This window comes from Iamia sp. SCSIO 61187 (genome assembly GCF_019443745.1).
Classification (GTDB): Bacteria; Actinomycetota; Acidimicrobiia; order Acidimicrobiales; family Iamiaceae; genus Iamia.
On record NZ_CP050948.1, the window covers coordinates 3455780 to 3681214 of the forward strand.

Annotated in this window: 218 protein-coding genes, 2 tRNA genes and 5 pseudogenes (2 of these 225 only partly in view); 101 read left to right on the forward strand and 124 right to left on the reverse strand. The window is 74.4% G+C overall.

From position 1 onward, the window contains the following. Window positions 1-909, forward strand: partial view of a GGDEF domain-containing protein gene (locus tag HC251_RS16460; RefSeq protein ID WP_219941690.1) — the 3' portion only. 633 nt of this gene lie to the left of the window's left edge; 909 of the gene's 1542 nt are visible here — the last part of the coding sequence; its start codon lies beyond the left edge, outside the window; the stop codon is at window positions 907-909. 4 nt (window positions 910-913) lie between these two features. Here the strand turns inward: HC251_RS16460 and HC251_RS16465 are convergent, their stop codons facing one another. The 5 genes from HC251_RS16465 to HC251_RS16485 form a co-directional block, all read right to left on the reverse strand. After that, window positions 914-1393: a DUF4333 domain-containing protein gene (locus tag HC251_RS16465; protein ID WP_219941691.1), complete on the reverse strand. Its 480-nt coding sequence runs from the start codon at window positions 1391-1393 to the stop codon at window positions 914-916. Between the two features lie 173 nt (window positions 1394-1566). Continuing rightward, a complete protein-coding gene (locus tag HC251_RS16470) occupies window positions 1567-2220 on the reverse strand; it encodes a lysoplasmalogenase (RefSeq protein WP_219941692.1) in 654 nt (217 codons plus the stop codon). 13 nt (window positions 2221-2233) lie between these two features. After that, window positions 2234-2740 (reverse strand): NUDIX domain-containing protein, encoded by a 507-nt coding sequence (locus tag HC251_RS16475; RefSeq protein ID WP_219941694.1) that lies wholly within the window; start codon window positions 2738-2740, stop codon window positions 2234-2236. Further along, window positions 2737-3927 (reverse strand): NAD(P)/FAD-dependent oxidoreductase, encoded by a 1191-nt coding sequence (locus tag HC251_RS16480; RefSeq protein ID WP_219941695.1) that lies wholly within the window; start codon window positions 3925-3927, stop codon window positions 2737-2739. Before HC251_RS16480 ends, HC251_RS16475 begins: the two co-directional genes overlap by 4 nt. A gap of 30 nt (window positions 3928-3957) precedes the next feature. Further along, window positions 3958-4149: a ferredoxin gene (locus HC251_RS16485; protein WP_219941696.1), complete on the reverse strand. Its 192-nt coding sequence runs from the start codon at window positions 4147-4149 to the stop codon at window positions 3958-3960. A gap of 141 nt (window positions 4150-4290) precedes the next feature. Here HC251_RS16485 and HC251_RS16490 point away from each other — a divergent pair, with 141 nt between their 5' ends. After that, window positions 4291-4590, forward strand: a complete 300-nt coding sequence (locus HC251_RS16490; protein ID WP_219941697.1) for a hypothetical protein — start codon at window positions 4291-4293, stop codon at window positions 4588-4590. Between the two features lie 42 nt (window positions 4591-4632). Here HC251_RS16490 and HC251_RS16495 read toward each other — a convergent pair whose 3' ends face one another. The 3 genes from HC251_RS16495 to HC251_RS16505 all read right to left on the reverse strand — a co-directional run bounded on the left by HC251_RS16495 (window position 4633) and on the right by HC251_RS16505 (window position 6670). Continuing rightward, entirely contained in the window at window positions 4633-4806 is a 174-nt protein-coding gene (locus tag HC251_RS16495; RefSeq protein WP_219941699.1) for a hypothetical protein, read from the reverse strand. 59 nt (window positions 4807-4865) lie between these two features. After that, window positions 4866-5291 (reverse strand): tRNA (N6-threonylcarbamoyladenosine(37)-N6)-methyltransferase TrmO, encoded by a 426-nt coding sequence (gene tsaA / locus HC251_RS16500; protein ID WP_219941700.1) that lies wholly within the window; start codon window positions 5289-5291, stop codon window positions 4866-4868. Window positions 5292-5590: 299 nt separating this feature from the next. Beyond that, a complete protein-coding gene (locus tag HC251_RS16505; RefSeq protein WP_219941701.1) occupies window positions 5591-6670 on the reverse strand; it encodes a phosphotransferase in 1080 nt (359 codons plus the stop codon). Between the two features lie 43 nt (window positions 6671-6713). Here HC251_RS16505 and HC251_RS16510 point away from each other — a divergent pair, with 43 nt between their 5' ends. From HC251_RS16510 to HC251_RS16540, 7 genes are all read left to right on the forward strand, one after another. Then, window positions 6714-7445 (forward strand): MerR family transcriptional regulator, encoded by a 732-nt coding sequence (locus HC251_RS16510; protein ID WP_219941702.1) that lies wholly within the window; start codon window positions 6714-6716, stop codon window positions 7443-7445. Window positions 7446-7614: 169 nt separating this feature from the next. Continuing rightward, window positions 7615-8178, forward strand: a complete 564-nt coding sequence (gene ahpC / locus HC251_RS16515; protein ID WP_219941703.1) for an alkyl hydroperoxide reductase subunit C — start codon at window positions 7615-7617, stop codon at window positions 8176-8178. A gap of 106 nt (window positions 8179-8284) precedes the next feature. Continuing rightward, entirely contained in the window at window positions 8285-9868 is a 1584-nt protein-coding gene (gene ahpF, locus HC251_RS16520; RefSeq protein WP_219941704.1) for an alkyl hydroperoxide reductase subunit F, read from the forward strand. Between the two features lie 97 nt (window positions 9869-9965). Next, a complete protein-coding gene (locus HC251_RS16525; RefSeq protein WP_219941705.1) occupies window positions 9966-10919 on the forward strand; it encodes a LysR substrate-binding domain-containing protein in 954 nt (317 codons plus the stop codon). A gap of 87 nt (window positions 10920-11006) precedes the next feature. After that, on the forward strand, window positions 11007-11894 hold the full coding sequence (locus HC251_RS16530; protein WP_219941706.1) for an SGNH/GDSL hydrolase family protein: 888 nt from the start codon (window positions 11007-11009) through the stop codon (window positions 11892-11894). A 95-nt stretch (window positions 11895-11989) separates the two neighbouring features. After that, complete coding sequence (locus HC251_RS16535) at window positions 11990-12679, forward strand: alpha/beta hydrolase (RefSeq protein WP_219941707.1); 690 nt, start codon at window positions 11990-11992, stop codon at window positions 12677-12679. Then, window positions 12676-13350, forward strand: a complete 675-nt coding sequence (locus HC251_RS16540; protein WP_219941708.1) for an MOSC domain-containing protein — start codon at window positions 12676-12678, stop codon at window positions 13348-13350. Before HC251_RS16535 ends, HC251_RS16540 begins: the two co-directional genes overlap by 4 nt. A 6-nt stretch (window positions 13351-13356) precedes the next feature. Here the strand turns inward: HC251_RS16540 and HC251_RS16545 are convergent, their stop codons facing one another. Together HC251_RS16545 and HC251_RS16550 are read right to left on the reverse strand one after the other, a co-directional pair. Next, window positions 13357-13989 (reverse strand): winged helix-turn-helix transcriptional regulator, encoded by a 633-nt coding sequence (locus HC251_RS16545; protein ID WP_219941710.1) that lies wholly within the window; start codon window positions 13987-13989, stop codon window positions 13357-13359. A gap of 96 nt (window positions 13990-14085) precedes the next feature. Beyond that, complete coding sequence (locus HC251_RS16550) at window positions 14086-14490, reverse strand: hypothetical protein (RefSeq protein WP_219941711.1); 405 nt, start codon at window positions 14488-14490, stop codon at window positions 14086-14088. Window positions 14491-14671: 181 nt separating this feature from the next. Here HC251_RS16550 and HC251_RS16555 point away from each other — a divergent pair, with 181 nt between their 5' ends. After that, window positions 14672-15550 carry a hypothetical protein gene (locus tag HC251_RS16555; protein ID WP_219941713.1) on the forward strand — a complete coding sequence of 293 codons (879 nt, stop codon included), beginning with the start codon at window positions 14672-14674 and terminating at the stop codon, window positions 15548-15550. A gap of 62 nt (window positions 15551-15612) precedes the next feature. Beyond that, complete coding sequence (locus HC251_RS16560) at window positions 15613-16272, forward strand: TetR/AcrR family transcriptional regulator (RefSeq protein WP_219941714.1); 660 nt, start codon at window positions 15613-15615, stop codon at window positions 16270-16272. 28 nt (window positions 16273-16300) lie between these two features. Here HC251_RS16560 and HC251_RS16565 read toward each other — a convergent pair. Beyond that, window positions 16301-16374 (reverse strand) — tRNA-Ala (locus HC251_RS16565). Window positions 16375-16540: 166 nt separating this feature from the next. On the opposite strand from HC251_RS16565, the gene HC251_RS16570 reads away from it, so the two are divergent. After that, window positions 16541-16978, forward strand: a complete 438-nt coding sequence (locus tag HC251_RS16570; RefSeq protein WP_219941715.1) for a CAP domain-containing protein — start codon at window positions 16541-16543, stop codon at window positions 16976-16978. A 63-nt stretch (window positions 16979-17041) separates the two neighbouring features. Here HC251_RS16570 and HC251_RS16575 read toward each other — a convergent pair whose 3' ends face one another. From HC251_RS16575 to galU, 10 genes and pseudogenes are all read right to left on the reverse strand, one after another. Further along, window positions 17042-17737 carry a hypothetical protein gene (locus HC251_RS16575; RefSeq protein WP_219941716.1) on the reverse strand — a complete coding sequence of 232 codons (696 nt, stop codon included), beginning with the start codon at window positions 17735-17737 and terminating at the stop codon, window positions 17042-17044. Between the two features lie 26 nt (window positions 17738-17763). Then, the gene (locus tag HC251_RS16580) at window positions 17764-18261 is read right to left on the reverse strand and encodes a hypothetical protein (RefSeq protein ID WP_219941717.1); all 498 of its coding nucleotides are present in this window, start codon (window positions 18259-18261) and stop codon (window positions 17764-17766) included. Window positions 18262-18625: 364 nt separating this feature from the next. Beyond that, window positions 18626-19099: pseudogene (gene moaC, locus HC251_RS16585) on the reverse strand (cyclic pyranopterin monophosphate synthase MoaC); the annotation flags it as partial. Between the two features lie 252 nt (window positions 19100-19351). Further along, on the reverse strand, window positions 19352-20332 hold the full coding sequence (moaA, locus tag HC251_RS16590) for a GTP 3',8-cyclase MoaA (RefSeq protein WP_219945733.1): 981 nt from the start codon (window positions 20330-20332) through the stop codon (window positions 19352-19354). Window positions 20333-20344: 12 nt separating this feature from the next. Continuing rightward, window positions 20345-21592: a gephyrin-like molybdotransferase Glp gene (glp, locus tag HC251_RS16595; protein ID WP_219941719.1), complete on the reverse strand. Its 1248-nt coding sequence runs from the start codon at window positions 21590-21592 to the stop codon at window positions 20345-20347. 57 nt (window positions 21593-21649) lie between these two features. Then, window positions 21650-22510, reverse strand: coding sequence for a hypothetical protein (locus HC251_RS16600; protein ID WP_219941720.1), 861 nt, complete (start codon window positions 22508-22510; stop codon window positions 21650-21652). A 228-nt stretch (window positions 22511-22738) separates the two neighbouring features. Beyond that, window positions 22739-23236, reverse strand: a complete 498-nt coding sequence (locus HC251_RS16605) for an RNA polymerase sigma factor (RefSeq protein WP_219941721.1) — start codon at window positions 23234-23236, stop codon at window positions 22739-22741. A 48-nt stretch (window positions 23237-23284) separates the two neighbouring features. Further along, window positions 23285-23983 (reverse strand): hypothetical protein, encoded by a 699-nt coding sequence (locus tag HC251_RS16610; protein ID WP_219941722.1) that lies wholly within the window; start codon window positions 23981-23983, stop codon window positions 23285-23287. Then, on the reverse strand, window positions 23980-24318 hold the full coding sequence (locus tag HC251_RS16615; protein ID WP_219941723.1) for a PadR family transcriptional regulator: 339 nt from the start codon (window positions 24316-24318) through the stop codon (window positions 23980-23982). Before HC251_RS16615 ends, HC251_RS16610 begins: the two co-directional genes overlap by 4 nt. Before the next feature lie 72 nt (window positions 24319-24390). Then, window positions 24391-25278 carry a UTP--glucose-1-phosphate uridylyltransferase GalU gene (gene galU, locus HC251_RS16620; RefSeq protein ID WP_219941724.1) on the reverse strand — a complete coding sequence of 296 codons (888 nt, stop codon included), beginning with the start codon at window positions 25276-25278 and terminating at the stop codon, window positions 24391-24393. A 97-nt stretch (window positions 25279-25375) separates the two neighbouring features. Here galU and HC251_RS16625 point away from each other — a divergent pair, with 97 nt between their 5' ends. From HC251_RS16625 to HC251_RS16635, 3 genes are all read left to right on the forward strand, one after another. Continuing rightward, the gene (locus tag HC251_RS16625) at window positions 25376-25711 is read left to right on the forward strand and encodes an FmdB family zinc ribbon protein (protein ID WP_219941725.1); all 336 of its coding nucleotides are present in this window, start codon (window positions 25376-25378) and stop codon (window positions 25709-25711) included. A 6-nt stretch (window positions 25712-25717) separates the two neighbouring features. Next, complete coding sequence (locus HC251_RS16630; protein ID WP_219941726.1) at window positions 25718-26533, forward strand: S-methyl-5'-thioadenosine phosphorylase; 816 nt, start codon at window positions 25718-25720, stop codon at window positions 26531-26533. 216 nt (window positions 26534-26749) lie between these two features. After that, window positions 26750-27412: a hypothetical protein gene (locus HC251_RS16635; protein ID WP_219941727.1), complete on the forward strand. Its 663-nt coding sequence runs from the start codon at window positions 26750-26752 to the stop codon at window positions 27410-27412. Window positions 27413-27416: 4 nt separating this feature from the next. On the opposite strand, the gene HC251_RS16640 is transcribed toward HC251_RS16635, so the two are convergent. From HC251_RS16640 to HC251_RS16655, 4 genes are all read right to left on the reverse strand, one after another. Next, window positions 27417-28511, reverse strand: coding sequence for a PHB depolymerase family esterase (locus HC251_RS16640; RefSeq protein WP_219941728.1), 1095 nt, complete (start codon window positions 28509-28511; stop codon window positions 27417-27419). Between the two features lie 25 nt (window positions 28512-28536). Then, window positions 28537-29358 carry an undecaprenyl-diphosphate phosphatase gene (locus HC251_RS16645; protein ID WP_219941729.1) on the reverse strand — a complete coding sequence of 274 codons (822 nt, stop codon included), beginning with the start codon at window positions 29356-29358 and terminating at the stop codon, window positions 28537-28539. A 261-nt stretch (window positions 29359-29619) separates the two neighbouring features. Continuing rightward, window positions 29620-30981 (reverse strand): TldD/PmbA family protein, encoded by a 1362-nt coding sequence (locus HC251_RS16650; RefSeq protein WP_219941730.1) that lies wholly within the window; start codon window positions 30979-30981, stop codon window positions 29620-29622. Between the two features lie 61 nt (window positions 30982-31042). Continuing rightward, on the reverse strand, window positions 31043-32434 hold the full coding sequence (locus tag HC251_RS16655; protein ID WP_219941731.1) for a TldD/PmbA family protein: 1392 nt from the start codon (window positions 32432-32434) through the stop codon (window positions 31043-31045). Window positions 32435-32552: 118 nt separating this feature from the next. Here HC251_RS16655 and HC251_RS16660 point away from each other — a divergent pair, with 118 nt between their 5' ends. The 7 genes from HC251_RS16660 (at window position 32553) to HC251_RS16690 (ending at window position 38398) form a co-directional block, all read left to right on the forward strand. Then, a complete protein-coding gene (locus HC251_RS16660) occupies window positions 32553-32888 on the forward strand; it encodes a hypothetical protein (RefSeq protein ID WP_219941732.1) in 336 nt (111 codons plus the stop codon). After that, on the forward strand, window positions 32885-34414 hold the full coding sequence (locus HC251_RS16665; protein ID WP_219941733.1) for a hypothetical protein: 1530 nt from the start codon (window positions 32885-32887) through the stop codon (window positions 34412-34414). Before HC251_RS16660 ends, HC251_RS16665 begins: the two co-directional genes overlap by 4 nt. Window positions 34415-34424: 10 nt before the next feature. After that, a complete protein-coding gene (locus HC251_RS16670) occupies window positions 34425-35003 on the forward strand; it encodes a hypothetical protein (RefSeq protein ID WP_219941734.1) in 579 nt (192 codons plus the stop codon). Continuing rightward, entirely contained in the window at window positions 35000-35923 is a 924-nt protein-coding gene (locus tag HC251_RS16675; protein WP_219941735.1) for a hypothetical protein, read from the forward strand. The genes HC251_RS16670 and HC251_RS16675 overlap by 4 nt, the downstream gene beginning before the upstream one ends. Continuing rightward, a complete protein-coding gene (locus HC251_RS16680; RefSeq protein WP_219941736.1) occupies window positions 35920-36639 on the forward strand; it encodes an SseB family protein in 720 nt (239 codons plus the stop codon). The genes HC251_RS16675 and HC251_RS16680 overlap by 4 nt, the downstream gene beginning before the upstream one ends. Window positions 36640-36697: 58 nt before the next feature. Next, a complete protein-coding gene (locus HC251_RS16685) occupies window positions 36698-37102 on the forward strand; it encodes a thioesterase family protein (RefSeq protein WP_219941737.1) in 405 nt (134 codons plus the stop codon). Between the two features lie 594 nt (window positions 37103-37696). After that, the gene (locus HC251_RS16690) at window positions 37697-38398 is read left to right on the forward strand and encodes an HAD family hydrolase (protein ID WP_219941738.1); all 702 of its coding nucleotides are present in this window, start codon (window positions 37697-37699) and stop codon (window positions 38396-38398) included. Here the strand turns inward: HC251_RS16690 and murD are convergent. Both murD and HC251_RS16700 read right to left on the reverse strand, forming a co-directional pair. Further along, window positions 38371-39837: a UDP-N-acetylmuramoyl-L-alanine--D-glutamate ligase gene (gene murD, locus HC251_RS16695; RefSeq protein ID WP_219941739.1), complete on the reverse strand. Its 1467-nt coding sequence runs from the start codon at window positions 39835-39837 to the stop codon at window positions 38371-38373. The two genes, HC251_RS16690 and murD, sit on opposite strands and share 28 nt — an antisense overlap. 7 nt (window positions 39838-39844) lie before the next feature. Continuing rightward, on the reverse strand, window positions 39845-40693 hold the full coding sequence (locus HC251_RS16700) for an alpha/beta fold hydrolase (RefSeq protein WP_219941740.1): 849 nt from the start codon (window positions 40691-40693) through the stop codon (window positions 39845-39847). A 204-nt stretch (window positions 40694-40897) separates the two neighbouring features. Here HC251_RS16700 and HC251_RS16705 point away from each other — a divergent pair, with 204 nt between their 5' ends. Together HC251_RS16705 and HC251_RS16710 are read left to right on the forward strand one after the other, a co-directional pair. Next, window positions 40898-41950, forward strand: a complete 1053-nt coding sequence (locus HC251_RS16705) for a lysylphosphatidylglycerol synthase transmembrane domain-containing protein (RefSeq protein ID WP_219941741.1) — start codon at window positions 40898-40900, stop codon at window positions 41948-41950. Next, window positions 41947-42831 carry a phosphatase PAP2 family protein gene (locus HC251_RS16710; RefSeq protein WP_219941742.1) on the forward strand — a complete coding sequence of 295 codons (885 nt, stop codon included), beginning with the start codon at window positions 41947-41949 and terminating at the stop codon, window positions 42829-42831. The genes HC251_RS16705 and HC251_RS16710 overlap by 4 nt, the downstream gene beginning before the upstream one ends. A 4-nt stretch (window positions 42832-42835) precedes the next feature. On the opposite strand, the gene HC251_RS16715 is transcribed toward HC251_RS16710, so the two are convergent. Next, window positions 42836-43882 (reverse strand): DUF2332 domain-containing protein, encoded by a 1047-nt coding sequence (locus HC251_RS16715; RefSeq protein ID WP_219941743.1) that lies wholly within the window; start codon window positions 43880-43882, stop codon window positions 42836-42838. Between the two features lie 104 nt (window positions 43883-43986). Here HC251_RS16715 and dxs point away from each other — a divergent pair, with 104 nt between their 5' ends. Further along, on the forward strand, window positions 43987-45843 hold the full coding sequence (gene dxs, locus HC251_RS16720) for a 1-deoxy-D-xylulose-5-phosphate synthase (RefSeq protein ID WP_219941744.1): 1857 nt from the start codon (window positions 43987-43989) through the stop codon (window positions 45841-45843). Window positions 45844-45986: 143 nt separating this feature from the next. Here the strand turns inward: dxs and HC251_RS16725 are convergent, their stop codons facing one another. The 4 genes from HC251_RS16725 to HC251_RS16740 are packed head-to-tail and all read right to left on the reverse strand — an operon-like array spanning window position 45987 to window position 49586. Further along, a complete protein-coding gene (locus HC251_RS16725; protein ID WP_255566738.1) occupies window positions 45987-47516 on the reverse strand; it encodes an N-6 DNA methylase in 1530 nt (509 codons plus the stop codon). Then, window positions 47489-48655 carry a DEAD/DEAH box helicase gene (locus HC251_RS16730; RefSeq protein ID WP_219941745.1) on the reverse strand — a complete coding sequence of 389 codons (1167 nt, stop codon included), beginning with the start codon at window positions 48653-48655 and terminating at the stop codon, window positions 47489-47491. Before HC251_RS16730 ends, HC251_RS16725 begins: the two co-directional genes overlap by 28 nt. 52 nt (window positions 48656-48707) lie before the next feature. Then, the gene (locus HC251_RS16735) at window positions 48708-49196 is read right to left on the reverse strand and encodes a glutathione peroxidase (protein ID WP_219941746.1); all 489 of its coding nucleotides are present in this window, start codon (window positions 49194-49196) and stop codon (window positions 48708-48710) included. A gap of 27 nt (window positions 49197-49223) precedes the next feature. Continuing rightward, window positions 49224-49586 carry an MGMT family protein gene (locus HC251_RS16740; RefSeq protein WP_219941747.1) on the reverse strand — a complete coding sequence of 121 codons (363 nt, stop codon included), beginning with the start codon at window positions 49584-49586 and terminating at the stop codon, window positions 49224-49226. 89 nt (window positions 49587-49675) lie between these two features. On the opposite strand from HC251_RS16740, the gene HC251_RS16745 reads away from it, so the two are divergent. The 4 genes from HC251_RS16745 (at window position 49676) to HC251_RS16760 (ending at window position 53308) form a co-directional block, all read left to right on the forward strand. Next, complete coding sequence (locus tag HC251_RS16745; protein WP_219941748.1) at window positions 49676-50428, forward strand: SDR family oxidoreductase; 753 nt, start codon at window positions 49676-49678, stop codon at window positions 50426-50428. Further along, window positions 50425-51258 carry a phytanoyl-CoA dioxygenase family protein gene (locus HC251_RS16750; RefSeq protein ID WP_219941749.1) on the forward strand — a complete coding sequence of 278 codons (834 nt, stop codon included), beginning with the start codon at window positions 50425-50427 and terminating at the stop codon, window positions 51256-51258. Before HC251_RS16745 ends, HC251_RS16750 begins: the two co-directional genes overlap by 4 nt. Before the next feature lie 11 nt (window positions 51259-51269). Beyond that, window positions 51270-52082 carry a serine hydrolase gene (locus HC251_RS16755; RefSeq protein ID WP_219941750.1) on the forward strand — a complete coding sequence of 271 codons (813 nt, stop codon included), beginning with the start codon at window positions 51270-51272 and terminating at the stop codon, window positions 52080-52082. A 230-nt stretch (window positions 52083-52312) separates the two neighbouring features. Continuing rightward, window positions 52313-53308 (forward strand): phosphotransferase family protein, encoded by a 996-nt coding sequence (locus HC251_RS16760; RefSeq protein WP_219941751.1) that lies wholly within the window; start codon window positions 52313-52315, stop codon window positions 53306-53308. A 236-nt stretch (window positions 53309-53544) separates the two neighbouring features. Here the strand turns inward: HC251_RS16760 and HC251_RS16765 are convergent, their stop codons facing one another. From HC251_RS16765 to HC251_RS16775, 3 genes are all read right to left on the reverse strand, one after another. Beyond that, window positions 53545-54723, reverse strand: coding sequence for an osmoprotectant NAGGN system M42 family peptidase (locus HC251_RS16765; RefSeq protein WP_219941752.1), 1179 nt, complete (start codon window positions 54721-54723; stop codon window positions 53545-53547). Next, window positions 54720-56450, reverse strand: a complete 1731-nt coding sequence (gene ngg, locus HC251_RS16770) for an N-acetylglutaminylglutamine synthetase (protein ID WP_370651304.1) — start codon at window positions 56448-56450, stop codon at window positions 54720-54722. The genes HC251_RS16765 and ngg overlap by 4 nt, the downstream gene beginning before the upstream one ends. Before the next feature lie 161 nt (window positions 56451-56611). Further along, a complete protein-coding gene (locus tag HC251_RS16775; RefSeq protein WP_219941754.1) occupies window positions 56612-58417 on the reverse strand; it encodes an N-acetylglutaminylglutamine amidotransferase in 1806 nt (601 codons plus the stop codon). A 135-nt stretch (window positions 58418-58552) separates the two neighbouring features. Between HC251_RS16775 and HC251_RS16780 the strand changes: the two genes are divergently transcribed. After that, window positions 58553-59890 carry a cyclopropane-fatty-acyl-phospholipid synthase family protein gene (locus HC251_RS16780; RefSeq protein ID WP_219941755.1) on the forward strand — a complete coding sequence of 446 codons (1338 nt, stop codon included), beginning with the start codon at window positions 58553-58555 and terminating at the stop codon, window positions 59888-59890. Between the two features lie 13 nt (window positions 59891-59903). Here the strand turns inward: HC251_RS16780 and HC251_RS16785 are convergent, their stop codons facing one another. From HC251_RS16785 to pepE, 3 genes are all read right to left on the reverse strand, one after another. After that, window positions 59904-60980 carry an alanine/ornithine racemase family PLP-dependent enzyme gene (locus HC251_RS16785; protein WP_219941756.1) on the reverse strand — a complete coding sequence of 359 codons (1077 nt, stop codon included), beginning with the start codon at window positions 60978-60980 and terminating at the stop codon, window positions 59904-59906. Further along, window positions 60980-62173 (reverse strand): DUF1611 domain-containing protein, encoded by a 1194-nt coding sequence (locus tag HC251_RS16790; RefSeq protein WP_219941757.1) that lies wholly within the window; start codon window positions 62171-62173, stop codon window positions 60980-60982. The genes HC251_RS16785 and HC251_RS16790 overlap by 1 nt, the downstream gene beginning before the upstream one ends. Before the next feature lie 98 nt (window positions 62174-62271). Beyond that, a complete protein-coding gene (pepE, locus tag HC251_RS16795) occupies window positions 62272-63009 on the reverse strand; it encodes a dipeptidase PepE (protein ID WP_219941758.1) in 738 nt (245 codons plus the stop codon). A 116-nt stretch (window positions 63010-63125) separates the two neighbouring features. Here pepE and HC251_RS16800 point away from each other — a divergent pair, with 116 nt between their 5' ends. Both HC251_RS16800 and HC251_RS16805 read left to right on the forward strand, forming a co-directional pair. Continuing rightward, window positions 63126-64055, forward strand: coding sequence for a carbon-nitrogen hydrolase family protein (locus HC251_RS16800; protein WP_255566447.1), 930 nt, complete (start codon window positions 63126-63128; stop codon window positions 64053-64055). A gap of 237 nt (window positions 64056-64292) precedes the next feature. Continuing rightward, window positions 64293-65627, forward strand: a complete 1335-nt coding sequence (locus tag HC251_RS16805) for a DUF222 domain-containing protein (RefSeq protein WP_219941760.1) — start codon at window positions 64293-64295, stop codon at window positions 65625-65627. Here HC251_RS16805 and HC251_RS16810 read toward each other — a convergent pair. From HC251_RS16810 to HC251_RS16820, 3 genes are read right to left on the reverse strand one after another with little or no spacing between them, the layout of a single operon-like run. Continuing rightward, on the reverse strand, window positions 65620-66717 hold the full coding sequence (locus HC251_RS16810; RefSeq protein WP_219941761.1) for a DUF2817 domain-containing protein: 1098 nt from the start codon (window positions 66715-66717) through the stop codon (window positions 65620-65622). The two genes, HC251_RS16805 and HC251_RS16810, sit on opposite strands and share 8 nt — an antisense overlap. Next, window positions 66714-68318 (reverse strand): amidohydrolase, encoded by a 1605-nt coding sequence (locus HC251_RS16815; RefSeq protein ID WP_219941762.1) that lies wholly within the window; start codon window positions 68316-68318, stop codon window positions 66714-66716. Before HC251_RS16815 ends, HC251_RS16810 begins: the two co-directional genes overlap by 4 nt. Beyond that, window positions 68315-69535 carry a mandelate racemase/muconate lactonizing enzyme family protein gene (locus HC251_RS16820; protein ID WP_219941763.1) on the reverse strand — a complete coding sequence of 407 codons (1221 nt, stop codon included), beginning with the start codon at window positions 69533-69535 and terminating at the stop codon, window positions 68315-68317. The genes HC251_RS16815 and HC251_RS16820 overlap by 4 nt, the downstream gene beginning before the upstream one ends. Window positions 69536-69554: 19 nt before the next feature. Between HC251_RS16820 and HC251_RS26060 the strand changes: the two genes are divergently transcribed. Further along, window positions 69555-70409 carry a MurR/RpiR family transcriptional regulator gene (locus HC251_RS26060; protein WP_219941764.1) on the forward strand — a complete coding sequence of 285 codons (855 nt, stop codon included), beginning with the start codon at window positions 69555-69557 and terminating at the stop codon, window positions 70407-70409. Between the two features lie 3 nt (window positions 70410-70412). Here the strand turns inward: HC251_RS26060 and HC251_RS16830 are convergent, their stop codons facing one another. Next, window positions 70413-72197, reverse strand: coding sequence for an acyl-CoA dehydrogenase (locus HC251_RS16830; protein ID WP_219941765.1), 1785 nt, complete (start codon window positions 72195-72197; stop codon window positions 70413-70415). A gap of 72 nt (window positions 72198-72269) precedes the next feature. Then, on the reverse strand, window positions 72270-73811 hold the full coding sequence (locus tag HC251_RS16835; protein WP_219941766.1) for a trypsin-like serine protease: 1542 nt from the start codon (window positions 73809-73811) through the stop codon (window positions 72270-72272). 216 nt (window positions 73812-74027) lie between these two features. Here HC251_RS16835 and msrB point away from each other — a divergent pair, with 216 nt between their 5' ends. Next, complete coding sequence (msrB, locus tag HC251_RS16840; RefSeq protein ID WP_219941767.1) at window positions 74028-74462, forward strand: peptide-methionine (R)-S-oxide reductase MsrB; 435 nt, start codon at window positions 74028-74030, stop codon at window positions 74460-74462. On the opposite strand, the gene HC251_RS16845 is transcribed toward msrB, so the two are convergent. Both HC251_RS16845 and HC251_RS16850 read right to left on the reverse strand, forming a co-directional pair. Next, on the reverse strand, window positions 74459-76015 hold the full coding sequence (locus HC251_RS16845) for an alkaline phosphatase (protein WP_219941768.1): 1557 nt from the start codon (window positions 76013-76015) through the stop codon (window positions 74459-74461). The two genes, msrB and HC251_RS16845, sit on opposite strands and share 4 nt — an antisense overlap. Before the next feature lie 102 nt (window positions 76016-76117). Further along, window positions 76118-78337, reverse strand: a complete 2220-nt coding sequence (locus tag HC251_RS16850) for an MMPL family transporter (protein WP_219941769.1) — start codon at window positions 78335-78337, stop codon at window positions 76118-76120. Window positions 78338-78488: 151 nt separating this feature from the next. Between HC251_RS16850 and HC251_RS16855 the strand changes: the two genes are divergently transcribed. After that, the gene (locus tag HC251_RS16855) at window positions 78489-79193 is read left to right on the forward strand and encodes a response regulator transcription factor (protein ID WP_219941770.1); all 705 of its coding nucleotides are present in this window, start codon (window positions 78489-78491) and stop codon (window positions 79191-79193) included. Further along, window positions 79193-80641: a cell wall metabolism sensor histidine kinase WalK gene (locus HC251_RS16860; protein WP_219941771.1), complete on the forward strand. Its 1449-nt coding sequence runs from the start codon at window positions 79193-79195 to the stop codon at window positions 80639-80641. Before HC251_RS16855 ends, HC251_RS16860 begins: the two co-directional genes overlap by 1 nt. Before the next feature lie 30 nt (window positions 80642-80671). Here the strand turns inward: HC251_RS16860 and HC251_RS16865 are convergent, their stop codons facing one another. The 7 genes from HC251_RS16865 to HC251_RS26240 all read right to left on the reverse strand — a co-directional run bounded on the left by HC251_RS16865 (window position 80672) and on the right by HC251_RS26240 (window position 87521). Then, window positions 80672-81514 carry an alpha/beta fold hydrolase gene (locus tag HC251_RS16865; protein ID WP_219941772.1) on the reverse strand — a complete coding sequence of 281 codons (843 nt, stop codon included), beginning with the start codon at window positions 81512-81514 and terminating at the stop codon, window positions 80672-80674. Between the two features lie 31 nt (window positions 81515-81545). Next, on the reverse strand, window positions 81546-82793 hold the full coding sequence (locus HC251_RS16870; RefSeq protein ID WP_219941773.1) for a DUF2786 domain-containing protein: 1248 nt from the start codon (window positions 82791-82793) through the stop codon (window positions 81546-81548). Between the two features lie 89 nt (window positions 82794-82882). After that, window positions 82883-83938, reverse strand: a complete 1056-nt coding sequence (locus HC251_RS16875; RefSeq protein WP_219941774.1) for a bifunctional phosphoglucose/phosphomannose isomerase — start codon at window positions 83936-83938, stop codon at window positions 82883-82885. A gap of 25 nt (window positions 83939-83963) precedes the next feature. Further along, window positions 83964-84200 carry a Trm112 family protein gene (locus tag HC251_RS16880; RefSeq protein ID WP_219941775.1) on the reverse strand — a complete coding sequence of 79 codons (237 nt, stop codon included), beginning with the start codon at window positions 84198-84200 and terminating at the stop codon, window positions 83964-83966. 17 nt (window positions 84201-84217) lie between these two features. After that, on the reverse strand, window positions 84218-85585 hold the full coding sequence (locus tag HC251_RS16885) for a phosphomannomutase/phosphoglucomutase (protein WP_219941776.1): 1368 nt from the start codon (window positions 85583-85585) through the stop codon (window positions 84218-84220). Window positions 85586-85703: 118 nt separating this feature from the next. Further along, a complete protein-coding gene (locus HC251_RS16890) occupies window positions 85704-86948 on the reverse strand; it encodes an RNA polymerase sigma factor (RefSeq protein ID WP_219941777.1) in 1245 nt (414 codons plus the stop codon). A gap of 3 nt (window positions 86949-86951) precedes the next feature. Next, complete coding sequence (locus HC251_RS26240) at window positions 86952-87521, reverse strand: YciI family protein (RefSeq protein ID WP_370651254.1); 570 nt, start codon at window positions 87519-87521, stop codon at window positions 86952-86954. Here HC251_RS26240 and HC251_RS26245 point away from each other — a divergent pair. Both HC251_RS26245 and HC251_RS16900 read left to right on the forward strand, forming a co-directional pair. After that, window positions 87520-87807, forward strand: a pseudogene (locus tag HC251_RS26245) (hypothetical protein); the annotation flags it as partial. The gene HC251_RS26240 and the pseudogene HC251_RS26245 sit on opposite strands and share 2 nt — an antisense overlap. A gap of 59 nt (window positions 87808-87866) precedes the next feature. Next, window positions 87867-88835, forward strand: a complete 969-nt coding sequence (locus tag HC251_RS16900; RefSeq protein WP_255566452.1) for an HNH endonuclease signature motif containing protein — start codon at window positions 87867-87869, stop codon at window positions 88833-88835. Window positions 88836-88923: 88 nt separating this feature from the next. On the opposite strand, the gene HC251_RS16905 is transcribed toward HC251_RS16900, so the two are convergent. The 6 genes and pseudogenes from HC251_RS16905 to HC251_RS16925 all read right to left on the reverse strand — a co-directional run bounded on the left by HC251_RS16905 (window position 88924) and on the right by HC251_RS16925 (window position 95293). Further along, on the reverse strand, window positions 88924-89307 hold the full coding sequence (locus tag HC251_RS16905; RefSeq protein ID WP_219941780.1) for a hypothetical protein: 384 nt from the start codon (window positions 89305-89307) through the stop codon (window positions 88924-88926). 122 nt (window positions 89308-89429) lie between these two features. After that, window positions 89430-89852, reverse strand: a pseudogene (locus tag HC251_RS26250) (class I SAM-dependent methyltransferase); the annotation flags it as partial. Then, window positions 89761-90954, reverse strand: a complete 1194-nt coding sequence (locus HC251_RS16910) for a glycosyltransferase (protein WP_255566453.1) — start codon at window positions 90952-90954, stop codon at window positions 89761-89763. The gene HC251_RS16910 and the pseudogene HC251_RS26250, both read right to left, overlap by 92 nt. Beyond that, the gene (locus HC251_RS16915) at window positions 90951-94109 is read right to left on the reverse strand and encodes a hypothetical protein (protein ID WP_219941782.1); all 3159 of its coding nucleotides are present in this window, start codon (window positions 94107-94109) and stop codon (window positions 90951-90953) included. The genes HC251_RS16910 and HC251_RS16915 overlap by 4 nt, the downstream gene beginning before the upstream one ends. Beyond that, window positions 94106-94885: a CPBP family intramembrane glutamic endopeptidase gene (locus tag HC251_RS16920; protein ID WP_219941783.1), complete on the reverse strand. Its 780-nt coding sequence runs from the start codon at window positions 94883-94885 to the stop codon at window positions 94106-94108. Before HC251_RS16920 ends, HC251_RS16915 begins: the two co-directional genes overlap by 4 nt. A gap of 177 nt (window positions 94886-95062) precedes the next feature. Further along, window positions 95063-95293, reverse strand: coding sequence for a DUF3499 family protein (locus HC251_RS16925; RefSeq protein ID WP_219941784.1), 231 nt, complete (start codon window positions 95291-95293; stop codon window positions 95063-95065). A gap of 75 nt (window positions 95294-95368) precedes the next feature. Between HC251_RS16925 and ftsH the strand changes: the two genes are divergently transcribed. From ftsH to HC251_RS16945, 4 genes are all read left to right on the forward strand, one after another. Continuing rightward, a complete protein-coding gene (gene ftsH, locus HC251_RS16930) occupies window positions 95369-97285 on the forward strand; it encodes an ATP-dependent zinc metalloprotease FtsH (RefSeq protein WP_219941785.1) in 1917 nt (638 codons plus the stop codon). Window positions 97286-97377: 92 nt separating this feature from the next. After that, window positions 97378-98313 carry an ABC transporter ATP-binding protein gene (locus HC251_RS16935; protein ID WP_255566454.1) on the forward strand — a complete coding sequence of 312 codons (936 nt, stop codon included), beginning with the start codon at window positions 97378-97380 and terminating at the stop codon, window positions 98311-98313. Continuing rightward, window positions 98313-99092, forward strand: a complete 780-nt coding sequence (locus tag HC251_RS16940; RefSeq protein ID WP_219941787.1) for an ABC transporter permease — start codon at window positions 98313-98315, stop codon at window positions 99090-99092. The genes HC251_RS16935 and HC251_RS16940 overlap by 1 nt, the downstream gene beginning before the upstream one ends. Next, a complete protein-coding gene (locus HC251_RS16945) occupies window positions 99089-99862 on the forward strand; it encodes an ABC transporter permease (RefSeq protein WP_255566455.1) in 774 nt (257 codons plus the stop codon). Before HC251_RS16940 ends, HC251_RS16945 begins: the two co-directional genes overlap by 4 nt. Window positions 99863-100015: 153 nt before the next feature. Here the strand turns inward: HC251_RS16945 and HC251_RS16950 are convergent, their stop codons facing one another. From HC251_RS16950 to HC251_RS16960, 3 genes are read right to left on the reverse strand one after another with little or no spacing between them, the layout of a single operon-like run. Next, window positions 100016-100450 carry a thioredoxin gene (locus HC251_RS16950; RefSeq protein WP_219941788.1) on the reverse strand — a complete coding sequence of 145 codons (435 nt, stop codon included), beginning with the start codon at window positions 100448-100450 and terminating at the stop codon, window positions 100016-100018. Between the two features lie 34 nt (window positions 100451-100484). Beyond that, window positions 100485-102107 carry a DUF5719 family protein gene (locus HC251_RS16955; RefSeq protein WP_219941789.1) on the reverse strand — a complete coding sequence of 541 codons (1623 nt, stop codon included), beginning with the start codon at window positions 102105-102107 and terminating at the stop codon, window positions 100485-100487. After that, a complete protein-coding gene (locus HC251_RS16960; RefSeq protein WP_219941790.1) occupies window positions 102107-105478 on the reverse strand; it encodes a glycosyltransferase family 2 protein in 3372 nt (1123 codons plus the stop codon). Before HC251_RS16960 ends, HC251_RS16955 begins: the two co-directional genes overlap by 1 nt. Window positions 105479-105635: 157 nt before the next feature. On the opposite strand from HC251_RS16960, the gene HC251_RS16965 reads away from it, so the two are divergent. Then, window positions 105636-106109, forward strand: a complete 474-nt coding sequence (locus HC251_RS16965; RefSeq protein ID WP_219941791.1) for a hypothetical protein — start codon at window positions 105636-105638, stop codon at window positions 106107-106109. Window positions 106110-106187: 78 nt separating this feature from the next. Here the strand turns inward: HC251_RS16965 and HC251_RS16970 are convergent, their stop codons facing one another. From HC251_RS16970 to HC251_RS16980, 3 genes are read right to left on the reverse strand one after another with little or no spacing between them, the layout of a single operon-like run. Then, on the reverse strand, window positions 106188-108344 hold the full coding sequence (locus HC251_RS16970; protein ID WP_219941792.1) for an FG-GAP-like repeat-containing protein: 2157 nt from the start codon (window positions 108342-108344) through the stop codon (window positions 106188-106190). Beyond that, the gene (locus HC251_RS16975) at window positions 108341-109570 is read right to left on the reverse strand and encodes a SpoIID/LytB domain-containing protein (protein ID WP_219941793.1); all 1230 of its coding nucleotides are present in this window, start codon (window positions 109568-109570) and stop codon (window positions 108341-108343) included. Before HC251_RS16975 ends, HC251_RS16970 begins: the two co-directional genes overlap by 4 nt. A 55-nt stretch (window positions 109571-109625) precedes the next feature. Further along, a complete protein-coding gene (locus HC251_RS16980) occupies window positions 109626-110057 on the reverse strand; it encodes a hypothetical protein (protein WP_219941794.1) in 432 nt (143 codons plus the stop codon). 64 nt (window positions 110058-110121) lie between these two features. Here HC251_RS16980 and HC251_RS16985 point away from each other — a divergent pair, with 64 nt between their 5' ends. Beyond that, entirely contained in the window at window positions 110122-111177 is a 1056-nt protein-coding gene (locus HC251_RS16985) for a DUF480 domain-containing protein (protein ID WP_219941795.1), read from the forward strand. 10 nt (window positions 111178-111187) lie between these two features. Here HC251_RS16985 and HC251_RS16990 read toward each other — a convergent pair whose 3' ends face one another. Together HC251_RS16990 and HC251_RS16995 are read right to left on the reverse strand one after the other, a co-directional pair. Further along, window positions 111188-112981, reverse strand: coding sequence for an ABC transporter ATP-binding protein (locus tag HC251_RS16990; RefSeq protein ID WP_219941796.1), 1794 nt, complete (start codon window positions 112979-112981; stop codon window positions 111188-111190). Further along, window positions 112978-114870, reverse strand: coding sequence for an ABC transporter ATP-binding protein (locus HC251_RS16995; RefSeq protein ID WP_219941797.1), 1893 nt, complete (start codon window positions 114868-114870; stop codon window positions 112978-112980). The genes HC251_RS16990 and HC251_RS16995 overlap by 4 nt, the downstream gene beginning before the upstream one ends. Before the next feature lie 66 nt (window positions 114871-114936). Between HC251_RS16995 and HC251_RS17000 the strand changes: the two genes are divergently transcribed. The 3 genes from HC251_RS17000 to HC251_RS17010 all read left to right on the forward strand — a co-directional run bounded on the left by HC251_RS17000 (window position 114937) and on the right by HC251_RS17010 (window position 118310). Beyond that, a complete protein-coding gene (locus HC251_RS17000; protein ID WP_219941798.1) occupies window positions 114937-116265 on the forward strand; it encodes an AarF/ABC1/UbiB kinase family protein in 1329 nt (442 codons plus the stop codon). A gap of 66 nt (window positions 116266-116331) precedes the next feature. Continuing rightward, window positions 116332-116880: a DUF2752 domain-containing protein gene (locus HC251_RS17005; RefSeq protein ID WP_219941799.1), complete on the forward strand. Its 549-nt coding sequence runs from the start codon at window positions 116332-116334 to the stop codon at window positions 116878-116880. A 41-nt stretch (window positions 116881-116921) separates the two neighbouring features. Further along, window positions 116922-118310, forward strand: coding sequence for a hypothetical protein (locus HC251_RS17010; RefSeq protein WP_219941800.1), 1389 nt, complete (start codon window positions 116922-116924; stop codon window positions 118308-118310). Between the two features lie 46 nt (window positions 118311-118356). Here the strand turns inward: HC251_RS17010 and HC251_RS17015 are convergent, their stop codons facing one another. Further along, window positions 118357-118878 carry a gamma carbonic anhydrase family protein gene (locus HC251_RS17015; protein ID WP_219941801.1) on the reverse strand — a complete coding sequence of 174 codons (522 nt, stop codon included), beginning with the start codon at window positions 118876-118878 and terminating at the stop codon, window positions 118357-118359. 23 nt (window positions 118879-118901) lie between these two features. Between HC251_RS17015 and HC251_RS17020 the strand changes: the two genes are divergently transcribed. Further along, entirely contained in the window at window positions 118902-121064 is a 2163-nt protein-coding gene (locus tag HC251_RS17020) for a S9 family peptidase (protein WP_219941802.1), read from the forward strand. A gap of 82 nt (window positions 121065-121146) precedes the next feature. On the opposite strand, the gene HC251_RS17025 is transcribed toward HC251_RS17020, so the two are convergent. Genes HC251_RS17025 through HC251_RS17035 form a run of 3 tightly spaced genes read right to left on the reverse strand, consistent with a single transcriptional unit; the run spans window position 121147 to window position 123801 of the window. Beyond that, window positions 121147-121647 (reverse strand): flavin reductase family protein, encoded by a 501-nt coding sequence (locus HC251_RS17025; RefSeq protein ID WP_219941803.1) that lies wholly within the window; start codon window positions 121645-121647, stop codon window positions 121147-121149. A gap of 20 nt (window positions 121648-121667) precedes the next feature. After that, on the reverse strand, window positions 121668-122840 hold the full coding sequence (locus HC251_RS17030; protein WP_219941804.1) for an acyl-CoA dehydrogenase family protein: 1173 nt from the start codon (window positions 122838-122840) through the stop codon (window positions 121668-121670). Window positions 122841-122859: 19 nt separating this feature from the next. Then, complete coding sequence (locus HC251_RS17035) at window positions 122860-123801, reverse strand: MBL fold metallo-hydrolase (RefSeq protein WP_219941805.1); 942 nt, start codon at window positions 123799-123801, stop codon at window positions 122860-122862. A 180-nt stretch (window positions 123802-123981) separates the two neighbouring features. Here HC251_RS17035 and HC251_RS17040 point away from each other — a divergent pair, with 180 nt between their 5' ends. Both HC251_RS17040 and HC251_RS17045 read left to right on the forward strand, forming a co-directional pair. Beyond that, the gene (locus tag HC251_RS17040; RefSeq protein ID WP_219941806.1) at window positions 123982-124896 is read left to right on the forward strand and encodes an alpha/beta fold hydrolase; all 915 of its coding nucleotides are present in this window, start codon (window positions 123982-123984) and stop codon (window positions 124894-124896) included. Next, window positions 124893-125402, forward strand: coding sequence for a nuclear transport factor 2 family protein (locus HC251_RS17045; RefSeq protein ID WP_219941807.1), 510 nt, complete (start codon window positions 124893-124895; stop codon window positions 125400-125402). Before HC251_RS17040 ends, HC251_RS17045 begins: the two co-directional genes overlap by 4 nt. Window positions 125403-125436: 34 nt before the next feature. Here the strand turns inward: HC251_RS17045 and HC251_RS17050 are convergent, their stop codons facing one another. From HC251_RS17050 to HC251_RS17060, 3 genes are read right to left on the reverse strand one after another with little or no spacing between them, the layout of a single operon-like run. Next, window positions 125437-126309 carry an A/G-specific adenine glycosylase gene (locus HC251_RS17050; protein ID WP_219941808.1) on the reverse strand — a complete coding sequence of 291 codons (873 nt, stop codon included), beginning with the start codon at window positions 126307-126309 and terminating at the stop codon, window positions 125437-125439. Beyond that, a complete protein-coding gene (locus HC251_RS17055) occupies window positions 126291-127070 on the reverse strand; it encodes a class I SAM-dependent methyltransferase (RefSeq protein ID WP_219941809.1) in 780 nt (259 codons plus the stop codon). Before HC251_RS17055 ends, HC251_RS17050 begins: the two co-directional genes overlap by 19 nt. Window position 127071: 1 nt before the next feature. Further along, window positions 127072-127599 (reverse strand): MaoC family dehydratase, encoded by a 528-nt coding sequence (locus HC251_RS17060; RefSeq protein ID WP_219941810.1) that lies wholly within the window; start codon window positions 127597-127599, stop codon window positions 127072-127074. Between the two features lie 383 nt (window positions 127600-127982). Here HC251_RS17060 and HC251_RS17065 point away from each other — a divergent pair. From HC251_RS17065 to HC251_RS17070, 3 genes and pseudogenes are all read left to right on the forward strand, one after another. Then, window positions 127983-129341 (forward strand): annotated as a pseudogene (locus HC251_RS17065) (diguanylate cyclase domain-containing protein); the annotation flags it as partial. 47 nt (window positions 129342-129388) lie between these two features. Then, complete coding sequence (locus HC251_RS25715; RefSeq protein ID WP_255566459.1) at window positions 129389-130045, forward strand: EAL domain-containing protein; 657 nt, start codon at window positions 129389-129391, stop codon at window positions 130043-130045. A gap of 80 nt (window positions 130046-130125) precedes the next feature. Continuing rightward, window positions 130126-131736, forward strand: a complete 1611-nt coding sequence (locus HC251_RS17070; RefSeq protein WP_219941812.1) for an acyl-CoA dehydrogenase family protein — start codon at window positions 130126-130128, stop codon at window positions 131734-131736. On the opposite strand, the gene HC251_RS17075 is transcribed toward HC251_RS17070, so the two are convergent. Continuing rightward, a complete protein-coding gene (locus HC251_RS17075) occupies window positions 131733-132404 on the reverse strand; it encodes a helix-turn-helix domain-containing protein (protein ID WP_219941813.1) in 672 nt (223 codons plus the stop codon). The genes HC251_RS17070 and HC251_RS17075 overlap by 4 nt on opposite strands. Window positions 132405-132467: 63 nt before the next feature. Between HC251_RS17075 and HC251_RS17080 the strand changes: the two genes are divergently transcribed. Beyond that, window positions 132468-132833 carry a DsrE family protein gene (locus HC251_RS17080; protein ID WP_219941814.1) on the forward strand — a complete coding sequence of 122 codons (366 nt, stop codon included), beginning with the start codon at window positions 132468-132470 and terminating at the stop codon, window positions 132831-132833. Here HC251_RS17080 and HC251_RS17085 read toward each other — a convergent pair whose 3' ends face one another. Then, entirely contained in the window at window positions 132834-133589 is a 756-nt protein-coding gene (locus tag HC251_RS17085) for a PIG-L deacetylase family protein (RefSeq protein ID WP_219941815.1), read from the reverse strand. 17 nt (window positions 133590-133606) lie between these two features. On the opposite strand from HC251_RS17085, the gene HC251_RS17090 reads away from it, so the two are divergent. Next, a complete protein-coding gene (locus HC251_RS17090; protein WP_219941816.1) occupies window positions 133607-133987 on the forward strand; it encodes a VOC family protein in 381 nt (126 codons plus the stop codon). Between the two features lie 6 nt (window positions 133988-133993). Here the strand turns inward: HC251_RS17090 and HC251_RS17095 are convergent, their stop codons facing one another. The 4 genes from HC251_RS17095 to HC251_RS17110 form a co-directional block, all read right to left on the reverse strand. Then, complete coding sequence (locus HC251_RS17095) at window positions 133994-134419, reverse strand: PaaI family thioesterase (protein WP_219941817.1); 426 nt, start codon at window positions 134417-134419, stop codon at window positions 133994-133996. Window positions 134420-134447: 28 nt separating this feature from the next. Beyond that, window positions 134448-135038, reverse strand: coding sequence for a DJ-1/PfpI family protein (locus tag HC251_RS17100; protein ID WP_219941818.1), 591 nt, complete (start codon window positions 135036-135038; stop codon window positions 134448-134450). A gap of 69 nt (window positions 135039-135107) precedes the next feature. Next, window positions 135108-136301, reverse strand: coding sequence for a hypothetical protein (locus HC251_RS17105; protein WP_219941819.1), 1194 nt, complete (start codon window positions 136299-136301; stop codon window positions 135108-135110). A gap of 7 nt (window positions 136302-136308) precedes the next feature. Beyond that, the gene (locus tag HC251_RS17110; protein WP_219941820.1) at window positions 136309-136995 is read right to left on the reverse strand and encodes a dienelactone hydrolase family protein; all 687 of its coding nucleotides are present in this window, start codon (window positions 136993-136995) and stop codon (window positions 136309-136311) included. Window positions 136996-137032: 37 nt separating this feature from the next. On the opposite strand from HC251_RS17110, the gene HC251_RS17115 reads away from it, so the two are divergent. Then, on the forward strand, window positions 137033-137497 hold the full coding sequence (locus tag HC251_RS17115) for a pyridoxamine 5'-phosphate oxidase family protein (RefSeq protein WP_219941821.1): 465 nt from the start codon (window positions 137033-137035) through the stop codon (window positions 137495-137497). Here the strand turns inward: HC251_RS17115 and HC251_RS17120 are convergent, their stop codons facing one another. Continuing rightward, entirely contained in the window at window positions 137498-138316 is an 819-nt protein-coding gene (locus tag HC251_RS17120; protein WP_219941822.1) for a hypothetical protein, read from the reverse strand. A 6-nt stretch (window positions 138317-138322) separates the two neighbouring features. Next, window positions 138323-138799, reverse strand: coding sequence for a hypothetical protein (locus HC251_RS17125; protein WP_219941823.1), 477 nt, complete (start codon window positions 138797-138799; stop codon window positions 138323-138325). 63 nt (window positions 138800-138862) lie between these two features. On the opposite strand from HC251_RS17125, the gene HC251_RS17130 reads away from it, so the two are divergent. Next, window positions 138863-139351 carry a hypothetical protein gene (locus HC251_RS17130; protein WP_219941824.1) on the forward strand — a complete coding sequence of 163 codons (489 nt, stop codon included), beginning with the start codon at window positions 138863-138865 and terminating at the stop codon, window positions 139349-139351. A 42-nt stretch (window positions 139352-139393) separates the two neighbouring features. After that, the gene (locus HC251_RS17135) at window positions 139394-140269 is read left to right on the forward strand and encodes a DUF6576 domain-containing protein (RefSeq protein ID WP_219941825.1); all 876 of its coding nucleotides are present in this window, start codon (window positions 139394-139396) and stop codon (window positions 140267-140269) included. A gap of 7 nt (window positions 140270-140276) precedes the next feature. Here HC251_RS17135 and HC251_RS17140 read toward each other — a convergent pair whose 3' ends face one another. The 5 genes and pseudogenes from HC251_RS17140 to HC251_RS17155 all read right to left on the reverse strand — a co-directional run bounded on the left by HC251_RS17140 (window position 140277) and on the right by HC251_RS17155 (window position 144524). After that, window positions 140277-141455: a DUF4214 domain-containing protein gene (locus HC251_RS17140; RefSeq protein ID WP_219941826.1), complete on the reverse strand. Its 1179-nt coding sequence runs from the start codon at window positions 141453-141455 to the stop codon at window positions 140277-140279. Between the two features lie 117 nt (window positions 141456-141572). Beyond that, window positions 141573-142109 (reverse strand): VOC family protein, encoded by a 537-nt coding sequence (locus HC251_RS26255; RefSeq protein ID WP_370651305.1) that lies wholly within the window; start codon window positions 142107-142109, stop codon window positions 141573-141575. Then, a pseudogene (locus HC251_RS26260) lies at window positions 142089-142652 on the reverse strand (DinB family protein); the annotation flags it as partial. The gene HC251_RS26255 and the pseudogene HC251_RS26260, both read right to left, overlap by 21 nt. Window positions 142653-142728: 76 nt before the next feature. Beyond that, the gene (locus HC251_RS17150; protein ID WP_219941828.1) at window positions 142729-144126 is read right to left on the reverse strand and encodes an aspartate ammonia-lyase; all 1398 of its coding nucleotides are present in this window, start codon (window positions 144124-144126) and stop codon (window positions 142729-142731) included. Between the two features lie 47 nt (window positions 144127-144173). Further along, complete coding sequence (locus HC251_RS17155; RefSeq protein ID WP_219941829.1) at window positions 144174-144524, reverse strand: DUF1360 domain-containing protein; 351 nt, start codon at window positions 144522-144524, stop codon at window positions 144174-144176. Window positions 144525-144709: 185 nt separating this feature from the next. Here HC251_RS17155 and HC251_RS17160 point away from each other — a divergent pair, with 185 nt between their 5' ends. The 3 genes from HC251_RS17160 (at window position 144710) to HC251_RS17170 (ending at window position 147607) form a co-directional block, all read left to right on the forward strand. Beyond that, complete coding sequence (locus HC251_RS17160) at window positions 144710-145219, forward strand: hypothetical protein (RefSeq protein WP_219941830.1); 510 nt, start codon at window positions 144710-144712, stop codon at window positions 145217-145219. Between the two features lie 5 nt (window positions 145220-145224). Then, window positions 145225-145845: a hypothetical protein gene (locus HC251_RS17165; RefSeq protein ID WP_219941831.1), complete on the forward strand. Its 621-nt coding sequence runs from the start codon at window positions 145225-145227 to the stop codon at window positions 145843-145845. A gap of 103 nt (window positions 145846-145948) precedes the next feature. Continuing rightward, the gene (locus HC251_RS17170; RefSeq protein ID WP_219941832.1) at window positions 145949-147607 is read left to right on the forward strand and encodes a fumarate hydratase; all 1659 of its coding nucleotides are present in this window, start codon (window positions 145949-145951) and stop codon (window positions 147605-147607) included. A 15-nt stretch (window positions 147608-147622) separates the two neighbouring features. On the opposite strand, the gene HC251_RS17175 is transcribed toward HC251_RS17170, so the two are convergent. Further along, the gene (locus tag HC251_RS17175; RefSeq protein ID WP_219941833.1) at window positions 147623-148999 is read right to left on the reverse strand and encodes a DUF2252 family protein; all 1377 of its coding nucleotides are present in this window, start codon (window positions 148997-148999) and stop codon (window positions 147623-147625) included. A 60-nt stretch (window positions 149000-149059) separates the two neighbouring features. On the opposite strand from HC251_RS17175, the gene HC251_RS17180 reads away from it, so the two are divergent. Further along, the gene (locus tag HC251_RS17180) at window positions 149060-151015 is read left to right on the forward strand and encodes a M13 family metallopeptidase (protein WP_219941834.1); all 1956 of its coding nucleotides are present in this window, start codon (window positions 149060-149062) and stop codon (window positions 151013-151015) included. A 245-nt stretch (window positions 151016-151260) separates the two neighbouring features. Here the strand turns inward: HC251_RS17180 and HC251_RS17185 are convergent, their stop codons facing one another. Further along, complete coding sequence (locus tag HC251_RS17185; RefSeq protein ID WP_219941835.1) at window positions 151261-152868, reverse strand: ABC-F family ATP-binding cassette domain-containing protein; 1608 nt, start codon at window positions 152866-152868, stop codon at window positions 151261-151263. 51 nt (window positions 152869-152919) lie between these two features. On the opposite strand from HC251_RS17185, the gene HC251_RS17190 reads away from it, so the two are divergent. Both HC251_RS17190 and HC251_RS17195 read left to right on the forward strand, forming a co-directional pair. Next, a complete protein-coding gene (locus HC251_RS17190) occupies window positions 152920-154653 on the forward strand; it encodes a hypothetical protein (protein ID WP_219941836.1) in 1734 nt (577 codons plus the stop codon). 29 nt (window positions 154654-154682) lie between these two features. Next, the gene (locus tag HC251_RS17195; RefSeq protein ID WP_219941837.1) at window positions 154683-155792 is read left to right on the forward strand and encodes a serine hydrolase; all 1110 of its coding nucleotides are present in this window, start codon (window positions 154683-154685) and stop codon (window positions 155790-155792) included. A 22-nt stretch (window positions 155793-155814) separates the two neighbouring features. Here HC251_RS17195 and HC251_RS17200 read toward each other — a convergent pair whose 3' ends face one another. Beyond that, a complete protein-coding gene (locus HC251_RS17200; protein WP_219941838.1) occupies window positions 155815-157455 on the reverse strand; it encodes a hypothetical protein in 1641 nt (546 codons plus the stop codon). Between the two features lie 76 nt (window positions 157456-157531). Continuing rightward, window positions 157532-159064, reverse strand: coding sequence for an AMP-binding protein (locus tag HC251_RS17205; RefSeq protein ID WP_219941839.1), 1533 nt, complete (start codon window positions 159062-159064; stop codon window positions 157532-157534). A 67-nt stretch (window positions 159065-159131) separates the two neighbouring features. Between HC251_RS17205 and HC251_RS17210 the strand changes: the two genes are divergently transcribed. Next, window positions 159132-160040, forward strand: coding sequence for a TIGR03564 family F420-dependent LLM class oxidoreductase (locus tag HC251_RS17210; RefSeq protein WP_219941840.1), 909 nt, complete (start codon window positions 159132-159134; stop codon window positions 160038-160040). Here HC251_RS17210 and HC251_RS17215 read toward each other — a convergent pair. After that, the gene (locus HC251_RS17215; RefSeq protein ID WP_219941841.1) at window positions 160037-160942 is read right to left on the reverse strand and encodes an FkbM family methyltransferase; all 906 of its coding nucleotides are present in this window, start codon (window positions 160940-160942) and stop codon (window positions 160037-160039) included. The two genes, HC251_RS17210 and HC251_RS17215, sit on opposite strands and share 4 nt — an antisense overlap. Before the next feature lie 19 nt (window positions 160943-160961). Here HC251_RS17215 and HC251_RS17220 point away from each other — a divergent pair, with 19 nt between their 5' ends. Both HC251_RS17220 and HC251_RS17225 read left to right on the forward strand, forming a co-directional pair. Beyond that, window positions 160962-161534: an RNA polymerase sigma factor gene (locus HC251_RS17220; protein WP_370651255.1), complete on the forward strand. Its 573-nt coding sequence runs from the start codon at window positions 160962-160964 to the stop codon at window positions 161532-161534. Beyond that, window positions 161527-162513 carry a VOC family protein gene (locus tag HC251_RS17225; protein ID WP_219941843.1) on the forward strand — a complete coding sequence of 329 codons (987 nt, stop codon included), beginning with the start codon at window positions 161527-161529 and terminating at the stop codon, window positions 162511-162513. The genes HC251_RS17220 and HC251_RS17225 overlap by 8 nt, the downstream gene beginning before the upstream one ends. A 48-nt stretch (window positions 162514-162561) precedes the next feature. Here HC251_RS17225 and HC251_RS17230 read toward each other — a convergent pair whose 3' ends face one another. The 3 genes from HC251_RS17230 to HC251_RS17240 all read right to left on the reverse strand — a co-directional run bounded on the left by HC251_RS17230 (window position 162562) and on the right by HC251_RS17240 (window position 167864). After that, entirely contained in the window at window positions 162562-165120 is a 2559-nt protein-coding gene (locus HC251_RS17230) for a penicillin acylase family protein (protein WP_219941844.1), read from the reverse strand. Window positions 165121-165318: 198 nt separating this feature from the next. Then, entirely contained in the window at window positions 165319-166788 is a 1470-nt protein-coding gene (locus HC251_RS17235) for a DEAD/DEAH box helicase (RefSeq protein WP_255566461.1), read from the reverse strand. Between the two features lie 359 nt (window positions 166789-167147). Continuing rightward, a complete protein-coding gene (locus tag HC251_RS17240) occupies window positions 167148-167864 on the reverse strand; it encodes a hemolysin III family protein (RefSeq protein WP_219941845.1) in 717 nt (238 codons plus the stop codon). Between the two features lie 95 nt (window positions 167865-167959). Between HC251_RS17240 and HC251_RS17245 the strand changes: the two genes are divergently transcribed. Then, window positions 167960-168724, forward strand: coding sequence for a hypothetical protein (locus HC251_RS17245; protein ID WP_219941846.1), 765 nt, complete (start codon window positions 167960-167962; stop codon window positions 168722-168724). A 53-nt stretch (window positions 168725-168777) separates the two neighbouring features. Here HC251_RS17245 and HC251_RS17250 read toward each other — a convergent pair whose 3' ends face one another. Further along, entirely contained in the window at window positions 168778-169629 is an 852-nt protein-coding gene (locus tag HC251_RS17250; protein WP_219941847.1) for a patatin-like phospholipase family protein, read from the reverse strand. Window positions 169630-169760: 131 nt separating this feature from the next. Between HC251_RS17250 and HC251_RS17255 the strand changes: the two genes are divergently transcribed. Then, a complete protein-coding gene (locus HC251_RS17255) occupies window positions 169761-170987 on the forward strand; it encodes a cytochrome P450 (protein ID WP_219941848.1) in 1227 nt (408 codons plus the stop codon). 29 nt (window positions 170988-171016) lie between these two features. Here the strand turns inward: HC251_RS17255 and HC251_RS17260 are convergent, their stop codons facing one another. Then, on the reverse strand, window positions 171017-171646 hold the full coding sequence (locus HC251_RS17260; RefSeq protein ID WP_219941849.1) for a phosphoribosyltransferase: 630 nt from the start codon (window positions 171644-171646) through the stop codon (window positions 171017-171019). A 20-nt stretch (window positions 171647-171666) separates the two neighbouring features. Continuing rightward, window positions 171667-173385 carry a class I adenylate-forming enzyme family protein gene (locus HC251_RS17265; RefSeq protein WP_219941850.1) on the reverse strand — a complete coding sequence of 573 codons (1719 nt, stop codon included), beginning with the start codon at window positions 173383-173385 and terminating at the stop codon, window positions 171667-171669. A gap of 144 nt (window positions 173386-173529) precedes the next feature. Here HC251_RS17265 and HC251_RS17270 point away from each other — a divergent pair, with 144 nt between their 5' ends. The 5 genes from HC251_RS17270 (at window position 173530) to HC251_RS17290 (ending at window position 177654) form a co-directional block, all read left to right on the forward strand. Continuing rightward, window positions 173530-174804: a diguanylate cyclase domain-containing protein gene (locus HC251_RS17270; protein WP_219941851.1), complete on the forward strand. Its 1275-nt coding sequence runs from the start codon at window positions 173530-173532 to the stop codon at window positions 174802-174804. A 74-nt stretch (window positions 174805-174878) separates the two neighbouring features. Next, entirely contained in the window at window positions 174879-175775 is an 897-nt protein-coding gene (locus HC251_RS17275) for a TIGR03619 family F420-dependent LLM class oxidoreductase (protein WP_219941852.1), read from the forward strand. 142 nt (window positions 175776-175917) lie between these two features. Then, window positions 175918-176067 (forward strand): hypothetical protein, encoded by a 150-nt coding sequence (locus HC251_RS17280; RefSeq protein WP_219941853.1) that lies wholly within the window; start codon window positions 175918-175920, stop codon window positions 176065-176067. A gap of 216 nt (window positions 176068-176283) precedes the next feature. Continuing rightward, the gene (locus HC251_RS17285; RefSeq protein ID WP_219941854.1) at window positions 176284-176649 is read left to right on the forward strand and encodes a hypothetical protein; all 366 of its coding nucleotides are present in this window, start codon (window positions 176284-176286) and stop codon (window positions 176647-176649) included. A 9-nt stretch (window positions 176650-176658) separates the two neighbouring features. Further along, window positions 176659-177654 (forward strand): LLM class flavin-dependent oxidoreductase, encoded by a 996-nt coding sequence (locus HC251_RS17290; RefSeq protein ID WP_219941855.1) that lies wholly within the window; start codon window positions 176659-176661, stop codon window positions 177652-177654. Here the strand turns inward: HC251_RS17290 and HC251_RS17295 are convergent. Continuing rightward, a complete protein-coding gene (locus HC251_RS17295) occupies window positions 177651-178112 on the reverse strand; it encodes a GNAT family N-acetyltransferase (RefSeq protein ID WP_219941856.1) in 462 nt (153 codons plus the stop codon). The genes HC251_RS17290 and HC251_RS17295 overlap by 4 nt on opposite strands. A 131-nt stretch (window positions 178113-178243) precedes the next feature. Between HC251_RS17295 and HC251_RS17300 the strand changes: the two genes are divergently transcribed. From HC251_RS17300 to HC251_RS17310, 3 genes are all read left to right on the forward strand, one after another. After that, a tRNA-Arg gene (locus tag HC251_RS17300) sits at window positions 178244-178319 on the forward strand. 124 nt (window positions 178320-178443) lie between these two features. Next, entirely contained in the window at window positions 178444-178848 is a 405-nt protein-coding gene (locus HC251_RS17305; RefSeq protein WP_219941857.1) for a YkvA family protein, read from the forward strand. Between the two features lie 83 nt (window positions 178849-178931). Next, window positions 178932-179306 carry a hypothetical protein gene (locus HC251_RS17310; RefSeq protein ID WP_219941858.1) on the forward strand — a complete coding sequence of 125 codons (375 nt, stop codon included), beginning with the start codon at window positions 178932-178934 and terminating at the stop codon, window positions 179304-179306. A 27-nt stretch (window positions 179307-179333) separates the two neighbouring features. Here HC251_RS17310 and HC251_RS17315 read toward each other — a convergent pair whose 3' ends face one another. Then, window positions 179334-180365: a DUF2804 domain-containing protein gene (locus HC251_RS17315; protein WP_219941859.1), complete on the reverse strand. Its 1032-nt coding sequence runs from the start codon at window positions 180363-180365 to the stop codon at window positions 179334-179336. Between the two features lie 181 nt (window positions 180366-180546). On the opposite strand from HC251_RS17315, the gene HC251_RS17320 reads away from it, so the two are divergent. The 4 genes from HC251_RS17320 (at window position 180547) to HC251_RS17335 (ending at window position 187152) form a co-directional block, all read left to right on the forward strand. Next, on the forward strand, window positions 180547-183687 hold the full coding sequence (locus HC251_RS17320; RefSeq protein WP_219941860.1) for a PKD domain-containing protein: 3141 nt from the start codon (window positions 180547-180549) through the stop codon (window positions 183685-183687). 108 nt (window positions 183688-183795) lie between these two features. Then, window positions 183796-184356, forward strand: coding sequence for a TetR/AcrR family transcriptional regulator (locus HC251_RS26065; protein ID WP_219941861.1), 561 nt, complete (start codon window positions 183796-183798; stop codon window positions 184354-184356). After that, window positions 184353-186032, forward strand: a complete 1680-nt coding sequence (locus tag HC251_RS17330) for an ABC transporter substrate-binding protein (RefSeq protein WP_219941862.1) — start codon at window positions 184353-184355, stop codon at window positions 186030-186032. The genes HC251_RS26065 and HC251_RS17330 overlap by 4 nt, the downstream gene beginning before the upstream one ends. Then, a complete protein-coding gene (locus tag HC251_RS17335; protein WP_219941863.1) occupies window positions 186025-187152 on the forward strand; it encodes a hypothetical protein in 1128 nt (375 codons plus the stop codon). Before HC251_RS17330 ends, HC251_RS17335 begins: the two co-directional genes overlap by 8 nt. 19 nt (window positions 187153-187171) lie before the next feature. Here the strand turns inward: HC251_RS17335 and HC251_RS17340 are convergent, their stop codons facing one another. Beyond that, window positions 187172-187438: a Rho termination factor N-terminal domain-containing protein gene (locus tag HC251_RS17340; RefSeq protein ID WP_219941864.1), complete on the reverse strand. Its 267-nt coding sequence runs from the start codon at window positions 187436-187438 to the stop codon at window positions 187172-187174. A 124-nt stretch (window positions 187439-187562) separates the two neighbouring features. Continuing rightward, a complete protein-coding gene (locus HC251_RS17345; protein WP_219941865.1) occupies window positions 187563-188006 on the reverse strand; it encodes a MarR family winged helix-turn-helix transcriptional regulator in 444 nt (147 codons plus the stop codon). A 21-nt stretch (window positions 188007-188027) separates the two neighbouring features. Here HC251_RS17345 and HC251_RS17350 point away from each other — a divergent pair, with 21 nt between their 5' ends. Continuing rightward, complete coding sequence (locus tag HC251_RS17350; RefSeq protein WP_219941866.1) at window positions 188028-189782, forward strand: chloride channel protein; 1755 nt, start codon at window positions 188028-188030, stop codon at window positions 189780-189782. 32 nt (window positions 189783-189814) lie between these two features. Here the strand turns inward: HC251_RS17350 and HC251_RS17355 are convergent, their stop codons facing one another. From HC251_RS17355 to HC251_RS17400, 10 genes are all read right to left on the reverse strand, one after another. After that, window positions 189815-190396 (reverse strand): CGNR zinc finger domain-containing protein, encoded by a 582-nt coding sequence (locus HC251_RS17355; protein WP_219941867.1) that lies wholly within the window; start codon window positions 190394-190396, stop codon window positions 189815-189817. A 74-nt stretch (window positions 190397-190470) separates the two neighbouring features. Further along, window positions 190471-191169: an urease accessory protein UreD gene (locus HC251_RS17360; RefSeq protein ID WP_219941868.1), complete on the reverse strand. Its 699-nt coding sequence runs from the start codon at window positions 191167-191169 to the stop codon at window positions 190471-190473. 50 nt (window positions 191170-191219) lie between these two features. After that, on the reverse strand, window positions 191220-191933 hold the full coding sequence (ureG, locus tag HC251_RS17365; RefSeq protein ID WP_255566462.1) for an urease accessory protein UreG: 714 nt from the start codon (window positions 191931-191933) through the stop codon (window positions 191220-191222). Then, window positions 191923-192618, reverse strand: coding sequence for an urease accessory protein UreF (locus HC251_RS17370; RefSeq protein WP_219941869.1), 696 nt, complete (start codon window positions 192616-192618; stop codon window positions 191923-191925). The genes ureG and HC251_RS17370 overlap by 11 nt, the downstream gene beginning before the upstream one ends. Beyond that, entirely contained in the window at window positions 192618-194333 is a 1716-nt protein-coding gene (locus HC251_RS17375; RefSeq protein WP_219941870.1) for an urease subunit alpha, read from the reverse strand. The genes HC251_RS17370 and HC251_RS17375 overlap by 1 nt, the downstream gene beginning before the upstream one ends. Beyond that, window positions 194323-194664, reverse strand: coding sequence for an urease subunit beta (locus HC251_RS17380; protein ID WP_219941871.1), 342 nt, complete (start codon window positions 194662-194664; stop codon window positions 194323-194325). Before HC251_RS17380 ends, HC251_RS17375 begins: the two co-directional genes overlap by 11 nt. Window positions 194665-194690: 26 nt before the next feature. Further along, window positions 194691-194993 carry an urease subunit gamma gene (locus tag HC251_RS17385; protein ID WP_219941872.1) on the reverse strand — a complete coding sequence of 101 codons (303 nt, stop codon included), beginning with the start codon at window positions 194991-194993 and terminating at the stop codon, window positions 194691-194693. Window positions 194994-195000: 7 nt separating this feature from the next. Next, on the reverse strand, window positions 195001-195633 hold the full coding sequence (locus tag HC251_RS17390) for a GntR family transcriptional regulator (protein ID WP_219941873.1): 633 nt from the start codon (window positions 195631-195633) through the stop codon (window positions 195001-195003). Between the two features lie 96 nt (window positions 195634-195729). Then, window positions 195730-196623: a 2OG-Fe(II) oxygenase family protein gene (locus tag HC251_RS17395; RefSeq protein WP_219941874.1), complete on the reverse strand. Its 894-nt coding sequence runs from the start codon at window positions 196621-196623 to the stop codon at window positions 195730-195732. 5 nt (window positions 196624-196628) lie between these two features. Continuing rightward, window positions 196629-197780 (reverse strand): hypothetical protein, encoded by a 1152-nt coding sequence (locus HC251_RS17400; RefSeq protein ID WP_219941875.1) that lies wholly within the window; start codon window positions 197778-197780, stop codon window positions 196629-196631. Between the two features lie 252 nt (window positions 197781-198032). Here HC251_RS17400 and HC251_RS17405 point away from each other — a divergent pair, with 252 nt between their 5' ends. From HC251_RS17405 to HC251_RS17415, 3 genes are read left to right on the forward strand one after another with little or no spacing between them, the layout of a single operon-like run. Next, window positions 198033-199304: an aromatic ring-hydroxylating dioxygenase subunit alpha gene (locus HC251_RS17405; RefSeq protein WP_219941876.1), complete on the forward strand. Its 1272-nt coding sequence runs from the start codon at window positions 198033-198035 to the stop codon at window positions 199302-199304. Beyond that, window positions 199294-199773 carry a nuclear transport factor 2 family protein gene (locus HC251_RS17410; protein WP_219941877.1) on the forward strand — a complete coding sequence of 160 codons (480 nt, stop codon included), beginning with the start codon at window positions 199294-199296 and terminating at the stop codon, window positions 199771-199773. Before HC251_RS17405 ends, HC251_RS17410 begins: the two co-directional genes overlap by 11 nt. Then, the gene (locus HC251_RS17415; protein WP_219941878.1) at window positions 199773-201002 is read left to right on the forward strand and encodes an MFS transporter; all 1230 of its coding nucleotides are present in this window, start codon (window positions 199773-199775) and stop codon (window positions 201000-201002) included. The genes HC251_RS17410 and HC251_RS17415 overlap by 1 nt, the downstream gene beginning before the upstream one ends. A gap of 79 nt (window positions 201003-201081) precedes the next feature. On the opposite strand, the gene HC251_RS17420 is transcribed toward HC251_RS17415, so the two are convergent. The 4 genes from HC251_RS17420 to HC251_RS17435 are packed head-to-tail and all read right to left on the reverse strand — an operon-like array spanning window position 201082 to window position 204126. Then, window positions 201082-201648, reverse strand: a complete 567-nt coding sequence (locus tag HC251_RS17420; protein ID WP_219941879.1) for a nuclear transport factor 2 family protein — start codon at window positions 201646-201648, stop codon at window positions 201082-201084. After that, window positions 201645-202880 carry an aromatic ring-hydroxylating dioxygenase subunit alpha gene (locus HC251_RS17425; RefSeq protein WP_219941880.1) on the reverse strand — a complete coding sequence of 412 codons (1236 nt, stop codon included), beginning with the start codon at window positions 202878-202880 and terminating at the stop codon, window positions 201645-201647. The genes HC251_RS17420 and HC251_RS17425 overlap by 4 nt, the downstream gene beginning before the upstream one ends. Further along, window positions 202877-203206: a hypothetical protein gene (locus HC251_RS17430; protein WP_219941881.1), complete on the reverse strand. Its 330-nt coding sequence runs from the start codon at window positions 203204-203206 to the stop codon at window positions 202877-202879. Before HC251_RS17430 ends, HC251_RS17425 begins: the two co-directional genes overlap by 4 nt. Continuing rightward, window positions 203203-204126, reverse strand: a complete 924-nt coding sequence (locus HC251_RS17435) for an LLM class flavin-dependent oxidoreductase (RefSeq protein ID WP_219941882.1) — start codon at window positions 204124-204126, stop codon at window positions 203203-203205. The genes HC251_RS17430 and HC251_RS17435 overlap by 4 nt, the downstream gene beginning before the upstream one ends. A gap of 183 nt (window positions 204127-204309) precedes the next feature. On the opposite strand from HC251_RS17435, the gene HC251_RS17440 reads away from it, so the two are divergent. The 12 genes from HC251_RS17440 to HC251_RS17495 all read left to right on the forward strand — a co-directional run bounded on the left by HC251_RS17440 (window position 204310) and on the right by HC251_RS17495 (window position 215767). Then, the gene (locus tag HC251_RS17440) at window positions 204310-205116 is read left to right on the forward strand and encodes an ABC transporter ATP-binding protein (RefSeq protein ID WP_219941883.1); all 807 of its coding nucleotides are present in this window, start codon (window positions 204310-204312) and stop codon (window positions 205114-205116) included. Further along, window positions 205113-205997 (forward strand): ABC transporter permease, encoded by an 885-nt coding sequence (locus HC251_RS17445; RefSeq protein ID WP_219941884.1) that lies wholly within the window; start codon window positions 205113-205115, stop codon window positions 205995-205997. Before HC251_RS17440 ends, HC251_RS17445 begins: the two co-directional genes overlap by 4 nt. A 7-nt stretch (window positions 205998-206004) precedes the next feature. Next, window positions 206005-206751, forward strand: coding sequence for an FAD binding domain-containing protein (locus HC251_RS17450; protein WP_219941885.1), 747 nt, complete (start codon window positions 206005-206007; stop codon window positions 206749-206751). Then, complete coding sequence (locus HC251_RS17455) at window positions 206748-207239, forward strand: (2Fe-2S)-binding protein (RefSeq protein ID WP_219941886.1); 492 nt, start codon at window positions 206748-206750, stop codon at window positions 207237-207239. The genes HC251_RS17450 and HC251_RS17455 overlap by 4 nt, the downstream gene beginning before the upstream one ends. Beyond that, complete coding sequence (locus HC251_RS17460) at window positions 207232-209424, forward strand: xanthine dehydrogenase family protein molybdopterin-binding subunit (protein WP_219941887.1); 2193 nt, start codon at window positions 207232-207234, stop codon at window positions 209422-209424. The genes HC251_RS17455 and HC251_RS17460 overlap by 8 nt, the downstream gene beginning before the upstream one ends. Continuing rightward, complete coding sequence (locus HC251_RS17465) at window positions 209417-210217, forward strand: aspartate dehydrogenase domain-containing protein (protein ID WP_219941888.1); 801 nt, start codon at window positions 209417-209419, stop codon at window positions 210215-210217. Before HC251_RS17460 ends, HC251_RS17465 begins: the two co-directional genes overlap by 8 nt. A 79-nt stretch (window positions 210218-210296) precedes the next feature. Then, window positions 210297-211517, forward strand: coding sequence for an SRPBCC family protein (locus HC251_RS17470; protein ID WP_219941889.1), 1221 nt, complete (start codon window positions 210297-210299; stop codon window positions 211515-211517). Then, window positions 211514-211978, forward strand: a complete 465-nt coding sequence (locus HC251_RS17475; protein WP_219941890.1) for a VOC family protein — start codon at window positions 211514-211516, stop codon at window positions 211976-211978. Before HC251_RS17470 ends, HC251_RS17475 begins: the two co-directional genes overlap by 4 nt. Then, on the forward strand, window positions 211975-213408 hold the full coding sequence (locus HC251_RS17480; RefSeq protein ID WP_219941891.1) for a gamma-glutamyltransferase: 1434 nt from the start codon (window positions 211975-211977) through the stop codon (window positions 213406-213408). Before HC251_RS17475 ends, HC251_RS17480 begins: the two co-directional genes overlap by 4 nt. Continuing rightward, complete coding sequence (locus HC251_RS17485) at window positions 213405-214196, forward strand: sulfite exporter TauE/SafE family protein (RefSeq protein WP_219941892.1); 792 nt, start codon at window positions 213405-213407, stop codon at window positions 214194-214196. Before HC251_RS17480 ends, HC251_RS17485 begins: the two co-directional genes overlap by 4 nt. Continuing rightward, window positions 214193-215260, forward strand: a complete 1068-nt coding sequence (locus tag HC251_RS17490) for a hypothetical protein (RefSeq protein WP_219941893.1) — start codon at window positions 214193-214195, stop codon at window positions 215258-215260. The genes HC251_RS17485 and HC251_RS17490 overlap by 4 nt, the downstream gene beginning before the upstream one ends. Window positions 215261-215320: 60 nt before the next feature. Further along, the gene (locus HC251_RS17495) at window positions 215321-215767 is read left to right on the forward strand and encodes a group III truncated hemoglobin (protein WP_219941894.1); all 447 of its coding nucleotides are present in this window, start codon (window positions 215321-215323) and stop codon (window positions 215765-215767) included. Between the two features lie 254 nt (window positions 215768-216021). Here HC251_RS17495 and HC251_RS17500 read toward each other — a convergent pair whose 3' ends face one another. Genes HC251_RS17500 through HC251_RS17505 form a run of 3 tightly spaced genes read right to left on the reverse strand, consistent with a single transcriptional unit; the run spans window position 216022 to window position 217854 of the window. Then, the gene (locus tag HC251_RS17500) at window positions 216022-217227 is read right to left on the reverse strand and encodes a family 1 glycosylhydrolase (RefSeq protein ID WP_219941895.1); all 1206 of its coding nucleotides are present in this window, start codon (window positions 217225-217227) and stop codon (window positions 216022-216024) included. Window positions 217228-217279: 52 nt separating this feature from the next. Further along, on the reverse strand, window positions 217280-217411 hold the full coding sequence (locus HC251_RS25725; protein ID WP_255566463.1) for a hypothetical protein: 132 nt from the start codon (window positions 217409-217411) through the stop codon (window positions 217280-217282). Continuing rightward, window positions 217408-217854 carry a universal stress protein gene (locus HC251_RS17505; protein WP_219941896.1) on the reverse strand — a complete coding sequence of 149 codons (447 nt, stop codon included), beginning with the start codon at window positions 217852-217854 and terminating at the stop codon, window positions 217408-217410. The genes HC251_RS25725 and HC251_RS17505 overlap by 4 nt, the downstream gene beginning before the upstream one ends. A gap of 144 nt (window positions 217855-217998) precedes the next feature. On the opposite strand from HC251_RS17505, the gene HC251_RS17510 reads away from it, so the two are divergent. From HC251_RS17510 to HC251_RS17520, 3 genes are read left to right on the forward strand one after another with little or no spacing between them, the layout of a single operon-like run. Continuing rightward, a complete protein-coding gene (locus HC251_RS17510) occupies window positions 217999-218940 on the forward strand; it encodes a DMT family transporter (protein WP_219941897.1) in 942 nt (313 codons plus the stop codon). Window positions 218941-218974: 34 nt separating this feature from the next. Then, window positions 218975-219892, forward strand: coding sequence for a mechanosensitive ion channel family protein (locus tag HC251_RS17515; protein ID WP_219941898.1), 918 nt, complete (start codon window positions 218975-218977; stop codon window positions 219890-219892). A 9-nt stretch (window positions 219893-219901) separates the two neighbouring features. After that, the gene (locus HC251_RS17520) at window positions 219902-221221 is read left to right on the forward strand and encodes a DUF2254 domain-containing protein (RefSeq protein ID WP_219941899.1); all 1320 of its coding nucleotides are present in this window, start codon (window positions 219902-219904) and stop codon (window positions 221219-221221) included. Here the strand turns inward: HC251_RS17520 and HC251_RS17525 are convergent. The 3 genes from HC251_RS17525 to HC251_RS17535 all read right to left on the reverse strand — a co-directional run bounded on the left by HC251_RS17525 (window position 221218) and on the right by HC251_RS17535 (window position 223511). Then, window positions 221218-221814: a GerMN domain-containing protein gene (locus HC251_RS17525; RefSeq protein WP_219941900.1), complete on the reverse strand. Its 597-nt coding sequence runs from the start codon at window positions 221812-221814 to the stop codon at window positions 221218-221220. The genes HC251_RS17520 and HC251_RS17525 overlap by 4 nt on opposite strands. Further along, window positions 221811-223160 (reverse strand): HAMP domain-containing sensor histidine kinase, encoded by a 1350-nt coding sequence (locus tag HC251_RS17530; RefSeq protein ID WP_219941901.1) that lies wholly within the window; start codon window positions 223158-223160, stop codon window positions 221811-221813. The genes HC251_RS17525 and HC251_RS17530 overlap by 4 nt, the downstream gene beginning before the upstream one ends. A 90-nt stretch (window positions 223161-223250) precedes the next feature. After that, on the reverse strand, window positions 223251-223511 hold the full coding sequence (locus tag HC251_RS17535; RefSeq protein WP_219941902.1) for a hypothetical protein: 261 nt from the start codon (window positions 223509-223511) through the stop codon (window positions 223251-223253). A gap of 140 nt (window positions 223512-223651) precedes the next feature. Here HC251_RS17535 and HC251_RS17540 point away from each other — a divergent pair, with 140 nt between their 5' ends. Next, a complete protein-coding gene (locus HC251_RS17540) occupies window positions 223652-224170 on the forward strand; it encodes a DUF421 domain-containing protein (RefSeq protein WP_219941903.1) in 519 nt (172 codons plus the stop codon). 21 nt (window positions 224171-224191) lie between these two features. Here HC251_RS17540 and HC251_RS17545 read toward each other — a convergent pair whose 3' ends face one another. The 3 genes in view from HC251_RS17545 to HC251_RS17555 are tightly spaced (at most 41 nt apart) and all read right to left on the reverse strand, a layout consistent with a single transcriptional unit that may run on beyond the window. Then, complete coding sequence (locus HC251_RS17545; RefSeq protein ID WP_219941904.1) at window positions 224192-224770, reverse strand: HPP family protein; 579 nt, start codon at window positions 224768-224770, stop codon at window positions 224192-224194. 41 nt (window positions 224771-224811) lie between these two features. Further along, window positions 224812-225060 carry a hypothetical protein gene (locus tag HC251_RS17550; RefSeq protein ID WP_219941905.1) on the reverse strand — a complete coding sequence of 83 codons (249 nt, stop codon included), beginning with the start codon at window positions 225058-225060 and terminating at the stop codon, window positions 224812-224814. Continuing rightward, window positions 225057-225435: the 3' portion of a ubiquinol-cytochrome c reductase iron-sulfur subunit gene (locus HC251_RS17555; RefSeq protein WP_219941906.1), read on the reverse strand. The gene runs 173 nt beyond the window's last position; 379 of the gene's 552 nt are visible here — the last part of the coding sequence; its start codon lies beyond the right edge, outside the window; the stop codon is at window positions 225057-225059. Before HC251_RS17555 ends, HC251_RS17550 begins: the two co-directional genes overlap by 4 nt.

The window sequence follows — 225435 nt, forward strand, 5'->3', positions numbered from 1 at the left end:
CTGACGGGGGCGGACCTGGCCGTGCTCCTGGAGCCGGCCGAGCGGGGGATCACGGTCACGGCCTCCGCCGGGCGGGCGGTGCCCCTCGTGACGCTCACGGCCGACCTCGTCCCCCCCGCGGTGCGGCGGGCCCTCGAGAGCGCCCGCACCCAGGTCATCCTCGACGTCGACGCCGACGGGGCGACGCGGGGCGGCGTGTCGGCCGCCCTCGGGGTCCGCGCCTGGGTGCACCAGCCCGGCATCAGCCCCGGCGGTCGCGCCACGATCGACCTCGCGGTCGGCTGGGCCGAGCCGCGCCGCCGCGTCCCCGCCCTCGCCTCCTACTCGCTGCCGCTGCTCGCCGACGAGGCCGCCGCCATCGTCGACCGGGCCGAGCTGGTCGAGCGGCTCGAGACCATGACCCGGCAGGATCCCCTCACCGGCCTGCTCAACCGCCGGGGGTGGGACGACCACCTCACCCGCGAGCTGGCCCGGGCGGCGCGGACGGGGCGCCCCCTCTCGGTCGCCGTCCTCGACCTCGACCGGTTCAAGCGGTTCAACGACGCCCACGGGCACCTCGTGGGCGACCAGCTCCTGAAGGCGGCGACGAGCGCCTGGACGGGAGCGCTCCGGACCTCCGACGTCCTGGCCCGGTGGGGCGGCGAGGAGTTCGCCGTCCTCATGCCCGAGACGGGCACCGAGGACGCCATCTCGGTGATCAGCCGGATGGCCAGGCGGACCCCGATGGAGCAGACGTTCTCGGCCGGCATCGTCACGGTGGACGCCGGCGTCGACCCCGACGCCCTGATGGTCGCGGCGGACGACGCCGTCTACGTGGCCAAGGACCGCGGCCGGGACCGCATCGAGATCGGCACGGCCCCACCCCCGGTCGAGCCGACCGGAGCGGCATCGACCGTGGACCTCACCTGAGGGCTCAGCGCAGGGTGTAGGCGAGGGCGCCGCGGGCGTCGCGCACGCGGACCTCGACCTCCCGGGTCTCGTCGCCGTCGACCGCCTCGCAGGCGAAGGTGGCCTCGGGCTCCTCGATCCGCACTGCGGGCCCGTCGCACGTCACCGTCACGTCGTCGCGCGCGAAGCGGTCGGCGAGCGTGGCGGCGATGTCGGCCTCGACGCGGGGCGTGGAGAGGATCGCGGCCCGGGCCTCGACCTCCAGCGTCCCCTCACCGTCGGTCTGGCGGACGTCGACCTCGACCCGCCCGTCGCCGACCTCGGCCCGGCAGGTGAAGGTCGCCCCCTCCTCCACCTCGACCTCGTCGGGGCAGGTCACGGTGTCGACGGTGACGTCGTAGGTCTCGGCCAGGCGCTCCCGGATGCGCACCTCGGACCGGTCGACGTCGAGCACGGCCGGCTTCCCGCAGCCGGCCAGCACGCCGAGCACGACGAGGGTCGCCATCCGGGCCCGCACGGGTCAGCCCACGATCGAGGGCACGAGGCCGAGCCGCGCCAGGTGGACGCCCGGAGAGGCCGGCCGGATGCCCCGGCACCTCCGAGTCATCCGACGAGGCTCAGGACGAGGCCGAGCCGGCGCCAGGTGGACGCCCAGCGAGGCCGGCCGGTACCTCCGGATCATCCGACGAGGCTCAGGACGAGGCCGAGCTGGGCCAGGTGGTACGTGACCATGACGGCGACCTGGAGCAGGCGGGACGGGGTGACGAAGCGGTTCCAGGCCAAGATGGCGTCGGAGGTCCAGAAGGACAGGGCGCCGAGGATCCCGACGATCGAGCCCCGGCCGAAGGCGAACACGACCATGGTCGAGATCACGGCCATGTAGGCCAGCACCGGGCCGGTGAGCTCGGGGCTCGCCTCCCGCACGCCGGCCACGACGCGGGGGGCGACGAGGGCGCCCACGGCGGCGACCACCAGCAGGCCGACCATCACGAAGCCCCACGAGTCGAGGTCGCTGGCCATGCCGACCACGTAGGCGACGTGACCGAGGAGGAAGGCGCCCAGGCCGAGGAGGAACGGAGGCACCGGGAGGTCGGTGTCGTCGGGGATCATCAAGAAGACGTCGCCGGCCAGCGACAGCAGCAGGCCGATCACGAACCAGACCCGCACCGTCGGGTCATCGGCGTCGAGGGCCACCGCCGCCAGCACGAGGAGCACGAGCGTGGTCGGCTTGGCCGCCCACACGAGCCGGCGGTCGTCGCGCGCCACCCCCACCCAGTTGACGAGGGCGACGGGCGCGGCGAGCAGGAGGAGGACGAGGGCAGGGCCGGTCATGGCGCCGAGCACCCTAGGACGGAGCCACGGGGGGCAGCACCAGGGCGACGCTGTCGGGGCAGACCGGGTGCTCGGCCACCCAGCGACCGAGGTCCTCGACCGCGACCCACGCCACCTCGACGACCTCGCCGTCGGGGCACGTCGGCGGGTCGTCGGTGCGGGTCGTGAAGATGGTCGCGACCTCGGCGACGTCGGCGTCCTCGTAGGTGCCCTCCCCGACCAGGGCGAGGGGCGAGCCTAGGCCCGCCTCCTCGGCCAGCTCGCGGACGGCCGCGTCGCGCGCGCTCTCGCCGACGGCGCAGATCCCGCCGAAGGCCAGGTCCCAGCGGCCGGGCCACACGTCCTTCCACGCCGCCCGGCGGTGGACGAGCAGGCGGGCGCCGGGCGCGTCGAGCACGGCGACGAAGACGGTGCGGTGCCGGACCCGACGCCGGCGCACCTCGGCCCGGGTGACGACGCCGAGGACGCGCCCGGCGGCGTCGACCTCCTCGACCAGCTCGGCGGCCGGGTCCCCGCTCACGCCTCGGCGGGCGCGGTGGCCTCGTCCCAGCCGACGCCGTCGGCCAGGCGCAGGCGCCAGCGGGCGAGGGGGGCGGGCCGGTTCATGCCCAGGGCGGCGACGACCTGGTCGCCGCGGCGGTAGAGGGCGACGAAGCGCCGTTCGGCCAGGCTGCCGTCGACCACCCGCACCTCGTCGGCGCCGGCGGGGCGGCCGGCCAGCATGATCTTGCGGTCGTACTGGTCGGACCAGAACCACGGCACCGGGGCGAAGGGGCGGGCGCCGTCGCCGGCGAGGAGGGTCTCGGCGGCGTGGCCGCCCTGGGCGATGGCGTGGTCCCAGTGCTCGACGCGGATGTCGCCGTGGACGGGGTGGCTCCAGCGGGCGACGTCCCCCGCGGCGACGATGCCGGGGGCGACCCGGCAGGTGGCGTCGGCGACCACCCCGTCGGCCACCGGGAGGGTCGATCCCTCGAGCCACCCGGTGCTGGGCACGACGCCGATGCCGACCACGAGGACGTCGCAGGCGATGACCGACCCGTCGGTCAGGCGGACCCGTTCGACGCGGTCCCCACCCTCGACGGCGTCGACGGCGACGCCGAGGCGGAGGTCGACGCCCTGGTCGCGGTGGACGGCGGCGACCGTCTCGGCCACCTCCCCGCCGAGCACCCGGCCGAGCGGCACCGGCAGCGGCTCGACCATGGTGACGGCCAGCCCCCGGCCCCGGGCGGTGGCGGCCACCTCGGCGCCGATGAACCCGGCGCCGACCACGACGACGCGCGCCGGGGCGGCGTCGAGGTCGGCCCGCAGGGCCAGGGCGTCGTCGAGGGTGCGCAGGACGTGGACGCCGGCGAACGACTCGGTGCCGGGGAGGCGCCGGGGCGCGGCGCCGGTGGCGATGACGAGCCCGTCGTAGGCGAGCGCGGTGCCGTCGTCGAGGGCGACGGTGCGGGCGCCGACGTCGAGGCGGGTGGCCGACCGACCGAGCGTCCACCGGAGGTCGAGGTCGGCGTCGCGCTCGGTCAGGAGGCCGGTGCGCCCGGCGTCCCAGGTCCCGGCCAGGACCTGCTTCGACATCGGCGGGCGGTCGTAGGGCTGGTGGGGCTCGTCGCCGACGATCGTCAGCGTCCCGTCGAAGCCGTTGCGGCGCAGGGCCCGGGCGGCGTGGAGGCCGGCGAGGGACGCGCCGACGACGACGACGTCACGCATCGCCGTCACCGCCCCGCCCGGGTCGGGCGCTCAGTCCTCGAGGCGGATCGCCTGCTTCGGGCAGCGGACCACGGCCTCCTCGACCTTGCTGCGCAGCTCCTCGGGCGGGGTCTCGTCCAGCACGTAGAGGAAGTCGTCATCTCGGACCTCGAACACTTCGGGGGCGACGGCCATGCAGACCGCGTTGCTCTCGCACAGGTCGTAGTCGACGACGACGCGCATGGGTGGATCCTCTCGTCTCGGACGCAGGGCAGCCGCACCCTACCTGGACAACCGTCCAGGAGGCGGACGACCCGGGTGGCCGGCGGCGGGGGGTGGGGCCGTATCCTCGCTTCCGACCCCGTCACCCACCAGGAGCCCCCGGTGCCCCGACTCGTCTCACCCCGCCCCCTCGCCGCTGCCCTCGCCGTCGTGGCCGCCCTGGCCCTGGGCGCGTGCGGCGAGGACGGCGACGTGAGCAAGGCACAGTTCCAGGCCGACCTGGTGGAGCGCACCGAGGTGCCCGAGGACGTGGCGGCCTGCCTGACCGACCGCATCTTCGAGGACTACGACCAGGCCGAGGTCAACCGGATCTACCGGGCGGCCACCGAGGACGAGCTGGGCAACGAGCGGCGCGACGAGCTCGACACTTTGAACCAGGAGTGCTTCGAGGCCCAGGGCTGAGCCCGACCGCCGGACGACGTCCGGCGGAGGTCGGCGTGCGGGTCAGGTGCTGCTGTTCATGACCGCGGCCACGAGCGCCACCGCGCCCAAGCCGGCGGTGGCCAGCCGGGCCATGCCCCGCACGACGATCGGGGGCGACGGGGTGCACGAGCGGCACTCCCGGTCGACGGGTACCTGCTGGCCGCACCGGCCACATCGCTGGGTCACGCTGATCACGACGCCCGCCTCCCCCCAGGTGACGATCCGAAACCGCCCACGGGCTCGTGGGGGCGTCGTCAGCGCTCTCCGACGGGGCCGAGCCGGGGCTTGATGTCGACGACGGGGGTCCCGTCGACGGCCTCGAGCCCGCTGACCTGGATCCGGAGCCCGTCGACGGCCAGCACCCGCACCTCGTGGAGACCGATGGGGTTGGGCCTGTCGGGCGAGCGGGTGGCGAAGACACCGGTCAGGGGGGCGAAGGGGTCACCTCGGGGCTGGGTCACCTGGACGTCTCGGCGTGCCCGGTCGAGCCAGGTGAGGACGACGAGCTCGTCGCCCACGGCGAGGTCGTGGGCGGCCTCGGCGTAGCCGGCGTCGACGACGAGCCAGGCGTCCGGGGCGCCCTCGTCGCCCTGGCGCGGGGCCTGGGCCGGGTCGGTGAGGGGCGACTCGACCCGTCCGACGGGGCGGAGGTCGATCGCCGAGGCCGAGCTGGCGCGCACGGGCCGAGGCTACCGAGCGCCTGCGCCGGCCGAGGCCGACGGTTCGTCCCAGGAGCGCGAGCGGATGGGCGTGGCCAGGAAGCCGGTTGGTGCGGTCACGCTCGTCGGAACGACCTCCGTCGCCATCCTCGGTTCTGTTCGCGCCAGGCGACACCCCTGGCCGAGAGCGGTGTCAGAACGGCGATGGCCGCCTCGACGGTCGTTCTGTTCGCGCCAGGCGACATCGGTGTCCGGCAGCGGTGTCAGAACGGTGATGTGCCGCCGGCTCCTCGCCGGGAGCTGATCGACCCGGGGCGCGTTCAGCCCCGTGCGGTGCGGCCCACCGCCGTCGGCGGCACCTGGTGCCGCGAGCGTGATCGCACCGTCGCACCGGTGAGGCGCCCGAGACGGCGGGCGAAGCGGGCGCCGGAGATGACCCAGGGGTGGCCGCGCCGGTCGTCGAGCGTCGACCATCCCGCCACCTCGGTGAGGGCCCGGAGGCAGACGACGCCGCCATGCCATGCGAGCGCCTCCCTGTCGACCGTGCCGCCGTGGGCCCGGTACGAGCGGAGGAACCGGCGCGAGAGGGCCCGGCCGGCGCCGCGCAGCAGGGGTCGGACCGGGCCCGGCACCACCAGGGGTGGCTCGGACAGGAGCACGGAGGTGAAGGCCAGGTCGAAGGCGGCCGGGGCGATGACCGCGACCGACCAGTCGATCACCGACGCCTTCCCCTGGTCGTCGACCAGGACGTTGAAGGGGTGGAGGTCGCCGTGGCACACCACGAGCGGACCGGGCGGCGGGGGGTGGGTGAGGAGCCAGTCCGCGGCGGCGACCAGGTCGGGCCGGTCGGCGGCGAGGGCGACGGACCGGAGCCCGACGACGATGGCCTCGCTCCCGCTCTCGGTGCGACCCACGCCGGCCAGGCGCTGCTGCACCGGGGCGACGTCGAGGCGGTGCAGGTCCGCCATGACCCCTCCCAGGAGAGTGGGCAGGCGCCGGACCACCGATGGGAGGGTGGTGAGGGCGGCGGCGCCGGAGAGGCCACCGAGGAGCGGCCGGCCGTCGACGTGGTCCATCACCAGGAAGGCGCGCCCGTCGACGCCGGGGTGGGCGTCGCCCGCGCCCCGGACCCTCGGGGTCGGGAAGCCCTGGGCCGCCACCTCGGCCTGGACGATCGTCTCCTTCGCCGCGGTGTCGGGGTCGGGCATGATCCGCGCCACCAGCCGTCCCTCCCAGCCCGCCGGCGGGTCGGCCAGCTCGAAGGCGAGGAGGTCGGCCCAGAACCCGCCGGCCAAGCGGGTCGGGGGCCCGGCGTAGGCGAGGTCCGCGCCCGTGGTGCGGGCCAGGGCCCCGAGCAGGGCGGCGGCCAGCGGGGCGGCGGTGGTGTCGGCATCCTCCATGACAGTGAACACTGTAACGCTCGATGCCGGTAGAGTCGAGGGCATGGTGGACCAGGCGACCGGGCCCGACGACGACGGGCTCTCGATCGACCAGCTGGCGGCCGCGTCCGGGGTGCCGAGCCGCACGATCCGGCAGTACCAGACCCTCGGCCTCCTCCCCCGCCCCGAGCGGCACGGCCGCCTCGGCGTCTACCGGTCGACCCACCTGGACCGGCTCCGCCTGATCGGTCGGCTCCAGGAGCGGGGCTACTCGCTCGCCGGCATCAGCGACCTGCTGGCGTCGTGGTCGGAGGGCGCCGGCCTGGCCGAGGTCCTGGGGCTGGAGCCGGGCGCGCTGGACGCCATCGACGAACCCGGCGCCGCGGCCACGGTCGGGCAGCTGGAGGCGGTGCTCCCCGCCCTGGTGCCGTCCCGGGTCGACGAGCTGATCGCCACCGGGGTCGTCGGCCGGCTCGACGGCGACCGCCTCTGCGTGAACAGCCCGTCGCTGCTCCAGCTGGCGATCGACGTCATCGAGGCCGGGTTCTCCCCCGAGGCGGTCCTGGAGCTCCTGCAGACCATCCGCACCTCCACCGACGCCATCGCCTCCGCCGTGGCCGACCTCCTGGCCGACCCCCCCGACGGGGTCGCCGAGGCCGGCCTCTCCGCCCTCGCCCGGCGCGGCCGGGGCCCGCTCGCTCGTGGCACCGGCCGCCTCACCATCCACCGCCTGGGCGATCTGCTCGCCGCCCGCGGCGGGCTCGACGGGCGGGGCGGCGACGGCCCGACGACCTGAGGCGCCGATCGACCCCGTCGATCGACCGGCGCCACGGTGGGCCGCATGTCACATTGATAGTTCCTATCGAACGGTTCGGAAACAACGATCGACAATACCTATGTATCGAGGTCAGAAGCCTCTACGGTGACGGTCTCACGTCCCCTGCACCACGAGAGAGAGCTGCACCGTGTCCCTCGTCAACACCGAGATCAAGCCGTTCACCGCCACCGCCTACCACAACGGGGAGTTCGTCGACGTCAGCGACGCCGACCTCAAGGGCAAGTGGTCGGTCGTCTTCTTCTACCCGGCCGACTTCACCTTCGTGTGCCCGACCGAGCTGGGTGACCTGGCCGACAACTACGGCACCTTCAAGGAGCTCGGTGTGGAGATCTACTCGGTCTCCACCGACACCCACTTCACCCACAAGGCCTGGCACGACACCTCGGACACGATCGCCAAGATCGAGTACCCGATGATCGCCGACCCGACCACGGTGATCAGCCAGAACTTCGAGGTCCTCCGCGAGGGCCAGGGCCTGGCCGACCGGGGCACCTTCCTGATCGACCCCGACGGTGTCATCCAGTTCACCGAGACCACCGCCGAGGGCATCGGCCGCAACGCCGTGGAGCTCATCCGCAAGGTCCGCGCCGCCCAGTACGTCCGGGAGCACCCGGGCGAGGTCTGCCCGGCGAAGTGGGAGGAGGGCGAGGACACCCTGGCCCCCTCCCTCGACCTCGTCGGCAAGATCTGACCCACCCCACCCGTTCTGTCAACCCTCATGCGCCTCTACGGCCCATGAGGGTTGACAGAACCGGGTTCGCCCGCCCACCCGCTCACCCGCTCCCCGGAGAACCCCTGTGCTCGACGCGCCCATCGCCACCCAGCTGAAGACCCACCTCGCCAAGATCACCGAGCCGATCGAGCTGGCCACGTCCCTCGACGACGGGGCCAAGTCGGCCGAGCTGGAGGAGCTGCTCCGGGAGATCGCCGACATGTCGGACAAGATCACCCTCGTCCGGGCCGACGACGACAACCGGCGCCCCTCGTTCGCCATCCGCCGGGTCACCGGCGACGAGCAACGGGTGCGCTTCGCCGGCATCCCCATGGGCCACGAGTTCACCTCGCTGGTGCTGGCGCTCCTGCAGGTCGGGGGCCACCCGTCGACCGCGGACGAGTCCGTCCTGCAGCAGGTGCGCGACCTCCCCGGCGAGTACGCCTTCGAGACCTACTTCTCGCTCTCGTGCCAGAACTGCCCCGACGTGGTCCAGGCCCTGAACCTGATGAGCGTCATCAACCCCCGCATCACCCACGTCGCCATCGACGGGGCCCTGTTCCCCGACGAGGTCGAGGCCCGCCAGGTCATGGCCGTCCCGTCGGTGTTCCTGAACGGTGAGCCCTTCGAGCAGGGCCGCATGAGCCTCGAGCAGATCGTGGCCAAGCTCGACACCGGCGCGGCCGAGCGCACCGCCCGGGAGATCGACGAGAAGGACCCCTTCGACGTGCTCGTCGTCGGTGGCGGGCCCGCCGGCGCGGCCGCCGCCGTCTACGCCGCCCGCAAGGGCATCCGCACCGGCGTCGCCGCCGAGCGCTTCGGCGGCCAGGTCCTCGACACCATGGCCATCGAGAACTTCATCTCCGTGCCCCACACCGAGGGCCCCCGCATGGCGGCCGCCCTCGAGGAGCACGTCAAGGACTACGACGTCGACGTCATGAACCTCCAGCGGGCGACCGGGCTCGTGCCCGCCACCGACGAGGGCGGGCTGGCCACCGTCGAGCTGGCCAGCGGCGCCACCCTCCAGGCCCGCACCGTCATCCTCGCCACCGGCGCCCGCTGGCGGCAGATGGACGTGCCCGGCGAGGCCGAGTACCGCAACCGCGGCGTGACCTACTGCCCCCACTGCGACGGCCCGCTGTTCAAGGGCAAGCGGGTCGCCGTCATCGGCGGCGGCAACTCGGGGGTCGAGGCGGCCATCGACCTCGCCGGCGTCGTCGGCCACGTCACCCTGATCGAGTTCGACGACAAGCTCCGCGCCGACGAGGTCCTCCAGCGCAAGCTGCGCAGCCTCCCCAACGCCGAGGTCATCGTCAGCGCCCTCTCCACCGAGGTGCTGGGCGACGGCGAGAAGGTCGTGGGCCTGCGCTACACCGACCGCACCACCGACGAGAGCCACGAGCTGGTGCTCGACGGGATCTTCGTGCAGATCGGCCTGCTGCCGAACACCGAGTGGCTCGAGGGCACCATCGAGCTCTCGCCCCGGGGCGAGATCGTCATCGACGAGCGGGGCCAGACCTCGGCGCCCGGCGTGTTCGCCGCCGGCGACGCCACCACGGTGCCGTACAAGCAGATCGTCATCGCCATGGGTGCCGGGTCGATCGCCAGCCTCAGCGCCTTCGACAACCTCATCCGCACCTCCGCCCCCGCCGAACCGGCCCTGGCCTAGGGGCCGGGCGTGGCCGGACGGGCGGGCGGCCTCGACCTGCCCGGGCCGGGCGCCGCCGGTGACCTAGGGTCTCCTCCGTGACCTCCGTCACCGGGCCATGAACCTCCGCGACCTCCGGTACCTGGTGGCGGTGGGCGAGCACCGCCACTTCGGCCGGGCCGCGGAGGCGTGCTTCGTCAGCCAGCCGACCCTCTCGACCCAGATCAAGAAGCTCGAGCGCGAGCTCGGCGTGGAGCTGGTCGAGCGCACGCCGGGCAACGTGATGCTGACCGCCGTCGGCGAGCAGGTCGTGGCCCGGGCCCGGCTGATGCTCGACGAGGCCGACAGCATCCGGTCGATCGCCCGCCGGGCCCAGGACCCCCGCTCGGGCACCCTGCGCATGGGCCTGTTCCCCACCCTGGCGCCCTACCTGCTCCCCCACGTGGTGCCGCCGATCCACGAGCGCTTCCCGAACCTCGAGCTCCTCCTCGTCGAGGAGAAGACCGAGATCGTGCTCCAGCAGCTCAACGCCGGACGGCTGGACGTCGGGGTCCTGGCCGTGCCGGTCGACGCCCGCCTCCACCAGGAGAACCTGTTCCAGGAGGACTTCCTGCTGGCCGTGCCGAGGACCCACCCGCTGGCGGCGCGGGGCGACGAGCCCGTCGACGTCGGTGTCCTGGTCGACACCCACGTCCTCCTGCTGGAGGAGGGCCACTGCATGCGCGACCAGGCCCTGTCGGTCTGCCGGCTCTCCGGCGCCGCCGAGATGGCCGGGTTCCGGGCGACCAGCCTGGAGACCCTCAGGCAGATGGTCTCGGCCGGCGTCGGCGTCACGCTGCTGCCCGAGCTGACCGTGCGGCCGCCCGTGCCGCCCTCGGACGGCATCGCCCTGCTGCGCTTCGCCGACCCCGTCCCCCGGCGCCAGATCGCCATGCTCTGGCGGGAGACCAGCGTCTACGGCGACCTGCTCCGCGAGATGGCCGAGGTCATCCGGACCGTCGTCTCCGGCCTCCTCGGCCCCGACGCCGTGGCCCTCCCCCCTGCCCTCGTCGACCCGGCCCGGGCCGGCTGACCGGTTTCGAGCGACACCATCCGGGCCAGTGCGACGCCGGTCACCGGCCTGCCCGTCGCGCCGGTGCTGCGACCTCAGGGGGTCCCGATGCCCGTCCGCGCCGTCACCATCCCCGCCCTCGTCGCCCTGGTGGCGAGCCTGCTGCTCGGTTCGTGCACACCGCCGCCGAGCTACGTCGCCCTGGGCGACTCCTTCACCGCAGGACCGCTGATCCTCCCCCAGGACGCCGGGGTGCCGGGGTGCCTGCGCTCCGACGCCAACTACCCCAACCTGGTCGCCCCGGACCTGCCCCAGCCCGCCTTCCGGGACGTGAGCTGCAGCGGCGCCCGCACCCGCGACATGACGCAGGCCCAAGACGTCGAGCCCGACCCGGACAACCCGCCACAGCTCCAGGCCCTCGACGGGGCCACCGAGGTCGTCACCCTGGGCATCGGGGGCAACGACATCGGCTTCACCGAGATCGCCGAGACGTGCGTCCGCCTCGGCCTGCGCGACCCGCAGGGCTCGCCGTGCCGCGACCACTACACCGCCGGCGGGGTCGACCAGATCGCCGCCCGCATCGCCGCCCTCCGGCCCCGGCTGCGGGCCGTGCTCGACGAGATCGCCCGTCGGTCGCCCCGCGCCACGGTGTTCGTCGTCGGCTACCCCGCCATCCTCCCCGAGACCACCGCTCTGTTCGACCTCTGCCGGCCGAGCCTGCCGATCGCCACCGGCGACGTCGCCTACCTCCGGGACCAGGTCCAGAAGCGGCTGAACGCGGCGATCCGGGCGGAGACGGTCGGAGGGGGCGACGTCTACGTCGACACCTACACGCCGAGCATCGGCCACGATGCCTGCCAGCCCCCCACGGTGCGCTGGGTCGAGCCGCTGATCCCCGCCGCCGACGCCGCCCCGGTCCACCCCAACCGGTCCGGCATGGCGGGCATGGCCGCCATCGTGCGCTCCTCCATGCGTGCCCACGGCGTGATGGCCTGACCCCCCGCGCCACCGACCATGCCGGCCGACGCGGGCTACTTGGTTGTTCCAAGTTCGACCTTGACTCCTCCAAGCACGAGGCGTAGACCGCTGGCATGGGCTCGTTCGTCCTGGTCCACGGCGCGTGGCACGGCGGCTGGTGCTGGGACCGCGTGACGACACGCCTGGTCGGCGCCGGCCACACCGTGATCGCCCCCGACCTCACGGGGTTGGGCGCCGACGCCGCCGCCCTCGACCGCCACGTCGGTCTCGGGACCCACGTCGACGACGTCACCGCCGTCCTCGAGCAGGCCGTCGAGCCGGTGGTCCTCGTGGGGCACAGCTACGCCGGGTTCGTGGTCCGGCAGGCGGCCGACCGCCGGCCCGAGGCCGTCGCCCAGCTCGTCTTGCTCGACGCCTGGTTCGGCGCAGACGGGCAGTCCCTCTTCGACCGGGCGCCGGCCTGGTTCCGCGACGCCCTCTCCGCCTCGGCCGCCCGCGACGGGGACGGGTGGCGGCTGCCCCCACCTCCCCCCTCGCTGGTCGGGGTGGACGACCCCGCCGACGTGGCGTGGGTCGCGCCCCTCCTCACCGACCACCCCCTCCGCACCTTCACCGACCCGACCGTCCTCTCCGGCGCCGTCGATGCCGTGCCGACGAGGGCCATCACTGTCGCGCCCGAGTCGCTGCCGTTCCGCGCGTGGGCGGCGGAGGCGGGCTGGGCGGTGACCACGTTGGCGACCGGTCACGACGCCATGGTGACCGCCCCCGACGCCCTGGCCGCCGCCCTCACGGATGCCGCGTGACCCCGCGCCGGGCCCCGAGCGACCCCGGCGGGACGGGGCGGCTGGAGGCCGTGTACGTCGGGACGCCCCAGCCGATGATCTCGAGCCGTGGGCCGGTCCGCTCGGCCATCGCCAAGCGGCGGGTCAGCGATCCCGAGGTGCGGGTCGGGACGCTGAACATCGACGGCGACCGCCAGGCCGACCTCTCCGTCCACGGGGGCCCGGACAAGGCCGTGTACGCCTACCCGGTCGAGCACTACGCGGCCTGGGTCGCGGCCGGGTTCCGCCTCGCCATCGGGGGCGTGGGCGAGAACCTGGCCGTGGGCGGCTTCTCGGAGCAGGACGTGCGCATCGGTGACGTCTGGGAGTGGGGCGACGCCGTGCTCGAGGTGTCCCAGCCCCGCTCGCCGTGCTTCAAGCTCGCCATCCACGCCGGGCGCCGGGGCGCCGGCCGGCACCTCGTCGCGACCGGTGCGTGCGGCTGGTACCTCCGGGTCCTCCGGACCGGGTCCGCCCCGACCGAGGGGACCATCAGGCGCGCCGCCACCCACCACGCCGAGCCCACGGTCGCCGAGGCGTTCGTCGCCCCCCGCCCGGGCGCCGATCCCGAGGTGCGGTCCCGGGTGCTCTCGAGCGCCCGGTTGGCCGACCAGTGGCGGGCGGCGGTGCCGGACCACCGGACCGGGCGCTGATGCTCGTCAGGCGAACAGGTTGGCCAGCGCCGTGACGGCTGCGGGCTCGCCCTCCACCTCCACGTCCCCCGAGGCGATCAGGTCTCGCGCCCGCGCCGGGTCCATGGCCACCGCGAGGGCCTCGACCTCGCCGGTGAGGGTCACCGCCGCCGGCTCGTCGTCGGGTCGCGCCTCGACGGCGTCGGGCGTGATGCGCAAGGTGACGGAGCCCTCCGGCGTGCAGAAGCGTGCCGTCAGGTCGACGCCCGGGCGATCGTCGCGGATCAGTGCTCGCACCGCCCGGCCCAGCCACTCCGGGTGGAGCACGTCGTCGGGGTCGCGCTCCTCGATCAGGGCCCGGCCCCATCGGGCATAGGCGACGATCACGTCCTCGAGGCCGGCGCCCGCCGGGGTGAGCGAGTACACGCGTGCGCCCGACGGTGGCGGCTGGGTCGAGCGCTCGACCAGCCCGGCGGCCTCGAGGTCCCGGAGCCGGCTGGCGAGGACGTCGGTCGAGACGCTGACGAGGCCGTGCATCAGGTCGACGTAGCGCTTGGGGCCGTCGAGGAGCTCGCGGACGATGAGCAGGGTCCAGCGCTCGCCCACCAGGTCGAGGCTCTTGGCCAGGGCGCAGTGCTGGCGGTAGCGGCGACCCGTCACGGCCGCACGCTACTCACTCCGGGGAACCAAGTGGGGACTCTGGCCACCAGAGCGAGTACGGGAGCGGGCGCCGCGGCGACGCGGTCCGAGCGGCCCCTACAGCGTCTGGGCCTGGAGCCGGGCGGCGCGCACGCGACCCTCCTCGCCCCGGTCCCCGGTCGCCTCGTCCTCCTGCTCCCGCTGCTCGGCCAGGGCGGCATCGACCTCCGGCAGCACCTCGGCCGCGAAGTAGGTGTTGGCGCCCTCGATGCGACGGTCGACGTCGGCCACCGCGGCCGCCAGCTCGGCGTCGGGCGGCCGGATGGTCACCGTCTTGCCCTTCAGGGTCGGGGTCGCGGAGTCAGAGCCGCCGTCGACGGGGTTGGCGAACCGCTCGGCCCACTCCACGGGCGGCACGGTCGAGAGACCGATCTGGACCTCGAGCCGGCTGTCGTCATCGGGGTCGATGCCCACGACGTCGGGGTGCTCGCGGGTGACGGGGAGCCAGGGGGATGTGGTCATGGACCCGACACTGCGCGGAGCCGCCGACCCTGCGCTCCCCCGTTCGGGGGTTTCCCTCGTCGGGCGAGCGGCGGTGCTCTCGACTGCCCGTCCATCAGAACCGACGCACTGTTGACTTTTGGGAGACGGTCCGTATGGTGACCGACATCACAGCCACCGACCACCCGGGGTGATCCGCGCCATGACGTCCATCTCTCGTCCGCTTCGTCGAGTCCTCCTCGGCTCCCTGCTGGCCCTGGCCCTGGCGATGACGGCGATCGCCGCGCCCGGAGGGGCGGCCTCGACCATCGAGACGACCTACAAGGCGACCGGGACGTGGACGGTCAGCACCGTCGCCGGCACCGACGCCCAGGGACGGCCGATCACCATCGTCCACCCCACGAACCTCGGCGCCAACGGCTTCGACCACCCCATCATCACCTGGGGCAACGGGACCGGCAGCACCCCGTCGAACTACACCGCCACCTTGCAGCACCTGGCGTCGTGGGGGTTCGTGGTCGTCGCGTCCAACAGCGGCTCGGTCGGCTACGGGGGCGAGGTGTGGGCGGCGGCCCAGGCGATGATCGCCCTGAACAGCAACCCGTCGAGCCCCTTCGACGGCAAGCTCGACACCACCAAGATCGGCGCCGCCGGCCACTCGCAGGGTGCCACCGGGGCGGTGAACGCCACCATCATGTCGAACGGCGCCATCACCTCGACCGCCCCCATCGCCTTCGTCGACCCGTTCTGGTTCTTCGGCAACACCGCCCAGATGCCCGACTGGACCAAGGTCACCAAGCCGATCTTCTTCATCTCCGCCACCGGGGACTGGCTGGCGAGCCGATCCCAGCAGACCACCTACTACAACGGCATCGCCGGCCCGGCAGCCAAGGCCGCGACCAAGGGCGGCGACCACAACGTCATCCAGCAGCCGGCCAACGCCCAGCTCGGCTACCTCACGGCCTGGTTCATGTACACGCTGCGGGGCGACACGACCGCCCGCCAGGCCTTCGCCGGGACGGCGCCGGAGCTCCTCGGCAACACCGGGTGGACCAACGCCGCCCGGAAGAACCTCCCCTGAGGCGTCGCCTCCCGGCGCGGCGTCAGGGGCGCCGCGCCGGGAGGTGATAGGACTTCCGCGGCATGAGCCCGGCGAAGAAGAGGGCGCTCGACACCCCCGCCCGCGCCGGTCGGCGACGAGGCCCCACCAAGGGCGACCTGAAGGAAGCGGCGATCCTCGACTGCGCGTGGGAGCTGCTCGGGACCAAGCCGGCCACGGAGATCACCATCGAGGAGCTCGCCCGAGGGGCGGGCATCTCCCGGCCGACCTTCTACTTCTACTTCGCGTCGCGGGACGCGGTGGTCCGCGCCCTGGCCGCGCGGGTGGGCCAGGAGCTCTACGACACCTTCGGCGCCCCCCTCGTGTCATCCTCCGACGACCCGCAGGGCGTCGTCCGGGCTGCGGTCGCGGCCTACATGGATCGGTGGCGCACCGAGGGCCGCGTCCTGCGGGCCATGGTGCCGCTCTCCGAGGGCGACGGCGGGCTGCGCGACTTCTGGGAGCCGATCAGCGACCGGATGGTCGAGACCATCGCCGCGTCGATCGAGGCCGAGCGGGAGGGCGGGCGGGCCCTGCCCGGACCGCCCAGCTCGCAGGACCTGGCCCGCGCCCTGGTGGCGATGCTGTGGCGCAGCGGCTACGAGCTGTCGGTCGATCAGCCCTCAGCGGCCGAGCGACGCCGCCGGGTCGACACGCTCACCACCGTGTGCCTCCGCGCCGTCTACGGCGCCTCGCCCGGCTGAGGTGGACCTCCTCCGCCAGGAGAAGGAGTGGAGGTGATGGGATTCGAACCCACGGCCTCTTCGATGCGACCGAAGCGCTCTAGCCAACTGAGCTACACCCCCGGAGGGACCGCCACCCTACCCGTTCCCTGGTGGCGGCTCCGCACCGTTGCCGGCACGGGCACGACGGGCGTCGCGTCGGCTGCCGACGTGCGTCCCCGGCGCCCACGGACGGGTGAAAGTCGGAGCTCCCACTCACTGCGGCCACTTTGCCACCGATGGTGGTTGCATGCGCACGAAGCTCCGCCGACGGACCATCCAGGTGGCCGCCCTCGCCGTGGCGCTCGTGGTGGTGCTGTCCGGCTGCATCTCCTCCGGTCAGACCGCGGTCCAGAACGAGCTCAACGCCGACCGCAGCGCCTACGCCCTCCGCCGCCTGCCGACCCACGGCCAGCTCAACACCAAGGCCCAGGCCTGGGCCGAGAAGCTGGCCCGTGACGGGGTGCTGTCGCACTCGAACCTCACCTCCGGCGTCCCCGGCTGCTGGCGCGCCCTGGGCGAGAACGTGGGCTACGGCAGCTCCGCCGCCGGCGTCCAGGACGCCTACATGCGGTCGACCAAGCACCGAGACAACGTCCTCGACCGCCGGTGGAGCTACGTCGGGGTCGGCTACGCCAAGGCCGGCAGCCGGGTCTACACCGTCCAGGTCTTCATGCAGGGCTGCTGAGCCCGACGGGCTCCACCCGTCCTGGTTCGGCCGGCCTCCTGGCGGGGGGTCGGCCGAGCCGCGTCAGGGCTGCGGCGGCTCCGCCGTGGCGTCCGGTCCTGCCGCACCGCCCCCGCCCTCCCGGTCACCGGCCACGATCGCCCGCTGCAGCCGGGTCTGGAGCACCGTCGTGGTGACGTCTCCCCGGCTGCGCTCGAGCACGGCCCGCAGCTGGTCGAGCGAGCGCCGCAGGCCGTGGGTGAGGGCATCGGGGTAGTCGACCAGCGACAGCACGTCGTAGACGTCGTCCATGGCGACGAGCAGGGCCTCGCCCCGGGCCAGGTCGCCCTCGCGCAGCCGGTCGAGCAGGTTGCGCCGCAGCTCGCTGGCGGCCTCGCACAGCCCCCGCATCCACGCCGTGGGGTCGACGCCCAGCTCGTCGGGACCGGGGACCGGCTCACCGGCGACGAGGGCGGCCGTGAGGCGGGCCTCGGCCAGCTCCTTCTCGGCGTCGTGGAGGAACCCGCCGTGGGCGACGGCAGGGAACGGCGCCAGCGTCCGCTGGGCGACGCGCAGGGAGGCCTCGGCCTCGGCCACGTGGGCGCCGGCGGCCGCGGCCTCGCCCCGGTGGATGGCGCGGATGGCCCGCGACGCGCTCCGGATGGTGGCCCGGCACGCCGGGAGGGCGGTCTCGCGGGCGTCGTGGGCCGCGCTCAGCCCCACCCGGATGGTGTCGGTGATGCCCTCGAGCCGGGCGCGGGTCGAGGGCGGCTCGGCCACGGAGCAGCGCCGGGGCCCGGGCGGGCTCAGCCCGAGGCGGTGCGCCGGACGGCGACCAGGCGGGGCTGGCTCTGGGCCGGGGCGGCCAGGTAGCGCACCTTGACCGCCTGCTCCTCGGCCAGCTTCCGCATCTGCACCAGGAGGTAGACGTAGGCCCCGAGGGCGACGTCGACGGCGAGGTGCAGGAGCAGCATCGGGCCGCCGAAGGCGAGGGCCAGCAGCAGGGTGAAGCCGGCGGCGCCGCCAAGGGTGAAGAGCACGTCGCGGCGGCGCTTGCGGGCGGCGGACCGGCCGGCGGGCGTGCCGGCCAGGGGGGCGCCGGACGCGGCGCGGGTCGTGCTCGACCCGATGGGGGCGAGCGACGGCGGCCGGAGCGAGCTGGTCGGCGTGGTGCGGCCGATGACGGCCAGGTCCTGCCGGAAGCTCGAGACCGATGATCCGGGACGGAGGTCAGCGCGGTTCCGCACGAGCGGCGGGACCAACACGATGGCCCACACGATGGCGAGGAGGATCAGGACCGGCACACCCATCCTTCAGATCAGCTCTTCCTGTCATGACCGTACCTGCGGCCACCCCGCGGGACGGGGATGGGGAGGCAGGGCGGTGCGGCGGTCGCCCGATGTGACGACGATGTCACGGCGGCGGGGGGAATGTGACGGTTCTACTACGAAAGGGTGGCGAGAGCCAGCCCACGGCGCCCGCTGACGGTCGGCTGACGCCGCCTGACCTGGGCCGGGACGATCAGACCTCGGCGGGGTCGCCGAGCCCGGCGGGACCGATCATCCCCGGGGCACCCTCGCCGGCCGGGTCCTCGGAGCCGTCGTCGGCGTCGCTGCGGGGGTGGTCGAGGAGGATGCTGTCGATCGACTGGTCGGCACCGGCGTCGGGCTCGCGGCGGTACACGCCCGAGCGGCCCCCGGTCTTCTCCCACAGGGCGATGTCGCCGATCGTCATGGAGCGGTCGGCCGACTTGCACATGTCGTAGATGGTGAGGGCGGCGACCGAGCAGGCGGTGAGGGCCTCCATCTCGACGCCGGTGCGGTCGACGGTGTCGACGTGGGCCTCGACCTCGATGTAGGCGTCCTCGATCCGGAAGTTCACCAGGACCGCCCCGACCAGCAGGGGGTGGCACAGGGGGATGAGGTCCGAGGCCCGCTTGGCGGCCTGGATGCCGGCGACGCGGGCCACGGCCAGGACATCGCCCTTGCCCACCCCGCCCCGGGCGACGAGCGATGTCGTCTCGGGGTTCATGTACACCCGGCCCCGGGCCACGGCCCGCCGGTGCGTCGGGTCCTTGGGGGTCACGTCGACCATGCGGGCGCGCCCGAGCGGGTCGAGGTGGGTCAGTCCACGATCGGGCATGCAGGGATGCTACGCCCAACGCCGCCACCGGCCGTCCGGCGACGAGACGAGGCGGACGACGCCCGAGGACCGCGTAGCCAGATCGCCACGACGCAGCCCGGCCCGGCGCAGCCGCAGGGGGGTGCGGGGGGTCGCCCCCCGCAGAGGAGTCGTGTCGCCGAGGAACGAGGCGTCCGACTCCGGGAGGACCTTCAGCGCGAGCGCAGCGAGCACGTTCAGCTCGGAGGAACGGAGCGAAGCGAGTGACTCCGACTACCCGCCGATCTGGGACATGCTCCGGCGGGGGCGGATGAAGGCGGGCTGGCCGATGAGGTGGCCGGGACCCTTGTCGCCGACGGCGGCGGCGAAGGCCGAGGCCAGGTGGTCGTCGTCGGCACCGTTGCGCATGAGGTCGCGGAAGTCGGTCTCGACGGTGGCGAACAGGCAGGTGCGGAGCTTGCCGTCGGCGGTCAGGCGGATCCGGTCGCAGTCGCCGCAGAAGGGCTGGGTGACGCTGGGGATGACACCGACGTCGCCGCGGCCGTCCCGGTAGCGCCACAGCGAGGCGGGGGCCGAGCCCCGGGGGACGGGGTCGAGGGGGAAGACGGCGGCGATGGCGGCGACGATCTCGGCCTGGGAGACGACGGCCCCGGCCTTCCACTCACCCGACGCGTCGAGGGGCATGAACTCGATGAAGCGGACGCCGATGCCGCGCTCGCGGCCGAAGGCGGCCAGGTCGACGATCTCGTCCTCGTTGACGCCCCGCATGGCCACCACGTTGAGCTTCACGGGGGTGAGGCCGGCGTCGAGGGCGGCGTTGATGCCGGCGAGGACCTTGTCGAGGTCGTCGCGGCGGGTGAGCTCCACGAACCGGTCGCGCTGGAGGGTGTCGAGCGAGATGTTGACCCGGCGCAGCCCGGCGGTGGCCAGGTCGGCCGCCTGGCGGTCGAGGGTCGTGGCGTTGGTGGTCATGCTCAGGTCGGTCCCGAGCCGGGCCAGCCGCTCGACCAGGACCGGGAGGTGGGCCCGAAGGGTCGGCTCACCGCCGGTGAGACGGATGGCGTCGATGCCGAGCCGCTCGACGAGGACGCGGGCGAGCCGCTCGATCTCCTCGAACGAGAGGAGCTCGTGGCGGGGCTGCCAGACCATCCCCTCCTCCGGCATGCAGTACGAGCAGCGGAGGTTGCAGCGGTCGGTGACCGAGATGCGCAGGTCGCGGTGGACGCGCCCGTGACCGTCGACGAGGGGGCGGATCACCGGACCAGCCTACGGCCGGCCCGGCACGAGCGCCTCGGGGTCGAGGACGAGGACCTCGACCTCGTCGCCGGCGGGGATGCCGGGCCCGTCGGGGACGAGCGCCAGCCCGTCGGCCTGGGCCGTGGCCCACAGCTGGTGGCTGCCCTGGGCCGCCACCGGCGTGGCGGTCAGGGCGCCGTCGGCGGGGTCCAGGGTGACCCGCAGGAGGTGGTCCTTGCCGTCGGGCCGGCGGTCGAGCGCCACCGCGGCCCGGGCCCGGACCCGGAGCCCCTCGACCGGGCGGCCGGCCATCTGCCGCAGGGCGGGGCGGGCGATGACCTCGAAGCTCACCAGCGACGAGACCGGGTTGCCGGGCAGCCCGAGCAGCGGGACGCCGTCGACGGTGGCGAGGGCGAAGGGCTTGGCCGGGCGGATGGCCACCTGCACCCACTGAGGGTCGGTCATCCGCTGGAGGACGAGCTTGACCACGTCGGCCTCGCCCATGCTGACGCCGCCCGAGGTGAGGATCACGTCGCAGCGGAAGGCGGCGGCGTGGAGGGCGGCGGCCACGGCGTCGACGTCGTCGCGGACCCACCCCAGGTCGACCGGGACGCAGCCGGCCTCGGCCGCCTTGGCCAGCAGCATCGGGCGGTTGGAGTCCCGGATCTGGCCCACGGCGAGGGCCCGGGGCGCCTCGACGAGCTCGTCGCCGGTCGAGATCACGCCGACCCGGGGGCGGGGGACGACCTCGACGGAGGTGCGCCCGACTGCGGCGAGCACGCCGATGAGCGGGGCGGTCAGGACCGTCCCGGCCGGGATGACCACGGTGCCGGCGCGCACGTCGTCGCCGGCGCCCCGCACGTGCTGGCCGGGCTCGGCCGGGGCGAGGATGGCGACGGTCTCGTCGTGGTCGCGGGACCCGTCGGAGAAGCGTGAGCGCTCGACGGGCACGATGGCGTCGGCCCCCGCGGGGACGGGGGCGCCGGTCATGATCCGGATCGCCTGCCGCGATCCGACGGTCCGCGCCGTCGTCTGCCCGGCCATGATCGTCTCGACGACGTCGAGGACGACGGGGATGTCCTCGGTGGCGGACGCGACGTCGGCGGCGCGCACGGCGAAGCCGTCCATGGCCGAGCTGGCGAAGCCGGGCAGGTCGGCGTCGGCCACCACGTCGTCGACCACGACGCAGCCCCGGACGTGGGCGAGCGGCAGGTCCCGGGGGGCGAGCCGCGGGCAGCGGGCCAGGACCAGGTCACGGACCTCGCTGAGCGGACGCATGGCGGTGGACGGTAGTGGCCGCCCGCGCCCGGACCCGGGTCTGCCGACGGCCGGGCGTCACCAGGCGACGTCGGTGATGTCGCCGATCCCGAGTCCGACTCCGACGAGGCTCCCGCTGTCCGACAACCAGCCATCGACGGCGGCGAAGGCCCGGACCGCTCCTTCGTGGACGACGAGCACCCATGCCCCGTCGGCGGTGGCGTCGAGGGTCGTGAAGGAGAACCCTCCACCGCCGACCGACCAGCGGACCTCACCGGTGGCGAGGTTCGCCATGCCGACCTCGCTGGCCCTGGCCTCGGCGTGGCCCTGGCTGGCGCCGAGGGTGCCCAGCCCCACGGCGAGGTGCCCGTCCGGCATGAAGGCCGGGAGGCCGACCCCCGATGACCGCTCGACCTCGGACCAGCCGCCAGGGTCGGCGACGGCGGTGACGTCGACGGCGGTGCCCGCGATCGTGCCGTCGCCCGCCCGCGTGACCCGCTGGCGTGCGATCGTGCTGCCGTCGGGCGACAGGGCCAGCGCGGTGACCTCGCCACCCATGGGAAGGTCGGCGAACGGGCGACCGCCGCGCTCGTCGACCCTGTGGACCCGGATCACGCCATCGACCACCGTGGCGAGGGTCTCCCCGTCGCCCGACACGGCGAACGCGGTGTCGGCGGCGATGGGGCCGGAGACCAGCCCGCTGGTGGGGTCGATCCGCCAGACCGCCTCGCCCACGGCGTACATGACGGTGCCGTCGGACCCTCGGTCGACCGAGGTGATCGATGCCGGCGCCACGTCTGAGCCGGACACGAGGATGGTCGGCTCGAACAGCCGGTCGCCCGGGGCCGCTGTGCCATCGGGTCCCGAAGCGTCCTCGTCGACGCCGCTGCCCTCGAGCAGCAGCACGTCATCGAGGCCGTCGCCGTCTCCGTCGGCCACGACCAGGATGCTGTCCGGCCTTGGCTCCTCGGGGGTGTGGTTCCGCTCCGTGCTCGGCGGGGTCGTCTCGGTCGACGGTGCCGCCGCCGTCGTCCGCGTTCGCGCTCCGTCGCTGCGGGTGAGGGCGACGGCCGCGGTGATGGCCAACCAGGCGCTCCCAGTCGTCGGGGGCGAGCTCGGCGCCGGCGGCGTCGGCGGCGTGGTCGCGCAGGATCTGGTCGACGTCGCTCATCGGTGGTCCTCCAGGCTGACGGTCAGGGCGGCGCGGGCCCGGTGCAGATGGGTCTTGACCGAGCCGACGGAGATCCCGAGCTCGGCGGCGACGGCGGCATCGGGCAGTCCGGCGAAGTAGTGCAGGGCCACGCAGTCGCGCTGCCGGGCCGGCAGGGCCACGACCGCGGAGGCGACGGCCCGGGCCCGGTCGCCACCGAGCGCCGTGGTCTCGGCCGACGGAGCCGGGTCCCGAGGTGCCGGGGCCAGACGGCGGACGACGGCGCCGTGGCGGTGGTGGTCGTGGACGAGGTTGGTGATCGTCCGCCGCAGGAACGCGGCCTCGGCCCCGGCCGCCGGTGGCCGAGAGGCCCGGTGCAGACGGACGAACGCGTCGTGGACGATGTCCTCGGCGAGGGCCCGGTCGGCCGTCAGCGCCACCGCGAACCGCAGCAGCGAGGCGGCGTGGGCGTCGTAGGCGGCGCGCACCGCCTCGACCCCGGCACGGCGCGCCATCGGTTCGATCATGTGCCTCAGACGGTCGACGACGCCGGATGGTTGACGTCAGGGGGGTGGCACGACGTCGCCGCGCTGGGGGGCGGACTCGACGAAGATCACCTCGCGGACCGGGTCGTGGTGCCGGTCGGCCTGGACGACGGCGATGACGCCGATGACGACCACGAGGACCGAGACGATCTGCACGACCCGCCGGGGCACCCGGTCCGGGTCCCGGCCCAGGCGGACCGACGCCACCGCCGCCACGAACAGCGCCACCAGACCCCAGACCCGCTCGTGGAGGACGCGGGGGACGAGGACCGCGCCCTCCGAGCCGGTGACGGCCCCAAGCACGTGGACGGCCAGGTACGCCCGCAACAACCACCACGCCGGTCCGTCGACGGCCGCCTCCCGCACCGCGGCGTGCACGTCGCGCCCGGCCCGGGCGATCGTGCGCCACGCGCCGGCCAGGTGGCTGGCCACCCAGGGCCACGCCGCCGCGGTCGGCGCCCGGGGCGGGCCGGGCCGGGCGGCAGGGGCCGGGTCGGGTGCGGCGAGCCCGACCGCGGCCCGGAGCTCCTCGGCGTAGACCTCGGGCGGGCCGACGATGTCGTCGAGGGGGCGGGCGTCGTCGCGGCCGACCTCGTCGAGGTGGAGCCGGAGGTCGGCCAGCAGGGCGTGGCGCTCGGTCGGCTCGACGTCGCCCAGGGCGGCTCCGACGCGCAGCACGTAGGCCTCGAGCAGGGGGTCGGGTTGCATGGTGGTCACGGCGTCCTCCCCGGGACGTGGCTGCGGATGATGTCGTCGACGGCGTCGGAGAACGACCGCCACGCCTTGGTGCCGAGGGCCAGCTCCTCCCGGCCGAGGGGCGTCAGCCCGTAGTACCGGCGGTCCGGCCCCTCGGCCGACGGCGCCGTGTAGGAGAGCAGGTGGCCGGCCTTCGAGAGGCGGCGGAGCGTCCCGTACACCGACGCGTCGCCGACCTCGGTGAGCCCCGCCTCGCGCAGTCGGCGCAGGACGTCGTAGCCGTAGCCGTCCTCGTCGGCCAGGACGGCCAGCACCACCAGGTCGAGCGCTCCGCGCAGCATCTGGCTGGTGTCCACCGCGCCCACTATGACGCATAGCGCAGTAGTGGGCAACCACGGAACCGATCCTGCGGTCCGGCGGGCGGCGCCCTACAGGTCGCGGGTGCGGACGAAGTCCGAGAGGAAGGCCCGGAACTCCGGGCCCAGGTCCTCGCGCTCGGACGCCAGCTCGACGATCACCTTCAGGTAGTCGAGCACCTGGCCGGTATCGTAGCGGCCCTCGCTGAAGGTGTAGCCGTAGACGGCCTGGCTCTGGAGGAGCAGGGCGATGGCGTCGGTCAGCTGGAGCTCGCCCCCGGAGCCGGGCTCGATCTGGGCCAGGGCGTCGAAGATCTCGGGGGTGAGGACGTAGCGGCCCATCACGGCCAGGTTCGACGGCGCCACCGCGGGATCGGGCTTCTCGACCAGGTCGAGGATCTGGACCAACCGGTCCGACACGGGCTCGGGCTTGGCGCAGCCGTAGCGGGAGATCTCCTCGGGGGTGACCTCCTTGAGGGCGACGACCGAGCGGTTGTAGCGCTCGTAGGTGGCGATCATGTTCTCGAGCAGCGGCGTGTCGGGGCTCATCCACTCGTCGCCCAGGAGCACGGCGAAGGGGTTGTCGCCCACGTGCTTGCGGGCGACGGAGATGGCGTGGCCCAGACCGAGCGGCTCGCCCTGGCGGACGTAGTGGATGTCGGCCAGCTCGGCGATGTTCACCAGCTGGTCGCGCTGGGCGTGCTTGCCCTTCTCGCCGAGGAAGTACTCGAGCTCGAAGTTGCGGTCGAAGTGGTCCTCGAGGCTGCGCTTGCCGCGCCCGGTGATGATCAAGATGTCGTCGATGCCGGCGCGCACGGCCTCCTCGACGACGTACTGGATCGCCGGCTTGTCGACGACCGGCAGCATCTCCTTGGGCTGGGCCTTGGTGGCCGGCAGGAAGCGGGTGCCGAGGCCGGCGGCGGGGATGACGGCGGTGGTGACGGTGCGGGGCGCTTGCACGTCCCCTGTTCTACCCGCCGGGCGAGGGTTGCGATCGGGTCCGGCCCGGCCGGTACGCTGGCACTCCCACCGTGAGAGTGCCAACGCGGAGACGCCGATGCCCACGTACGAGTACCGCTGCAAGGACTGCGGCCACACCTTCGACGCCTACCAGTCCTTCACCGACGACGCTCTGACCGAGTGCCCCGAGTGCAGCGGCGCCCTCAAGAAGGTCTTCGGGAGCGTCGGCATCTCGTTCAAGGGCAGCGGCTTCTACAAGACCGACAGCCGCTCGGGCTCCACGGCGGCCACGGCCGGGTCGAGCAACGGCGACGGGGCCAAGAAGGACGCAGCGTCCTCCGACGGGGCGGCCACGACCGACACCCCGAAGGCCACGCCGAGGAAGGAGGCGAGCACCAGCTCGTCCTCCGGCTCGTCGACCTCGTCCGACTGACCGCCGGTGCCGGGCCCCACGGCTGAGCTCGCCGTCATCGGCGGCTCGGGCTTCACCGCCCTCCACGACGACGTCGAGACGGTCGAGCTCGACACGCCCTGGGGGCCGCCCTCGGGGCCGATCCAGCTCGCCGACGTCGACGGCCGGACCGTCGCCTTCCTCCCCCGCCACGGGCCCGGCCACCGGTTCCCGCCCCACCGGGTGCCGTACCGGGCCAACCTGTGGGCGCTGCGAGAGCTGGGCGTCGCCCGGGTGCTGGGGCCGTGCGCCGCCGGCTCGCTCCACCCCGACCGCCACCCGGGCGACCTGGTGGTGCTCGACCAGGCCGTGGATCGCACCTGGGGCCGCCCCGACACCTACTTCGAGGGCCCGACGGTCAACCACGTGTCCCTCGCCGACCCGTACTGCCCCGAGCTGCGGTCGGCGCTGCTCGCCGGGGCCGCCGACGGGCCGCTCCCCGTGCACGACGGCGGCACGGTGGTCGTCATCCAGGGGCCCCGCTTCGCCACCCGCGCCGAGTCCCGCCTGCACCGCGAGCAGGGCGCAACCGTCATCAACATGACCCAGATGCCCGAGGCCGCCCTCGCCCGGGAGCTGGGGCTCTGCTACGCCTCGGCCGCCCTCGTCACCGACTACGACACCGGCGTCGACGACGACCCGGGCGTCGCCCCCGTGACCCAGGCCGAGGTGTTCGCCACCTTCGAGGCCAACATCCCCAAGCTGCGCCAGGTCCTCCTCGGCGCCCTGGCCGCCGTCCCGGCCACCCGCTCGTGCGCCTGCGCCGCCGCCCCCGGCGGGCTCGAACCCGACGTCCCCACCTGAAGCCGCGCGCCACGGATGGTGCCAGGCACCTTCCGTGGTCCGCCACGGTTGGTGCCAGGCACCTTCCGTGGTCCGCCACGGTTGGTGCCAGGCACCTTCCGTGGTCCGACACGGTTGGTGCCAGGCACCTTCCGTGCGGCACGTGTGAGCCGCCGGTCGGGCGGGAACACGGGGACCGACGCTTCCCCCGTCGGTCCCCGATGGAAGGACGCGCCCGTGCCCCCGTTCCGGCCCCGCCGCTCGCTGCGGCCCCTCCGCCCCCGCCTCCCCCGCCGCGCCGTCCCCTGGTACGCGGCCGCGATCGCCCTCACCGTCCTCACCGCCGGGGTCGTCCACGGCACCCTCCGGCGGGCTGACGCCGCCGCCGCGGCCTACGGCGAGACCCATCCCGTCGTCGTGGCCACCGCCGAGGTCGCCGTCGGCGCACCGGTCGACGCCGACGTGGCCGAGGTCCGACGGCTGCCGCGAGCCGTCGTCCCCGACGGGGCGCTGACGGCGCTGCCCGACGGCCGGCGCGCCCTCGTCGCCCTCACCCCCGGCGAGGTGGTGCTCGAGCGCCGGATCAGCGGCTCCGACGCCGCCGGACCCGCCGCCCTCCTCGCCCCCGACGAGAGGGCGATGACCATCCCGCTGGCCATCCCCGGGCTGCCCCTCTCCCCCGGCGACCGGGTCGACGTCGTCGCCGGCGGCGCGCCCGGGGGCGGGGTCGGCGGCGACCTGCCGGTCGCACCTGGCCGGCCCGACGTGGTGGCCACCGACGCCGTCGTCCTCGACGTCGGCGAGGAGACCGTCGTGATCGCCCTCGACGCCGGCCTGGCCGCCGACGTCGCCGCCGCCCTCACCGTCGGCCCGCTCGTCCTGGCCCTCCGGCCCCCGTGAGCGCTCAGCCGGCGGGCAGCTGGTGGCGCTGGAAGAACTCCCAGATCCGCTCGTTGGCGTCGACCCCGTCGACCTGGGGGCCGGTGATGTCGGTGATCTGCTCGGCGAAGGCGCTGCCCGGCCAGCCGTGGCCCTGGCCCTCGATGATCACGAACTCCATGGCCGCCCCGTCCGGGCACGTCCAGGTCCGGTCGATCACCGGGGGGTCGACCTCGTCGGTGGGGTCGGTGCAGCCCTGGAGCTCGGCCCACGCCGCCGCCGTGGCCGGGTAGCCCTCGCCGTCGAGGTCGGGCTCGGGGATGGTCGCGCTGGCCCCCTGCTCACCACCGGCGAACGAGCTGGTGTCGACACCGCCGTTGAAGAGGAGGATCGGGTCCAGGGTGCCGTGGAACGTCAGGAGCGGGACCGGCCGGCCGGGCGCGCACCCGTCGGGGAGCTGGAGGCCGTTCACCGGGGCGAAGGCGGCGAAGCGGTCCGCCCGCTCGCAGGCCAGGAGGGACGTCATGAACGCGCCCATCGACAGGCCGGTGGCGTAGACGCGGGACGTGTCGATGCAGCGCCCGGCGGCGACCTCGTCCACCACCGCGTCGATGAAGGCGAGGTCGGGCGACCCCGCGCCCCCGACGTCCCACCGCACCGGCTCGCCCGTGCCGTGGGGGAAGACGGTGGCGAAGCCCTGCTCCACGCCGTACTCGCCGAGGGCGCTCTGGAGGGCGTGGACGTCGGCGCCCTCGGTGAACCCGTGGAGGTCCACGACGAGCGGGAGCGGCTCCTCGTCCTCGGGCGCGGTCAGCAGGTAGTACCGATCGACCCCGCCCGCCGCCAGGTCGACCCGCTCCTTGTCGGTCGGGGCGTGGGGGGCCGAGGCGCACCCGGCCGAGGGCACCGCCGGCCCGGTCCCCCCCTCCTCGCCCGACGGGGCGTCGTCGACCTCGTCGGCCCCGCCCTCGGCCGCCTCCCCCGTGTCCTCGGCCGCCTCGGCGGTGGTCGTCGTGGCGTCGGCGCCGTCGTCGGCGGTGGAGTTGTCGTCGCCCCCGCACCCGACCCCCAGGGCGGCGACGACGAGGAGGACGGCGAGGGAGCGGCGGGCACGGATCACGGCGGGCATCCTGACCGATCCCGCCTCAGCGCGCGTCGATGACCCCGCCGGCGAGCAGAGCCAGCACGAGCGCGCCCAGGGCGATCCGGTAGATCACGAAGACGGCGGTCGAGTGGCTGGTCAGGTACTTGAGGAACCAGGCGATGGCGGCGTAGCCGACCACGAAGGCCAGGGCGGTGGCCACCACCGTCTCGGCCACCCCGGGGCCGTCGCCGGCGGTGATGTCGGGGGCGGTCACGACGCCCGAGAGGACGACGGCGGGGATCGAGAGCAGGAACGAGAAGCGGGCCGCGCCCTCCCGGGTGAAGCCCATGAACAGCCCGGCGCTGATGGTCGCCCCCGACCGGGACACGCCGGGCACGAGGGCCATGGCCTGGGCCAGGCCGATGCCGAAGGCCGACCGGGTGTCGACGTCGTGGATGGTGCGCTCCCGCGTGCCGACCCGCTCGGCGGCGTAGAGGACGAGGCCGAGCACGATGAGGGTCGTGCCGACGATGCGCAGGTCGCGAGCCCCGGACTCGATCTGGTCCTTGAAGGCCAGGCCGCAGATCCCGATCGGGATGGTGGCGAGGATGAGGTACCACCCCATCCGGGCGTCGAGCTCGCCCCGCAGCGACGGGTCGAACAGCGACCGGACCCACGTCGTGGTGATGCGCCACAGGTCCCGCCAGAAGTAGATGACGACGGCGGCGACCGTGCCCAGCTGGGTCACGGCGGTGAAGGCCGCCCCCGGGTCCTCCCACCCGAAGAGGGCCGGCACGATGCGGAGGTGCCCGCTCGACGAGATGGGCAGGAACTCGGTCAGGCCCTGGACGATCCCCAGGACGACAGCCTCCACGAACGACACGAGGGTCGATCCTGGCAGACCACCCGACCCGGTCCGGCACGAGCGCGAGGTCGACCCAGTCCCGACAGGGAGATGAGCTCGACCGACGCAGGCACGGCTCGGCGCAGCCGCTGGGGGGTGCGGGGGGTCTCCCACCGCAGAGGAGCCGTGTCGCCGAGGAACGAGGCGTCCGGCTCCGGGAAGGTGTTCGGCCCCGAGCGCAGCGAGGGACCTTCAGCTCGAGGAAGGAACCGAGCGAAGCGAGGTTCCTGACGAGAAGACCTAGGTCCCCGAGATCGTCACGTCGCGGATGACGAGGCTGACGCCGGCGGCGGACATGGGGAGCCAGTCGACGTCGTTGCCGACGGCCTCGACGTCGCGGAGCATGCGCTGGAGCGTGGAGGCGATGGTGAACTCGCGCAGGGGCGCGCCCTGCTCGCCGCCGGTGATGCGGAGGCCCTCGGCGCCGGTGGAGAAGTCCCCGCTGACGGCGTTCACGCCCGAGTGCATGCCGATGACCGACGAGATGAGGACGCCCTCGCCCACCTGGCGCAGGAGCTCGTCCTGGGGGTGCTCGCCGGGGGCGAGGGACAGGGCCCGGCACCCGACGCCGGGCGTCGACTTGAACCCCCCGCGGACGGCGTTGCCCGTCGAGGCGGTGCCGGCCCACCGACCGCTGTAGGCGTTGTGCACGAACGACCGCAGCACGCCCTCGGAGATGAGGGGGGTGCGCCGGCTGGCCAGACCCTCGCCGTCGGTGGCCGACGCCGTGTAGGCCAGCGGGTTGGTGGCGTCGTCGACCAGCGTGACGAGCGGCGAGCCGACCTCCTCGCCCAGGCGCTCGGCGAACGGTGAGCGCCCCTTCAGCACCATCTCACCCGACAGGGTCGAGCCGATGATGCCGATCACCTGGGCCGTGACGTACGGGTCGAGGACGATGGTGGTGCGGGTGCTGGCCGGCTTGGTGGCGCCGAGCAGGCGGGTGGCCCGCATGACGGCGTCGTCGGCGGCGTCGCCCAGCACGAGGTCGTCCAGCTCCCGGCCGACCGAGAAGCCGAACCCGGTCTGGGTGAGACCGTCGGCCTCGGCCAGGCACGAGACGGCGACGTAGCAGGCCGTCGAGGCCGACTCCGAGCGGATGCCCGTGGTGGTGGCCACGCACGCCTCGCCCATGGCGTCGACGAACTCGGCCGACTCCACGCCCGAGATCCGGGGGTCGGCCCCCTTCACCGCCGCCTCCAGCTCGAGGGCCAGCTCGACCTTGCGCTCGGTCGACACCTCGAGCAGCGACGGTCGGAACAGGTCGAGCTCGGGGACGGGCACGCCGTCGGGCGCGGCCAGACCGACGTGCGGGTCCGGCGAGGCGAACCCGGCGTTGTCGCGGGCCTCGGCCAGGGTCTCGGCGATCACGTCCTCGTCGAAGGTCGCGGCGTAGGCGAAGCCCTGCCGGTCACCGAGGACGACCCGGATGCCCACGCCCATGGTCTCGGCCGACGACAGCGACTCGACGTCGGACTGGTAGGCCCGCACCTCGGTGTGGCGGCTCCGCCCGACGACGGCCTCGACCTGCTCGCCGTCGCCGGCCATGGCGACGACCCGGTCGGCGATGTCGGTCAGGTCACCCGACCCCGCGCGGCCGCTCACGCCGCGACCTTTGTCCGGAACCCGGCCACAGAGGATGACTTCCGGACAACGTTGGGCGGGGTCACGCTGCGGTCCCACCGATCGTGAGGCTCTTGACCCGGAGGGTGGGGACGCCGTCGCCGACGGGGACGCCCTGGCCGTCCTTGCCGCACGTGCCCGGCGAGCCCATGGCGAAGTCGTTGCCGAGGGCGTCGATGTCGACCAGCACCTTGGGGCCGTTGCCGATGAGGTTGCCCTCGCGCAGCGGCTCGGTGATCTCCCCGTCCTCGATCAGGTACGCCTCCCACATGCCGAAGACGAAGTCCCCCGTGGCGGTGTTGACCGAGCCACCGCCGAGCTGGGCCACGTACACGCCGTGGTCGGTTCCGGCGATGATGTCGGCCGGGTCCTCGGTGCCGTTGGTGAGGAACGTGTTGGTCATCCGCACCATCGGGAGGTGCTGGTAGCTCTGCCGGCGGCCGTTGCCCGACCGGGGCCGGCCCTCCTTGCGGGACCGGGTGTGGTCCCACATGTAGTCCGTCAGCACGCCGTCCTGGATGAGCACGTTGCGCTGGGCCGGGCTGCCCTCGTCGTCGATGCCGAAGCAGCCCCACTCGTCGGCGACGGTGCCGTCGTCGATCAAGGTGACGAGCGGCGACGCGACCTGCTCGCCGACCCGGCCCTTGTAGACCGAGGCGCCCTTGGAGACGAGGTCGGCCTCGAGCCCGTGGCCGCACGCCTCGTGGAACAGCACCCCACCGCCGCCGGCACCGATGACGACCGGCATCTCCCCCGACGGCGCCGGGCGGGCGCCCAGCTTGGTGATGGCCCGGCGGGCGGCCTTGCGGGCCAGGTCCTCGACCTCGTGGTGGTCGAACAGCTCGAAGCCGACGGTGTGGCCGAGGCTCTGGCGCCCGGTCTGCATGCCGGTGTCGCCGGTGGCGACCACGCCGATCGAGAAGAGGGTGCGGACCTGGTCGTCCTCGGCCAGCAGGCCCTCGCTGTTGGCGACGAGGATCCGCCGCCGGCTGTCGCCGTAGCGGGCACTCACCTGGCTGACGGCGCCGTCGGCGGCGCGGGCGGCCTCGTCGGCCCGGCGCAGGAGCTCGACCTTGCGGGCCTTGGGGACGTCCTCGGGCAGGATCGCCACCGTGCTGGGGTGACGGCTGGCCACCCGGTCGAGGGCGACGACGTTGGCCCCGCCCCCGCCTCGGCGGGCGGCGGCGCCGGCCGCCTCGGCGGCGGCCAGGAGGCCGGTCTCGGAGAGGTCGGAGGTGTGGGCGTACCCCGTGGTGTCGCCAGTGATGACCCGGATGCCGGCGCCCCGGTCGCGCCCCGAGGACAGCTCCTCGATGCGCCCGTCGTCGAGGACGGCCGACGTCGCCCTCTTGTCCTCGGCGAAGACCTCGGCGAAGTCGCCGCCACCGTGCAGGGCGGAGGCGAGGACCTGGGACAGCACGGCCTCATCGATCATCGGGGCAGCGTACCGACGGACCGGGGGGAGGGCTCCCCGTCTCGGGACCCACGGTTTGCATCGAAATGCATCGGGGGTACATCAGACGACGGCGCTCACCTTCCCCCTCGGAGCCCCCGTGCCCAGCTGTCCCGTCACCTTCGACTTCGCGTCCGCCGAGCTCGCCGCGGCCGAGTGCCGGCGCCACGCCGGCTACCTGGCGTCACTCCGGGAGGCCCGGGCCCGGGCCCGGACCACGGCCGTCGAGGACTGGTCGGGCCGCTTCCGCGACGACTTCGACCGCGACTTCACCACCAGCCAGCAGGCGCTCCAGGACGAGGTCGAGCGGCTCCGCACCCTGGCGGGAGCCATCGACGACGCCGCCGCCGAGGCCCGGGTCCTCAAGACCACCTGCGAGCGGGACCACGACCACTCCGCACCCCCCGGCGGCCCGGACCGGAACGGCCCCCGATGACCACGAGCAGCGCCCGGCCCCTCGACCTCCTCGACTACATGGCCGGCACCGGCGCCCAGCACGAGGCCATGCCCTCGACGGCCGAGCTCGACCGGTTGGTCGGCGTGATGATGCGCTCGCCGAACATCGAGTTCTTCACCGCCTGCTACCCCACCCCCGGCGACGGCGTGCTCGACGCCCGTCAGCTGGCCCAGGAGCTCGACATGTGGGTCGGGGTCGTCGCCACCGGCTTCATGGAGGCCGACGGCGGCGCCGACCCCGGCCTGACGGTCACCGTCGACGACGACGAGGTGATCGCGGCCCTGCCGCCCCTCATGGGCGACCCTCCGGCCGAGGTGCGGGCGCGGGTCGAGGAGGGCGAGGAGCTCTACGACCGCCTCGCCCAGGCCGCCGCGGACCGCGACCACGACGCCATCGAGGCGATCATGGCGGAGATCGACGAGCGGTCCGGCGACGACGCCCTGATGGCCGGGTTCGCCGCCGCCATCGCCGAGGCCGGGTCCCAGGAGGACTTCGAGGCCATGCTCGAGGACGGCATGCGGCCCAAGAACCGGCCGGGGGTCCTGGGCGGGGTGGTGGACTTCTTCGCCGGGGCGTGGGACGCCATCTGGGGCACGGTCACGTTCCTCTGGGACATCAGCACCGTCCGGATGATCTTCGACAACGACGGGTGGCGCGAGGACGTCGGCGCCCTCGCCTCCGGCGTCTGGCACGGCATCACCAACCCGCTCGAGTTCCTCGAGGCGATCGTCGACCTCGATGGCCTGAAGGACAACCCGGAGCGCTGGTTCGGCGCCCTGGCCCCCGACGCCGTCCTCGCCTACTTCACCGCCGGCAGCGCCACCGCCGCCCGACGGGGCGTCGGGGCCACCGGCGCCCTCCGCCGGCTCGGCGACTACCTGCACGCCATCCGCAACCTCCGCCACGTCGACCTCGACGCCGGCAGCTACGGCACGACCCTCCGCACGTTCAACCGCCTGCTCCGGGACTTCGACGGCGACATCGGCCGGACCCGCGCCGCCATGCGGCGGTACCTCGAGAACCGGACGGACCTGAGCCCCGAGCAGATCAACGCCTTCATGAACTGGGCGGTGGGCAACGCCTTCGACAACCAACGCCGGGGCACGGGTACCGAGATCGCCCAGGTCGAGCTGGGACCGCCGGGGTCGCGCGGCGGTGTCCGCCTCGACGCGTGGGACCCGGTCGCCGGCGAGATCATCTCGAACAAGTTCACCCAGCTCGCCGACATCACGACGCGCGAGGCGATCGACTACCTCGAGGAGCTCCCGGCCAAGTACGCCCCCGGCCAGGAGGTCAAGATCACGCCGACCGTCCGGGCCAAGGCCGAGGCGGCGGGGCTCGACCCCGACGCCCTCTGGCCCGATGGCACCGCCAACCTGTCGGGTCGGTACGTCCTGGTCGTCCCGCCCCAGGCCGATGCCATCCCCCAAGCCGTCATCGATCGGGCGCGCCAGCTCCGCATCACCATCCGGGATACTGATGGCACCGTGCTCGTCGGCCGCTGAGGACCACGCCATGCCCCCCACCCGCCCGCCCTACCGGATCGTCGGCTACGGCGCCGGCGCCTGGAACGACTGGACCCGGGCGCCGATCGATCCGATCTCCGAGGACGAGGCGCGCGCCCGCCACGAGGCCGACGAGCCCTACGGGGCGGTGCTCACCGCCGCCCCCGACGGCCGGCTCGAGCTCCCGGTCGTCGGCCTCACCGTCAACCAGCACGGCATCACGGTGGAGTTCCACCGCCACGACACCGGCACGGCCGACCTGGTGCACGTCTGGAAGCAGCCGGCACCGGGCGAGGCGTTCCGCATCACCCAGATCGACCGTCGGGCCGGCAGCAGCGAGGCCGTGCCCCGGGACCAGCTCGTGTACGAGTACCTCAAGCTGGGCGTCGACCCCGCCATCTGGGTCCACTGGACCGATGCGGGGGCCGAGGTGGTCGAGGAGCGGTCGATCGACCGCACGCCGTTCGACCTGCCGCCGCCCGCGTTCGGGGCCTACGACGCCTTCCTCGACGACGGGCTGGCGGCGCGGCTCTGGCCCGGTCTCCCCGAGCTGGCCTGGATCGGGCCCGAGGTCCCGGTCGGCCCGTGAGCCTCCTCGCCCCACCGTGGGCGCCCACCCTCGCCGCCGCCCTCGAGGCCGTCGCCCGCCGGGAGCCCGACGCCGGTGAGCGGTTGGCGGAGGCGGTCGCCCTCGACGAGGAGGTGCTCTTCCCCACCTCCGACGACGGCCGCCACCCCCTCGCCACCGGGCCGTCCGGCCAGGAGCACCTCACCGCCTTCACCGGGCTCTGGATGGCCCTGTGGGCGCACCCCGACCGCCCGCCGATGGAGGGGCGCCCGGTGCGCGAGGTCCTGGGCTGGGTCGCCTCGACGGGCGTCACCGTGCGGCTGGACCACGCGTCGGAGGCCGACACCCGCATCAGCCCGCCCGACGCCGCCGCCCTCCTCGACGGTCGGGCCGTCGACGTCGCCGCCGTGGCGGCCGGGGACCCGTTCCGGAACCCGGGCCCCGCCGCGGCGCCACCCGACGGCCCGCTCCCGGCGTCCCCGCCCGACCCGCCCGGCGACGCCGAGGTGACCTTCGCCCGGCGGTGGGACCCCGTGGCCCGCCAGCCGATCGAGCCGGTGCCGCGCCGGGACCTCGACGGGGTCGGGGCGGGCTACACCGCGATCCGCCGCACCCGGGACGCCCTCGACGTCGTGGCCTTCGGGACCACCGTCGTCGTGGCCACGACCTACGCCGGGGGCGACGTGCACCGCTGCGAGTGGGCCCGGTTCACCGAGGGCCTGTTCCTCACCGAGACCAGCACGGCCGACGACGACGGATCGCCCCGGCCGCGGCCCCGGACCGTCGTGCTCACCCGGCCCGACGGCCTCATCCGGTACTGGCGCCGCCACCCCGACGGCAGCGACATGACGACGGCGTCCTCGCCCGACATGGCCGGCCGGTGGATCGGGGTCCCACCGCTCGGCACCTTCGACCCGCTGGTGGCTCCGGCGTCATCGTGAGCACCGACGTCGCCCCGCTGCCCCTCCCCCCGCTCGACCCGGTCGTCGACCGCATCCGCCGGGTGGTGGTCGAGCGGGACGACCTCGACCTCGCCTTCCTCTACCTCCGTGACCTCCACCCCGCCGTGGGGCTGGTCGGCCCCCCCGATGCCCTCGCCCCCGGGTCGGACGCGGTCGGCGCCGTCGCCGCCGCCGCCGGCGTGGTGTACGGCGAGGCCGTGACGATCGTCGGGCTCCGGCCCGACGTCGACGTCCTGGACGCGCTGCTGGCGATCGCTCCCCCGATCGGTGCGGGCGGCCGGCTCGAGGTGGACCTGGTCGCCCTCGCCGCGGCGCGAGGCGACGGGGACCGCCCCGGGGAGATCGCCCGCCGGGCCGGCGTGCGGGCGACCGCGGCGGTCGTCGACGCCGACCTGGTCGTCCCGGTCGACCCCGACCGGCCGGGCGGCGGGCCCGCCCGCACCGGAGCGGTCGCCCTCCACCTGCCGATCGAGTGGGACGGGCAGGACCGAGCGATCCTCGGTGCGTTCACGTCGCGCTACGCCATGGTGCACGCCCTGGGCCCGGCGGCCCACCGGGTCGTCCGCGGCTGGGCGCTGGTCGAGGCCATCGGCGACGACGTCCACCTGGTCCTCGACCCCGGGCTCCCCTGGTCGTGGACCCCGCCCCCGGACCTCCTGCGCGGCCTGGCCCGGCGCTCCCCCGCCGGCCGGTGATCGAGCCGCCCCCACGGCTTTGCCCGACCCCCGGCGCGCGGGCGTAGCGTACGGGTCCGTGCCGCCCACCCAGGCCCTCGCCGCCTCCGTCCGCCCCGGGCTCACCGGGAAGGTCACCCTGGACGTCCTCGCGGCCGACACGGCCGAGGCCCTCGGGTCCGGCGACGTGCCGGTGCTTGCGACGCCCCGCGTCGTCGCCCTGGCCGAGCAGGCCGCCATCGTCGCCCTGGGCACCCACCTGGCCGCCGGGCAGACCACCGTCGGCATGCGGGTCCAGATCGACCACCTGGCCCCCACCGCGGTCGGCGGTGAGGTCATCGCCGACGCCACCCTGGAGAAGATCGAGGGCCGCCGGCTCACCTTCACAATCTCGGTCAGTGATCGCTGCGGCCTGGTCGCCGCCGGCCGGGTGACCCGGGTCGTCGTCCAGCGCGACCAGTTCCTCGCCAAGGCCAGCGGCTGAGGGACTCTCCCAACCGGAGCCGGTCGACGCGATCGACCTGGCACACAGCAGCCATGTCGCAGGCGGGGTCGGCCCGCACGATCCGACCCGCTGGGCCCATCCCCGCCGAAGCTCGCTGCGCTCGCCGGCTCGGGCTGGCGCTCGCAGCACGAGCCTCTGGGGCTGCCGCCAGGCCAACCGGAACGGATCGGCGTGATCGACCTGGCACACTGCTCAGTCCCATGAGCACACACCTCTGGCCGACGGGCACCACCAACCGGGTCTTCGGGCGGGACGCTGACGACACACGTCGATCTGGTCGCTCCGGACAGCCAGAGAGGGCGTCATCGGCTTCGGGGGTGCTGCTGTGACTGCGGCGATGGCTCCCACCGGGATCCGCGTCGTGGGGATCGACGCCGATGACACACGTCCGCCGACCCCACGTCCGCCGACCCCACCCGCCACCCTGGCGGGGTCGGCTGCGCCGACACGTTCCCAGCCGAACGCCAGCCGGACGTCGGCGGACGTGTGTGAGCTGGTCGCGGTGCGTCAGCCAGAGAGGGCGTCGTCAGCCGCCGGGTTGCTCCGATGAGCGTTCGCCAGGATCCACCGTCCGTGGCTGTCGTGGGCATCGACGCTGACGACACCCTCTGGCACAACGAGACGTACTTCGCTGATGCGCAGGCGACGTTCGTGCAGATCCTGGCGCCGTGGACGCCCGAGGGGGAGGACGTGCTCGCCCTCCACGACGCCACCGAGCGGGCCAACCTCGAGCTGTTCGGGTACGGCATCAAGGGGTTCACCCTCTCGATGGTCGAGACCGCCATCGAGGTGAGCCGGGGCGAGGTGTCGACCTCGGCCATCGCCGAGCTGATCCGCCTGGGCAAGGAGATGCTGGCCCACCCCGTCGAGCTGCTCGAGGGGGTCGCCGACGCCGTCGAGGAGCTCGGCCGCACCCACCGCCTAGTGCTGGTCACCAAGGGCGACCTCATCCACCAGGAGCAGAAGATCGCCCGCTCGGGCCTGGCGGACCGCTTCGAGCGCATCGAGATCGTCTCCGAGAAGGACCCGGCCACGTACCGGGCGATCCTCGACCGCATGGACGTCTCGCCCGAGCAGTTCTGCATGGTGGGCAACTCGGTGAAGTCCGACGTCCTGCCCGTGCTCGAGCTCGGCGGCCACGCCGTGCACGTGCCCTACGCCATCACCTGGAGCCACGAGGTCGTCGCCGACCACGACGCCGACGCCTTCCCCGTCCTGGCCTCCCTCACGGAGCTGGCGGCGTGGCTTCAGGCGCCCCAGCGCTCGGTCACGTAGGCCCGGAACTGGGCGCCGCGGTCGAACTCGTTGGTGAAGAGCCCGAAGCTCGCCGCCGCCGGCGACAGCAGCACCACGCCCCCGGCGTCGCCCAGCAGGGCCACGGCGGCGTCGACGGCGTCGGCCAGCGACGACGCCGACGACACCCGGTCGGCCACCCCCCGCTCGGCGAGGAGCGCGGCGATCTCGTCCGACGCGTCGTAGTTCGGGTGCCGGAGGAGCACGACGTGGTCGGCGCTGGCCGCCAGCTCGTCGGCGAAGGCACCGAAGGCCGAGCGCTTGGCCTTGCCGCCGGCGATCACCGCCAGCCGCTCGTGGGCGAACGATCGGACCGTCGCCGTGGCCGCCCGGGGTGCGGTGGCGGTGGTGTCGTTCACGAAGGTGATGCCGTCGGCCACGACCACCACCTCCCGGCGGTCCGCGACCTCGCGCGCCGCCCGGCACCCCGCCGCCATCCCGGCCACCGACTCGCCCTCGGCCAGCCCCACGCACACCGCAGCGCACAGGTCGAGCACGGCGATCTCCGACCGCACCTGCAGCTCGTCGACGCCCACGACGTCGTGCTCCACGCCGTCGAGGCGGGCCCGGAGCCGGCCGTCCTCGGTCCACGCCCCGTCGACACCGTCGTCGAGGCGGCGGTCGGCGAACAGGAGGCGCCGAGCGCCGGTGGCCCCGGCGGCGGCGATGCTGGCGTCGACGTAGCCGACGGTGGCGGCGTCGTCGGCCGGGAGGACGAGCCAGTCGTCGGCGCCCTGGTGGAGCCAGATCGACGCCTTGGCCGCCCAGTAGTCCTCGACGGTCGGGTAGACGTCGAGGTGGTCCTCGTCGAGGTTGGTCACCACCGCCACCTCGGGCGACCGGCGGGACTCGCCCAGCCCCTCGAGCTGGAACGACGACAGCTCGATGATGGCGACGGCCTCGGGGTCGGCCTCGCCCGGCAGGAGGGCCCGGATGGCGCTGACGCGGAGGTTCCCGGCCTTGAGCGTGGGCCGCTCGGCCCCGAGGACGGCGTCGGCCAGGGTGGTCGTCGTCGACTTGCCCTTGGTGCCGGTGATGCCCACGATCCGGCCCGGCCACCAGCGGAAGAAGAGGGTCATCTCCATCTCGACCGGGATGCCGCGCCGGCGCGCGGCGGCGAGCAGGGGGTGCCCGAACCGCACCGCCGGGTTGCGGACGAGGACGTCGACGCCGTCGAGGTGGCTGTCGTCGTGACCGCCGAAGTGGGCGACGGCGACGTCGCGGTCGATGCGGGCCAGCACCTCGGCCGAGAAGGCCTCGCGGGGCCGGGCCTCGGTCAGCACGATCCGGGCCCCGACCGCGGTCAGGAGGTCGACCATGCCGGCGCCGCCGCCGTGGTCGCCGTAGCCCATGACGCACACGGTGGCGTCGGCCAGCTCGGCCCGCGCCGCCTCGATGCCCCCGCGCTCGCGCTCGGTCACGCCGGCGTCAGCCGGCCGGGTCGGCCTGGCGGCCGGCCTCGAGGAAGCGGCTGACGACCTTCCACCAGCGGTCGGGGTTCTCGAACTGCGGGCTGTGGGCGGCGTCGGCGATGACCTCGAGGGTGGCGCCGGGGATGGCCTCGGCCAGGCGCTCCGACGGGCCGGCGAAGCCCTCGTCCTCCTCGCCCACCACGACGAGGGTGCGGACGTCGAGGGTGCGCAGGGCGGCGAGGCGGTCCTCGACCGTGCTCAGCCCCTGGGCCATCGCCGCGTACATGGCCGGGGCGGCGGCGCGCAGCTTGCGGTCGCCGAAGTCGACGTAGCCGGCGCGCTCCTCGCGCACCCGCTCCTCCGACGGGCTGCGGGGGCGGCCCACGGGGCCCAGCTCGTTGGCCAGCTCGATCAGCCGATCGACGCCCTCGGTGCGGACGACCTCGACGGCCAGGGCCAGCAGGACCGGGTCGAGGCCCTCGACCGGTCCGTGGCCGGTGTCCATGAGGACGAGCGACCGGAGCCGCTCGGGCACCTCGAGGGCCAGCACCTGGGCCACCATGCCGCCCATCGAGTGGCCCAGGAGGTCGAAGCGCTCCCAGCCCAGCTCGTCGGCCAGGGCGCGGACGTCGGCCGCCATCTCGGCCAGCGAGTAGGCGGTCTCCTCGGCGGGGGCGTCGCTGGCGCCGTGGCCCCGCAGGTCGGGGGCGACGACGTGCCAGCCCCGGTCGGCGAAGCCGTCGAGGAAGTCGGCGAAGTCCTCCTTGGCGCCGGTGAAGCCGTGGACCAGCATCAGCGGCTCGCCCACGCCGGCCTCGGCCACGCTGTGGCGCAGTCGGGAGGTGGTGACGTCCCGGATCTTCACGCCCCACCTCGGGATCGGGCGGTCCGAGGCGTCGCACCCGCTCGCTGGTGCTCGCTCATCGGTGCAAGCTCGCTCACGGGCGGCACTCTATTCACCGCCCCGCGCCGGGGGCCGCTCCCCCTGTCCCACCCCGAGGAGCGCCGAGGGGGTGAACTACCGTTGACAGCCCCGCGCCGGGGAGGGATCGACGGAGAGAGGAGCCGCATGTCCGACACCGTGCGCCGGCGGCTCACCCTCGCCCTGCGGCTCGTCGTCAGCGCGGCCATGCTCGGGTTCCTCCTCACCAAGATCGAGTCCCGGGGGGCCCGGGTCCTGCCCGAGTGGACCGCGACGACCGCCCTGTGGCTCCTCGGCGCCACGCTCCTCACCCTCGTCAGCATCCTGCTGTCGGCCATGCGGTGGCAGACGGTGCTCTCGGCCATGGGCCAGCCGGCCCGCTTCAACCGGCTGCTCTCCCACTACCTCGCCGGCCAGTTCGTCGCCAACGTCCTGCCCACCACCATCGGCGGCGACGTGCTGCGGGTCTCGCGCCTCGCCCGCGACAACGGGCGCATGCCCGACAGCTTCGCCTCGGTGGTGCTCGAGCGCCTGACCGGCTGGCTGGTCCTGCCGATCATCACCTTCGTCGGGCTGGTCATCAACCCGCCCCTCCAGGACCTCGGCCGGGCCACCCAGATCGCCTTCGGCCTGGCCTGCGGGACCCTCGTCGCCCTCGGGCTGCTGATCGTGGCCGTGGCCGCCCACCGCTTCGGCGAGGTCGACGCCGAGAAGGGCTGGAAGCGGTTCCTGGCCGCGGTGAGCCTCGGGCTGACCAAGCTCCGGGCCAGCCCTCGCCAGGCGGTCAACGTCGTGGCCGTCGGCTTCGCCTACCAGCTGGTGCTGGTGGCGGCGGCGGTCATGGCCGCCCGCTCGCTGGCCATCCCCGACGCCGGGCCCACCGCCCTGCTCGCCTTCTTCCCCGCCGTGGCCATCGCCCAGGTGCTGCCCATCAGCATCTCCGGGCTCGGCGTGCGCGAGGGGCTCTTCGCCCTCTTCCTCAAGCCGCTGGGCGTGCCCACCGCGCAGGCCGTCGCCCTCGGCATCCTTCTCTACGTGCTCAACCTGCTCGTCAGCCTCCTCGGCGCCCCGGCCTTCGCCATCGGGGGGCGCACCAGCGAGCCCGGCGACGTCCTCGACCCCGACGACCTCGCCCCCATCGTCCCGCCGGCCCCCGCCGACCCGGGATCCGACGACCCGTCCCCGTCGGTGCCGGCGTGACCGAGGCGACGGCGGAGGTCGAGGACACCGAGCCGGGGGCGCCCGAGGGCGCGACCACGGCGGCCGGTCGCCGCCTGCGCTGGTGGCGCGAGGTCGGCTACGTCATCGCCTTCTACGCCGTCTACTCGTGGATCCGGAACCAGTTCGGCTCGGCCGGCGAGGGATCGACCCGCATCGCCTACGAGCACGCCCGCGACATCATCGGCCTCCAGGACGCCATCGGCCTGTGGTTCGAGCCCGAGCTCCAGCGCTGGTACCTCGACCTGCCCGCCATGGGCCTCATCCGGCTCTGGAACATCTACTACGGGACGGCGCACTTCATCGTCACCGCCGCCGCCCTGATCTGGCTCTACCGCCGCCAGCCCGACCGCTACTCGGTCTGGCGCACGACCCTGGCGGCCATGACCGCGGCCGCCCTCGTCGGGTTCGCCACCTACTCGCTCATGCCGCCGCGGCTGCTGGGCGACACGTCCAAGTTCGGCGCCTGCTACGAGCAGCAGGTCCCGGACTGCCACGGCGACGACATGGTCGACACCCTCGCCGTCCACGGCGGCTGGCTGTCGTTCCAGGACGAGGAGGTCGCCGAGGTCTCCAACCAGTTCGCGGCCATGCCGTCGATGCACACCGGGTGGTCGACGTGGAGCGCCTGCGTGATGTGGGGTCTCGTCCGCCGCCGGTGGGCCCGGGTCGCCATCGCCCTGTACCCGGCGGCCACCGTGTTCTGCATCCTCGTCACCGGCAACCACTACTGGCTCGACGCCGTGGGCGGCCTGGCCGCCTTCGCCGTCGGCCTGGGCATCGCCACCGTGCTGACCCGGTGGAACGAGGCCCGGTTCCGCCGGCGCGAGGAGCGCCGAGCCGAGCCCGCCGCCGCGACCTGACCGGTCAGCCGGCGAGCCAGCGGACCGGTGGGCCGTGGAAGGCACTCCGGGCGACGACGTGGGTGCGCACCGGCGCCGGCTTGGGCCACAGGGTGAGGCGGACCTCGGCCTCGGTCTCGGTGGCCGGCTCCATGCACAGCCACGCCACCGGGGCGGCGGCCGTCGCCCGGTCGCCGGCGGCCCGGACGGCGTCCTCGAGGGCGGTGCGGGTCCGGGCCCGGAGGTACTGGGTGACGATGGTGTGGACGACCACCGTCACCGCCCCCGGCACCGGGTCGGCCAGCTGCTCGGCCGCCCACTCGGCGGCGTCGGCCCGGTCGACGGCGACGGGCACGGCGGCGGCCACCTCCAGCGCCCCGTCGAGGCGGGTCCGCCGGTCGGGCTGGTCCGGCCAGAGGCAGGCCCGGAGCCGGAGCCGGTCCCGGGCCACGGTCGGGTCCAGAGGGCTCAGGTCGCAGCCGCGCCGGTCGAGGACCTCGAGGTGGGCGTCGAGCCGGGGCCGACCGCCGGTCCACGGGTCGACGAAGCGCACCGGTGACGACGGCGGACCGAAGGCCTCCCCGCCGGCCTCGTAGCGCAGGTGGTCGAAGCGCAGGTTGAGCCCGGCGCTGGCGCCCACCTCCAGAACCCGGAGCGGGAGGCCGGTGGCGGCGAGGAGCAGAAACCCGCCGAGCAGGGCGGCCGAACGCCCGACCTCGTTGGTCTGGATCGGCGCCCCGGTCCGGGCGACGAGGTCCTCGACGTGCTCGGCGACGGTGGCCACGAACACCGCCCCCACCGTCTCGTCCGACGTCCCCCCGGCCGAGGGGTACTGGGCGGCCAGGGCCGGCGCCCGACCGTCGAGGACCAGCTCGTGCACCGCGGCGAGGAAGCGCAGGACGGTGGCCCGGGCGTGGGGCTCGGCGGCGTAGGGCGTCAGGACGGTCCGGCACGGCCCGTCGACGGCCAGGTCGTCGAGGACGGCGTCCAGCACCCTCTCGTAGAGGGCGGAGCCGCCGATGGCGCACCCCCTCCGTTGGGCCCGCACCAGTCCCTCCAGGTCACCGGCCACGGTCGGCGAGCGCAGCGAGCGGCCTGGGGAGCACGCGGCCACCATGCCAGACCGGGGACCCCTCCGACGGCACCCGGCCGCGGTGGTGGCGGTAGCGTGGCGGGGTGCACCTGGACCGGATCTCCTGCCCGGCGGACCTCCGCCGCCTGTCGTACGACCAGCTCGACGAGCTGGCGGGCGAGATCCGGGAGTTCATCGTCGACGCCATCGACCACGTCGGCAGCGGCCACCTGGGGTCCAACCTCGGTGCCGTCGAGCTGACCCTGGCCGTGCACCGGGTGTTCGACTCACCCCGCGACATCGTGCTGTGGGACACCGGTCACCAGGCCTACGTGCACAAGATCGTCACCGGCCGCCGCCAGCAGTTCGAGTTCCTCCGCCAGGCCGGCGGCCTCTCCGGCTACCCGTGCCGGGAGGAGTCCGAACACGACTGGGTCGAGAACAGCCACGCCTCGACCATCATCAGCTACGCCCACGGCCTCGCCGTGGCCCAGGAGTCCGACCAGGGCGAGGGCCGCCGGGTCGTGGCCATCATCGGCGACGGGTCGATGACCGGGGGCATGGCCTACGAGGCGCTCAACAACCTCGGCCACTCGGGCAAGAAGGCCATCATCATCCTCAACGACAACGGCCGGTCCTACGCCCCGACGGTGAGCCGCCTGACCGAGACGGTGTCCCGGCTGCGCGTCGACCCCCGCTACGTCCGCCAGCGGACCCGCGCCGAGGAGGCCGTCCGCAAGGTCCCCTACGTGGGCGACCACCTGGCCTGGGGCATGCTCGGCGCCCTCGCCGGCGTGCGCGAGATGGTCGAGCCGCCGGTCTTCTTCGAGACCCTGGGCGTGAAGTACACCGGGCCGATCGACGGCCACGACGTCGCCGGGCTCGAGCGGGCCCTCCGCCACGCCGCCGAGCTCGACGAGCCCATCGTCGTCCACGTCCTCACCGACAAGGGCAAGGGCCACGCCCCGGCCGAGAACGACCCGATCAAGCGCATGCACGACTTCGGCCCGGGCGTGGCCAAGGCGGGCACGTGGACCGCCGCCTTCACCGAGGCCCTCATCAAGGAGGGCGAGAACCGGCCCGAGGTGGTCGCCATCACCGCGGCGATGCCCGACTCCACCGGTCTGCTGCCCTTCGGCGAGCGCTTCCCGGGCCGGATGATCGACGTCGGCATCGCCGAGCAGCACGCCGTCACCTCCGCCGCCGGCATGGCCATGGGCGGGCTGCGCCCCGTCGTGGCCCTCTACTCGACGTTCCTGACCCGGGCCATCGACCAGGCGAACCTCGACGTCGGCCTCCACGGCCAGCCCGTGGTGTTCTGCCTCGACCGGGCCGGGATCACCGGCGACGACGGCCCCTCCCACCACGGCGTGCTCGACATGGTGCTGCTGTCGAAGATCCCGGGGATCACCATGTTCGCCCCGTCGTCGTACCAGGAGCTCCAGCAGCAGCTGCACGACGCCCTCGAGATCACCAGCGGCCCCGTCTCCCTGCGGTGGCCCAAGACCGCCTGCCCGCAGGTCGACGAGGGCGAGGTCGGCTCGGGCCTGAAGGGCCGCAAGCTGGCCAGCGGGACCGACGTGTGCCTCGTCGGCGTGGGCAAGATGCTCGCCGCGTGCAGCGAGGCGGCGGCCATCCTCGAGGAGCAGGGTGTCTCCTGCAGCGTGTGGGACCCGCGGGTCGTCCACCCCCTCGACCCCGCCCTGGTGGCCGACGCCGCCGACCACCCCGCCGTCGTGTGCATCGAGGACGGCTACCGCGACGGCGGCATCGGCATGACCCTGGCCGACCTGGTGGCCGAGGCCACCGTCGACCGGCCCCGCGGCGACCAGCCGGTCGTCCGGGTGATGGGCGTCCCCACCCAGTTCCTCGCCCACGGCAAGCCCGACGCCATCTTGGCCTCGCTCGACCTCGACGCCGCCGGCGTCGTCGCCGAGGCCCACCGCGCGCTCGGTCGCTAGACCCCCGCGCCACCCGGCACCCACGTCGGTCCGTTCTGAGCCAGGACCCGGCCACCCGTGGCCGATCGGTGGCTCAGAACGCCTCACGTCGCACCCACGGTCGTTCTGAGCCAGGATCCGGCCACCCGTGGCCGATCGGTGGCTCAGAACCGGGCGGGCCGATCCGCCGGTGCGCCGAGGCGGGTGCGGTACCAGGCGACGACGGGGTCGTCGGGGCGCAGGCGGTAGGCCTCGGTGAGGTCCTCGACCAGATCCGGCACCGCCGCCCCCTCCCGCAGGGCCTCGGCCGCCGCCACCCAGGCCGGGCGGTCGGAGGGCACCGGCACCGCCCCCACCTGCCGGGCCGAGAGCTTGAGGGCGTGGCGGCTCCGGGCCGTGCCGGCGGTGAGGGCCAGGGCCCACGCCGTGACGGGCGGGGCGCTCAGGGCGGCGGCCAGGAGCCAGACGGCGAGGTCGGGGTCCTCGACGCCGGTCCGGGGCTCGACCACGACGAGCGGGGTGGCGGGCAGGTAGGCGCCGTCGACGTCGACGGCCGCCTCGACCACGCGGGTCTGGGGGGCGACGAGGACCTTGGGCCGGAGGCGGGCCCGGAACCACGACGCCACCGCGGGGTCGTCGGCGGCGACGCCGGTGAGGTCGACCGCGGGCCGGGACCACGTCCGCCCGCCGATCCGGGCCGGGCGCACGCCCCAGCGGACGATGCCGGGGTCGACCATGCCCGTCGTGGCCACCCGGTCCAGGCCCTCGTCGTGCTCGACGACGTGGGCGGCCAGGGCGTAGTGGTGCTGGCGGAACCCGGCCGTGGTGGTGGCCACGTCGGCGATGGTGCCGGCGGCGGGGTCGAGGTGGACCTCGGGCACCCCCCGCACCCGGGCGAGCAGGGGCGACCACGTCGGCTCGGCGCCGGCGTCGGCCAGCGAATCGCCAGCGAATCGCCCTCCGACGCCGTCGTCGCGGCGCTCGAGCAGGAGGGCGCAGGTGTCGACGTCGGCGGCGAACGCCCGCCGGTCGAGCTCCCGCACCCCCAGGACCTCGGCCCGCGCCTCCACCGCCCGGCGCACGGCGCCGGTGTGGGCGGCGCCGAGCGCCGACTCGGGCTGGACCAGGACCACCCGCCCGCCGGGCCGGACGGCGTCGAGGGCGGCCAGGAGGAACAGGGCGGCGGCGTCGACGTAGCCGCCGGCGGCGGCGCCGAAGCGGGCCCTGAGCCGACGGCGGGCCTCGGGGTCGCGGGCCGTCGCCCGCGCCAGCTGGCCCAGGAACGGCGGGTTCCCCACGACGAGGTCGAACCGCGCCCCCGACGGGGGGACGGATCCGGGTGCCCGGGTGCCCGGAATCGCCCCCAGATCGGGTGGGAGGGCCTCCAGCCCGTCACCGAGGCGGACGTCGGCCCCCGGCACCGCGGCCCGGCAGGCTGCGACCGCCCCGGGGTCGACGTCGAGACCGACCAGCACCGACGCCGGCGCCACCTCCCGGACGGCGAGGAGGAAGGCCCCGCCGCCGACGGCCGGGTCGAGCACCCGCCACGGGGGCGCCGCGCCCCATCCCTCGACGGCCCAGGCCACCAGGGCGGCCGCCAGGTCCGGCGCCGTGTAGTACGCCCCCAGCGCCCGCCGCTCGGCCGGCGTCAGGTGGGTGGCGTCGGTCAGCCCGCCTCCGCCAGCGGGTCCCAGGAGGTCAGGTCCTGGAGCCGGGCGTCGTTCGAGAACATCTCGATGATCGGGAGGTCGAGGCCCAGGCGCTTCTGCAGCCGCTTGACCTCGAGCTCCTCGTTCCACAGGGCGAGGGTGACGACGAGGCCCTTCTCGCCGGCCCGGGCGGTGCGGCCCGACCGGTGGATGTAGGCCTTGTGGTCCTCGGGCGGGTCGCCGTGGACGACGACGTCGACGTCGTCGACGTGGATGCCGCGGGCGGCCACGTCGGTGGCCACCAGGACGGGGAGCTTGCCGGCCATGAAGTCGGCGAGGGCCTTCTCCCGCAGCTTCTGGGGCAGGTCGCCGTGGATCGCCCGGGCGTTGACGCCCTCGTCCCGCAGGTCGTCGACCAGCCGGTCGGCGTAGCGCTTGGTCCGGGTGAAGACGATGGTGCGGTTGGAGGCGTTGCCGATGGCGGCGATGACCTTCGACTTGTCCATCTGGTGGACGGCGATGAAGCGGTGCGTCATCTCCTCGACCGTCACCGTGGCCGACTCGACCTCGTGGCGGACGGGGTCGGTCTGGTACCGGGTGACGAGCGTCTTGACGGCACCGTCGAGGGTGGCCGAGAACAGCAGGGTCTGGTGCCCGCCCTTGATGTGGCGGAGCAGCCACTCGACCTGGGGCAGGAACCCCATGTCGGCCATGCGGTCGGCCTCGTCGACGACGACGATCTCGATGTCGTCGAGCCAGACCTCCTTGCGCTCGATCATGTCGATCATGCGCCCGGGGGTGGCCACGACCACGTCGGCGCCGGACGCCAGCGACGCGATCTGGCCGGTCATGTTGGCCCCGCCGTAGATCGCCACCACCCGGCGGTCGATGGCCTTGCCCAGGGGGATCAGCTCCTCGGACACCTGGGTGGCGAGCTCGCGGGTGGGCACCAGGACCAGCGCCCGGGGGCGGCGGGGCTCGGCGGTGGGCACGCGCTGGAGGGTGGGCAGCCCGAAGGCGAGGGTCTTGCCCGAACCGGTCTTGGCCTTGCCGCACACGTCGCGGCCAGCCAGCGCATCGCTGATGGTGAGCTCTTGGATCGGAAACGCCTGGTCGATCCCCTTCTCGGAAAGGGCCTTGACCAGGGCGCCATCGACCCCGAGCTGCTCGAAGGTCGTCGTCATCTCGCCGACCAGCCTACGGGCGCGGCGCCGAGAACCCCCAAACAGCCTGGGCCTACGCGGGGAGGGCGGCCTCGATGGCCTCGGTCACCTGGGGATCCTCGGGCTCGACCTGGGGGGCGAAGCGGGCCTTCACGGCGCCGTCGGGTCCGATCAGGAACTTCTCGAAGTTCCAGCGGATGTCACCGTCGTGGCCGTCGGCGTCGGCGGCCTGGGTGAGCTCGGCGTAGAGCGGGTGGCGCTCGTCGCCGTTGACGTCGATCTTCTCCATGATCGGGAAGGTGACGCCGTAGGTCGTCGAGCAGAAGGTCTGGATCTCCTCGGCGGTCCCCGGCTCCTGGCCCATGAACTGGTTGCACGGGAAGCCGACGACGCTGAAGCCCTTGTCGGCGTAGGCCGCCTGGAGCTTCTCGAGGCCGGCGTACTGCGGGGTGAGCCCGCACTTGGAGGCGACGTTGACGGCCAGGACGGCCTTGCCCTCGAACGCGTGGAGGTCGGCCTGCTCGCCGTCGAGGGTCTTGATCTGGTGGTCGTAGAGGGCCATGGGCGTCAGTGTGCCGCGTCGGCCCGCTCACCGCGCCTCCCTCGGCGCCGCCGGGCCGCCCGGGCCCGGGGCCGAGAGGCGGACGCGGCGGCGCTCACCGTCGACCGCAACGCCCTCCTCGGCCAGACGTCGCGCCTGCTCGTCCTCGTGGCCGGGCACCAGCCGCCCGGCGGCGTTGACGACCCGCCACCACGGGAAGGCCCCACCGCTGGCCGAGAGGACCCGCCCGACGGCCCGGGACCGCCCCGGCCAGCCCGCCTCCTCGGCCACCTCGCCGTAGGTGACCACGTCGCCCGGCGCCAGCCCGCGCAGCACCTCCTCGATCGCCCGCTGGAGGTCCGGCTCGGCCCCGTCGGCCGCGTGCCGGCCGATGTGCTCGTCCGCACCCATCCCCGCATCATCTCCGAACTCGGTGGCAGCCGTGGGACGAACGTCCCACATTCGCCACCGGGTTCGACGGGGTGGGTACGGTCGGGCGGGTGACCGGAGTCGAGGTGCCCGACGTCGAGGGCCGGACGGTGCTCGCCACCGGGGCGAGCACGGGCATCGGCGCCGGGATCGCCGAGCGGCTGGCGGCGCGGGGCGTCCGCCTCGCCCTGTGCGCCCGCACCGAGCCGACCCTCCCGGACGGGGCGACGGGAACCACCGCGTCGGTCGACGTGACCGACGCCGACGCCGTGGCCGACTGGGTCGACGGGGCGGCCGCCGCTCTGGGCCCCCTCGACCTGTGCATCGCCAACGCCGGCATCCTCGGTCCCCTCGGACCGCTCCGCGACGACGACCCCGACCAGGTCGCGGCGACGTTCCGCACCAACGTCGAGGGCCTGGCCCACACCGCCGCGGCCTACGCCCGCCACGTCCGGGGCCGGCCCGGCGGCGGTGCGTTCCTCGCCATCTCGTCGGGGGCGGGCCGCAACCCCACGGCGGGGTGGGCGCCCTACGCGGCGTCGAAGGCGGCGGTCGACGCCCTCTGCCGGGCGCTGGCCGAGGAGGAGGCCGACGCCCCCCTCCGGGTCCTCGCCGTCGCCCCCGGCGTGGTCGACACCGGCATGCAGGAGGCGATCCGGTCGAGCCGCCCCGAGGCGTTCCCCCGCCACGACGCCTTCGTGCAGATGAAGGCGGACGGCGCCTTCAACACCGCCGGGTTCGTGGCCGACCACCTCCTGCGCCTGGCCTTCGGCCCCGACGACGAGGCCGACGTCCTCGTCCGGCTCCCCCAGGAGCAGCGATGAGCGGGCTGGATGTCGAGGCCGAGGAGCGGGCCGGGCACCTGGCGCGCATCGAGGCCGACGGCTGGACGATCGTCCCCGACGCCATCGAGCCGGCCCTGCTCGACCGGCTCGACGAGGCCCTCGCCCGGCTCGAGCGCGACCTCGACGCCCGTCCGGCCGACAACGCCTTCGAGGGCCGGGACACGGTGCGGATCTACAACCTCCTCGCCCACGACCCGGTGTTCCAGGAGGTCCCGGTCCACCCTGCGGTCCTGCCCATCGTCGAGGGGGTGATCGGGCGCGGGTGCCTCGTCTCGTCGCTGTCGTCGATCGCCATCGGGCCCGACGAGGTGGCCCAGCCCCTCCACGTCGACGACGCCGTCATCCCCCTCCCCCGGCCCCACGTCCCCATCATCTGCAACTCGATGTGGGCGCTGACCGACTTCACCGCCGCCAACGGCGCCACCCGGGTGGTCCCCGGCTCGCACCGGGCCGACAGCCAGCCCGACCCGTTCGCCGAGATCGACGCCGTCGCAGCCGAGATGCCGCGGGGGTCGGTGCTGATCTGGCCGGGGTCGACGTGGCACGGCGGCGGGGCCAACACGACCGACCAGCGCCGCACGGGGCTGGCCATGAACTACTGCGCCGGCTGGGTCCGCCAGCAGGAGAACCAGCAGCTCGGCATCCCCCTCGACGTGGCCCGCACCTTCCCCCCCGCCCTCCGGCGCCTGTGCGGGTTCGGCGTCTACCGCGGCCTCATCGGCCACATCGACAAGCACGACCCCGCCGTCGTGCTGCTGGACGAGCCCACCAGCGGGGAGCCGGCGACCCTGTTCGATCGGATCCGGTAGCGGTGCCGTCCGTGCCGGACCCGGGCCCGCTGGCGGCCGTGGCCGAGTGGCCGGTGGCCAACGCCGGCGCCGCGGTCGTCGGTCCCGAGGGCATCCGCCACGCCATCGGCGACCTCGACCGGCCCTACTGGCTGGCGTCGGTCACCAAGCCCCTGTTCGCCACCGCGGTGCTGGTGGCGATCGAGGAGGAGACCCTCACCCTCGACACCCCGGCCGGACCGGAGGGGTCCACCGTGGCCCACCTCCTCAGCCACGCGTCCGGGCTCGGCCTCGACGGCGGCGAGCTGGCCAAGCCGGGCCGCCGGCGGATCTACAGCAACGCCGCCTACAACCTCCTCGGCACCACCCTCACCGGCGCCTGCGACCTGTCCGCCGCCACCTACCTCCACGAGGCCGTGCTGGCCCCGCTGGGCATGGCGGCGACCGGCCTCGACGGGTCGCCGGCCAGCGGCGCCACCAGCACGGTCGCCGACCTGACCCGCTGGGTGGGCGAGCTGCTGCGCCCCCGCCTGCTCGCCGCCGAGACCGTGGCCCGGGCCCGGACCGTCGCCTTCCCCGGCCTCGACGGGCTCGTGCCCGGGTACGGCAAGCAGTCGCCCAACGACTGGGGGCTGGGGTTCGAGATCAAGGGGTCGAAGGACCCGCACTGGACCGCCCGCGACGGCGACCCGGCGACCTTCGGCCACTTCGGCCGGAGCGGGACCTTCGTCTGGGTCGACCCCCACCGCGACGTGGGCCTGGTGGTGCTGACCGACCGGGAGTTCGAGGCCTGGGCCAAGCCCCTCTGGCCGGCGCTGTCGGAGGCGGTCCTGGCCGAGGCCTGACACCGCCACGACGGCCTGGGCGAGGCACGTTCCGGCGGTCTCGGGCCGGAGCCTGGCGCCGGTCGGCCGGCCCGGCGCGGCGGCCACGCTCGGCGATCAGCGAGACCACGCAGTGTGGTCGAAACCCTCATCGCTCCGGTGGCCCCGCCGATGGACGGCGCATGCCTCTCGTGCTGCTCCGGGTCCCGGCCGTCGCCCCCGCGGCGCGGGGCCGGGTCTGAGGGCCTGACGTGCTCCCCGAGCTCCGGGCCCGGCGCGCCCTGACCAGCGTCGGCCTCCGGCCCAACATCGCCCTCGAGGCGGTCGAGAGCGTCAACAACGAGGTGTGGATGACCGACGAGCTCGTCGTCCGCGTCAGCTGCCGACCCGACCAGCGCCTCCGCCGCGAGGCCCAGCTCTCGCAGGTGCTCCCCAACGCCGTCGGCTACCCCCCGGTGCTCGGGTACGGCGCCGAGATGGGCAGCGAGTGGCTGGTGCTCGGGCGCCTGCCGGGCCTCCCCCTCAGCCGGGTGTGGCCGACGCTCACCCGCGAGGCCCGGCGCCAGGCGATCCGGGACCTCGCCGAGCGGCTCCGCCTCATCCACGCCACCCCGGTGCCCGCCCTCGCCCCGCTCCGCCACCTGCCCCAGCTGCTCGACCCCGCCCCCTCGGGGACGATGGCCGTCGCCCGCCTGGTCGTGTCGATCGACCGGGCCGGCAGCCTCGAGCACGTCGACCGCCGCTTCACCGACGACCTCTCGGCCATGGTGCAGCGGCTGGCGTGGTGCCTCGAGCCGTTCACGTCGAGCACCCTCATCCACGGCGACCTGAGCTTCGAGAACATCCTCTACGACCCGGCCGCCGAGCGCCTCGAGGCCATCCTCGACTTCGAGTGGGCCCGGGGGGCGCCCCGCGACCTCGACCTCGACGTCTTCCTCCGCTTCTGCGCCTACCCGGACCTCCACGTGCCGGCCAGCTACGCCGGCCAGACCCACGCCCGCGACTACGCCGAGGTGCCGTACTGGCTGGCCGAGGCCTACCCCGAGCTGTTCTCGGCCCCCGAGCAGCTCGACCGCTGCCGGCTGTTCGCCATCGCCTGGGACGTCGAGGAGCTGCTGGCCTACCCGCCGACGACCAGCCCGGCCCACCTCGACGCCCGCCACCCCCACCGCCGCCTGCTCGCCATGCTCATCGGCGACTCCCACCTCGACCGCATGGACCGCATGAACAGCGGCGCCCCGGCCTGAGGCATCTCGCTCACGAGCGCCCCCAGACGACGGCCGAAGGGCGATCGGCCGATGGCCGCGAACCCGCCCGGCCCGGCGCAAGCCGCTAGGGGGTGCGGGGGATCTGCCCCCGCAGAGGAGCCGTGTCGCCGAGGAACGAGGCGTCCGGCTCCGGGAGATCTTCAGCGCCGAGCGCAGCGAGGCACGCTCAGGTTCGAGGAACGGAGTGAGGCGCAGCCGAACGAGTGACGAGAGGACTACTCCTCCAGCTTGCCCCAGGCCTCGGTGGGGGCGGGCTGGCGGCCGCTGGGGAACTCCTCGAGGGGGCCGGTCGGGGTGGCGTCCCAGCGGGCGAAGGTGAGCGGCGTCTGGAGCCAGATGGTGAGCAGGTCGGACACGGCCTTGATGGAGCGGACGTGGGTGCGCTCCCACCCGTGGCTGCCGTCGAGGCCGAAGGCGATGAGCGCCGCTCGGGTCCCGGCCCCGGCCTCCAGGGCGGCGGCCACGTCGGAGCGGTACCACTTGAAGATGTCGCGGGCGAAGGGGATGTCGTGCTCGGCGCAGACCCGGCACAGGCGCCGGGTCAGGTGGTAGTCGAAGGGACCGGTCATGTCGGCCATCGGGATCGTGACGCCGTCCTCGATCGAGTGCTGGCCGGGGGCGCAGACGGCGTTGTCGACCGAGATCATCTCGGCCACCTCGGCGTGGAGCCCGTGGCTGGCGCCCTGGCCGATCTCCTCGGCGATGGTCACCAGGAGCGACGCCCGGTGCGGCAGCACGACCCCGCCGTTCACGATGGCCCGGGCCGCGGCGAGGGCGGCGGCCACGCCGGCCTTGCCGTCGAGGTGGCGGCTGACGACGAAGCCCGACCGGGTGATCTCGGGGTTGGCGTCGAGGGCCACGAAGTCACCGACCTGGATGCCCAGCGCCTCCAGCCCGGCCCGGTCGTGGACCTCCTCGTCGACGCGCACCTCGACGTGCTCCCACCCGATGCCCTGGGTGTCGACCTCGTCGCCGAAGGCGTGCCCGCTGGCCTTGAGCGGCATGATCGTGCCGGTGAACGTGCGGCTGTGGTCGTCGCCCAGGATCCTCACCCGGGCGCCCTCGGCGAAGCGGGCGCTGAAGGTGCCGACCTGGACGATCTCGAGCCGGCCGTTGTCCTTGAGCGTCCGCACCATGCAGCCGATCGTGTCGGCGTGCACCACCAGGGCCCGGTCGATGCCGGCCGAGCGGCCCGGGATCTCGGCCAGCAGCGAGCCTCGGCGGGTGAGGGAGAACTCCAGGCCGAGGTCGGTGAGCACGTCGCCCACCAGCTGCATCACTGCGTCGGTGCGCCCCGACGGGCTGGGTGTGCGGAGCAGCTCGAGCAGCAGGTCCAGGGCCCACTTCTCGTCGAAGGGCAGCGCGCTGACGTCGGTCGTGGGCACGTCGGTCACGGGGAGGCTCCTTCGGGGGTCCAGGCCCAGGGCACCCCGGGGCTGGTGGGGAACAGCAGGTCGATGAAGGCGGACGCGGTGGGCTGGGGCTCGTGGTTGGCCAGCCCGGGCCGCTCGTTGGCCTCGATGAACACGTAGTCGGGGGTGGTCACGTCCGGGACCAGCAGGTCGATGCCGGTGACGGGGATGCCGATGGCCTCGGCGGCGACGACGGCGACCTGGCGCAGGTCGGGGTGGACCTCGGCGGTCACGTCGTGGATGGTCCCGCCGGTGTGGAGGTTGGCCGTGCGCCGGACCCGCAGGCGCGTGCCCTCGGGCAGGACGTCGTCGAGGTGCCAGCCGGCCTCCCCGACGGTCGCCTCGGTGAGGTCGTCCAGGGGGATCTTGGCCTCACCGCCGGTGCTGGCCGAGCGCCGTCGGCTCTGGGCCACGATCAGGTCGCGGACGGTGTGCTCGCCGGTGCCGACGACCTCGGCCGGCCGCCGGACGGCGGCGGCCACGACCCTGCCGTCGATCACCACGAGGCGCAGGTCGTCGCCCGGGGCCCGCTCCTCGACCAGCACGTCGGGGCAGTGCTCGCGGGCGCGGGCCAGAGCCGCCTCCAGCGCGTCCGGGCCGTCGACGCCCACGGTGATGCCGAGGCCCTGCTCACCCCGCACCGGCTTCACCACCACGTCGCCGACCTCCTCCAGGAAGGCGGCGTCGCCCTCGTCGAAGGTGGCCAGCCGCCCGCGGGGCACGGTGATCCCGGCCTCGGACACGATCCGCCGGGTGAGGCGCTTGTCGTCGCAGCGGCTCATGGCCACGGCGGAGGTCAGCTCCGAGAGCGACTCCCGCGTGACCACGCTGCGGGCCCCGTGGGTCAGTCGCAGCTCGCCGGCCTCGGCGTCGAGGACCTCGACCCGGATCCCCCGGCGGATCGCCTCGTCGGCGATGATCCGGGCGTAGGGGTTGAGGTCGTCGATGGTCTCCGGGGTGCCGGTGAACAGCGGCTCGTTGATGGCGTTCTTGCGCTTGACGCCGTAGACGGGGACGCGCTCGAACCCGAGCTTCTCGTAGAGGGCGATGGCCGCGGCGTTGTCGTGCACCACCGACAGGTCCATGTAGGCCCGGCCCCGGTCGCGCATGACGTCGGCCAGGGCCCCGACGAGCGCGGCCCCGACGCCGGGCACCGAGCAGCCCGGGTCGACCGCCAGGCACCAGAGGCTCGAACCCAGCTCGGGGTCGGAGAAGAGGCGGCGGTGGTCGACGCCGGTGACGGTGCCCACGACCTCTCCCGTGTCCGGGCGGACGGCGACGAGGTAGAGCACGTGGCGGGTCTCGGCGTGGTTGCGCCAGATGACGTCGATCGGGGCGGGCACCATCCCGCAGCGCACGTAGGTGCGGTTGATGGCCTCGGCGTCGGCCTCGCCGGTGATGGGGCGGACGGCGATGCTCGGGCTGTCGTTGCGCACGTCCCGGTCGCGGCTGAACCGCAGCCGGTAGGTGTAGCTGGGGTCGATGAAGAGCTCGTGGGGGTGCTGGGCCACCAGCACGTGGGGGTCCCGGGGGTAGAGGCAGATGTCGCGCCGCCCCGCGGCTTCGCTCTCGAGGACCTCGGCGATGCGGTCGTGGTCGGCGAAGGTCTGCCCGAACACCAGCCGGCCCCAGCCCATGTCGAGGACGACGTCGGCGTCCATCGCCTCCTTGATGTGGGGTGGGGGCGTGTCCCACGACGTGGTGGTGATGGCCTCGGCGTGGGTCCACCCGTCCTCGACCGGGCGGCGGGCCCGACCGGTCTCCCCACCCGGGTCGGCGGCCGGGAGCTCCTCATCGGGAGGACCGGCGGCGGAGCTGGACCACGCGGGGTCGGCGCCGCCGGGGACCGCTCGGCCCTCGTCGTCGCCCGTCAAGCGGCCGGCCCGGTGATGCCGTGGCCCTGGAGCCACAGCTCCAGCAGCCCGATCTGCCACAGCTCGTTGCCGCGCAGGGGGGTGAGGCGGCCGTTGGGGTCGGCCAGGAGGGCGTCGACGGCCTCGGGGCGGAACAGGCCCCGCTCCTTGGCCGCCGGGGCGTGCAGGGCCTCGCGCACCATCTCCAGGTAGGGCCCCTCGAGGTGGGTCAGGGCGGGCACCGGGAAGTAGCCCTTGGGCCGGTCGATGACCTCGTGGGGGATGACCCGGCGGGCCGCCTCCTTGAGGACGCCCTTGCCGCCGTGGGCGGTCTTGAGCTCCGGGGGGCAGGTGGCGGCCAGCTCGACCAGCTCGTGGTCGAGGAACGGCACCCGGCCCTCGAGGCCCCAGGCCATCGTCATGTTGTCGACCCGCTTCACCGGGTCGTCGACCAGCATCACGGTGGTGTCGAGGCGCAGGGCCCGGTCGGTGCCGGTGGCGGCCCCGGGGACGGCGAAGTGGTCGGCGACGAAGCGGCCGCTGGGGTCGCCGTCGGGCACCTGGCCGGCGGCGGCGAGGAGCCGCAGCGCCTCGGGGTCCCGGTCGAAGAAGGCGGCGCGGTAGGCGGCCACGCTGCCCTCGATGCTCTGGGCGCCGGGCTCCATCATCGGCGGGTACCAGTGGTAGCCGGCGAAGACCTCGTCGGCCCCCTGACCCGACTGGACCACGCGCACGTGCTTCGAGACCTCCTGGCTGAGGAGGTAGAAGGCCACGCAGTCGTGGCTGACCATGGGCTCGCTCATGGCGGCGATGGCCTCGCTGAGGGCCGGCAGCATGCGGTCGGCGCCGATGCGCATCTGGTGGTGGTCGGTGGCGAAGCGCTCGGCGACGATGTCCGACCAGCGGAACTCGTCTCCCTCGACCCCACCCACGGACTCGAAGCCGATCGAGAAGGTCTGCAGCCCGTGCTGGCCGGCCTCGGCCAGGAGGCCGACGATGAGGCTGGAGTCGACGCCCCCCGACAGCAGGCAGCCGACGGGCACGTCGGCGACCAGGCGGCGCTCGACCGCGAGCCGCAGGGCGTCGAGGACGGCGTCCTCCCAGTCCCGCGCGCTCCAGCCCGCCCGGTCGTCGTGACGGGTGAAGTCGGGCCGCCAGTAGACCTCCTCGGTGCGCCGACCGTCGGGCTCGAGGGCGACGAGGGTCGCCGGCGGCACCTTCTTGACGCCCTCGAGGATGGTGAGGGGCGGGGGGACCACCGAGTGGAACGACAGGTAGTGGTGGAGGGCGACGGGGTCGATGCGGGTGTCGACGTCGCCACCGGCGAGGAGGGCGGGCACGGCCGAGGCGAAGCGGACCCGGTCGGGGGTCTCGCTCACGTAGAGGGGCTTGATCCCCAGCCGGTCCCGGCCGAGCAGCACCCGCCCGCTGTCCCGCTCGACCAGGGCGAAGGCGAACATGCCGTGCAGCCGCTCGACGAAGCGATCGCCCCAGCGGTGGTACGCCTTGATCAGGACCTCGGTGTCGCTGTGGGAGAAGAAGCGGTAGCCGTGGCCGCTGAGCTCGTCCCGGAGCGCCTCGTAGTTGTAGATGCACCCGTTGAAGCAGACGCTGAGCCCCAGCTCGGCGTCGACCATGGGCTGGGCCCCGTGCTCGCTCAGGTCGATGATCCGCAGCCGCCGGTGGCCCAGCGCCACCCGGCCCTGGGCCCAGGTGCCCGCGGCGTCGGGACCGCGGCGCTCCATGGCGTCGGCCATGGCCGCGACCGCCGCCACGTCGGGCCTCCGGCCGTCGAGTCGCACCTCACCAGCGATCCCACACATGAGGGCCGACCCTACCCATGCGTGCCCGGGTTCGACCCCGAGCAGGACGAGACGGGAATCACACCGGCGGCCAAAGGTGTTGACGGCGGGTGCGTCCGGCGGGACGCTGGACGCAGGTCTCGACGGAGGTCCCCCATGACCGACATCGCTCCGATCCTCGCGCCGCTCGTCCGCCGCCTGCTCGGCGGGGCGCTCCCGTTCGCCCTGGAGGCGTGGGACGGCTCTCGCGTCGAGCCGGACGAGCCGGTGGGGGCCCGGGCCGCCACCGCCGGCGACCGGCGACCGATCACGGTGGTCGTCCGCAGCCCCGACGCCCTGCGCCGCATCCTCTACGCCCCCGGCGAGCTGGGCCTGGCCCGGGCCCACATCGCCGGCGAGATCGACGTCGACGGCGACATCTTCGACCTCCTCGCCGTGCGCGACGTGCTCGGCGGGTCCAGCGACCACGTGCGCGTCGGCCCCCGCCTGACCGACGCCGCCGCCATCGCCCGGACCATGCGCGAGGTGGGGGCGCTGGGTCCGCCCCTGCCGCCCCCGCCGGAGGAGGCCCGGGCCCGCGGCCGCCGCCACAGCCGGCGCCGGGACTCCACCGCCGTGCGCCACCACTACGACGTGGGCAACGAGTTCTACCGCCTCGTCCTGGGCGAGGCCATGACCTACTCGTGCGCGTACTGGGCGCCCGGGGTCGACAGCCTCGAGGCCGCCCAGGCGGCCAAGCACGAGCTCGTCTGCCGCAAGCTGGGGCTCACGCCCGGGATGCGGGTGCTCGACATCGGGTGCGGGTGGGGCTCGTTCGTCATCCACGCCGCCAAGCACCACGGGGCCCGGGCCCTCGGCGTCACCCTGTCCCCGGAGCAGGCCGCCCGGGCCCGCCAGCGGGTGGCGGACGAGGGCCTCGAGGACCGGGTGGAGATCCGGGTCCAGGACTACCGGGACCTCGACGAGCCCGAGTTCCCGGCCATCGCCAGCGTCGGGATGTTCGAGCACGTCGGCGAGGGCCAGGCCGACACCTACGCCGCCGCCGTGACCCGACTGCTGGCCCCGGGCGGCCGGCTGCTCAACCACGCCATCTCGCGGGCCAACCCCGACGACACCGCCGGCGTCGACGACCGCAGCTTCATCGGCCGCTACGTCTTCCCCGACGCCGCCCTGTACGAGGTCGGCCAGGTGGTGACGACGCTCCAGCGGGCCGGGCTCGAGGTCCGCGACGTCGAGTCGCTCCGCGAGCACTACGCCCGCACCCTCCGGGCGTGGGTGGCCAACCTGCAGGACGGCTGGGACGAGGCCCAGCGGCTCGCCGGCCCGGCCCGGGCCCGCACCTGGCGGCTCTACATGGCCGGCTCGGCCGTGGGCTTCGAGGCCGGGCGCATCTCGGTGCACCAGGTGGTCGCCGTGCGCCCCCAGGCCGGCGGCGAGAGCGGCTTCCCCACCACCCGGGACTGGCTCGCCGAGCCGGTGACCGGTCGCGTCTGAGCCGGCCCGCCCCTCAGGCGGGGGTGGCGACCGCGGTCGGGACGCAGGCGACGAAGGGCGAGGTCAGGGCCCGCACCAGGGCGCCGTAGCCGAGCCCGAACGCCACCTCGTCCCCCACCGCCAGGACCTCGTCGCCGGGGTCGATGACGAGGTGGTCGCTGCTCGCCCCCAGGACCGTCATGCCGGGCGGCGCCACCAGGCCGTCGGGGTCGGTGTCCTGGTGGCCGAGGGCGACGATGGCGCGCCGCCGGAGGCCCCGGTCGAGGGCGGGGCGCGCCGGCCCGAAGGCCGTCTCGCCGATGGCGCCCCACGGCGCCGACGGCTTGACCTTGGCCTCGATCACCACGCCCACCAGGACGAAGGCGTCGGTGCGCAGCCCCTCGAGGGCCCGTCGCTGCAGGGGCTCGCGCCCCAGGAGGATCGCCTCCCCCAGCCGCAGGTCGTCGATGCGGCCGACGGCGGCCTCGCCCAGGGCCCAGCCGAGGGTGCTCGACCCGCCGCCCGAGACGACCTCCAGGGACGACCCGGTGGCGACCTCGACGGCGTCGGCCAGGCCGGAGAGGACGGCCATGTTGGTGGCGTCGGGGGTGACGCCGCTCTGGCAGGCGAGGTTCGTCCCGATGCCGCGGAGGTGGAGCCCGGGGAGGCTGCGGACGAGGAGGGCGGCCTCCTCGACGTCGTCGGGCATCAGGCCCTCGCGGAGGTCGCCCAGCTCCACCATGAGCACGACGCCGTGGACGCGCCCGGCGGCGACGGCGGCACCCGACAGGGCCCGGACGACGACGGCCTCGGTGTTGCAGCTGGCGTCGGCGGCCAGGACCACCCGGCTCGCCTCGTCGGGCGTCGGCGAGCGCAGGAGGGTGCGGTGGCTCTCGACGCCCGCCGCGGCCAGCCGCTCCAGGTTCGCCGGCCGGGAGTCGGCCAGGCCCCGGACGCCGGCGTCGACCAGGGTGCGGGCCAGAGGCGGCCACCCCAGGGTGGCCTTGGTGACGCCGGTGACGCCGATGCCCCGGGCCGCCAGCCGGCCCACGAGGGTGCGGGCGTTGTGGTCGACCGCCACCAGGTCGACCTCCACCCGGGGCGCCGCCATCAGACGTCGACGAGGGGGGCGTGCTCGGCGAGGTGCGGGAAGGCGGCCACGACCATGGCGACGAGGGCCTCCGGCGGCCGGGTGAGGGCGTCGGTCGCCGGCAGGCCCAGCTCGGCGTGGTAGCCGGCCATGGTGGCCGAGACGGCGTCGTCGTCGAGGTTCTCGTGGTTGATGGTGATGCCGATGACCTTGGTCGTCGGGGCGAAGGTCTCGATGAGGGCGATCTCCGTCGCCGGGTCCGGCATCGGCACGTCGCCGAAGTCGCCCAGCCGGACCCGTCCCGGTGCGTGCTGGAGCAGCACGGCGTCGGGGCGGGAGCCGCGCAGGATGAACGCCGACGTCAGGTAGGCCGGGTGGCTGAGCGCCCCCTGGCCCTCGACCACGATCACGTCGGGGCGCTCGGCCTCGAACGCCTCCAGGACCGTGGCCTCGACCTCGCCCGAGCAGAACTGCGACGGGATGGCGTCGAGGGCGATGCCGTGGCGGCCGCCCTGGATCAGGCCGGTCTGGCCCGTGCTGACGAGGACGGCGCGGATCCCGGCGTCGTTCAGGGCCCGCACGAGGATCGTGGCCGTGGTGCGCTTGCCGATGGCGCCGTCGGTGCCGAGCACGGCGACGACCGGGCACGTCACCTCGGTGATGCGGCCGGTGAACATCCGCAGGTCCTTCTTGTCCCGGGGCCGGCGCACGTCGAAGATCGTCACCCCGGCCGCCGCCGCGGCGGAGGCCAGCTCGGGGTCGTCGTTGAGGAACTCGTGCAGCCCGTTCACGATGTCCATGCCGAGGGTGATGGCCCCCAGCACGACCGACCGCTCGGCGGGCGAGAGCATGCCGCTCGACGGGGCCATCCCGAAGATGAAGGCGTCGGGCATGTCGCCCACGGTGGACAGGGCCTTGGCCAGGCTGCGGCAGACGGGGATCCCGTTGGGCTCGTCCCCCAGGACCGCGCCGGCGTCGGCGCCGGCCCTGGTGCTGTCGATGACCGAGACGATCTCGTAGGCCTCGGAGTGGCGGACGAGGCCGTTGGCGGTCTTGCCGTCGATCTCCCCCAGGTTGGCCTCGCAGTAGACGACCGCCGTGGGGCGCCGCTCGGGCGTGGCCTCGGGGCGGGGGGCAGCGACCGGGCCGGTGGCCTCGCGCCGGTCGCGGGCGGCGCGCGCGACGGACAGGGCGATGACGGGGGCTGGGGGCATGTCTCTCCTCGGAGTGGCTCAGAGGAGGCGACGGGATCTCGCCGGCCGTGGCGGCCGAGGGTCGAGAGGGTCCCCACTGGGTCAGGTGAGGGGCCAGCCTACCCGGCGCCGCTCCTCGGTCGCCGGCCCCGGTCGTAGGCGGGGGCCAGGTCGAGCAGCTCGGTGACGTCCACCCCGTCGGCGAAGACGTCCACCCGGCCCCGGCGGAAGAGCCGGGCCGGGCCGGTGACCGTCGCCCGTCCCCCGCTCACCCGGAGCCAGGTGCCCTCGTACAGGGCGAGCACGGGGCAGTCGTTCTCCTCGAGGAACTCCTCGATGCGCTCCTCACGGGTCTCGCCCATGTAGGTCGAGGCGGGGTCGGTGTCGACGTAGTGCAGGTTGATCTGGAACGGGACCACGCCGAGGGCGTCGAAGCTCGGCGGCCAGCAGATCGGCATGTCGTTGGTGGTCCGGATGGTGGGGCAGGCCACGTTGGTGCCGGCCGAGGCGCCCATGTAGCGGGTCCGCCCCTCGCGGACGTGGCGCTCGAGCCCGTCGAGGACGCCGAGCCCGGCCAGGCTGTCGAGGAGCCGGAAGGTGTTCCCGCCGCCGACCATGACGACCTCGGCGTCGAGGATCGCCGCCGCCGGGTCGGCGGCCTCGTGGGCCGAGGTGGCCTCGATGCCCATGCGCCCGAACGCGTCCCGGGCCCGCTCGGCGTAGGCGTCCCAGTCGGCCAGGGCGAAGGGGACGAAGGTGACCGGCGCCCCGGCGACGACCTCGACGAAGGCCTCGGCGGCGTGGGCGAACATCTCCTCGCCGTGGTTGCGCGAGTTCGACAGCAGCAGGAGGTCCAAGGCGCCACCCTACGGCCGACGCCAGGCGTCGGACCGTCCCGGCGTCGTGTCGGACGACGTTCGCCCGTCCTCGAACAGCACCGTCGGGAACGCTTCTCCTGGGCCATCATCACGTCATGGCGACCCTTCGTGTGGCGACGTGCCAGTTCCCCGTGAGCTCCGACGTCGACGCGAACCACGCCTGGGTTCGTCGCCAGATCGAGACGGCGGTCGAGCGCGGAGCTGACGTGGCGCACTTCCCGGAGGGGGCGCTGTCGGGCTACGCGGGAACAGACTTCGCGTCCTTCGACGGCTTCGAGTGGGACCGGCTGCGCGACGCCGCCGATCAGGTGCGAGCTCTGGCGAGACAGCTCGGCGTCTGGGTGGTCGTCGGGTCCGCGCACCGTCTGAGACCGCCACACAAGCCGCACAACAGCGTCTATGTGATCAACGGCGCCGGCGACGTCGTCGATCGCTACGACAAGCGGTTCTGCTCGGGAGACCCAGACGGACGTTCGGGCGACCTCGCCCACTACGCCCCCGGCGACCACCACTCCACCTGGGACATCAACGGCATCACATGCGGTGCCCTGATCTGTCACGACTACCGGTACCCGGAGCTGTACCGCGCGTACAAGCGGCATGGCGTCGACGTGGTGTTCCACTCCTTCCACGCGGCCAACGCTCCTCGTGAGCAGGTCGAGGCCATCGGCGCCGCGATCGGACCGGCACTCAGGACGCTCAACCCCGCACCGACCTTCACCTATCCGGGCCTCACGATGCCGGCGACGATGACGGCCGCCGCGGCGTCGAGTCACGTCTGGATCAGCTGCTCGAACTCCTCGGCGCGCGAGAGCATGTGGCCGGCCTTCTTCCTCAGAGCGGACGGCATCACCATCGGGCGACTGCGCCGCAACGCACCCGGCGTCCTCGTCTCGACCGTGGACACCGAGCAGGAGATCTACGACTCGACGGCTTCGTGGCGAGATCGAGCCATGGAGGGCTTCCTCCACAGCGGCACCCTCCCCCGCGACGACGATCGGTCGGCGAACCGGACGGCCCTGTAGGGAACGGCGCCTCGGATGCGGCGTGCGTCCCCGTAGCACCGGCTCGGGGTCGGGGTCGGGGTCGGGCGAGTGTGAGCGTGCGGCCCTCCTGAGTGCCGACCTTGACCCGTCGGCGATGGGGCACGTGCGCCATCGATCCCGGCGTGTCCCGGATGGGGTGCTGGTTCACCCCGAACCCTTGTGGGGACTGGGTTTGCGTCGGCTTGACTGTCACACCCCTGGCGTAGGGTCGGGGGCATGGAGACGGTGTGCGATCCGACGAGGGCGGAGGCGCTCGCGGCTGCCATCGCGGCGGTCGACACCCTCCAGCGGGTCGGGGTGGCCCCGGACGATGTCGCCGAGGCCCGGGAGCTGACCGTCGGGGTGGAGACCCTGGGCCGCAAGGTCCAGTCCGTCCAGATCGACGTCGTGGCCGAGATCGAGCGCAGCGGGTTCCATGCCGGCGACGGGCATGCGTCGGCCAAGGTGATGGTCCGCCATCACGCCAACCTCTCGACCCGTGAGGCGGCCCGGCGGGCCGCGTGTGCCAAGGCCCTCCGGTCCCTGCCGACGGTGCACCAGGCGTTCGCGGAGGGGGCGATCGGTCGGTGCCAGGTCGAGCGGATCGCTCGCGCTCATGCCAACCCGCGGGTCCGGGATGCGGTGGAGGCCAACGAGGCCTCCTTCGCCACCGAAGCCCAGACCAACACGTACCGGGTCTTCGATCAGAAGGTCCGGGAGTGGGTGAGCCTCGTCGACGAGGACGGCACCCGCGACCGCGACCAGGCCGCCCACGACAAGCGTGACGCCCGGTTGCACCAGAACTTCGACGGCGGCTGGGAGATCACCGGGCGGTGTGGTTCGTTGGTCGGGGCCGAGCTGTGGTCGATCTTCCAGGCCCAGCTCAAGGCCGAGACCCTCGCTGATTGGGACAAGGCCCGCGCCGAGCACGGCGACGCCGCCACCCCCGCCGACCTGCCCCGCACCGACGCCCAGCGCCGCTTCGACGCCCTCGAGGAGATCTTCCGCTCCGCCGCCGCCCACCACGCATCTGAGGGCGGGTCCCAGGTGGTCACCAACGTGGTCATCGACCAACCCACCTTCGAACACATCGCCGCCCGCCTCGCCGGCATCGACCCCACCCCCGTCGACGACGCCCGGGCCACCTTCCCCGCTGCGGGGCGGCGGTGCTCCACCCTCGACGGCAACCCCATCGAGCCCACCGCCGCCGTCGCCGCCGCATTGATCGGCCACGTGCGGCGGGTGGTGGTCGGCTCCGACTCGGTCGTGATCGACCTCGGCCGCAAGAGCCGCCTCTTCACCGGCCCCGCCGCCCTGGCCGTCAAGCTCTCATCGACCACCTGCTACTGGCCCGGCTGCCACGTCCCGGTCACCGACTGCCAAAGCGACCACCTCACCCCCTGGAGCGACCAGGGAGGACGCAACGGAGACGGTGGCGGGAGTACCAACCCCCGCAACGGGGGACCCGCCTGCGGGAGGCACAACCGACTCCGCACCCACGGCTACACCACCTGGCGCGACCCCACCGGCACCTGGCACATCACCAGACCCGACGGCACCGAGATCACCTGACCCCGACCGGGCCCGAGCCCTGGCGGCGCTCGACGCCGTCGAGGGTGGTGTGGACCGCGGCGAGGACCTGGTCGGCGACATCGGTGCGCCAGCCCGGGTCGTCGACGAAGAAGAAGTCCCGCACCTGCTGGCGGATGCGCCGCCCGACCTCCGACGACGGGTCGCCGTGGTGGTGGAGCCAGTTGTCGGCCCGGAACACCGACACCCCCTCGGTCGGCTCGTGGGTGCCGACCTCCAGCACGAACGTGGCCGTGGCCAGCCGCCCGGCGGCCCACTCGTCGAGGCCGGGGCCCATGAGGCCGTGGTCGACCGATCCGGTGCGATCGGCGCGGTAGATGTGCTCGGGGAACCAGGCCGCCCCTGCCTCGGCCGCCGGCTCGGCGGCATCGGCCGTCTGGAAGACGGTCAACCGGCCGAGGGGGCCGAGCCCGGTGTGGACGTCGATGGCCACCGCCTCCTCCGCACCGGCCAGCTCGCGGTCCCAGATCTGCTCGAGCGTCCGCCGGGACCAGCTCGCCCCCTGACCGCCGTACTGCACGCCCCGGGGGTGGCTGTACTGGCCGCCGCTGATCGTCCGGAATGCGACGTCGTCGCCGACCTCGGACCAGAACGCCATCAGGTCCCCGAGGAAGGACCGATCGTCGGGGTCGAGCTCGGTGGGGTTGAGGATGGGGTCGACGTCGGCGTAGCGCGGGTTCTCGGGCAGGTCGGCGTAGTCGACGAAGTTGCGGTTGACGTCGATGTTCTCGTGGTCGACCCGCCGGGACCAGGCGAACCCGTAGGGGTTGACGGCGTGGACGAGCACGACGGCGACGTCGTCGGGCAGGGCGGCCAGGCGGCCCGAGCCGAGCAGGAGCTGCTGCACCCCGTTGCCGGCGTGGCCCTCGACCCCGTGGAGGCCCGACGACACCAGCACGACGGCGCGGGCGGCGCCGATCGGGGCGCCGAAGCGGGCCGTGTCGGCCGAGAGGGGCTCGCCGTCGGGACCGGGGCGGGGGTGCAGGTACGAGGCGAGCACGGCCCCCGCCTCCTCGGCGGCGGACAGCAGCTGGGCGCGGGACGTGGCGAGGTCGGCGGCAGGAGGGATCACGGGAGCAGCTCCGGGTGGTCGGGGTGGCGGTGGTGGACGGTGCCGGCGACGACCGTCGCCAGGACCCGGGTGGAGGCGATCGTCCCGGCGGGGACGACGGTGGGATCGCGGTCGAGGACGACGAGGTCGGCCCGCCGGCCGGGGGCGATGGAGCCGAACTCGTCCTCGGTCCGGCGGGCCCGGGCGCCGCCGCGCGTGTGGAGGGCGAGGGCCTCGGCGCCGGTCAGCGCCTGCTCGGGCGCGATCCGGCGGTCGACGGCAGCGTGCATGGCGGCGAGGACGTCGGTGGCCTCGATCGGGGCGTCAGAGGAGCCGGCGACGGCCACACCCGCGTCGAGGAGGCGGCGGAAGGGGTACGTCCGGCCCAGCCGCTCCGGTCCGATCCGACGGGCCAGCCAGTGGGACTCGCTGCGCAGGCTGATGGGCTGGACCACGGCGGTGACGCCGACCTCGGCCATCTGCTCGACGGTGGCGTCGTCGAGGACCGAGGCGTGCTCGACGCGGTGGCGGTGCGGACCCGGGTGGGCGGCGACCACCTCGGCGAGGACGGCGACGGCGTCGCGGGTGGCGCGGTCCCCGATGGCGTGGATGCACACCTGGAGCCCGGCGAGGTGGGCGGCCTCGACCCGCCGCCGGGCCTCGGCGGGGGCGAGCGTCGGCAGCCCCGTGACGTCGTGGTCGGCGTAGGGCTGGTGCATGCAGGCGGTGCGCCCGCCGAGGGTGCCGTCGAGGAAGAGCTTGACGGCGTCGAGGCGGCGTCCGGCCCCGGGCCGGTGCAGGGGGCGGGCCCGCATCTGCTCGACGTCGGCGACGTCGGGGGTGATGAGGATCGTCTGCACGTCGAACGGCACCCGGTCGACGAGGGCCGACCAGCCGACCGCCTCGAGGGCACCGGCGTCACCCGACGGGCCCTCGGCGGTGGTCTGGCACATGGCCGAGATCGCCGTCACGCCCTGGGCCAGCAGGCGATCTCGCCACGCCACCAGCCCGGCCTCCAGCTCCTCGAAGGTGACGTCGGGCATCAGCCCGAGCAGGGGGGCGACCGCCGTCTCGCGCACGAGCCCCGTCGGGCCCGTGGCGTCGCGGACCACCTCGCCGCCGGCCGGGTCCGACCCGGGCCGGTCGTAGCTCACGGCGGCCAGGGCGGCCGAGGAGGCCACGGCGTGGTGCCCGTCGCGCCGCAGGAGCACGACGGCTCGGCCGGCGGCGGCGGCGTCGAGCTCGGCCGCGGTGGGGAGGCGGCGCTCGGCGAGCCTCTCGTCGTCGAGCTGGAAGCCGACGATCGTCCGGTCGGGGGCGGTGGCCCGGGCCTGGTCGGCGACGGCGTCGAGGACGTCGGCGAGGGTGCCGGCGCGGTCGAGCACCAGGCTCGTCTCGAAGACGCACATCACGAGCGGGTGGAGGTGGGCGTCGACGAAGCCGGGCGCCAGGACCCGCCCGTCGAGGTCGACGACCTCGGCGTCCGAGGGCAGCGCCGCCGTGCACCGGTCCTCGGGCCCGACGGCGACGATGCGGCCGTCGGCCACGGCCACGGCGGTGCCCGGTGGCGTGGGCTCGGGGGCGAGGACCGTCGCGCCGCGGTAGATCCGAGCCGTCGTCACCGGGCGACGACCACCGGCGGGGCGACGAGGTGGTCGTCGAGGGCGTCGCGGTCGACCTCGATCCCCCACCCGGGCCCGCCGGGCAGGACCAGCTCGCCGTGGTCGACCCGGTAGCGCTCGGTGACGAGGTGCTCGTCGAACATGACGTCGCCGGCGAGCTCCACGGCGTGGCCGAGGCGGTCGAACCGGGCGGCGGCGACGTGGGCGTGGGTGGCGGTGCCGATGCCGAGGGGCTGGTTGTGGATGATGGTGCCCATCCCCCGCGCCGCGGCGTAGTCGATCGCCCGCAGGGCCCCGGTGACCCCGCCCGGCCTCTCGCCGTTCACGCCCACCACGCCGCACCCCCCGGCGTCGATCAGGGCGACCAGGTCGCCCATGGAGAAGAACCCCTCGTGGAGGAAGAGCGGGATGTCGGTGCGGCGGGCCACCTCGGCCATCCCGATCAGGTCCCCGAGCGGCAGCGGCTGCTCGGCCCCGTCGATCCCGAACGGCTCGAGCAGGCGCAGGACTCGGACGGCCCCGGCGGCGGTGTAGGCCTGGTTGAAGTCGACCCGGATCCGTAGCCCGGACCCGCAGCGCTCGCGGACGGCGGCGATGACGTCGCGGTCGGCCTCGGGGCCCTCGCCCAGCTTGATCCGCACGGTGCCGTAGCCGGCCCGCTGGTAGCCGTGGCAGAGCCCGGCCACCCCCTCGGGCGAGCCGAGGGGGACCAGGCCGCACAGCGGGATGCGATCGACCGTCGCACCACCGATCAGGTCGTGCACCGGGCAGTCCCGCTGGCGGGCCGCCAGGTCGTGGCAGGCCGTGTCGACCAGGCCCTTGGCCATCTCGTTGCGGGCCACGTTGCGGTCGAACCGGGCCGCCAGCGCCTGCACGGCGACGGGTCGGGAGCCCAGGACGTAGCGAGCGAGGTGGTGCTCGATGGCCGAGGCCATGTCGAGGTTCGACACCCCGCTCTCCGGCAGCCACACGTAGGCCTCACCCCACCCCTCCCGCCCGGCCCCGTCGACGAGGCGGCAGAAGAGGAAGTCGGCCTCGAGCCACGCCTCCTCGGTGGGGATGGCCATGCCCAGGCCGTTGTCGCTCTCGGCCATGGCCCCGCGCGCCAGCTCGGATAGGGGGACGCGCGCCGCGAACAGCTCGACCCGTGCGACCCGCTCGTCGCCCTGCTCCCCCGCCCGTTCCCCCGCCGCTCCATCCTGTAACAGATCATCCACGGCTTGTAACGTAACGCACATGCCGGACCGCCGTCCTCCGCCGTCGCTGTCGGCCCGGCTGGCGGGCGCCCGCCTGAGCCCTGCCCTGCGGCGGGTGGCCGAGCTCCTGCTCGTCGACCCCCGGGCCATCGCCCACGGGACGGTCGCCTCGGTGGCGACGGCGGCCGGGACCAGCCCGCCCACCGTCGTCCGCCTGGCGACCGCGCTCGGCTACCCCGGGTTCGGGGGTCTGCGCGACGCGGCCCGCGAGGAGCTGGGCATGCGGCTGGCCACCGATGCCGTCCGGGCCCGCACCCCGCTCCCCGACGACCCGACCGAGGCCCGACGGGCCGCCGAGCACGACGTCATCGACCGCACCCTCGACGGGCTCGACCCGCCCGCCGTCGCCACCGCCGTCACCCTCCTCGACCGCGACGGGGCGCGGTGCTGGGTCCTGCCCAGTGCCCAGACCGTCGGCGTGGCCCTCCGCCTCGTCGACCAGCTGACGATCATCGGCCGGCGGGCCGTGCTGCTCGACGGCTCGGAGATGCGGGTCATGTCGACCATGGCCGCGCTGGCCCCCGGGGATGTGGTCCTCTCGATGGACGTGCCCCGCCACGAGCACGCCCTGGTCCGCATCCAGCGGGCCGCCGTCGACCAGGGGGCTCTCCCGATCGTGCTCACCGGCCCCCCGGGCCAGGGGCTCGCCACCGAGGGCGGTGTGGTCCTCCCCTTCACCACCGCCACCGTGGGACCGTTCGACAGCCTCGTCGGCCTGACGGTCCTGACGAGCCTCCTCGTGGACGCCCTCGTCGAGCGCCGCCGCGACCTGGTCGCGGCGCGCCTCGCCGCGTTGGAGCGCACCTGGACCGGGGCCGGCCTCTACGAGGCCTGAGGGTCAGAACGTGGCGGCGAGCAGGTCGTCCTTGCCGCTGCTGGCCGGGGCGGCCAGGCCGTGGACCTCGGGCAGGACGTTGCGGGCGAAGAACCGGGCCGTCACCAGCTTCTGGGTGAGGAAGTCGGCGTCGCCGTCGCCGGCGGCCAGGCGCTGGGCGGCCAGCTGGGCCTGGCGGGCCATCAGCCAACCGGCCACCGTGAGCGACAGCAGCCGCTGGAACGGGCTGGCGACCGACAGGGCGACGACGGGGTCGGCCAGCCCCTCGGTCATCAGCTGCTGGCCGACGGACTCGGCCACGTCGATGGCCCGGGCCAGCTCGTCGTGCACGTCGGCGAGCTCGGCGACGCCCTCGATGTCGGCCACGGTCGACCGCATGCGAGCGATCTGGTCGGTGAACACGCCGCCGGCGCGCATGGGCATCTTGCGCCCGACGAGGTCCATGGCCTGGATGCCGTTGGTGCCCTCGTAGATCTGGGTGATCTTGGCGTCGCGGTAGTGCTGGGCGGCACCGGTCTCCTCGATGAAGCCCATGCCGCCGTGCACCTGGATGCCGATCGAGGTGACCCTCTCGGCCTCGTCGGTGCACCAGCTCTTGGCCAGCGGGATGAGCAGGTCGACCTGCTCCTGGGCCTCGGCCCGGACGGCCTCGTCGGCGGCGTGCTTGGCCACGTCGATCTTCTCGGCGACGAGGTAGCACAGGGCCCGCATGGCCTCGGTGGTGGAGCGCATGGTCAGGAGCATGCGGCGGACGTCGGGGTGGTCGACGATGAACGACTTCTCCCCCCGGGCGGCGCCGGGGGCGAACCCCTGCTTGCGCTCCTTGGCGTAGGCGACCGCCTGCTGGTAGCTGCGCTCGGCCAGGCCGAGCCCCTCGACGCCGACGCCGAGGCGGGCGTTGTTCATCATCGTGAACATGTACCGCATGCCGGCGTTCTCCTCGCCGATGAGGAAGCCGACGGCACCCTCGCCCGCGTCGCCGAACGACAGCGAGCAGGTGGCGCTGGCCCGGATGCCCATCTTGTGCTCGAGCGAGGTGACCGTGACGTCGTTGCGCTCCCCGAGGGTGCCGTCGTCGCCGACGAGGTACTTGGGCACGATGAAGCAGCTGATGCCCTTGGTGCCGGCGGGGGCGTCGGGGGTGCGGGCCAGGACGAGGTGGACGATGTTGTCGGTGAAGGGGTGCTCGCCCCAGGTGATGAAGATCTTCGATCCGGTGATGCGGTAGCTGCCGTCGTCCTGGCGGACGGCCTTGGTGCGCAGGGCGCCGACGTCGGAGCCGGCGTCGGGCTCGGTGAGGTTCATCGACCCCGTCCACTCCCCCGACACCATCTTCTTCAGGTAGACCTCGCGCTGCTCCTCGCTGCCGTGGTGCAGCAGGGCATCGATGGCGCCCTGGGTGAGCAGCGGGGCCATGGCCAGGGCCATGTTGGCGCTGTTGAGCATCTCCTGCATGGCGATGCCGACCGCCCACGGGAAGCCGCCGCCGCCGTAGGCGGGGTCGAAGGGGACGGCGCCCCAGCCGGCCTCGGCGTAGGCCTCGTAGGCGGCGACGAACCCGTCGGGGACGACGACCTCGCCGTCCTCCAGCCGGGTGGTCTGCTCGTCGCCGACCTGGTTGGTCGGGGCCCACACGTCCGCCATCAGCCGGCCGAACTCCTCCAGCACGCCGAAGACGCTGTCGGCGTCGACCTCGGTGTAGGGGGCGAGCTTGGTCAGCCCGTCGAGGTCGACCAGCCCCTCGAGGGCGAAGCGGATGTCGTCGAGGGGGGCGGAGTACTCGGGCATGGCCGTCCAGCGTAGGGCTGGCCCGCGCCCGCGTCCCGGTCGGTGACGGGCGGTCGGGGAACCGCGGACCGCTCAGAAGCCTCCGTCGCGCTGGTCGAGCAGCCGGGCGTAGGCGACGCTGTGGACCAAGAAGCGCCCGACGGCGGCGACGGGCTCGGTGCGCCACCGCTCGACCTCCCAGGGGGCCGGCTCCCGGCGGATCAGGTTCAGGTAGGCGACCTGGACGTCGACGGCGCCCTGGGTGCGGGCCCGGTGCTCGGCCGACTCGGAGAACAGGGCGGCGACCTTCCCCCGGCTCGCCCCGGTCGCCAGCCGGTCGGTCCAGTAGGTGACGTCGCCCGGGGAGCCGACCCGCCCCAGGACGTTCACGTACAGCTGCTCGACGAAGGCCTCGTCGGTCAGGGCCCCGTAGGTCGCCTGGAACTCGGCCGAGCGGGCCATGATCTCGGCGATGCGGACGACGCCCAGGCGCCGCCAGCCCGCCATCTGCTCCCGCCAGTACTCGTAGCCGTGGCGCTCGGCCGCCCGTCCCAGGACCGACTGGTACAGGCGCACGATGGCGGCGTCGCGGCGGACCACGGCCGCCGACTGGTGGTAGGCCGCCACGACCTCGCCGGGCTCCCCGACGGCCGGGACCGGGACCGGCCCGTCCCCGTCCCAGGAGAACAGCGCCAGGTCGCGATACGCCCACGCGACCGAGAAGGCGAAGTCCTCCGCGTCCCAGTGGGGCCCGTACTGGATCGCCTGGGCGATCCACCGCGTGGCCGAGGCCACCTTCGAGAAGACCGAGGGCGTCTCCGGGCTGGCGCAGTACGCCCCCCAGCTGACGATGCCGACCAGGAGCCGCCGGCCGTCCCGCTCCCAGACCAGGGGCCCGCCGCTGTCGCCGTAGCACGGCCCCATGCCCCCGGTGCCCAACGGCCCGGTGCACAGGTGGGACGAGTGGTAGGGCGGCGTCCCCAGCTCCTCGGCGGCGGCGTCGAGCTCGGTCTTGCACTCCCGGCCGCTCATCGCCGGCACCGAGACCTGGCGCACCCGGGCAGGGATGACGCCCGTGTCGAGGTTCGTCATCCCCCAGCCGGCGGTGTGGAGGATGGTGCCCGACGGGGGGATGTCGGTGAACGACCCCACCGCCATCCGGGGGGCCGCCGTCGACCGCGAGAGCTGGATCAGGGCCACGTCGTTGGTGAGCAGGTCGAGGTTGGCGCCGGGCCGGACGAGGATGCGGCGGGCCCGGATGCGGGCACCGCCGGACGTCAGGTCCTGGGTGCCGACGAGCACGTCCACGTCCTGCGGGGGGACGACCCAGCCGGGCCCGTCCGAGACGCAGTGGGCGGCGGTGACCACCCAGGTCGGGTCGATCAGGGTGCCGCCGCAGGTGAAGGCGTCGGTGTTCCGCCGCTGGTGGGCGGCCAAGATGGCGACCTGCGAGGGCCACGCGCCGGGGGGTGCCTCGGTGCCCCCGATGATCCTGGGGTCGGGGGCCGTGGGCGTCGCCGGGTCCGCGTCCGACGGTTCCTGGGCGGTCGTCGGCCCGGCCAGGGCGACCAGCCCCATGACGACGACGACGACGAGGGACGCCGCCAGGCGGCGGGCGGGGCGCAGGTGCGACACGGGTGGGACCTCTCGGTTCACGCCGCGACGGACCCAAGCGCCCTCCCGGCTCCCGTCGACCGCGACGGGCGGCGGCATCGTGGCACCCGCCCCACCGCCGGACAAGGGCCGTCGCGTTGCGATCACCGCGCTGTTGCGTGGCGACGTGCGGGCCCGATCGTCACACGCGCGACGGGGGAGGTGGCGACGGCCCCGATCCCACGGCACGCTGGGGCCATGACCGACGCCGACGCCGCATCCCCCGGGCCCGCGCTGCCGACCGACGAGGAGCTCCGGGCCCGACTGACCCCGCTCCAGTACGAGGTGACCCAGCAGGAGGGCACCGAGCGGGCCTTCACCGGCGAGTACTGGGACACCAAGCAGCCGGGCACGTACCGCTGCGTCGTGTGCGACGAGCCCCTGTTCCGCTCCGACGTCAAGTACGACTCGGGCACCGGGTGGCCGTCGTTCTGGGAGGCCATGGACCCGTCCAAGGTGACCCTCGTCGAGGATCGCAAGCTGTTCATGCGTCGCACCGAGGCGCGCTGCGCCCGCTGCGGTGCCCACCTGGGCCACGTCTTCCCCGACGGGCCCCAGCCCACGGGTGAGCGCTACTGCATGAACTCGGCGTCGCTCCGCCTTGAGCCCGACGAGGGCACCGAGGACGCCTAGACCGCCACCGCCCCGGCTCGACCGTCCTCGATGACGAAGGACGCCTTGGTGGCGACCGGGGCCCCGGGGACGGTGACCACGTCGACGGTGCGGAAGTCCGCCGTCCACTCGGTGTGGGTCACGACGTTGCGCAGGTAGCCGCGCCGCCGGTTGATGAACCGGATGTGCGGGTTCTCGGCCAGCTGGACCGGGTCACCGGACCCCTGCTCGACACCGTCGCCCCCGGTGCTGATCGAGGTGCCGACCAGCTCGGTGGCGACGGTGGCCGAGGCGGGGTCGTCGAAGTCCGCCTTCACGTCGCAGACGTAGCTGGCGTGCACGTCGCCGGTGAGGATCACCGGGTTCGACGCCCCGACGGCGGCGATGTGGTCCCGCAGGGCGTTGCGCTCGGGCACGTAGTCGTCCCACGCGTCGTCGCTGAAGGTCGCGTCGGGTCCGGCGGTGAAGTCCCGCTGGGAGAAGAACACCTGCTGGGCCAGGGCGTTCCACCGGGCGGTGGGGCCGGCCAGGCCGGCCATCAGCCACCGCTCCTGCTCGTCGCCCAGGATCGTGCGCGACGGGTCCAGGCGGCGCGCCCGATCCTGGTCGCTGCGGTACTGGCGGGTGTCGAGGACGTGCACGTCGAGCAGGTCGCCGAACGTGAGCCGGCGGTACAGCTGGGCGTCGATCCCCTGGGGCAGCGACGAGCGGCGCAGGGGCATGTGCTCGTAGTACGCCTGGAGGGCGGCGGCGCGGCGGGCGAGGAAGGCGTCCCGGGGCTGCCGGGCCGGGTCCTGGGGGACCTCGTCGGCCCAGTTGTTGTCGATCTCGTGGTCGTCGAGGACGACGGCCCACGGGAAGGCGGCGTGCGCCGCCTGGAGGTCGGCGTCGGCGCGGTACTGGGCGTGCCGGTTCCGGTACTCGATGAGGGTGACGGGCTCGCCGACGCCCTCGTGCACCCGGAGGTTCGCCGGGTTGGGGGCGCCCTCGTAGATGTAGTCACCGACCTGGACGACGAGGTCGAGGTCCTCCTCGGACATGTGGCGGTGGGCCGTGAAGTAGCCGGCGGTGTAGGACTGGCACGACGTCAGGGCGAAGGCGGTGCTCGCCACGTGGGCCCCCTGCGCCGGCGCGGTCCGGGTACGACCCACCGGCGAGATGGTGCGGCCCGCCCGGAACCGGTACCAGTACCAGTGCCCCGGTCGCAGACCGGACACCTCGGCGTGGACGCTGTGCCCCATGGCCGGCGTGGCGTGCTCGGCCCCCCGCGCCACGACCCGAGAGAACCTCTCGTCGGTCGCCACCTCCCACTGGACCGGCACCCGACGGTTCGGCATGCCGCCCCCCTCGAGGGGTCGAGGGGCCAGCCGGGTCCAGAGCACGATGCCCCCCGGGGTGGGGTCGCCGGAGGCCACCCCCAGGGTGAACGGGTCGCGCACCGCGCCACCGGCGGCGCCCGGGGCGCCCGCTCGGGTCACGGCCCCGGCGGGGTCGAGTCGGGCGGATGCCACGGCCGCGGCACCAGCGGCGCTGAGGGTCAGGAACCGGCGACGGGTGAGGGGGTTCGGTGTCATGGCCCGCATCACACCAGGGCCAGGTGAACACCGATCGGCCGTGCCCTCGCCAGGTGGTGAAGCCTGCGCCCCGGGCGGGTGGCGGCCCGCCCGGGGGTCGGCTCAGACGCCGACGAGCTCGCGGTCGGCGTCGTCCTCGTGGCGCGGGTCCCGGGCGTCGTCCTCCTCGAGCTGCTCGATCAGGTGCTCGCCCTCGATGTCGAGGTCGGGGAGCAGCCGGTCGAGCCAGCCCGGCAACCACCAGGCCCGGTCGCCGAACAGGGCCATGGTGGCGGGCACGAGGACCATGCGCACGACGGTGGCGTCGAGCAGCACGGCCATGGAGAACCCGATGCCCAGCATCTTGGTGGTGGGGTCGTCGGTCAGGGCGAAGCTGGCGAAGACGCTGATCATGATGAGGGCCGCCGCCGTGATCACCCGGGCCGAGCTGGTGAGCCCGGACAGCACGCTCTCGCGGGCCCGGCCGGTGCGGATGTAGTCCTCCCGGATGCGGCTGAGGATGAAGACCTCGTAGTCCATCGAGAGCCCGAAGAGGACGGCGAACATCAAGATCGGGAGGAAGCTGATGACCGGCACCGACTCCTCCAGGCCCACCAGCTGCTGGAGCCAGCCCCACTGGAAGATGGCCACGAGCACGCCGAAGCTCGACCCGATGCTGAGCAGGATGGCGATGGCCGCCTTGACCGGCACGAGGAGCGACCGGAACACGGCCAGCAGCAGCACCATCGTCAGCCCGATGACCAGCACCATGAAGGTCGGCAGGGCGGTGGCCATCTTGTCGGACACGTCGATGAGCAGGGCGGTCTGTCCGGCCACCGAGACCTCGGCACCGGTCGCCTCGCCGATCGGGGCCAGGACGTCGTCGCGGAGGTGGTGCACCAGGCTCGACGTGTCGGCCGAGGAGGGTGAGGTGCGGGGGACGACGGCGATGATGGCGGTGTCGCCGGCCTCGTTGGGGACCGGCGGGGCGACGAGCTGGACGCCCGGGTCCTCGGTCACGGCGGCGACCACCTCGGCCAGGGCGGCGTCGGGATCGGCGGCCCCGGACGTGTCGGCGACGAGCGTGAGGGGGCCGTTGAAGCCGGGCCCGAAGCCCTCGGCGAGCAGGTCGTAGGCCTGGCGGCGGGTCGTGTCCTGGGGGGCGGTCCCGGCGTCGGGCATGCCCAGCCGCAGCGACAGCATGGGCACGGCCAGGAGCAGCATCAGGGCCAGTCCGCCGGCGAGGGCGACACCCGGGCGGGCGACGACCCGGCGGGCCCACCGGGCGCTCAGGGTGTCGTGGGACTCGGACGCCGACCCGGTGCGGGTGCGGCCGATGCGCCAGCGGTCGATGTTGTGGCCGGCGAACCCGAGGAGGGCGGGCAGCAGGGTCACGGCGATGCCCACCGAGAGCAGGACGGTGAACGCCGCCCCGAGGCCCATGACGGTGAGGAACGGGATCCCGATCACGGCCAGCCCGGCGAGGGCGATCACGACGGTGAGGCCGGCGAAGACGACGGCGCCGCCGGCGGTGGCGTTGGCCCGGGCCGCCGACTCCTCCACGTCGAGCCCCTCGGCCACGTTCTGGCGGTGCCGGGTGACGATGAACAGGGCGTAGTCGATGCCCACGGCCAGGCCGATCATGGTGGCGAGGACGGGCGCGGTCGACGACAGGTCGGTGAAGGCCGACAGGACGCCGATGCCGCTGATGCCCACACCGACACCGATGAGGGCCGTGGCGATGGGCAGGCCCATGGCCACGAGCGACCCGAACGAGAGCAGCAGCACGATGATGGCGACGCCGAGCCCGATCAGCTCGGAGGTGTGGCCCAGCTCCTCCTGGGGGCCGACGTCACCGCCGATCTCCATCCGGACCCCGGTGGCCTCGGCCGGGGCGGCGATCTCCTCCAGGGCGGTGGCGGCCTCCTCCGAGACCTCGTTGGCGGGGACGGGGTAGGAGACGTCGGCGAAGGCGATCAGGCCCTCGCTCGACACCGTGCCGGCGGTGAACGGGTCGGTGACGGAGACGACGTCGGGGGCGTCGGCCGCCGCCGCCAGGGTGGCCTCGATGCCCGCCCGGCGAGCGGGGTCGGTGAGCGGCGTGTCGTCGTCGGACGCGAACACCAGGCGGGCCGAGGAGCCCGACTGCTCGGGGAACCTCTCCTCCAGCAGGTCCATGGCCTTCTGGGACTCGGTCCCGGGGATGGTGAAGGCGTCGCTGGTCGTGCCGCCGAGGGCGCCGGACAGGGCGCCGGCGCCGATGAGCAGGGTCAGCCAGGCGGCCAGGACCCACCGGCGGTGGCGGACCGACCAGTGGCCCAACCGGTACAGGATCTTCGACATCACGACTCCTCGTCTGGCGGCGTCGCCGTCCGACGCCCGCACCCTGATGGAGCCGCCCGAACCTTGGGGGAACCTGGGAGCGCTCTGGTCTGCGGCGTAGAGCGCCCGCCGGGGGCGTGGCATCCGCCACGCCACGTGCGAACCTCTCCCCATGAGCGCGGCGACAGGGGCCACGGGGCGGCGCATCCTCGTGGTCGACGACGAGGAGTCGCTGCGCGACCTGGTCACCACCGCCCTCGAGTTCGTGGGCCACGAGGTGGCCACCGCGGTCGACGGGCTCGACGCCCTGGCCCAGGTGCCCGTCTTCGCGCCCGACCTGATCGTCCTCGACGTCAACATGCCGCAGGTCGACGGGCTGGAGGTCTGCCGCCGCCTGCGCGCCGACGGCGACACCACCCCGATCGTCTTCCTCACGGCGCGCGACGCCCCCCGTGACATCGTCGAGGGCCTCGCCGCGGGAGGCGACGACCACCTGGCCAAGCCCTTCCACCTGCAGGTGCTGATCGCCCGCATCGACGCCGTCCTGCGCCGGTCCGGGGCGGTCGACGACGGCTCGGAGGGCGACCGCCTCACCTTCGGCGACATCGAGATGGACGAGGCCGCCCACCGGGTGTGGCGGGGCGGCGAGCTCGTCGCCCTGGCCCCCACGGAGTTCAAGCTGCTCCGCTACCTGCTGCTCAACCCGGACATCGTGCTGAGCAAGGCCCAGATCGCCGAGCACATCTGGCAGTACGACTTCGGCGGCGACCCCAACGTCGTCGAGACCTACGTGTCGTACCTGCGGAAGAAGCTCGGGCCACCGCGGGTCATCCAGACCGTCCGGGGCGTCGGCTACGCCCTGCGGGACGAGCCCTGATGCGCCGCCTGCACGCGCCCCGGCTCCCCAACCGGTGGCGCATCACCGGGTGGATCGTGGGGTCGGTCCTGCTCGTCACCGTCGGGGTGGGGGCGGTCGCCGTCGTGCAGGTCAAGGGCCGCTTCACGGCCCAGATCGACGCCGAGCTGCGGGAGCAGTCGACCAGCCTGGTCACCGCCCTCGACGTCATCGACGAGGAGCAGCTCGAGCAGATCGCCGACGCCTCGGGCTTCGCCGACACGACCTACGGGATCGCCGTCGTCCGGGCCGACGGCGGCGTCTTCGACGTTCCCTCCGGGTCCCCCAACGAGCCCGACCCGCCCGTCGACCTCTCCCCGGCGGCGGTCAGCCGGCTGCGGGGCCAGGCCGGCGACCCCTTCGACCTGCGCAGCGCCGACGGCTCCGAGACCTACCGGGCCATCGTCACCCAGCTCGACGACGGCGGGCTCGTGGTGGTCACCCGATCGCTCCGGGACCGGGAGGAGGCGGTGCGCACGATCGTCGGCGTGCTGGTCCTCGCCGGCGCCGTGGCCGCCGTGCTGATCAGCGTCACCGTGGCCGTGGTGAGCGGCCTCGTGACCAAGCCCCTGGACGCCATGATCGACGCCGCCGAGGCCATCGGCGAGGGCGACCTCACCTCCCGCGTGCCGACCGACGGCGTCGAGGACGTGGCCCGCCTGGCCGCCGCCCTGAACAGCATGCTCGACCGGCTGGAGCGGGCCTTCGCCGACCGGGCGGCCTCCGAGGACGCCCTGCGGCAGTTCGTGGCCGACGCCTCCCACGAGCTGCGCACCCCCCTGGCCGCCGTCCTCGGCTACGCCGAGCTCCACCAGGAGGGGATGGCGGGCTCGCCCGAGCAGGTCGAGAGCGCCATGGCCCGGATCCGGGCCGAGGGCGAGCGCATGCGCCTCATCGTCGACGAGCTCCTCACCCTGGCCCGCCTCGACGAGGGCCGGGCCATGGAGCACCTCGAGGTCGACGTGGGCGAGATCGCCCGGCTGGCGGTGGCCGACGCCGGCGCCATCGAGCCCACCCGTCCGCTCCGGTTGGAGGTCCCCGACGGTGGTGTCGTCGTCTCCGGAGATGCCATGTCGCTGCGCCAGGCCGTCGACAACCTCCTGGCCAACACCCGGGCCCACACCCCGATCGACGCCGCGGTCACGGTGGCGGTCGAGCGGGTCGACGGGCACGCGTCGGTGCGGGTGACCGACGAGGGGCCCGGCATGGAGCCCGAGGTCGCGGCCCACGTCTTCGACCGCTTCTACCGGGCCGACCGCAGCCGCGCCCGCACCGGCCGCCAGCCCAGCGGCGCCGGCCTGGGCCTGGCCATCGTGGCCGCCATCGCCGAGGGCCACGGCGGTCGGGCCACCGTGGAGTCGACCCCCGGCAGGGGCTCGACGTTCACCCTCTCCATCCCGACCGATCCCGCGGACCGCCACGAGGGGTGACGCCGCCACCGGCGGCACCGCCCGAGCCGCTCAGAACTCGCGGACGAAGCCCGAGATGGCGGACCGGACCGCCAGCGGCGCCTCGACCCACGGGAGGTGGCCGGCGCCGGGCACGACCTCGAGGCGCACCTGCGGGAGCGCCGCCACCAGCGTCTCGAGGGCGGCCGCCGGGCGGGGATCCTCGGCGCCGTGCAGCAGGAGCGCCGGCCGGTCGAGGTGACGGCACCGGTCGAGCTCGGTCTCCTCGTCGAGGGCCCGCACCTCGGCCCCGAGGGCGTGGTTGGCCTCCCAGCAGATCGGGAACGGCGACCGGCGGGCCTCGGCCGTGGCCAGGGCGAGCGCCTCCTCGCGGTCGGCGAAGTCCGGCACCCACATGAGGGCCCGCCACTCGACCTCCTCGGCCTCCGTGCGCTCGCGGCGGAAGAGGTCGTCACGCCGGCGCTGCTGGGCGTCGGTGAGGCGGCGGGCGGCCTCGGCCCGGTGGGCGGCGCGCCACCATCGCCCGGTGCCCACGCCGGCGAGGTAGACGAGGCCCTGCGTCCGGTCCGGGTGGGCCAGGGCGTACTGCAGGGCCACGGTGGCGCCGAACGAGTGACCGCCGACGACCCACCGGTCGAGGCCCAGGTGCCGCCGCAGATCGTCGAGGTCGGCGACGTAGCGCTCGAGGGTGTGGGGTCCGACCGGGTCGGACCGGCCGCTCCCCCGCTGGTCCCACCGGACGACCCGGGTCGCGTCGGTGAGCAGGGCGGCGAGCGGTCCCAGGGTGTCGCCCAGGCCCGGGCCGCCGTGGCAGAGGACCAGCGGCGGGCCGTCGCCCTCGTCCACGAACCACAGACGGTTGCCGTCGTCGGTCGTCGCCCAACCCTCCGCCACGGCGGGAGGCTACGTGTCGGCCGCCCGTCGCTCAGCCGGCGCCGAGGCGCTCCCACGGCAGGTCGGCCCGGTCGGCGGCCTCGCGCCCGGCGTACCAGCCCAGCCGGTCGGTGGGGCCGGCGGAGCGCTTGGTGCGCAGGTGGGGGTGCATCTCGGCCACGTGCTGGTCGACCGCCGTCCGCCGCTGGGCCAGCACCGGCACCAGGGCCCCACCCGCGCTGCGGTCGAGGTCGGCCACGGTGGCGGCGCCGGCGGACAGCAGGCGGTCGCCGATGCGCTGGGCGAAGCCGCGCAGGAACGACGACCGGAAGCCGCGGCTGCGCTCGCGGGAGCCGGGGGCGGAGTCCCGGGCGAGCTGCCCGAGGGCGGTCTGGGCCTGGACGAGCAGCGAGGTGAACAGGACGTCGACCTCGGCCAGGTCGGAGGCGAAGCCGACGACGGTGACCATCTGCAGCCCTCCGAGCAGCACGGCCTTGCCCCGGCAGGCCTCGGCGATGGCGGACAGCAGGTGGGAGCGGGCGTCGGCGTAGGGGTCGTCGATGCAGAACCGCCGGGCCACGGGCCGGTCGGTGTGCTCCTCGGGCGCCGTCACCAGGACGTGCTCGAGCGAATGCCGGGTCATCAGCTCGTGGGCCTTGGCCGTGAACGCCTGGGCCTCGGCCTCGAAGGTCGTGGACTCGGCCTTGGCCAGCAGGGCCCGCACCTTCTCCAGCACCCGGGCGTCGATGCCGTCGGACCCGGCGCCGGCGGAGACGGCGGCCAGGGGGATGTCGGGTCGCCCCGGCACCGGCAGCAGCACCTCGACCGGCGGGAGGGCCAGCAGCACCGACACCAGCTCGACCAGGGCCTCGACGTCGACGACGGCGGCGGCGGGCGGTGATCCGAGGGCGTCGAGCTGGGCCCGCCAGGCCGGATGCACCCGGGCGAGGTCCAGGTCAGCGGCACCGGCCCGCACCGCCGCCACCGCGGCGTCGCCGGCCGCCACCCGTCGGCGGCGGGCCTGCCAGACGACCTCGGCCGGCTGCCACCCGCTGGCCCACAGCCCGACCAGGGTCTCGCGGGCGACCTCCTCGGCCACCGGGACCACGACGGCTGCCGGCGCCGCGGCCAGGGCGGCCCGGGCCATCCGGGCCTGGTCGGGGCGGGCCCGGGCGGCCATGAGGAGGAGCTGGTGCACCTCGGCCGCGCTGGGCGGGGGGCGCTCGGCCCCGATCCGGGACGGCCCTCGCCCGCCGAGGGGCCCGGGGCGCCGGTGCTGCTGCTTCCGCCGTCGACTCATGCCCGCATCGTACGGAGGGGGTGCGACACCGAGCCCGCCACGCACGCCCGGACACATGGGGTCAGACCCCTTCCGTCGTCGGCGGGGGATCAGCCGTGGCTGAGGGTGCGCTTGAGCTCGTCGAGGGCGGGGGTGGGGCCGGGGTCGACGCCCTCCTGGGCCGCCAGCTCGAGGCTCACCATGTCGCCGAAGAGCATCAGGTCGAGCAGCTGGGCCAGAGAACCCTCGCCCTCGGCGTCGACCATGTGGAGCCCGCCGACGACCTCCTCGAGCAGGAGCTGGAGGGCGTCGAAGCGGCGGCCCTGCTGCGGGTGCTCCTCCTCGTGGCGGAGGAACACCATCTGGAACACCTGGCGGGTGACGTCCCCGTGCTGGCCCCACCCCACCAGCTCGTTGTGGCCCAGCTCCGGCAGGGCGTTGGCGAACGCCGGGGTCTTGGCGTTGACGTTGACCTGCGTCTTCCAGCGCGTCGCCGCCACCCGGCCGACGGCGCCGGCGCCGTAGACGATGGGGAGCGTGCGCCCGATCCGGCGGGCCAGGTCGGCGGCCGGGCTGCGGTCGGCGGCCAGCTGGTCGGCGCGCCGGCGCAGCTGGTCGGCGGTGGCGGCGATCCAGCCGTGGGCGCCGGGGAAGATGCCCATGCGCTCCAGGGCGACGAGGACGGGGATCGTCATGGCCCCGACCGCGGTGCGGGGCGCCGGGAACGTGTCCGGCACCGGGGCGACGGCGGCACCCCACCCGGCGGCGCTCTCGAGGAGCTGACCGCCCGAGGCCACCACGAGCATCCGCCCCCCGGATGCGGCCGACTCCTCGGCGGCCTGGACCGTCTCGTCGGTGTCGCCCGAGTAGGAGACGGCCACCACGAGGGTGTCGGAGGCGACGAAGCTGGGGGCGTCGTAGCCCTTCACCACGACCACCGGCACGGGCAGGAAGAGGTCGCCGACGGTCTCGATGATGTCGCCGACGATGCCGCTGTCGCCCATCCCGAGCACGACGATGTTGGCGATCTCCTCACCGTCGGGCAGGTGCTCGATCGCCTCGCCGGCGGCCACCGCCGCGGTGACCTGGTCGCCGAGGCCGAGGGTGGCGTCGCGCATCCCGAGGGAGTCGAGGCCCCGTCGGGTCGGGCTGGTGTCTGCGCTCATGGTGACGGTGCCCCTCGGTTCGGTCTCAGGCCTCGAAGGTGGGCTTCACGCCGTCGGCCTCGGCCTTGGCCCGCAGCCGCTCGTCCTCGGCGTCGTCGACCGTCTCGGCCTCGTCGACCAGCATGACGGGGATGTCGTCCTCGATGCGGTAGCGACGCTTGAGGCGCGGGTTGTAGAGCGCGGCCTCGTCGGGGAAGTACAGCAGCGGACCCTTGTCCTCGGGGCAGGCCAGGATGTCGAGCAGCTGGGGATCGAGCGCCATGGCGCGTCCTCCGGTGGTCAGGGAGCGGCGGGAGCCGATCCGGTGATGAGGCCGAGGACCTCGGCCACGTGGGTGTCGGTCTCGGCCTGGGTGGGCGACTCGAGGTTGAGCCGCAGCAGGGGCTCGGTGTTGGAGGGGCGGAGGTTGAACCACCAGGTGCCGAGGTCGACGGTGAGCCCGTCGAGGCGGTCCTGGTCGCCGTCGGGGAAGGCGGCGGCGACGCGCTCGATGACGGCGAGGGGGTCGTCGACCGTCGTGTTGATCTCGCCCGACATGGCGTAGCGGTCGAAGGGCTTGCGCATCTCCGAGAGGGGGACGCCGGCCTTGCTGCGGCCCTCGATGACGTGCATGGCGGCGATGAGCCCGCTGTCGGCCCGCCAGTTGTCGCGGAAGTAGTAGTGGGCCGAGTGCTCGCCCCCGAAGGCGGCGCCGGTCTCGGCCATGACGGCCTTGATGAGCGAGTGGCCGACCTGGGTGCGGATCGGCGTCCCGCCCTTCTCGGTGACGATCTCGGGGACCGCCTTGGAGCAGATCAGGTTGTGCAGGATCGTCGCCCCGGGCTCCTTCTCGAGCACGCCGGCGGCGACCATCGCCGTGGTGGTGGAGCCGGAGATGGGCTCGCCCCGGTCGTCGACCACGAACACCCGGTCGGCGTCGCCGTCGAAGGCCAGGCCGATGTCGGCGCCGGTCTCCAGGACGCGCGCCCGGAGGTCCCGCTGGTTCTCGACCTGGATCGGGTCCGCCGGGTGGTTGGGGAAGGTGCCGTCGAGCTCGGGGTAGAGGACCTCGAGCTCGACCGGCAGCCCGGCGAAGGCGGCGGGGACGACGAGGCCGCCCATGCCGTTGGCCGTGTCGGCCACGATCTTGAGCGGGGCGAAGGCGGCGGTGTCGACGAACGAGCGGACGTGGTCGACGAAGGCGCCGAGCATGTCCTGCTGCGTCAGCTGGCCGGGCTCGCCCAGGTGGTCGGGCACACCGGCGGCGGCCATGGCCTTGATGCGGTCGAGCCCGGTGTCGCGGCCCACCGCCTTGGCCTCGGACAGGCAGAACTTGATGCCGTTGTAGGCCGCCGGGTTGTGGCTGGCGGTGAACATGGCGCCCGGCGCCCGGAGGCGGCCCGACGCGAAGTACACCATGTCGGTCGAGCAGAGGCCGATGTCGATCACGTCGACGCCCTGGGCCTGGGCGCCCTCGGCGAAGGCCCCGGCGAACGTGATGCCGCTCTCGCGCATGTCCCGCCCGACGAGGATGCGCTCGGCGCCCTCCTCGTCCTTGGCGAAGCGGGCGAAGGCCGCCCCGATGGCCCGGCAGACGTCGGCGTCGATCTGGTCGCCGACCAGCCCGCGGACGTCGTAGGCCTTGAAGATCGCATCCAGGTCGGCCATGGCCGACCGACCCTAGTCGGGCCCCCACCGGCCCCCGGGTGCCCTCGGTCGGGATGCCCCGAGCTCCTGCGACACCGGCAGGAGAAGACCTCCTGCCGCAGACGCAGGAAAGCATGGCTCAGCGGTCGGCGATCTCGGCCCGGCGGCGGGCGAGGAAGCGGCGCTCGGGCTCGTTGGTGGCCCGGTCCTCGGCGGCGGCGAGGGCGGCGGCGGCACCGGCCCGGCGGCCGAGCCGGAGGAGGAGCTCGGCCCGGGTGGCGTGGAACAGGTGGTAGCCCTCGAGCGCCTCGGCCAGCCGGTCGACCTCGGCCAGGCCCGCAGCGGGCCCCTCGACCTGGGCCACGGCGACGGCCCGGTTGAGGTGGGCGACCGGCGTCGGCGCCAGGGCCACGAGCATGTCGTAGGAGTGCAGGATCTGGGACCAGTCGGTGGCCTCGGCGGTGGACGCCTGGCTGTGCACGGCGGCGATGGCCGCCTGGAGCTGGTACGGGCCGGGCCGGTTCCGGCGGATGCACCGGCCCACGAGGGAACCCCCCTCGGCCGCCATGGCGTGGTCCCAGCGGGTCCGGTCCTGGTCGGCCAGGCGGACGAGGTCGCCGGCGGCGTCGGTGCGCGCCGGGCGACGGGCCTCGGTCAGGAGCAGGAGGGCGAGGAGGCCCAGCACCTCGGGCTCGTCGGGCATCAGGTCGACGAGGAGCCGGGCCAGCCGGATGGCCTCCTCGGCCAGGTCGGCGCGGGCCAGCTCCTCCCCCGACGTCGCCGTGTAGGCCTCGTTGAAGATGAGGTAGACGACCGCGAGGACGGGCGGGAGGCGGTCGGGGAGCTCGGCGTCGCGGGGGATCCGGTAGGGGACGTTGGCGTCGCGGATCTTGCGCTTGGCCCGCACGATGCGCTGGGCCATCGTCGGCTCGGGGACGAGGAAGGCCCGGGCGATCTCGGGCGTCTCCAACCCGCCGAGCAGGCGGAGGGTGAGGGCCACCTGGGCGCTCGGGGCGAGGGCCGGGTGGCAGCAGGTGAAGATCAGCCGGAGGCGGTCGTCGCGCACGGGTCCGACCTCCTCGGGCTCGGGGTCGTGGTCGGTGAGGTGGTGGGCCTGCTCGTAGCGGTCCTGGCGGGTGGACTCCCGGCGGAGCCGGTCGATGGCCCGGTTGCGGGCGGTCGTCACGAGCCACCCGCCGGGGTTCGGGGGGACGCCGCGCTCGGGCCACGTCCGCAGGGCGACGACGTAGGCCTCCTGGACGGCCTCCTCGGCCTGGTCGATGTCGCCGAGCAGGCGGATCAGGGTGGCGACGACGGCGCCGCGCTCCTCGCGGAAGATCCGCTCGAGGAGCGCGCGGGGCTCGTCGCCGGGGGCCGCCGCCACGGCCTACTCCTCGGCGTCCTCCTGGAGGGGGCGCACCTCGATCGGGCCGCCGCTCAGGGCGTCGGCGGCCTTGCGGGCCCACTCCAGGGCGGCGTCGAGGTCCGCGCACTTGATGATCCAGAAGCCGCCCAGGTACTCCTTGGTCTCGGCGAAGGGGCCGTCGGTCAGGAGGAGCTCGCCGCCCTCGGTGCGGACGGTCGTGGCCGTGTCCGGCGGGAACAGGCCGCACCCGAAGACCATGGCGTCGGCCGCCTGGGCCTCCTCGTTGAAGGCGTTGACGTTCTCGTACATCGCCCGCACGTCCTCGGGCGACATGGGCGGCGCCGCCGCCTCGGCCTCCGGGTCGTGGTGGACGCTGAGCATGTACTGCTTCATCTGGGGCTCCTTGTCGCGGCGGCCGGCACCGTACCGGCCCGCACCAGGTCCACGAACGACACGGGCCCCGATCGACACTCCCGCCGAGATCTCCTCCGGACCACTCTCGGGGGCGTGGGGGCTGGTCGTCGCGGGGTTCGCGGTTCGCCCGGGATCGGGGGTTTCGGTGGTGAGGGTCGTGGGTACGCCTGTTCCCATGTTGGATGTGGTCCGCACACCGGAGCAGTGGAGGGCAAACCAGGCCTTCGAGGCTGCGGTGGCCCGGGCGGCGGGGGTGCGGAACGCGGCGGATGCGGCGTTGGTCGATCTGGTCGTCGAGGCCTTGGCGGCGCGGTGGTGGGACGGGGCGGGCATCCACACCCCGGTCCAGTGGCTGATGTGGAAGACCGGTGTGGCCCGGGCGACGGCCACCCGGGCGGTCCGGTTGGCGGCGCGGGCCGACGAGCTGCCCACGGTGATGGCCACGTTCCGGGCCGGGGGCCTCTCGCTCGACCAGGCGGCCACGGTGGCGAGGTTCACCCCGGCGGAGTACGAGGCGTCGGTGTGCGAGCTGGCCGTCAACGCCACGGTCCCAAGATCGTCGCCGCGACCCGTCAGTACGGCTTCGACACCGACCGCGACGACGACGCACCGCCCCGGGTGCCGGTGCGGTCGGTGGCCTTCGGCCACGACGACGGCGACCAGTGGCGGGCCAGCATCCGCCTGCCCGCCGATGAGGGCGCCATCGTCGAACAGGCGCTGCGCGAGACCCGCGACCGACTCCACACCGCCGCCCGCACCGCCGCCCGGGACCGGGCCGAGGCCGAGGGCCGCTCGACGGCGGGGACCGATCGCGAGCTGGGCGTCGAGAAGGTGACCTTCGCCGACGCCGTCGTCGGCATGGCCCACAGCGTGTTGGCCCACGACGCCGAGGGGGCCGAGGTCGCCTCCCGCCCCGGGGTCCTGGTGCACCTGCAGGCCCCGGTGGGAGACGGTGAGGCGTGGCGGGCCGAGATGCACATGGGCCCCACCCTCCCGGACACCCTGCGCCGCTACCTGCTCTGCGACGCCGACATCAGCGTGGTCTGGGAGACCGACGGGCACCCGGTCCAGGTCGGGCGCACCCACCGCATCGTCCCCCGCCGCATCCGGCGCCTCATCGAGCACCGCGACGGCGGCTGCCGGGTCCCGGGCTGCGACAGCACCCTGTGGGTCCAGGTCCATCACATCATCCATTGGGAAGACGACGGCGAGACCGTCACCTGGAACCTGATCTGCCTGTGCGGCCGCCACCACCGCATGCACCACATGGGCCTGCTCGGCATCACCGGCAACGCCGACCTTCCCGACGGGGTCGTGTTCACCGACCGCCACGGCCGTCGCATCAGACCCGCCGGCCACCCCACCCGACCCACCCCCGAGGCCATGCCCGTCGTCGATCCCTACGACGGCCCCACTGGCGAACGCCTCCAGAAGAAGTGGGTCTCCTTCGACCGCCGACCCCCCACCCGGCACCGAGAACCCGCCGCCTGAGGCGGGCACCCACGGGCAGCAACCCCCCAGCCACCCCCGGACCCACCACCCGCGGGGTGGCACCGCCGCGTGCCGTCTCCGCCGGCCGTCACCCGAGCCGGGCGGTGGTGAGCGTGGCGACAAGCGGCCTGGTCACGTGGCCGTCGAAGTCGCGGCGGATGAAGGACTCGATGTCGTCCAGGAGCCCGCGACGATCCGCCTCGTCCATCATCTGGGTCGCCGAGTAGCTCAGCATCAGCTGGCGGTAGTCGACGGCGCTGTAGGTCTGGTCCCAGTCGTACCGGCGCACCGCCACGAGGGTGAAGCGGCCATCGCCCTCCAGCACCTCGCGGATCACAGGGTCGGTCTGCTTGTGTCGCGGGGCGGGCGGCCCGGCGTGGCGCTGGCCGTACCGGGCGTAGATCGGCTGGCTGGCGGCGAAGAACCCGGCGTCCTCCGACGCATCCACCTGGATGAGATCGATGATCGCCACGGTGCCTCCCGGGCGGAGGATGGTCGCCGGTCGATCGGTCTGCGCCGCCGGCGAGATCCAGTGATACGCCGAGGCCGAGACGACGGCATCGGCGGTGCCGCAGCGATGCGGGCCTGCTCGAAATCGCCGACCGTGACCCGCAACCGGTCCGATGCCCGGTTGGCGCGCAGTGCGGCGGCCATCGCCGGACCGATCTCGATGGCATGCACCATCGCCCCCCGGGCGAGGAGATCCTTCGTCGCCTGGCCCGTGCCGGGACCGACCTCGACGATCTCCGGGTCGGGCGGCAGCCGCGCGAACAGGTCGTCGAACAACCTTGAAGGATAGGACGGCCGGATGCGGTCGTAGATCTCGGCAACGTCGTCGAACGACAGCCTGACGTCCAGGGGCGGGCTCACGATCCCATGCTGGTGCCTCGTTGCCGAGGTCGCCTGCGGCACCACTGTGCGCCGATCAGGTCGTCGCCGAGCCTTCGGACGCGGCCTCGACCTTGGGGGTGTCGTAGTGGCCGGCGCGGCCAGCGCGCACGATGCGCGCCAGGTCACGGACGATGCGGAGCCCGTCGCGGACGACGCGGACCGAGGACCGGTCGGCGTTGGCCACCCGGACCGGGACCTCCTGCAGCGACAGGCGGTCGCGCTCGGCCAGGTGGAACAGCTCGACGTCGAAGGCGAAGCCGTCGATCCGGGTCCGGGAGAACAGGGAGCGGGCCACGTCGGAGCGGAACGCCTTCAGCCCGCACTGCGTGTCCCGGTGGGCGCCGAGCAGCACGGCGTGGGTCGCCAGGTTGATGACCCGCCCCCCGAGCTCGCGCACGGCGCGGGCCCGCACGAGGGTGGCCGTCTCGGTGTGGACCCGGCTCCCGACGACCATGTCCCACCCGGCCTCGACCTCGGCCAGGAGGTCGGCGATCTGGCCCGGCGGGTACGACAGGTCGGCGTCGGTGAAGGCCACGGTCCGCCCGGTGGCGGCCAGGACCCCGGCCCGCACCGCCGCCCCCTTGCCCCGGTTGGCCGGCAGGACGACGACCTGGTCGGCGCCGCCGGCCCGGGCGGCCTCGGCGGTCCCGTCCTGGGACCCGTCGTCGACGACGACGACCTCCAGCTCGTCGCCTGGGGCGACGGCGGCCAGCTCGGCCCGGATCCGCTCGATCGTGGCCCCGATGCGGTCGGCCTCCCGGTAGGCGGGAACGACGACGGTGAGGCGGCGCTCGCCCGGCGCCGGCGGCCGGTCGACCCGCTCGGCCAGCTCGGCCCGCACCACGCCGAAGAGGACCGACCGGTAGGCGACGAAGCGCACCCCGGCGGCGACGGCGACGGCGGGCAGCTTGGCCGCGACGAGGGCGGGAGCGGAGTCCCACCCCGTGACCTCGACCAGCGTCCGCAGCACGACGACGTCGACGGCACCGGCGACGGCGGCGGTGACCACGAAGGCCAGGGGCCGGTTGACCCAGCGCACGGCCGGGTCGCCGGCGAAGGTGATCAGCCGGTGCAGCCAGAAGCTGACGAGGGCGGCCACGGCGAGGGCGACGGTGTCGGCCGCCACCACGATGAGGCCGAGGGCCCGCGCCGCCAGGAGCAGGACCCCGACGTCGACCAGCGTGGCGATCACCCCGATCGAGGCGAACCGACGCAGGCGATCCCTCACGGGGTCGGGTCACCCCGCTCGGCGCCGCCGTCAGGGGCGTCGTCGGTCCCTGGGGACGGCGGCCGGTCCGCCGGGGCGTCGAGCGGCGAGGTCCAGGTGCCGACGGCCTCCCCGGGCGGGTGGGCGCCGGGCTCGCCGGGGCCGTCCAGCGAGGCCGGACCGGCGGGGTCGGAGCCAGGACCCGGCTCCCCGCCCGCGGGCGGCGGAGCGGCGACCGCGGCGGCGCGCGCCTCGCTGCGCTCCCGGCGGCGGCGGTCGAGCACGCCCTCGGGGATCGGCACCGGGCCGAAGCGCCAGAAGCCCAGGAGGGCGACGATGCCGAGGAACGTCAGCAGGTAGGCGGCCCAGTCGAGCGGCGTCCGCCCGTAGGTCATGGTCACCTCGGTCGAGGTCGGGACCACGACCATGAGGTTGGGCGACACCCGGTACGGCCCCTCGGCCCCCTCGACCTGCCAGTTCGGGAAGTACGAGACCTTCACCAGCACCGGGGTGCCGGGCTCGTCGACGCGGAACGACAGCGCCTCGTCGCCCATCACGACGTCGGTGACCTCCGCTGGCCGCACCTCCTCCTGGGGGAAGTCGGGCAGCGTCCGGTCCCCGTCGCGCCGGACCTCGCCCTCGGGTGTGGTGTCGGAGATCTCCGGCAGGGTCACCCGGGGCCAGTCGTCGGGCCCGTCGAGGGCGAAGGGGACCTCCCACCGGTCCCGGTCGTTGAACCAGGCGATCGCCGGGTCGAGCCAGCTGTCCTGCTCGGGTCGGACGCCGTCGAGCACGACGGGCAGGTTCGCCAGCCCCACGACCATCTGGTTCTGGTCGGCCGGCAGCTCGTAGACGTGCCAGGGCCCGGACACGGCGACCTCGGTCAGGCGGTCGTCGCGGGCCGCGGCCTGGACGGCGGTGTCCGACGCCGCCATGTAGTACTTCACGCCCAGCAGGGCGAGCTGGTCGATGCCCCGGCCGATGTCGAACGACGTGTAGGCCAGGTTCCGCTGCGAGCACGACCCCTGCTGGGAGAGCTTGCACTGGGTGAGGAAGTGGTACGGCGTCGTGGCCGACGACTCGAAGTAGAGGCCCTCCATCGAGCCGATGCACCCGTCGGTGAAGTACGGGAGCATCATCGGCGCCATCGTCGTGCCGTACGACTGCAGGCGGTCCCGGTCGAACTCCCAGAACGCCCGTCCGCACCCGTGCGCGGGGTCGTCGCCCAGCTCGGCCATGGTGGCCACCATGTCCCGGTACTCGGGCCAGCCGCCCTGCCCGTCGGGGACGGTCGCCCCCTCGGGCTGGTTCGCCTTGGGTTCCTGGCCCTCGAGGCCCTTGAAGTTGAACTCCGCCCACGACGATCCGGGGTTGCGGTAGGTGCGGGTGATGCCGGCCAGGGTCGCCTCGCCCTCGGGGGTCGTCCCTCCGGTGGGCAGCTGGTCGAGCGCCAGCGGACCCCCCAGGAAGACGAGCACCGCGAGGGTCGCGGGCACGGCGGCGCCGACGCCGATCCACGGCGTGGGCCGCTCGGGGTCGCGGGAGACGAGGATCGACACGGCCCGGACCACCTCGGCGACGCCGAGGGCGGCGAGCAGGAACAGGGCGAGGTAGTAGAGCGGGAGGAGCCGGGCGTTCCAGAGCCGGCCGTCGGGGACGACGACGAACCCGAGCGCACCGCCCGCGGCCATGGCGGTCAGCAGGTAGGCGAGGCGCTGCTGGAAGACGATGCCGACGACGAGGCCCACGGCGGCGACGAGCAGCGGGAGGTCGAGGGCGTCGCTCGCCGGCACCAGGTAGCTGAAGACGGTCTGGGCCGGTTCCTCGCCGACGGTCGTCTGCCCGGGGCCCAACCCGGCCTCGGCCGCGGTGAGCTGGCTCAGCACCAGGGGAACGGCCACGCCGCCGGCGACGGCACCGGCCACGAAGCCGGCGAGCGTCCACAACCGCCTCGCCGCCGCCCCCGGGCCGTACCGCACGACGAGGGCGACGGCGAGGCCGACGACGACCGCCACCACGGCGATGGCGACGGCGCGGGCGGTGCCGTCGAGGTAGGCCCAGACGGTGCGCTCGTCGCCGCCGTTGGTGTGGGGCAGCGGCTCCCACCCCATGTCGTTCACGTAGGCGTGGCGGCCGGCGAAGGGGACGATCCAGAAGGCGGCGAGGAGCCCGGCCACCGGGCCGACCGGCGCGAACCACCGGAGCCGGGCCCGCCCGGGCCAGATGACGAGGGCGACCGCCGTCGCCCCCAGCATGTAGAAGGCCGGGATGATGTGGCACAGCCCGCACAGGGCGAGCACGACGGCGGTGACGCCCCGGCCGCGACCGGTGCGCAGACCCCGGATCATGCAGCCCAGGTAGACGAGGCCGAGCGTCAGGCTGATCGAGAACGAGAACTCGCCGGCCATCGTCGAGGTCATGTTCCCGCCGATGATGTTGCCGGTGCCGGAGTTGAGCGTCGGCTCCAGGTTGTAGATGAAGAACAGCGACCCGAGGGCCAGGGCGGGCGGCACCGGGAACGGGGCGCCGGCGAGACGGCCGAGGGCCCAGGCCGCGATCGGCATGCCCACCAGCCCGGACACGGCGACGAGCTTGAACGAGACGCCGTACGGGACGGGGACGACGAGCAGGGTGAGGAAGGCCCCGAGGCCGAACAGGGCCCACCGGAACCGGTGCAGGGTCGGGACGAACCAGCCGAGGGGGACCAGCGCCAGCGCGGCCGGGAGGAGGGCGACGATCAGCGGGTTCCGCACGCCCACGTGCACCACCACGATCAGGAGCATGGGGACGACCATGTAGAACTGGAACGCGGGGAAGCCGGCGTACCAGTCGGGGGCCCAGCCGTTGAGCTGCCCGTTGGGCAGGGCCTCGCGCATGAGGAACATGGGGCCCCAGACGTGGGAGCCCATGTCGCCGCCGGTCGGCGTGTTCTCCCGGAAGATCCAGGACGGCTGGACGGTCTGGAACACGAAGAGGGCGCAGGCCGCCACCACGACCCCGGTGGCGATGGTCTCCCACGACGCCCCCCCGATCCGGCGGAGGGCGAGGACGACGACGTCGCGCCCGTGGGCGAGCGGCGAGGGGCGCACGGACGCAGGGTCGGCGCCGTCGGCGGCGCCCGGCCCCTCGCCCGGCCAGGCCCCGTCGGCCAGCCCCTTGCGGAGCTCGACGCTCATCCGGCCAGACCGCCCAGCACGCCCAGCACGTCGCGGCACTGGTCGTCGTTGGAGGAGAGCACGACGAGGGTGATCACGGTCGTGGCGTTGAAGGCCATGTGGGTGACGACGCTGGCCCCCAGTCGGCCGCTGCGGTGGGCGAGCGTGCCGAGCACCAGGCCGAAGGCGACGAGGGCCGGCGCCTGGAGCACCTGGAAGTGCACCAGGCCGAAGAGCAGGGCGGTGACCACGAGACCGAACCCGGTCCCGAGCCGCACCGCCGTGCGGGCGGCGGCCTCGTCGTCGAGCGGGGCGTTGCGGGTGAAGGCGGCGACGGCGGCCCGCTGCACGAAGCCGCGGAAGAACAGCTCCTCCACGATCGGGGCGCCGACCACGGTGATGGCGAACAGGAGGGCGACGCCCAGCGGGTCGTCGGCCTTGTCGGCCAGCCGGCAGGCCGGCTCGCGCAGCTCCTCGGAGCTCTCGCCCAGGAGCCGGGTCCACGGCCACGACACCAGCGGGACGAGGACGAGCTGGCCCACGACCCCCAGGACGATCCCGACGGGGACGTCGACCCACCGGGCCCGCAGCCCCAGCTCCCCGAGCCCGGCCCCGCGGCGGCGCAGGACGACGGCGATCGAGCCCAGCATCCCCACCCAGAGGGTCGTCTGGACCAGGGCGATGACGACGAGCGAGGCGTCGTCGGTGTCCTCGACGCCGGCCAGGCCCAGGGCGATGCTCCCGAGGACGGCGCTGATGACCAGGGTCGCCAGGGCGGCGACGGCCACCTCGCCCATGCCCCAGGAGGGGGGGTCCGGGGGGGCGCCGGGGCGGGCGGGGGCGGGCGAGGGCGCGGTCACGGGTGCGGGGCGGGGTGGGCCGGAGGGGTTCCGCGCGCCACGGCGGGCGAGGTTACCGGCCGGGCCCGCGGCGGCCCCGTCAGCAGGGCCGTCGCCGCCGGGCGGCCGGGGTGGTCAGCTGGCCAGGGCCTCGGCGCCGAAGAGGGGCAGCACGTCGCGCCGGTCGCGGAGCTGCCAGCCCCGGGGCACGGACATGCGATCGGCGTGGGCCTCGCACATGTCGTGGGTCATGGGGTGGTCCTGGTCGCTCAGGGGCGCGAGCCAGACGGTGGAGGTCTCGTACTCGTAGGCCAGGGTGGTGGCTGCCACCTGGTGGCAGTCCGGGCGGGCGCAGCGGCGGGCCATGACCCGAGGGTACCGCCCCCCGAACGCGGCCTTGGTGATGGCCGCGACGGCCTCCGGGACCCCTACCATGGCGCCATGTCCCAGCAGGGCCCGCCGTCTCCTCCCCCGCCGCCCGAAGGCTCCGGCCAGGGTGGTCGCAGCCCGAGCGCGTCGTCCCCGGGGTGGCCCAAGTGGTCGCTCTACGTGCTGCTCGCCGCGTTCCTCGGGATCATCATCCTGGCCGTCTCGTCCGGTGACAGCACCGGGTCGGAGATCTCGTACTCGAAGTTCCGCGACGCCGTGCAGGACGACCGGGTCGCCTCCATCGAGTTCGACAACGCCTCGGCCAAGATCACCGGCGAGTACACCGACGGCAAGGAGTTCCGCACGACGGGCTTCCGCGAGGCCCCCCAGGAGATCATCTCCCTGGCCGAGGAGCACGACGTCGACCTCAAGCCCAAGACCCAGGGCCCGAGCTTCATCGAGACCTGGTTCCCGCTGCTCCTGCCGTTCGCCTTCTTCGGGTTCCTGCTCTGGATGCTGAACCGTCGGGCCTCGGGCCAGATGGGCAACATCATGTCGATCGGTCGGAGCAAGGCCAAGACCTACAGCACCGAGCGCCCGGGCACGACCTTCGCCGACGTGGCCGGCTACGAGGGCGTGAAGGTCGAGATCACCGAGGTCGTCGACTTCCTGAAGCACCCCGAGAAGTTCGGTCAGATCGGTGCCCGCATCCCCAAGGGCATCTTGCTGGTCGGGCCTCCCGGCACCGGCAAGACCCTGATCGCCCGGGCCGTGGCCGGCGAGGCCGGCGTCCCGTTCCTGTCCGTGTCGGGCTCGGACTTCATGGAGATGTTCGTGGGCGTCGGCGCCAGCCGGGTCCGGGACCTGTTCCAGACGGCCAAGAAGATGGGTCGGGCCATCATCTTCATCGACGAGATCGACTCCATCGGCCGCAAGCGCGGCGCCGGCCTGGGCGGCGGCCACGACGAGCGCGAGCAGACCCTCAACCAGATGCTCAACGAGATGGACGGCTTCGAGGCCACCGAGGGCATCGTGATGATGGCGGCCACCAACCGGCCCGACATCCTCGACCCGGCCCTGCTGCGCCCGGGCCGCTTCGACCGCCAGGTCGTCGTGCCCCTGCCGGAGATGTCCGAGCGGCTGGCGATCCTCGGGGTCCACACCAAGGGCAAGAGCCTCTCGCCCGACCTCGACCTCAACGTCGTCGCCCGCGGCACCCCCGGCATGAGCGGCGCCGAGCTGTCGAACCTCGTCAACGAGGCCGCCCTCCACGCCGTGCGCCAGGGCCGCCAGCAGATCGGCAACGAGGACTTCGAGTACGCCCGCGACCGCGTCCTGATGGGCGCCCGGCGCGAGTCGATGGCGCTGTCGGACGCCGAGAAGGAGCTCACCGCCTACCACGAGGCCGGCCACGCCGTGTGCGCCACCCTGCTGGAGAACGCCGACCCGCTCCACAAGGTCACGATCCTCCCGATCGGCATGGCCCTGGGCGTCACCCAGCAGCTGCCGGCCGAGGACCGCCACAGCTACAACCAGAACTACCTCGAGGACTCGATCGTGGTGGCCATGGGCGGCCGCGTCGCCGAGCAGCTCGTGTTCGGGGTCATGACCACCGGGGCCGGCAACGACCTCGAGGTCAGCACCAACCGGGCCCGGCGCATGGTCACCGAGTGGGGCATGAGCCCGAAGGTCGGCCCGCAGGCGTGGGGCGGCAGCGGCCAGGTCTTCCTGGGCGAGGACCTCATGCACCAGTCCCGCGACAGCTACAGCGGGCGGATGGCCAACATCATCGACGAGGAGGTCGAGCGCATCCTGCGCGAGGCCGAGGAGCGCTGCCGCACCGTCCTCACCGAGAACCGCGGCGGGCTGAACATGGTGGCCCGGTCGCTGCTCGAGCACGAGACGATCGACGGCGCCACCGTCAAGCGCCTGGTGGCCATGGCCGCCGCCGACCCGGCCCCCGCGGTCGAGTCCACCTCCGTCGACTGACGGGGAGCCCCATTCCCACGGATGGTGCCAGGCACCATCCGTGATCCGAAGTCGCTCGGGGTGTGACCCCGGCCACCGGTAGGGTCGCCGGCGTGTCGGAGGGGGAGCCACTGGTCGAGGCGAGGGGCCTGGTCAAGCGGTTCGGCGCGTCCGTGGCCGTCGACGGCATCGACGTGCGGGTCGAGAGGGGCGAGGCCTTCGGGTTCCTCGGCCCCAACGGGGCGGGCAAGACCTCGACGATGCGGATGATCGGCTGCACCTCGCCGATCACCGAGGGCCACCTCCGGGTCCTGGGCCTCGACCCGACGACCCACGGCGCCCAGATCCGGGCCCGGCTCGGGGTGGTGGCCCAGGAGGACAACCTCGACACCGAGCTGACGGTCCGCGAGAACCTGCTGATCTACGGCCGCTACTTCGACCTGCCCAAGGTGACCATCGCCGAGCGGACCGAGCAGCTGCTGGCGTTCGTGCAGCTGTCGGACCGGGCCGACAGCCTCGTCGACCCGCTGTCGGGCGGCATGAAGCGCCGCCTGGCGATCGCCCGGGCGCTGGTCAGCCAGCCCGAGATGATCCTGCTCGACGAGCCGACCACCGGGCTCGACCCGCAGGCCCGCCACCTGGTGTGGGACCGCCTCCACCAGCTCAAGCGGAGCGGGGTGAGCTTCGTCCTGACCACCCACTACATGGACGAGGCCGAGCGGCTCTGCGACCGGCTGGTGATCATGGACCGCGGGCGGATCGTGGCCGAGGGCTCGCCGCGGGAGCTGATCGCCCGCCACGCCACCCGGGACGTGGTGGAGCTGACCTTCACCGACGAGGCCGACCTCCACCGGGCCGCCGAGCGGTCCCACGCCGACGGGGACCGGGCCGAGGTCGTGGGCGACCGGGTGCTGGTGTACACCGCCGACGGCGATGCCGCCGCCGAGCGCCTGGGCCACGACGGCCTCGACCCGGCCCGCACGATGATCCGGCGGGCGTCGCTCGAGGACGTGTTCCTGATCCTCACCGGACGGTCGCTGGAGGAGTAGTGGCCCGCTCGCCCGTCCTGCGCGTCGCCGAGCGGGAGATCCAGGTCTTCCGCAAGCTGTGGCGCGGGGCCCTGGGCTTCGCCCTCGTCCAGCCCGTCCTCTACCTGGCGGCCATGGGCCTCGGGCTGGGCGGCATCATCGACGAGAACCGGGGTGAGGTCGAGGGCCTCCCCTACCTCGCCTTCGTGGCCCCCGGGCTGCTGGCGGCCAGCGCCATGATGGTCGGCGGGAGCGAGGGCCTGTGGCCGCTCCAGGGTCGGCTGAAGTGGATGGGGTCCTACAAGGCCATGGTCGCCACGCCGATCACGCCCGCCGCCGCCTTCCGCGGCTGGCTGGTGTGGATCGGGGTGCGGACGACGATCGCCGCCGGCGCCTTCCTCCTCGTCGCCGCCGTGGCCGGCGGGGTGCGCTCGGTGTGGGGCGTGCTGGCCGTCCCCGCCGCCGTCCTGTGCGCGGCCGCCTTCGCCGCGCCCATCGGGTCCTTCAGCGCCACCCAGGAGAACGACCTGGCCTACCCGCTGATCATGCGGCTCGGGGTGATCCCGCTGTTCCTCTTCTCGGGCACCTTCTTCCCGGTCGAGCAGCTCCCCGACTGGGCCGAGCCCCTCGTGTGGCTGTCGCCGCTGTGGCACGGCGTCGAGCTGGCCCGGGCGGCCACGACGGGACGGGTCGGGGGCGAGTGGCTCGAGCTGGTCGCCCACGTCGTCGTGCTGGCCGCCGTGGTGGCGGCCGGCACCGCCGTCGGGTCCCGCACCTTCACCCGGAGGCTGGCCCCGTGACCACCCTCCTCCTGCGCCCGGGAGCCGTGCTCAGCCGCAACGTCATGGCCTACCGGCGGATGTGGTTCATCTTCCTCACCGGCTTCGTCGAGCCGCTGCTGTACCTGGGGTCGATCGGCATCGGCGTGGGCGAGCTCGTCGGCGACGTCCCGGTGGCCGGCGTGGGGTCGGTCCCCTACCGCGAGTTCGTGGCCCCGGCGCTGGTGGCCACGGCGGCCATGAACGGCGCCGTCTTCGACGCCACCTTCGGCTTCTTCTTCAAGCTCAAGTACTCCCACTCGTTCGCGGCCATGCTGGCGACGCCGCTGGGCCCGACCGACGTCGCCCTCGGCGAGCTGTCGTGGTGCCTGCTGCGGGGCTCGGCCTACTCGGGGGCGTTCCTGGGCGCCATGTGGGCCTTCGGGCTGATCGCCTCGCCGTGGGCGATCCTGGCCCTGCCGGTGACGATCCTCATCGGGCTGGCCTTCGCCGGGGTGGGCATGGCCGCCACCACCTGGATGCGGTCGTTCGTCGACTTCGACAAGATCAACCTGGTCCTCATCCCCCTCTTCTTGTTCTCGGCCACGTTCTTCCCGCTGTCGCGCTACCCGGGCGCCGTCGAGTGGGTGGTGCGGGTCACGCCGCTGTACCAGGGCGTGCACCTGGTCCGCTCGCTCTGCCTGGGCCACGTCGGCCCCGGTCTGCTGGTGCACGTGGCCTACCTGGTCGTGATGGGCGCCGTCGGCCTGCGCATCGCCTCCCGCCGCCTGGACCGGCTGCTCCAGCCCTGAAGCCATGTCGCATGCCTCGCCGTCTGCGCCCACCGTCTGCCGCCGGGCTCCTTGCCCGCCGAAGCTCGCTGCGCTCGCCGGCTCATCCGACGCAGGCCTAGTGGAGGGGCTGCCGCCAGGCCCACCGGACCGCTCGTGTGCGGCACAGGCGCGCTACGAGTCTGGTTGCTCGACCTCGTCGCGGGCGTCGGCGACGGCGGCCCAGAGGTCGGCGGCCGAGGGCTCGCCCAGGAAGTGGCGGCGGACGGTGCCGTCGGGCCCGATGACCAGCAGGAGCGGGACGGCATCGACGCCGTAGCGCTGGTGGAGCGCGGCGTCGGTGACGGCGTCGATGTCCTGCACGGCGACCTCGTCGCTCTCCAGCTGGCGGGCCTTCTCCCACGTGGCCCGGCAGGCCAGGCACGTCGCCGAGCTGAACACGGCGACCATCCAGGGGGTGGTCGGCCGCACCAGGTCGGCCCGGTCGACGTGGTCGGGGACGACCCACGCCGGCCGGGTGGGGGCGTCGGTGCCGAGCCGCCGGCGGACGGCGAAGGCCACCACGCCGGCGAGCCCGGCGAGAGCCACGAGGACGAGGATCCGCTCCACGGGACCCAGGGTGCCAGGTGGTCGGGCGGGATCGTCAGTCGAGGACGACGAGCCCGCGGCGGAGCGGGATCCCGAGCGCGGTCGAGGTGCCCCGACCCGGCTCGGTCGTGGACCCCTCCTCGTCCGCGGCCTCCTCGCCCTCGTCGGCGGACGCCTCATCGTCGTCGCCGGCGGCGGTGGTGCGCTCGGCCAGCAGGCGCCGCTCGGCGACGACGGGGCCGTCCGCCAGGACCTCGACCGACGTCCGCCCCTCGGGCAGGTCGGCCGAGACGATGACCTCCCGGCGGGCGCCGGGGTCGAGGGCGAACGAGGTCACCGGCTCCCCGTCCTGGTCGACCAGCGCCGGCGAGGTCTGGCCGTCGCCGAAGGCCACCAGCTCGACCTGGACGGCGTCGTCGCCCGGGTTGGTCACGACGATGTGGCTGGCCTCGGCCCCGGGCTCGGCCCCGGCGGCGAAGGCCCACCCCTCGGCGGCCACGGGCGACCCGGTGGAGGTCGCCTCGCCGAGGTACGGCGCGGGCTGGTCCTCGGCCGCCTCGCCGGCGGCCGAGATCGTCCGCTCGGCGACGACGGGGACGTCGTTCTCGGAGCGGACCGTGATCGAGTGGGTGATGCCCAGCGGGACGGTCTCGATGTCGTCGACGTCGAGGACCGCCACCTCCCCGGGCGGCACCGTCAGCGGGAAGGCGTCGAGCACGCCGTTGCGGAGCGGGTCGTCGAGGGCGACCTCGACGGCGACGTCGGCGGCCTCCTCCCCGGGGTTGAACACGAGGACCCGCTCGTGGAGGAACCCGGCCCGGACGCTGGCGGGGAACGCCCACACCCGGCGGGCGGCGGGGACGCCCGGCGTGAGCGTCAGCCCCTCCCGGAGGAACGTCTCCTCCTCGGCCTCCTCGTCGGTGGTGGCCGCGCCCTGGCCGTCGAAGGTCTGGATGCGGTCGACGACGACCTGGCCGCGGGTCGCCTCGACGACGGTGGCGATGACGGCCCGCTCGGTCACCACGGCGGCGACGTCGACGGCGACGAGGGCGCCGGGCCCGACGCGCAGGCCCTGGAGGTCGGCCGGCTCGCGGACGCCGTCGTCGGTGTGGAACCGCAGGTCGACGCGGGCCTCGCCGGGGTACGGGTTGTAGATCGCCAGGGTGAGGGTGGCGTCGCGGGTGCTGGCCCCGCTCGGCAGGAGCCAGTGGTCCGACGCCCGTGACGAGCACGGGGCCACGTCGCGGCCGTGCTCGCCGACGACCTCGTGCTCGACCACGACGGTGCCCCCCTCGACCTGGACCTGGGCCGCGGCCCAGTCGGCCTCGAGCAGGTCGGCGACGCGGACCCGCTCGGTGGTGCGGGCCGGGACCTCGACCCGCTCGACGACGGGGTCGTCGTCCTCGCCGGCGGCGACGACGTGGACCATGCCCACGGCGTCGGTGTCGCCCACGTTGGCGAGGACGAGGGTGCCGTCGGCCGGGGTGTCGTCGCCGGCGGACTGGCCGGCGCAGAACCAGGATCCGTCGATGGCGTCGTCGGGGTCGGCGACGGGCAGCAGCGTCGCCGGGTCGACCGGGCCGATGGCGCTGGTGTCGCGCCCGGACCCGTCGCGGCCGACGATCAGGCCGCCGACCAGGAGGGCGGCGATGAGCACCAGGGGGGGCCAGCGCTTCATCACCGCTCGCCCTCCTTGCGCCGTCGGCGACGGCCCCGGCGCCCCGCGTCACCCTCGCCCGCGGCCTCGACCGGGGGGGCGTCGGTCGCCGCGGACGTGGCGGCCGTGGCCCGCTCGGCCAGCCCGGCGACGGCGGCGGCGGCGGCCTCGACGGGATCGACCACGGGGGCCGGTGCCGGCGGCGGCGCGGCCGCCGCCGCGGCGCGGCGCCGGGCCCCGCTCAGGATGCGACGCCGGGCGAGCAGGGCGACCGCCCAGAGGACGGGCTGCACGAGCACGAGGGCCAGGTGGGTCGCGGGCGTCCGGTACGAGAGCGTGCCGGTCCCGGCGCCGGGCTCGGCGAAGCGGGCGGCCCAGCCGAAGACCTCGCCGTCGGCCTCCTGGCTCCCGTCGACGTCGAGCTCCCAGCCCTCGGAGGGGACGGCGGCGACGACGTCGGAGTCGGCCGGGACCTCCAGCCGGTAGCGGTCGTGCTCCGGGCGGGCGGTGACCAGGCCCTCGGCCGCGCTGAGGTCGACGTCGACGGCCCCGGCGGGTTCGTCGGGCAGCTGGGCCGACGGCACGAGGGTGTGGGCCATCCCCCGCCACGCGGTGTTGCGGTAGACGAGCAGCGACCGGTCCGTCACGACCCGCTGGAGGTCGAGCTGGGCATCGAGCATGTCGGTGAGCCACCGCGGCGGCGGGGCGGACACACCGTCGTAGGCCTCCGGCACCGACCGGGTCGGGACCATGATGTAGCGGACGCCCTCCGGTCCGAGCAGCTCGCCCAGGTGGGCGGTCCGACCGTCGGCGCCGAGGCCGACGAGGTCGATGAGCCGCTCGGTGCTCTCGTGGCGGCGGCCGGCCCACAGGCTGGTGACGTCGGGCAGCCCGTCGGAGGTGGCGAGGGCGACGTCGTCGTCGTAGCGGTGGGCGCCGAGCGGCATGACCTCGGGGTCACCGAGCCAGAGGATCCGGGCGTCGCGGTCGCCGTCGGCGGTGAGGGGGGTGGCCGCGAACCGGTTCAGGTCGGCCTTGGGGACCTTCCACCGCCCGTCGAACACCCCGGGGGCGAGGGTGAGACCGCCGACCAGCACGGCCACGGCGGCCACGATCGAGGCGGCCTGGCGCCAGCCGAACTGGAAGTGGCGGAGGTCGACCTCGAAGGCGGCCATGCCGAGGGCGGCGCTGAAGGCGAGGGCCGCGGCGGCCGGGACGAGCAGGACCTCGGCGGGGGGCAGGTCGAAGGGCAGGGCACCCCGCTCGGCGAGGAGCAGGACCGTCCAGCAGGCCAGGGCCACGAACCAGGCCCGGATGGCCCAGGCCAGGCGCCAGCCGCGCCCGATGACCAGCGGGAGGGCGGCGGCCACGAGGAACGCCCACCCCAGCGGCGTGTTGCCGTACGGCCCGGTCTGGAAGCGGAGGAGCTCGCCGATGGGGCGGACGGCGGTCTGGTCGGCGCCGACCACGGCGGCCCACCCGCCCCCGTCGAGGAGCAGCGTGGCGCTCCAGGGGAGGTGGAGGACGACGGCGACGACCACCCCGCCCAGGGTGGCGCCGACGGCCTTGAGCAGCCCGGCGGTCCGCCCGGCCACGAGCGATCCGACGACGAGGCCCACGAGCACGACGCCTGCCAGCGGGATGATGGCGGGGGTGACGGTGGCGCCCAGGGCGAGGGCCACGCCGATCCCCAGGGCCCGGGCGGGGGCGCTGGTGACCGAGTCGATCACCACGTCGGCGTCCTCGGGCAGGTCCCGCTTGCCGAACGGCGCCAGGGCCATGGTCCGACCCAGCCCCAGCAGCACCCAGGGGATGACGGCGTAGGCGGCCAGGGCCGACAGGGTGCCGTGGGAGAGGGCGTTGTAGGGCACGGGGATGGCGGCGTAGACGACCACGGCCGCGGCCCCGGCCCGGATCGAGCCGATGGGCCGGCTGAGGCGCCAGATGCCCACGGGTCCGGCGGCGATGAGGCCGAAGACGAGCAGCTTCCGGGCCACACCGGTGGCGCCCAGGCTGAGCAGGCCACCGAGACCCAGGGCGCCCACGCCCGTCGGGGATGCGCCCGGCCCCCCGCCGCCGGTGGAGCGCCAGCCCGACAGGTGGTCGCGCAGGAGGTCGAGGGCCGACGCCGGCACCGCCGCCATCTCCCCGACGGCGGGCAGGGGCTCGAAGATCAGGTTGCGGCTGCCGATGGCGACCAGCCCGAGGGTGAAGATCACGGCCCCGAGGGCGATCCGGGTGAGCGGCGCCTGGAAGGTGCCGGTGAGGTCGCGCCCGGTGGCGGCGAGGGCGGCGAGGCGGTCGTCGGCCGAGCCGACCTGGCCCCGCAGGAAGGCGGTCAGCCGGGCGCTGCCCCGCACCTGCAGCTCGCGGACCTCGGCGTCGGGCACCGCCCGGGATCGGGCGATGGCGCGCCGCCGGCGGCGCAGGGCGCCGATCCGGCGCAGGTTCCACGTCCAGGCGCCGGCGACGTCGGCGGCGTGGCGCACCCGACCGGTGACGAGCACGCCGACGGCCTCGATCACGGCCAGGACCAGCGCCTGGGGCACGACCCGGACCAGGTGCGACCACCGGTAGCACGACAGCAGGGACCGGACCCGGTGGCGCTGCTGGAGCCGGCGACGGTCGTCGACCGGCCGGCGCGTGGCCAGGGCCTCGAGGTGGCGGACCCTCGCCGAGGGCACGACGAGCACCCGGGCCCCGACCACGTGCGCCCGCCAGCACAGGTCGACGTCCTCGCCGTGGAAGGTCATGCCGGGGTCGAACCCGCCGAGCGTGGCGAACAGGTCGGCGCGCACGAGCATGACGCCGCCGGCGACGTAGAAGACGTCGCGCACCGCGTCGTGCTGCTCCTGGTCGAGCTCGCCGGGCTCGGCCGACGGGGCCGGGACACCGGTCTTGTCGATGGCGCCGCCGACGGATCGGATCCGACGGGGGTCGTGCCAGTCGACCAGCTTGGGGCCGAGCACGCCGCCGTTGGTCCGGAACGCCTCCTCGACGAGGGCCCGCACCGCGCCGCGCGCCAGGGCCACGTCGTCGTGGCACAGCAGGTGGAAGGCGGCCCCCTCCACGAGGTCGAGGACCTGGTTGGCGGCGGCGCCGAACCCGGGGTCGTGGTCCAGGCGCTTGATGCGGGCGTCGGGGAGGACGGCGGCCACCCGGGCCGACGGGTCCTCGGCGCTGGCGGTGTCGACCACGAGCACCGAGAGGGCCTCGTAGGTCTGGGCCGCGAACGAGCGCAGCACCTCCTCGAACCACGGCCCGGGGTCGTGGGTGACGATCACCGCGACCACCGCCGGGGCGGCCGGGGAGCCGGGCTCGCCCGGCGGTTCCCGCTTCCCCAGCGGGACCGGCGGCGGCGCGTCGGCGGCGGGGGGTGCGACGTCACTCACGGGCGCGCCAACCTACCGCCTACCCCTCCCCGGCCCGGGTACCCCCGGGCCCACCCGCGGCCCGGTGAGACGGCAATCACACGGTCGTGTGCTTGCAACTGTTATGCAAGGTGCGTACCCTGGCGAGCAGACACCACGAACCGACGAGGAGCATCCGATGCCCGAGATCACCACCGACGACGTCACCAAGATCGCCAAGGACGCCCTCTACGTGGGCGTGGGCGCCGGCGTCATCGCCTTCCAGAAGGCCCAGGTCCAGCGGGTCGAGCTGACCAAGGCCGTCACCGCCCAGGTGGCCGAGGCCCGCACCCGCATCGACGACCTCGGCGGCACCGCCGAGAGCCTCCTCACCGAGGTCCGGGCCCGCATCGAGGCCCTCCTCGGCTCGCTCGACGCCGACGACGTCGTCAACGACGCCAAGACCCGCCTCGAGGTGCTCGCCAGCACCCTCGACGGCCGGGTGAAGCTCGTCGAGGAGCGCCTCGACTCCGTCGAGGAGCGCGTCGAGGCCGTCCTCGACGACCTCGAGGCCAAGCTCCCCGAGCAGGCTCGCGAGGTCGTCAAGCAGGCCCGCGAGGCCGCCCGCGACGCTCGCGAGCAGGTCCGCGCCGCCGTCGGCCGCGCCGCCTGAGCCACTCGACCGCGAGTCGGTCCCGCCCGACGAAGACCCGGATCCCCCCTGGTCCGGGTCTTCGTCGCGCCCGGCCCGCTACAGGACCCGTCCCCGGTACTCGGTGGTGTTGAGGAACATCTCGATCAGCCGGTGCGACGATGTGCCCGCCCGCATCCGGTCGACCCAGAAGGCCCACCCCCCCGGCTCGGGCGCCCGGTCGAGCAGGCCGATGTAGGCCATGGCCACCTCCACCGGGACGGCGAGGTGCGCCTGCGCCGAGGACGACCCGCTGAGCTGGGCGACCCACCCGGCCTGGCCCCGCTGGTCGATGACCGACCGGGCCGTGCTGCGCTCGCCGGCGGTGGGCGTGCGGCCGGTCAGGCGGGGGAACACGGCGTCGATGAGGGCGGCGTCGGTCTGCGGCGCCAGCTGGTCGAGCTGGGTCTGGGCCACGTCGGCGAGGGGGACGTCCTGCTGGAGGGCTTCCATCCCGGCCCGGATCTCGTCGGCCGGGCCGGGCGGACCGGTCTCCAGCCCCATGTGGACGCGCACCACCGGGGCGGCGACCCCTTCGAACTCGCCGCTGTTCATGAAGCCCCGGATGACCCGGGGGCCCGACCACGTGGTGCGCAGGCGGGCCGTCCAGAAGGCGGCGCCGTCGGCGTCGAGCTCCCGCCCGAGCAGGTCGCGGTACTGCTGGGCCACGAACGGGCGGCCGCAGGCGAAGGGGTGCCAGGGGGCCCGGTCCGCCTGCACCGAGTCCCGGCGGGGGCCCCGCTTGAAGGCGGGCCAGTCCTCGGCGCACAGCGGCGCGTCGGTGGTGAACACGGCCGTGCGCACGATGTCGCCGGCGCGCTCGGGTCCGGTGTGCCCGCCCACCCGGTAGAAGGCGGACTGGGCGATGATCGTCCGGCCGCCGAGCTCGGCGATGGAGGGCACCGCCGCGGTGTGCAGGTTGCCGTAGCTCCCGGGCAGCCGGTGCCCGGCCTCGAGCGAGCGGTCGCGCCCGTCGTAGACCCGCAGCTCCACCCCCGAGGTGGCGACGACCTCCTGGACGCCGTCGTCGTCGACGTCGGCGATGGTGACGCCGCTGTGGGAGACGTAGCCGCCGCACCGAGATCGGTCGTTGGCGTTGCAGGTGACCCACCGGCGGGCGCCGTCGGCCTCGAAGGCGTCGAGGTAGCCCGTCTCGGTGTTGACGACGACCTCGCGGGCCCCGTCACCGTCGATGTCGCCCACCGCGGGCTGCTGCACCACCTGGCCCTGGGTCACGACCGGCCAACCCCGCACCCGGGTCCGGGTCCGCAGGGTGACGGCGTGGACGAGGCGGCTGGCGGCGGACGGGGCGAAGTTGGAGCCGGTGCCGAACACCGCGTCCCAGCTCCCGTCGCCGTCCAGGTCGGTGATCACGGGCGAGGACCAGATGGTCTGGCCCGGGAACGACATGGGGTAGCCCGAGACGCGGCTGCCGTTGGCCCCGTGGAGGGCCCACAGGAGGCCACCGCCGGGGACGCCGAGGTTGTTGCCGGCGTAGATGTCCCCCCCGAGGACCACCTCGGGTCGGCCGTTGCGGTCGAGGTCGACGATGGCCGGCGAGGACCACAGGGTGTCCTCGAGGAACGCCCGCCACAGGAGGGTGCCGCCCGCGCTCCACGCGTAGACCGAGTGGTCGAAGCTCGCGGCGATGATGTCCTTGCGGCCGTCGCCGTTGACGTCGCCGATGGTCGGGGTGGCGAAGAAGCCGTCGGGGCGGCAGTCGACCCCCGGCGGGCAGTGCTGCGGCGCCCCCTGGCGGAACGTGCGGATGACGCCACCGGTCTGGCCGTTCAGCAGGACGACTCGGCCGTCCATGGTGGCGGCGACGACGTCCGGCCTGCCGTTCCCGTCGACGTCGTCGACGACGGGCGAGGCGTGGATCTCGGTGGCACCGAGGGCGCGCTGCCAGAGGCGGGCGCCGGTGTCGAGGCGGGTCGCGGTGATGGTGCCGTCGGGGGCCGCCACCACCAGCTCGGGCTGGTCGTTCCCGTCGAGGTCGGCGAGCGTCGGGGACGAGAACCGCTCGCGGGTGCCCGTCGAGGTGGCCCGGGTGGCGAACTGGACGTCGACCGTCCGCTGGAGCCGCAAGGTGGCGTCGGCGGCGCCGGCCGGCGCCGGTGGGGCGGTGGGGCCGGCGACGGCGGATGTGACGCCCAGCAGCAGGGCCCCCAGGGCGACGACGAGGCGGCGGGTGGCGGGGCGGCGACGATCGATCATGCGGTGAACCAGCTGCTCTTGAGGGAGAACAGCGCTCGGAGCTGCTCCCCGGTGAGGGTGACGTTGCCGCCGCTGAAGAGGGCCCGGACGGACGTGACCCGCCCACCCCAGTCCCCTCCGCCCGAGCGGGCCCACGAGTCGAAGCCGGAGAAGGTCCCCATGTCCCGACCCTGGCGGCGGTCGAAGGCGGCCTCGACAGCTGCCCGGGAGACGGTGACGGACCAGCTGTGGCTGGTGTTGCCGGCGATGTCGTCGCCGTCGTCGACGACCACGGGGAAGGCGCCCCCTGCGGTGCGGCCGCCGCTGGACGCGCCGAACTCGGTGCGGGCGATGCGGCCGTCGGGGAACGTCCGCACCTGGCCGGCGGTGGCGGCGATGGCTGCGTTGGTCCGGCGGTCCTCGTGGGGGACGACGGTGGACGATCCCGAGGCCCGGCGGCCGTAGCCGGCGTAGGCCTGGCAGGCCGAGGTGTCGCAGGTGGTGGCCCAGCTGCCCCACCGGGTGTCGCCCGACAGGGCGTAGGACCGGGCGGCGACGGCCTGGGCCCGCACGGCGGCGGCGCCACGGCCACCGCCGGCGTCGGCCCACGACGGCGACATCTCCTTGGGCACGATCGAGCGCAGCATCGACTCGATGTGCACCTCGTTCACGGTCACGATCGTCCCGAGGGCCTCCACGGCGCGGACGATGCCCCGGTAGTACGTCACCCCGGTGGACGTGCAGAGCTGCATCATGCGGTCGACGTCGTCGCCCTGCGGCAGGGAGGTCCGGACGGTGACGGCGCCGGCCTGGCGATCGCCGACGTGGGTCCACGGCCCCCCGCAGCCCGAGCCCCGGTACACCCGGAACCGGCCGGCGCCGAGGCGGGCGATGCGGACGGCTCCGACGTCGGCGCCGTAGCCGTCGACCCGCAGGGCGGCGTCGCCCTGGGTCACGATCAGGTCCCGGCCCTTGGTGGCGGTCAGGTACACCCGCTGCTGGGTGGCGGGCACGGCGGTCGTGCGGGTGCCGCCGTAGAAGTGGTCGAGGATGCGGCCGCCGCCCCACCCGTGGTCGACGGCGTAGCCCAGCGCCCCCCACTGGCCCATCCCCCGCCCGTGGCCCCAGCCGTGGCCCTGGAAGACGACCTGCTCGGGAGGGGTGCACGCCGCCAGCGGCGCCAGGGCGAGCAGGGTGACGAGCCCCAGCGCGGCGCGACGGAGCAGACGGCGTGGGGGGCGAGCCATCCCCCACCATCGGCCCCTCTCCGGGGGGGTTGAGCCCGGAGAGGGGCGGGGGCGGTCAGACCTCGGGGACGGGCCCGAAGAACCCGATCACCCGCACCAGGCGGCCCTCGGCGCCGACCTGGGCCACCTCGGTCCCGTCGATGACGACGGTGCCGTCGGGGGCGGTGAAGGCGAAGGCGTAGCGGGCGTGGTCGTGGTGGAGGTCGATCCCGCTGGTCCGGGTGAAGACGTGGTCGGGGTAGAGACCCGGGACCGACGCCGCCAGGGCGTCGATCTCGTCGTGCCCGGTGGCGGCGAAGAGCGGGTCGGCGAAGTGGCCCGCCGGCGCCCACGCCTGCTCGATGAGCGCCCGCCGGGTGGCGGCGTCGGGGGCGGAGAAGGCGGCCAGGTGGGCGTCGACGAGCGCGGCCACGCCGGCGACGTCCATCCCGGCGTCGGCGGAGGTGGGGTCGGTGGGCGTGGTGTCGGTGGTGGTGGTGTCGGTCATGGGTCCCACCATCTGCCGATGCCGGCCCGGCCACGACTACCTGGTGGGTCGTACGGTGGCCGTCATGGACATCGTGCTGACGCCGGCCGAGGCGCGGGTGCTGGGGAGCCTGCTCGAGAAGGAGCGCACGGTGCCGGCGACCTACCCGCTGACGATGAAGGCCCTGGTGTCGGCGTGCAACCAGACGTCGAGCCGCGACCCGCTCATGGATCTCTCGACCGTCCAGGTCGAGGCCGCGGTCGAGGGCCTGAAGGCCCACAAGCTGGTGCGGAAGCTGCTGCCCAGCCACGGCGATCGCAGCGTCAAGTACCGGCAGGTCGCCGTGGACGCCCTCGCCCTCGACGAGCCGCAGCGGGCCGTGCTCACCGTCCTGCTGCTCCGCGGCCCGCAGACGCCCCAGGAGCTCCGGACCCGCACCGAGCGCCTGCACCCCTTCGCCGACGCCGACGAGGTCGAGGAGGTCCTGCGCGACATGGCCGGGTGGGGCGACCCGCTCGTGCGGCTGCTCCCCCGCCGCCCCGGCCAGCGCGACGCCCGCTGGGCCCACCTCCTCGCCGGCGAGCCGGACCTCGCCCCGCCCGAGCCGTCGTCCCACGCCGCCCCGGCACCGGCGGCCGCCGCCCCGACCCCGGCCGCACCGGCCGCCGACCCCGCCGTCCACGGCCCGCTGGCCGCCCTGGCCGGCACCTGGTCGGGACCGGGTCGAGGGCACTACCCGACCATCGACCCGTTCGGCTACACCGAGCGGCTCGAGGTCGTGCCCCTGCCGGGCAAGCCCCGCCTCTCGTGGCGGACCTCCACCCGGGCCGCCGACGACGGGCGAGGGCTGCACGCCGACGCCGGCTTCCTCCGCCTCACCGACGACGGCGGCGTGGAGCTGGTCCTGGCCACGGCCTCGGGCCTGGTCGAGGTGAGCAGCGGCGTGGTCGAGGCCGACGGCGTCGCCCTCGAGATCGTCCTGTCGTCGGAGGCGGTGGTCGGCGCGCCCACGGCGAAGTCGGTGACCGCCACCGAGCGCACCTACCGCCTCGTGGGCGACACCCTCACCTACGAGGTCGCCATGGCCGCCGTCGGCCAGCCCCTCACACCCCACCTCACGGCCACGCTCACCCGCAGCTGACCGGCCCGGCTCAGCTGGCCTCGGGGAGGCCCGACGTCCAGGCCGCGTAGAGGCGGGCGTAGCGGCCGCCGGGGACCGCCACCAGCTCGGCGTGGGTCCCGAGCTCGGCCAGGTGGCCACCCTCGACCACGCCGACGCGGTCGGCGCGGGCCGCGGTGGTGAGCCGGTGGGCGATCACGATGGTGGTGCGCCCCTCCATCAGCCGCTCGACGGCCGCCTCGACCACCGCCTCGGTGCCGGGGTCGAGCGACGAGGTCGCCTCGTCGAGCACCAGGACTGCGGGATCGGCGAGCGCCGCTCTGGCCATGGAGACCAGCTGCTTCTCGCCCGCCGACAGCCGGGACCCCCGCTCGCGGACCTCGGTGTCGAGCCCGTCGGCGAGGGCGGCGAAGCGGTCGCGCACGCCGATGGCCTCGAGGGCGGCGTCGACCTCCTCGTCGCTGGCCCCGGCCCGGGCGACCCGCACGTTGTCCCGGATGGTGCCGTTGAACAAGAACCCCTCCTGGGGCACCACCGCGATCCGGTCCCGCAGCGAGTCGAGGCGGGCCGCGCGCAGGTCGACCCCGCCGAAGGCGACCGAGCCCTCGGTGGGGTCGTAGAAGCGGGCGACCAGCTTGGCCAGGGTCGACTTCCCGGCGCCGGTGGGGCCGACGAGGGCGAGGCGCTCGCCCGGCTCGATGACGAGGTCGACGTCGCGCAGGACGGGGTCGAGGTCGGCCCGGTAGGCGAACGACAGCCCCCGCACGGCGACGGCCCCGGTGGCCGGGAGGGCGACGGCACCGGCCGCCTCGGGGACGTCGACCTCGGTGTCGAGCACCTCGTAGAGCTTCTTGAGCCCGGCGCCGGCCGACTGGACCTGGTTGAACAGCTGCGAGAGCTGCTGGACGGGCTCGAACAGGTTCGACAGCGAGAGCACGAAGAGGGCGACGGTGCCGACGGTGAGGGTGTCCCCCACGACCAGGCGGCCGCCGATCCACACCACCAGGGCCGTGGCCCCGGTGCCGGCGATCTCGATCACCGGCAGGTACCAGGCCTGGATGCGGACCGAGCGCATGTGGGCGCCGTAGAGGGTCCGGTTGCGGTGCCCGAACCGCTGGGTCTCGGCTCCCTCGCGGGCGTAGGCCTGGATGACCCGCACCCCGCTGATGCCCTCCTGGAGGTGCGACAGGACCGAGCCGATGCGGTCCCGCACCGTCAGGTAGGCGGCGTTCGAGTCGCGCTGGAACTTCACGCTGGCCAGCACCACGAACGGCAGCGGGATGGCGACGACGAGGAGGAGCTGCCACGACGTGACCGCCAGCAGCACGAGGGTGAGCACGATCAGCAGGACGCTGGAGGTGAACTGGAGCAGGCCGAGCTGGACGAGCTCCTGCAGGGAGTCGATGTCCGAGGTCATGCGGGAGACGATGACGCCCGCCTTCTCCCGGTCGTAGAACGGCATCGAGAGCCGCAGGAGGTGCCGGAACACCCGCGTCCGCATGTCGCGCAGGAAGCTCTCGCCCACCCGGGAGATGAGCAGGATCTGCCAGCGGTTGATGGCGAAGCCCGTCAGCGACACGGCCACGTAGAGCCCGACGGCCCAGTTCAGCGCCCCGCCGTCGCGCTCCTTGATCCCGGCGTCGATGCCGTGGCGGACGAGGAAGGGGCCGGCGATGGTCGTCAGCGTGTAGCTGACCATCAGCACGAAGACGACGACGAGCGTGCGCCGGTAGGGGCCGAGGGTGCGGCCGGCCCGCCGCAGCACCTGGCCGGCCGCCTTGCGGTCGAGGCGGTCCTCCTCGCTGACGCCGGCGGAGACGATCACGACCCGCCCCCGACCGGCAGAGACGCACCCTCGTCGGCCCCCGCCCTCCCGGCCTGGGCCGCCGCCGCCTCGGCCGCCGCCGCCTCGTCGGCGGCGCTGGCCGAGGCCAGGACCTGGCGGTACCGGGCGCTCGAGGCGAGGAGGGACCGGTGGGTGCCGTCCGCGACGACGCGGCCACCGTCGACGAGCACGACCCGCTCGGCCAGGGCGATGGTGGCGGGACGGTGGGCGATCACGATGGTCGTCCGCCCCCGCATGACCTCGGCCAGGGCGTCGCGGATCTCGTGCTCCTTGGTGGGGTCGACGGCGCTGGTGGCGTCGTCGAGGATCAGGACCCGCGGGTCGGCCAGGATGGCCCGGGCGATGGCGATGCGCTGGCGCTGGCCGCCCGAGAGCGAGTAGCCCCGCTCGCCGATGAGCGTGTCGTAGCCCTGGGGCAGGTCGCTCACGAACTCGTGGGCGCCGGCCAGCCGGGCGGCCCGCTCGACGGCGGCGAGCGAGGCGTCGGGGTCGGCGAAGGCGATGTTGGCGCCGATCGAGTCGCTGAAGAGGAACGTGTCCTCGAAGACCAGGCCGACGGCCCGGCGCAGGTCGTGGAGGCCGACGTCGCGCACGTCGACCCCGTCGAGGCGGACGGCGCCGGCGTCGACGTCGTAGAACCGGCACAGCAGCCGGGCGACGGTGGACTTCCCGCTCCCGGTCCCGCCCACGACGGCGACCGACTGGCCGGCGGGGATCTCCAGGGAGAACCCGTCGAGGACCCGGGGCCCGGCGACGTCGCCGAAGGCGTAGCCGAAGCTCACGTCCTCGAAGGCGACGCGCCCGACACCGGGTCCGTCGCCGGCCGCGACCCGCGCCGGCAGCGGCACCGGGCGGCTGGGCTCGTCGACGTCGACGTCGGTGTCGAGGAGCTCCGCCACCCGCTCGGCCGAGGCCACCGCCCGCTGGGCCATGGCCACGATCCACCCCAGCATCCGCATGGGCCACACCAGGAGGGTCACGTAGGCGTTGAAGGCGACCAGCTCGCCCACGCTCAGCCGGCCGTCGATCACGAGGTGCCCGCCGTAGCCGAGCACGAGGATCAGGCCGACCGTGGGCAGCAGCTCGAGGGTCGGCCAGTAGCGGGCCCGGACGGCGGCGCCCGCCATCGACGCGTCGAACACGTCGTCGGCCTCGCGGCGCAGCCGAGTGTCCTGGACGCCCTCGGCGCCGAAGCCCTTGACGACGCGGACGCCGGCCACCGTCTCCTCGACCACCTCGGCCAGCTCGGCCGACTCCTGCTGCACCGCCATCTGGGTCGGGAACAGGTCAGCGCTCATCTTCCGGGTCAGGACGACCAGGAACGGCAGGGCGCCGAGGGACAGCAGCGTCAGCAGCGGGTTGATCGTCACCAGGATCACCGCCGTGGCCAGGACGGTGACGACGTTGGCCAGGGCCAGCGGGATGATGGAGAAGAAGTTCTGGAGCTGCTGGAGGTCGGTGTTGGCCCGGCTCATCAGCTGCCCGGTGGCCGTCCGGTCGTGGAAGGGGAACGACAGCCGGATCAGGTGGGCGAAGAGCCGGTCGCGCAGGTGGGCCTCGGCCCGGCGGGCCTCGCGGAAGGCCATGTACCGCCGGAGCCCGGTGCAGGCCGCGGTCACCGTCGCCACCAGGGCGATGACGACGGCCCAGTAGGTGATCCGCCCCTGGTCGCCCTGCTCCATCCCCTGGTCGATGGCCCGCTGCACGAGCGACGGGATGCTGACCCGGCCGACCGTCCACACCAGGCCGACGGCGACGCCGGCGAGGATCCCGGCCCACTGGACGCGCATCTGCCGGAGCAGCAGCCGCCACCCCTCGCGGGATCGGCCCGCGGGGGCCACGGCGTCGGATCCCCTGGCACGACGCACGGCGGCCGAGGCTACCGGTGGCACCGGTCACGACCCCAGGCGATTCGGCCGGTACGGTCGCGGCCCATGGCTCTGGCGGCATCACGGGGTGGCATCGCCTGGCGGTCCGCCGACATCACCGCCACCTTCGCCCGCCACCTGGCCCGGGTCGGCGACCCCCTCCCCCGCCGCCTGCGCACGGCCTTCACCGAGCTGGGTCCCACCTTCGTCAAGGTCGGCCAGGTGATCGCGTCCAGCCCGGGCCTGTTCCCGCCCGACTGGCGCGACGAGTTCGGCTCGCTGCGCGACCGGGTGCCGCCCTTCCCGACCGCGGTGGCCCGACGGATCGTGGAGGAGGACCTGGGCCGACCCGTCGCCAGCGTGTTCTCCGCCTTCGACGACGAGCCCCTCGCCGCCGCCTCCATCGCCCAGGTCCACGGCGCCCGTCTGCTCGACGGGCGGCACGTGGTGGTCAAGGTGCAGCGGCCCCGCCTCGACGAGCAGGTCCGTGACGAGCTGCGCGCCCTGCTCATCGTGTGCGAGCTGCTGGAGCGCATCCCCCAGGCGTCGGTCGGCTCGCCCCGCGCCCTGGCCGAGGACTTCGCCCGCACCCTCCACGAGGAGATGGACTTCCGGCTCGAGGCCGAGAACATGGACCGGATGCGGCGCATCCTCGTCGAGTCGCAGATCGACGACTGCCGGGTCCCCGAGGTGCACCACGACCTGGTGGGTCGGCGGGTGCTCACCATGGAGCGCATCGACGGGCTGCAGTTCGGCGACGTCGAGGCCATGCACGCCGCCGGCATCGACACCGAGCGGCTGCTGCGGCTCGGCGTGCAGACGGTCGTCGAGGGGGTCCTCGTCCACGGGTTCTTCCACGGCGACCTCCACGCCGGGAACATGACCGTCCTGCCCGACGGCACCTTCGTCCTGTTCGACTTCGGCATCGTCGGCCGCCTGACCGAGTCGACCCGGACCCGCCTGGCGACGTACCTGATGGCGGTGACGACCAACGACTACCCGGCGATGGTGCGTGCCCTCCGGTCGTTCGGCTCGGTCCCGCCCGACGTCGACGTGGACGACATGGCCCGCACGATCCAGGAGCTCTACGAGCCGTTCGTCCAGGAGGGCGTGGTGACCGCCCAGCTGGGCGAGCTGATGGACACCATGATCCGCTCGATGGTCCGGTACCGGGTCCGCATCCCCCGCGAGCTGGTGCTCCTGACCAAGCAGATGCTGTACCTCGAGGGCGCCGCCGCCACCCTGGCCCCCGACGCCGACCTGCTCGAGGAGCAGACCCTCATCTACGCCACGCTCATGACCAAGTACCCGGACCTGGCCATGGAGATCGGGCGGGCCCTCGAGCGGGGCCGGGAGATGGACGAGGCCATCGCCGCCGGGCACGCCGTGCCGTAGCCAGGCGGCGGTGACCCGACCCCGGTGCGCTCCCGCCGGGCGGCCCCCTCCCGTACAGTGGCCGGCGTGACGGCGACGACCGATCCCGGCGCCCGGACCGGGCCCGACCCGACCTGGCCGCCCGCCCCGAGCGGTCCGTCGGCGCTCGACCGCCTCCGGGCCTGGAGGCCGTGGGCCCCGCCCGCCCTCGTCGGCGGGCTCGTCGGCCTGGCCACCGCCTACACGGCGTGGAACGACCCCACCACCGGCGGCGGGGTGTTCCCCGGGTGCCCCCTGAAGGAGCTGACCGGGCTGGACTGCCCGGGCTGCGGCGGGACGCGCGCCGTGCACGCCCTGACCAACGGCGACATCGAGACGGCGTTCGACCACAACGCCATGCTCACCATCGTGCTCCCCCTGCTGGCCCTCGCCTGGGGCATCTGGATGGTCCACGCCGTCCGCGTCACCCTGGCCCGGCGGCGGGCGACCGCGGGCCCGTCGTGGCCCGCCCTCCTGCGGGCCCCGCAGCTCTCGCAGCGGGGCTGGCTGGGCGTCATCGCCGTGATCGTGGCCTTCGCCGTGATCCGGAACATCGGTGCGGTGCCGCTCCTCGACTACCTGAGCAGCGAGGCCTGACCCCACCGCTCAGGACGGCTCCGTCGCGGCCGATCGGCAGCGTGGTGCTGGTCGACGAGCTGCTCATCCCCCATCCCGACGGGCCCGTCAGCCTGCGCCTCGACGAACGGGTCACGGTCGTGACCGGGGTCGACGCCGCGTCCCGCACCCGGCTGGCCGACCTCCTGGTCACCGGTCTCGCCGGAGCGGGCCCGGCGACGGTCCTGGTGCGGGACGACCTCGGCCGGCGGGGGCGGATCGAGCCCGGCACGACCGCCGACGACGCGCCCGCCGGGCCCGAGGCCGTGGCCGAGGTGGCGCGCCTCGTCGTCGTCGGCCCCGCCGACCTGGGCCTGGGTGACGGTCCGCCCGACGCCGCCGTCGCCGCCGAGCGGGCGGCCGCGACCCTCGCCCACCGGGAGCTGGAGCGCGAGCTGGCGACCCTGGAGGCCGGCGCCGCCGAGCGGTCCCGGCTGGTGGCCGAGCTGGGGGGTGGGGCCGGGCCGGCGGGACCCGCCGCGGCCTCGGGTGACGAGCGGACGCCCGACCTCGAGGCCGTCGCCGCCGCCGCGCCCCGCATCGACGAGCTGCTCCGTCGCCGGCAGGCGGCCGAGGACACGCTCGACCGCACCGCTGCGGTGCTGCGCGTCGTCGACGATCCCCACCTGCCCCCGACGCCGGCGGCGGGCGACCCGCGGGCCGCCGGCGGACCGCTGGCCACCAGCGTGCTGGCCGCCCTCGACGTCGTGCGGCGCGTCGGCGGCCGGGACCCCGATCCCGGGCGCGACGCCGACCGCCAGCGGGCCGAGGCCGACGCCCGTGCCGCCCTCGACCGGGCCCGGGGCGAGGTCGAGCGAGCCCAGGCCGAGGCGCGCGCCGAGGTGGGGACCTGCGACCAGGAGCTGACCGCCCTGGCCCGGGCGGCCGACGTCACCGTCGGGGCCGATGGCCCCGGACCCGCGCTCACCGCCGCCCTGGGTCTGCGCCGCAGGCGCGGGTCGGGACCCGCGCCGCAGGCCGGCGAGGCCCTCCCCGACGACCCCGCGGCCCGCCTCGTCGCCCGACGGCGGGCCACCCTCCAGGCCCGGCTCGCGGACCTCCCCGACGACGCCGCCGTGACCGCCGCCCGCCGGCGGCTCGACGCCGTGGCCGACCGGCTGGCCCGCCTCGACGACGGGGGCGGCGCCGACGTCGACCGGGCCCGGGCCGCCCTCATGCGCCGGGTGGCGATGCTCCGGCCCGACGGCACCGCCAGCGTCGCCCCCCTCGTGCTCGACGAGGCCCTCGTCGGCCTGGCCGCCGACGACCTGTGCGACCTCCTCGACCTGGTCGCCCGGCTGGCCGACCACACCCAGGTGGTCGTGCTCTCCGGCGATCCCGTCGTCGGCACGTGGGCCCGCCACCGCGCCGAGCGGGGCGAGCTGCGCCTGGTCGAGCTGGCGTCGGCCTGACCGGCGCCGGGTCGGCCTGACCGCTCGGCTGGCGCCCCGCCGGTCCTCAGTCCAGGCGGCGGAGCTCGTCGCGGTAGCGGGGGATGCGGTCGGTGTAGGCCTTGGCACCGAGCTTGATCATGGTGTCGGGGTCGACCCGGCCCTCCTTGATCACCGCCGGGACGCCGAGGGCCATGGCCCGGCTCGGGACCTCCATGTTGTTGGGGACCAGGGCGTTGGCCCCGACCAGGGCCTCGGAGCGGACGACGGCGTTGTGCAGCACGACCGAGCCCGACCCCACGAGGGCCCCGTCCTCGACGGTGCAACCCTCGAGGTGCACGTTGTGGCCGATCACGCAGTCGTCGCCGACCGTGGTCGGGGTGTACGGCGTGGTGTGGATGATCGTGCCGTCCTGGATGCTGGTCCGGGCGCCGATCACGATGTGGCCGTCGTCGCCCCGGATCACCGCCGTGGGCCACACCGACGACCCGGCGCCGATGGTCACCGAGCCGATGACGACGGCGTCGGGGTGCACGTAGGCGTCCGGGTGGATCGAGGGCTCCTGGTCGCCGAGGGCGTAGATGGGCATGGGCCGACCGTATCGTCGGGCGGGTGACCGACAGGGCCCCCGAGCCACCCGCCGTCCTCCGCTTCGCCACCGCGGACCCGCCCGTGGCCGAGCGCCGTCCCGCCACCCGGACCCGCCACGGCACCACCGACGCCGACGACCTGGGCTGGCTGCGCCACCACGACGACCCCGCCCTCCTGCCCCTGCTGGAGGCCGAGGACGCCCACGCCGATGCGGTCCTGGCGCCGCTGGAGCCGCTGGTCGACCGGATCGAGGGCGAGATCCGCGAGCGGACGCAGGAGGACGACCTCTCCGTCCCGCACCGCAAGGGGGCGTGGTGGTACCAGTCCCGCACCGTCGAGGGCGCGTCCTACGCCATCCACGAGCGGCGCCCCGACGCCGGCGACGGGTCGGGCCCGGTCCCCGACGCCGATCCGGTGGTCATCCTGGACGAGAACGCGCTGGCCGAGGGCCACCCCTACCTGTCGCTGGGGGTGGCCGACATCAGCCCCGACGGCTGGCTCCTCGCCTACGCCGTCGACCACGACGGCTCCGAGGCCCACGAGCTCCGGGTGCGCGACCTCCGCACCGGCGCCGACCTCGACGTGGCCATCGCCAACGTGTCCTACGGCTTCGGGTGGGCCGCCGACAGCTCCGGGTTCTGCTACACGACCCTCGACCCGTCCCAGCGGCCGTGGCGCGTCCACTCCCACTTCCTCGGCTCCGACCCCGCCGGCGCCGAGGACTCGCTCCTCCTCGAGGAGCCCGACGACCGGTTCTGGGTCGGCGTCGGGGCCAGCCGCAGCGGCGACCTGATCACCATCGACGTGAGCAGCGCCATCACCTCCGAGCTGCACCTCGTCGACGCCCACGCCATCGAGGACGGGGCCACCCTGGCGATCCCCCGCCGCCACGGCGTCGAGGTCCAGGCCGCCCACCACGGCCACTGGCTGTACCTGGTGTCCAACGACGAGGCCCTGGACTTCGCCCTGTGGCGGGCGCCCCTGGCGGCCGCCGACCGGGGCCGGTGGCAGCCGATCATCCCCCACCAGCCGGGGACCCGGATCGTCGGCGTCGAGGCCTTCGCCGCCCACCTCGTCGTGCACCTGCGCACCGGCGGCCGCCCCGCCCTGCGGGTGATCGACGGGGCCGCCCTCGAGGGCGAGGACCCGCCCGCCCTCGACGCCGTCGCCGCCGCGAGCCGCGACCTCACCTTCCCCGACGCCGGCTACTCGTTGGGCGGCGGGGCCAACGAGGAGTGGGACACCACCCGCTACCGGTTCTCGTACCAGTCGCTGACCACCCCGGGGACGGTGCTCGAGGAGGACCTGGCCACCGGTGAGCGGGTCCAGCTCAAGCAGACCCCGGTCCTGGGGGACTTCGACCCCGCCCGCTACCGGACCGAGCAGGTGTGGGCCCCGGCGGCCGACGGCACCCTCGTCCCGGTGTCGCTCGCCTGCCGGGCCGACCACGCCCTCGACGGCGCCGCCCCGCTCGTGCTCCACGCGTACGGCGCCTACGAGATCAGCATGGACCCGTGGTTCTCCATCCCCCGGCTGTCGCTCCTCGACCGGGGCGTCGTGTTCGCCATCGCCCACGTGCGGGGCGGGGGCGAGATGGGCCGCTCCTGGTACGAGGACGGGAAGCTCCTGGCCAAGCCCCACTCGTTCTCCGACCTGGTGGCGGCGGCCGACCACCTGGCCGACGCCGGCTGGTGCGCCCCCGACCGCATCGCCATCCGGGGCGGGTCGGCCGGCGGCCTCCTCGTCGGCGCCGCCACCAACCTGGCCCCGGAGCGGTTCCGGGCCGTGGTGGCCGAGGTGCCGTTCGTCGACGCCCTGGCCACGATCCTCGACCCCGACGCGCCCCTCACCGCCACCGAGTGGGAGGAGTGGGGCAACCCCATCACCGACCCCGAGGTGTTCGCCACCATGCGGGCCTACAGCCCCACCGAGAACGTCGGCACCGGGCCCTACCCGGTCGTGCTGGCGACGGGCGGGCTGCACGACCCCCGGGTCGGCGTCCACGAGCCGGCCATCTGGGTGCAGCGCCTCCGGGAGCGGACCGAGCCCTCCCCCGATCGTCCGGTGATCTTCCGGGTCGAGCTGGGCGCCGGCCACGGCGGCCCCTCCGGCCGCTACGACGCCTGGCGCCGCGAGGCCGAGACCCTCGCCTTCCTCCTGACCGCCCTCGAGGTCGAGGCCTAGCGCTCCAACGAGGCGGAGCCACGTCCGCCGACCCCGCCCCGCCACCCCAGCCGGAGTCAGCGGACGTGCTCGACCCTTCTCGTCAGCGTTCCAACGAGGCGTAGCCGCCTCGGTAGAAGATGAGGGGATGGGCCTTGACGTCGTCGGCGACGGCGAGGTCGTGGACCCGGCCGACGACCAGGTCGTGGTCGCCGGCGGGGTGGACGGCCTCGAGCTCGCAGTCGATCCAGGCCACCACGTCGTGGATGCGGGGGGCGCCGGACCAGGGGGCGGCGTCGTAGCCGATGCCGGCGAACTTGTCCTCGCCCTTGCCGGCGAAGACCCGGCAGACGTCCTCCTGGTGGTCGCCGAGCACGTTGACGCAGAAGCGGCCCGCCTCGCGGATGCGGGGCCAGCTCGACGACTGGCTCCCGGCCGCGAACCCGACCAGCGGCGGATCCAGCGACACCGAGAAGAACGAGCCCACCGCCAGGCCGACCTTGCCGGCGTCGTCCTCGGCCGAGATGACCGTCACCCCCGTCGGGAAGTGGCCGAGCACCGTCCGGAACTTCGAGGGGTCGATGGCAGTGGGGTGATCTGACACGCCGTCACGTTAGGCGGGGCTCAGTAGGACCGAGGCAAGCCCAGGACCTGCTGGGCCAGGTAGTTGAGGGTCATCTCCTGGCTCACCGGGGCGACCCTCATGATGCGGGCCTCGCGCCAGTAGCGGCCGACGTGGTACTCCTCGGCGAACCCCAGCCCGCCGTGCACCTGGAGGACGCGGTCGCAGGCGTCGAAGCCGGCCTCGGCGGCGAGGTACTTGGCCGTGTTGGCCTCCTCCCCGCACGGGAGGCCGTGGTCGTAGCGCCAGGCCGCCAGCTGCACCATCAGCCAGGCCGCCCGCAGCCGGGCGTGGGCGTCGGCCAGCGGGTGGCTGAGGGCCTGGTTGGCGCCGATCGGGCGGCCGAAGACCTGGCGCTCCTTGGCGTAGGCGATGCCCCGCCGGAGGGCGGCCAGCCCGGTGCCGATGGCCTCCGCCGCGATCAGGATGCGCTCCGGGTTGAGCCCGCTCAGCAGGTGCCGGAAGCCCCGGCCCTCCTCGCCCACCAGGCGCCAGCCCTCGACCGGGAGCTCGTCGTAGAACACCTCGCAGCTGCCGACGGCGTTGCGGGCCGTCTTGGGGATGGGCCGGACGGTGACGTGGGCGGGATCGAGGTCGACGAGGAAGAGGCTCAGCCCGTCGAGCCCGGCCTCGGCCTCGCCGGTGCGGGCCAGCAGCAGGCACACCTCGGACTCCTCGGCCTTGGAGGTCCAGATCTTCTGGCCCGAGATGCGCCAGCCGCCGTCCTCCCCGATCGTCGCGTCGGGCGTGGCCCGGGTGGCGATGCGCGACGTGTCGGTGCCGGCGGTCGGCTCGGTGACGCCGAAGGCGACGTGGAGGTCGCCGGCGGCGGCGCGCGGGAGGAACGCCTCCTGCAACCGCTCGCTCCCGAACCGGACGACCGGCTCGAGCCCGAAGACGGTGAGGTGCAGGGCGGTGCACCCGTTCATGGCCGCCCCCGACGCCGCCACCTCCCGCATGAGGATGGCGGCCTCGGTGATCCCGCACCCGCCGCCGCCGAAGCGCTCCGGGATGGCGACGCCGACCCACCCGCCGGCGACCATGGCGTCGTAGAACTCCCACGGGAACCGGTGGTCGCGGTCGCAGCCGGCCCAGTAGTCGTCGTCGAACTCGGCGCACACGGCCCGGACCCCGGCGGCGACGGCCTCGTGGTCGGGGTCCTCGGCCAGGTCCACGGGGGTGGAGAGGGGGCCGCTAGCGGCGGCCGGCGGCCACCGCACCCCGGGACGCCACCCCGTCGGAGTCGACCGCGACCGGCCGGACCGTGGGGCCGGACGGGGTCTCGGGGCGGCGGTGCAGCGACACCGTGGTGCCCTCGGCGGCGGCGATGACCTCGGCCAGGCCCCGCGCCGCGCCCTCCTGGCGGGCATGGCGCAGCAGGGCGTCGACGCCCTCGTCGTGGCGCTCGGGGTCGTGGTGGAAGAGGGCCAGGCGGGAGGCACCGGCGGTGGCGGCCACGTGGACGGCGTAGTCGACGGTGCAGTGGCCCCAGTCGGACTTGCCCGAGAAGTCGTCCGGCGTGAACTGGGCGTCGTGGATGACCAGGTCGGCGCCCTCGCACAGGGCCAGCGCCCCCTCGGCGATCCGGTCGGTGCCGTCGACGGGCTGCTGGTGGTCGCTGATGTAGGCGATGACGACGCCGTCGACCTCGACCCGGTAGCCGTTGGTGGCGCCCACGTGGGGCACGGTGCGGGCGGTGACGGTGGCCCCGTCGACCTCGACGGTGTCGCCGTCGTCGAAGTCCACGAAGTCGATGTGGCCGTGGAGCTGCTCGGCGGTGACGGGGAAGTACGGCGGCCGGAGGAACTGGCCGAACGCCTCGGCCAGGCTGAGGTCCGACTGCGGGCGCGGGGCGCGCACGGTGAGGTGGGCGCCGGGGGCGAGGACGGGCACGAAGAACGGCAGGCCCTGGACATGGTCCCAGTGGATGTGGGTGACGAAGGCGTGCCCGGCGAAGGTGCCGTCGCAGGGCTGGGTCTGGCCGAAGAACCGGAGACCGGTGCCGAGGTCGAGGATGATGGGGAGGCGGCCGGGGCGCTCGATCGAGACGCAGGCGGTGTTGCCGCCGTAGCGGCGGTTGGCGTCGCACGGACAGGGGGTCGAACCTCGGACTCCCCAGAACGTGATGTCGACCATGCGCTGTCCCCTTGTCACCCGCCCCAGGTGGCGCCGCACCGTAGTCGCGGTGACCGGTGCCTGGACTGTGTGTGACAGGAATCTCAGATACGACGGCAAGCGCCACGATCCCTGGCGCGAGCGATCGTGAACGTGGTCACGCGGAACGGGGTGACCGGCGCCCCGCTACCGTCCCGCCCGATGGACACCGACACCGCCTCCGGCCTGGCGATCGAGCGCACCGACCTGGGCGACCTCGACGTCGCCTGGCTCACCGACCCGGCGGCCGATGCCTCCGCGCCCCTCGCGCTCCTGCTGCACGGCTTCCCCGACGCGGCGCCGACGTGGCGCCACCTGATCCCCGACCTGACCGCCGCCGGGTTCCGCCCGGTGGCCCCGTGGCTCCGGGGCTACGCCCCGACGTCGGTGCCGGCCGACGGGCTGTACCAGGTGGGCGCCCTCGCCCGCGACGCCAGCCGCCTCCACGAGGCCCTCGGGGCCGACGACCGGGCCGTGATCGTCGGGCACGACTGGGGCGCCATGGCGACCTACGCCGCCGTCGGCTGGGAGCCCGACCGCTGGCGCCGGGCCGTCACCATGGCCGTGCCCCCGGCCGGGGCCATGTTCGGCGGGTTCACGTCCTACGACCAGCTCCGGCGCAGCTGGTACATGTTCTTCTTCCAGAGCCCCCTCGCCGAGGGCGTGGTGGCCGGCGACGACCTGGCCTTCATCGACCGGCTGTGGGCCGACTGGTCGCCCGGCCACGACGCCGGCGACGACCTGCCGGCGGTGAAGGACGCCCTCCGGGACCCGGCCAACCTGGCCGCCGCCCTCGGCTACTACCGGGCGACGCTGGGCGACGGCCCCACCAGCCCCGACCTCGACGCCCCCCAGGCCGGGTGGATGACGCCGACGCCGGTCGCCACCCTCTACCTGCACGGCGCGACCGACGGCTGCCTCGGCGCCGAGCTCGTCACCGGCGCCGAGGCCCAGCTGCCGGCGCCCGGCTCGCGGGCCCAGGTGCTGGACGGGGTCGGGCACTTCCTGCACGTCGAGGCGCCCGAGCTCGTCAACCCCCTCGTCACCGCCTTCCTCACCGAGGAGACCCCCGCATGAGCGCCCCCGGCCTCACCCCCGACGACCTCGTGGAGATCCACCTGATCGAGCGGCTCAAGTACGCCTACCTGCGCTGCCTCGACCAGAAGCTGTGGGACACGATGGAGACGCTGCTGACGCCCGACGTGGAGGCGACCTACTCCGGGGGGGCCAACGCCCACTCCGGGCGTGACGCGGTGATGGACTTCCTGCGGCGCACGATGGGGTCCGAGACGTTCCACTCCTCGCACCACTGCCACCACCCCGAGATCGACCTCGACGGCCCCGACCGGGCCACCGGCACGTGGGCGCTCGAGGACACCGTCCACCTCCTCGACTACGACCTCACCATCCGGGGGGCGGCGTTCTACGAGGACACCTACGTCAAGGTCGACGGCCGCTGGCTGATCGCGGCCACCGGCTACAAGCGCCTGTGGGAGGAGATGTCGCCCCGGGGGTCGATCGAGGGCCTCCAGCTCACCGCCAGCTGGTGGCGCACCGACGGCCGCTCCTCCCTCACCGGCTGACGGCCGGGGGCGGGTCGGACCCACCCCGCCCCCGCTACGGGAGGTGCCAGGTGCCCGTCGTCGGGTCGACGACGGCGAGGCCGTCGGCCACCAGGGTGGCGGCGACGCGGGTGGCCCGGTCGACGTCGTCGGGCCAGCCCATGGCGGCGGGGACGTCGCCGGCGGCGACCGCACCGGCGCGGAGCGCGTCGACGAGGCGGCCCCGGCCCTGGCGGTCGCTCCCCTCGAACCGGGACTGCGGCCTCTGCCGCACCCACGGGTCGGGCGCACCGCTCCCCCGCCACGTGCAGCGGGCCGCCACCGGGCACCGGTCGCACGCCGGACGGGGCCGGCACATCGTCGCCCCCAGCTCCATGACGGCCTGGTTCCAGGCCCACGCCCCGCCCGGGGCGTGCCCGTCGGCGATGACCGCCAGGGCGTCGGCCGTGGCCTGGTCGACGGGCCGCCCGACGAGGCGGGACAGGGCCCGGGTGACGTTGACGTCCATGCACGCCACCGGCTGCTCGTGGGCGAAGGCCAGCACGGCCCGGGCGGTGTAGGGGCCCACGCCGGGGAGCGCCAGGAGCCCCTCGAGGGTCGTCGGGAGGGCGCCAGCGTGGTCGGCGACGACGGCGACGGCACACCGGTGGAGGTTGACCGCCCGACGGTTGTAGCCCAGCCCCTGCCACTCCTCGACGACGTCGCCCGCGGGCACGGCGGCGCAGGCGGCCGGCGTCGGGAAGCGGTCGAGGAAGGCGGCGAAGCGGGGCTCGACCCGGGTCACCCCGGTCTGCTGGAGCATGAGCTCGGAGACGAGGATCGCCCAGGGGTCGCGGGTCCGCCGCCAGGGAAGGTCCCGCGCTGACACCCCGAACCACGCCGCCAGCTCCACGACGAGCCCCGCGTCGGTCACACCTCTCGGCGGCACCAGTAGACGACCGTCTCGTAGGGCAGGTCGAAGGTGTCGCCCAGGTCGGCGACGAGCTCGCGGATCTTCACCGCGAGGCGCTCGCGCTCGGCCGTGGGGCGCGACGCGATGTACGACGTGGAGAGCACCCGGGCCACGAGGGTGTCGGGGTCCATGGGCTGGCGGTAGGTCGTGTCGTGGCGGCGGACGGGGCCGAAGGGGACGTCGAGGCCGTCGATGCGGGCGGCCCAGTCGACCTCGGTCGTGTACGGCACCCGGTGCTCGCCCCGCTCGTCCCACCGGATGAGCCGGCTGAGCTCGGCGACCCACGGCTCGCGGGTGTCGCGCTCGTTCCAGATCAGGCCCAGGCCGCCCCCGGGGCGGAGGACCCATGCGATCTCCCGCAGGGCGGCCTCGGCGTCGAACCAGTGGAAGGCCTGGGCCACCGTCACGGCGTCGACCGAGGCGTCGGGGAGCGGGAGCCGCTCGGCGGTGCCGTCGAGCACCATGGCCGACGGCACGTTGGCGCGGAGGCGCTCGCGCATCTCGGCCACGGGCTCGACGGCGACGACCTCGGCGCCGGTGGGGACGAGCAGGCGGGTCAGCTTCCCCGTCCCGGCGGCCAGGTCGAGGACCCGGGCGCCGGGGCCGATCGCCAGCTCGCGGCACAGCAGGCCGACGGCGTCGGCCGGGTACGACGGGCGGCCCCGCTCGTAGTCGTCGGCGCCGGCGGAGAAGCCGGCGGCGGCGGACTCGGGGACGCGCCCGTCGAGCGGGGTCACGTCAGCCGCTGGACTCGGCGTCGCTCCACACGGAGTCGACGTCGTAGGGGCGGGGCCGCTGCGGCGCCTCGGCCTCGGTCCACACCATCACCTTGCGCTTGAAGTAGCAGACCTCCTCGCCCCGCTGGTTGATGCCCTTGGTCTCGACGGTGACGATGCCGCGGTCGCCCTTGGAGGTCAGCTTCTTGTCGAGCACGCGGGTCTCGGCGTGGATGGTGTCGCCGTGGAAGGTGGGCTTGGCGTGCTTGAGCACCTCGACCTCGAGGTTGGCCACGGCCTGGCCCGACACGTCGGGGACGCTCATGCCCAGCACCAGCGAGTAGACGAGGTTGCCGACCACCACGTTGCGGCCCTGGGGCGCCTTCTCCGCGTACCAGTCGTTGGTGTGGAGGGGGTGGTGGTTCATGGTGATCATGCAGAAGAGGTGGTCGTCGTACTCCGTGATCGTCTTGCCCGGCCAGTGCCGATAGACGTCCCCGACCTTGAAGTCCTCGTAGGTTCGGCCGAAGGGGCGCTCGTGGACGGTCACGTTTCTCCTCCTGAGGGGGTCCTCGGTGCGGGCGCCAGCGTAGGTGCCGGGCCCCGGTCGACCCCCAGCCGGAGGCCCCTCACGTGGAGCGTCCGTGGACACACCGAGCGTGGTGGGTCAGGGCCGCCGCCGGGGCGACGCGACCGGCGGCCGCCGCCACCCTCGTCGCCACCGTCGCCCTCGGCGTCCTCGACCTGGCCGACGTCATCTCCGGGACAGGTGTGCCGGCCGTCAGCTTCACCCTCGCCGGCGCCCTGATCCTCATCGGGGTGGGCAGCCTGGTCGACGGGGAGGAGCAGCTGCGGATCCGCCTCACGGGCCTGGTCGACGACCTCGACGCCGTGCTCTGGACCAAGGACCCGACGACCTACGAGATCACCTACGTGAGCGGCCGGGCCGCCGCCCTCCTCGGCATCGCCCCCGAGGGGTGGCGGGCCGACGGGTTCTGGCTCGGCCACATCCACCGCGACGACCGGCTCCGGGTCCTGGAGGAGACCGTCGAGGCCATCGCGGCCCGCCGCGACCACGAGGTCGGGTGCCGGATGATCCACGCCGACGGCTCCGAGGTGCACGTCCTCGACCGGGTCACGGTCGTCACCGACGCGTCCGGTCGGGTCGTCGAGCTCCACGGCGTCACCCTCGACGTCACCCGCCAGCGGTCGATCGAGCAGACCTCGCAGCAGTACGCCGACATCGTCGAGCACATCGACCTGGCCCTGGTCGTGGCGGCCTGGGACGCCGACGCCACCGGGCCCGGGAGCGACGCCGAGGCCGGGGCGTTCCGGGTCCGGGCCGCCAACCCCGCCTCCGACGGCTACCTCGCCGGGTCCTGGGCCCGGGCCGGTGGCTGGCTGCTGGTGGAGGCGCTGCCGACCCTCACGCCCCGGCTCGTCGAGCAGCTCCGCGAGGTCAGCCGCTCGGGGCGGGCCATCCGGCTCGACGACATGGCGATCGGCGACGGCGAGGCCACCCGCAGCGTGACCGTGCAGGGGTTCCGCCTCCCGGGTGACCTGGTGGCCATCTCGCTCCAGGACACCACCAAGGTGGCCCAGGCCGCCCGCGCCCTGCGGCGCCAGGCCCTCCACGACGCCCTGACCGGGCTCCCCAACCGGGCGTCGCTCGACGAGCACCTCCGGGAGACCGTCGGCGAGGGCGAGCGGACGGCCGTGCTGCTCATGGACCTCGACCAGTTCAAGGAGGTCAACGACGCCCTCGGCCACGGCGTCGGCGACCGCCTGCTCGTCGCCCTGTCCGACCGCCTGGAGGGGCTGCTCCGACCCACCTTCGTGGCCCGGCTCGGCGGCGACGAGTTCGCCATCGTCCTGAGCGGCCCCGAGGTCGACGAGATGGCCGCCCGGGCCACCGCCGAGCTGGTGACGAGCGCCCTGAGCGAGCCCTTCACCATCGACGAGGTGCGCCTCCAGACCAACGTCAGCATCGGCATCGCCCTCGTCCCCGACCACGCCTCCGACGCCGACGAGCTCATCCGCCGGGCCGACGTCGCCATGTACGTCGCCAAGCGGGCCGGCACCGGCCCGGCCGTCTACCGGGCCGACCAGGACCGCTCGAGCGTCGCCCGCCTGACGCTCATCGGCGACCTCCGCGAGGCGGTGCCGACCGGCCAGCTCGTCCTCCACTACCAGCCCGTCCTCGACCTCCACACCGGCGCCGTCACCCGCACCGAGGCCCTGGTGCGCTGGCAGCACCCCGAGCACGGGCTCGTCATGCCCGACGACTTCATCGGCCTGGCCGCCCTGTCGGCGCCACCCGGCCCATCGCCCGGTGGGTCATGCGCGAGGCCACGCGGGCCACCGCCGCCCTGCGGGCCGACGGCCACGACGTCGGCGTCGCCGTCAACCTGTCGGTCCGGAACCTGTTCGACACCGAGCTCCTCGGCGAGCTCGAGCGGGCCCTCGGGGACGCCGGCCTCGACCCGCGGCACCTCGTCGTCGAGCTGACCGAGAGCGAGATCATGGACGACCCGTCGGTCGCCCTGGCCCAGTTCCGGGCCTCCCAGGCCCTGGGCGTCGGGACGTCGGTCGACGACTTCGGCACGGGGTACTCGTCGCTGACCTACATCCGGGACCTGCCCCTCACCGAGCTCAAGGTCGACCGCTCGTTCGTGGCCGACCTGCACCAGCGGGGCGGCGCCTACACGATCGTCCGCTCCATGATCGACCTCGGCCACAACCTGGGGCTCGAGGTGGTGGCCAAGGGGGTCGAGCACCCCGACGACACCTCCACCCTCGTGCGCCTGGGCTGCGACCGGGCCCAGGGCTACGCCATCGCCCGGCCCATGCCCGAGGCCGACCTGGCCCGCTGGCTCGACGCCCATGCCAGGGGTGAGCGCACCCGTTGCGGCGGTCGCCAGCCAGCCGGGGTCAGGCTCATCCTGACATTGCGACGCCGGCCGACCGCACACCGCCAGCGGTCTGGATGTGCCTGACCCCCTGTCGACCGCCGACCCCGTCCGCAAGGCACCCGATGCGGGGCGAGGGGCCGGGGACCGGTACTTTTCCTGGCCGTATGAGCGCCTCGACCGACATCGCCGCCCCCGATCTCGCCGCCGCCTCGGCGGCCCTCGACGCCGCCCAGGCGGTCGTCGACGGGGCCGTCGCCGTGCTCGTCGCCGACGGCATCGACGCCCGCCAGGTGCTGGCCTACGAGGTGGCCCACGCCGCCGCGGCCGTGGCGACCGGCCGCGGCCTGCTCGACTACGGCGGCAAGGGCGACATCGAGGCCCGCATCACCTGCGCCTTCATCGCCGACGCCATCGGCGACCTCGGCGGCAAGATCTTCGGCCGCGAGGCCGAGTGGGGCGTCCCCGTCGGCGCCCTCGACGGCACCCGCGACTTCCTCGCCGCGTTCCGCGACCCGGCCTTCCTGGCCTCCATCGACAGCGACGGCCCCCGCCACCTCGACGACGACTTCGAGCTCGTCCAGGACACCTTCCGGCGCTTCGCCGAGAAGGAGCTGGCGCCCATCGCCGAGCACATCCACCGCACCAACGGCGACATCCCCGAGGAGATCATCAGCGGGCTCGCCGAGCTGGGCGCCTTCGGCCTCTCCATCCCGACCGAGTACGGCGGCTACGGGGAGGGCGGCGAGGGCGAGTACATCGGCATGGTCGTCGCCACCGAGGAGCTGTCCCGGGGCTCGCTCGGCGCCGGCGGCTCGCTCATCACCCGACCCGAGATCCTCGCCCGGGCCCTGATCGCCGGCGGCACCGAGGAGCAGAAGCAGCACTGGCTCCCGCAGCTCGCCTCGGCCGAGGTCATGAACGCGGTGGCCGTCACCGAGCCCGACTACGGCTCCGACGTCGCCGGCGTGAAGGTCACCGCCACCCCGACCGAGGGCGGCTGGTTGATCAACGGCGTCAAGACCTGGTGCACCTTCGGCGCCCGCGCCGACGTGCTCCTCCTCCTCGCCCGCACCGACCCGGACCGCTCCAAGGGCCACCGGGGCCTGTCGATGTTCATCGCCCCCAAGCCGCGGGGCGACGGCCACGGCTTCGAGATCGTCCAGGAGGCCGGCGACGGCGTCCCCGGCGGCGGGAAGATGGAGGGCCGCCCGATCGACACCATCGGCTACCGGGGCATGCACTCCTACGAGATCGCCCTCGACAGCTGGTTCGTCCCGGCCGAGAACCTGATCGGCATGGAGGGCGGCGAGGGGCGCGGCTTCTACTACCAGATGGCCGGCTTCGAGAACGGCCGCATCCAGACCGCGGCCCGGGCCATCGGCGTCATGCAGGCCGCCTACGAGGCCGCCCGCCAGTACGCGGTCGACCGCAAGGTCTTCGGCCAGCCCATCTCCGAGTACCAGCTGACCCAGGCCAAGCTCGGCCGGATGGCCACCGTCATCCAGGCCAGCCGGCAGTTCGCCTACGTCGTCGCCCGGCTGATGGCCAAGGGCGAGGGGGCCATGGAGGCCACCCTCATCAAGGCCTACGTGTGCAAGGCGGCCGAGTGGGTCACCCGCGAGGCCATGCAGATCCACGGCGGCATGGGCTACGCCGAGGAGTACGACGTCAGCCGCTACTTCGTCGACGCCCGGGTGCTCAGCATCTTCGAGGGTGCCGACGAGACCCTCTGCATCAAGGTCATCGCCCGCAAGCTCGTCGCCGACGCCGGCTAGCCCGGCTCGGCGGCCAGGACGGGGTGCCGTCCGAACCAGCCCGGGAACCGGCGGGCGAGGGCGGGCGCACCCGACACCACGACCCGGCGGTCGCCCACGGCGGCGGCGAAGGTGATGTCGCCCATCCAGACCTGGGTGAGGGCCCGCAGGTCGGCCTCGACGAGGAGGTCGACCGTGCGCTGGGGCTCGACGAGGCACAGGTCGACCGCGCCCGGGTCGACGGTGATCCAGTAGCGCTGGACCCGTCGGGCGGACCGCACCCGCAGCTCCACGACCGCCCGGTCGACGCCCAGCCCGTCGGCCGCGAGGAAGCGGCGGACGTCCCACAGCAGGAGGTCGGCGTCGAGCTCGTCGGGCCCGTAGGTGCTGCGGGCCCAGCGCTGGGCCCACCGCCCCAGGCCCTCGACGATGGGGTACAGCTCGAGGCCCGCCTCGGTGAGGTCGTAGGTGACGCCGTCGGGTCCGTCGTGGCGCACGGCGACGCCGGCGACGACGAGCTCCTTGAGCCGCTTGGAGAGGGTGGCGGGCGGGCAGCCCGGCACCCCCCGCTGGATCTCGCCGAAGCGGCGGCTCCCGCACAGCATCTCCCGCACCACCAGGACCGCCCATCGGGGGCCGAGGACGTCCGCGGCCTTGGCCACGGGGCAGAACTGGCCGTAGCTGGTCACGGCGGGACCGTACTTCACCTTCTGTAGCGGCGCGTCGGGACCGGGCGGGCGACGATCGCCCCCATGACGAACACCCGCGCTGCCATCAGCCTCACCACCGGCCTCGAGGACCCCGAGAAGGTCACCGTCGCCTTCCTCGTCGCCGTCGGCGCCGCCGAGTCGGGACGGCCCACGACCATGTTCCTCACCAAGGAGGCGGTCCGCCTCGTGGTCCCCGGGGTCGCCGTCGGTGTGGCCTGCGAGGGCTGCCCCCCGCTCGCCGACCTGCTGGCCCGCTACACCGCGGCCGGCGGCACCTACCTCGTCTGCCCCATCTGCATCGCGTCCCGGCAGCTCGACGCCGACGCCTTCATCGACGGCGCCACCCCGGGCGGCACCGTCCAGCTGTGGGAGTGGATCGGCGACGGCGCCACGACCTTCTCGTACTGACTACATCGCCAGGAGCTCGAAGGTCATCGCCGTCGGTGAGCCGAGGCGGGGGCCGGCGGCGGAGAAGAGCTGGCGGAGGAAGCCGCCCGGGTCGCTCATGGGTCCCGGGCCGAGACCCTGCAGGTAGACCTCGTGGGCGGCGAGGGAGCTGACGGCCCGATCGATGTCGCCCTCGGACACGGGCACGCCGTGCGTCGGCTGGGGCGAGTTGGCCACCGCCACCCAGCGCACGCCACCCCAGGGCTCGAGCCCGTCGTCCTCGGCGAGCGACCGGAACACCCAGCGGTTGGCGGCGTCGCGGACGGCGTCGACCACGGCCCGGCCGGTGACGACGTGGTCGGCCATGTTCAACCCGCCGGTGGCGAAGGTCTCCCGGTGGTTCAGGGTGATCACCATCTCGGGCCGGACCCGGCGGATGGCGGCGGCGATGTCGGACCGCAGGGCGAGCGAGGGCTCGAGCATGCCGTCGGGGTGGTCGAGGATCTGGAGGTCGGTCACCCCGACCGCCCCGCAGGCGGCCCGCTGCTCCCGCGCCCGGAGCGGGGCGACCTCCTCGGGCGCCATGGCGTCGATGCCGGCCTCGCCCGCCGTCACCAGCAGGTAGGCGACCGTCTTGCCCTGGTCGGTCCATCGGGCGACGGCGGCCGACGCCCCGTACTCCATGTCGTCGGGGTGGGCGACGACCGCCAGCCCGACGTCCCAGTCCTCGGGCACCGGGTCGAGCGGCGGGAGGTCAGCGGGCGGGGCGTCGGCCATCGGAGCATCATGGCCCCGTGATCACGGGATACCACTCCATCGTCTACTCCGACGACCCCGACGCCACCCGGGCCTTCCTGCGGGACGTCCTGGGGTGGAACCACATCGACGCCGGCGGCGGCTGGCTGATCTTCAAGACGCCACCCTCGGAGGTCGGGGTCCACCCGACCCGGGGCGAGCACGGCGAGGTCTGGGGCACGATCCCGCACGCCCAGGTGTCGTTGATGTGCGACGACCTCGACGCCACCCTCGCCGACCTGCGGGGCCGGGGCGTCGAGGTGTCCGACGACGTGCAGGAGCAGCCCTACGGTCGGTGCGGCACGATCGCCGTCCCGGGTGCCGGCACCATGATGATCTACCAGCCCCACCACGAGCTCGCCCACGCCCTGCCCGACTGAAGGGGATCAGCGGGCGGACCGCACCACGGCCGTGGCGGTCGCGGTGGCGACGACCGTGCCGGCGGCGTCGACCAGGTCGCCGGCGAGGAAGGCGACGGTGCGGCCGCGCCGCACGACCCGGCCGCGGCCGACGAACGCACCCGGCCGGGCGGGGGCCAGGAACTGGACGTGGAGGTCGGCGGTGGGCGCCCACTCGCCGGGACCGAGGGTGGCCACCAGGGCCGGCCCCATGGTGTCGTCCAACATGGCGGCCAGGATGCCGCCCTGGACGTCGCCGGCCGGGTTGCGGAACTCGGGCCGGCCGGTGAAGGCGACCTCGATCGTCCCTGCGTCCGGATCGATGGTGAGCAGCTCGAAGCCGAGCAGCTCGGCGACGGGTGGCGGATCGGCCCGGCCCTCCATGACGTCCCAGAACGGTCCGGTGCGCTCCATGGTGGCGACGCTAGGCGGCAGAGGTGGATCAGTGGGGCGGGGCCGGGTCGTACTGGATGTAGCGGCGGACCTCGGCCGAGCGCTCGGGGGTGGCGAGCCGGGCGACGAGGGCCAGCGCCATGTCGATCCCGGCGCTGACGCCCGCGGAGGTGATGACGTCGCCGTCGTCGACGTAGCGGTCGTCGGGCCGGACCTCGATCGTCGGGTCCAGCTCCGCCAGGGTGTCGAGCGAGCCCCAGTGGGTCGTGGCCGGGCGACCGGCGAGCAGGCCGGCGGCGGCGTAGACGAGGGACCCGGTGCACACGCTCGTGGTGATCTCGGCCGCCGCCGCCCAGGCCCGCACCCGGTCGAGGTGGTCGGGGTCCTTCAGCAGCGGGCGGGTGCCCTGACCCCCTGGGTGGAGGACGATCTCCATGGCCCCGACGTCGGCGGCGCCGTGGTGGGGGACCATCGGGAGCCCCTTCGCCGCGGTGACGGGCCCGCCGTCGACGGTGAAGGTGGTGACCCGCCACCCGTCGTCGGGCCAGAAGGCGCACCAGGCGGCCAGGACCTCCCACGGCCCGACCGCGTCGAGCTCCTCCACGCCGTCGAAGAGGAGGATCCCGATCGTCTTGGTCACGGCGGCGACGCTACGCCGCCGCCGACGCCCGGGCAGCCGACGTTCCGGCCATCGTGGCGACGGTTCCGGTCAGGCGGCGGGGGCGACGAGGTCGCCGGGGACGAGCTGCTCGGCGAGCAGGCGGTCGAAGCGGGCGGGGTCGCCGGCGACGAAGCGGCGGCACAGCTCGACGCCCTCGGTGTAGCAGAAGATGTAGGCCCGCCAGGTCGGGTCGCTGATGAAGGCCACCTGCTTCTCGGCCCGGGCCCTCGGGAGCAGCAGCCACCGCTCGGCCCAGGCCACCACCTCGGCGGCCGGTCGGCCGTCGGCGTGGAGCATCAGGGCCAGGTTGCCCCGGGCCTTGCTGACCGACGCCAGGGCGCCGCGGACGGCGGCGGCCTCGTCGGCGTCGTAGCGGAGGCCCAGGTCGGCGAACAGGGGCGCCATGGCGGCCTCGGTGTCGGGGCCGACGAGCGCCTCGAGGGCGGCGTCGGCCAGGCCCTCGGCCAGGAGGCACTGCGGCGTCCCCACGAGGAAGATCGACTCCTCGACCTGCCCCCGCCGGCGGACCAGGCCGACCTCCTTGCGGCAGTGCTCGGTGTGGTGCCCCGGGTAGGCCTCGTGGGCGACGAGGTGGCCCAGGACCAGCGACTGGACCGGCAGGTCGACGTTGATGGCCACCCGGCTGCGCAGGTCGCCGAGGTAGTAGTTGAAGCCGCTCCACGGCTTGTCGGTCTCGAGCACCCACTCGACCTGCTCGCCGTCGGGGAGCCCGAAGGCGGCGCGGGTGCGCGCCGCGAAGTCCTCGGCGATGGTGCGGATGGCCTCGTCGAGGCGATCGGGCGGGATGGTGTGGGCCTCGCGCCAGGCGATCACCCGCTCGCGGAGGTCGCCGTCGCCGGGCAGGGCCTCGGCCAGGCGGCGGTGGGCGGCGGCGAGGGCGTCCTCGGCCACCGGCTCGGGACGGACGCCGTAGCTCGCCTCGACCTCGTCGAGGTAGCCCAGCGGCTCGCCGGCGAGGCTCCGCCCCACCGTGTGCAGCCCGACCGCCTGGGCCCGCAGCCACGCCCGGCGCCGGCCCTCGACGACGGCGTCGGCGCCCTGGTCGATGTCGGCGACGAGGCGGGCGGCGTCGGCGACGAGGGCGGGCAGCGGGGTCGGATCGCCGGCCTCGGCCTCGGCCGCCCACGACGGCGGGCCGTAGTAGGCATCGACGAGCCCGTCGAGGTGGCGGCCGAGCGCCAGCCCCAGGCGGACGTACCGCTCGACGACGTCGGCGCTCACCGGCCGGCTAGCCCAGCTCGGTGTGGAGGGCGGAGATCGTCCGGGCCCAGGCCCGGGCCGACTGCTCGGGGTCGTGGACCTCGGGTCGGGTGTCGTTGAAGAAGGCGTGGTCGACCCCGGGGAAGATCTCGATGTCGGCGTCGACGCCCGCCGCCTTCAGGTCGACCTCCAGGGCCTTGGCCTTGTCGGGTCCGAAGAACCCGTCCTTCTCGGCGAAGTTGCCCCGCACCTTGGCCTGGACGTTCGACCAGTCGGGCTGGGCGTGCTCCCACGGGATCAGCCCGTACCACGGCACGCAGATGGAGAAGGCGGCGGGGCGCTCGGCCGCGAGGACCAGGGCCAGGCCGCCGCCCATGCAGAACCCGGTGACGCCGAGCGACTCCGAGGTCGTCGCCTCGTGCTGCTGGAGGTAGGCGATGGCCCCCGACATGTCGGCCACGGCCTGGTCGAGGTTCAGGGCCATCATCAGCTTCCCGGCCTCGTCCGGCTCGGTGGTGGACTCGCCGTGGTAGAGGTCGGGCGCCAGGGCCACGAACCCCTCGACGGCGAAGCGGTCGCACACGTCGCGGATGTGGTCGACCAGGCCCCACCACTCCTGGATGACGATCAGGCCGGGGCCGGACCCGCTCTCGGGCACGCTCAGGTAGCCGCTGGCCGTCTCGTCGCCGTTGCTGAACTCCACGTTCTGACCCATGCCGCGCACCCTACCCAGGGCGGGGCATGATCCTCCGATGTCACGCCGCGACCTCATCAAGATGACCCCGGACGAGGTGCAGGCCTTCCTCCACGGACCCCGCACCATGAACCTGGCCACCCACAACCACGACGGGACGATCCACATGGTGGCGATGTGGTACGGGTTCACCGCCGACGGCACCATCGGGTTCGAGACCTTCGGCCGGTCGCAGAAGGTCCAGAACCTGAAGCGCGACCCGCGGGTGACGGCTCTGGTCGAGGCGGGCGACCGGTACGAGAACCTCCAGGGCGTCGAGCTGGTCGGCACCATGGAGGTCACCGACGACCACGACACCCTCCTCGGCATCGCCGTGTCCGTGCTCGAGCGCTACCACCCCGAGGTGTCCGAGTCCGACCGCCTCGCCGCCGCCGAGATGGTCATCAACAAGCGCGTGGCCCTCCTCTTCCACCCCGACAAGACGGTCTCCTGGGACCACACCAAGCTCGGCGGGACGTACTAGCTAGGGCTGGAAGGAACCGGGGGTCCTCGCCGGGACGAGGAGCTCGGGGGCGACGGGGCAGCCGGGCGAGGCCACGCCGGTGGCGACGTCGACGGGGCCCTCGGTGCGCACGACCCGGTCGACCAGGTCGAGGGGGACGACGTCGAGGTCGGCCTCCCAGGGTTCGTCGGGGTCGACCGCCCCGGCCGCGCAGGCGTCGTAGGTCGGTCCGGGGAGGACGCGGCCCACCCCCGCCACCAGCCACACCGTGCGCCCCGCGGCCCGGGCCACGGCGGCGGCCGACCGGCTGCCCGGGGCGCACAGGGCTGCGGCCGGCCCGGCGGCGAGGGCCTCGAGGAGGACGACCTCCGCGGTGGCAGCCGCCGCCCCGACGCCCTGCGAGGGCACGTCGAGCACGGGGATGTCGACCCGGGCCAGGGCCCGGCCCACGTCGACCCCGGTCCCGTCGTCGGCGGCGAGCACGTCGAGGTCGCCCCGGCGGGCCAGGGCCGGGACCACCGTGGCCGGCCAGCCGACGATCAGGACGCGGGCCTCGTCGGGGAGGAACGCGGCGAGCACGCCGTCGGTCGGGTCGGCCTCCAGCTCGCGGGCGGCGGCCAGCCCCTCGGCCATGGGCTCGGGGGCGACGAGCACCCGGCTGCACAGCCACCACAGCGGTCCCACGGCCCGGTGGCGGGCGACCAGCTGGCGGGCGGCGGCGACCAGCCCGGCCGGGTCGTCGTCGAACGCGCCCAGGGCGTGGGCGGCCTCCGAGGCCAGGTCGACGGGATCGGCCCCGCCGGCCCGGGCGACGTAGCGGAGGTGCTCGATCGGGTGCACCCCGGTCTAGAGCCCCGGCTTCCAGATCATGTCGATCAGCGTCAGCAGGAGGAGGAGGTGGACGATGCCGCCGAACATGGCGGCCCTCTTGCCGGCGGCGGCATCACCGGCGGCGGCCTTGCGCTCGGACGGGGCGAGCAGCCCGAACACGACGCCGACCAGCGCGAACCACAGCAGGAAGGCGATGGAGACCCACGCCTGGGAGAACTCGAACACCTTGTCGCCGGAGATCGACTCGGTCGAGGTGATCACCATCAGGAGGCCGAACACGCCGGCGAGCACGAGGGCCGGGCCGTGCACGATCACGTTGTTGACCGCGGCCTGCCCGGCGACGTCGGCCGACACCTTCACCCCCCGCTTGCGCGTCTGGGCGTTGACGATCGGCCACACGAAGGCCGGGGCGAACGCCACGATGGCCGTGAGGATGTGCAGCAGGAAGAAGAGGCGGTGGATGAAGGTGTCATTTCCGAGGACGGCGAGCACGGACCCGAACCTACCCGCAGCGACGGTTTCGAGCCGCTCCCGGGCCGTTGCTACCTTCTGGCCGTGCCCGTCGCCGAGCAGGTCCCCGAGAGCGTCTCCCTCACCGCCCTGAGCGGCGACACCGCCAGCCTCGACGACTGGCTCACGACGTTCCAGCTGGCGGTGGTCGTGATCGACCCGTACACCTCGGAGAGCTCCTGGCTCCTCGACACCGCGGGCCGGATCCTGACCGAGTTCACCGGCGCCGACTGCCGGGTCGGCTGGGTCGTGACCGCCGACGCCGCCGACGCCCGCACCTTCCTCGGACCGTGGGCGGACACCCTGCTGACCTTCTGCGACGCCGACCGCTCGTTCGTGCGCGGCGTCGGGCTCGAGCGCCTGCCCGCCTTCGTGCACCTGCGCCAGGACCGGGTCGTGGTCAGCACGGCCGAGGGGTGGGACCCGGTGGCGTGGGACGGGGCCGTGGGGACCCTCACCCAGATGATGTCGTGGTCGAAGGTCGAGGTGCCGCCGCCGGGTGCACCCGCACCCTTCAGCGGCTCCCCCGTCTGACCGGTCCGAGGTCGCCCAGCCCCCACGGCTACCGTCGGTCCCGTGTTCGCCCGATTCGGTTCCGGCTCCGACGACCGCGTGGGATGGTTCCGCGTCGGCGAGCTCGAGGTCACCACGACCGCGCTGCTGGTGTTCCTGGGTGCGTTCTCGATGCTGGTCTGGGTCGCCAGCCCGGCCGCCCTCGACCCCCTGGTCTTCGACGCCGTCGCCGTGCGGCGCGACGCCGAGCTGTGGCGCATCGTCACCTGGCCCTTCGGCGAGGGGCTGTCGATCTTCGCCGTGATCGGGCTGGCCTTCTTCTGGTTCGTCGGCCACATGGTCGAGGACCGGACCACCCGCAAGCGCTACGCCGTCCTCGTCGCCACCATGACGGTCGTCCCCGCCGCCCTGGTGAGCCTGACCTCGGTCACCGCCGAGACCGGCTACGCCGGCGGCCTCAGCCTCCTGGGGCTGGCGTTCCTCGTCGTGATCGCCGTCGACCAGCCCTCCCTGCCGATGCTGTTCGGCATCCCGATCTGGGTCTTCGCCGCCGTGATCGTCGGCGTCAACGCCCTCACCGCCGTCGCCTACCGGGCGTGGGGGGCGCTGCTGCTGCTCCTCCTGGGCATCGTCATCGCCCTGGTGGGGACGGCGGCGCTGGGCGTCATCGACCAGTTCCGCTCGGTGCCGCGCCTCAAGGACGCCCCCGGTCCCCGGTCCCGGGGGTCGCGGGGCCGGCGCCGGCGGGGCGGCGCCGGCACGGTGACGCAGGGGCCGTGGAGCTCGCCGTCGGGCTTCTCACCCGGCGGGCCGACCCGCCTGGAGCAGGCCGAGCTCGACGTGCTCCTCGACAAGATCGGCCAGTCGGGGATCGACTCGCTGACCAAGGAGGAGCGCCGCCGGCTCGACGAGCTCAGCCGCAAGATGCGCGGCTCGTGAGCACGGATCAGACGTAGCCGCCGGCGGCGACCCGCTGGGCGAAGGCGTTGGTCCCGGCGAGCCAGCGGACGAGGGTGGCGGGGGTGGCCGTCCCGAGCTCGAGGTTCGTGGTCCAGGTGGTGCGCTCGACGTCGGTGGCGACCCGCCCGAGCATCTGGGCGAAGGCCCACGACACGGTCGTGTCGGAGAGGGTGGCCTCCCGGTTCTCCCTCGTCTCGGTGAAGCCGAGGAGGACGTCGCCGCGGGTGGCGCCGTCGCGCAGGCGACCGACCCAGTAGTTGGCCCCGCCGGCGTCGGCCTCGCGGTCGAGGACGTTGCGGTACACCTGCAGGACGAAGGCCCGGTCGTCGAGCTCGCCGTACATGCGCTGGAACTCCGACGACGTCGCGAAGTAGTTGGCCATGCGGGGGAGGCCCCAGCCCATCTGGCGCCGTTGGACCCAGAAGTTGAGGCCGGGGGCGTCGGGGGTGCGGTCGAAGGCGCCGCCGTAGAGGCGCGCCGCGCCGGGCACCCGGAGGTCGTGGAGGGACGACCCGGCGAGGTGGACCGCCAGGTCGGCCGCCGACCAGCTGCGGAGGAGCTGGGCGGCGTCGGAGTCGACCTCGGCGGCCGACGGGCCCTCGGCGAGGAGCCACCACCGCAGGCGGGACGAGGCGTCGCCGGCGGAGCGGAAGGGCGTGGGCCGGCGGTCGGAGATGGCCGAGCCGGCGTCGACGAAGTTGAGCGCCGACCACATCCGGCCGTTGGCGTCGCGGACGCAGCCGATGCCGACGCGCTGCACGCTCCGGTCGAGGATGTTGGCCCGGTGCCCGGGCGAGTCCATGTACGCCTGGTGGAGCCGGGAGGCCGTGGAGGCGTAGCCGACGTTCTCGGTCATCTTCTGCCAGTCGGGGACGTACCGGGCGATCTGGCCCACGTAGGACGGGTTGTGGGCCAGGGTGCCGGTCCGGGCCAGGTTGGCGGCCCAGGCCCGCGAGACCTGGTCGAAGGCGGGGTCCTCGCGCAGCGGGGGCAGGCCGGCGGTGGCCCGGGCCTGGTCGTGGAGCCGGCGCAGCTCCCCCTCGCAGGTGCCGTCGATCGCCGCGGCGCGGGGGGAGTCGGGGTACGCCGACGCCGCCGTGGCCGACGTCGCCAGCACGAGGATGCCGACGGCTGCGGCGACCAGGTGTCGGATGGGGGTGCTCATGGGTGTTCCGCCTTGGGTCGTGACCGTTCTCCCATCGGCGTCTCACCACGAACAGTGAGGGTTGAACCACCCTGTGAGGCCGAAACGCGAGTGACACCTGGCACTCCCGGGCGGCGATCAGGCCAGGCAGAGCTCGTTGCCCTCGGGGTCGGCCAGGGTGACCCAGCGCCCGTCGGCCTCGTCGTGGCGGTGCAGGACCGTGGCGCCCAGGCCCACGACCCGGGCCACCTCGGCCGCGAACCGCTCCCGTCCCTCCTCGGTGTCGTCCCGGGCTCCGGCGTGGAGGTCGAGGTGGACCCGGTTCTTGGCCACCCGCGGCTCGGGCACCGCCATGAAGAGGATGCGCTTGTTCTCGCTCGTCTCGGCCTCGTCGGCGCCCGGCGGGCGGATGCCGGCGCCCTGGCGGAAGTGCAGCCGGCCGTCGATCGCGACCACGGCGTCGTCGGTGACGATGCCCTGGTCGAGCAGGCCCCGCACGAAGCCGTCGTGGTCCTCGACCTCGTAGTGCATGACCGCGGCCCAGAACCGGGCCTGGGCGTGGGGGTCGACGGCGTCGAAGGTGACCTGGAAGGTGAGCGGCGCCGGGTCCCGTCGGACCGCGGCGGCCGGCAGGGCCCGGCCCCCGGTGACCCGGTGGAGGTCCCGCAGGGTCAGGACCTCGGCCAGGTGGTGGATCACCTCGCGGTTGATGTGCAGCACGAGGGCCCCGAACGGGGCGTCGGCGTCGGGCCCCTCGTGGGGCCCGCAGGCCCGGGCCATGCCCGCCGGGCCCAGGTCGCGCACGCCGGCCGTCCACCGGGCGTAGGCGTCGTCGAGGGCGGCCAGCGTCCCAGCGGCGCCGGGCGCGTGGTCCCGGCCCTGGTGGTCGATCCCCGTCCCGTCGCCGAAGTGGGCCGACGCCCGCCCGCCCAGGACCCCCTCGATCACGTGCCAGAGGCGCCAGGCGATGGTGGTGAACGGCGGCGGGTCGGGCTCGGGCACGGCGAGGTCGATGACCCACTCCCCCGCTCCTGCGGCGTGGCTGCTGCGGGCGTCGGCCCGGGGGCGGACGCCCCAGCAGCCCGGCACCGGCTCCCAGTGGAGCTCGGCGTCGGTGAGGCCCTCGAGACGGGGCCGGACGTGGTGCTCCCAGTGGAACGCCAGCTGGTCCTGGGCCTGCTCGTGCCAGTCGAGGGGGACGGTGCGATCGTCGACCATGGGGCGACCGTACCGACCGACCCGGACAGCATCGGTCCGGGTCGCACGGATGGTGCCTGGCACCATCCGTGGCCCGTCAGGCCTTGTCGGGGATGCCGCCGCGGGTCAGGGCGAGCAGGTCGAGGGACCGGTCGAGCTCGGCCTCGTCGAGCACGCCCGCCTCGAGCACGACCTCGCGGATCGTCTTGCCGCTGCGGGCGCTCTCCTTCACCAGCGCCGCCACCCGCTCGTAGCCGAGGACCGGGTTGAGGGCGGTGGCCGCCTGCGGGGTGGCCTCGGCGTAGGCCTGGCAGCGGTCCCGGTCGGCCTCGATGCCCGCCAGGCAGCGATCGGCGAACAGCCGGCTCACGGTGGCCAGCAGGGAGATCGACTCGAGCAGGTTGCGGGCGATCACCGGCAGGTAGACGTTGAGCTCGAAGTTCCCCTGGCTCCCGGCGAAGGCGACGGCGGCGTCGTTGCCGTAGACCTGGGCGACGACCTGGCTCACCGCCTCGGGGATCACCGGGTTCACCTTGCCCGGCATGATCGACGAACCGGGCTGGAGGTCGGGGATGCGGATCTCGGCCAGGCCCGTCTTGGGCCCCGATGCCATCCAGCGCACGTCGTTGGCGACCTTGAGGAGCCCCGCGGCCAGCGCCCGCAGCTCGCCCGACAGGCTCACCAGCTGGTCGCGGGCCCCCTGGGCGGCGAAGTGGTCGGGGGCCTCGATGAGGTCCACGTCGAGCTCGGCGGCCAGGCGTCCGATCACGGCGGCGGCGAAGCCCTCGGGGGCGTTGAGGCCGGTCCCGGTGGCGGTGCCCCCGAGGGGCAGCTCGCCCACCCGCGGCAGGGTGGCGGCGATGCGCTCGCGGGCCGCCGACACCTGCGCCGCGTAGCCGGCCAGCTCCTGGCCGAGGGTCACCGGCGTGGCGTCCATCAGGTGGGTGCGGCCCGCCTTGACCACCTCGGCGTTGGCCACGGCCCGGTCGCGGAGCACCTCGACGAGGTGGTCGAGGGCGGGGAGCAGATGGTGGGTCGTGGCGACGGCGGCGGCGACGTGGATGGCCGAGGGGAACACGTCGTTCGACGACTGGGAGGCGTTGACGTGATCGTTCGGGTGCACGGCAGCGCCCAGCCGCTCCGCCGCCAGCCCGGCGATCACCTCGTTGGCGTTCATGTTGGTGGACGTGCCCGACCCCGTCTGGAACACGTCGACGGGGAACTCACCGTCGTGGTCGCCGGCGGCGACCTCGGCCGCGGCCGACGCGATGGCGCCGGCGACGGCCGCGTCGACGGTCCCCAGCTCGGCGTTGACCTCGGCCGCCGCCGCCTTGATGGCGCCGAGGGCGTGGATCAGACCCGGGGCGACCGTCCCCCCGGAGACGGGGAAGTTCTCCACCGCCCGCTGGGTCTGGGCCCCCCACCGGGCCGCCCGGGGCACCCGGACCTCCCCCATGGTGTCGTGCTCGATCCGGTACGCGTCCTGGTCGGCCATGGTCCCGGTCTACCCGGCGTCGGGCCCGATGGCTCCGGGGCGGGCCGTCACCCGTCGTCCTCGGCCCGGGCGATGAGCGTCGCCGCCGCCGACAGGGCGAGCGTCCGGGCCACCGGCGACCACGCCTTGGGAGCGAGGGTCCGGGCCCCCACCACCCCGGCGGCGATCCACATCCCGGCGCACCACCGGCAGGTGAGGAGGGTCGCCAGCCGCGGCGGCTCGCGCATGGCGTCGACGACGTCCTGGGCCGTGTCCCCCTCGCCCGGCGGCTCCTCGCCGTTCGCCACCAGCCGGTCGACCACCGACCGCCGCCACGGCTCGCTGATGACGTCGGCCGTCGCCAGCCGGGTCAGGCGGTAGGCCGCCAACCCGTCGACGACCAGCTCCAGGGGGTCCATGCGCTCCACGCGCCAGCGCTCCCCGCCCACCCGCCGCTCACCCACTCGCGCCGAGACCCGTCCTCGGCGCGCCGGGCCACCGTGACCGATGACGTGCTCGCACCATGCATCATCCTGCTTGCTGCGGGTAGCAGCCGATGTCCCCCGAGGCCCCGCCTCGCCCCCCAGGACCCGCAGAGGAACCCATGACACCGGACACCGACGGCAGCAGCCTCGTCGAGCGCGTGAAGGGCAAGGCCAAGGGCCTCGCCGGCGCCGCCCTCGGCGACGAGCGCCTCGCTCGCGAGGGCGCCCTCCACGAAGAGAAGGCCGACGCCCTCGACGACGCCGAGCGGCTCGAGGCCCAGGCGGCCCAGGACGCCGAGGAGGCCGAGCGGGCCCAGCGCGAGCACGAGCTCGAGACCGAGCGCCGCCAGCTGGCCCAGGAGGAGGCCGCCGCCCAGCGCGAGGAGCGCATCGAGCAGGAGAAGGCGGCCGAGCAGGCCCGCGTCGAGGCCCAGGCCGAGCGGCGCGAGGACGCCGTGGAGGCCCAGGCCGACGCCCAGGAGAAGGCCGCTGCCCGCGAGGAGCTCGAGGCCACGCGCCAGCGCTCCGAGGAGCTCCGCGCCGCCGCCGCCCTCGAGGCCGAGGCCGAGCGGGCCCGGGACCAGGCCGACGCCCTCGACCAGGCGGCCCAGCCCGCCGAGGAGAAGTGACCACCATGTCCACCATCCAGCAGATCCCCCGATCGGCCGTCCGGCTCGGCCTCGCCGCCAGCCGCCTGCCGCTCACCGCCGCCGAGGCCGTCCTCGGCAAGCAGGGCCAGGAGGAGTGGCCCCCCGCCCTCGTGTTCGAGGGCGTCGAGGCCCAGGTCCAGCAGGTCCTCGGCAGCCTCCTCCACGACGACGTCCTGGCCGACGAGGGCCGGCTCCGCAGCGCCAAGGTCGAGCGCCTCCGCCAGGCGGCGAACCTCGAGGCCGAGGCCGAGCAGCGCCGCCAGCAGGCCGACACCACCTTCGAGGCGCGCCGGCAGCAGGCCGAGCGGGCCAAGGACGAGGCGGCCCGAGCCGAGGCCGAGCGCAAGGCCCAGATCGCCCGCGACGAGGCCGAGGCCAAGCAGAAGGCCGAGCAGGAGGCCCGGGCCGAGGAGCGCGAGGCCGCCGAGGCCGAGCGCAAGGCCGAGCAGGCCGCCCAGCGCAAGGCCCGCCGCAGCCGGGCCCGGGCCCTCGGCGCCGAGGAGCAGGCCCTGGCCAAGGAGAAGGCGGCCGCGGCGCGCGCTCGTGACGCGAAGACGGCCGACACCAAGGTGAAGGCCACCAAGGCCGCCCGCACGCGCGCCTGACCCACCGAACCTTGTCCGGAACCCTGCCGCAGAGGGGGACTTCCGGACAAGGTTCGCAGGGGTCGCTTCGCCGGGGGTGGCGCGCGGTCGTAGCGTCGGCGCCATGACCGAGTTCGCCTTCACCGAGCTGCTGCCCACCGGGCCCGACCCGACGTCGTACCGGAGGCTCGACCTCGACGGCGTGGCCACCGTGGAGGCGGCGGGGCGGACGTTCCTCACCGTCGAGCCGCGGGTGCTCACCGCCCTGGCGGCCGAGGCCATGCACGACATCGCCCACTTCCTGCGGCCCGGGCACCTGGCCCAGCTGCGGCGGATCCTCGACGACCCCGAGGCGTCGGCCAACGACCGCTTCGTGGCCAACGACCTGTTGCAGAACGCCAACATCTCGGCGGGCGGGATCCTCCCCATGTGCCAGGACACCGGCACGGCCATCGTCAAGGCCAAGAAGGGCGAGCTGGTGCTGACCGGCGGCGGCGACGAGGCCGCCCTCGCCCGCGGCATCTTCGACACGTACCAGAAGGACAACCTGCGCTACTCGCAGATGGCCCCGCTGACGATGTGGGACGAGGTCAACACCAAGACCAACCTCCCGGCCGAGATCAAGATCGGCGCCGTCGACGGGTCGGCCTACTCGTTCCTCTTCATGGCCAAGGGCGGCGGCTCGGCCAACAAGTCGTTCCTCTTCCAGGAGACCAAGGCCCTGCTCAACCCGCAGAGCCTGCTCCAGTTCCTCGACGAGAAGCTGCGGCTGCTGGGCACCTCGGCCTGCCCGCCGTACCACCTCGCCGTCGTCATCGGGGGCACGTCGGCCGAGATGGCGGTGGAGACGGCCAAGCTGGCGTCGGCCCGCTACCTCGACACCATCCCCACCGAGGGCTCCGAGCTCGGCCACGGGTTCCGGGACCTGGAGATGGAGCAGGAGGTCCTGGCCCTCACCCAGGCGTTCGGCATCGGCGCCCAGTTCGGCGGCAAGTACTTCTGCCACGACGTCCGGGTCATCCGCCTCCCCCGCCACGGCGCCTCGTGCCCGGTCGGCATCGCCGTGTCGTGCTCGGCCGATCGCCAGGCCCGGGCCAAGATCACCGCCGAGGGCGTGTTCCTGGAGGAGCTCGAGCGCAACCCGGCCCAGTACCTCCCCGAGGTCACCGAGGAGGGCCTCGGGGGCGACGTCGTGCGCATCGACCTCGACCGCCCCATGGCCGAGATCCGGGCCGAGCTGGGCAGGCACCCGGTCAAGACCCGGCTCTCGCTGACCGGCACCGTCGTCGTGGCCCGCGACATCGCCCACGCCAAGATCGCCGAGCTGCTCGACGCCGGCGGCGAGATGCCGCAGTACCTGCGCGACCACCCCGTGTACTACGCCGGGCCGGCCAAGACCCCGGAGGGCTACGCCTCCGGCTCCTTCGGCCCCACCACCGCCGGGCGCATGGACGCCTACGTCGAGCGCTTCCAGGCCGCCGGCGGGTCGCTCGTCATGTTGGCCAAGGGCAACCGCAGCCAGCAGGTCACCGACGCCTGCCAGCGCCACGGCGGCTTCTACCTCGGGTCGATCGGCGGCCCCGCGGCCCGCCTGGCCCAGGACTGCATCCGCAAGGTCGAGGTGCTCGAGTACCCCGAGCTGGGCATGGAGGCCGTCTGGCGCATCGAGGTCGAGGACTTCCCGGCCTTCATCGTCGTCGACGACAAGGGCAACGACTTCTTCGCCGAGGTCAGCCGGCCCATCGACCTGTCGTCCAAGACGATGCGCCTCGGCCGGGGCTGAGGCACCGCTCGCCCGTCAGGGCTCGAGGAGCGTCCCGGGGGCGTCGAAGGCGCCCCGCTCGAGGTCCTCGCAGAAGAGGCGGTGGTCGGCGAGGACCCGCGCCGCGCCCTCCTCGGCCCACTCGACGGTGTCGGCGACGAACACGGTGGGCTGCACCACCCGCAGGATGCCGATCTCGGCGCCCGGCCCCTCGCCCACGTCGAGCAGGTGCGACTCGGAGCGGGCGTGGGTCTGGGCCAGGGCCCGGCCGCACACCTCGGCGTAGGACAGGAGGGCGTCGCCGTCGAGGTCGGCCACGCTGATGTTCACCTTCATGGGGCTGCGCTCGCGCACCACGAACGAGCGGCCCTCGATCTCGGCCGCGCCGTAGAGGGCGTCACCGTCGACCAGGAACTCCGAGTGGGCCAGGGCGATGCGCTCGGCCGAGGTGCGGGCGTCGAACGAGGTCGCCGGCACCAGGCCGTACAGGGCAGAGCGCCGGGCCATCTTGAGCTCGATGATGACGTCGTCGGTGGCGTCGGGGCCCCACCCGTCGAGCAGCACCCAGAACCGGGCCAGACCCTGGCTCGCGGTGCCGCCTCCGTGGCGCAGGGCGACGTCGTGGACCCGGAAGAACCCCTCGGGCCGCGCCGGGCCACCGCCCAGGGAGTCGGCGTAGTCGGCGACGACCGGCTCGAGCAGGGGGACCAGGTCGGCCCGGGGCTCGACCCGCTCGTCGGCCAGGAACCGGTGGGCGTCGAGGTCGATGCGCTTGGCCAGGAACTTCGCCCGCGACCGGCGGGCCTTGGCGAACGCCGGGGCCAGCACCGCCGGGCAGGAGTCCTCGGTGATCTGGTGGGTGTGCTCGGAGTCGTCCCGGGCGAAGTCGACCAGGCCGTCGAGGTAGCCCTGCACGAACGCCCGGACGGTCCGCCGCCGGGACCCCTTGCCCAGGTCCTTCTCGGCGGCGGCCATCCAGAACCCGACCGCCCCCCGGTTGACGTCGTAGGTGAACGGGGCGATCCACGCCTCGTCGAAGTCGTTGGGCGCGAAGAAGGGGTGGCCGGCGGCGCTGGGCATGATCCCGAAGTTCTCGGGGTGGATGTCGCCGATGCAGAACACGGCGGGGAGGTGGCCGTCGACGCCGGCGTGGTCGCGGTAGTACAGCAGGGCCGTCCCCCGGAAGAACGAGAACGGGGAGGCGACGAGGAGGGCGAACTTCGACGCCACCGCCTCGGGCGTGTCGAGGAGCCGGACGGCGTGATCCTCGACCAGGGTGTTGCGCACGTGGAGGCGCCGCTCCCGCGGGCCGAGCAGGTGCGGTGGGACCTCGACCTCGCCGGCGGCACGCAGCTCGGCGTACCGGCGGAAGGGGTCGGCTCGATCGGCGTGGGCGGGCAGGACGGCGGCCATGGGTGGTGATCATGGCTCACCCGTCCGGGTGCGGCGGGCGCGACCGTAGGCTCCCACGCCATGACCCACAGCGGCATCGACCTCGACGAGCTCTCCCCCGACGTGCGGCCCCAGGACGACCTCTTCGCCCACGTCAACGGTCGCTGGGTGGCGGCGACCGAGATCCCCCCGGACCGGGCCCAGCACGGCGCCTTCCACATGCTCCACGACCAGTCCGAGATCGACGTCCGGGCCATCCTCGAGGAGGCCGCGGCCGGCGACGCCGGGCCCGGGACCGACGAGCGCAAGGTCGGCGACCTGTGGGCCGCGTTCATGGACGTCGACGAGGTCGAACGGCGCGACGCCGAGCCCCTGGCCGACGACCTGGCCGAGATCAGCGCCGTCGGGTCCGTCGATGCCCTCGTCGCCCTCATGGGGCGGCTCCAGCGCCACGGCACGGCCGGCGTCATCGACTTCTTCGTCGACAACGACGGCGACGACGCCACCCGCTACATCGTCAACGTGGTGCAGGGCGGCCTCGGCCTGCCCGACGAGGCCTACTACCGCGAGGAGGCCCACGCCGCGATCCGGGCCGCCTACGTCGAGCACGTGGCCACCGTCCTGCGGTCGGTCGACGAGCCCGACCCGGGCGGCGCCGCCGACCGGGTGATGGCCCTGGAGACGGCACTGGCCGCGGCCCACTGGACCGCGGTCGACAGCCGCGACGCCATCAAGACCCACAACAAGCAGGACCGGGCGACCCTGGAGGCGGCCACCGCCGGCTTCGACTGGCCCGGCTACCTCGACGGGCTGGCCGCCCCCGACGCCGCCTTCGCCGAGGTCGTGGTCCGCCAGCCGTCAGCGGTCGAGGCCGCCGCCCGGCTGCTGGGCGAGGTCCCCCTCGACGACTGGAAGGCGTGGATGGTGTTCCACCACGTGCGAGCGGCGGCGCCCTACCTGTCGAGCCGGTTCGTCGAGAACAGCTTCCGCTTCTACGGGACGACGCTGTCGGGGATCCCCGAGCTCCGCGAGCGGTGGAAGCGCGGCGTGCAGGTCGTCGAGGCGGCCATGGGCGAGGCCGTCGGCCAGCTCTACGTCGCCCGCCACTTCCCGCCCGAGCACAAGGAGCGGATGGACCGCCTCGTCCACTGGCTGGTCGAGGCCTACCGCACCCGCATCTCGCAGCTCGCGTGGATGACCCCCGAGACCCGGCAGCGGGCGCTCGACAAGCTCGACCGCTTCACCCCGAAGGTCGGCTACCCGGACACGTGGCGGGACTACTCGTCGCTGGAGATCGACCGGTCGGACCTGCTGGGCAGCGTGCGGCGGGCGGCGGCGTTCGAGTCCGACCGCAACCTGGCCAAGATCGGCCAGCCCATCGACCGCGACGAGTGGCACATGACGCCGCAGACGGTCAACGCCTACTACAACCCCGGGATGAACGAGATCGTCTTCCCGGCGGCGATCCTCCGCTGGCCGTTCTTCGACCCCGAGGCCGACGACGCCATGAACTTCGGGGGCATCGGGGCCGTCATCGGCCACGAGATCGGCCACGGGTTCGACGACCAGGGCAGCCGCTACGACGGCGACGGCAACCTGTCCGACTGGTGGACCGACGCCGACCGCGAGGCCTTCGACCGCCTCACCCAGGCGCTCATCGCCCAATACGACGCCTTCGAGCTCGACGGGCTGCCCGACCACGCCGTCAACGGCGGCCTGACCGTGGGCGAGAACATCGGCGACCTGGGGGGCATCGGCATCGCCCTGGCCGCCTACGAGCTCAGCCTCGAGGGCCGGGAGGCACCCGTGATCGACGGGCTGACCGGCCGGCAGCGGGTCTTCCTCGGCTGGGGCCAGGTGTGGCGCACCGTCACCCGCGACGAGGAGCGCATCCGCCGCCTCGCCATCGACCCCCACGCCCCGCCCGAGCTGCGGGCCAACGTGGTGCGCAACCTCACCGAGTTCCACGAGGAGTTCGGCACGACCGAGGGCGACGGCATGTACCTCCCCGAGGACCAGCGCATCCGCATCTGGTGAGTCCTCTCGTCGCTCGTTCGCGGAGGAGCGGAGGCAGACGACGCTCGCCCGCGACCTGACCGGATCTCCCGCCGGAGATCCTCGCCCGGCGACGCCGCTGGGGGGTTCCGGGGGGTCTCCCCCCGACGAAGAGGCGTGTCGGCGAGGAACGAGCCGTCCGCCTCTGGGGCCCTCAGCGCGAGCGCAGCGAGCTCCTTCAGTTCGAGGAAGGAACCGAGCGAAGCGAGGTTCCTGACGAGAGGCCGCTAGGCCAACGCCACCATGTCGAGGAGGTCGTTGGACCAGTAGTCGACCTGCCCGTCGGGCATGTAGAGGGCCCGGTCGGGCTTGAGGGCCCGGACGAAGTCGGTGTCGTGGCTGACGAGGAGGATGGTGCCGGGCCACTCGGCGAGGGACGCGGCGACGGCGTCGCGCGACCCCGGGTCGAGGTTGTTGGTCGGCTCGTCGAGCAGGAGCAGGTTGTTGCGCCCGGCGACCAGCTGGCTGAGGGCCAGCTTGGTCTTCTCGCCGCCCGAGAGGGTCCCGGCCTCCTGGAAGACCTTGTCACCGGTGAGGCCGAACATGCCCAGCAGGCCCCGGAGCTCGGACTCGGACTGGCCGGTCGAGGCGTCGCGGAGCTGGTCGACCAGGTTCCGGTGGGGGTCGAGGCCCTCGTGCTCCTGGGCGTAGTAGCCGACGACCACGCCGAGGCCGGTGCGCACCGCGCCGGAGGTCGGCTCCTGCACGCCGGCGATCGAGCGCAGGAGGCTCGTCTTGCCGGCGCCGTTGAAGCCCATCACGACCATCCGCTCGCCCCGGCCCATGGAGAACTCCACGTCGGCGAACACGTCGAGGTCGCCGTAGGAGACCGAGAGGTCCTCGACCTCGAGCACGGTCCGCCCGGCGTGGGGCGGGTCCGGGAAGCGCACCTTGGTGACGATCTGCCGCTTCGGACCCTCGGTCGCCGTCGCCTCGATGCGGGCGATGCGCTTCTCCAGGCTGTGGGCCATGGCCGCCTTGGTGGCCTTGGCCCCGAAGCGGTCGACGATGGTCTGGAGCCGGTCGACCTCCTTCTCCCGGGCGGCCGCCTCCTTGCGCAGCCGGACCTCGTCGGCCTCGCGCTGGTGCTGGTACTGCGAGTAGGTGCCCCGGTACTCGTGGAGGGTGCCGACCTCGTCGTGGCCGCCGCGGTCGAGGTGGATGACGCGGGTGATGGCCTCGTCGAGGAGGTCGAGGTCGTGGCTGATGACGATCAGCCCACCCCGGTAGCGGCGCATGTAGTCGAGGAGCCACTCCTTGGCGTCGCTGTCGAGGTGGTTGGTCGGCTCGTCGAGGAACAGCAGGTCGCTGCCGGCGAAGAGGATGCGGGCCAGCTCGACCCGGCGGCGCTGGCCGCCCGACAGAGCCGCCAGGGGGAGGTCGAGGCGGTCGTCGGGGAGGCCGAGCCCGGCGGCGAGGCGGCGGACCTCGCTCTCGGCCTGGTAGCCGCCCTCGAGGCGGAAGCGCTCCTCGGCCCGGGTGAACCGGCTGACCGCCCGGTCGGAGGGGTCCTCCTCCATCGCCAGCCGGAGCTTCTCCATGCGGACCACGGCCTCGTCGAAGCCGCGACCGGACAGGACGTGCTCGAGCCCGGTGCGGGAGTCGGGGACGCCGTCGAGGCGGGGGTCCTGGGGCAGGTAGCCGACGCCGCCCTCGCGGCGGACGGTGCCCCGGCTGGGCTCGGCGTCACCGCCCAGGATCTTGAGCATGGTGGTCTTGCCGGCGCCGTTGCGGCCGACGATGCCGACCTTGTCGCCGGCGCGCACCGAGAACGTGATGCCGTCGAGGAGGATGGTCCCTCCGACGTCGACGCGCAGTCCGTTCACCGTGAGCACCGGTCGAGGCTGCCACGTCAGGGGCCCCGCACCAACTACCGTTTGCCCGCCATGCGGGAGCCGTCAGCCACCGGCCCCGGCGCCGCCCTCGCCCGCTGGGCGCCGCTGGTGGCGGCCGCCCCGATCCTCGTGGCGACGGTGCTCGCCCTGCGCGAGGGGTGGACGCCGACCAGCGACCAGGCCGGCCAGGTGGCCCGCATCGCCGACGTCTTCACCCGGCGCACCCCGTTGGTCGGCCCCTACTCCCGCGAGGGCTGGTCGCACCCGGGGCCGCTGGTGTTCTGGGTCACGGCCCCGGGGTACCGGCTCCTCGGCCCGGCCGGCATCATGGCCACGATCGGACTGGTGAACGCCGTCAGCGCCGCCACCGCCGTGGCCCTGGCCCGACGGGTCGGTGGGGCCGCCCTGGCCCTCGCCGTCACGGGCGGCCTCCTGGTGGCCGAGGCGGCGATCGAGGCCCACGGCCTGGTCGACGTGTGGAACCCCTACGTGGGCACGATCCCCCTGCTGGTCGCCCTGCTGGGCCTCCTCGCGGTGGCCTTCGGGACCGACGGCGCCCTCCCCGTGGTCGTGGTCGCGGCGTCGTGGGCGCTCCAGTCCCACCTCGGACCCGTCCTCGTCGTCCTCGCCGCCACCGCCGCGACGGTGGCGATCCTGGCCGTCCGCCGCCACCGCCCGTCGGGGCGGTGGCTCGCGGTGGCCGTGGGCGTCGGGCTGCTCCTGTGGTCGGGGCCCATCGTCGACCAGCTGACCGCCGACCAGGGCAACCTCAGCGCCATGGTCGACTACCTGCGGTCGCCCCAAGAGCTCCAGGACACCTCGATCGCCCTGGACGTGACCGCCGACCACCTGGGGATCGTCCCCGCCTGGGCCGGGGTGGGCGGGGCCGGCTCGCTCGCCGGCGACCCCCGTCCCTGGACCCTCGCCGTCCCCGTCGTCGGCCTGCTCCTCGCCGGGCTGGGAGCACGGCGCCTCGGCGACCGACGGCTCGGGGCCACGGTCCTGGTGGCTCTCGTGGCCCTGGTCGCCGCCATCGGGGCGAGCACCCGCATCGACTTCGTCCAGGCCGCGTACCTGTACCGCTGGACCTGGGCCGTGGGCGTGCTGACCTGGGCCGTGATCGCCACCGCGGCGTGGCGGGTCGTCACCGGGATGGTCGGGGCCGGCACGACCCGGCGGGTCGTGCCGGTCCTGGCCCTCGGCGTCGTCCTGGTCGGGGTCGTCGTCACCGGTGCGGTGGTCGCCGACCCCGACGCCGTCCCGCTGGAGGGGTCGAGCGAGGCCGCCGCCGACCTGCTCGACCAGATCCCCGACGGGCTCCCCCGGGAGGGGCGCTACACCGTGGCGGTGGCCGGTGACCAGGACCTGGGGGCGGTGGCCACCGGCCTCGGCGTGGCGCTGGACGACGCCGGCTACGACATCCGGTTCCCGCCCTCGTTCCGGGACCAGATGGGCGACCACCGCGTCACCGAAGATCCCTCGCGCCAGACCCTCTTCGTCGTCGCCACCTCGACGATCGACGACCGGCCGCCGACCCCGGGGGCCACCCTCCTGGCCGTGTTCGACCGCCTCACCCCGGCGGAGCGGGCCCGCATCGGCGAGCTCGAGGACGCGGTCCGGGACCAGGTCGGCCTCGGGCCGACGGACGCGGTCGGGGCGCTGGCGTTCGGGCGCGAGAGCCTCCTGCGGCAGGGCGCCGACCGGGCCACCATGGACGCCCTGCGCGACCTGGCCGAGCGGGGCCCGCGCTACACGGTCTGGCTGTCCGCCCCGCCCCCGGGCTGAGCGGGCCGGCGACGCTACGGTCCGGCGCGATGGCCGAGCTGCGTCCCTTCCCGCCCCACCCCGACGACGTCGCCTGGCCCACCACGGCCTGGGAGGAGGCCCCGGCGCCACCGGAGGTCGCCGCCGACGAGCTCGACGCCCGGCTCGACCGGGTCCTCGGACCGGACCAGGACCCGGCGGTGGGCCACACCAACGCCGTGGCCGTCGTGCACCGGGGGCGGATCGTGGCCGAGCGCTACGGCGAGGTGGAGATGGGCCCGCTGGCCGAGCTGGCCGGCGTGCAGCCGGGGCCCATCACGCCGGCGACCCCCCTCCACTCGTGGTCGATGGCCAAGAGCGTGTGCCACCTGCTCGTGGGCATCGCCCAGGAGCAGGGGCACCTGCGCGTCACCGACCCCGCCCCGGTGCCGGCCTGGGCCGACGACGAGCGGTCCGCCATCACGTGGGACCACCTGCTCCAGATGCGGGCCGGGCTGCAGTGGGCCGAGGTCTACGAGGGATTCGGGTCCGAGGACATCCCCGACGTGGTGGCCATGCTCTACGGCGAGGCGTCGTCCGACATGGCCGCCTTCGCGGCCGGCTTCCCGCTCGTCCACGAGCCGGGGTCGCCGGAGGCCTACACCTACTCCTCGGGCACGACGAACATCGTGCAGGGGTGCCTCCAGCGGGTGCTCCAGATCGAGGGCGACGTCGTCACCCGCGTGCTGCGCGAGCTCCTGTTCGACCCGATCGGGGTGACGAGCCTGTCGCTCGGCTTCGACGGGTCGGGGCTGTGGGTGGCGTCGTCCTACCTCGACCTGACCCTGCGCGACTGGCTGCGCCTGGGCCTCCTGGTCCTGCGGGGCGGGCAGTGGGACGGGCGCCAGCTGGTGCCCGGCGCCTGGATCGACCACGGGCGCACGCCGCGCTCGGAGAGCCCGCTCGACCCCGGCATCTTCCACGGCGCCCACTGGTGGGCGCGAGCCGGTCGCGACGACGGCGGCTTCATGGCCCACGGCTTCGAGGGCCAGCGGCTCCTGCTCGTGCCCGACCGGGACCTCGTGGTGTTCCGCAACGGCAAGACGGCGTCGGACCAGGTCGAGGCGCTCAACGAGCACCTCTGGGGCATCGTCGACCTGTTCCCCCGCATCCCGGCCTGACGGACCGGCGTCACCGGGTCCGCTACCGGGTGCGGAACACCGCCACCCGGTAGAAGGTGGCGTCGGTGGCCGCCTGCAGCGGGGCGACGAGGTCGCCGGCGAGCAGGCTGGCCCGCTCGTCATCGATGCGCCCGGCCACCCGGTCCGCCTCGATCCGGTCCATGGCCGCGTCCAGGGCGTCCAGCTCCTCGGGGCTGGCGTCGGACCACTCGACGATCAGCTCGAGGTCGGGGTCCTCGAGGTAGTCCGCCACCGACCGGTCGGTGACGACCACGAGCGTGGCCCCGACGGGGCCGCCGTCGTGGATCCGGTGGGGCGACTGCTCCCAGCGGCGCTCCGGTGGCACCACGGCCTCGATCCCCCGCCGCTCGAGCTGGAGCACCAGGCCCCGGGCGTACCACGCCCCCGCCTGGAACGGGTCGGTGACCAGGACCGGCTCGTCGACGTCCTCGACGGCCTCGACCACCGGTGGCGTGATCGCCGCCATCACGTCGGAGTTGCCCTCGTCGAAGGTGCCGGCCCGCACCCCGGCGACGCCGTTCACGAGGGCGAGGACGGCGACGCACGCCACCGCCGCCGCCCCCACCCACCGGGCCGCCGAGCGGTGGCTCTCGGCCAGCCAGGTCCACCCGGCCAGGGCGACGACGACGAAGGCCACCACGGGCGGGACCCAGGTCCACAGCAGCCGGTACTCGAACTGCGGCCCCACCGTCCGGGCGACGGCGGCCACCCCCAGGGCGAGCATGGTGACCAGCACCACCAGCAGCGGCCGGCCCGTCGGCCGGCGCCGCCACAGCACCACCCCGGCGACGGCCACCGCCAGCAGGAGCCACGGGACGACCGGGTCCTCCAGGTAGTGGGACTCGCCGAAGGTCCCGAAGGGCTGGCGCACGGTGGCCCACTCCGGCGGCACGCCGAAGGGCCCGCTCACGACCTTCAGCCCGTCGCCCACCGTCGCCACCCCGCCCTCGGCGTCGCGGAACCACCGCACGATGTTGCCCAGGTTCCGGGGCGGGCCGTCGACGATGTCGATCAGCGGGGGCAGCCACAGGACCCCGCCCACGGCGGTGGCGACCGCGGTGGGGCGCACGAGGCGCCGCCACCGGTCGGGGTCGTCGCTCCGCCAGGCCGCCAGCGCCACCCCGGCGACGCCCACGCCGAGCAGGGGGACGGCCAGGGGCAGGAACCCCACGTGGGTCTGGGCCAGGAAGGACGTCACGAACACGGCGACGGGCAGGACCCAGAGGTCCCCGTCGAGCAGGGCCCAGACCAGGAAGCCGAGGAGGGCGAAGGGCACGATCGTCACGTGGAGGTTCCAGGCGTCGCCCCAGATGTCGGCCCCGAGGGTCCGCAGCAGGAGCCCGACGGCGAGGAACGTCGCCACCATGGCCGCCGTCCCGGCCCGGCGCCGGGCCACGATCCCCATCCCGACGACCGAGGCGCCGTTGATCGCGAGCGTCCCCAGCCCGAGTCCGATCGAGGACCCGCCGGTCAGCCAGTAGAACGGCGCCAGCAGGATGTAGAGGAGCGGACCCGGGTGGCTCCAGTCGTCGCGCGAGTAGAGGCCCTCGTAGAGGGGGTGGCGGCCGACGTCGCGGACGAGCATCTCCGACAGGGCCAGGTCCGACACCGGCAGGTACGACGACCCGACGCCGAAGACCATCGCCGCGGCGGCGGCGACGAACGGGGCCAGCGCCAGCCCGATGAGGATGTGGTCGAGGGGGAGGTCCCGGCGCTCGTCAGCTGACCTGGCGATCGTGGCCCTCCCAGTAGGGGCCCCGCAGCTTGAACTTCTGCAGCTTCCCGGTCGCGGTGCGGGCCAGCTCGGAGCGGAACTCGATGCGCTTGGGGATCTTGTAGCCGGCCAGCCGGGGGCGGCAGTGCTCGCGGAGCTCGTCCTCGGTGACGCTCTCGCCCTCGACCAGCACGACGAGGCCGAGCACCAGCTCGCCCCACTTCTCGTCGGGGACGCCGATCACCGCCGCCTCGGCCACCGCCGGGTGGCTGAAGAGGGCGTCCTCGACCTCGATGGACGACACGTTCTCGCCGCCGGAGATGATCACGTCCTTCTTGCGGTCCGAGATGGTGAGGTAGCCCTGCTCGTCGATGGAGCCGCCGTCGCCGGTGTGGAACCGCCCGTCGACGATGGCGGCGGCGGTGGCCTCGGGCTGGTCCCAGTAGCCCTCCATCACCATGTTGGCCCGGGCCGTCACCTCGCCGTCGTCGGTGACGCCCAGGGTCACGCCGAGGGCGGGCGCACCGGCCCGGCCGAGCAGCTGGGCCCGGTCGGCGGGGGCGAGGTCGTCCCACTCGGCCCGGCCCCGGTTCATGGTCAGCAGGGGGGCGGTCTCGGTCAGGCCGTAGATCTGGATGAACTCCCAGCCCAGCTCGCTCTCCACCCGTTCGATCGTGCGCGTCGGGGGCGGGGCGCCGGCCACGACGATCCGGGTGCGGCCGGCACCCGGGACCTCGTCGAGGTCGGCGGCGGCGTCGAGCACGGCGTTCACGACGGCGGGGGCACCGCACATCACGGTGACGCCGTGGCGGTCGACGCGGCGCAGGATCTCGGCCCCGTCGACCTTGCGCAGGACGACCTGGGTCGCCCCCATCCCGGTGGTCGCGTAGGGCATCCCCCAGCCGTTGCAGTGGAACATCGGGAGGGTGTGCAGGTAGACGTCGCGGTCGTCGATCCCCGCCTGCCAGCCGAAGGTGGTGGCGTTGAGCCACAGGCTGCGGTGGGTCTGCTGCACGCCCTTGGGGCGGGCGGTGGTGCCGGACGTGTAGTTGATGGTCGCGGTGACGTCCTCGTCGGGCTCCCAGGGCGCCGGCTCCTCGCCCGGGGCCAGGAAGGCGTCGGCCTCGGCCGAGCCCAGCTCGGCCCGGTGGGCGACGTCGATGCCCTCCACCGAGCCGGCCACCTCGGGGTCGTAGAGGAGCATCGACGCCCCGCAGTGCTCGACGATGTAGGCGATCTCGGCCTGCGCCAGCCGGAAGTTGATCGGGACGTAGATCCGCCCCCACCCGGACACGCCCCAGAAGCCGGTCAGCAGGCGGGCCGCGTTCTGCGACACGATGGCGACCCGCTCGCCGACCCCGATGCCGAGGCGGTCGAGCCCGGCGGCCTGGGCCCGGGCGCCGGCGGCCAGCTGGGCGTAGGTCAGCTCACCGAGGGACGGTGCCGGCTGGTCGGGCTCGTCCACCACGGCGACCCGCTCGGGGTAGACGACCTCGGCCCGGTCGAGGAAGTCGCGCACGGTCAGGGGGACCTTCATGGGCCGCGACCATAGGCAAGACCACGAGCGTGCCGCGGACCGACGCCCCGTGGGGTAGGACGGGCCCATGCGCATCGGCATCTTCGGCGGCGACGTCGCCGCCACCGGCACCCTCGACGACCACGTGGCCGCCGCCCGGACCGCCCTCGACGACGGCTTCAGCAGCTTCTGGCTGCCGCAGATCTTCGGCTACGACGCCCTCACGGCCCTGGCGGTGGTCGGACGGGAGGTCCCCGACATCGAGCTGGGCACCGCCGTCATCCCGACCTACCCCCGCCACCCGGCGATGCTGGCGGCGCAGGCGGTCACGACCAACGAGGCGGCCGACGGCCGGCTGGTGCTGGGCATCGGCCTGTCGCACCAGATCGTCATCGAGATGATGTACGGGATGTCGTTCGCCAAGCCGGTGCGGCACATGCGCGAGTACCTCTCGATCCTCATGCCGCTGGTGCACGACGGCGCCGTCGACGTCGAGGGCGAGACCCTGACCGCCCGGGTCGGGCTCTCGATGGCCGCCCGCCGCCCGTTCCCGGTCCTGATCGCCGCCCTCGGGCCCAAGATGCTGGCCCTGGCCGGCGCCGTCGCCGACGGCACCGTCACCTGGATGACGGGGCCCGAGACGCTCCGGACCCACATCGTCCCGACCATCACGGCCGCCGCCGCCGAGGACGGGCGCCCCGCCCCGCGGGTCGTCGGCGCCCTCCCGGTGCTGGTCTGCGACGACGAGGCCGACGGCCGGGCCCGGGCGGCCAAGGCGTTCGCCGTGTACGACACCCTCCCGTCCTACAAGGCCATGCTCGACCGCGAGGGGGCGGGCGGCCCCGCCGACGTCGCCGTGGTGGGCGACGAGGCCGCCGCCGGGCGGCAGCTCGACGCCATGGTCGCCAGCGGGATCACCGACTTCGTCGCCGTGGAGTACAGCCGCGACCCCGACGAGTCGGCGCGGACCCGGGACTTCCTCCGGTCCCGGATCTAGGGCGAGCCGTCGCCGCCCATCGCACGGGCCTCGTCGGAGTCCTGGAGGATCCGGACCAGCACCTCGGGCCCCTGCTCGCGGCACACGTGCCGGAAGGCGGTCAGGCCGGCGGCGTCGGGGTCGCGGTGCAGCACCGAGCGGTAGGCGGCGGCGATGCCCTCGTCGACGACCCGCCGCACCTCCATCTCGTGGGCGAGCAGGGCCGGCAGCGAGTCGACCAGCGGGTGCGCTGCCGGGATGGCCACGAAGTCCCACATCTGCCCGGCGCCGACGACCTCCTCCAGGTCGCGCGCCGACGCGAGCCGGCGACCGTCGATGGTGAACACGAGGTCGCCCAGCCCGTCGAGGAGGCCGAACAGCCCGGCGCTGGTGCCGTCGAAGTCGGCGATGCCGATGCCGTGCTCGAAGGTGATCACCGGCTGGTGGGTCCCCAGGGTGCGCAGGCCGCTCTCGACCACGAGGGCCTCGGCCCCCTCGACGTCGATCTTGACGAAGTCGACGCGAGCCATCCCGGCGGCGAGCTCGTCCAGGGGGTGGGCCTCGACCGCGAGGGTCGTGAGGGCGGTGGGCCCGGAGTAGTTGGACCGGGCCCGCAGGCTGCTCTCCTCGGGGCGGTCGAGGGCCACGACGAGCTCCAGCGTCTCCCGGCGGGGGCCGAGGACCCCCGGGACCAGGGTCAGGCCCGGGTGGTCGCCCAGCTCGTCCCGGACCTGGCGCAGGCAGTCGGGCAGCGGCTCGATGGCCAGGACGTGGCCGGTCGGGCCGACCGCCTCCAGCATGGGCCGGAGGTGGCGTCCCTTGTGGGCGCCGGCATCGATGGCGCCGTCGCCGGGGCGGAGCACCTGGCGGGCGCACAGCTCCACCATCGCCTCGAAGTCGGGGGGGACGACGCCGTCAGCCACGGCCGAGAGGATAGGGGTGATGGTCGGGCGTCGGAGGAGCGACGGTGGCGACGATGAGGCAGACGTGACACCGGAACCGGCGTCGTCCGACCAGGGCGCCGCGCTGCTCGAGCTCTACGACCGGGCCCTGCCCGAGGTGTACGGCTACCTGCTGCCGCGGTGCGGGTCCCGTACGACCGCCGAGGACGTCACGTCCGAGACCTTCCTGGCCGCCGTCGACGCGGTCCAGCGGGGCACGGTCCCCCACATGAGCGTGCCCTGGCTGATCGGCGTGGCCCGCCACAAGCTGGTCGACCACTGGCGCCGGACCGCCCGCGAGGACCGGCGGGTTCTGCGCCTGGCCTCCGAACCCGCCCGCGACGTGGACGACCCGTGGGACGGCGAGGTCGACGCCGCCGTGGCCCGCGACGTGCTCGCCTCGCTGGGCCCGCACCACCGGGCCGCCCTGACCCTGCGCTACCTCGACGGGCTCAGCGTCCCCGAGGTCGCCCACCACCTCGACCGCACCGTCCACGCCACCGAGGCCCTGCTGATCCGGGCCAAGGCGGCGTTCCGCCGGGCGCTCCCCGAAGGGGGGACCGATCGTGGTTGACCCGCTCGACGCCCTGCGCCTGCCGGCCTCGCCGGTGGCCCCCGACCCCGCGTTCCGGGACCGCCTGCGGGCCCGGCTGGAGGCCGCCCTGGCCCCCGACCCCGACGACCTCCCCCCCATCCAGCTCCGTCCCCAGGAGGACACCGTGTCGGACACCGCCACCACCACCGCCGCCGCCCTCACGCCGTACCTCTCCGTCGCCGACGCCGCCGCCGCCCTCGACTGGTACCGGGACGTCCTCGGAGCGCTCGAGACGTCCCGCTTCGTCGGCGACGACGGTCGGGTCGGCCACGCCGAGGTCGTCATCGGGGGGTCCCGGCTGATGCTGGCCGACGAGTACCCCGAGGTCGACGTCCACGGCCCCGGCCACTACGGCGGGACGCCGGTGTCGCTGCACCTCGACGTGGTCGACGTCGACCACACCTACCGGCTCGCCGTCGAGCACGGGGCCGCGAGCGAGCGGGAGCCGTCCGACCAGTTCCACGGCAACCGCAACGCCATCGTCCGCGACCCGTGGGGCCACCGGTGGATGCTCACCCAGCCCATCTCGGCCGAGCGGGCGACGGCTGCGGCCGACGCCGACCCCGGCGACTTCGGCGACGTGCGCGAGTACCAGGTGAGCGGGCGCCCCCCGGTCGAGCCCGGCTACCTCACCATGGCCACCCGCGACCTCGATCGGGCCCGGGCCTTCTTCGGCGCCCTGTTCGCCTGGCAGGTCGAGCCCGGGAACGTCGAGGGCGGGGGCCACGTCGCCAACACCCGGTTCCCCATGGGCTTCATGGCGACCGACGACGCCACGCCGGGCGGCGCCGTCACCGTCTACTTCCGGGTCGACGACATCGAGGCCTACGCCACCCGGGTCGAGGAGCTGGGCGGCCAGGTCCTGGCCCGCAGCGAGTACCCGTCGGGCGGCAACGCCGAGTGCGTCGACGACCAGGGCTTCCGCTTCGACCTCTTCCGCCCCGCCCCCGGCTACTGACCCCCGGCGCCACGGATGGTGCCGGGCACCATCCGTGCCACGCGTCCGTCAGCCCTGGACGCGGACCTCGGTCTCGGCGGCGGCGGCCACGTCGTCCTCGGTGAAGGCCACGTCGCGCCACGCCTTGTCGGAGAAGGCCTCGGTCGCCTCGGTGTAGAGGGGGTCCGACCGGTCGGCGGTGTCGCCGTAGGTGAGGAACGCCTTGGCCTCGGGGCCGTCCTCGCCGAAGGCGAGGGCGTAGAGGAACGACGTGCCGTTGTTGATCGGGTACCCGTCGAGCTCGGCGCCCGTCGCTCCGACGTAGCGACCCAGGTCGGAGAAGTCGGCCAGCCAGTCGACCTCGATCTCGTCGAGGGTCGGGTCGAGGATCGACGCCCGGCCGCCGTAGCCGACCACGTTCGTCGTGCCGTCGACACCGTTGCCCCCGTGGATCGGCACCAGGGTGCCGTTGCGGTCGGCCTGCTGGACCTCGCCGAGCGGGGTGTCGACGGCGATCCCGGCGGCGTCGAGGATCTGGACCGCCCGGGCCAGGGCGACCAGGATCGGGTCCTCGCCGGCGGGGGCCGGGGCCAGGCCCGACGGGGTGGCCACCGGGTCGGCCGGGTCGAACGGCTCGGCCCAGACCGGACCGGCGTCGGAGAGCTCGTCGCGGCTGAAGCCGTCCATCAGCTCGCGCCACACGATGGCCCCGGCGCGGTCGAGGTCGTAGACCCCGTCCCAGCCGTCGAGGACGGCGCACGCCTCGGCCAGGTCCACGGTGGCGGCCGGCAGCACCTCGCCGTCCTCGTCGTCGGTGAGGGCGGCGACGGTGACCGGCGCCGCGCCGGTGCAGCGCTCGACGACGGCGTCGAGCAGGCTCCGGGAGGTGAAGCCGCGGTTCTGGAGGGCGGCGTCGGCCAGCTCGTCGAGCGTGAAGGTGCCGTCGTCCCCGGCCGGCCCCTCCGGCGTGGTGTCGTCCAGCACCACCGCGTTCTCCCGCGTCCGGACCGACGGGGCGACGCCCTGGCGCCCGTGGAGCGGGGAGTAGTCGCCGGCGAGCAGCTCGGTGGCGTGGCTGATCCAGAACGAGTCGTTGGCGTTGAACACGTAGTCGTCGCGCTCGGTCACCGGCATCTCGTCGTACGGCACCAGACCCGGGTCCCGGGCGCCCTCGCGCTCCTCCCACTCGAACAGCGGGTCCGACCCGTCGAGGAGCACCGCCCCGCTGTCGGCCGCCACGCCGACGATCGGGTCGGACTCGAGCGACAGCTCGTAGGCGGCCAGGGCCTCGTCGGACAGCGCCGGGGTGGCCGAGGTGTCGGCGTACCAGGCCCGGCCGTCGGCGGAGGTCGCCACCGTGTTGAACAGGGGGACGCCGGTGGTGTCGCGGTGCACGGCGATGAAGTCGTCGAGGTCGTCGGCCTGCAGCATCTGGAGGTACTGCTCGACGAACTCGTCGTTGTCGATGTTGGCGTCGCGGAAGGTGATAGCCGCCGTGTCGGTCCACCCGAACCCGGGGAAGTCGAGCATCGGGCCGTAGTGGCTGCGCCAGATCGTGCGGGTCTCCTCGGTGACCTCTCCGTCGTCGCCCATGACCCCGATGCTCACCTCGGTGGGCTCGATGGCCCGCTCCTCGTCGCCGTACACGTAGCGGGTCGGGTCGCCGGGCACGAGGTCCAGGCGGTAGGCGGTGAAGCGGTTGCCAGCCGACACGGTGTGGGTCCACCCGAAGGTCTCGGTGAAGCCGATGCCGATGCCGGGGACACCCGAGAGCTGCACGCCGTACACGTCGACCTCGCCGGGGACGGTCAGGTGGACCTCCCAGAACCGGAGCTCGCCCTCCCACGGGAAGTGGGGGTTGCCGACGAGCATCCCGCCGCCCTCGGTCGAGCGGGCCGCGCCGACGGCCCAGCCGTTGGAGGCGGCCACGGGGGCGATGGCCCCCGGGAGCGTCGCCCCGACCGTCGCCGCCGTCGGCTCGGTGGTCGGGGCGGTGTCGCCGGCCGCCGGGGGCTGGGCCGTCGCCAGGAGGTCGGCCACGGCACCGCTGGAGGCCTGGAGGGCGATGGCGCGGGCGTAGGTGTAGACCTCGACCGGCTCGACCGGGCGCACCCACTCCTCGCCTTCGCACCAGTCGCCGATGCCGTCGGCCCCGACGTCGGCCAGGTGGGCGTTCCAGCCGTCGGCGTAGGCGGTCAGGAGGTCGCGGACCTCGTCGCTCGCCTCCTCCCAGTCGGCGGCGGCCACCTCGGCGATGCCGATGGCCCGCCAGGCGACGTCGGACTCCAGGTTGGCGTCCTCCTCGCCGCGTCCGAACCAGCGGGCCCGCTGGCCCGTCACCTTGATGATCTGGTCGGCCAGGTCGCAGGTCCGGTCCTCGCCGCTGGCCCAGCCCTGGCCGAAGGTGAGGTCGCGGACCGTCTCGCCGGTGATGTGGGGGACGCCGGCCGCGTCGCGACGGATCGTCGCCTCGTAGGCCCCCTCGTCCCCCCGGACCTCGACGTCGGTCCCGGCGTCGTCGCCGGGACGGGCCTCGTCGTCTCCCCCGTCGTCGCCGGAGCAGCCGACGGCCAGGACGAGGGTGGCGAGCGCGACGGCGAGGCCGCGACGGGCGAGGTGGGTGCGCAACGGAGGTCCCCTTCCGCCTGACCCCGCGGTCAGGCGGGGTCAGGTTGGCACACCGCGACCCCCGCTCCCCACCCCTGGTCCGCCGCGCCTGACGGGGCGTGCTGGTCGCGTCCGGCTCGCGCGTGCGTTGCCGGGGCGAAGCTGATCAGCGGTCCCGCGCGCGGGCGCGGGGCGGCGGTGGGGTGGGAGAGGGGTGGGTCAGCGACCGCGGCGACGGCCGCCGCCGCCACCGGAGCGGGCACCGGCCGGCGGACGGCTGGCGCCGCCACCGGGACGGCCCTGCCCGCCGGGCCCGCCGCTGCCGCCGCTGCGGCGGGGCTGGCCCGAGCTGTTGAGCTTGGCTCCGCTGGCGCGGGGCTTGCGGGGCGCACCGTTGCCGGCGGGGCGACGGTCGCGGTCGTCGCGCCGCTCCGGTCGGTCGTCGCGACGACCGTTCCGGCTGCGGGGCTTGCCGCCCGAGCGACCACCGCCGCCGCCACCCGAGGGGGCCGGGCGGTGGGCCAGGTCGTCGGGGCTCGGTGCCGGACGGGTCGGCACCGGGGCCGGCTGGCCCAGGCTGCGGACGTCGGGGTCGGCGGCGTGGACCGGGTGGCCCGCCTTGCCCATCATCTTGGCCACGTCGCGGGCGTCCGACCGGGGGGTCAGGGTGACGACGAGGCCCTCGGCCCCGGCCCGGCCGGTGCGACCGGAGCGGTGGACGAAGTCCTTGTGGTCCGGTGGTGCGTCGAAGTGGACGACGCACGCCACGCCGTCGACGTGGATGCCGCGGGCGGCGACGTCGGTGGCGACCAGGGCCTGGGCCCGGGCCGACGTGAAGTCCCGCAGCGCCCGCTCGCGCTGGCCCTGCGAGCGGTTGCCGTGGATGGCCACGGCGTCGACGCCGAGCTTGCCCAGCTGGCGGGCGATGCGATCGGCACCGTGCTTGGTCCGGCTGAACACGATGGCCGGCCAGTGGGCCCGGACGATCTCGGCGGTGAGGGCGACCTTCTCGTCGCGCTCGGCCCGCCAGAGGACGTGCCGGTTGACCGGCTCGTCCTCGTCCTTGTCCACGCCGTGGCGGACGGGGTTGCTCTGGTAGCGCTTGATCAGCACGTCGACGTCGCCGTCGAGGGTGGCCGAGAAGAGCAGCGTCTGGCGGTCGGGCATCACCTGGTCGAGCAGGCGCTTGACCTCGGGGAGGAACCCCATGTCGGCCATGCGGTCGGCCTCGTCGAGCACGACCATGTCGACCCGGTCGAGCCGGACGTGGCCCTGCTGGATCAGGTCGGCCAGGCGGCCGGGACAGGCGACGACGATGTCGACGCCGGCGCGGAGGGCCTTCACCTGGGCGCCGAAGCCGACGCCGCCGTAGAAGGCGTGGACGGTCCGGCCGAAGGGCTTGACCAGCTTGACCAGCTCGTCGCGGACCTGGGCCGCCAGCTCGCGGGTGGGGACCAGCACGAGGGCCTTGGGCCGCTTGGGCGAGGCGTTGGTGACCCGGACGGCGAGGGGGATGCCGAAGGCGAGGGTCTTGCCCGACCCCGTCGGGGCCCGGCCGCAGACGTCACGGCCGGCGAGGGCGTCGGGCAGCGTGGCCGCCTGGATGGGGAACGGCTCGGTGAGGCCGCGCTCGTGGAGGGCGCGGACGAGCTTCTCGGGCACGCCGAGATCGGCGAAGGTGGGGGGCACTCAGGCTCCTGGGGTCGACCTCGGCCTCTGGGGGACGAGGGGCCGCAGCGAGCCAGGGTTCGAGCTGTCGACCGGTCGAGAGGGCGGGATCGCCGTCGGGCTGCGCACCGGGACAGAGGCACGCGTGGTGCCGAAGCGGCCACCGTACCGGGCGGCCGGTCGCGACCGCGCATCCGTTCGACGAGCCATCGGGCACACCCCGGGCGAGGACCGTTCTGAGCCAGGATCCGGCCACCCACGGCCGACGTCTGGCTCACAACGATCCGACCCGATCGGGGGCCCGTTCTGAGCCAGGATCCGGCCACCGATGGCCACGTCCTGGCTCAGAACGGATGGGGCCGATCGACCCCGACGGGTGGTCAGCCCTGGCTGATCAGGCCCAGGTTCATCACGAACAGGAGGATCCCGGCGGTCACGCCCATGACGTGCCACACCTCGTGGTAGCCGAACCAGCGGGGGGAGATGTCGGGCCAGCCGGCGGCGAAGAGGATGGCGCCCACCGTGTAGAGGACGCCGGCCACCACCATGAGGGCGAGGGCGCCGGGGTGGGCCAGGAACGCCGGCAGGGCGAGCAGGCCGGCCCAGCCCAGGACGATGTAGAGGGCTCCACCCAGTTTCCGGAACCGCTCGAAGGCCACCAGCTTGATGACCACGCCGGTGGCGGCGCCGGACCACAGGAGGCCGAGCATGGCGGCCTGGGTCCAGCCGTCGATGAGGAGGAGGGCGGCAGGCGTGGCGCTGCCGGCGATGAGCAGGTAGATCATCGAGTGGTCGGCCCGCTGCATGATCCGGCGGGCCCGGGGCGAGCGGGCGAAGACGTGGTAGGTCCCGCTCGTGGCGTACAGCAGGAGCGACGTCACGCCGTAGACCCAGGCGGCGACGGTGGCCTCGGTGCTCTCGGCCGCCCGCACCAGCCAGACCAGGCCGCCGATCGACACGACGGCGGCGAGCAGGTGCAGCCGGCCCCGCAGGCGGGGGCGTTCGAGCACGGCCATGATGTGGCTGACGGCGTCGTCCACGGTCTCGATGGGGCTCACCTCCTCGGGGCGGGTGCTGGTGCCTCCGTCGGCCGTCACACCTCGGGGGTGAGTCGACCGTACCGGCTGCGACCCTGCCCCCCGAGGGCGGGGTGACCCCTGACCGGACGACCCGACCCCGCTACCGTGGACCCGTGCTCCTCGTGCTGCTCGCCCTCGTCGTGGCCGCCGCCGCCGCGACCCGCTCGACCTGGAGCCCGTGCGGGCTCTCGATGCTCTCCACCATCACCCCGATGGCCGAGAGGTCCCGGGGCCACCGCTACGGGGTCACCGCCACCTGGTTCATCGTCGGCGCCGGCCTCGGCGGGCTGACCCTCGGCGGGGGCGCCGCCCTGCTGGCCCTCGGCCTGTCGGCCCTCGACCCCTCCACCACCGTCACCCTCGGGGTCGCCGCCGTGCTGGCCGCCCTGGCCGCCCTGGTCGACGCCGGCACCTTCGGCGCCCGGCCCCCGTTCTTCCGCCGCCAGGTCGACGACGCCTGGCTGGCGAGGTACCGGGCGTGGGTCTACGGCGGCGGCTTCGGCTGGCAGATCGGCGTGGGGCTGGCGACCTACATCATGACCGCCGGCGTCGTCCTCACCGCCCTGCTGGCGGTGCTGACCGCCTCGCCCGCCCAGGCCCTCGGCATCGGCGTCGCCTTCGGGCTGGCCCGCGGCCTCGTCGTCCTGCTCGGGGCCCGCATCACCTCGCCCGGGGCCCTGGGCGCCGTGCACGAGCGGCTCGACGCCCTCGAGGCGCCCGTCCGCTGGGGCGTCGTCGGCGTCCAGGTCGTGGCCGCCGTCGTCGCCGCCATCGCCGCGTGGGGCACCCTGGCCGCCGCCGGCGTCATCGTCGTCTGCACCGTGGCCGTCGCCGTCCGCCTCCCCGTCGGCCTCCGCCACGAGCCCGCCACCAGCTAGGGGACGCGACGTGCCAGGCACGTCGCGTCCACGCCGCGTCCTCAGCCGGCCGCTCAGTGGCCGAGGTGCATGTGGCCGTGGGGGCCGATGGGGGCGCCGCCGGTGCGGCCGCGGCGGAGCCACTGCTGGGTCGACCGGCGCCCGTCCTCGACCAGCTGCTGCGACCGGCTGAAGTCGGTCGGGGCGACGCGGACGGGGCACAGCGGGGGCACGACCCGGATGTCGGCCCGGTCGCCGTACACCTCGAGGTCGTGGGCGAGCCGCCGCTGGACCAGGACGTTGAGCCCCTGCAGGGCCATGCCCAGCGCCGACCGCGGCGGCTCGGGCAGGGCGCAGGCGTAGCCGGCGGGCAGGACCCAGATCGTGTCCGCCCCCAGGGCCACGGCGTGGGAGATCGGGGCGTTGTCGACCACGCCCCCGTCCATGAACGTCCGCCCCCCGAGGTCCACCGGCGGGAAGATCCCGGGGATGGCCGCGCTGGCCAGCACCGCCTCGACCGCCGGGCCCCGAGACAGGGCCACGTCGGCCGAGGTGCACACGTCGACGGCGATGACCGTCACCGGGACCGGCGCCTGCTCGAGGTCCCGGTAGGGCAGGTGGGTGCGGACCAGCCGCCCGAGGGCGTCGGGTGACACGAGCCCCGGCTCGCGGCCGCGGGCGCTGCGGAGGCTCCGCATCGGCGTGGTCGGGAACACGTCCTGGCGCCGCAGCCGGGACCAGACGCCCGCCAGGGCCTGCGCCCCTCCCCCACCGGGCCGGCCGGCCATGAAGGTGGCGTTGACGGCGCCGACCGAGGTCCCCACGTAGAGGTCGGGGTGGATCCCCGCCTCCTCGAGGGCGAGCAGCATCCCGACCTGGATGGCCCCCAGGTTGGCCCCACCCGTCAGCACGAACGCCGTGGTCACGGCCCGAAGCCTCTCACCGCCGGGCGCCCGCCGCGAGGGGGCCCGGCCGTGGGGCGGGCCACCAGGGGGTGTGGCCGCGAAGACGAGAACGCGTTCTAGTGTGAGGGCACCCCATCACGCAGGAGCGCGACGTGACCGACACCCTCCTCGACGGCCTGGACCTCACCAGCCCCGACCTCTACGCCGAGCGCGTGCCGCTCGAGGAGTTCGCCCTCCTCCGCCGCACCGCGCCCGTCTGGTGGAACGCCCAGACCGTGGAGTCCTCGGGCTTCTCCGACGGCGGGTTCTGGGTGCTGTCCCGCCACGCCGACGTCAAGGCCGTCTCGTGCGCCCGCGAGGGCTGGTCGGCGTGGGAGAACGGCTCGATCGTCAGCTTCGAGGGCGGGCGCATCGAGGAGTCGATCGACATGCAGCGCCTCCTGCTGCTCAACATGGACCCGCCCCACCACACCGAGGTGCGGGGTGTGATCTCCAAGGGCTGCTTCACCCCCCGGGCCATCGCCAAGCTGGAGGACGGGCTGCGGGCCCGGGCGCACCGGATCGTCGCCGACGCCGTCGCCCAGGGCCGGGGGAACTTCGTCACCGACATGGCCGCCGAGCTCCCGCTCCAGGCCCTGGCCGACGTGGTCGGCTTCCCCCAGGAGGACCGGGCCCGGATCTTCGACTGGTCCAACCAGATGATCGGGGCGACCGACCCCGACTTCACCGGCGACCCGCTCGTCGCCGCGACCGAGCTGCTGGCCTACGCCTACACGATGGGCGAGGAGCGCCGGGCCTGCCCGATGGGCGACGTCGTCACCCGGCTGGTGCAGGCCGACTCGCCCGACGGCGCCCTGAGCTCCGAGGAGTTCGGCTGGTTCATCATGATCCTGGCCGTCGCCGGCAACGAGACGACCCGCAACGCCATCACCCACGGCATGCAGGCCTTCTTCGACAACCCGGACCAGTGGGAGCTGTTCAAGGAGCAGCGCCCCGCCACCGCGGCCGACGAGATCGTGCGGTGGGCCACGCCGGTGGTGGCCTTCCAGCGCACGGCCACGGCCGACACCGCCATCGGCGGGCAGGAGATCAAGAAGGGCGAGCGGGTCGGGCTGTTCTACGGCTCGGCCAACCGGGACGAGGCGGTCTTCACCGACCCGAACCGCTTCGACATCCTCCGGGACCCGAACCCCCACGTCGGCTTCGGGGGCGGCGGCGCCCACTTCTGCATCGGCGCCAACCTGGCCCGCATGGAGATCAACCTGATCTTCGAGGCCATCGCCGACCTGGCGCCGGACATCTCGGCGCTCGGTCCCCCCAAGCGCCTCCGCATGGGCTGGCTCAACGGCGTCAAGGAGCTCCCGGTCCGCTACGCCTGACGCCAGGTCGCAGGCGGGCGACGCCGGGCTCAGCGCCCCAGCAGGGTGAGGACCTCGGCGTCGGTGGTCTGGGCGAAGTCGACGTACCAGGTCCCCACCGCCACCAGGTCGGCCCGGGGCATCGGGCAGCACACGTCGTCGGCGATGGCGGCCAGCCGCTCGATGGTGGCCGGCGGGCCGACCGGCACCGCCAGCGTCACGCTGCGGGCCTGCCCGCCGGCGACGCTGCGCAGGGCGGCCTCGGCCGTGGCCCCGGTGGCGAGGCCGTCGTCGACGACCACGACGTCGCGCCCGGCCACCGCCGGCGGCGGTCGGTCGCCGCGGTAGACGCCGATGCGCCGGGCCAGCTCGGCCCGCTCGAGGGCCACGACACCGTCGACCGACTCCAGGTCCGGCGGGCGGTGGCCCACCACCTCGCCCCACACGACGTGGTCGCTGCCCTCGGCGATGGCCCCCAGCGCCAGCTCGGGGCGGCCGGGCGAGCCGACCTTGCGGACCACCAGGACGTCGAGGTCGGCGTCGAGGGCGTGGGCGACCGGGGCCGCCACCGGCACCCCACCCCGGGGCAGGGCCAGGACGAGGGGCTCGGACCAGTCGCGCCGCTCGCGCAGCTCGGCCGCCAGCACCTCCCCCGCATGGGTTCGATCCCGGTACCGCATGGCTGCCTCCTCGCTCGCCCTCAGCCGGCCCTGGCGACCTCGTCGCGCAGCTGGCGCTTCAGGATCTTGCCCGCTGCGTTGCGGGGCAGCTGGCTGTCGACCACGACCACCTTGCTCGGCACCTTGAAGGCGGCGAGGCGCTCCCCGACGAAGGCCTGGAGGTCGCCGGGGTCGAGCGGGTGCCCCTCCTTGGGCAGGACCGCGACCGCGACCTCCTCGCCCAGCCGCTCGTGGGGCACGCCGAACACGGCCGCCTCGTACACGGCCGGATGCTCGTAGACGGCGGCCTCGACCTCGGCGCACGACACGTTCTCGCCGGCGCGCAGCACGAGGTCCTTGGCCCGGTCCTCGACGTAGACGAAGCCCTCGTCGTCGATGCGGCCCACGTCGCCGGTGCGCAGCCACCCGTCGACGATGGCCTCGGCGGTGGCGTCGGGCCGGTTCCAGTAGCCCCGGATCACCATCGGGCCCTTGAACCAGATCTCGCCCTGCTCGCCGGTGGGGAGGGGGCGGCCGTCGGGGTCACGGACCTCGACGAGGAGGGTGGGCAGGGACCGGCCGGTGCTCGTCGGGTGGGTCACGTAGTCGTCCCCCGAGTTCTGGGGTCCGAAGGCGTTGGTCTCGGTCATGCCGTACCCGATGGAGGGCCGGCCCCGCCGGAAGCCCCTGTCGACCCGGGCCACGAGGGCGGGCGGGGCGGGGGCGCCACCGCCGCCCACGCTGACCAGGCTGGAGGTGTCGAACTCGGCGAACCGAGGGCACTCCATCAGGTCCCAGGACTGGGTGGGCACGCCCACGAAGTTGGTGACCCGCTCACGCTCGATCAGCTCGAGGGCCCGCTCCGGGTCCCACTTGTACATGATCACCAGGGGGACCCCGCCGAGGGCGCACGAGAGCATCACGGCCACGCCGCCGGTGACGTGGAAGAGCGGCACCACCAGGATGAAGACCGGCGGCGTCTCGGCCGCCACCGCGGCCTCGGCCGGGCGGCGGACCCGCTGCACCTGGGCTCGGCACCCGAACGACATGAGCGACTGGGTCACGGCCCGGTGCGTCGACACCGCGCCCTTGGGCCGCCCCGTCGTCCCCGACGTGTAGAGGATGGTGGCGTCGTCGTCGGGGCCGACGTCGACGGCGGGAAGCTCGGCCCCGAGCACCACCACGTCCTCCCAGCGGTCCACGCCCTCGGGCACGGGCTCGCCGGCGGGGAGCCGCACGCCGACGGTGGCGATGCCGAGGCGGGTGCAGGCGGCGCGGGTCCGGTCGATGCGCTCGGGGTCGGCGATGAGCACCGACGTGCCCGAGTCGTCGAGGCCGAAGTCGAGCTCGTCCTCGGTCCACCAGCCGTTGAGCGACACGCTGACGGCGCCGATCGAGGTGATGGCGGCGAAGGAGATCACCCACTCCGGGAGGTTGCGCATGGCGATGGCGACGCGGTCGCCGGGCTGCACGCCGTACCGGCCGACCAGGGCGGCGCCCAGGGCGGCGACCTCGTCGGCCACCTCGCCGAAGGTTCGGCGCTCGTCCTCGTACACCAGGAACAGGTCGTCGCCCCGCCCCGGCCACATGGCGAAGATGTGCCGCAGCGTCGGCGGGGCGTTGGTGAAGACGGTCTGGGTGATGCCGTCGACCTCGACCTCGCCGAGGGCGAAGCGCGGCTCGGCCGTCACCGCGGCGACGGCCTCGTCCCACGTGAGGGCGGGGGCGGCGGACGGCGGGGCGGAGGGTTCGGTGGCCATCGGGCGTCACCCTGCCACGCCGGGGGCGGTGGCGTCGGGGACCGCCCGCCAGGGGCGGTACCGTCCTCCTCGCGGCCCTCCGTCCCCCGATCTTGGGCCGATCGACCCATGGACCAGGACCGGCTTCCGGCCGATGAACCCGAGGTGAGGCCGCTGTCGTCGTTCGCCGATCCCGCGGTCCCGCTCGACGTGTGGGGTCAGCCGGACCCGGCGACCGTCCTCGGGTGGTTGCCCGACCCGGTGATCGTCATCGACTCCGAGCTCCGCCTGACCTGGGGCAACCAGCGGGCCGAGCGCACCTTCGGCCTCACCCTCGAGGAGGCCCGGGGCAGCTCGGTCATCGACCTCATCCACCCCGACGACCTGGTCACGGCGTCGGCGTCGTTCCAGTCCGTCCAGGACAAGGACCTGGGGACGACGGTCGAGATCCGGGTCCGGCACGCCGACGGACGCTGGATCCCGGTCGAGTCCCGGGGCTGGTCGGGGATGCACGACCCCCGCATCCGCGGCGTCGTGGTCAGCCTGCGCCTGATCGAGGATCGCGGGGCCTGGCGGGTCACCGCCGGCGATGCCCGCCGCCAGGCCGCCGTGCTCGACCACTCCCCCAGCCTCACCCTGCTGGTCGACAGCCACAGCCGGCTCGAGGGCGCCAGCCGGGCCTTCACCTCGACCCTCGGCGTCGACCTGGAGTCCTCGCTGGGCCGGTTCCTCACCGACCTGGTCGTCGAGCAGGACGCCCGTCCCGTGCGCCAGGCGTTCGAGACCCTGCTCCTCGAGGGCGGCACCTTGTCGTTCGAGGCCACGTTCCGGGCCGCGCCCGACCGCCGGCCCACGCCGTTCTGGCTCACCGCCGTCAACCTCCTCGACGACGTGGACGTGCAGGCCGTCGTGATCAGCGGCGTCGAGATCGCCGGCCTGGTCGAGGCCCGCGAGCGCCTCGCCCGCCAGGCCACCCACGACCCGCTGACGGGGCTGGCCAACCGCATGCTGCTGATGGAGCGGCTCGAGCTCGCCCTCGAGGCCTCGGTCGGGACCACCGCCCGCGTCGGGCTGGTCTTCTGCGACATCGACGGGTTCAAGCAGGTCAACGACGACTACGGGCACCACGTCGGCGACGAGGTTCTGATGGAGATCGCCCGGCGCATCCGGACGGTCCTGCACCCCGATGACACCGTCGGCCGCCTCGGTGGCGACGAGCTCGTCGTGGTCGCGATCCGCGACGCGGTCCACGAGGTCGAGGCGACGATGGCCACCATCGTCGACGCCGTCGAGCGGCCGTTCACCACCAGCGCCGGCACGGTCGTGGTCCACATGAGCGCCGGCTGCGCCGTCGCCCGCCAGGGCGCCCGCTCCGGGGACCTGCTGCGCCGGGCCGACCAGGCCATGTACGCGGCCAAGCGAGCCCGTCAGACCGACTGACCGCCGGGCGCTTGCGGCAGCGACGGGCGGTCTCGTCCCCCACCTGCCGCGAGGGTGCATGGCAGGATCGGCCGGTGAAGATCCGGATCGGCGTCGGCCTCGGCACCCACACGCTCGCCAACACCCAGGAGACGTTCCTCCCCTACGTGCGCGACGTCGAGCGGCTCGGCTTCGACTCGCTGTGGCTGTCGGAGCGGCTGACCGGTGACGCCCCCGACCCGCTGGTCGCCCTGGCCGTCGCCGCCGGGGCCACCACCAAGCTCAAGCTGGGCACCGGGGTGCTGGTGCTGCCCGGCCGCAACCCCGTCGTGCTGGCCAAGGAGATGGCCTCGCTCGACCGCCTGTCGGGTGGGCGGTTCCTCCCGGCCGTCGGCCTCGGGGCACCCACGCCCGTCGAGCACCGGGCCTTCGGGATCGAGCGGGGCGAGCGGGCCGGTTGGTTCGACGAGGCCCTGCCCCTGATCCGGCGCCTGTGGGCCGAGGACGATGTGCACCACGACGGCGACCGCTTCCGGGTCGACGGGGTGACCATCCGCCCCAAGCCGGTCCAGGACCCGATCGAGGTGTGGCTGGGCGGCCAGTCCCGGTCCGAGCTGCGGCGATGCGGCCGGTTGGGCGACGGCTGGCTCCCCTCGTTCGCCACGGTCGCCGACGTGCGCGACGGCTGGGAGGTCGTCACCGCCGAGGCGGCCGCCCACGACCGGGAGATCGACCCCGAGCACCTCGGCGTCCTCGTCGCCTACGCCCGCGGTGCGGTCCCGGACCGGGTCGTCTCACTGCTGGCCGCCCGCCGCCCCGACCTCGACCCGGCCGACGTCATCCCTGTCGGCATGGCCTCCCTGCGCGAGCGGCTCGAGGCCTTCACCGAGGTCGGGGCGTCGAAGTTCGTCGTCCTCCCGCTCGACGAGCCCTCCGACTGGACCGCCGAGCTCGAGGAGGTCGCCGCCACCGTCCTCCCGTTGGAGAGCTGACGTGTCCCTTGGTCGAACGGCCCGGCGGGCGGGAGGGCAATCCCTGACGGACCGACAGGCGCTCATCCTCCTCCTCGCGCCCATCGGCACCGTCCCTCTCGTCATCCTGTGGGAGGACGCATCACTGGTCGGACTGGTCGCCGTGGCCGTGGGTCTCAACCTCCTCCTGCTCCGAGCGATCCGACCCGAGCCGACCCAGGGCTCCGCGACGATGCGCCTGGTCGCCACGCACCCTGCGCCAGTCGTGGCCCTGGGGAGCGTCATGGTCCTCGTCGGCGTGACCCTCCTCTGACCCGGCAGGCGAGGGACGTCTGTCGATGCACGACGCCCAGCACGCGATCTTGGCGGAGCGATACATGCACACCTGGACAGGCATCCACTCGTCTCCGGGTGCGCGAGCGCGAATGGAGGAGGCCGCGGAGCGGTCAGCGCCACTGCGATCGGCCATCGACCTCGCGTGGTAGACGAGGTCATGGGCCGACCAGACGCACCGTCTGACCGAACGCCGTTGGTCGACGCGGGGGTCATCGTCGTCGAGCTCGGGACAGGAGCCATCGGCGGGCTCGGGTTTCTCACGAGCGAGGGCCTCTTGGCGTGGGCAGGCCTGCTCCTCCTGGTCACCTCCATCGCGTCGGTGTTCGTCACGGTGCGCACGTTGCGTTGCATCCCCGGGCCCGTCACCGTCCTGCGCTCGTGGATCGGTCTGGGCCAGGAGACCGCAGCGCAGATGATGTTCGTCGGCTTCACCGGTCTCTCGCTGATGGGCCTGGCCCAGGCTCCGTGGATCTCGTCGGTGATGCTCGGCGTCGCGGCCCCGCCACTGGTGGCCGGCTTCCGCCGCCGTCGGGCGTCGCCCCGGCACGCGGACTCCTAGGTTCTCGCCATGCCGATCCTGGTGATGCGGTTCGACCTGCGGAACCCGGCGTTCGCCGGGGTGTCGGCGACCGAGCGCTACCGGGCCGCCCTCGACATGAGCGCCTGGGCCGACGACCACGGGGTCATGGCGATCGTGCTGTCCGAGCACCACGGCAGCGACGACGGCTACCTGCCCAGCGCCCTCACGATGGCCGCCGCCGTGGCGGCGCGCACCGAGCGGGTGCAGATCTGGGTGTCGGCCGTCGCCGCCCCGCTCCACGACCCGCTGCACCTGGCCGAGGAGGCCACGGTGGTCGACCTCATCAGCGGCGGACGGTTCACCGTCGTGCTGGCCAACGGCTACGTGCCCGACGAGTTCGCCCTGTTCGACGTGCCGCTCGGCGAGCGGGCGGCCCGCACGACCGAGGCCGTCGAGGTGCTGCGGGCCAGCCGGACCGGTGAGCCGTTCCCGTTCCGGGGCCGGACCGTGCGCCTCACCCCCGCCCCCGAGGGACCTCCGGGCCGGGCCGGGCCGACCGTCCTGCTCGGCGGGTCCGGCCCGGCGGCGGCCCGGCGGGCGGCGCGCATCGCCGACGGCTTCCAGCCCAGCACGCCCGAGGCGTGGGAGGTCTACCGGGCCGAGCGCCTGGCTCGGGGCAAGGCCGACCCGGGCGATTACCTGGCCCAGCCGACCGGCTTCCTCCACGTGGCCGACGACCCCGACGCGGCCTGGGAGGTCATCCGCCCCCACGCCCGCCACGAGGCCGAGTCCTACGGCCGATGGGCGGCGGCGGCCGGGATGGACGGGGCCACCGGCTACCAGCCCCTCGCCGACGACGACGTCGACGGCCTGCGGGAGTCGGGTCGCTACCGGGTCCTCACCCCGGACGCGCTGCGGGCGGAGGTCGACGCCGATCCCGGTGCCATCCTCGTGCTCAACCCCATGATGGGCGGGCTGCCCCCCGACGTCGGGTGGGACGGTCTGCACGGCCTGGCCGCCGCTCTCGACCTCGACGCGGATTAGCCAGCGCTGGTGGCTCCCGACGGTGACCACTGGTAGAGGACGTCGGGGGCGCCCTCCTCGTTGTTGCCGCCCGTCGATCCCACGACCACGAAGCCGTGTCGTTCGTAGAAGCGCCGAGCCCCGACGTTGGCCTCGAAGGTCCACAGGCGGAGGCCGCCTCGACACTGCTGCTTCGCCACGCCCACCAGCCGGCCACCGATCCCCCGGTTGGTCCGCCCGGGCTCCACGTACAGCTGGTCGACCCACCCGTGCTCCAGGACGAGGAGGCCGACGACCACTCCGTCCTCCTCGCCGACCCAGACCTCTCGCTGAGGGAGGACGACGTCGGCGAACCAAGCGCGCACCTCGTCGTCCGAGTGCACAGGGGCGGGGATGGCCGGGAGCGCCGCGCGGCGGGCGCGCAGCCACAGCCCGGCGACGACGTCGGCCTCCTCGGTGCGTGCTCGCCTGTTGCGCACCCTCGAGATCGTGGCACGGACCGGTCCGCCCGGCACCGGGCGTCGGCGGGTGGGGTGGCCGGCCCCGCAGGGGTACTCTCGCCCTCGTTCTGACGCGCGAGCCCTCAGCCGGGGCGCGGCGCGGAAGCCCCGCCCTCGTAGCTCAGGGGATAGAGCGTCGGTTTCCTAAACCGTGCGTCGCAGGTTCGAATCCTGCCGGGGGCGCCAAGCGACGAGGGCCAAGGACCGACGAGGCCGCCGGCGATCGGACAGCGGGACGCAGCCGGCTGATCGGCGGGATGGGCGGTGGGAGCACCCAGTCGCGGCTGCACAGCTGTGCTCGACTGGCGGCGTGCGCACCGGCCTCGCCCTCCTCTGCGGGCCGGTCGCCGTCTGGATCGTCCTCCTGGTCGTGCTGTGGAGGCGGAGCCGCGACAGGGTCGGGCTGACGGTGGTGATGAGGATGCTGCCCGACGTGCTGCGGCTCGTCGGCGGTCTGGCGAGGGACCGGACCATCAGCCGGTCGGCCCGGTGGCCCGTCTGGTTCCTGATCGCCTACCTCGCCTCCCCGATCGACGTGGTGCCCGACTTCGTCCCCGTCATCGGCTACGCGGACGACGCCCTCCTGGTGTCCCTGGTGCTGCAACGTCTGGTCCGCCGGGCGCCTCCCGACGCCCTCGCCCGCCACTGGCCGGGATCGGCCGAGGGCCTCGACGCCCTGCGCCGGGTCCTGCGCCTCACCTCGGCGCCCCGGTGACGCCGTCCTCGACGAGGTCCTGGCGTGTGTCGAGCCCCGCCCGGCCGGGGAGTCCGGGGCATCCACCGACCGAAGGGAGACCCATGACCGTCACCCAGTTCCAGGACCTGCCGTTGGCCGATCGGGATCGCGAGTGGGACGGCGACGCCGCCGAGTCCCGCGTCCGCCGGTGGGCCGGCGCCGAGGACGGTCCCAACGCCAGGTACCGCGACGCCCACGTCTGGCACGACGCCGACGACGACGACGACCTCTTCGGCGGCTACAAGCTCCTCATCGCCGACGTCGTCGACGGGGAGCTCAAGGCGGTCCCGCGGGCGATCATGGCCGCCGCCCAGGTGATGCAGGGCGCGCGGGGCGGCGTCGACCTCCCCGAGGACGACATCCCCCGCGTGAAGGGCCACCTCGCCCGCTACTACGAGAAGATGGGCGACACCGCCCCCTGGGATCGAGACGACTGAGCCGTCGTCCGCCGCGCCGACCGGCGGCTACCAGCCCCGGTGGCGGACCTCCTCGGCGAAGCCCTGGAGAGCGTCGAAGGTGACGGTGCGGCCGTCGTCGGTGCGCACCGACCCGGCGAAGGTGCCGAACACCTGGTGCGTCTCGCTCCCCCGCCCATCGTCGCGCCCCGAGCGGCTGTGCTTGTCGTAGCGGGGGGTGAGGGTCACGTCGAGCTGGCCCTCGGGGTCGCTGATGCGCCACGGGGCCATCGGGTCGTCCCAGTCGTAGTCCCACCGCAGCTCGCGGCCGATCTTGGTCAGGACCCCGTCGACGACGAAGCCGTTCTCGGTGAACCCGGTGCCCTCGGTCCACCGGGCGCCGACGTTGAGACCGACCACGTGGTCGCCGGCGCGACCGGCGCCGCTGCCCCAGTTCCAGGTGATCGTCGAGGGCCACCGGCCCCGGCCCACGTCCAGCACGCCCCACGCGTCACCTCCTGACCCGCCGACGACCCAGCGCCGGTCGCCGACCTCGAGGGTGCCGGTGGCCGGCCGGGCCTGGTGCTTGGAGGTGAAGGTGAAGACCTCGTCGTCCCACGGGATCACCACGTTGAGCGACTCGTGCCCCGGCGGGAGGGCGACGGCCACGTCGAGGGCACCGGCCCGGCCGTCGGGCTCGCGCCACGTGGCGGTGAGGCGGGTCCCGGTCCCGTCGTCGGTCATGGCGATGTCGAGGTCGGGGTGGGCCAGCGTCAGCGGCACCGTGCCGCAGCGCTCGGGCAGCGAGACGGCGTCGGATGCGACCACGGCGCTCGCACCGCCGTCGTCGCCCGACGGGATGTCGGCCCACCACACGTCGATCAGCCCGAGGTGGTCGATGTCGGCGTAGACGGCCGAGACGACGAGGTCGCCGGCGAGCACCGCCCAGTAGTCCCACCGCTTGTTGCGCCCGTGGTGGCCGTGGAGGTTGGCCCGGTGCAGCGGCGTCCGCGACCAGCCGCGGGCGGCGGCGGCCAGCCGGTCTCCGTCGGGGGTGCAGAGGTCCACCGGGTCGAACAGCTCGCGCTCGTGCGTGGTCATCGGGCCAACGTAGGGGGCGACGCGGGCAGGATCCTGCTCCCCCGCTTCGTCACAGCCGCGTCACAGACACCTCACGATGCGTGCTGGGCCCTCGACAGACATCACTCTCCGTGGGACCCTTGGGGTCCGCCGATGCGGCCGTCACGGCTGTTGGCGACCCACGGGCCCCGGAGGTCTTGCCTTGTCTTCCCGACTCACGTTCGCAGCCGCCCCGGCCACGGGGCGCCGGCGGTGGAGCCGACTCGCCCGCGCCGTGCGGGGGCCCCTGCTCGTGGCCACGATGCTGGTCGGCGTCACCGCCCTCCCCGGCGACGGGCCGGCGGCCATCGCGGCCATGACCGCTCCGGAGCAGGCGACCCTCGTCAACGCCGTGCCGACGGAGACGACGCCGCACGTGACCGACGGGAACGTGCGCAGCGTGGCCGTCGTCGGCGACACGGTCGTGCTGGGCGGCGACTTCACCCGCTCGACCGACCCCGACGGCACCGTCGTCAACCGGTCGTACGTGCTGGCCTTCGACCGGGCCACCGGCCGCATCCTCCGCGACTGGGCGCCCGACGTCGACAACGAGGTCTACAGCGTCGTCGCCGGGGCCGACGGCCAGTCGGTCTACATCGGCGGTCGGTTCAACCGCGTCGACGGCGTCCTCCAGCAGAAGGTCGCCCGCCTGTCGATCGCCGACGGCAGCCCCCTGGCGTTCCAGTCGGGCGTCGACGCCGTCGTGACGGCGATGGCGCTCGCGGGCGACCGCCTCTACATCGGCGGGGTGTTCCAGCGCGTCCAGGGCCGGGAACGACGGTTCGCCGCGCTCGACGCGACCACCGGCGCCATCGACGACGACGTGGCCGTCGGCTTCGAGGGCACCCATCGAGGCGGCGGCGGGAAGATCTGGCGGATCGAGCCGTCCCCCGACGGCGAGCACATCGTGGTGGTGGGCAGCTTCGCGACCGTCGGCGGCCAGCCCCGCAACCAGATCGTGAAGCTCGACACCAACGGCGGCGGGCAGATGACCGTCTCCCCCTGGTCGACCACCGCGTTCGCGGGGTACTGCGCCAGCTTCACCGACTACGTGCGCGACGTCTCCTACAGCCCCGACGGCTCCTACTTCGTCGTGGTGACCACGGGAGCCAAGGGCAGCGGCCTCAACGGGACCTGCGATGCGGTGACCCGCTGGGCCGACACCGAGACCCCGAACTCGACGCACCAGTGGGTCGAGTACTCCGGCGGCGACAGCTACTACTCGGTCGAGGTCACCGGCGCCGCCGTGTACGTCGGCGGCCACTTCCGCTGGTCGAACAACTCCTACGGCACCGACTCGCTCGGGGCGGGTGGCATCGCCACCTCCGGCATCGCCGCCCTCGACCCGATGAACGGCCTGCCCCTGTCCTGGAACCCAGGCCGGACCCGCGGCCGCGCCGTCTGGCAGATGGTCGCCACCACCGACGGTCTCTACGTGGCCAGCGACACCGATCGCATCGCCGACTACCGGTACCGCGCCCGCATCGCCTTCTTCCCGCTGGCCGGGGGCCGCGCCGTCCCGCAGCCCGCTCGGCTGGCGCTGCCGATCGACCTGCACCAGTACGTGCCCAGCGGCCCGGCGCGCATCGAGGCGCGGGGCTTCGACGGCCAGACGGTCGACCCGCCCTCCACCGCGGTGGCCGACGCCACCGCGCTCGCGGGCACCCGCGCCGCCTTCGCCGCCGATGGCGTCCTCTACACCGCCCACTCCGACGGCACGCTCCGCGCCCGCTCCTACGACGGCACCACCCTGGGGAGCGCGGCTGTGGTCGACCTCCAGCGGCTCACCGCCTTCGCCACCGATCTGGCGAACATGACCGGAGCGGTCCTGGACGAGGGCCGCCTCTTCTACACGGTGAGCGGCTCGAACCGGCTCCACATGCGCTACTTCAGCGTGGAGAACCGGGTCGTCGGCGCCCAGCGCTTCGACGTGGCGTCGTCGGGCGGGGGCCTCGACTACCGCGACGTCGGCGGCATGGTCCTCGCCGGCGAGCACGTGTACTACGTCGATCGCGACGCCGAGACGCTCGTGCGGGCGACCTGGCGGGCCGGGGGCGGCATCGAGCCGTCCGGCCGCACGACGGTGAGCGACGGTGACGACGCCGACTGGGCGACCAGTGCGGTCTTCGCCCTGCCCGGTGAGCCGACCGAACCGCCGCCGCCCCCCGCCAACGAGGCCCCCACGGCGGCCGCCACCGTCAGCTGCACCGACCTGGGCTGCGCGTTCGACGGCTCCGGCTCGCAGGACCCCGACGGCGACATCACGTCCTACGCCTGGGACTTCGGCGACGGCGGGACCGGCGAGGGGGTCGACGTCACCCACGACTACGCCGAGGCGGGCACCTACGAGGCCTCGCTCACCGTCACCGACGACGACGGGGCCACGGCCGTCACCGAGCTCGCCGTGACCGTCACCGCTCCCGCCGAGCCCGAGGAGGTGCCGCCGGTCGCCCAGCTCGACGTCACCTGCACCGACGGCACCTGCGTGGCTGACGGCTCCGCCTCCACCGACGACGGCACCATCGTCGACCACCAGTGGGACTTCGGTGACGGCGCCACGGCGTCGGGCGCATCGGTCGAGCACACCTACGCCTCCTCCGGCACGTACCGGATCGTCCTCACCGTCACCGACGACCAGGGCCTGACCCACAGCGCCCACCAGGACGTCGAGGTCCAGGTCGAGGTGGCCGAGCCGACCCACCGCGGGTTCGTGGCGGCCGCTGCCTCCGCCGACGCGGCCACGACCCTGAGCGACACGGTCACCATCCCGACCGAGGTGGAGCCCGGCGACCAGCTGGTCGTCTTCGTCAGCTCCAACGCCCCCGCCGGGGCCGTCGTCAACGGTCCGGCCGGGTGGTCCCACCTGCTCGACGCGGACACGTCCCGGAGCCGCACCGCCGTCTTCTCCCACACCGCGGTCGCCGGTGACGCCGGCAGCGAGATCGAGGTCTCGACCGCCATCTGGGCCCGCACTGACGTCGTCGTCGTCGCCTACCGGGGCCTGACCGTCGACGCCCATGCGGCCCGCCCCGGCTACACCACGCCGTCGGTGCCGGTGGCGGCACCCTCCTGGGTGGTGTCGTACTGGGCCGACAAGTCCGCCACGACCACGGGGTGGGAGACGCCCGCCGGCGTCGCCACCCGAAACTCCCACGCCGGCTCGGGGGTCGGCTACGTGTCGGCTGTCCTGGCCGACAGCGACGGATCCGTCCCGCCGGGGGCCAGCGCCGAGCTCACCGCCACCGTCGACCAGCCCGTCCCCAACGCCGTCGCCCTCACCCTGGTGCTCGTCCCGCTCGCCTGACCACCACGGGGCCCGTCCCCGTCGCCCGAACGTCGTCACGGCGCAACTTGTTGACCGTTGGTCAGCGAACTCCTAGGGTGCGGCCCTCGCCGTGGCGAAGGAGCAGGGATGTCGCCGAGCCGGGCGCAGCAGAAGGAGGAGACCCGCGAGCGCCTCCTCGCCGCCGCCCGCGAGCGGTTCGACCAGGGGTCGGTCGTCACCACCCCCCTCGACGCGGTCGCCGCCGCCGCCGGGGTGTCCAAGGCGACCCTCTTCTTCCACTTCGCGACCCGCGCCGACCTCCTGCGGGCCGTGGCCGGGTCGCTCGCCAAGGAGCTGGCCCCCCTCCTCGACGCCGACCGGGCGGCCACGACCCTCGACCACGTCCGGGCCTTCCTCGCCATCCAGGCCGACCCCCGGGTGCGGCTGCTGTGGGAGATCGGCGACGTCCTCGCCGCCGACGGCCAACCCCAGCCCGACGTCGTCTACACCGCCCTCCGGCGCGACCTCACCGGGCTGGGCCGACGGGCGGGCGCCGACGAGGCCCGAGCCACGGCCGTCGCCGGCGTCGTCGCCCCCGCCACCTTCATGCTCGGCCGCCGGGTCGCCTTCGGCTCGGCCGAGCCGGCCGAGGTCGACCTCTTCCTCGCCCACGTCCACCACCTCACCACCACCGACGGGACCCCATGACCACCGCACGCCGCCGCCGCCAGCTCCTCGCCCTGCCCCTCGCCGCCGTCCTGCTCCTCGCCGGCTGCGGCGGGGGCAAGGCCGATCGCACCAGCGGCCCGGGTGAGGGCGACGACCCGGGCGACCCGGTCTGGGGCGGGTCGGTGACCTACGGGCTGGAGGCCGAGACCGGAGCGGGGTGGTGCCTGCCCGAGGCCCAGCTGGCCATCTCCGGGATCATGGTGGCCCGCGCCATCTACGACCCGCTCCTCGCCCCCACCGCCGACGGCGAGTACGTGCCCTACCTGGCCGAGGCGGTCGAGCACGACGACGACCACATGGTGTGGACGATCACCGTCCGGGACGGGATCACGTTCCACGACGGGTCCCCGCTGACCGCCGAGGTGGTGAAGAACAACCTCGACGCCAACCGGGGCGCACCCGGCGACCACGCCCGGTCGCCCCTCCTCGGGCTGTTCATCTACGAGGCCATCGAGAGCGTCGAGGTGTCGGGCGAGCGCGACGTGGTGGTCACCATGAAGGAGCCCTGGGTCGGCTTCGACGCCGTCCTCGCCGGCGGCGGCCGCAACGGGATCCTCGCCCAGGCCCAGCTGGACGACCCCGACTCGTGCAGCACCGACCTGATCGGCACCGGCCCGTTCATGCTCGAGGACCCCTCCGACTGGGTGGAGGGTCGGTCGTTCCGCGCCGTCCGCAACCCCGACTACTGGCAGGACGCCCCCGACGGGAAGCCGTACCCGTACCTCGACGAGATCATCTTCGAGCCCATCGTGGAACCGGAGCAGCGGGTCAACGCCCTGCTGTCCGACGACATCCAGATCGGACACTTCGGCACGCCCGCCGACCTCATCGAGCTGCGGGGCGAGACCGAGGCCGGGGAGCTGGCCAGCATCGAGAGCAACGCCAACGGCGAGGTCGGCTTCTGGCAGCTGAACAGCGCGGCCCCGCCCCTCGACGACGTCCGCATCCGCCGGGCCATGGCCCTCGCCATCGACCGCGACGCCTACGCCGACACGGTCAACCAGGGCGAGTTCCAGATGGCCACCGGACCCTTCGCACCCGGGTCGCCGGCCCACCTCGAGGACACCGGTTACCCCGTGGAGCAGGACCTCGACGAGGCCCGGCGCCTCGTCGCCGAGCACGTGGCCGAGCGGGGCCCGATCCGGACCCTCACGTACCAGAACACACCCAGCGCGGCGTCGCAGGAGCTGTCGGTCTTCTTCCAGCAGTCGATGGCGGAGATCGGCATCGACGTGGCCCTCGAGACGGTCCAGCAGGACACCCTCATCGACAACGCCATCGCCGGCGACTTCGACCTGATGGCGTTCCGCAACTACGCCAGCATCGACCCCGGGGAGCTGTACAGCTGGTTCCGCGGCCAGTCGCCGGTGAACTTCGGGCGCTTCGACGACGCCGAGATCAACCGGCTGCTCGACGCCGGCCGGATCGAGAGCGACCCCGAGGCACGCGCCGAGATCTACCGCGACCTCAACCGACGCATGGGCGAGCAGGCGTACAGCCTGTGGACCAACTACGCCACCTGGATGGTGGCGTCGAGCCCCGCGGTCCACGGCTACGACGCCGAGACCGCCCCCGACCTCCCCGGCGGGCACCGTCCGTCGGAGGGACTCGCCAGCGGCCACGTAACCCACGGGCTCTGGCGGACCGATGGCTGATCGGGCCGGCCGGACGCTGGTCCTCGTCGTCCTCCTCGCCGGGACGCTGGCGGTCGGCTGCACCGACGACGCGGACGGCGCCACCCCGGCCCCGGGGACAGCGACCACGGCGGGGTCCCCGTCGTCGACCGTCCCGCCGATCGACCTGCCGGCCTCGTCGGTCGCCGCCCCGCCGGGGGCGGTGACCCAACCGGCGCAGCCGACCACCGGGCCCGGGGGCAGCCAGGCCGCCCACGCCGACTGGGAGGAGAGCTCGGGCGGCGAGGGTGCCGACGCCTGGTTCGTCTTCGAGCCGATCGACCCGCGCCCGGCGTCGGCGCCGGTGGCGATCTTCCTGCACGGCTACTTCGAGTTCGCCGGCTACGACCAGCTCCACGAGCTCATGCGCCACACGGTCCGGACCGGCACCATCGCCATCTTCCCCCGGTGGCAGACCGACGTGGCCGCCCCCTGCCCCGGCCCGGTCGACATCGAGCCGTGCCTGGACTCGGCCGTGGCCGGCATCCGGGGCGCCCTCGACTTCCTGCGGGCCGACCCCGGGCGCGTCCAGCCCGAGCTCGACCGCACCTCCTACTTCGGGTTCTCCTTCGGCGGGATCATCACCGTCAACCTGGCCAACCGGTACCAGCAGCTCGACCTGCCCCGCCCGCGGGCCGTCTTCCTCGACGACCCGCACGACGGGGCGATCACCGGCGACGACGAGCCCGCCCTCGACGACGACCTCGGGGGCATCCCCGCCGACGTGCTGCTCGAGTGCCACGTCAGCGCCGACGGGGTGATCGCCGGCGTGCCCGGCGCCAGCTGCAACAGCCTGTTCCCGCAGCTCGACCACATCCCCGCCGCCAACAAGGCGCTGGTGCTGACCCGGCCCGACGACCACGGCCAGCCGCCGCTGGGGGCGGGCCACGGCGTGTGCGTCGCCGGCGAGGGCGAGGCCGACGCCTACGACTGGGGCTTCTGCTGGAAGGTGTGGGACGCCCTGCGGGCGGCGGCCGACGAAGGGGTCGGGCCCGACCACGCGCTGGCCGACACCCCGGAGCACCGGAGCGCCGGGGCCTGGAGCGACGGCACGCCGATCGTCCCCCTCGAGATCGCCCGCCAGGCCCCGATCACGCCCTGATCGCCCCGCCGCCGACGGCTCAGTGGTCGCGGAGGGCGTCGACCAGCTCGGACTTCGACATCTTCGAGCGACCCTCGATGCCGATCTCCCGGGCCCGGTCCATCAGCTCGTCCTTGGTGCGATCCTCGTAGGACTGGCCCTCACCGCCCTTCCGGCCGGTCTGCGAGCGGGAGGTGTTGGACGAGGCGTTGGCGATGCGGGCCGCCTTCTCCTTGCTCTCGCCCTGGCGCCGCAGCGCCTCGTACTGCTCGTCGTCCTTGACGCTCGGTCCGTGGTCCTTGGCCATGGTGCACCTCCGACGGTGGGGGGATGGACGACTCCCTGCTCCCCGTCCGATCGGCGGTCGAACACATCGGCCCGCGACGAGGCCCGTCGCCGACCGAGCGGGAGGGCGACGCCGGGGCCCTGGCTCATCGGCTGGTCGACGGCTCCTGCGACGGGAGGTCGACCCAGAGGGCGTCGAAGCGGGGGCGCAGGCGGGACAGCTCCTCGAGGTGGGCGGCCGCCAGCGCGGCGAGGCGGGTTTCCCCCTCGGCGGTGAGGGCCAGGCGGACGACCCGGTGGTCGTCGGCGTCGGCGACCCGTCGCACGAGCCCCGCCGCCTCGGCCCGACCGACCAGCTCGGCCGCACTGTGGTGCCGCAGGGCCAGGTGCTCGGCGACGTCGGTGATCGACGGCGGCCCGGGGTGCCCGCGGATCGCGAGCAGCAGCTGGTGCCGCGAGGGCGTGAGCCCTTCCCGGCGCGCCTGGTCCTCGCTCCAGTGGAGGAACCGGCGCAGCCCGTCCCGGAAGGCCAGCAGGCGGGCGTAGTCGTCGTCGCTGACGGCACCGCTCTCGGCCTCTGGTCGCGTCATATCGCATCACGATACTCTCTGATGGTGATCGACCGAACGCCGACCCGCCGCCTCCTGCTGCTCACGGCCCTGGCCGCGTTGCTCGGGTTCGCCGGTGGGGGCGCCGCCTGGGTGCTCGTCCACCTCATCGCCCTGATCACCAACGCCGCCCTCTTCCACCGCCTGGCGACCGAGGAGACGCCGTTCACCGAGCTCGAGGTCGGGTGGCCGGTCTTCGTCGCCGCCGTCGTCGGTGCCCTCCTGATCAGCCTCCTGGCGCGGTGGGCGCCGGTCATCCGGGGCCACGGCATCCCCGAGGCCATGGAGGCGATCCTCACCAAGCAGAGCCGCATCGCCCCCCGCACCGCGGTCGCCAAGCCGGTCTCGGCCGCCATCGCCATCGGCACGGGTGCGCCCTTCGGCGCCGAGGGCCCGATCATCGTCACCGGAGGTGCGATCGGATCGCTGATGGGCCAGGTCGTCCGGATCACCCCGTCGGAGCGCAAGATCCTCCTGGCCGCCGGGGCCGCCGCCGGCATGTCGGCCACCTTCGGTGCCCCGCTCGCCGCCGTGGTGCTCGCCATCGAGCTCCTGCTGTTCGAGTTCTCCGTCCGTGCCTTCGTCCCCCTGGTCGTGGCGACGGCCATCGCCGGCGGCATGCACTCGGCGCTCTTCGGCGACGGGCCGCTCTTCGACGTCCCGCCCCACGACTTCGCCGGGCTCGACGTGCTGCCGGCGTTCGTCCTGCTGGGCGTGGCGTGCGGGGTGCTGGCGATCGTGGTGAGCCGGGGCCTCTTCCTCGTCGAGGACCTCTACCGCCGTCTGCCCGTGAGCGACTTCTGGCACCCCGCCATCGGTGCGTTCGGCTTCGCCACGGTCGGCCTCTTCGTCCCCCGCGCCCTGGGCGTCGGCTACGACGCCATCGGCGACGTCCTCGCGTCGCGGCTGGCCGTGGGCACCGTCGCCGCCCTCGCCGCCGGGAAGCTGGTCGCGTGGTGGCTGGCCCTCGGGTCGGGGACCTCGGGAGGCACGCTCGCACCGATCCTCTTGATCAGCGCCTCGTTCGGGACCGTCGTCGGGTCCGGCCTGAACGAGGTGCTCCCCGGCACCGACATCGCCCTCGGAGCCTTCGCCATCGTCGCCATGGCGGCCACGTTCGGCGCCGCCACCCAGGCGACGTTCACCGCCATGGTCTTCGTGTTCGAGCTGACCCGGGACTACGACGTGGTCCTGCCCCTCATGCTGGCGACCGTCATCGCCGACCTCGTCTACAGCGCCGTCAACCAGGACAGCCTCATGACCGAGAAGCTCCGCCGGCGCGGCCTGCTCATCGGCCGCCACTACGGCGTCGACCCGTTCACCAGCGTCCGGGTGCGGGACATCATGAGCACCCGGGTCGAGTGCCTCCCGGCCACGGCGACGGTGGCCGACGCCCGCGCTCACTTCGCCGCCCACGGCCACGGCGCCTACCCGATCCTCGACGAGGGCCGGGTGGTCGGCATCGTGACCCGTGGCGACCTCCTCCGCCTCGACGGCGGTGGGGACGACCCCCTCCTTGACCACAGCTCGACCACCGTCGTGACCGTGGCACCCGACGCCCGGGCCCAGACCGCCCTGCGGATCATGCTCGACGAGACCATCGAGCACGTGCCCGTGGTCGAGGGCGACCTCCTGGTCGGCATCTGCACCCGGACCGACCTGCTCAAGGTCCGTCGTCGCCAGGCCGACCTCGAGCGCCCGCAGCCCGGGTTGGCGGCGTCCGCCGGCCGACGGCTCCTGCGCCGCTCCCGCGCCTGACGACCGGCCGCTCGCCGGGCCGGCTACGAGGGCTATCCCTCGGAGCTGCGGGTGCGGGCGTAGTGGCGGGCGGCCTTGGCCCGGTTCCCGCAGCCGGCCATCGAGCACCACCGGCGGTTGCCCTTGCGGCTCGTGTCGTAGAAGTGGAGCACGCAGTCAGGGTGGGCGCAGGCCCGGACGCGACCGGCGTCGCGCTCGAGCAGCCGGAGGTAGCTCTCCACCGCCGTCCACCCCGGCCGCTGGGCGGGGTCGTCGACCTGCGGCACGGTGACGGGCCCGTCCTCGGTGAGGCTGCGGGCGAGGGCCCCCCGGGCCAGGATGGCGTTCACCCCGTCCCGCGCCCCGGGCGCGTCCGCCGTGTCGACGTGGGCGGCGATCGCGGCCCTCGCCTCCCGGACGGCGGCGAGCGTCGCCGGCGATCGGGGGACCTCGGCGTCGACGCCGTGGGCCGTCAGCCAGACACCCAGCCCGTCGACGTCGGCGAGGAGGTCGTGGCGGACGCCGCCGTCGACCCAGATGGTGTTGAGCAGGTCGAGGCCCAGCGGCTCCCCGACGAGCGGCCGCGGATCCCGGCCGAGGGCTCCCGGGGCTCCCGGCGCGGACGGCGGCGTCACGGCCGCAGCCTAACCCTCGTCGCTCGCTTCACAGGTTTTGGTCCCAGCTGCGCCTCCCTGGCGGGGACGGCGAGTCAGGCGATGGCGGCGGAGGTCGCTCGGACGACGGGCCGGCCGGGTGGGCGGTCCAGCGCCGGCAGCCCCGTCCGGCGGTCGGTCGCGGTGGCCACCGCCAGGACCGCGCCCGAGGCGAGGACCAGGTCCGCCGCCCGGGCGCCGTGTGAGGCGAGCGGCGGACGGGCGGCCGGGCCCCGGCCCACGCGCAGCTCCGAGCCGAGCCAGCGGTGCCCGCCGAGGTCGCCGGGCCCGTCCCAGGGCCCCGGCGCCCCGCCGGCGACCTGACGGTGGTCCAGGGTGGTCCGCCCGCCCTCGGTGAGCCGTACCCGCGTGCGGACGCGACCGGGTTGCTCGGCGGAGCGGCCCAGCACCAGCTCCTCCCGCCAGCGCAGCGTGGCCCCCGAGGCGAGGGCGATGCGGAGGTCGACGTCGAGGTCGGCGCCCGCGACCACGATGGTGGGCTGCACGTCCCAGTCGAGGTGCCCGTCCTCGCCCACGTCCGCGGTGACGACGAGCCGGCCCCTCCCGCCGGCCGGTCCGGGCTGGGCCAGCATGGCGGCGACCCCACGGACCTCGAGCCGGGCGAGGGCGCCGACGCGGATCGCGAGGGCGAGGTCGTCGCCGCCCAGCGGGCCGGCGGCCCCGCCGACGAGGTGGGCCCGACCTCCCGGGGCGAGCCGGAGGAGCAGGGGTGCCTCGGAGCGCAGGTGGGTCACGCGGGTCCCCCCGCGCCCGTCGGCCTCCGCCTCGAGCCGGGCCCGGGCCCTCAGACCGGGACCTCGCCGACCGCGGCGCCCTGCCAGACCCTCACCTGCTGGGTCAGCCACTCGGCGACGGGCGTGACCCCACCGGGCGAGCGCAGGGCGGTGGTGACCACCGGCTTGCCGGACCGGCGCGCGGCGGCGTCGGCGATCATGCGATCCACGTCGGACCCGACGAGGGGTGCGAGGTCGACCTTGTTGATGACGAGCAGGTCGGCCAGCTCGACGCCGGGACCGCCCTTGCGGGGGACGTCGTCACCGCCGGCGGTGTCGAGGACGAAGATCTGCCGGTCGACCAGGCCCTGGCTGAACACGGCGGTGAGGTTGTCGCCGCCGCTCTCGACCAGGCTCAGGTCGGCGGGGGCGAAGCGGCGCTCGAGCTCCTCGACGGCGTCGAGGTTGGCCGCGATGTCGTCGCGGATCGCGGTGTGCGGGCAGGCGCCGGTCTCGACCGCGACGATGCGCTCCGGGTCGAGGACGCCCGCAGCTCGCAGGGCCAGCGCGTCCTCGCTCGTGTAGATGTCGTTGGTCACGACGACGATGGCCAGGTCTCGGGCCAGGGTCCGGCAGAGCTCGGCGACCAGGGTCGTCTTCCCGCTCCCGACCGGCCCCCCGACCCCCACCCGGAGCGGGCGGCCGGCGGCCGGCGCGGGGTGGTGGTGGGCGGCGCCGTGGTCGTGCTGGTGGTGGTCGGCGATCTGGAACAGGTCAGCTGGCAAAGAGCCGGGCCTCCTCGTGGGCGTGGACCTCGGCGAGGAGGTCGACGGTGACGGTCCCGCCGGGGGGCAGGTCGGATGGGCCGCCCACCCCGGCCGCGGTGGCGGCCAGGGTGGCGAGCAGCGGGTGCAGGCCGACGACCACGGCCTGGGCTTCGACGGGGTCGAGGCCGCGGAGGCGGACCGCGGCCGATGCGGCCATCGACGCCGCGCCGTGCAGGGACAGGGCGGCGGCGTCGACCGGGCTGATCGACGCCGCCCGGCCCACGGCCCCCAGCACCGCGGCCTGCGGCGTGCGCCGACCGTCGGCCACGAGGGCCAGACCCGGCGACGGCCAGAGCCGGCCCGCGGCGCGGAGCAGCAGGCGGCCGAGGCGATCGCTCGTCGCCCGTTGGGCCGCCGACGGGATGCGGGCGTCGAGCTCGGCCACGAGGTGCTCCCACCACGGATCGGGCGTCACCACCTCGTGGCCCGCGGCCAGCGCTGCGGCCGTCGCCTCGACCAGCGCCGCCTCCGGCAGCCGTGCCTCGAGGAACGACCGCAGGTCGTCGGCGCCGTCGAGGCCCATGTGGCGCACGGCGGGTTCCACGCCCCACGAGTGCGACGAGGCGCCGACCGGAAGGCGACCGTCGCCCAGGACGAGGCCGGCGAGGACGCTCACCGCGGTCGTCGGCACGGGCCCGGCCATCAGAAGAGGAAGTAGCGCTGGGCCATGGGGAGGACGTCGGCCGGGTCCTCGGTGACCAGGTCGCCGTCGATGTGCACGGCGAAGGTGTCCGGGTCGACCTGGATGTCGACCAGGGCATCGTTCTCGGGCATGTCGGCCTTGCCGACCGACCGGGTGTCGGCCACCGGCACCAGGCGCCGGCGCACCCGCAGCCGGTCGGCCAGCCCGTCCTCGAGCGCGGCCGGCGCCACCCAGGCGACGCTGAGGTCGCCGGCGACGCCGGGAGCCGCCCCGAACATCGGTCGGGGCAGCACGGGCTGGGGGGTGGGGATGGAGGCGTTGGCGTCGCCCATCTGGGCCCACGCCACGAAGCCCGACTTGAGCACCACGTGCGGCCGGACCCCGAAGAACGCTGGGTCCCACAGCACCAGGTCCGCCAGCTTGCCCGGCTCCACGCTGCCGACCTCGTGGTGCAGCCCGTGGGCGACGGCGGGGGCGATGGTGTACTTCGCCACGTAGCGCCGGGCCCGGTGGTTGTCGGCGGCGCCGTCGCCGGGCAGCGCCCCGCGCCGTCGCTTCATGGCGTGCGCCGTCTGCCAGGTGCGGAGGGTGACCTCGCCGATGCGCCCCATGGCCTGCGAGTCCGAACCGATCATCGAGATGGCACCCAGGTCGTGGAGGACGTCCTCGGCGGCGATGGTGCTGGGCCGGATGCGGCTCTCGGCGAAGGCCAGGTCCTCGGGCACCGCCGGGTTGAGGTGGTGGCAGACGATGAGCATGTCGAGGTGCTCGGCGACGGTGTTCACCGTGTGGGGCCGGGTCGGGTTGGTCGACGACGGCAGCACGTTGGGGTGGCTGGCGACGGTGATGATGTCGGGGGCGTGTCCGCCCCCCGCTCCCTCGGTGTGGTAGGCGTGGATCGACCGGCCGCCGATGGCGGCGACGGTGTCGGCCACGAAGCCGGCCTCGTTGAGGGTGTCGGTGTGGATGGCCACCTGGACGCCCGAGGCGTCGGCGACCCGGAGGGCGGTGTCGATCGCCGCCGGGGTGGTGCCCCAGTCCTCGTGCAGCTTGAGGCCGGCGGCCCCGGCCCGGAGCTGCTCCCAGAGGCCCTCCTCCGACACCGTGTTGCCCTTGCCCAGCAGGGCGACGTTGACGGGCCATGAGTCCATGGCCTCGAGCATCCGGGCCAGGTTCCAGGCGCCCGCGGTGACCGTCGTGGCCTTGCTGCTCTCGACCGGGCCGACGCCCCCTCCGACCAGGGTCGTCGTCCCGGCGGCGAGGGCGGTGGGCACCAGCTGCGGGCAGATGAGGTGCACGTGGCTGTCGACGGCGCCGGCGGTGAGGATCTTCCCGTTCCCGGCCAGCACCTCCGTGGAGGGGCCGATCACCAGGTCGGGGTGGACGCCGTCCATGGTGTCGGGGTTCCCGGCCTTCCCCAGGGCCACGATGCGCCCGTCGCGCACGCCGACGTCGGCCTTGATCACTCCCCAGTGGTCGAGGACCACGGCCCCCGTGATCACCAGGTCCGGTGTGCCCTCGGCGCGGGTCGCGCCGCCCTGGCCCATCGACTCGCGGATGACCTTGCCCCCACCGAACACGACCTCGTCGCCCCCGGCGCTGCGGTCCTCGGTGACCTCGATCCACAGGTCCGTGTCGGCGAGGCGGATGCGGTCTCCCGTCGTGGGGCCGAACAGCCGACGGTAGGTGGCGCGGTCGGTGGTCTCAGGCGTCACGACCGCTCCGATCCGGGTGCTCGGTGACGTCGAGGGGGCCGGCCACCTCGCCCCGCAGACCGGCAACGATCCGGCGCCCGCCGAGAGGGACGAGCGTGACCTCCTGGGCGATCCCCGGCTCGAAGCGCACCGAGGTGCCGGCGGGGACGTCGAGGCGCCAACCTCGGGCCGCGGCGCGGTCGAGGTCCAAGGCGGGGTTGGCCTCGGCCAGGTGGAAGTGCGAACCGACCTGCACGGGCCGGTCGCCCGTGTTCTCCACCACCAGCGTCCGGCGAGGGCGGCCGGGCGAGCGCGGCACGGGATCGTCGGGGCCGACGACCTCGCCGGGCACGAGCGGACGGTCGGGGGCGGACGGCGTCACGGGATGGGCTGGTGCAGGGTCACCAGCTTGGTGCCGTCCGGGAAGGTGGCCTCGACCTGGACCTCGGGGATCATCTCGGGGACCCCCTCCATCACGTCGTCGCGGGTGAGCACCTCGCGGCCGGCCTCCATGAGGTCGACGACGGATCGTCCGTCCCGCGCCCCCTCGAACACCCACGACGTCAAGACGGCGACCGCCTCCGGGTGGTTCAGGCGCAGCCCCCGGCTCCGCCGGTCCCGGGCGAGCTGGGCCGCGACGTGCACCAGCAGCCTCTCCTGTTCGTGGGGGGAGAGGTGCACGGACGACTCAGGCCACCGCAGCGCGGTGCGACAGGAGGTGGGCTCGCATGCGGGCCTCGGCCTCACCGGTCTCGCCCTCGAGCAGGTGACGCACGATGGCGGCGTGGTCCCGCCACGACGAGCGCACCCGCTTCTCGTCGGCCGGGACCCGGAGCTGGTCGGAACGCTGCCGGACGGTCTGGAGCAGGCGGGTCAGGAGCGGGCTGCCGCTGCCCTCGGCCAGGAGCAGGTGGAACCGCCGGTTGAGCTCGACGAGGGTCTCGACGTCCCGGTTGCGAGTGGCGCGGTTGCCCTCCTTGAGGAAGGCCTCCAGCTCGCCGGTCATGCCGTCGTCGCGGCGCTCGGCCACGAAGCGCACGGCGATGAGCTCCAGCGCCAGACGGATCTCCTCGACCGCCTCGGCCTCGGACGTGTCGGTGCCCACGACGCGCACGCCGCGGCGGGGCAACCACTCGAGGAGCCCCTCGGACTCGAGGCAGCGGAAGGCCTCGCGCAGGGGGATCCGGGAGACGCCGAGCTCGCCGCTGAGGGCGCTCTCGCCGAGGCGGTCCCCCGGCTCCAGCTCGCCGTCGAGGATGCGCCGCCGCAGCTCGTCGACGATCTCGTCGCGAAGGGTCCGGTGGGTGTCGCCCAGCTTCATGGCATGCAATATCCCACAGGCGCGGCGGAGGTCGCGGCGATCGGGGCGGTGCCGTCAGACGCCGTGCAGACCCTGTTCAGGGCGATCGTCGGCGCCTCAGGCATAGATCCGGTCCCAGCGCTCGGCCACGAAGCGGCCCGCGGTGGTGGCCCCGCCCCCGTCGGGTCGGGCCACCGGCGACGCCGGGTCCGGGAAGACGAAGAAGACGACCGACAGCCGCTCGCCATCGCCCGGAGGCGCGACGACCCGGTGGCGAGGGGCCCGCCACCGGCCGCCGGTGGTGTGGGCCATGAGGTCGCCGAGCAGCAGCACCAGCGCCCCGTCGATCGGGGGCACCGCCACCCACGACCCGTCGACGTCGACCTCCAGGCCACCGGTGCCGGGCGGGTGGTGGAGCAGGGTGAACGGCCCGAAGTCGGTGTGGGCGCCTCGCAGGCCACCCTCCTCGGGCTCGGCGTCGCCGGCCTGTCCCCCCGGGTACCAGTTGGTGGCGAGGTTCGAGGTCTGGCCGGCCACCCACCCACGCACGCCCGGGTCGGCTGGGCCGGCGGCCACCGCCAGGGCGTCTCCCACGGCCACCGCCGTGGCCGCCAGGGCGCCGTAGGTCTCGCGCCAGACGTCCCTCATGGCCGGGGCCTCGGCCGCCCAGCCCGCCGGCTCGTCGCGACCAGGGTCGCGCCCGACCTTGAACAGCTCGCAGGCATCGCGCCCGCTGACGGCCGAGCCGTCGGCGGCGGCGTAGGAGGCCGAGCCGGGAGGGCGGTACCCGAGCTTGGCCTCCCCCTGGGCGGCGAGCCTGAGCTTGCCGCCCAGGGGGCGTCGGAAGAACTCCGCCGTGACCTGCTCGAAGCGGCCGAGGAGCGCCCGGGGCAGGGCGGCGTCTCGCACGTAGCAGGCGCCCACCCCTCGGAGGGCGTGGTCCAGGTGCACCGCGGTGGCGGGCTCGATCCCCCCACCGCCGCCGATCTCGAACAGGTCCAGGCGAGCCACCTCGGTCAGCTCCCCATCGAGATGTCGGGGTCGATGAACTCGTTGGTGGCGATGTCCTCCCAGGTGATGTCGTCCGGGACGTCGCTGCCGGTCTCCTCCAGGACGGGGACCACCACGTCGAGGATCTCCGCCATCCGCTCCTCGTCGAAGGAACCGAAGGTCCCGTCGGGTCCGTCGCCGAAGGTCCCGAACTCGCCGAGCTTCTCCCACGCGTACTGGCTCTGCTCGACCGGGGTCTGCCAGAAGTCACCGATCTCGGTGTTCATCGCCTCGATCTCCTCGAGGATGCCGTTCGGGTCGTCCATGTAGTCGACCGTCGCCTGCTGCATGATCGGCACGAGCAGCTCCAGGCACTCGCTCTGCTCCTCGAGGTCTTCGGTGCGGACGGCGACGCTGGAGCCGTAGATCGGGTAGCCCGCGTCGTAGAGGAGCTTGGCCTCGAGGGGCTTGCCCCACTGCTCGAGCTGCTCGAAGGTGTAGGGCTCGAGCGTGGCGTACCCGCTACCCAGGATCGCTCGTCCCTCGGCCGCCACGAACTGGTCGGGAGCACCGGTGTAGGACCCGTCCATCTGCTCCTCCCGGATGAGCCCGGCGCCGATCAGCCAGCGCTGGTAGGTGCTGCCCTCGAACACCAGGACGGTGGCGTCGGTGTCGGCGATGTCACCGATCTCCTCCAGGTCGTAGGTCTCCGGGTCGTAGATGATCGCCTGCGGCGGGACGTTCATGTAGCTGAGGACCGCCGTGGTCGGAGCCTCCTCCACGTTCTCGATCCCCTCGTCGGAGTCGATCAGGGCGAAGGTCAAGGTGTCGTCGATGTAGAGCTGCGCCGACGCCTGGGTGTTGCCGAGGAAGGGGCCGCCGGCGCGGACCTCGAAGGTCACGCCGGTGTCGCCGATCTCCCCGCTGTAGGAGCCCTTGGAGCCATCGATCTCCCCGCCCGGACCGATGACGTTGTAGAGGGGCCCGTACTCCGCCTCCGGGAACCAGCCGGTCTGGACCGCCACCGTCTCGGGGCAGGCTTGGGCCAGCTCGCTCTCGGCGCCGCCACCTCCCTCGTCGCCGCTGGCGGCCGGTTCGGCGTCATCGCCGCACGCGGCGACGACGGTGAGAGCCAGGACGACCGCAGCGGTCCGGGCGAAGGTCGAGGTGAATCGCATGGGGCTCCTTGACGTGGTGCTTCGATGGCCCGTCCCCCCGGACGAGCGATCGGCATGTTGTATACGTGAGTCCGAGCGAGATGGTTTCCCGGCCGTGACGGCTGGACGTCGACCTCCCTACGCCTTCCTGACGCCGTCAGATCGTGGACAGCAGCCGGCAGCGTCCTCGTCACGCGCCGGACCACGACCCGTCACACATCTTGCATACAACATTCGGACGCCGCCATGGACGCCCGTAGGAGCCCACGCCAAGTGACCCAGACCGCCCCCCTCGCCCCCTCGGCGCTGGCCGCCGGCCGCCGGCTGGTGGCCGATGCCGACGCCTGCGACGATCCCATCGCCACCGCCCGCCTCCTCCCCCGCGCCGCCTACGTCGACCCCGACGTCTTCGCCTTCGAGAAGGAGGCAATCTTCGGTCGGGAGTGGCTCTGCATCGCCCACACCTCAGAGGTGCCCGAGCCCGGAGACACCCTCGCCCTCCAGGTGATGGACGAGCCGGTGCTCGTGGTGCGCGACGCGGGCGGACAGGTCAACGTGCTGTCGGGCATCTGCCAGCACCGGGGCCACCCCATCTTCGACGGCCTGGGCGCCCTGCCCGACGACAGCCCGTGCTTCAAGGCCAAGCGCTTCACCTGCCCGTACCACAGCTGGGTGTTCGGCCTCGACGGGCGCCTGCTGGCGGCCCCGGAGATGCAGGCCACGGTGCCGGTCGAGCAGCTGCGCCGCACGGTCGCCCTCCCGTCCATCCGCACCGAGGTCTTCCACGGTCTGGTGTTCGTCTGCTTCGACGACGATGCGCCGTCGCTCGCGCCGACGCTCGCCCGCCTCGACGAGGAGCTGGCCACGTTCGGGCTCGACGAGCTCGTCGCCATGCCCGCGTCCACCCGCACCGGCCTGCGATGGAACTGGAAGCTGCACCACGACAACGCCCTCGAGCCGTACCACACCTCGTTCGTGCACAAGGGCGTGCACGAGGCGGCCCCGGCGGCCAACGCCCGCTTCTACGACTTCACCCCCGGTGAGGGGGCGGTGATGCACCCCACCTACCTCACCTCCGAGGACGTCAGCCTGGCCACCACCTCCGGAGAGCGCCTCACCGCGCCGATCCCGGGCCTCACCGACGACCAGCGCCGGCGGGTCATGTTCGCCTCGGTCCCCCCGCTCCTGTTCGCCATCCTCCAGCCGACCCTCGTCTCGTTGTCCTTCGTCCTGCCGGTCGGACCCGACGAGATGGCCCTGCGGCGGGTCGACCTCTACCCCAAGGCGGCGGTGGAGGAAGAGGGCTTCGAGGAGGCCTACGCCCTCCAACGGGAGCGCAAGAAGGTCGCCATCATGCAGGACCAGGAGACCCTCCTCGCCCTCCAACGGGGCTACCGGTCGCGCTACGCGCCCCGAGGACCGCTGTCGCACCTGGAGGCCGTCATCCCCCAGATGAACAGCTGGCTCCTGGATCGCTACCGGGCCGCGGTCGCAGCCGCCGACGCCGGCCCCGAGGTGGCCGTCGAGGTCCCGCGTGCCCGCTGACGCGGTGCTGCAGTCCCTCGTCGATCGCGTCGCCATCGAGGGCGTCATGGTCGCGTACCACCGGGCGTGCGACGCCCCGGAGGGGAAGGGCCCGCTCGTCGCCGCCCTCTTCACCGAGGACGGCCGCTGGGAGAGCGTGGGCCGCTTCGCCACCCCCGGGTGGGAGGCCGTGGGCCGCGAGGCGCTGGAGGCCAAGTTCGACCGCAACCACGAGCGGATGCCGTACGCCCTCCACCACCTGACGGGCGGCCAGGTCGAGGTCGACGGCGACGCCGCCTCGGGCTGGTGGAGCTACTTCCAGCACTGCACCCACCGGGGGACGACGCCGCTCTGGATCGCCGGCGAGTACCACGTCGAGCTGCGGCGCCAGGGCGCGCGCTGGCTCATCGCCCAGATGCTGGTCGAGAACCACTTCACCACCCCGTTCGACAAGGGGTGGGTCGAGGTCCCCCACGTCGCCACCCCCTGATGGCGGCGGGGAACCTGCACGCCCTGCGCCACCGACCGCTCGCCGCCTACCTGGCCGGGAACCTGGTCTCCAACTGCGGGACGTGGATCCAGAACATCGCCCTGGCGGTGCTGGTGTACCGGCTGACCGACGGCGACACCTTCTGGGTCGGCGTCGTCGGGTTCAGCCAGTTCGCCGCCTACGGGCTCCTCGCCCCGTGGAGTGGCCGGGCCGCCGACCGGTTCGACCGCCGCCACCTCGGCATGGCGGCCGGCGTCGCCAACGCCGCGATCGGCGCCGCCCTGGCCGCGGTGGCGGCGCTGGGGGCGGCGTCGGTGGCGGTCGTGTGCGTCCTCGCCCTCCTCGCCGGGACCGCCACCGCGTTCGCCACACCTGCGGTGAAGGCCCTGGTGACGGGGCTGGCGCCGCCGGAGGACGTCGGTCGCGCCATCGCCCTCGACTCGGCGTCGTACAACGTGGCGCGGGTCCTGGGCCCGCTGCTCGGTGCCGCCGTGGTGGCCGGCGTGGGCGTGCCGTGGGCGTTCGCCCTCAACGGAGCGGCCAGCCTGGGCCTGACGGTGGGTCTCCTCGCCGCCGGGCCCGTGCTCCGACCCCGGGCCCGGCCGTCTGCCTCCTCGGCTTCCGCCACCGCCAGCCTCGCCGAGGCGGTGAGGGTGGTGCGGGCCGATCCCCTCCTCCTCTCGGCCTTCGCCGTCGTGGCGGCGGTGTCGACCGCGTCCGACGCCGTGACCACCCTGGGACCGGAGCTCTCGGTCGACGTCTACGGGCGGTCCGACACCTTCGCCGGCGTCCTGGTCGGCGCCTTCGGGCTCGGGGCGATCGTGTCCGTGCTGACCTTGTCGCCCGCCCTGCGGACGACCCCGGGGCGGCTCGTCGGACGGTGCTCGGTGATGGCGGCCGGGCTGCTCGTCCTCGCCCTCGCCCGGGGAGACGCCCTCGGGCTGGCGGCCCTGGTGGTGGCCGGGGGCGGCTACCTGGCGGGGAACACAGAGGCGAGCACCTCGATCCAGCTCGGCGTGGACGATGCCGATCGCGGCCGCATCTCGGCCCTGTGGAGCATCGCCTTCCTCGGGCTCCGGCCCGTCTCGTCGCTGGTGCTGGGGACCACCGCCTCGGTGGCCGGAGCCCGCGTGGCGGCCGCGGTGGCCACCGTCCCGCTGGCCCTGACGGTGATCGCCCTGGTCCGCCTGGCGCGGCGCCGGGCGACGGCACCCGTCGCGGCCATCTGAGGCCGCCGGGACCCAGGTCGGAGCGGCCGCGACAGCCCGGGCGCGGGTGGATGCCCGCCCGGCGCACCAGGCGGTCCGGTCAGCCCGTCGTGTCGTAGGCCGGCTCGTCGACCCAGCCGGTCGTGAACCGGGTGGAGAAGAAGGTCGCCACCCGCAGGTGGCTGAGCTTCCAGACCCCGTCCTCGACGGCGAGGTCGTTGACGTAGTGGCCGGCCGTCCAGAGCGGCACGGTGCCCTGGAAGGTGCAGGGCTCGAAGTAGTACCAGCGGGCGGTGGCCGTGCCGGCCTCCAGGTCGAGCCGGTCGATGCGGGGGTTGGTGAGGAAGTGGATCGAGAACGGCAGCCGGGTGTGGTTGCGGTCGAACTTCTTCACCAGGGCCTCGGTGCCCTGGGCGGCCCAGGCGCCGTGGTCCTCGACCCGGTCGACCGCCTCCCAGATCCCGTCCCGGGTGAAGGCGGCGGCGACCGCCGCCCCCTTGCCGGTCGGGGAGTCGCAGGCGCACATGTAGCGCACCATGGCGGCTTCGATGCCGGCGCGCGCCTCCAGCTCGGCCGCCCGCCCCTCGACGGCGGCGATCCGGTCCTCGAGGGCGGCGACGGTGGCGGCGAGATCGCCCGGGGCGGGGCGGCGGACGTCGTCGGTCATGACCGCACCGCCACCGGCCGGCCCGCCTCCAGTGCCGCCCGGTAGCGGGGCACCAGCCACTCGTGGAGCTGGTGGACCGTCTCCTCCAGCGCCGCCAACCGGCCGCGGGGGGCGAACGACGACCCGTAGCCGCGCTGGACGGCGCTCGCCGTCGCGCGGTCCTGCTCGACGGCGAGCCCCTTCTTCTCCCGCTGCTCGGCGTAGATGGCGTCGAAGGCCGGGTGCTCGACGGCCGCCCGGGGGTACAGGTTGATCCGTCGGACGGTCACCGAGCCGGCGGCCTGCGGCAGGATCAACGACATGTCGAGCATGGTCGGCGACTGGATGAGGAACAGGGTGGGGGGCACCGACGAGAACATGATGCGGCGGCGTTGGTCGGCGTCGAGCCCGTCGATCGCCGGCAGCTCGACCTGCCCCGAGAAGGTGTTCAGCGAGGCGTCCTCGCTCACCAGGTAGGTCGGGTGCCAGATCATCCCCTGCCCGGGCGCGAACGGCAGGAAGCGGGCCAGCTCCGCCGGGGCCTCGCCGTGGACGTCGGCGTGGACGTAGGACGTGTGGTACGGCTCGAGCGCGTTCTCGTGGTGCACCTTCCAGTTCCACGGCAGGTCGACCCGATCGATCGGCGGCATGGCCACCAGGTCCTCGGACCGGTAGGCCTCGAGGTCGGCGCCCAGGGCGGCGAGGCTCGGGGCGAGCGGTGCGGCGTCGTCGTCGAAGGTCACGAAGATCATCCCGTGGAACACCTCCGAGCGGACCTCGGGCAGGCGGACCTCCTCCTTCAGGTGCGCCACCGGGGTGGTCGCGTGCATCTGCGGGGCGGCGAGGAGCTCACCGCCGAGGCCGTAGACCCAGTGGTGGTAGGGACAGGTGAAGCGGGTGGCGGCGCACACGTCCTCGGGCGGGGTCCCCAGCCCGTCGAAGATGGGGTGCCCCCGGTGCTGGCACACGGCGGACAGGACCCGCACCACGCCGGCGGCGTCCCGCACGACGATGAGGGGCTCGCCGACGACGGTGATGGTGAAGAAGCGCCCGGCCTCCGGCACCTGCCCGACGTGGCCGACGCACAGCCACTCCCGCCGGAAGAGCGCCTCGACCTCGAAGGCGAAGAAGTCCTCCGAGGTGTAGGCCGCCCCGGGCAAGATGGCGGCATCGGCGAGCGGCAGCAGGCAGTCGTCCATGGCGGCGACCACCTCGGCGGCATGCTCCCGGACCGCGGCGCTCAGCCGGGTCACAGCCCCAGCTCCAGCTTGACCATCTCGTCCCGCGCCGTGCCCTCGATCACCAGCTCCAGCTGGCGGGCGTTGAGGGCGCCGTAGCCCTCGATCGCCCCGGTCGACGCGCCCTGCACCTGGAAGTCGTGGAGGGACGGGAAGTCGCAGGTCATGGTGATGTGGTGCAGGCCACCGAGGGCCGGAGCCCACACGGCGTAGGGCCGGAGCCCGGCGTCGACCAGCAACTGGTTCTTCTCCCGCTGGAGGGCGATGAAGGCGCCGGCGGTGCCGAAGTGGAGGTTGCGGTACACCCGGTGCTGGTGCAGCTGGGCGGGGATGTCGGTCACGGGGCTCCTACGGGAGAGGGGTCGGAGGGGGCAGGTCGCGAGCCGGCGTCGGCGTCGGCGAGGTGGGCCACCGATCGGGCGAGCCAGGCCTGGCTGCTCGGGTCGACGGGCAAGACGGTGAGTCGGTCGAACCCGAGTCGGGCCAGGTCCGCCACGGCACCGACGACGTCGTCGGGTGACCCGGCGAGGTGCAGGGCATCGGCCGGGTCGGCGCGGCCCCCGACCTCGAGGGTCACGCGGGCGGAGAAGGCGATCGCTCGCCCGGCGGCAGCGGCCACGGTCCGGGCGACGTCGATCCGATGGGCCAGCACCGCCAGGTCGGGCGGCCGCTCGCCGGGCCCGAGTCCGATCGGCGACAGGATCTCGAGCCGGTCCACGAGGGCGGCGGCCCGGCGCTGGAGGACGGGGCGGGCCGCCCCGACCACGAGCGGGACGGGGTGCGGCGTCGGCGCCCACGGCACGTCGACGTGGGCCTGCACGTGCCGGCCGGCGAAGTCGACCCGGCCGTCTCCGTCGAGCATGGCCCGGCACACCGCCGCCGCCTCGATGAGACGGTCCACCCGCGCCGCGGGCGGTCCCAGCGCGGCGCCGACGGCGGTGTGCTCGGGCTCGTACCAGCCGGTCCCGAGCCCGAGCTCGGCCCGGCCACTCGAGATGCGGTCGAGGGTGGCCGCCGCCTGGGCGACCTCGGTCGGGTGCCGGCGGGTGACGTCGAGCACCGTCTGGGTCAGGACCACCCTCTCGGTCACCGCGGCCGCCGCTCCGAGGGCCACGAACGGGTGGTCGAAGGCCTGCTCCGGACCACCGGGAAGGGCGCAGAACAGGTGGTCGAGGACGCGGACCCCGGCGAACCCGGCGGCCTCGGCGGCCACCGCCTCAGCCGCGGGGTCGCCCCCGAGAGCGGGGCCGAGGATCTGCACGGGGATGGGTCCTTCCGGAGGAGCAGGGGTTCGGGATGTTGTATACGAGCCATCGGTCGGCATGGTTTCGTCCGTGTTACGGATGCGGTCGCCCACCCAGGTCAGGTGGCGTGAAGGTGATCGAGTTGGACCCGTAACGCGCGGGAAACCGATGCGTGGCCGGACTCGTATACAAGATGCGAGATGCCTTCCTCCTCCCTCTCCCTCGACGAGGCGGAGGCTGACGCCTCGGCCTTCGAACGGCCGGCGGGCGACAGCCCACCCATCCTCCGCTTCGAGCAGACGTCCAAGGTCTTCCCCGACGGCACCGAGGCGGTCGTCGGCGCCGACCTGGCCGTCCACCCCGGGGAGCTGGTCTCCATCGTGGGCCCGTCGGGCTGCGGCAAGAGCACCCTGCTGCGCATCGCCGCCGGCCTCGACGACGCCACCGGCGGGACCGTCACCGTCGACCGGTCGAACGTCGGCTACGTCTTCCAGGACGCCAACCTTCTCCCCTGGCGGACGGTCCGGCGCAACGTCGAGCTCTTCCTCCAGCTCCGAGGCGTCCCGGCCGAGGAGCGCAGGGAGCGCGTCGACCGGGCCCTCATCACCGTCGGGCTCACCGACTTCGCCGACCACCACCCGAAGTCGTTGTCGGGGGGCATGCGCATGCGCGTGTCGCTGGCCCGCTCGCTGACCCTCGACCCCCCGCTCTTCTTGTTCGACGAGCCGTTCGGCGCGCTCGACGAGATCACCCGGGAGCGGCTGAACGACGAGCTGCTGTCGCTGTTCACGGCGCGCAGCTTCGGCGGGCTCTTCGTGACCCACTCCGTCTACGAGGCCGTCTTCCTCTCGACCCACGTGGCGGTGATGTCCGCCCGGCCGGGCCGCATCGTCGAGATCGTGGACGTGCCCTTCGACTACCCGCGCCGCCCCGAGCTGCGCCACCAGCCCGAGTTCGCCCGCATCACCGGCCGGGTGTCCGAGATCCTGAGGAGCGTCCACCGATGACCGCGACCGCCGTCGACACCCCTCGCTCGACCGCCACCAACCCCGTCACGGAGGTGGGTGCCGCACCGCGCTCGCGCCCGAACCCGCTCGTCCGCGCCCTGAGGACCCTGTCCAAGGCCCTCGGCCCGCTCGCCGTCCTCCTGGTGGCCTGCGGGATCTGGTACGTCATCACCTACGTCGTCTTGCCCAGCCACCAGCGCTTCCTGCTGCCCCCTCCCCACGAGGTGGTGCAGGACGGGTTCCTCGACAGCCGCACCCGCGGCGAGCTGTTGAGGGGGCTGCTGTCGACCACCCGGGTGGCGCTGTCGGGGCTCACCCTGGCGTTCGTCCTCGGGACCACCTTCGCCATCGTGATGGCCCAGGCCCGCTGGATCGAGCGCTCCTTCTACCCGTACGCGGTCATCCTCCAGACCATCCCGGTCCTGGCCCTGACCCCCCTCGTCGGCCTGTGGATGGGGTTCAACTTCCGCAGCCGGGTCCTGATCTGCACGATCCTCGCCCTCTTCCCGATCATCACGAACACCCTCTTCGGCCTCCGGTCGACCGCCCAGGCCCACCACGAGCTGTTCAGCCTCCACACCGCGTCCCGGTGGACCCGGCTCGTGCGCCTGCAGCTCCCCTCCGCCCTGCCGTCGGTGTTCACCGGTCTGCGCACCAGCGCCGGCCTCTCGGTCATCGGCGCCATCGTCGCCGACTTCTTCTTCCGGCAGGGGGAGAAGGGGATCGGACGGCTCCTCGACGTGTACCGGTCCCAGCTGGCCACCGACAAGCTGATCGCCGGGGTCATGTGCTCGGCCAGCCTCGGCGTCGCCGTGTTCCTGGTCATCACCGTCGTGTCGAACCGGGCCCTGCGGTCCTGGCACGACTCGGCCCGGCCCTGAGCCGGGGGTGACCGTCGCCGTCCCCGGGCTCGTCCGCCCGCGCGACGTGGACGAGGCCGTGGCCGTCCTGGCCGACGGGGCGGCCCGGCCGGTGGCCGGCGCGACGGCGCTCCTGGTCGACGTGGCCCGCGGGGCGGGGGCGCCGAGCCGGCTGGTCGACCTCACCACGCTCGACGAGCTGACGGCCCTCGACCCGGCCGCCGGGTCGGGTCTGGGCAGCAGGCGCGTCGGTGCCGCCGTGTCGCTCGCCCGCCTGGTCCGTTCCGGCGGCGCCCTCGGGACGGCAGCGGCGCAGATCGCCTCGCACCCGGTGCGCCTCCGGGCGACCGTCGGCGGCAACATCGTCGCTCCGGGGTGGCCCCACGACCTGCGCACGGTGCTGTGGGCGCTCGGAGCGACGCTCGAGGTCGCCGGCCCGGCGGCGCGCCGTCGGGTCGCGGTGTCGCTCGACCCCCGAACCCTCGCCCCCCAGGAGGTCCTCGTCGCCCTCCACGTCCCGTCGACGCCGGCCACGGTGGTGGCCGGGGGCGGGGTGACCGCCGGGCGGCCCGCCCTCCAGGTGGTCGTCAGCCGCTCCACCGGGCGGGCCGCCGTGGGCACGTCCGGATGGCGTCGACCCCTGCCGGCGACGGGGACCGCCGCTGCCGCGGGGACCGACATCGGCGCCGTGCTGGGCGACGAGCTGGTCGGGCTCGGCGTCCCGCGGCTGGTCGCCCACGACCTCGCCGACCGATCGGCGCGACCCGCCGCATGACCATCCCCCCGACCGAGACCGCCGCCACCCCGGTCACCGTCCGGGTGGGGGATGAGGCGCTGCCGGTGCCGGCCGCCCCGTCGACCACCTTGCTGGACGTCCTGCGCGGCGCCGGTCGAACCGAGGTGAAGGAGGCGTGCGGCGAGGGCCGCTGCGGCGCCTGCGCCGTGCTCGTCGACGGCGAGATGCGCCTGGCCTGCATCGAGCTCGCCTCCCGGGCGGTGGGCTGCTCGGTCACCACGGCGGGCTCGGCCGGGTGCGCCCCGGCCCGGGAGGCGCTGGCCGCGACGGGGGCGATCCAGTGCGGCTTCTGCACCCCGGCCGCCGTCATCGCGCTCACCTGGGCCGCCGACGGGCGGGCGGGCGTGGACGACGCCCTCGGATCCCTCATCTGTCGCTGCGGATGCCACGTCGGCTTCCGGGAGGCGGCCGCCCGGCTCGGCCTCGGGGTCGACGACGGCACCGCCCTCGGGTCGCTCCGTGCCTGACGCGACCGGGCGGGAGCGACGGGCCAAGGCCGCCGGGCTCCACCCGTTCGCCGGCGACCACGTGCCACCCGGAGCGCTCCACGGCGCCGTCGCGCGGGCGCCCCTCGCCCACGCCGACATCGTCGCCGTCGACGTCGCCGCCGCCCGCCGCGAGCACGGGGTCGTCGCCGTCTACACCAGCGCCGACATCCCGGGCTCGGTCCGGGTCGGCACCATCCAGCCCGACCAGCGGGTCCTGGCCGAGGGTCGCATCCGCCACGCCGGTGAACCGATCGCGTTCGTCGTGGCCGAGACCGCCGCCGCAGCCCGACGAGGGGCGGCCGCCGTCGTCCTCGACCTGGCTCCCCGGCGACCGATCGTCGACGCCGCCGAGGCCGCCGCCCACCTCCCCGAGGGCGACGACGACGAGCCCGGCACCCTCCTCGCCCGGCACGTGGTGCGCCGGGGGGACGCCTCGGCCCCGACCGCCGTGGTGGTGGAGGGGACGTGGGCCACGGGGCGGCAGGACCCGGCCTTCCTGGCGCCCGAGGCGGCGGTCGCCGAACCCTGGGGCGGGGGCGTCCGGCTGACGGTGGCGACCCAGGACGTCCACGGTGACCGCACCGACGTGGCCGCCGTGCTGGGCATCGAGCCGGAGCTGGTGCAAGTCCGCGACGGGGGCGTGGGCGGGGCGTTCGGGGGCCGGGAGGAGATGACGCTCCAACCCCTGGTGGCCCTGGCGGCCCTGCGGCTCGGCCGGCCCGTCCGCAGCGCGGTGTCGTCGGCGGAGTCCCTCCTCGCCCACCCGACCCGGCACCCGTCCCGCTCCGAGGTCCGCATCGGCGCCGATGCCGACGGGACGCTCCGCACCCTCCGCGCCCGGGTCGTGCTGGACGGGGGCCCCTACCTGACGACCTCGAGGTCGGTCGCCCGCATCGTCGCCTACGCCATGGGCGGCCCGTACCGGTTCGACGCCGTGGACGTCGAGGTGCGGGTCGGGCGGACAACCAACCCCACCTCCGGGGCCCTGCGGGGGTTCGGCGCGACCCAGGCCTGCTTCGCCCTCGAGTCCACCCTCGACCTCCTGGCGGCGCGGCTCGGGCTCGACCCGACGGCGCTGCGCCTGGCCAACGCCGCCGGCCCGGCCGACCGGCTGGCCACCTCGGGCCAGCCCCTCGGTCCGGCGGCGCCGGTGGAGGAGATCATCCGCACGGCGCGCGACCATCCGCTCCCCGACCTCCCGCCCCCGGCCCCCGGGGCGCGCCGGGCGACCGCGCTCGCCGTCGGGCTCAAGCACTGCCTGCGAGGTGACGGTCGGGTCGAGGAGTCCTGGGCGGCCGCGGAGCTCACCCCTGACGGGCTCCTGGTCGAGACGGCCGCGGTCGACGTCGGCCAGGGACTGCGGACGGTGGTCGAGCGGGTCGTCCACGAGGCCCTCGGACCCGTGCCGGTGACGCTCTCCACGGCCCGGACCGACCTGGCGCCGACGGGGTCGACGTCGGCGAGCCGCCAGACCTGGCTGGTCAGCGGGGCGGTGCTGGCCTGCTGCGCCGCCCTGCGCGCCGGGCTGGGAGATGCCACCGGCGCCCCCGAGGTGCGCCTCGACGGCACCGACGTCGTGACCGGGCCGGACCGCACCCCCCTCGACCAGGTCCTGGCCCGCACCCCGATCGGGCGGGTGGAGCGGCGCTACGCGGCACCGCCGACCCGCGCCGGCGACCCCCACGACGGGACCGGCGACGCGGTGCACGTGGCCTTCATGCACTCCGCCCACCGGGCCACCGTCGACCTGGCCCCGGACGGGTCCGTCGCCGTCCGCCACGTGGTCGCCGTCCACGACGCGGGTCACGTCGTGGATCCGCTCTCGGCCCGTCGCCAGGTCGAGGGCGGCGTCATCCAGGGCATCGGGTTCGCCCTCTTCGAAGAGCAGGTGCTCGACGCCGACGGCGTGCCCGCCGCAGCGCCGGGTTGGGCCGGCTACCCGGTCCCCGTCCTGGACGAGGTGCCCCCGATCGACGTCGTGTTCGTCGAGAGCCACGAGCCGGGCCACCCGCTCGGGGTCAAGGGCCTGGGGGAGGCGCCGCTCATCGCCTCGCCGACCGCGGTGGCCCTGGCCGTGGGTCGGGCCCGGGGGGTTCCGGTCACGTCCATCCCCCTCGCGCCCGGGGCCCGACCCGGGTGGCTCGACGAGGTCGTCGATGCCTGACACCCGACCGATCACCGCCGCCGGGCTGCGGGTCGCCATCATCGGCGCCGGCGCCATCGGGTCCGCCCTCGCCGCCGAGCTGGACGCCGGCCGCATCGACGGCGCCCGGCTCAGCGGTGTCGGCGCTCGAGGCGACACCGCCACCCACCGGTTCGCCGACCTGCTGGACGCGAGCGACGTGGTGGTGGAGGCCGCCGGGCACGCCGCGCTCGCCGCCCACGGGCCGGCCACGGTCGCCGCCGGACGGCAGCTGGTCGTCCTCAGCGTCGGCGCCCTGGCCGACGACGAGCTGCGGGCCCGGGTGCTGGCCGGACCGGGGCGCGCCCACCTCGTCACCGGCGCGCTCGGCGGGATCGACGCCCTGGCCGCGCTGGCCCGGGCCGGCGGACTGCACCGCGTGGCCCTGCGCACGACCAAGCCGGGACCGGTGCTGATCCGGCCGTGGATGCCCGTCGCCCTGAAGGCCGACCTCCGGGCCGGGCGACCCGTGGTGGCCCTGTCGGGCACGGCGCGCCAGGCCGCGGTCGCCTTCCCGGCGTCGGCCAACGTGGCCGCGACCCTGGCGCTGGCGACGCTCGGCCTCGACGCCACCGAGGTCGAGGTCCGAGGTGGTCCGCGGGACCAGCCGGTCGAGCACCTCGTCGAGGCCGACGGGCCCATGGGCAGCTACCGCTTCGAGCTGCGCAACCGGACGACCCCGGAGAACCCCCGCACCTCGGCGCTGGTCCCCTGGAGCGCGGTGGTGCTCCTCGAGCGTTTGGCCGCCGACGTCATGGTCCGGTCAGCCAGGTGAAACGCACCGTTCCCCGCCTGGTCACGCCCCGGTGAGAAGTCCCTCGTATACAGAAGGCAGAAGACCTCAGGAGGTTCCCTTGCCGCCCGCCCCCAGCCCGACCGTCGCCGACATCGTGTCCCGCCTCGACGTGTGCGTCGGCGACACCACCACGGCCCGGAGCCTGCCCGGTGAGTGCTACACCTCGGAGGAGTTCTTCGCCTTCGAGATGGACGCCCTGCTCTCGCGCGAGTGGCTGTGCGTCGGGCACCACAGCTCCATCCCCCACGCCGGTGACTACTTCACCGTCACGCTCGTCGACGAGCCCCTCGTCATCGTGCGGGGCGACGACGGGGTGATCCGCGCCCTGTCGGCCATCTGCCAGCACCGGGGCCATCCGGTCGTCACCGGATCGGGATCGTGCACCCAGTTCCGGTGCCCGTACCACTGGTGGTCGTACGGCCTCGACGGCTCGCTGGTGGCCGCGCCCGAGATGCGCCACACCCTCCCCCTGCCGGACCTGCGGGCCGAGGTCCGCCTGCCCGAGCTCAAGGTCGAGATCTGGCACGGCCTCATCTTCGTCACCTTCGACCCCGACGCCTCCCCGCTGGGCCCGTCGCTGTGGCGCCTCGAGCGGGAGCTGGAGGGGTTCGGGATGGAGGACCTCATCGCCACGCCGGCCGAGGACGCCGGCCTGCGCCCGTGGAACTGGAAGCTGCACCACGAGAACGCGCTGGAGCCGTACCACACCCAGTTCGTCCACCGCGGCTACCACGAGATGGCTCCGGCCAACAAGGCCGCCTTCTGGGACTTCGAGCCCGACGAGGGCGTCGTGATGCACCCCACCTACTTCGACAACGTGCTCGGCGGGGTCGACGGCGGGCTCAACCCGATGGGCACGGCCATCTCGCCGATCATCCCGGGCCTGAGCGAGGAGCAGCGGAGCCGAGTGATCTTCGGATCGATCCCGCCCACGCTCTTCCTCAGCATCTTCCCGAACTACATCGGCATGTCGATCCTGCTGCCGCAGTCGGCCGGCGTGACCGGCGGGAGGCGGCACCTCCTCTACCCCAAGAGCGTCGCCGAGGACCCGAGGTGGGAGTGGATCCACCACTGCGAGGAGGCCTTCGACGACGTCGCCGGCGCCCAGGACGCCGACACGACCAGCACGCTCCAGCGCGCGCTGCGCTCCCGCTTCGCGCCCCAGGGGCGCTACTCCCACCAGGAGGCCACCTTGCCGCAGTTCAACACCTGGTTGGTGCCCCGCTACCAGCGCCACCTCGAGCGGCTGGGCACACCCGTGACGATCGGGCCTCGATGAGCACCGACCCGACCGACCTCGGCGCCACCACCTTCGTGCGGCCCGACGCCGCCCCGAAGGTCGTCCGCTTCGACCACATGGTGCTGCGGGTCGCCGACCCCGAGCGCTCGGTGGCGTGGTACCGCGACCGGCTGGGCCTCGAGGTGGAGCGCCTGGAGGAGTACCGACGGGGAGAGGTGCCGTTCCCCTCGGTGCGGATCGACGAGGGCACGGTGCTCGACCTCGACGCCCGCAAGGAGCACACCGGGCACAACGTCGACCACTTCTGCCTCGAGGTGGAGGAGCTCGACCTCGACGCCCTCATCGCCTCGGGGCGCTTCGACGTCGTGGGCCCGCCCGTCCGGCGCTGGGGCGCCCGGGGCGAGGCCGACCTCGTCTACGTCCGCGACCCCGACGGCCACGTGATCGAGCTCCGGCACTACGGGCCGGCGAAGGGCTACGGCTACCACTCGCCGTCGTGACCTCGGCCCCACCCACGACGATCCCACCCCCGGCCCGACCGGTGCCGTTCGTGCGGTCGACGGGCACCGGCGTCGTCGGCGCCCAGGTCCCCGACGCCGTCGCCGTCGGGGCCGCCCTCCTCGCCCGGGGTGGGAACGCCTACGACGCCGCCCTGGCGGCCGCGTTCATCGAGACGGTGGTGATGCCGCCGAAGTGCGGGCTGGCGGGAGACCTGGTCGCCCTGGTCGTCGCGCCCGACGGTCGGGCCCGGTCCCTCGTGGCGATCGGGCCCACCCCGGCCGGGCTCGCCGCCGCCACCGGACCGACCGGACCACCGCTCACCGGACCGCTCGCCGTCGGTGTCCCCGGGGCACCCGCGGGGTACGCCGCCCTGGCGGCCCGGGCCACGCGGCCCCTCGCCGAGCTGGTCGCGCCCGCCGCCGCCCTGGCCCGGCGCGGGGTGCTCGTGGGCCCGGTGCTGGCCCGGCTGGTCGCGGCCAGCGCTCCGCTCCTGCGCCAGCACCAGCCCGACGGGTGCGCCTACCTGCCCGACGACCGACCTCCGGCGGAGGGTGACCGCATCTTGCTGCCCGGTCTGGCCGATGCCCTGGACGACCTGGCCCGCCGAGGGGCAGAGCTGTTCGGCGGGCCCCTGGGCGACGAGCTGCTCGCGACCGTGGGGCCCGCCGGGGGCGTCATCGACCGGGTCGACCTCACCGCCGGCGCCCGGTCGGCGCACTGGCACCCCGCGCCCTGGACCACCGTCGGCGCCGGCGCCGTGTGCACGACCCCCGCCCCGACCTACGGCCCCCTCCTCCTCGACGCCCTGGAGGCGGTGGCCGCCGGATCCGACGTCCTCGGCGCCGTCACCGCGGCGGTGTCCCGCCGCGACCGGCTCGCAACCGACGACGGGACCTCGGTCGTGGCCGCAGCCGACGCGGACGGCACCGCCGTGGTCGTCGTCCACTCCAACTCGTTCCCCGAGTTCGGCGCCGGGCTCGTCCTGCCGACGTCCGGCCTGGTGCTGGGCAACCGGCCGGGTCGGGGGTTCCGGGGTCCCGCCGCCGGTGCGGGCAGCCGGCCCCCCACCACCCTCCACGCCTGGGCCCGGCGCACCGACGACGGTCACCTCGCCGTCGGTGCCACCTCGGGCGGGGAGGACCAGGTCGTGTGGAACACGCAGCTGCTCGGACCCGTCCTGGACCTCGAGGGTGCGGCCGCGACCGAGGCCATCCGGACGGGGTTGGGCGCCCCACGGTGGGCGTCGGCCGTGGACGGTGCGGTGCGCGCCGAGCCCGGCGCGCCCGTCGAGGGCGTCCCCGTCCGGCCGATCGGCGAGGTCCGCTCCGCCCACGTGGTGGTGGGTCGCGACGACCGCGGCTGGTGGGCGGCGGCCGATCGACGCCAGACGACGGCGGTCGCCGCCCCCGCTCGCAGGGCGGACCCGTGACCGGCGCCGACCTCGCCCTCCTGCTCGTCGCCGGCTTCGCCGCCGGGACCGTCAACGGGGCCGCCGGCGGCGGCTCGCTCGTGTCGTTCCCCGCCCTGCTGGCGACCGGGCAGGGTGCGGTGACCGCCAACGTCACGTCGACGGTCGGGATCTTGTCGGGGTACCTGGGTGGTGTGGTCGGCCACCGCGCCGAGCTGCACGACCAGGGCGATCGGGTGCGCGCCCTGCTCCCGGTGTCGGTCAGCGGCGCCGCGGTGGGGGCGGCCGCCCTCCTCCTGACACCCGAGGGGGCGTTCGACGTCGCCGCCCCCTGGCTGATCCTCGCCGCCTGCGCCCTCTTCACGGTGCAACCCCGCCTGGCTCGGCACCTCGCCGCTCGGCGCCGGACGGGCCGGGGCGACGCGCCGCCGCCCGGTGACGGCCCGGCGCCCGGCCCGTCCGGGGCCCTCCAGGCCGCGACGTTCGGCGCCGCCGCGTACGGCGCCTACTTCGGGGCCGGGCTCGGTGTGATCCTCCTCGCCGTCCTGGGCCTCGGCCTCGAGGACTCGCTCATCCGCCTCAACGGGGTGCGCGGGGTCCTCGCCCTGGTCGTGAACGTGGTGGCGACGGCGACCTTCGTGGCCATCGCCCCGGTGGCCTGGGCCGCCGCCGGCGTGCTGGCGATCAGCGCCCTCGGCGGTGGGTGGATCGGTGCGCGCGCCGCCCGGCGCCTCCCGCCGCCGGTCCTGCGGGGGCTGGTCATCACCTTCGGCGCCATCGCCGGCGTCCGGCTGCTGGTGACCGGGTGAGCGCGACCGTGACCCGCATCGAGGGTGTCACCGACGGGGTCGACGGCGGCGCCGTCACCATCGAGCTCGGGGCGTCGGGCGGCGGCCCGGTGGCCGCGGCGCCGATCGACGGCCGGGGGTGGATCGTCCTGCCCGGCCTCCACGACGGCGACCAGTCGTGGCCGGTGCCGGACCTCGGAGTGCGCCCCAGCGACCGGCTGCGGGCGCTCACGGGCGGCAGCCTGACGGTCACGACCGGCTGGTCGTGGGATCGCATCGCCCCCTGGCGCCCCGCCGAGGTCGCCGCCGCCCTCGCGCGCGAGCGCTGGCCCCGGCTCGTCCCGGTCCTCACCGTCCCTCGTGAGGGCTCCGACGGCTTCCCGGCCTGGCTGGCCCGCAACCGCTCCGAGCTGTGCGCCTCGTGGCCCCCGGTCTGCCGGCTGTTCTCGTCCGACCCGTGCTTCGCCACCAACCTCGACGCCGTCTGGGCGGCGGGGCTGCGGGCGGCGGTGTTCTGCTCCGACGACGACGCCCGGGACGACCTGCTCGGCTCGGACGGTGGTCCCGTGCACCTGCGCCACGCCCGGTCCGCGGCGGAGGTCGACGCCGCCCGGGCTCGACCCGACACCACGGTGCAGACATCGCCCCACCTCGCCCTCGCGCTCGTCCCCTCGGTCGCCGCCGGGCTCGACGTCCGGCCAGCCGTCCCCGGCGACCCGGCCCGGTCCTCGCTCCGGACCGCCCTCGACCGCGTGACCATGCTCGCGACCGACCACAAGGCTCCTGTCGCCGGCCAGGTCGGTCCCGGCCTCGACGTGGCCGCCACCCTCCTCCCCGCCGTCCTCACCCTGGCCGAGGAGGGCCCGATCGGGCTGGCCGACCTGCTGCCCGCCGTCACGACCGGGCCGGCCCGCCTGTTCGGCCAGGACGCCGGTCGCGCCGGTCGGATCGTGGTCGATCCGACCGGGGAGGCAGAGGTCCGCCGGTCCACCGACCAGGAGCCGCAGCGGGCGCCCTACGTCGGCCGTCGCCTCCGCGGGCGCGTCGTCGCCGTGGAGCACGACGGAGAGGGGTTCCTGCTGTGACGCCGCCGAGGGGACCTTCGGCCCTGCCCGTCGCCTGCACGTGGTCGTAGCGTCTCGTCGGTGAGCCGTGACGTCGTCCGCCCCGCCCCCGACCGGGATCTCGACACGCCCGAGGAGATCGCCGAGATGGTCCGGCGCTTCTACCAGGACGTGGCCCAGGACGGGCTCCTCGGCCCGGTGTTCGAGGACGTGGCAGGGGTCGACTGGGCCGAGCACCTCCCCAAGATCACCGCCTTCTGGTGCCGGATGCTGCTGGGCCAGCACGGCTACGACGGCAACCCGCTGGAGGCCCACCGGCGCATCCACGCCCAGGAGCCGTTCACCACGGCCCACTTCGTCCGCTGGCTCGAGCTCTTCCACGAGACCCTGGAGGAGGGGTGGTGCGGCCCGCGGGTGGTCCAGGCCAAGGCCCTGGCGGTCCGGGTCGCCCGGGTGCACAGCGTGCAGCTCTCCGGGGAGCCGGCCCTCACGATCGGCCTCGAGGCCCCGCAGCGCCGCCCCGCCTGACCCCCGTGGTCAGCGGGGGGTGAAGGCGAGCTCGAAGCGCTCGACGGCCTTCACGAACACGTTGGCCTCGTAGACGGGCGGGGCCAGGGGGCGCAGGTCGGCCATCGCCGCCGGGATCGACACCGGCCCGGCTGGCCCGCCTCAAGCTCCCCGTCGCCTTCGAGGTCGTCGACGAGCTCCCCCGCAACGCCAGCGGCAAGGTCCAGAAGCACGTCCTCCGCCAGCGCCACCCCGGTCCCGCCCCCCGCTGACCGTCAGGTCGTCGGGGCCGCCCTGCCGGACGTCGCGGCCAGGGCGGCGTAGGCGGCGGCGACGGGGCGGGGCCGCCGCGCCGCGTCGAACAGGCCGACCTCGGTCACCTCGCCGACGGGGCGGGTGAGCATGGTGTGCCAGTCGAACTGGTCGCCGCGGCTGTACCAGCACACGCCTCGGGCCGGCAGCCCGTCGGCCCGGAGCCGGTCGATGCACCCGACCACCTCGTCGAGCCAGCGGGGCCCGTCGTCGACGGCCAGCCCGAGGTTCGAGGTCTCCGCCACCCAGAACGGCCGGTCGTAGCGGGCGTGCCACGCCCGGGCCTCGCGCTCGTAGGCGGCGACCCGGTCGGTGATCGTCAGCGGCTCGGCGCCCTCGCCGTGGACGGTGACGCTGACCGGGTAGACGTCATGGCCGGCCACGACCCGCTCGGTGGGACCGGCCAGGTCGGCGATGCGGGCCAGCACGGCGTCGTCGACGACGTCGAGCACGTCGGCCACCGATGCCGGCGGCTCGACGCCGAGGTGCAGGTCCCAGGTGAGCTGCTCGAGCTCACGGGCCGCGGTCGCGGCCGCCTCGTCGTCGGGGGTGGCCGCCACGTGGCACCCGAACCCCTCCGCCCCGATCCACCAGCCGCTGCGGTCGGCCGAGATGCGCTCGATGGCCTCCAGGTTGGCCAGCGTCACGTGGCCCAGCGCCCGGAGGTAGTCCGCCCGGCTCGCCTGGCGGTCGTTCCAGATCCCCCACAGCCCCGAGCACATGGCGGTGATCACCGGCTCGTTGACCGGCGTGAACAGCAGCGGCTCGCGGTAGCGGGCCAGGAAGGCGTCGACGTAGCGGACGAAGCCCTCGACCCACCCGGGGGCCCCGAACCCCTCGTAGTGATCGGGCAGGCCGAAGTGGCACAGGTCGACCACGGGCTCCAGGTCGTGGCGGGCACAGGCGGCGAGCGCCCGGTCCCACAGCGCCCAGTCGTAGACCCCGGGCTCGGGCTCGGTCAGCCGCCAGGGCATGCCGTAGCGCCACGCCCGCACGCCGAGGCCGGCGACGGCGGCCAGGTCCTCGTCCTGGTGGTCGAGGTGGCCGCTGGCGGCCAGCTCGTCGACGCGGACCTCCTGCCCCTCGTGGGCCACCAGCGGATCGGAAGCCTCCTCACCGCAGGCGACGACGAGCTCGGAGGGGTCGCAGAACGGGGCCGGTCGGGTCATCGGCGCACCCTACGGCGGGCCCGGACGGCTCCCGGACCACGCCGCCCGCCGATCACATGGAGCCGAGGCGGACGGCCCACAGCAGGGCCGTGACGCCGAGGAGGGCGAGGACGGCCAGCCAGAGGACCGCCTCCCGGCGCCGCCGGGCGGTCCCGGTCGCGGCTCTCGGCGGCGGCCGCCTCACGCGGCCCGCTCGGGGACGACGAGCACCGGCCGGTCGGCCTCCCTGATCACGCTGCGGCTCACGGACGGGACGAGCAGGCGCTGGAGCAGGGAGCGGTCGTGGGTGCCGACGACGATGAGGTCGACGTCGTGCCGGACGGCGGCCTCGCAGATCTCGTGCACGACGTCGCCCGACGTCACCACGACCTGGGGGTCGGGCACCCCGGCGGCCTCGGCGTCCTCGGTGATGACGTCCTTGCGCTGGTGGGAGGTCTGGGCGTCGAGCGTGGCCAGCTCGAGGGGTGCGACGGTGCCGAAGCCGCCGCCGGCCCCGGCCCACACGATCGGGATCTGGGAGACGTTGAGGACGAGGAAGTCGGCGCCCATCGGGACCAGGAGGTCGGCGGCGACCCTGGCGGCCTCCTGCGCCGCGTCCGAGTGGTCGAGGGCGATCAGGACCTTCACGGGCACCTCCTCGACAGACGGTGGTGGTGGGTGCGCCGGGACGCTGCCCCGGCCCCGGTCGAGCAGCGTCACAGCCGCGTCACGGGGGCGGCTGTGACACGACCGTGACGCAGCGCCCGCCCGGCCCGGGCAGGGCGCGCCATCGTGAGCGACGGCGACGGCGACAGCGGCCTCGATGCCGCGGCGGCGGCCCTGCTGGTGGGGGGCATGGCCTGCTTCGGCAGCGCCACGCCGGTGAGCCAGGTGGTCGGCCGCTCCTTCCCGGTCTGGCTGGGCAGCGGGCTGCGGATGGCGATCGCCGCCCTCGTGCTCGTCCCCGGTGCCCTCGCCACCCTCCGCCAGCAGGGGTCCGGGCCGGTGCAGGTGCTCCGCGAGGCCGACCGGCGCGACCGCATGCTGCTCGCCGGCATCGCCGTGATCGGCACGTTCGGGTTCAGCGCGCTCATGCTGCTGGGCATGCGCGAGGCGCCCGGCGCCGTCGGCGCGGTCGTCATGGCGACGACGCCCGCGGTCACGGCCATGGGCGCGGTCGCCTTCCTGGGTGAGCACCTCGGCGCCCGGCGCATCGTCGCCGTCGCCCTGGCCCTCGCCGGGGTCGTGTTGGTGAACGCCGCCGCCGAGACGGTCGAGGGATCCGGCGACCGGCTGCTGCTCGGGTCCGGCCTCGTGTTCGGGGCCGTGGTGTGCGAGGCCACGTACAGCCTCATGGGCAAGCGCCTCACCAGCGACCTGGCCCCCGTCGTGATCGCGGCCGCCGCCGCGGTCATCGCCACGATCGTCTTCCTGCCGCTCGCCCTGTGGGACGCCTGGACGTTCCGCTGGTCCGCCCCCACCGGGGGCCAGTGGGCGGCCGTCGCCTGGTGGGGTGCCGGCACCATGGGCCTGGGCTCGTGGCTCTGGTTCCGGGGCATGGCCCGGGTCCGCGCCGGCACCGCCTCGGCCTTCATGGGGGTGATGCCCGTCAGCGCGCTCGTGCTGTCGTACCTGCTGCTCGGCGAGGCGTTCCAGTGGATCCACGTGGCCGGCATGGTCCTGGTGCTGGCCGGGCTCGTCGCCGTGGTGCGCAGCGGCGCCCAGGTGCACTGATGGCGACGCCGACGGGTGACCGTCCGAGCGGCTCGTGAGCACCCTCGCCGAGGACGGCCGCGAGGAGGTGCGGGAGGCCGGCGACGCCCTGCGCGACCTGGGCGAGACCGTGGTCACCGCGCTCCCCCGGGTCGCCATCGCCCTGGTCGTGCTGGCCCTCCTCGTCGGCAGCGGCCGGCTGCTGCGGCCCGTCGTCCAGCGCCGGCTGGGCCGCCGCCGCACCCCCAGCTTCGCCCGCGTCATGTCCCGCCTGGCGGCGGCTGCGCTCTCGGTCGTCGGCGGGCTCCTCGCCGTCACGATCGTCTTCCCGTCGGTCCAGCCCGTCGACCTCCTGTCCGGCGCCGGGATCGTGTCGGTCGCCGCCGGGTTCGCGTTCAAGGACATCCTCCAGAACCTGCTGGCGGGGGTCCTCCTGCTGTTCCGCCAGCCGTTCCGGGGCGGCGACCAGATCCAGGTGGGCGAGGTGGCCGGCACCGTCGAGGAGATCACGGTGCGGGAGACGGTCATCCGGACCTTCGACGGCCGCCGGGTCCTCATCCCCAACGCCACGGTCTACACCGACGTGATCGAGGTCCAGACCGCCCACCCGACCCGCCGCATCGAGATCGCCGTGGGCGTCGCCTTCGGCACCGACCTCGAGCACGCCATCGACGTCGCCGTGGCGGCGGCCCGGCCGGTGCCCGGCGTCGTGGCCGAGCCCGCCCCCGAGGCCCTGGTGGCCGAGCTGGGCACCTCGGCGGTGGGGCTCGAGGTGCTGGTGTGGTGCGCCGACACCCACCAGGTCGAGACGCGCCGGGTGCGGTCCGCCGTCACCACCGCGGTGCTGCGCGCCTTCGACGCCGAGGGGATCGTCGTCCCGGCCGAGATCGTGTCGATCCGCCCGTCGGCCGAGCTGCAGGAGCTCCTCGGGTCGGCGACCGGCCCCGCAGCACGCGACGACGGCACCGACTAGGACCAGGGCATGGGCATCCGACTGAGGGCGATCGCCGAGCGGCTGCGCAGCAGCCTCTTCTTCGTCCCCATGGTCCTCGTGGTGGTCGGCGGCCTGGTGGGCCAGCTCATGGTCGGGGTCGACTCCTCGGTCGATGGCGGGGTCGACAGCCTCCCGTTCTTCCTGACCTCGACCGTCGACAGCGCCCGCGAGGTCCTGAGCGTCGTCGCCGCCGCGACCATCACCTTCGCCGGCATCGCCTTCTCGGTGAGCCTCCTCGTGATCCAGCAGGCCTCGAGCCAGTACTCGCCCCGGGTGGTGCACAGCCTCTTCCGCGACCCGTTCAACCGCCGGGTCATGGGCGCGGTGGTGGGGACGTTCACCTACTGCCTGATCGTGCTCCGGGCCGTGCGGGGCCCGCTCGAGGACAGCGGCGAGCCGGTGATCCCCAACCTGTCCGTGGGGGTGGCGGTGATCCTCGGGGTCATGGCGATCCTGGCGATCGTCGCCTTCATCGACCACAACGCCCACTCGATGGAGGTCAGCGAGATCCTCGGCCGGGTGACCGACACCACCGTCGAGCAGATCGAGCGCTGCTGGCCCGACCGCCGGGACGAGCCGGACGGCATCGCCGTCGACGACTCCGTCCCGTCGGGCCCCGGGCACGTCCTGACCTTCACGGCCAGCGGGTGGCTCCAGCAGGTCGACGAGGCGGCGCTGATGGAGGCCGTCCCACCGGGCGGGACGCTGCGCCTGGAGACGGCGGTGGGCCGCTACGCCATCCGGGGCACGCCGCTGGGCACCGTCTGGCCCGCCGCCGCGGTGCCCGAGGGAGCGGAGGCGGCGGCGGCCGACGCCATCCAGCTGGGGAGGGTGCGCACCATGCAGCAGGACCCCAGCTACGGGATCCGCCAGCTCGTGGACGTGGCGCTGGTCGCCCTGTCGCCCGGCGTGAACGACCCGACCACCGCCCAGGAGGCGATCTTCCACCTCGCCCAGGTGATCCGCGAGGGGTTCGTGCGGGACCTCCCCCCGCCGGTCACCACGCACGAGGACGGACGGCGGATCATCCACGGTGAGGCCCCGACCCACGAGGCGCTCCTCGCCCTGGCCTTCGCCGAGATCAGGCGGTCGGCCGCCCCCCACCCCGCCGTGAACACGTACCTGCTCGAGGCCCTCCACCTCGTCCACCGCTCGATGCTCGCCGAGGGGCTCGGCGACCGGGCCGCCGCCGTCCGGGCCGTCGCCGAGCGGGTCGTCGAGGGCTCGGCCGGCGCGGACGTCGATCGGGAGGACCGGGAGGCCGTGGCCGAGGCGTTCGCCCACCGGTTCGGCCCGGGGCCGGCCTAGCCTCCCGGTCCCGGACGGGCGCCGGACAGCAGGTCGGGGAAGTCGTCGCGGGCGAGGGCCTCGTCGGTGAGCGTCCCGTCGCCCCGGGGGACCTCGACCGACGCCCCGTCCAGGCGGAAGACCACCCGGCCGATGCCGGGCCGGGCGGTCAGCGTGAACACCGTCTGGGCGATGGCGAGGGCCTGCGTCGCACCGTCGATCTCCGAGAACGACGGCGCCAGATCGACCTCCGCCGTCCCCCGGACGACCTCGACGTCGCCGTAGACGTCGGGGTCGGGCACCGCCGTCGTCAGCGCGGCGGCGGCCTCGGCGGCGGTGGGCACGGCGGCGAGCATCCCCACCAGCTCCTCGAGCCCGGCGTCGCGCCGCAGCTCTCGCTCGACGGCCACCAGCTCGTCGTCGCGGACGAGGTAGATCGCCACGGTCGTCCCGTCCGGCACCGACGCCGTCGCCCCCGCCCGCTCCTCCTCGAGGAGGCCGTAGGGGACGTCGTCGGCGCCGATGACGTGGGCGCGGTCCTCGGCGCCGACGGCGCACCCGGTGACCAGGGCGAGGGCGGTGGCCACCCCCAGCAGCCGCCCGGCCCGCCTCATCGGACCTCCCCGCGCGGGATGCAGACGGTGACCCGCGCCCCCCCGTCGGGCGACTCGCTGATCGCCACCTCCCCGCCGTGCAGCCTCACGTGCTCGCGGACCAGGGCCAGCCCGAGCCCGGTGCCCGGTGCATCGGTCCGCTGGCCGCGGGCGAAGCGCCCGAACACGTGGGACCTCTCGTGCTCGGGCACGCCGGGCCCGGCGTCGTCGACGATGATGACGAGCGACCGGGACCGCCCGTCGACGGTGATCCGGGTGGCCCCGCCGCCGTGGTGGGCGGCGTTGTCGAGCAGGTTGGTCAGGACCTGGGCCATGCGCCGCTTGTCGAGGACCGCCATCGCACCGGCGCCGGGGCGGGCGTCGACGTCGACGCGGTGCGGGCTGGTCTCGACGACGGCACGGACGAAGGTGCGGGGGTCGACCGGGTCGGTCACCAGCTCGGCGACGCCCGCCTCGGCCCGGCCGATCTCGAGGAGCTCGTCGATCAGCTGGACGAACCGGGCCACCTCGGCGTCGAGCACGTCGAGGGCCTCGAGGACCGACGGATCGTCGGCCCGGCGACGGGCCACCGAGAGCGCGGCCGCCATGGTCGCGAGGGGCGATCGGAGCTCGTGGGTGACGTCGGCGGCGAAGCGGGCCTCGCGGTCGATGCGCTCCTGGAGGCCTTCGACCATGCCGTTGAACGAACGGACGAGCGGCTCCAGGTCCGCGTCGTCGTCGTGCTCCAACCGGCGGTCGAGCGACCCCTCCCGGATCTGGTCGGCCGCCTCGGCCATCCGCCGCACCGGTCGCAGCACGCGGGCCGAGACCAGCCAGCCCACGCCGGTGGCCACCAGGGCCGTCACCCCGATGGTCACCAGCAGGGCGACGGTCACGGTCCGCAGGGCCCGCTCGACGTCGCCCAGCGGCACGAGCTCGACGTAGGTCGCGTCCGCCTCGGCGATGGGCACGGCGACGGCGACCATGACGTCGTCGCCGATCTGCACCCGCATGCGGGCGGCGCGGCCGCCCTCCAGCGCCACCAGCAGCTCCTCGGGCAGGTCGTCGGGACCGGCGGACACCGACGAGGAGTACCACTCGGCCCCCCGCTCGAGCAGGGCCACGCCCTGCCGGCTGGTCTGGACGGCGTCGAGGGCCGCCCGGTCGTCGGCGGACTCGCCCAGGGCCGCGCGCACGGCCCGGGCGTTCAGGAACGCCTGCCGCTCGGCCGACCGCTCCCGTCCTCCCACCAGCGAGGCGCGGGTCACCGAGATGCACACGCCGACGACGACGGCGGCCACGGCGAGGCCGAGGAGGCCGAAGGCCACCATGGCCCGGTACCGCAGCGCCGGGTGGCGGACGCTCATCGGCCGGGGATCCCGGTCACGACGGGCTCATCGCCGGCGCCGACGCCACGGCGACGGTCGCCGACCTCGGCGGGGATGGCGGCGCAGGGCTCAGGCGGCGACGGGTCCGGGCAGCTGCACGACACCCTCGAGGACCTCCAGGGCGTGCTCCAGGGCGGCCAGGTCCAGCTGGCCCGACGCGACCAACCCGGCGGAGGCCGCCGCGACCTCGGCGCGGGTGGCGTCGAGGCGGTCCTGGGCCCGGGCGAAGGCCTCGGGCTCGTCCCGGGCCAGGTGCCCGACCAAGACGTCGACGACGTCCTGGCGGATGGGGGGCACGACGACGGGGCGGTGGTCCATCACAGCGGTCATGGCCCCCTCCCTGCCCCTGGGGCGCCCGGGCAGCGTCACCGTTCGGTCACGGCGGTTTCGCCGGCCCCGGACCGGAGAGCGGGGGGTGGGGTGGCACGGGCGCGCCAGCGCGGCCGACCCGGAGGACGCGGAGGTTCGTGGTGAGCACCTGGTTCGGATCGACGTGGGGCACGGTCGGCTTCATCGTCCTCAGCACGACGGCGACCTACGCGTCCGCGGTGGCGTGCGTCCGCCTGGCCGGTCGCCGCACCGTCGCCCAGATGTCCGCCTTCGATGCGGTGATCACCATCGCCCTGGGCAGCATCGTCGCCACCACCGCCGTCAGCGCCACGACCAGCTACGTCGAGGGCATGACCGCGCTGGTCACCCTGCTCGTCCTCCAGGTGGTGCTGGCGTGGGCCCGGAGGCGGTGGCCGGCCCTCCACCACGCGGTCGAGGCCGGCGCCGAGGTGGTCGCCGACCGGGGCCGGATCTCGCTGCCGCGCGGGCTCACCACCTCGCAGATGAGCGGTGAGGAGCTGCGGGCCCGGCTCCGCCAGAGCGGCCACGCCGCCCCGCCGCCGGCGGGCATCGTGCTGCTCGAGGCCGACGGGAAGGTGTCCGTGCTCGCCGACGAGGCGGAGGCCGCCGCCGTGCGCGACCTCCTCGGCCGAGGCTGATGCCGTCGTCGCTCGCGTCGGTCAGCTGGCGGCCGGGCGGGGCGACCACCACGGGTACGGGATGCCGGCGAGCCGGTTGATCACGAACCCCTGGACGACCATCAGCACCACGGCGACCATGAGGACGGCGAGCTGCTCGGGCTCGCGCAGGATGCCCAGCGACACGATGAGCGTGGTCGCCCCCGCCGGCGGGTGGGGCACGCGGGCCCAGACCATGGCCCCGCTCGTCAGCCCCAGGGACAGGGCGGCGGCGCCGACCCGGCCGCCGGTGACCTCCGAGGCCAGGGCGGGCGCGGCGTCGGTGAGGCCGAACACCACGAGGGCGAGGTAGCCGGCGGCGGCGCCGATGGCGTGGCCGCCGAGGGTGTTGCGGGGCGACGCCGCCGGGAGGAGGGGCGTGTAGAAGAGCAGGAAGGCGGTGGGCCCCAGCGAGGGGAAGATGAACGGCTCCCCGGTGAGGAGGGCCACCAGGGCCAGGGCGCCGATGGCGATGAGCCCGTTGACGAAGGCGAACAGCCCCAGGACGACGGTCGAGTCGTGCCGCTCGGTGAGCGCCGAGAGCCGCGCCCGGCGGGCGAGCCCCTGGACGATGGCGGCCATGTCGCCACCGATCGGCCCCGGCCGGCGCGCCGGCGGGTCGGTCACCGCAGGTACCGGTAGAAGCCGGCCGATCCGGCCGCCAGCACCACCGAGAAGAGCGCCGTGACCCGGGCCAGGCCGTCCTCGTCGGCGAGGAGGGCCTCGAGGCCGACGGTGAGCAGGAACACCTGCAACGACAGCAGGACGACCACGAAGACGCCCAGGGCGGCCGGGACCTCGCGGTGGAAGCGGGGCCGGCGGGGGCCCGTCCGGTGGGCCGGGACCCGCCGGGGCGGGATCGGGTCGCTCACCCCTCCTCCCCCTCGGCCTCGCCCCGGTACCCGAGCGCCCACACCGTGCCGTCCCGGACCTCGACGTCGATGCGGCCCAGCGGTCGCTGGGGCGGCCCCGACAGCACGTCGCCGGTGTGGACGTCGAAGTGGCCCTCGTGGCACGGGCACTCCATCTCGCCCGTGTCGCGCTGGTAGTAGACGACGCAGCCGAGGTGGGTGCACTTCTGGCTGAACGCCCGCAGCTCCCCGCCGGGCAGGTGCACGAGGATGGCCGGGTCGGCGCCCGTCGGGTAGTCGAAGAGGTGGGCCGAGCCCTCGGGCACGGCGTCGAGGGCGACGATGGGGCGGGGGTCGCCCTCGTTGATCGACCGCAGCGCCGACCAGACGGCGATG

Excerpts from the sequence above, each read along its gene's own strand:
- HC251_RS16465 (WP_219941691.1), bottom strand. The coding sequence starts at position 1,393 with ATGGCGACCCTCGTCGTGCTCGGCGTGCTGGCCGGCTGCGGGAAGCCG.
- HC251_RS16470 (WP_219941692.1), bottom strand. The coding sequence starts at position 2,220 with ATGACCGGCCCTGCCCTCGTCCTCCTCCTGCTCGCCGCGCCCGTCGCC.
- HC251_RS16480 (WP_219941695.1), bottom strand. The coding sequence starts at position 3,927 with ATGCGTGACGTCGTCGTCGTCGGCGCGTCCCTCGCCGGCCTCCACGCC.
- HC251_RS16485 (WP_219941696.1), bottom strand. The coding sequence starts at position 4,149 with ATGCGCGTCGTCGTCGACTACGACCTGTGCGAGAGCAACGCGGTCTGC.
- HC251_RS16505 (WP_219941701.1), bottom strand. The coding sequence starts at position 6,670 with ATGGAGGATGCCGACACCACCGCCGCCCCGCTGGCCGCCGCCCTGCTC.
- HC251_RS16510 (WP_219941702.1), top strand. The coding sequence starts at position 6,714 with ATGGTGGACCAGGCGACCGGGCCCGACGACGACGGGCTCTCGATCGAC.
- HC251_RS16525 (WP_219941705.1), top strand. The coding sequence starts at position 9,966 with ATGAACCTCCGCGACCTCCGGTACCTGGTGGCGGTGGGCGAGCACCGC.
- HC251_RS16530 (WP_219941706.1), top strand. The coding sequence starts at position 11,007 with ATGCCCGTCCGCGCCGTCACCATCCCCGCCCTCGTCGCCCTGGTGGCG.
- HC251_RS16535 (WP_219941707.1), top strand. The coding sequence starts at position 11,990 with ATGGGCTCGTTCGTCCTGGTCCACGGCGCGTGGCACGGCGGCTGGTGC.
- HC251_RS16550 (WP_219941711.1), bottom strand. The coding sequence starts at position 14,490 with ATGACCACATCCCCCTGGCTCCCCGTCACCCGCGAGCACCCCGACGTC.
- HC251_RS16555 (WP_219941713.1), top strand. The coding sequence starts at position 14,672 with ATGACGTCCATCTCTCGTCCGCTTCGTCGAGTCCTCCTCGGCTCCCTG.
- HC251_RS16560 (WP_219941714.1), top strand. The coding sequence starts at position 15,613 with ATGAGCCCGGCGAAGAAGAGGGCGCTCGACACCCCCGCCCGCGCCGGT.
- HC251_RS16570 (WP_219941715.1), top strand. The coding sequence starts at position 16,541 with ATGCGCACGAAGCTCCGCCGACGGACCATCCAGGTGGCCGCCCTCGCC.
- glp (WP_219941719.1), bottom strand. The coding sequence starts at position 21,592 with ATGCGTCCGCTCAGCGAGGTCCGTGACCTGGTCCTGGCCCGCTGCCCG.
- HC251_RS16605 (WP_219941721.1), bottom strand. The coding sequence starts at position 23,236 with ATGGCGCGCCGTGCCGGGGTCGAGGCGGTGCGCGCCGCCTACGACGCC.
- HC251_RS16625 (WP_219941725.1), top strand. The coding sequence starts at position 25,376 with ATGCCCACGTACGAGTACCGCTGCAAGGACTGCGGCCACACCTTCGAC.
- HC251_RS16655 (WP_219941731.1), bottom strand. The coding sequence starts at position 32,434 with ATGATCGATGAGGCCGTGCTGTCCCAGGTCCTCGCCTCCGCCCTGCAC.
- HC251_RS16665 (WP_219941733.1), top strand. The coding sequence starts at position 32,885 with ATGACCACGAGCAGCGCCCGGCCCCTCGACCTCCTCGACTACATGGCC.
- HC251_RS16670 (WP_219941734.1), top strand. The coding sequence starts at position 34,425 with ATGCCCCCCACCCGCCCGCCCTACCGGATCGTCGGCTACGGCGCCGGC.
- HC251_RS16705 (WP_219941741.1), top strand. The coding sequence starts at position 40,898 with ATGTCCGACACCGTGCGCCGGCGGCTCACCCTCGCCCTGCGGCTCGTC.
- HC251_RS16730 (WP_219941745.1), bottom strand. The coding sequence starts at position 48,655 with ATGACGACGACCTTCGAGCAGCTCGGGGTCGATGGCGCCCTGGTCAAG.
- HC251_RS16735 (WP_219941746.1), bottom strand. The coding sequence starts at position 49,196 with ATGGCCCTCTACGACCACCAGATCAAGACCCTCGACGGCGAGCAGGCC.
- HC251_RS16740 (WP_219941747.1), bottom strand. The coding sequence starts at position 49,586 with ATGGGTGCGGACGAGCACATCGGCCGGCACGCGGCCGACGGGGCCGAG.
- HC251_RS16750 (WP_219941749.1), top strand. The coding sequence starts at position 50,425 with ATGAGCGGGCTGGATGTCGAGGCCGAGGAGCGGGCCGGGCACCTGGCG.
- HC251_RS16775 (WP_219941754.1), bottom strand. The coding sequence starts at position 58,417 with ATGTGTGGGATCGCTGGTGAGGTGCGACTCGACGGCCGGAGGCCCGAC.
- HC251_RS16780 (WP_219941755.1), top strand. The coding sequence starts at position 58,553 with ATGACCGACATCGCTCCGATCCTCGCGCCGCTCGTCCGCCGCCTGCTC.
- HC251_RS16785 (WP_219941756.1), bottom strand. The coding sequence starts at position 60,980 with ATGGCGGCGCCCCGGGTGGAGGTCGACCTGGTGGCGGTCGACCACAAC.
- HC251_RS16790 (WP_219941757.1), bottom strand. The coding sequence starts at position 62,173 with ATGCCCCCAGCCCCCGTCATCGCCCTGTCCGTCGCGCGCGCCGCCCGC.
- HC251_RS16800 (WP_255566447.1), top strand. The coding sequence starts at position 63,126 with ATGGCGACCCTTCGTGTGGCGACGTGCCAGTTCCCCGTGAGCTCCGAC.
- HC251_RS16805 (WP_219941760.1), top strand. The coding sequence starts at position 64,293 with ATGGAGACGGTGTGCGATCCGACGAGGGCGGAGGCGCTCGCGGCTGCC.
- HC251_RS26060 (WP_219941764.1), top strand. The coding sequence starts at position 69,555 with ATGCCGGACCGCCGTCCTCCGCCGTCGCTGTCGGCCCGGCTGGCGGGC.
- HC251_RS16830 (WP_219941765.1), bottom strand. The coding sequence starts at position 72,197 with ATGCCCGAGTACTCCGCCCCCCTCGACGACATCCGCTTCGCCCTCGAG.
- msrB (WP_219941767.1), top strand. The coding sequence starts at position 74,028 with ATGACCGACGCCGACGCCGCATCCCCCGGGCCCGCGCTGCCGACCGAC.
- HC251_RS16845 (WP_219941768.1), bottom strand. The coding sequence starts at position 76,015 with ATGACACCGAACCCCCTCACCCGTCGCCGGTTCCTGACCCTCAGCGCC.
- HC251_RS16850 (WP_219941769.1), bottom strand. The coding sequence starts at position 78,337 with ATGTCGAAGATCCTGTACCGGTTGGGCCACTGGTCGGTCCGCCACCGC.
- HC251_RS16855 (WP_219941770.1), top strand. The coding sequence starts at position 78,489 with ATGAGCGCGGCGACAGGGGCCACGGGGCGGCGCATCCTCGTGGTCGAC.
- HC251_RS16860 (WP_219941771.1), top strand. The coding sequence starts at position 79,193 with ATGCGCCGCCTGCACGCGCCCCGGCTCCCCAACCGGTGGCGCATCACC.
- HC251_RS16870 (WP_219941773.1), bottom strand. The coding sequence starts at position 82,793 with ATGAGTCGACGGCGGAAGCAGCAGCACCGGCGCCCCGGGCCCCTCGGC.
- HC251_RS16875 (WP_219941774.1), bottom strand. The coding sequence starts at position 83,938 with ATGAGCGCAGACACCAGCCCGACCCGACGGGGCCTCGACTCCCTCGGG.
- HC251_RS16880 (WP_219941775.1), bottom strand. The coding sequence starts at position 84,200 with ATGGCGCTCGATCCCCAGCTGCTCGACATCCTGGCCTGCCCCGAGGAC.
- HC251_RS16885 (WP_219941776.1), bottom strand. The coding sequence starts at position 85,585 with ATGGCCGACCTGGATGCGATCTTCAAGGCCTACGACGTCCGCGGGCTG.
- HC251_RS26240 (WP_370651254.1), bottom strand. The coding sequence starts at position 87,521 with ATGGGAACAGGCGTACCCACGACCCTCACCACCGAAACCCCCGATCCC.
- HC251_RS16915 (WP_219941782.1), bottom strand. The coding sequence starts at position 94,109 with ATGAGCGTCGAGCTCCGCAAGGGGCTGGCCGACGGGGCCTGGCCGGGC.
- HC251_RS16920 (WP_219941783.1), bottom strand. The coding sequence starts at position 94,885 with ATGGGCGAGGTGGCCGTCGCCGCCCTGGCGACCCTGGTCATCAGCGCC.
- HC251_RS16925 (WP_219941784.1), bottom strand. The coding sequence starts at position 95,293 with ATGGCCCGCCGCTGCGCCCGCCCGGACTGCCACCAGGTGGCAGCCACC.
- ftsH (WP_219941785.1), top strand. The coding sequence starts at position 95,369 with ATGTCCCAGCAGGGCCCGCCGTCTCCTCCCCCGCCGCCCGAAGGCTCC.
- HC251_RS16955 (WP_219941789.1), bottom strand. The coding sequence starts at position 102,107 with ATGAAGCGCTGGCCCCCCCTGGTGCTCATCGCCGCCCTCCTGGTCGGC.
- HC251_RS16965 (WP_219941791.1), top strand. The coding sequence starts at position 105,636 with ATGCCCGAGATCACCACCGACGACGTCACCAAGATCGCCAAGGACGCC.
- HC251_RS16970 (WP_219941792.1), bottom strand. The coding sequence starts at position 108,344 with ATGATCGATCGTCGCCGCCCCGCCACCCGCCGCCTCGTCGTCGCCCTG.
- HC251_RS16975 (WP_219941793.1), bottom strand. The coding sequence starts at position 109,570 with ATGGCTCGCCCCCCACGCCGTCTGCTCCGTCGCGCCGCGCTGGGGCTC.
- HC251_RS16980 (WP_219941794.1), bottom strand. The coding sequence starts at position 110,057 with ATGACCGACACCACCACCACCGACACCACGCCCACCGACCCCACCTCC.
- HC251_RS16985 (WP_219941795.1), top strand. The coding sequence starts at position 110,122 with ATGGACATCGTGCTGACGCCGGCCGAGGCGCGGGTGCTGGGGAGCCTG.
- HC251_RS17000 (WP_219941798.1), top strand. The coding sequence starts at position 114,937 with ATGGCTCTGGCGGCATCACGGGGTGGCATCGCCTGGCGGTCCGCCGAC.
- HC251_RS17015 (WP_219941801.1), bottom strand. The coding sequence starts at position 118,878 with ATGCCCATCTACGCCCTCGGCGACCAGGAGCCCTCGATCCACCCGGAC.
- HC251_RS17035 (WP_219941805.1), bottom strand. The coding sequence starts at position 123,801 with ATGGTCGACATCACGTTCTGGGGAGTCCGAGGTTCGACCCCCTGTCCG.
- HC251_RS17040 (WP_219941806.1), top strand. The coding sequence starts at position 123,982 with ATGGACACCGACACCGCCTCCGGCCTGGCGATCGAGCGCACCGACCTG.
- HC251_RS17045 (WP_219941807.1), top strand. The coding sequence starts at position 124,893 with ATGAGCGCCCCCGGCCTCACCCCCGACGACCTCGTGGAGATCCACCTG.
- HC251_RS25715 (WP_255566459.1), top strand. The coding sequence starts at position 129,389 with ATGCGCGAGGCCACGCGGGCCACCGCCGCCCTGCGGGCCGACGGCCAC.
- HC251_RS17070 (WP_219941812.1), top strand. The coding sequence starts at position 130,126 with ATGAGCGCCTCGACCGACATCGCCGCCCCCGATCTCGCCGCCGCCTCG.
- HC251_RS17080 (WP_219941814.1), top strand. The coding sequence starts at position 132,468 with ATGACGAACACCCGCGCTGCCATCAGCCTCACCACCGGCCTCGAGGAC.
- HC251_RS17085 (WP_219941815.1), bottom strand. The coding sequence starts at position 133,589 with ATGGCCGACGCCCCGCCCGCTGACCTCCCGCCGCTCGACCCGGTGCCC.
- HC251_RS17095 (WP_219941817.1), bottom strand. The coding sequence starts at position 134,419 with ATGGAGCGCACCGGACCGTTCTGGGACGTCATGGAGGGCCGGGCCGAT.
- HC251_RS17110 (WP_219941820.1), bottom strand. The coding sequence starts at position 136,995 with ATGGGTCAGAACGTGGAGTTCAGCAACGGCGACGAGACGGCCAGCGGC.
- HC251_RS17115 (WP_219941821.1), top strand. The coding sequence starts at position 137,033 with ATGTCACGCCGCGACCTCATCAAGATGACCCCGGACGAGGTGCAGGCC.
- HC251_RS17140 (WP_219941826.1), bottom strand. The coding sequence starts at position 141,455 with ATGAGCACCCCCATCCGACACCTGGTCGCCGCAGCCGTCGGCATCCTC.
- HC251_RS17150 (WP_219941828.1), bottom strand. The coding sequence starts at position 144,126 with ATGGCCGACCAGGACGCGTACCGGATCGAGCACGACACCATGGGGGAG.
- HC251_RS17155 (WP_219941829.1), bottom strand. The coding sequence starts at position 144,524 with ATGGACCCCCTGGAGCTGGTCGTCGACGGGTTGGCGGCCTACCGCCTG.
- HC251_RS17160 (WP_219941830.1), top strand. The coding sequence starts at position 144,710 with ATGACACCGGACACCGACGGCAGCAGCCTCGTCGAGCGCGTGAAGGGC.
- HC251_RS17165 (WP_219941831.1), top strand. The coding sequence starts at position 145,225 with ATGTCCACCATCCAGCAGATCCCCCGATCGGCCGTCCGGCTCGGCCTC.
- HC251_RS17170 (WP_219941832.1), top strand. The coding sequence starts at position 145,949 with ATGACCGAGTTCGCCTTCACCGAGCTGCTGCCCACCGGGCCCGACCCG.
- HC251_RS17175 (WP_219941833.1), bottom strand. The coding sequence starts at position 148,999 with ATGGCCGCCGTCCTGCCCGCCCACGCCGATCGAGCCGACCCCTTCCGC.
- HC251_RS17180 (WP_219941834.1), top strand. The coding sequence starts at position 149,060 with ATGACCCACAGCGGCATCGACCTCGACGAGCTCTCCCCCGACGTGCGG.
- HC251_RS17190 (WP_219941836.1), top strand. The coding sequence starts at position 152,920 with ATGCGGGAGCCGTCAGCCACCGGCCCCGGCGCCGCCCTCGCCCGCTGG.
- HC251_RS17195 (WP_219941837.1), top strand. The coding sequence starts at position 154,683 with ATGGCCGAGCTGCGTCCCTTCCCGCCCCACCCCGACGACGTCGCCTGG.
- HC251_RS17200 (WP_219941838.1), bottom strand. The coding sequence starts at position 157,455 with ATGGTCTTCGGCGTCGGGTCGTCGTACCTGCCGGTGTCGGACCTGGCC.
- HC251_RS17205 (WP_219941839.1), bottom strand. The coding sequence starts at position 159,064 with ATGAAGGTCCCCCTGACCGTGCGCGACTTCCTCGACCGGGCCGAGGTC.
- HC251_RS17210 (WP_219941840.1), top strand. The coding sequence starts at position 159,132 with ATGCGCATCGGCATCTTCGGCGGCGACGTCGCCGCCACCGGCACCCTC.
- HC251_RS17220 (WP_370651255.1), top strand. The coding sequence starts at position 160,962 with ATGGTCGGGCGTCGGAGGAGCGACGGTGGCGACGATGAGGCAGACGTG.
- HC251_RS17260 (WP_219941849.1), bottom strand. The coding sequence starts at position 171,646 with ATGCGGTACCGGGATCGAACCCATGCGGGGGAGGTGCTGGCGGCCGAG.
- HC251_RS17265 (WP_219941850.1), bottom strand. The coding sequence starts at position 173,385 with ATGGCCACCGAACCCTCCGCCCCGCCGTCCGCCGCCCCCGCCCTCACG.
- HC251_RS17290 (WP_219941855.1), top strand. The coding sequence starts at position 176,659 with ATGCCGATCCTGGTGATGCGGTTCGACCTGCGGAACCCGGCGTTCGCC.
- HC251_RS17310 (WP_219941858.1), top strand. The coding sequence starts at position 178,932 with ATGACCGTCACCCAGTTCCAGGACCTGCCGTTGGCCGATCGGGATCGC.
- HC251_RS17315 (WP_219941859.1), bottom strand. The coding sequence starts at position 180,365 with ATGACCACGCACGAGCGCGAGCTGTTCGACCCGGTGGACCTCTGCACC.
- HC251_RS26065 (WP_219941861.1), top strand. The coding sequence starts at position 183,796 with ATGTCGCCGAGCCGGGCGCAGCAGAAGGAGGAGACCCGCGAGCGCCTC.
- HC251_RS17330 (WP_219941862.1), top strand. The coding sequence starts at position 184,353 with ATGACCACCGCACGCCGCCGCCGCCAGCTCCTCGCCCTGCCCCTCGCC.
- HC251_RS17335 (WP_219941863.1), top strand. The coding sequence starts at position 186,025 with ATGGCTGATCGGGCCGGCCGGACGCTGGTCCTCGTCGTCCTCCTCGCC.
- HC251_RS17340 (WP_219941864.1), bottom strand. The coding sequence starts at position 187,438 with ATGGCCAAGGACCACGGACCGAGCGTCAAGGACGACGAGCAGTACGAG.
- HC251_RS17345 (WP_219941865.1), bottom strand. The coding sequence starts at position 188,006 with ATGACGCGACCAGAGGCCGAGAGCGGTGCCGTCAGCGACGACGACTAC.
- HC251_RS17350 (WP_219941866.1), top strand. The coding sequence starts at position 188,028 with ATGGTGATCGACCGAACGCCGACCCGCCGCCTCCTGCTGCTCACGGCC.
- HC251_RS17370 (WP_219941869.1), bottom strand. The coding sequence starts at position 192,618 with ATGGCCGGGCCCGTGCCGACGACCGCGGTGAGCGTCCTCGCCGGCCTC.
- HC251_RS17390 (WP_219941873.1), bottom strand. The coding sequence starts at position 195,633 with ATGAAGCTGGGCGACACCCACCGGACCCTTCGCGACGAGATCGTCGAC.
- HC251_RS17400 (WP_219941875.1), bottom strand. The coding sequence starts at position 197,780 with ATGCGATTCACCTCGACCTTCGCCCGGACCGCTGCGGTCGTCCTGGCT.
- HC251_RS17415 (WP_219941878.1), top strand. The coding sequence starts at position 199,773 with ATGGCGGCGGGGAACCTGCACGCCCTGCGCCACCGACCGCTCGCCGCC.
- HC251_RS17420 (WP_219941879.1), bottom strand. The coding sequence starts at position 201,648 with ATGACCGACGACGTCCGCCGCCCCGCCCCGGGCGATCTCGCCGCCACC.
- HC251_RS17440 (WP_219941883.1), top strand. The coding sequence starts at position 204,310 with ATGCCTTCCTCCTCCCTCTCCCTCGACGAGGCGGAGGCTGACGCCTCG.
- HC251_RS17445 (WP_219941884.1), top strand. The coding sequence starts at position 205,113 with ATGACCGCGACCGCCGTCGACACCCCTCGCTCGACCGCCACCAACCCC.
- HC251_RS17455 (WP_219941886.1), top strand. The coding sequence starts at position 206,748 with ATGACCATCCCCCCGACCGAGACCGCCGCCACCCCGGTCACCGTCCGG.
- HC251_RS17465 (WP_219941888.1), top strand. The coding sequence starts at position 209,417 with ATGCCTGACACCCGACCGATCACCGCCGCCGGGCTGCGGGTCGCCATC.
- HC251_RS17475 (WP_219941890.1), top strand. The coding sequence starts at position 211,514 with ATGAGCACCGACCCGACCGACCTCGGCGCCACCACCTTCGTGCGGCCC.
- HC251_RS17500 (WP_219941895.1), bottom strand. The coding sequence starts at position 217,227 with ATGACCCGACCGGCCCCGTTCTGCGACCCCTCCGAGCTCGTCGTCGCC.
- HC251_RS17520 (WP_219941899.1), top strand. The coding sequence starts at position 219,902 with ATGGGCATCCGACTGAGGGCGATCGCCGAGCGGCTGCGCAGCAGCCTC.
- HC251_RS17525 (WP_219941900.1), bottom strand. The coding sequence starts at position 221,814 with ATGAGGCGGGCCGGGCGGCTGCTGGGGGTGGCCACCGCCCTCGCCCTG.
- HC251_RS17530 (WP_219941901.1), bottom strand. The coding sequence starts at position 223,160 with ATGAGCGTCCGCCACCCGGCGCTGCGGTACCGGGCCATGGTGGCCTTC.
- HC251_RS17535 (WP_219941902.1), bottom strand. The coding sequence starts at position 223,511 with ATGACCGCTGTGATGGACCACCGCCCCGTCGTCGTGCCCCCCATCCGC.
- HC251_RS17545 (WP_219941904.1), bottom strand. The coding sequence starts at position 224,770 with ATGGCCGCCATCGTCCAGGGGCTCGCCCGCCGGGCGCGGCTCTCGGCG.